The organism is Stenotrophomonas sp. TD3, assembly GCF_001939825.1.
Taxonomy (GTDB): Bacteria; Pseudomonadota; Gammaproteobacteria; order Xanthomonadales; family Xanthomonadaceae; genus Stenotrophomonas.
Map to the genome: position 1 here is coordinate 571420 of NZ_MOYM01000001.1, position 222318 is coordinate 793737.

General features: G+C 65.7%; 225 protein-coding genes, 10 tRNA genes, 5 pseudogenes and 1 riboswitch (2 of these 241 cut by a window edge). Of the genes and pseudogenes, 123 read left to right on the forward strand and 117 right to left on the reverse strand.

Translation table 11 applies throughout. The annotated features are described in order from the left end of the window. Positions 1-910, reverse strand: partial view of an alpha/beta fold hydrolase gene (locus BKE09_RS02615; protein ID WP_075674776.1) — the 5' portion only. Its footprint begins 209 nt before the window's first position; the window shows 910 of its 1119 coding nt (coding positions 1-910); its start codon is at positions 908-910; its stop codon lies off the left edge, out of view. Between the two features lie 185 nt (positions 911-1095). On the opposite strand from BKE09_RS02615, the gene BKE09_RS02620 reads away from it, so the two are divergent. The 4 genes from BKE09_RS02620 (at position 1096) to BKE09_RS02635 (ending at position 7976) form a co-directional block, all read left to right on the forward strand. Further along, complete coding sequence (locus BKE09_RS02620; protein ID WP_075674777.1) at positions 1096-2442, forward strand: cytochrome c; 1347 nt, start codon at positions 1096-1098, stop codon at positions 2440-2442. Then, positions 2439-3365 (forward strand): c-type cytochrome, encoded by a 927-nt coding sequence (locus BKE09_RS02625; protein ID WP_075674778.1) that lies wholly within the window; start codon positions 2439-2441, stop codon positions 3363-3365. The genes BKE09_RS02620 and BKE09_RS02625 overlap by 4 nt, the downstream gene beginning before the upstream one ends. A 115-nt stretch (positions 3366-3480) precedes the next feature. Then, positions 3481-5859: a TonB-dependent receptor gene (locus BKE09_RS02630; RefSeq protein ID WP_075674779.1), complete on the forward strand. Its 2379-nt coding sequence runs from the start codon at positions 3481-3483 to the stop codon at positions 5857-5859. A gap of 8 nt (positions 5860-5867) precedes the next feature. After that, positions 5868-7976, forward strand: a complete 2109-nt coding sequence (locus tag BKE09_RS02635; RefSeq protein WP_075674780.1) for a phospholipase C, phosphocholine-specific — start codon at positions 5868-5870, stop codon at positions 7974-7976. A gap of 113 nt (positions 7977-8089) precedes the next feature. Here BKE09_RS02635 and BKE09_RS02640 read toward each other — a convergent pair whose 3' ends face one another. The 4 genes from BKE09_RS02640 to BKE09_RS02655 all read right to left on the reverse strand — a co-directional run bounded on the left by BKE09_RS02640 (position 8090) and on the right by BKE09_RS02655 (position 14305). Continuing rightward, positions 8090-9685 (reverse strand): alkaline phosphatase D family protein, encoded by a 1596-nt coding sequence (locus tag BKE09_RS02640; RefSeq protein WP_075674781.1) that lies wholly within the window; start codon positions 9683-9685, stop codon positions 8090-8092. A gap of 10 nt (positions 9686-9695) precedes the next feature. Further along, positions 9696-12629: a TonB-dependent receptor gene (locus tag BKE09_RS02645; RefSeq protein WP_075674782.1), complete on the reverse strand. Its 2934-nt coding sequence runs from the start codon at positions 12627-12629 to the stop codon at positions 9696-9698. A gap of 141 nt (positions 12630-12770) precedes the next feature. Next, positions 12771-13793: a FecR domain-containing protein gene (locus tag BKE09_RS02650; RefSeq protein ID WP_075674783.1), complete on the reverse strand. Its 1023-nt coding sequence runs from the start codon at positions 13791-13793 to the stop codon at positions 12771-12773. Next, positions 13790-14305: a sigma-70 family RNA polymerase sigma factor gene (locus tag BKE09_RS02655; protein WP_049445649.1), complete on the reverse strand. Its 516-nt coding sequence runs from the start codon at positions 14303-14305 to the stop codon at positions 13790-13792. The genes BKE09_RS02650 and BKE09_RS02655 overlap by 4 nt, the downstream gene beginning before the upstream one ends. 327 nt (positions 14306-14632) lie before the next feature. Here BKE09_RS02655 and aceE point away from each other — a divergent pair, with 327 nt between their 5' ends. After that, complete coding sequence (gene aceE / locus BKE09_RS02660; RefSeq protein WP_075674784.1) at positions 14633-17305, forward strand: pyruvate dehydrogenase (acetyl-transferring), homodimeric type; 2673 nt, start codon at positions 14633-14635, stop codon at positions 17303-17305. Positions 17306-17356: 51 nt separating this feature from the next. Here aceE and BKE09_RS02665 read toward each other — a convergent pair whose 3' ends face one another. The 3 genes from BKE09_RS02665 to BKE09_RS02675 all read right to left on the reverse strand — a co-directional run bounded on the left by BKE09_RS02665 (position 17357) and on the right by BKE09_RS02675 (position 21184). Next, entirely contained in the window at positions 17357-17839 is a 483-nt protein-coding gene (locus BKE09_RS02665; protein WP_075674785.1) for a LuxR family transcriptional regulator, read from the reverse strand. A 123-nt stretch (positions 17840-17962) separates the two neighbouring features. After that, on the reverse strand, positions 17963-20134 hold the full coding sequence (locus BKE09_RS02670) for a TonB-dependent siderophore receptor (protein WP_075674786.1): 2172 nt from the start codon (positions 20132-20134) through the stop codon (positions 17963-17965). Positions 20135-20245: 111 nt separating this feature from the next. Further along, a complete protein-coding gene (locus BKE09_RS02675) occupies positions 20246-21184 on the reverse strand; it encodes a helix-turn-helix transcriptional regulator (RefSeq protein ID WP_075674787.1) in 939 nt (312 codons plus the stop codon). 139 nt (positions 21185-21323) lie between these two features. On the opposite strand from BKE09_RS02675, the gene BKE09_RS02680 reads away from it, so the two are divergent. Beyond that, positions 21324-23654, forward strand: a complete 2331-nt coding sequence (locus tag BKE09_RS02680) for a TonB-dependent receptor (RefSeq protein WP_075674788.1) — start codon at positions 21324-21326, stop codon at positions 23652-23654. Between the two features lie 120 nt (positions 23655-23774). Here the strand turns inward: BKE09_RS02680 and BKE09_RS02685 are convergent. From BKE09_RS02685 to rlmE, 15 genes are all read right to left on the reverse strand, one after another. Beyond that, positions 23775-23867 (reverse strand) — tRNA-Ser (locus BKE09_RS02685). 78 nt (positions 23868-23945) lie between these two features. Further along, entirely contained in the window at positions 23946-24149 is a 204-nt protein-coding gene (csrA, locus tag BKE09_RS02690) for a carbon storage regulator CsrA (RefSeq protein ID WP_004152909.1), read from the reverse strand. A 147-nt stretch (positions 24150-24296) separates the two neighbouring features. Further along, on the reverse strand, positions 24297-26945 hold the full coding sequence (gene alaS, locus BKE09_RS02695; RefSeq protein ID WP_075674789.1) for an alanine--tRNA ligase: 2649 nt from the start codon (positions 26943-26945) through the stop codon (positions 24297-24299). A 109-nt stretch (positions 26946-27054) separates the two neighbouring features. Further along, complete coding sequence (gene recX, locus BKE09_RS02700; RefSeq protein WP_014036760.1) at positions 27055-27546, reverse strand: recombination regulator RecX; 492 nt, start codon at positions 27544-27546, stop codon at positions 27055-27057. A 110-nt stretch (positions 27547-27656) separates the two neighbouring features. Continuing rightward, positions 27657-28694: a recombinase RecA gene (gene recA / locus BKE09_RS02705; protein ID WP_010484252.1), complete on the reverse strand. Its 1038-nt coding sequence runs from the start codon at positions 28692-28694 to the stop codon at positions 27657-27659. A 204-nt stretch (positions 28695-28898) separates the two neighbouring features. Continuing rightward, entirely contained in the window at positions 28899-29534 is a 636-nt protein-coding gene (lexA, locus tag BKE09_RS02710; RefSeq protein WP_032962190.1) for a transcriptional repressor LexA, read from the reverse strand. Positions 29535-29727: 193 nt separating this feature from the next. After that, positions 29728-31410, reverse strand: a complete 1683-nt coding sequence (gene ubiB / locus BKE09_RS02715; RefSeq protein WP_075676554.1) for a 2-polyprenylphenol 6-hydroxylase — start codon at positions 31408-31410, stop codon at positions 29728-29730. Positions 31411-31444: 34 nt separating this feature from the next. Next, positions 31445-31945 (reverse strand): nicotinamide-nucleotide amidohydrolase family protein, encoded by a 501-nt coding sequence (locus tag BKE09_RS02720; RefSeq protein WP_170871721.1) that lies wholly within the window; start codon positions 31943-31945, stop codon positions 31445-31447. A gap of 116 nt (positions 31946-32061) precedes the next feature. Further along, positions 32062-33372: a ribosome rescue GTPase HflX gene (hflX, locus tag BKE09_RS02725; RefSeq protein WP_075674790.1), complete on the reverse strand. Its 1311-nt coding sequence runs from the start codon at positions 33370-33372 to the stop codon at positions 32062-32064. A gap of 14 nt (positions 33373-33386) precedes the next feature. Further along, positions 33387-33662, reverse strand: coding sequence for an RNA chaperone Hfq (gene hfq / locus BKE09_RS02730; protein ID WP_004152891.1), 276 nt, complete (start codon positions 33660-33662; stop codon positions 33387-33389). A gap of 96 nt (positions 33663-33758) precedes the next feature. Further along, the gene (gene miaA, locus BKE09_RS02735) at positions 33759-34712 is read right to left on the reverse strand and encodes a tRNA (adenosine(37)-N6)-dimethylallyltransferase MiaA (RefSeq protein WP_075674791.1); all 954 of its coding nucleotides are present in this window, start codon (positions 34710-34712) and stop codon (positions 33759-33761) included. After that, the gene (folP, locus tag BKE09_RS02740) at positions 34712-35608 is read right to left on the reverse strand and encodes a dihydropteroate synthase (protein WP_075674792.1); all 897 of its coding nucleotides are present in this window, start codon (positions 35606-35608) and stop codon (positions 34712-34714) included. Before folP ends, miaA begins: the two co-directional genes overlap by 1 nt. Before the next feature lie 561 nt (positions 35609-36169). Further along, positions 36170-36355: a hypothetical protein gene (locus tag BKE09_RS02745; RefSeq protein ID WP_014036752.1), complete on the reverse strand. Its 186-nt coding sequence runs from the start codon at positions 36353-36355 to the stop codon at positions 36170-36172. A 102-nt stretch (positions 36356-36457) separates the two neighbouring features. Beyond that, on the reverse strand, positions 36458-38392 hold the full coding sequence (gene ftsH / locus BKE09_RS02750) for an ATP-dependent zinc metalloprotease FtsH (RefSeq protein ID WP_014036751.1): 1935 nt from the start codon (positions 38390-38392) through the stop codon (positions 36458-36460). A 69-nt stretch (positions 38393-38461) separates the two neighbouring features. Further along, complete coding sequence (rlmE, locus tag BKE09_RS02755; protein ID WP_005409014.1) at positions 38462-39094, reverse strand: 23S rRNA (uridine(2552)-2'-O)-methyltransferase RlmE; 633 nt, start codon at positions 39092-39094, stop codon at positions 38462-38464. Positions 39095-39159: 65 nt separating this feature from the next. Here rlmE and yhbY point away from each other — a divergent pair, with 65 nt between their 5' ends. Continuing rightward, entirely contained in the window at positions 39160-39465 is a 306-nt protein-coding gene (gene yhbY, locus BKE09_RS02760) for a ribosome assembly RNA-binding protein YhbY (protein WP_004152868.1), read from the forward strand. Positions 39466-39478: 13 nt separating this feature from the next. After that, a complete protein-coding gene (locus BKE09_RS02765; protein ID WP_075674793.1) occupies positions 39479-39853 on the forward strand; it encodes an Mth938-like domain-containing protein in 375 nt (124 codons plus the stop codon). 255 nt (positions 39854-40108) lie between these two features. Here BKE09_RS02765 and BKE09_RS02770 read toward each other — a convergent pair whose 3' ends face one another. The 4 genes from BKE09_RS02770 to surE are packed head-to-tail and all read right to left on the reverse strand — an operon-like array spanning position 40109 to position 42977. Further along, the gene (locus tag BKE09_RS02770) at positions 40109-40894 is read right to left on the reverse strand and encodes a peptidoglycan DD-metalloendopeptidase family protein (protein WP_014036747.1); all 786 of its coding nucleotides are present in this window, start codon (positions 40892-40894) and stop codon (positions 40109-40111) included. Next, a complete protein-coding gene (locus BKE09_RS02775; protein ID WP_075674794.1) occupies positions 40891-41505 on the reverse strand; it encodes a YqaA family protein in 615 nt (204 codons plus the stop codon). Before BKE09_RS02775 ends, BKE09_RS02770 begins: the two co-directional genes overlap by 4 nt. Positions 41506-41523: 18 nt before the next feature. After that, the gene (locus BKE09_RS02780; protein ID WP_075674795.1) at positions 41524-42201 is read right to left on the reverse strand and encodes a protein-L-isoaspartate(D-aspartate) O-methyltransferase; all 678 of its coding nucleotides are present in this window, start codon (positions 42199-42201) and stop codon (positions 41524-41526) included. After that, complete coding sequence (gene surE / locus BKE09_RS02785; RefSeq protein ID WP_075674796.1) at positions 42198-42977, reverse strand: 5'/3'-nucleotidase SurE; 780 nt, start codon at positions 42975-42977, stop codon at positions 42198-42200. Before surE ends, BKE09_RS02780 begins: the two co-directional genes overlap by 4 nt. A gap of 209 nt (positions 42978-43186) precedes the next feature. Between surE and BKE09_RS02790 the strand changes: the two genes are divergently transcribed. After that, entirely contained in the window at positions 43187-43726 is a 540-nt protein-coding gene (locus tag BKE09_RS02790; RefSeq protein ID WP_075674797.1) for a Smr/MutS family protein, read from the forward strand. Between the two features lie 98 nt (positions 43727-43824). On the opposite strand, the gene truD is transcribed toward BKE09_RS02790, so the two are convergent. From truD to BKE09_RS02840, 10 genes are all read right to left on the reverse strand, one after another. Continuing rightward, positions 43825-44856 carry a tRNA pseudouridine(13) synthase TruD gene (gene truD / locus BKE09_RS02795; RefSeq protein ID WP_014036742.1) on the reverse strand — a complete coding sequence of 344 codons (1032 nt, stop codon included), beginning with the start codon at positions 44854-44856 and terminating at the stop codon, positions 43825-43827. After that, on the reverse strand, positions 44853-45350 hold the full coding sequence (gene ispF / locus BKE09_RS02800) for a 2-C-methyl-D-erythritol 2,4-cyclodiphosphate synthase (RefSeq protein WP_075674798.1): 498 nt from the start codon (positions 45348-45350) through the stop codon (positions 44853-44855). The genes truD and ispF overlap by 4 nt, the downstream gene beginning before the upstream one ends. A 34-nt stretch (positions 45351-45384) precedes the next feature. Further along, positions 45385-46083: a 2-C-methyl-D-erythritol 4-phosphate cytidylyltransferase gene (gene ispD / locus BKE09_RS02805; RefSeq protein ID WP_075674799.1), complete on the reverse strand. Its 699-nt coding sequence runs from the start codon at positions 46081-46083 to the stop codon at positions 45385-45387. After that, entirely contained in the window at positions 46080-46433 is a 354-nt protein-coding gene (gene ftsB / locus BKE09_RS02810; protein WP_049445679.1) for a cell division protein FtsB, read from the reverse strand. Before ftsB ends, ispD begins: the two co-directional genes overlap by 4 nt. A 4-nt stretch (positions 46434-46437) precedes the next feature. Then, complete coding sequence (gene eno / locus BKE09_RS02815) at positions 46438-47730, reverse strand: phosphopyruvate hydratase (protein ID WP_014036739.1); 1293 nt, start codon at positions 47728-47730, stop codon at positions 46438-46440. 96 nt (positions 47731-47826) lie between these two features. Then, positions 47827-48156: a hypothetical protein gene (locus BKE09_RS02820; protein ID WP_075674800.1), complete on the reverse strand. Its 330-nt coding sequence runs from the start codon at positions 48154-48156 to the stop codon at positions 47827-47829. Next, the gene (locus BKE09_RS02825; protein ID WP_075674801.1) at positions 48156-48503 is read right to left on the reverse strand and encodes a hypothetical protein; all 348 of its coding nucleotides are present in this window, start codon (positions 48501-48503) and stop codon (positions 48156-48158) included. The genes BKE09_RS02820 and BKE09_RS02825 overlap by 1 nt, the downstream gene beginning before the upstream one ends. Beyond that, a complete protein-coding gene (kdsA, locus tag BKE09_RS02830) occupies positions 48500-49330 on the reverse strand; it encodes a 3-deoxy-8-phosphooctulonate synthase (protein ID WP_014036736.1) in 831 nt (276 codons plus the stop codon). Before kdsA ends, BKE09_RS02825 begins: the two co-directional genes overlap by 4 nt. Positions 49331-49419: 89 nt before the next feature. Then, positions 49420-51084, reverse strand: a complete 1665-nt coding sequence (locus BKE09_RS02835) for a CTP synthase (protein WP_014036735.1) — start codon at positions 51082-51084, stop codon at positions 49420-49422. Positions 51085-51484: 400 nt separating this feature from the next. Further along, positions 51485-51718 carry a hypothetical protein gene (locus tag BKE09_RS02840; protein WP_014036734.1) on the reverse strand — a complete coding sequence of 78 codons (234 nt, stop codon included), beginning with the start codon at positions 51716-51718 and terminating at the stop codon, positions 51485-51487. A gap of 172 nt (positions 51719-51890) precedes the next feature. Between BKE09_RS02840 and parE the strand changes: the two genes are divergently transcribed. From parE to BKE09_RS02855, 3 genes are all read left to right on the forward strand, one after another. Beyond that, complete coding sequence (gene parE, locus BKE09_RS02845) at positions 51891-53780, forward strand: DNA topoisomerase IV subunit B (protein WP_014036733.1); 1890 nt, start codon at positions 51891-51893, stop codon at positions 53778-53780. A 218-nt stretch (positions 53781-53998) separates the two neighbouring features. After that, complete coding sequence (locus tag BKE09_RS02850) at positions 53999-54577, forward strand: GNAT family protein (RefSeq protein ID WP_075674802.1); 579 nt, start codon at positions 53999-54001, stop codon at positions 54575-54577. 110 nt (positions 54578-54687) lie between these two features. Further along, positions 54688-56184, forward strand: a complete 1497-nt coding sequence (locus BKE09_RS02855; protein ID WP_075674803.1) for a S10 family peptidase — start codon at positions 54688-54690, stop codon at positions 56182-56184. Between the two features lie 362 nt (positions 56185-56546). Here the strand turns inward: BKE09_RS02855 and BKE09_RS02860 are convergent, their stop codons facing one another. Further along, the gene (locus tag BKE09_RS02860) at positions 56547-57668 is read right to left on the reverse strand and encodes an inorganic phosphate transporter (RefSeq protein ID WP_014036730.1); all 1122 of its coding nucleotides are present in this window, start codon (positions 57666-57668) and stop codon (positions 56547-56549) included. Between the two features lie 13 nt (positions 57669-57681). Further along, positions 57682-58308 carry a DUF47 family protein gene (locus BKE09_RS02865; protein WP_004152833.1) on the reverse strand — a complete coding sequence of 209 codons (627 nt, stop codon included), beginning with the start codon at positions 58306-58308 and terminating at the stop codon, positions 57682-57684. Between the two features lie 292 nt (positions 58309-58600). Here BKE09_RS02865 and BKE09_RS02870 point away from each other — a divergent pair, with 292 nt between their 5' ends. Further along, entirely contained in the window at positions 58601-59905 is a 1305-nt protein-coding gene (locus BKE09_RS02870) for a hemolysin family protein (protein ID WP_049445691.1), read from the forward strand. Further along, positions 59889-60548: an exopolysaccharide biosynthesis protein gene (locus BKE09_RS02875; protein WP_014036728.1), complete on the forward strand. Its 660-nt coding sequence runs from the start codon at positions 59889-59891 to the stop codon at positions 60546-60548. Before BKE09_RS02870 ends, BKE09_RS02875 begins: the two co-directional genes overlap by 17 nt. 92 nt (positions 60549-60640) lie before the next feature. On the opposite strand, the gene BKE09_RS02880 is transcribed toward BKE09_RS02875, so the two are convergent. The 4 genes from BKE09_RS02880 to BKE09_RS02895 form a co-directional block, all read right to left on the reverse strand. Further along, positions 60641-61138: a pyridoxamine 5'-phosphate oxidase family protein gene (locus BKE09_RS02880; protein ID WP_049445693.1), complete on the reverse strand. Its 498-nt coding sequence runs from the start codon at positions 61136-61138 to the stop codon at positions 60641-60643. Between the two features lie 68 nt (positions 61139-61206). Continuing rightward, on the reverse strand, positions 61207-62202 hold the full coding sequence (locus BKE09_RS02885) for an LLM class flavin-dependent oxidoreductase (RefSeq protein ID WP_075674804.1): 996 nt from the start codon (positions 62200-62202) through the stop codon (positions 61207-61209). A 182-nt stretch (positions 62203-62384) separates the two neighbouring features. Then, a complete protein-coding gene (locus tag BKE09_RS02890; RefSeq protein WP_049445696.1) occupies positions 62385-63152 on the reverse strand; it encodes a sulfurtransferase in 768 nt (255 codons plus the stop codon). A 304-nt stretch (positions 63153-63456) separates the two neighbouring features. After that, the gene (locus BKE09_RS02895; protein WP_075674805.1) at positions 63457-63822 is read right to left on the reverse strand and encodes a DUF6164 family protein; all 366 of its coding nucleotides are present in this window, start codon (positions 63820-63822) and stop codon (positions 63457-63459) included. A gap of 70 nt (positions 63823-63892) precedes the next feature. Between BKE09_RS02895 and BKE09_RS02900 the strand changes: the two genes are divergently transcribed. Further along, positions 63893-64327 carry an FKBP-type peptidyl-prolyl cis-trans isomerase gene (locus BKE09_RS02900; protein ID WP_014036723.1) on the forward strand — a complete coding sequence of 145 codons (435 nt, stop codon included), beginning with the start codon at positions 63893-63895 and terminating at the stop codon, positions 64325-64327. After that, the gene (locus tag BKE09_RS02905; RefSeq protein ID WP_075674806.1) at positions 64314-65561 is read left to right on the forward strand and encodes a TIGR03862 family flavoprotein; all 1248 of its coding nucleotides are present in this window, start codon (positions 64314-64316) and stop codon (positions 65559-65561) included. Before BKE09_RS02900 ends, BKE09_RS02905 begins: the two co-directional genes overlap by 14 nt. A gap of 93 nt (positions 65562-65654) precedes the next feature. Here the strand turns inward: BKE09_RS02905 and BKE09_RS02910 are convergent, their stop codons facing one another. The 4 genes from BKE09_RS02910 to BKE09_RS02925 form a co-directional block, all read right to left on the reverse strand. Further along, positions 65655-66116, reverse strand: coding sequence for a GNAT family N-acetyltransferase (locus BKE09_RS02910; protein WP_075674807.1), 462 nt, complete (start codon positions 66114-66116; stop codon positions 65655-65657). 102 nt (positions 66117-66218) lie between these two features. After that, entirely contained in the window at positions 66219-67841 is a 1623-nt protein-coding gene (locus tag BKE09_RS02915; protein ID WP_075674808.1) for an FMN-binding glutamate synthase family protein, read from the reverse strand. 55 nt (positions 67842-67896) lie between these two features. Further along, positions 67897-69183, reverse strand: a complete 1287-nt coding sequence (locus BKE09_RS02920; RefSeq protein WP_083663049.1) for a nucleotide sugar dehydrogenase — start codon at positions 69181-69183, stop codon at positions 67897-67899. 134 nt (positions 69184-69317) lie between these two features. After that, the gene (locus BKE09_RS02925) at positions 69318-69752 is read right to left on the reverse strand and encodes a BLUF domain-containing protein (protein ID WP_014036718.1); all 435 of its coding nucleotides are present in this window, start codon (positions 69750-69752) and stop codon (positions 69318-69320) included. 131 nt (positions 69753-69883) lie between these two features. Here BKE09_RS02925 and BKE09_RS02930 point away from each other — a divergent pair. Next, positions 69884-69970: transfer RNA gene (locus tag BKE09_RS02930), tRNA-Leu, on the forward strand. A 56-nt stretch (positions 69971-70026) separates the two neighbouring features. Next, on the forward strand, positions 70027-70494 hold the full coding sequence (locus tag BKE09_RS02935) for a hypothetical protein (RefSeq protein ID WP_075674810.1): 468 nt from the start codon (positions 70027-70029) through the stop codon (positions 70492-70494). A 4-nt stretch (positions 70495-70498) separates the two neighbouring features. Here the strand turns inward: BKE09_RS02935 and hemN are convergent, their stop codons facing one another. Continuing rightward, complete coding sequence (hemN, locus tag BKE09_RS02940; protein WP_075676558.1) at positions 70499-71908, reverse strand: oxygen-independent coproporphyrinogen III oxidase; 1410 nt, start codon at positions 71906-71908, stop codon at positions 70499-70501. Positions 71909-71952: 44 nt separating this feature from the next. After that, on the reverse strand, positions 71953-72393 hold the full coding sequence (locus BKE09_RS02945; protein ID WP_014036652.1) for a group III truncated hemoglobin: 441 nt from the start codon (positions 72391-72393) through the stop codon (positions 71953-71955). 179 nt (positions 72394-72572) lie between these two features. On the opposite strand from BKE09_RS02945, the gene BKE09_RS02950 reads away from it, so the two are divergent. Continuing rightward, positions 72573-72860 (forward strand): hypothetical protein, encoded by a 288-nt coding sequence (locus BKE09_RS02950; RefSeq protein WP_075674811.1) that lies wholly within the window; start codon positions 72573-72575, stop codon positions 72858-72860. After that, positions 72857-73906, forward strand: coding sequence for a 4Fe-4S dicluster domain-containing protein (locus BKE09_RS02955; RefSeq protein WP_075674812.1), 1050 nt, complete (start codon positions 72857-72859; stop codon positions 73904-73906). Before BKE09_RS02950 ends, BKE09_RS02955 begins: the two co-directional genes overlap by 4 nt. Positions 73907-73915: 9 nt before the next feature. Here the strand turns inward: BKE09_RS02955 and BKE09_RS02960 are convergent, their stop codons facing one another. Both BKE09_RS02960 and BKE09_RS02965 read right to left on the reverse strand, forming a co-directional pair. Then, positions 73916-74152, reverse strand: coding sequence for a hypothetical protein (locus tag BKE09_RS02960; protein ID WP_005416001.1), 237 nt, complete (start codon positions 74150-74152; stop codon positions 73916-73918). 354 nt (positions 74153-74506) lie between these two features. Further along, positions 74507-74716: a hypothetical protein gene (locus tag BKE09_RS02965; protein ID WP_075674813.1), complete on the reverse strand. Its 210-nt coding sequence runs from the start codon at positions 74714-74716 to the stop codon at positions 74507-74509. A gap of 111 nt (positions 74717-74827) precedes the next feature. Between BKE09_RS02965 and BKE09_RS02970 the strand changes: the two genes are divergently transcribed. Beyond that, a complete protein-coding gene (locus tag BKE09_RS02970) occupies positions 74828-75229 on the forward strand; it encodes a helix-turn-helix transcriptional regulator (protein WP_005415999.1) in 402 nt (133 codons plus the stop codon). Between the two features lie 22 nt (positions 75230-75251). Beyond that, a riboswitch (Fluoride riboswitch) is annotated at positions 75252-75315 on the forward strand. Positions 75316-75396: 81 nt separating this feature from the next. Continuing rightward, on the forward strand, positions 75397-75789 hold the full coding sequence (crcB, locus tag BKE09_RS02975) for a fluoride efflux transporter CrcB (RefSeq protein ID WP_075674814.1): 393 nt from the start codon (positions 75397-75399) through the stop codon (positions 75787-75789). A gap of 3 nt (positions 75790-75792) precedes the next feature. On the opposite strand, the gene BKE09_RS02980 is transcribed toward crcB, so the two are convergent. Further along, the gene (locus BKE09_RS02980; RefSeq protein ID WP_075674815.1) at positions 75793-76626 is read right to left on the reverse strand and encodes an AraC family transcriptional regulator; all 834 of its coding nucleotides are present in this window, start codon (positions 76624-76626) and stop codon (positions 75793-75795) included. Positions 76627-76760: 134 nt separating this feature from the next. On the opposite strand from BKE09_RS02980, the gene BKE09_RS02985 reads away from it, so the two are divergent. After that, positions 76761-77255 (forward strand): DUF6265 family protein, encoded by a 495-nt coding sequence (locus tag BKE09_RS02985; RefSeq protein ID WP_075674816.1) that lies wholly within the window; start codon positions 76761-76763, stop codon positions 77253-77255. A gap of 58 nt (positions 77256-77313) precedes the next feature. Here BKE09_RS02985 and BKE09_RS02990 read toward each other — a convergent pair whose 3' ends face one another. Continuing rightward, on the reverse strand, positions 77314-77724 hold the full coding sequence (locus BKE09_RS02990) for an SRPBCC family protein (RefSeq protein ID WP_075674817.1): 411 nt from the start codon (positions 77722-77724) through the stop codon (positions 77314-77316). 19 nt (positions 77725-77743) lie between these two features. Continuing rightward, on the reverse strand, positions 77744-78763 hold the full coding sequence (locus tag BKE09_RS02995) for an aldo/keto reductase (protein ID WP_075674818.1): 1020 nt from the start codon (positions 78761-78763) through the stop codon (positions 77744-77746). A 103-nt stretch (positions 78764-78866) separates the two neighbouring features. On the opposite strand from BKE09_RS02995, the gene BKE09_RS03000 reads away from it, so the two are divergent. Continuing rightward, the gene (locus BKE09_RS03000; protein WP_075674819.1) at positions 78867-79784 is read left to right on the forward strand and encodes a LysR family transcriptional regulator; all 918 of its coding nucleotides are present in this window, start codon (positions 78867-78869) and stop codon (positions 79782-79784) included. A gap of 10 nt (positions 79785-79794) precedes the next feature. On the opposite strand, the pseudogene BKE09_RS03005 reads toward BKE09_RS03000, so the two are convergent. Then, positions 79795-80064: pseudogene (locus BKE09_RS03005) on the reverse strand (AAA family ATPase); the annotation flags it as partial. 152 nt (positions 80065-80216) lie between these two features. Here BKE09_RS03005 and BKE09_RS03015 point away from each other — a divergent pair. The 3 genes from BKE09_RS03015 (at position 80217) to BKE09_RS03020 (ending at position 82260) form a co-directional block, all read left to right on the forward strand. Continuing rightward, positions 80217-81293 (forward strand): hypothetical protein, encoded by a 1077-nt coding sequence (locus tag BKE09_RS03015; protein ID WP_075674820.1) that lies wholly within the window; start codon positions 80217-80219, stop codon positions 81291-81293. 202 nt (positions 81294-81495) lie between these two features. After that, positions 81496-81717 (forward strand): hypothetical protein, encoded by a 222-nt coding sequence (locus BKE09_RS23705; protein WP_240502871.1) that lies wholly within the window; start codon positions 81496-81498, stop codon positions 81715-81717. Continuing rightward, positions 81718-82260 (forward strand): thioesterase family protein, encoded by a 543-nt coding sequence (locus tag BKE09_RS03020; protein ID WP_240502872.1) that lies wholly within the window; start codon positions 81718-81720, stop codon positions 82258-82260. A 16-nt stretch (positions 82261-82276) separates the two neighbouring features. Here BKE09_RS03020 and BKE09_RS03025 read toward each other — a convergent pair whose 3' ends face one another. Continuing rightward, positions 82277-82546, reverse strand: a complete 270-nt coding sequence (locus BKE09_RS03025) for a hypothetical protein (protein WP_029380059.1) — start codon at positions 82544-82546, stop codon at positions 82277-82279. Between the two features lie 154 nt (positions 82547-82700). Between BKE09_RS03025 and BKE09_RS03030 the strand changes: the two genes are divergently transcribed. Genes BKE09_RS03030 through BKE09_RS03040 form a run of 3 tightly spaced genes read left to right on the forward strand, consistent with a single transcriptional unit; the run spans position 82701 to position 84321 of the window. Continuing rightward, entirely contained in the window at positions 82701-83168 is a 468-nt protein-coding gene (locus tag BKE09_RS03030) for a MarR family winged helix-turn-helix transcriptional regulator (protein WP_075674821.1), read from the forward strand. After that, positions 83165-83908, forward strand: coding sequence for a class I SAM-dependent methyltransferase (locus BKE09_RS03035; RefSeq protein WP_075674822.1), 744 nt, complete (start codon positions 83165-83167; stop codon positions 83906-83908). The genes BKE09_RS03030 and BKE09_RS03035 overlap by 4 nt, the downstream gene beginning before the upstream one ends. Continuing rightward, positions 83905-84321: a thioesterase family protein gene (locus BKE09_RS03040; RefSeq protein WP_075674823.1), complete on the forward strand. Its 417-nt coding sequence runs from the start codon at positions 83905-83907 to the stop codon at positions 84319-84321. The genes BKE09_RS03035 and BKE09_RS03040 overlap by 4 nt, the downstream gene beginning before the upstream one ends. A gap of 10 nt (positions 84322-84331) precedes the next feature. Here BKE09_RS03040 and BKE09_RS03045 read toward each other — a convergent pair whose 3' ends face one another. Continuing rightward, entirely contained in the window at positions 84332-85045 is a 714-nt protein-coding gene (locus tag BKE09_RS03045; RefSeq protein WP_075674824.1) for a winged helix-turn-helix domain-containing protein, read from the reverse strand. 105 nt (positions 85046-85150) lie between these two features. Here BKE09_RS03045 and BKE09_RS03050 point away from each other — a divergent pair, with 105 nt between their 5' ends. Then, entirely contained in the window at positions 85151-85792 is a 642-nt protein-coding gene (locus BKE09_RS03050) for a flavin reductase (RefSeq protein WP_075674825.1), read from the forward strand. Between the two features lie 4 nt (positions 85793-85796). Here BKE09_RS03050 and BKE09_RS03055 read toward each other — a convergent pair whose 3' ends face one another. Together BKE09_RS03055 and BKE09_RS03060 are read right to left on the reverse strand one after the other, a co-directional pair. Then, positions 85797-86306, reverse strand: coding sequence for a GNAT family N-acetyltransferase (locus tag BKE09_RS03055; protein ID WP_075674826.1), 510 nt, complete (start codon positions 86304-86306; stop codon positions 85797-85799). A gap of 82 nt (positions 86307-86388) precedes the next feature. Then, complete coding sequence (locus BKE09_RS03060) at positions 86389-86886, reverse strand: GNAT family N-acetyltransferase (protein WP_075674827.1); 498 nt, start codon at positions 86884-86886, stop codon at positions 86389-86391. A 107-nt stretch (positions 86887-86993) separates the two neighbouring features. Here BKE09_RS03060 and BKE09_RS03065 point away from each other — a divergent pair, with 107 nt between their 5' ends. Together BKE09_RS03065 and pip are read left to right on the forward strand one after the other, a co-directional pair. Beyond that, positions 86994-87398 (forward strand): NUDIX domain-containing protein, encoded by a 405-nt coding sequence (locus BKE09_RS03065; RefSeq protein WP_075674828.1) that lies wholly within the window; start codon positions 86994-86996, stop codon positions 87396-87398. A 345-nt stretch (positions 87399-87743) separates the two neighbouring features. Continuing rightward, a complete protein-coding gene (gene pip, locus BKE09_RS03075) occupies positions 87744-88700 on the forward strand; it encodes a prolyl aminopeptidase (protein WP_075674829.1) in 957 nt (318 codons plus the stop codon). A gap of 81 nt (positions 88701-88781) precedes the next feature. On the opposite strand, the gene BKE09_RS03080 is transcribed toward pip, so the two are convergent. From BKE09_RS03080 to BKE09_RS03090, 3 genes are all read right to left on the reverse strand, one after another. Then, positions 88782-88855 (reverse strand) — tRNA-Cys (locus BKE09_RS03080). Between the two features lie 66 nt (positions 88856-88921). Then, positions 88922-88997: transfer RNA gene (locus tag BKE09_RS03085), tRNA-Gly, on the reverse strand. A gap of 142 nt (positions 88998-89139) precedes the next feature. Next, positions 89140-89215: transfer RNA gene (locus BKE09_RS03090), tRNA-Gly, on the reverse strand. Positions 89216-89345: 130 nt separating this feature from the next. Here BKE09_RS03090 and BKE09_RS03095 point away from each other — a divergent pair. Both BKE09_RS03095 and BKE09_RS03100 read left to right on the forward strand, forming a co-directional pair. Beyond that, positions 89346-89747, forward strand: a complete 402-nt coding sequence (locus tag BKE09_RS03095) for a hypothetical protein (protein ID WP_075674830.1) — start codon at positions 89346-89348, stop codon at positions 89745-89747. After that, positions 89740-90189, forward strand: a complete 450-nt coding sequence (locus BKE09_RS03100; RefSeq protein WP_075674831.1) for a hypothetical protein — start codon at positions 89740-89742, stop codon at positions 90187-90189. Before BKE09_RS03095 ends, BKE09_RS03100 begins: the two co-directional genes overlap by 8 nt. Before the next feature lie 2 nt (positions 90190-90191). Here the strand turns inward: BKE09_RS03100 and BKE09_RS03105 are convergent, their stop codons facing one another. The 4 genes from BKE09_RS03105 to BKE09_RS03120 are packed head-to-tail and all read right to left on the reverse strand — an operon-like array spanning position 90192 to position 94444. Continuing rightward, a complete protein-coding gene (locus BKE09_RS03105) occupies positions 90192-91109 on the reverse strand; it encodes an HlyD family efflux transporter periplasmic adaptor subunit (protein ID WP_075674832.1) in 918 nt (305 codons plus the stop codon). Then, on the reverse strand, positions 91106-91834 hold the full coding sequence (locus tag BKE09_RS03110; RefSeq protein ID WP_014036631.1) for an ABC transporter ATP-binding protein: 729 nt from the start codon (positions 91832-91834) through the stop codon (positions 91106-91108). Before BKE09_RS03110 ends, BKE09_RS03105 begins: the two co-directional genes overlap by 4 nt. A gap of 10 nt (positions 91835-91844) precedes the next feature. Then, positions 91845-92984, reverse strand: a complete 1140-nt coding sequence (locus BKE09_RS03115; RefSeq protein ID WP_049446032.1) for an ABC transporter permease — start codon at positions 92982-92984, stop codon at positions 91845-91847. Further along, positions 92981-94444 carry an efflux transporter outer membrane subunit gene (locus BKE09_RS03120; RefSeq protein WP_075674833.1) on the reverse strand — a complete coding sequence of 488 codons (1464 nt, stop codon included), beginning with the start codon at positions 94442-94444 and terminating at the stop codon, positions 92981-92983. Before BKE09_RS03120 ends, BKE09_RS03115 begins: the two co-directional genes overlap by 4 nt. A 1251-nt stretch (positions 94445-95695) precedes the next feature. On the opposite strand from BKE09_RS03120, the gene BKE09_RS03125 reads away from it, so the two are divergent. The 11 genes from BKE09_RS03125 (at position 95696) to BKE09_RS03175 (ending at position 105894) form a co-directional block, all read left to right on the forward strand. Then, positions 95696-96442, forward strand: coding sequence for a hypothetical protein (locus tag BKE09_RS03125; RefSeq protein WP_012112309.1), 747 nt, complete (start codon positions 95696-95698; stop codon positions 96440-96442). Positions 96443-96560: 118 nt separating this feature from the next. Then, entirely contained in the window at positions 96561-96773 is a 213-nt protein-coding gene (locus BKE09_RS03130; protein WP_012112310.1) for an AlpA family transcriptional regulator, read from the forward strand. A gap of 42 nt (positions 96774-96815) precedes the next feature. Next, a complete protein-coding gene (locus BKE09_RS03135; protein WP_012112311.1) occupies positions 96816-97691 on the forward strand; it encodes a ParA family protein in 876 nt (291 codons plus the stop codon). Next, complete coding sequence (locus BKE09_RS03140) at positions 97675-97935, forward strand: hypothetical protein (protein WP_075674834.1); 261 nt, start codon at positions 97675-97677, stop codon at positions 97933-97935. Before BKE09_RS03135 ends, BKE09_RS03140 begins: the two co-directional genes overlap by 17 nt. Then, positions 97928-99592, forward strand: a complete 1665-nt coding sequence (locus BKE09_RS03145) for a ParB family protein (protein ID WP_075674835.1) — start codon at positions 97928-97930, stop codon at positions 99590-99592. The genes BKE09_RS03140 and BKE09_RS03145 overlap by 8 nt, the downstream gene beginning before the upstream one ends. A gap of 15 nt (positions 99593-99607) precedes the next feature. Continuing rightward, complete coding sequence (locus tag BKE09_RS03150) at positions 99608-100168, forward strand: DUF2857 domain-containing protein (protein WP_012112314.1); 561 nt, start codon at positions 99608-99610, stop codon at positions 100166-100168. 3 nt (positions 100169-100171) lie between these two features. Further along, positions 100172-101422 carry an STY4528 family pathogenicity island replication protein gene (locus BKE09_RS03155; RefSeq protein ID WP_012112315.1) on the forward strand — a complete coding sequence of 417 codons (1251 nt, stop codon included), beginning with the start codon at positions 100172-100174 and terminating at the stop codon, positions 101420-101422. A 331-nt stretch (positions 101423-101753) separates the two neighbouring features. Beyond that, positions 101754-102542, forward strand: a complete 789-nt coding sequence (locus tag BKE09_RS03160) for a PFL_4669 family integrating conjugative element protein (protein ID WP_012112316.1) — start codon at positions 101754-101756, stop codon at positions 102540-102542. Next, positions 102539-103066: a DUF3158 family protein gene (locus BKE09_RS03165; RefSeq protein ID WP_003098978.1), complete on the forward strand. Its 528-nt coding sequence runs from the start codon at positions 102539-102541 to the stop codon at positions 103064-103066. Before BKE09_RS03160 ends, BKE09_RS03165 begins: the two co-directional genes overlap by 4 nt. A gap of 73 nt (positions 103067-103139) precedes the next feature. Further along, a complete protein-coding gene (locus BKE09_RS03170; RefSeq protein ID WP_075674836.1) occupies positions 103140-103580 on the forward strand; it encodes a single-stranded DNA-binding protein in 441 nt (146 codons plus the stop codon). A gap of 283 nt (positions 103581-103863) precedes the next feature. Then, positions 103864-105894 (forward strand): DNA topoisomerase III, encoded by a 2031-nt coding sequence (locus tag BKE09_RS03175; RefSeq protein WP_003116834.1) that lies wholly within the window; start codon positions 103864-103866, stop codon positions 105892-105894. A gap of 723 nt (positions 105895-106617) precedes the next feature. Here the strand turns inward: BKE09_RS03175 and BKE09_RS03180 are convergent. Then, positions 106618-107253 (reverse strand): cation transporter, encoded by a 636-nt coding sequence (locus BKE09_RS03180; RefSeq protein WP_003098972.1) that lies wholly within the window; start codon positions 107251-107253, stop codon positions 106618-106620. A 384-nt stretch (positions 107254-107637) separates the two neighbouring features. Between BKE09_RS03180 and BKE09_RS23595 the strand changes: the two genes are divergently transcribed. Beyond that, positions 107638-107874 (forward strand): hypothetical protein, encoded by a 237-nt coding sequence (locus tag BKE09_RS23595; protein ID WP_003098970.1) that lies wholly within the window; start codon positions 107638-107640, stop codon positions 107872-107874. Between the two features lie 454 nt (positions 107875-108328). On the opposite strand, the gene cadR is transcribed toward BKE09_RS23595, so the two are convergent. Further along, complete coding sequence (gene cadR, locus BKE09_RS03195) at positions 108329-108727, reverse strand: Cd(II)/Pb(II)-responsive transcriptional regulator (RefSeq protein ID WP_003098965.1); 399 nt, start codon at positions 108725-108727, stop codon at positions 108329-108331. Between the two features lie 91 nt (positions 108728-108818). On the opposite strand from cadR, the gene BKE09_RS03200 reads away from it, so the two are divergent. The 9 genes and pseudogenes from BKE09_RS03200 (at position 108819) to BKE09_RS03240 (ending at position 117026) form a co-directional block, all read left to right on the forward strand. Continuing rightward, a complete protein-coding gene (locus BKE09_RS03200) occupies positions 108819-111731 on the forward strand; it encodes a heavy metal translocating P-type ATPase (protein ID WP_170871723.1) in 2913 nt (970 codons plus the stop codon). A 3-nt stretch (positions 111732-111734) separates the two neighbouring features. After that, a complete protein-coding gene (lspA, locus tag BKE09_RS03205) occupies positions 111735-112235 on the forward strand; it encodes a signal peptidase II (protein ID WP_003098955.1) in 501 nt (166 codons plus the stop codon). A 465-nt stretch (positions 112236-112700) separates the two neighbouring features. Further along, positions 112701-112883, forward strand: a pseudogene (locus tag BKE09_RS23875) (hypothetical protein); the annotation flags it as partial. Between the two features lie 337 nt (positions 112884-113220). Beyond that, positions 113221-113433 (forward strand): hypothetical protein, encoded by a 213-nt coding sequence (locus BKE09_RS03215; RefSeq protein ID WP_003116833.1) that lies wholly within the window; start codon positions 113221-113223, stop codon positions 113431-113433. A 21-nt stretch (positions 113434-113454) separates the two neighbouring features. Beyond that, a complete protein-coding gene (locus BKE09_RS03220) occupies positions 113455-113847 on the forward strand; it encodes a hypothetical protein (RefSeq protein ID WP_003116832.1) in 393 nt (130 codons plus the stop codon). Between the two features lie 182 nt (positions 113848-114029). Then, entirely contained in the window at positions 114030-114716 is a 687-nt protein-coding gene (locus tag BKE09_RS03225; protein WP_003116830.1) for a hypothetical protein, read from the forward strand. 83 nt (positions 114717-114799) lie between these two features. Further along, positions 114800-115537 carry a hypothetical protein gene (locus BKE09_RS03230; RefSeq protein ID WP_003116829.1) on the forward strand — a complete coding sequence of 246 codons (738 nt, stop codon included), beginning with the start codon at positions 114800-114802 and terminating at the stop codon, positions 115535-115537. Positions 115538-115634: 97 nt separating this feature from the next. Next, positions 115635-115913, forward strand: coding sequence for a hypothetical protein (locus BKE09_RS03235; protein WP_003116828.1), 279 nt, complete (start codon positions 115635-115637; stop codon positions 115911-115913). A 288-nt stretch (positions 115914-116201) separates the two neighbouring features. Continuing rightward, a complete protein-coding gene (locus tag BKE09_RS03240) occupies positions 116202-117026 on the forward strand; it encodes a hypothetical protein (protein WP_003098941.1) in 825 nt (274 codons plus the stop codon). Positions 117027-117287: 261 nt separating this feature from the next. Here BKE09_RS03240 and merR read toward each other — a convergent pair whose 3' ends face one another. After that, a complete protein-coding gene (gene merR, locus BKE09_RS03250; protein WP_003098939.1) occupies positions 117288-117695 on the reverse strand; it encodes an Hg(II)-responsive transcriptional regulator in 408 nt (135 codons plus the stop codon). 71 nt (positions 117696-117766) lie between these two features. Between merR and merT the strand changes: the two genes are divergently transcribed. The 17 genes and pseudogenes from merT (at position 117767) to BKE09_RS03335 (ending at position 131332) form a co-directional block, all read left to right on the forward strand. Beyond that, entirely contained in the window at positions 117767-118117 is a 351-nt protein-coding gene (gene merT, locus BKE09_RS03255; RefSeq protein WP_003116827.1) for a mercuric ion transporter MerT, read from the forward strand. 12 nt (positions 118118-118129) lie between these two features. Then, positions 118130-118417 carry a mercury resistance system periplasmic binding protein MerP gene (gene merP, locus BKE09_RS03260; protein ID WP_003116826.1) on the forward strand — a complete coding sequence of 96 codons (288 nt, stop codon included), beginning with the start codon at positions 118130-118132 and terminating at the stop codon, positions 118415-118417. Positions 118418-118427: 10 nt separating this feature from the next. After that, on the forward strand, positions 118428-120116 hold the full coding sequence (merA, locus tag BKE09_RS03265; RefSeq protein ID WP_003098932.1) for a mercury(II) reductase: 1689 nt from the start codon (positions 118428-118430) through the stop codon (positions 120114-120116). Positions 120117-120140: 24 nt separating this feature from the next. Beyond that, positions 120141-121132: pseudogene (locus BKE09_RS23055) on the forward strand (Tn3 family transposase); the annotation flags it as partial. A gap of 45 nt (positions 121133-121177) precedes the next feature. After that, positions 121178-121462: a DUF3085 domain-containing protein gene (locus BKE09_RS03275; RefSeq protein ID WP_031629745.1), complete on the forward strand. Its 285-nt coding sequence runs from the start codon at positions 121178-121180 to the stop codon at positions 121460-121462. Between the two features lie 141 nt (positions 121463-121603). Beyond that, positions 121604-122054 (forward strand): annotated as a pseudogene (locus BKE09_RS23880) (XF1762 family protein). A gap of 310 nt (positions 122055-122364) precedes the next feature. Continuing rightward, positions 122365-123270 (forward strand): DUF3577 domain-containing protein, encoded by a 906-nt coding sequence (locus BKE09_RS03285; RefSeq protein WP_003116825.1) that lies wholly within the window; start codon positions 122365-122367, stop codon positions 123268-123270. Between the two features lie 145 nt (positions 123271-123415). Continuing rightward, positions 123416-124243 (forward strand): DUF932 domain-containing protein, encoded by an 828-nt coding sequence (locus tag BKE09_RS03290; protein ID WP_013391792.1) that lies wholly within the window; start codon positions 123416-123418, stop codon positions 124241-124243. Positions 124244-124337: 94 nt separating this feature from the next. Then, the gene (locus tag BKE09_RS03295) at positions 124338-125027 is read left to right on the forward strand and encodes a DUF3275 family protein (protein WP_003116823.1); all 690 of its coding nucleotides are present in this window, start codon (positions 124338-124340) and stop codon (positions 125025-125027) included. A 94-nt stretch (positions 125028-125121) separates the two neighbouring features. Next, positions 125122-125463 carry a hypothetical protein gene (locus BKE09_RS03300; protein ID WP_003116822.1) on the forward strand — a complete coding sequence of 114 codons (342 nt, stop codon included), beginning with the start codon at positions 125122-125124 and terminating at the stop codon, positions 125461-125463. Positions 125464-125567: 104 nt separating this feature from the next. Then, on the forward strand, positions 125568-125975 hold the full coding sequence (locus BKE09_RS03305; protein WP_003116821.1) for a hypothetical protein: 408 nt from the start codon (positions 125568-125570) through the stop codon (positions 125973-125975). A 16-nt stretch (positions 125976-125991) separates the two neighbouring features. After that, positions 125992-126252: a hypothetical protein gene (locus BKE09_RS03310; protein ID WP_003090124.1), complete on the forward strand. Its 261-nt coding sequence runs from the start codon at positions 125992-125994 to the stop codon at positions 126250-126252. 76 nt (positions 126253-126328) lie between these two features. Further along, the gene (locus BKE09_RS03315) at positions 126329-126976 is read left to right on the forward strand and encodes a hypothetical protein (protein ID WP_003116820.1); all 648 of its coding nucleotides are present in this window, start codon (positions 126329-126331) and stop codon (positions 126974-126976) included. A 40-nt stretch (positions 126977-127016) separates the two neighbouring features. After that, positions 127017-128150 (forward strand): DUF6094 domain-containing protein, encoded by a 1134-nt coding sequence (locus BKE09_RS03320; RefSeq protein WP_223224654.1) that lies wholly within the window; start codon positions 127017-127019, stop codon positions 128148-128150. Positions 128151-128200: 50 nt separating this feature from the next. Next, on the forward strand, positions 128201-128521 hold the full coding sequence (locus tag BKE09_RS03325) for a hypothetical protein (RefSeq protein ID WP_003116818.1): 321 nt from the start codon (positions 128201-128203) through the stop codon (positions 128519-128521). 89 nt (positions 128522-128610) lie between these two features. Further along, the gene (locus BKE09_RS03330) at positions 128611-128916 is read left to right on the forward strand and encodes a hypothetical protein (RefSeq protein ID WP_003116817.1); all 306 of its coding nucleotides are present in this window, start codon (positions 128611-128613) and stop codon (positions 128914-128916) included. Between the two features lie 136 nt (positions 128917-129052). Continuing rightward, a complete protein-coding gene (locus tag BKE09_RS03335) occupies positions 129053-131332 on the forward strand; it encodes a helicase-related protein (RefSeq protein WP_013391793.1) in 2280 nt (759 codons plus the stop codon). Between the two features lie 59 nt (positions 131333-131391). On the opposite strand, the gene arsH is transcribed toward BKE09_RS03335, so the two are convergent. Genes arsH through BKE09_RS03360 form a run of 5 tightly spaced genes read right to left on the reverse strand, consistent with a single transcriptional unit; the run spans position 131392 to position 134450 of the window. Continuing rightward, complete coding sequence (gene arsH, locus BKE09_RS03340) at positions 131392-132114, reverse strand: arsenical resistance protein ArsH (RefSeq protein ID WP_013391794.1); 723 nt, start codon at positions 132112-132114, stop codon at positions 131392-131394. Beyond that, positions 132107-132529, reverse strand: a complete 423-nt coding sequence (arsC, locus tag BKE09_RS03345; RefSeq protein WP_013391795.1) for an arsenate reductase (glutaredoxin) — start codon at positions 132527-132529, stop codon at positions 132107-132109. The genes arsH and arsC overlap by 8 nt, the downstream gene beginning before the upstream one ends. Before the next feature lie 16 nt (positions 132530-132545). Continuing rightward, positions 132546-133622 carry an ACR3 family arsenite efflux transporter gene (gene arsB, locus BKE09_RS03350; RefSeq protein ID WP_013391796.1) on the reverse strand — a complete coding sequence of 359 codons (1077 nt, stop codon included), beginning with the start codon at positions 133620-133622 and terminating at the stop codon, positions 132546-132548. Between the two features lie 10 nt (positions 133623-133632). Next, positions 133633-134127 (reverse strand): arsenate reductase ArsC, encoded by a 495-nt coding sequence (locus tag BKE09_RS03355; RefSeq protein ID WP_013391797.1) that lies wholly within the window; start codon positions 134125-134127, stop codon positions 133633-133635. Between the two features lie 2 nt (positions 134128-134129). After that, entirely contained in the window at positions 134130-134450 is a 321-nt protein-coding gene (locus BKE09_RS03360; RefSeq protein WP_016445103.1) for a metalloregulator ArsR/SmtB family transcription factor, read from the reverse strand. Between the two features lie 168 nt (positions 134451-134618). Here BKE09_RS03360 and BKE09_RS03365 point away from each other — a divergent pair, with 168 nt between their 5' ends. The 23 genes from BKE09_RS03365 (at position 134619) to BKE09_RS03475 (ending at position 154749) form a co-directional block, all read left to right on the forward strand. Continuing rightward, complete coding sequence (locus tag BKE09_RS03365; protein WP_013391799.1) at positions 134619-135185, forward strand: PilL N-terminal domain-containing protein; 567 nt, start codon at positions 134619-134621, stop codon at positions 135183-135185. Further along, complete coding sequence (locus BKE09_RS03370) at positions 135182-135826, forward strand: hypothetical protein (RefSeq protein WP_013391800.1); 645 nt, start codon at positions 135182-135184, stop codon at positions 135824-135826. Before BKE09_RS03365 ends, BKE09_RS03370 begins: the two co-directional genes overlap by 4 nt. A gap of 14 nt (positions 135827-135840) precedes the next feature. Then, complete coding sequence (locus BKE09_RS03375; protein ID WP_013391801.1) at positions 135841-136566, forward strand: TIGR03759 family integrating conjugative element protein; 726 nt, start codon at positions 135841-135843, stop codon at positions 136564-136566. After that, positions 136548-137138: a transglycosylase SLT domain-containing protein gene (locus tag BKE09_RS03380; protein WP_013391802.1), complete on the forward strand. Its 591-nt coding sequence runs from the start codon at positions 136548-136550 to the stop codon at positions 137136-137138. Before BKE09_RS03375 ends, BKE09_RS03380 begins: the two co-directional genes overlap by 19 nt. Next, positions 137135-137674 (forward strand): integrating conjugative element protein, encoded by a 540-nt coding sequence (locus BKE09_RS03385; RefSeq protein WP_013391803.1) that lies wholly within the window; start codon positions 137135-137137, stop codon positions 137672-137674. The genes BKE09_RS03380 and BKE09_RS03385 overlap by 4 nt, the downstream gene beginning before the upstream one ends. Before the next feature lie 4 nt (positions 137675-137678). Next, a complete protein-coding gene (gene traD / locus BKE09_RS03390; protein ID WP_075674838.1) occupies positions 137679-139868 on the forward strand; it encodes a type IV conjugative transfer system coupling protein TraD in 2190 nt (729 codons plus the stop codon). Then, the gene (locus BKE09_RS03395) at positions 139865-140614 is read left to right on the forward strand and encodes a TIGR03747 family integrating conjugative element membrane protein (RefSeq protein WP_013391805.1); all 750 of its coding nucleotides are present in this window, start codon (positions 139865-139867) and stop codon (positions 140612-140614) included. Before traD ends, BKE09_RS03395 begins: the two co-directional genes overlap by 4 nt. 98 nt (positions 140615-140712) lie before the next feature. Continuing rightward, a complete protein-coding gene (locus BKE09_RS03400) occupies positions 140713-141096 on the forward strand; it encodes an RAQPRD family integrative conjugative element protein (RefSeq protein ID WP_013391806.1) in 384 nt (127 codons plus the stop codon). Further along, on the forward strand, positions 141093-141326 hold the full coding sequence (locus tag BKE09_RS03405) for a TIGR03758 family integrating conjugative element protein (RefSeq protein ID WP_003050225.1): 234 nt from the start codon (positions 141093-141095) through the stop codon (positions 141324-141326). Before BKE09_RS03400 ends, BKE09_RS03405 begins: the two co-directional genes overlap by 4 nt. A gap of 16 nt (positions 141327-141342) precedes the next feature. After that, on the forward strand, positions 141343-141702 hold the full coding sequence (locus BKE09_RS03410; protein WP_003090173.1) for a TIGR03745 family integrating conjugative element membrane protein: 360 nt from the start codon (positions 141343-141345) through the stop codon (positions 141700-141702). 11 nt (positions 141703-141713) lie between these two features. After that, positions 141714-142112: a TIGR03750 family conjugal transfer protein gene (locus BKE09_RS03415; RefSeq protein ID WP_003050133.1), complete on the forward strand. Its 399-nt coding sequence runs from the start codon at positions 141714-141716 to the stop codon at positions 142110-142112. Then, positions 142109-142801 carry a PFL_4703 family integrating conjugative element protein gene (locus BKE09_RS03420; RefSeq protein ID WP_003116810.1) on the forward strand — a complete coding sequence of 231 codons (693 nt, stop codon included), beginning with the start codon at positions 142109-142111 and terminating at the stop codon, positions 142799-142801. The genes BKE09_RS03415 and BKE09_RS03420 overlap by 4 nt, the downstream gene beginning before the upstream one ends. Beyond that, a complete protein-coding gene (locus tag BKE09_RS03425; protein WP_003116809.1) occupies positions 142798-143709 on the forward strand; it encodes a TIGR03749 family integrating conjugative element protein in 912 nt (303 codons plus the stop codon). Before BKE09_RS03420 ends, BKE09_RS03425 begins: the two co-directional genes overlap by 4 nt. Continuing rightward, positions 143699-145117, forward strand: coding sequence for a TIGR03752 family integrating conjugative element protein (locus BKE09_RS03430; RefSeq protein ID WP_003116808.1), 1419 nt, complete (start codon positions 143699-143701; stop codon positions 145115-145117). Before BKE09_RS03425 ends, BKE09_RS03430 begins: the two co-directional genes overlap by 11 nt. Continuing rightward, positions 145098-145547, forward strand: a complete 450-nt coding sequence (locus tag BKE09_RS03435) for a TIGR03751 family conjugal transfer lipoprotein (protein ID WP_003116807.1) — start codon at positions 145098-145100, stop codon at positions 145545-145547. Before BKE09_RS03430 ends, BKE09_RS03435 begins: the two co-directional genes overlap by 20 nt. After that, positions 145547-148441 carry a conjugative transfer ATPase gene (locus BKE09_RS03440; protein ID WP_013391807.1) on the forward strand — a complete coding sequence of 965 codons (2895 nt, stop codon included), beginning with the start codon at positions 145547-145549 and terminating at the stop codon, positions 148439-148441. The genes BKE09_RS03435 and BKE09_RS03440 overlap by 1 nt, the downstream gene beginning before the upstream one ends. A gap of 13 nt (positions 148442-148454) precedes the next feature. Next, positions 148455-149219 (forward strand): thioredoxin domain-containing protein, encoded by a 765-nt coding sequence (locus BKE09_RS03445; protein ID WP_075674839.1) that lies wholly within the window; start codon positions 148455-148457, stop codon positions 149217-149219. Positions 149220-149394: 175 nt separating this feature from the next. Next, a complete protein-coding gene (locus BKE09_RS03450) occupies positions 149395-149889 on the forward strand; it encodes a JAB domain-containing protein (protein WP_003116804.1) in 495 nt (164 codons plus the stop codon). Between the two features lie 163 nt (positions 149890-150052). Further along, complete coding sequence (locus BKE09_RS03455) at positions 150053-150499, forward strand: TIGR03757 family integrating conjugative element protein (protein WP_003116803.1); 447 nt, start codon at positions 150053-150055, stop codon at positions 150497-150499. Continuing rightward, the gene (locus BKE09_RS03460; RefSeq protein ID WP_003116802.1) at positions 150496-151446 is read left to right on the forward strand and encodes a TIGR03756 family integrating conjugative element protein; all 951 of its coding nucleotides are present in this window, start codon (positions 150496-150498) and stop codon (positions 151444-151446) included. The genes BKE09_RS03455 and BKE09_RS03460 overlap by 4 nt, the downstream gene beginning before the upstream one ends. A gap of 9 nt (positions 151447-151455) precedes the next feature. Beyond that, positions 151456-152850 (forward strand): integrating conjugative element protein, encoded by a 1395-nt coding sequence (locus tag BKE09_RS03465; RefSeq protein ID WP_013391809.1) that lies wholly within the window; start codon positions 151456-151458, stop codon positions 152848-152850. After that, the gene (locus tag BKE09_RS03470; protein ID WP_013391810.1) at positions 152847-153218 is read left to right on the forward strand and encodes a hypothetical protein; all 372 of its coding nucleotides are present in this window, start codon (positions 152847-152849) and stop codon (positions 153216-153218) included. The genes BKE09_RS03465 and BKE09_RS03470 overlap by 4 nt, the downstream gene beginning before the upstream one ends. 13 nt (positions 153219-153231) lie before the next feature. Further along, complete coding sequence (locus tag BKE09_RS03475) at positions 153232-154749, forward strand: conjugal transfer protein TraG N-terminal domain-containing protein (RefSeq protein ID WP_013391811.1); 1518 nt, start codon at positions 153232-153234, stop codon at positions 154747-154749. A 15-nt stretch (positions 154750-154764) separates the two neighbouring features. On the opposite strand, the gene BKE09_RS03480 is transcribed toward BKE09_RS03475, so the two are convergent. Genes BKE09_RS03480 through BKE09_RS03490 form a run of 3 tightly spaced genes read right to left on the reverse strand, consistent with a single transcriptional unit; the run spans position 154765 to position 155944 of the window. Beyond that, positions 154765-155142 (reverse strand): DUF3742 family protein, encoded by a 378-nt coding sequence (locus BKE09_RS03480; RefSeq protein WP_013391812.1) that lies wholly within the window; start codon positions 155140-155142, stop codon positions 154765-154767. A gap of 26 nt (positions 155143-155168) precedes the next feature. Continuing rightward, positions 155169-155627, reverse strand: coding sequence for a type II toxin-antitoxin system YhaV family toxin (locus BKE09_RS03485; protein ID WP_013391813.1), 459 nt, complete (start codon positions 155625-155627; stop codon positions 155169-155171). Next, entirely contained in the window at positions 155627-155944 is a 318-nt protein-coding gene (locus tag BKE09_RS03490) for a type II toxin-antitoxin system PrlF family antitoxin (RefSeq protein ID WP_013391814.1), read from the reverse strand. Before BKE09_RS03490 ends, BKE09_RS03485 begins: the two co-directional genes overlap by 1 nt. Before the next feature lie 299 nt (positions 155945-156243). Here BKE09_RS03490 and mobH point away from each other — a divergent pair, with 299 nt between their 5' ends. The 3 genes from mobH to BKE09_RS03505 are packed head-to-tail and all read left to right on the forward strand — an operon-like array spanning position 156244 to position 158633. Then, entirely contained in the window at positions 156244-158121 is a 1878-nt protein-coding gene (gene mobH, locus BKE09_RS03495; protein ID WP_075674840.1) for a MobH family relaxase, read from the forward strand. After that, complete coding sequence (locus BKE09_RS23710) at positions 158118-158342, forward strand: hypothetical protein (RefSeq protein ID WP_034012201.1); 225 nt, start codon at positions 158118-158120, stop codon at positions 158340-158342. The genes mobH and BKE09_RS23710 overlap by 4 nt, the downstream gene beginning before the upstream one ends. A gap of 33 nt (positions 158343-158375) precedes the next feature. After that, the gene (locus tag BKE09_RS03505) at positions 158376-158633 is read left to right on the forward strand and encodes a heavy metal-associated domain-containing protein (RefSeq protein ID WP_013391817.1); all 258 of its coding nucleotides are present in this window, start codon (positions 158376-158378) and stop codon (positions 158631-158633) included. On the opposite strand, the gene BKE09_RS03510 is transcribed toward BKE09_RS03505, so the two are convergent. After that, the gene (locus BKE09_RS03510) at positions 158593-160029 is read right to left on the reverse strand and encodes a heavy metal sensor histidine kinase (RefSeq protein WP_013391818.1); all 1437 of its coding nucleotides are present in this window, start codon (positions 160027-160029) and stop codon (positions 158593-158595) included. The two genes, BKE09_RS03505 and BKE09_RS03510, sit on opposite strands and share 41 nt — an antisense overlap. Further along, positions 160001-160693, reverse strand: coding sequence for a heavy metal response regulator transcription factor (locus tag BKE09_RS03515; protein WP_003097513.1), 693 nt, complete (start codon positions 160691-160693; stop codon positions 160001-160003). Before BKE09_RS03515 ends, BKE09_RS03510 begins: the two co-directional genes overlap by 29 nt. A gap of 253 nt (positions 160694-160946) precedes the next feature. Here BKE09_RS03515 and BKE09_RS03520 point away from each other — a divergent pair, with 253 nt between their 5' ends. The 9 genes from BKE09_RS03520 to BKE09_RS03560 all read left to right on the forward strand — a co-directional run bounded on the left by BKE09_RS03520 (position 160947) and on the right by BKE09_RS03560 (position 170274). Continuing rightward, positions 160947-162851 carry a copper resistance system multicopper oxidase gene (locus BKE09_RS03520; protein ID WP_013391820.1) on the forward strand — a complete coding sequence of 635 codons (1905 nt, stop codon included), beginning with the start codon at positions 160947-160949 and terminating at the stop codon, positions 162849-162851. A 25-nt stretch (positions 162852-162876) separates the two neighbouring features. Next, a complete protein-coding gene (locus tag BKE09_RS03525; RefSeq protein ID WP_013391821.1) occupies positions 162877-163857 on the forward strand; it encodes a copper resistance protein B in 981 nt (326 codons plus the stop codon). A 37-nt stretch (positions 163858-163894) separates the two neighbouring features. Continuing rightward, positions 163895-164380, forward strand: a complete 486-nt coding sequence (locus tag BKE09_RS03530) for a DUF411 domain-containing protein (protein ID WP_013391822.1) — start codon at positions 163895-163897, stop codon at positions 164378-164380. Between the two features lie 33 nt (positions 164381-164413). Next, positions 164414-164686 (forward strand): DUF2933 domain-containing protein, encoded by a 273-nt coding sequence (locus BKE09_RS03535; protein ID WP_013391823.1) that lies wholly within the window; start codon positions 164414-164416, stop codon positions 164684-164686. A gap of 287 nt (positions 164687-164973) precedes the next feature. Further along, positions 164974-167280 carry a heavy metal translocating P-type ATPase gene (locus BKE09_RS03540; RefSeq protein WP_013391824.1) on the forward strand — a complete coding sequence of 769 codons (2307 nt, stop codon included), beginning with the start codon at positions 164974-164976 and terminating at the stop codon, positions 167278-167280. Between the two features lie 141 nt (positions 167281-167421). Continuing rightward, positions 167422-167808 carry a copper homeostasis periplasmic binding protein CopC gene (copC, locus tag BKE09_RS03545; protein WP_008063308.1) on the forward strand — a complete coding sequence of 129 codons (387 nt, stop codon included), beginning with the start codon at positions 167422-167424 and terminating at the stop codon, positions 167806-167808. Positions 167809-167812: 4 nt separating this feature from the next. Next, the gene (gene copD / locus BKE09_RS03550; protein WP_016445094.1) at positions 167813-168739 is read left to right on the forward strand and encodes a copper homeostasis membrane protein CopD; all 927 of its coding nucleotides are present in this window, start codon (positions 167813-167815) and stop codon (positions 168737-168739) included. A gap of 128 nt (positions 168740-168867) precedes the next feature. After that, the gene (locus BKE09_RS03555) at positions 168868-169152 is read left to right on the forward strand and encodes a CopK family periplasmic copper-binding protein (RefSeq protein ID WP_003090336.1); all 285 of its coding nucleotides are present in this window, start codon (positions 168868-168870) and stop codon (positions 169150-169152) included. Positions 169153-169383: 231 nt separating this feature from the next. Next, complete coding sequence (locus BKE09_RS03560; protein ID WP_013391826.1) at positions 169384-170274, forward strand: LysR family transcriptional regulator; 891 nt, start codon at positions 169384-169386, stop codon at positions 170272-170274. Positions 170275-170278: 4 nt separating this feature from the next. On the opposite strand, the gene BKE09_RS03565 is transcribed toward BKE09_RS03560, so the two are convergent. Continuing rightward, the gene (locus BKE09_RS03565) at positions 170279-170584 is read right to left on the reverse strand and encodes a helix-turn-helix transcriptional regulator (RefSeq protein ID WP_013391827.1); all 306 of its coding nucleotides are present in this window, start codon (positions 170582-170584) and stop codon (positions 170279-170281) included. Between the two features lie 107 nt (positions 170585-170691). Here BKE09_RS03565 and BKE09_RS03570 point away from each other — a divergent pair, with 107 nt between their 5' ends. From BKE09_RS03570 to BKE09_RS03595, 6 genes are all read left to right on the forward strand, one after another. Beyond that, the gene (locus BKE09_RS03570) at positions 170692-171333 is read left to right on the forward strand and encodes a LysR substrate-binding domain-containing protein (protein ID WP_013391828.1); all 642 of its coding nucleotides are present in this window, start codon (positions 170692-170694) and stop codon (positions 171331-171333) included. 286 nt (positions 171334-171619) lie between these two features. Then, complete coding sequence (locus BKE09_RS03575) at positions 171620-171931, forward strand: hypothetical protein (protein ID WP_006226245.1); 312 nt, start codon at positions 171620-171622, stop codon at positions 171929-171931. A 161-nt stretch (positions 171932-172092) separates the two neighbouring features. Continuing rightward, positions 172093-173061: an IS5 family transposase gene (locus tag BKE09_RS03580; RefSeq protein WP_016445093.1), complete on the forward strand. Its 969-nt coding sequence runs from the start codon at positions 172093-172095 to the stop codon at positions 173059-173061. Positions 173062-173233: 172 nt separating this feature from the next. Then, positions 173234-174469: a TolC family protein gene (locus BKE09_RS03585; protein ID WP_013391831.1), complete on the forward strand. Its 1236-nt coding sequence runs from the start codon at positions 173234-173236 to the stop codon at positions 174467-174469. 15 nt (positions 174470-174484) lie between these two features. Further along, entirely contained in the window at positions 174485-175996 is a 1512-nt protein-coding gene (locus BKE09_RS03590) for an efflux RND transporter periplasmic adaptor subunit (RefSeq protein ID WP_013391832.1), read from the forward strand. Next, entirely contained in the window at positions 175993-179112 is a 3120-nt protein-coding gene (locus BKE09_RS03595) for an efflux RND transporter permease subunit (RefSeq protein WP_016445091.1), read from the forward strand. The genes BKE09_RS03590 and BKE09_RS03595 overlap by 4 nt, the downstream gene beginning before the upstream one ends. Positions 179113-179272: 160 nt before the next feature. Here the strand turns inward: BKE09_RS03595 and BKE09_RS03600 are convergent. The 17 genes and pseudogenes from BKE09_RS03600 to BKE09_RS03680 form a co-directional block, all read right to left on the reverse strand. Continuing rightward, positions 179273-179617, reverse strand: a pseudogene (locus BKE09_RS03600) (LysR substrate-binding domain-containing protein); the annotation flags it as partial. 243 nt (positions 179618-179860) lie between these two features. Continuing rightward, the gene (locus tag BKE09_RS03605; RefSeq protein ID WP_016445090.1) at positions 179861-181801 is read right to left on the reverse strand and encodes an integrase arm-type DNA-binding domain-containing protein; all 1941 of its coding nucleotides are present in this window, start codon (positions 181799-181801) and stop codon (positions 179861-179863) included. Between the two features lie 227 nt (positions 181802-182028). Then, positions 182029-182104, reverse strand: a tRNA-Gly gene (locus BKE09_RS03610). 116 nt (positions 182105-182220) lie between these two features. Beyond that, positions 182221-183327: an NAD(P)/FAD-dependent oxidoreductase gene (locus BKE09_RS03615; RefSeq protein ID WP_075674841.1), complete on the reverse strand. Its 1107-nt coding sequence runs from the start codon at positions 183325-183327 to the stop codon at positions 182221-182223. 138 nt (positions 183328-183465) lie between these two features. Next, positions 183466-183541: transfer RNA gene (locus BKE09_RS03620), tRNA-Gly, on the reverse strand. A gap of 237 nt (positions 183542-183778) precedes the next feature. Then, entirely contained in the window at positions 183779-184405 is a 627-nt protein-coding gene (gene pgsA / locus BKE09_RS03625) for a CDP-diacylglycerol--glycerol-3-phosphate 3-phosphatidyltransferase (protein ID WP_012510614.1), read from the reverse strand. 18 nt (positions 184406-184423) lie between these two features. Beyond that, positions 184424-186268, reverse strand: a complete 1845-nt coding sequence (uvrC, locus tag BKE09_RS03630) for an excinuclease ABC subunit UvrC (protein WP_075674842.1) — start codon at positions 186266-186268, stop codon at positions 184424-184426. Then, on the reverse strand, positions 186265-187677 hold the full coding sequence (locus tag BKE09_RS03635) for a hypothetical protein (RefSeq protein WP_014036625.1): 1413 nt from the start codon (positions 187675-187677) through the stop codon (positions 186265-186267). Before BKE09_RS03635 ends, uvrC begins: the two co-directional genes overlap by 4 nt. Further along, positions 187674-188162: a low molecular weight protein-tyrosine-phosphatase gene (locus BKE09_RS03640; RefSeq protein WP_075674843.1), complete on the reverse strand. Its 489-nt coding sequence runs from the start codon at positions 188160-188162 to the stop codon at positions 187674-187676. Before BKE09_RS03640 ends, BKE09_RS03635 begins: the two co-directional genes overlap by 4 nt. Further along, positions 188159-188932, reverse strand: a complete 774-nt coding sequence (gene kdsB / locus BKE09_RS03645) for a 3-deoxy-manno-octulosonate cytidylyltransferase (RefSeq protein ID WP_075674844.1) — start codon at positions 188930-188932, stop codon at positions 188159-188161. Before kdsB ends, BKE09_RS03640 begins: the two co-directional genes overlap by 4 nt. 75 nt (positions 188933-189007) lie before the next feature. After that, positions 189008-190027, reverse strand: coding sequence for a tetraacyldisaccharide 4'-kinase (gene lpxK, locus BKE09_RS03650; RefSeq protein WP_075674845.1), 1020 nt, complete (start codon positions 190025-190027; stop codon positions 189008-189010). Further along, on the reverse strand, positions 190027-191775 hold the full coding sequence (msbA, locus tag BKE09_RS03655; RefSeq protein WP_075674846.1) for a lipid A export permease/ATP-binding protein MsbA: 1749 nt from the start codon (positions 191773-191775) through the stop codon (positions 190027-190029). Before msbA ends, lpxK begins: the two co-directional genes overlap by 1 nt. After that, positions 191772-192194 (reverse strand): biopolymer transporter ExbD, encoded by a 423-nt coding sequence (locus tag BKE09_RS03660; RefSeq protein ID WP_014036620.1) that lies wholly within the window; start codon positions 192192-192194, stop codon positions 191772-191774. Before BKE09_RS03660 ends, msbA begins: the two co-directional genes overlap by 4 nt. Positions 192195-192197: 3 nt before the next feature. Continuing rightward, positions 192198-192860, reverse strand: coding sequence for a MotA/TolQ/ExbB proton channel family protein (locus BKE09_RS03665; protein WP_014036619.1), 663 nt, complete (start codon positions 192858-192860; stop codon positions 192198-192200). Between the two features lie 3 nt (positions 192861-192863). Then, positions 192864-195263: a DNA internalization-related competence protein ComEC/Rec2 gene (locus BKE09_RS03670; protein WP_075674847.1), complete on the reverse strand. Its 2400-nt coding sequence runs from the start codon at positions 195261-195263 to the stop codon at positions 192864-192866. A 59-nt stretch (positions 195264-195322) separates the two neighbouring features. Further along, on the reverse strand, positions 195323-196666 hold the full coding sequence (locus BKE09_RS03675; RefSeq protein WP_075674848.1) for a HAMP domain-containing sensor histidine kinase: 1344 nt from the start codon (positions 196664-196666) through the stop codon (positions 195323-195325). 1 nt (position 196667) lies between these two features. Continuing rightward, positions 196668-197339 carry a response regulator transcription factor gene (locus BKE09_RS03680; protein ID WP_005415973.1) on the reverse strand — a complete coding sequence of 224 codons (672 nt, stop codon included), beginning with the start codon at positions 197337-197339 and terminating at the stop codon, positions 196668-196670. 145 nt (positions 197340-197484) lie between these two features. Between BKE09_RS03680 and BKE09_RS03685 the strand changes: the two genes are divergently transcribed. Together BKE09_RS03685 and BKE09_RS03690 are read left to right on the forward strand one after the other, a co-directional pair. Continuing rightward, on the forward strand, positions 197485-198252 hold the full coding sequence (locus BKE09_RS03685) for a MipA/OmpV family protein (protein WP_075674849.1): 768 nt from the start codon (positions 197485-197487) through the stop codon (positions 198250-198252). A gap of 30 nt (positions 198253-198282) precedes the next feature. Beyond that, positions 198283-198567 (forward strand): hypothetical protein, encoded by a 285-nt coding sequence (locus BKE09_RS03690; protein WP_014036615.1) that lies wholly within the window; start codon positions 198283-198285, stop codon positions 198565-198567. A gap of 87 nt (positions 198568-198654) precedes the next feature. On the opposite strand, the gene BKE09_RS23480 is transcribed toward BKE09_RS03690, so the two are convergent. After that, a complete protein-coding gene (locus BKE09_RS23480; protein ID WP_162838510.1) occupies positions 198655-198795 on the reverse strand; it encodes a hypothetical protein in 141 nt (46 codons plus the stop codon). Between the two features lie 182 nt (positions 198796-198977). Between BKE09_RS23480 and BKE09_RS03695 the strand changes: the two genes are divergently transcribed. Further along, positions 198978-199280, forward strand: a complete 303-nt coding sequence (locus tag BKE09_RS03695) for a hypothetical protein (protein WP_075674850.1) — start codon at positions 198978-198980, stop codon at positions 199278-199280. Between the two features lie 131 nt (positions 199281-199411). Here the strand turns inward: BKE09_RS03695 and BKE09_RS03700 are convergent. The 3 genes from BKE09_RS03700 to uvrB all read right to left on the reverse strand — a co-directional run bounded on the left by BKE09_RS03700 (position 199412) and on the right by uvrB (position 201790). After that, positions 199412-199486, reverse strand: a tRNA-Val gene (locus tag BKE09_RS03700). Positions 199487-199584: 98 nt separating this feature from the next. Further along, a tRNA-Val gene (locus BKE09_RS03705) sits at positions 199585-199659 on the reverse strand. Between the two features lie 106 nt (positions 199660-199765). Next, positions 199766-201790, reverse strand: coding sequence for an excinuclease ABC subunit UvrB (uvrB, locus tag BKE09_RS03710; RefSeq protein WP_075674851.1), 2025 nt, complete (start codon positions 201788-201790; stop codon positions 199766-199768). Positions 201791-201918: 128 nt separating this feature from the next. On the opposite strand from uvrB, the gene BKE09_RS03715 reads away from it, so the two are divergent. Further along, a complete protein-coding gene (locus BKE09_RS03715; protein ID WP_075676560.1) occupies positions 201919-202449 on the forward strand; it encodes a GspH/FimT family pseudopilin in 531 nt (176 codons plus the stop codon). Between the two features lie 72 nt (positions 202450-202521). Here BKE09_RS03715 and BKE09_RS03720 read toward each other — a convergent pair. The 11 genes from BKE09_RS03720 to grxD form a co-directional block, all read right to left on the reverse strand. Next, positions 202522-202598, reverse strand: a tRNA-Asn gene (locus BKE09_RS03720). Positions 202599-202653: 55 nt separating this feature from the next. Further along, positions 202654-203103, reverse strand: a complete 450-nt coding sequence (locus BKE09_RS03725) for a type IV pilin protein (RefSeq protein ID WP_083663105.1) — start codon at positions 203101-203103, stop codon at positions 202654-202656. Positions 203104-203121: 18 nt separating this feature from the next. Then, the gene (locus BKE09_RS03730; RefSeq protein ID WP_075674852.1) at positions 203122-206988 is read right to left on the reverse strand and encodes a PilC/PilY family type IV pilus protein; all 3867 of its coding nucleotides are present in this window, start codon (positions 206986-206988) and stop codon (positions 203122-203124) included. 10 nt (positions 206989-206998) lie between these two features. Further along, a complete protein-coding gene (locus BKE09_RS03735) occupies positions 206999-207508 on the reverse strand; it encodes a PilX N-terminal domain-containing pilus assembly protein (protein ID WP_049467547.1) in 510 nt (169 codons plus the stop codon). A gap of 4 nt (positions 207509-207512) precedes the next feature. After that, positions 207513-208679 (reverse strand): PilW family protein, encoded by a 1167-nt coding sequence (locus tag BKE09_RS03740; protein ID WP_075674853.1) that lies wholly within the window; start codon positions 208677-208679, stop codon positions 207513-207515. Continuing rightward, complete coding sequence (gene pilV / locus BKE09_RS03745; RefSeq protein ID WP_075674854.1) at positions 208676-209152, reverse strand: type IV pilus modification protein PilV; 477 nt, start codon at positions 209150-209152, stop codon at positions 208676-208678. The genes BKE09_RS03740 and pilV overlap by 4 nt, the downstream gene beginning before the upstream one ends. Further along, complete coding sequence (locus BKE09_RS03750; RefSeq protein WP_075674855.1) at positions 209149-209667, reverse strand: Tfp pilus assembly protein FimT/FimU; 519 nt, start codon at positions 209665-209667, stop codon at positions 209149-209151. The genes pilV and BKE09_RS03750 overlap by 4 nt, the downstream gene beginning before the upstream one ends. A gap of 161 nt (positions 209668-209828) precedes the next feature. Beyond that, complete coding sequence (ppnN, locus tag BKE09_RS03755) at positions 209829-211217, reverse strand: nucleotide 5'-monophosphate nucleosidase PpnN (protein ID WP_075674856.1); 1389 nt, start codon at positions 211215-211217, stop codon at positions 209829-209831. 253 nt (positions 211218-211470) lie between these two features. Further along, positions 211471-214671, reverse strand: coding sequence for a TonB-dependent receptor (locus BKE09_RS03760; RefSeq protein WP_075674857.1), 3201 nt, complete (start codon positions 214669-214671; stop codon positions 211471-211473). A 250-nt stretch (positions 214672-214921) separates the two neighbouring features. Continuing rightward, entirely contained in the window at positions 214922-215698 is a 777-nt protein-coding gene (locus BKE09_RS03765; RefSeq protein WP_075674858.1) for an SDR family NAD(P)-dependent oxidoreductase, read from the reverse strand. After that, the gene (gene grxD / locus BKE09_RS03770; protein WP_005415957.1) at positions 215695-216015 is read right to left on the reverse strand and encodes a Grx4 family monothiol glutaredoxin; all 321 of its coding nucleotides are present in this window, start codon (positions 216013-216015) and stop codon (positions 215695-215697) included. Before grxD ends, BKE09_RS03765 begins: the two co-directional genes overlap by 4 nt. 120 nt (positions 216016-216135) lie before the next feature. On the opposite strand from grxD, the gene BKE09_RS03775 reads away from it, so the two are divergent. Continuing rightward, complete coding sequence (locus BKE09_RS03775; RefSeq protein ID WP_075674859.1) at positions 216136-216714, forward strand: superoxide dismutase; 579 nt, start codon at positions 216136-216138, stop codon at positions 216712-216714. A 113-nt stretch (positions 216715-216827) separates the two neighbouring features. Here BKE09_RS03775 and BKE09_RS03780 read toward each other — a convergent pair whose 3' ends face one another. The 3 genes from BKE09_RS03780 to purE form a co-directional block, all read right to left on the reverse strand. Beyond that, positions 216828-217169: a carboxymuconolactone decarboxylase family protein gene (locus BKE09_RS03780; RefSeq protein WP_008268125.1), complete on the reverse strand. Its 342-nt coding sequence runs from the start codon at positions 217167-217169 to the stop codon at positions 216828-216830. A 125-nt stretch (positions 217170-217294) separates the two neighbouring features. Beyond that, complete coding sequence (locus BKE09_RS03785; RefSeq protein WP_075674860.1) at positions 217295-218443, reverse strand: 5-(carboxyamino)imidazole ribonucleotide synthase; 1149 nt, start codon at positions 218441-218443, stop codon at positions 217295-217297. Further along, the gene (gene purE / locus BKE09_RS03790) at positions 218440-218943 is read right to left on the reverse strand and encodes a 5-(carboxyamino)imidazole ribonucleotide mutase (protein WP_005412808.1); all 504 of its coding nucleotides are present in this window, start codon (positions 218941-218943) and stop codon (positions 218440-218442) included. The genes BKE09_RS03785 and purE overlap by 4 nt, the downstream gene beginning before the upstream one ends. 58 nt (positions 218944-219001) lie before the next feature. Here purE and BKE09_RS03795 point away from each other — a divergent pair, with 58 nt between their 5' ends. The 4 genes from BKE09_RS03795 to BKE09_RS03810 all read left to right on the forward strand — a co-directional run bounded on the left by BKE09_RS03795 (position 219002) and on the right by BKE09_RS03810 (position 221653). Beyond that, positions 219002-219271: a Trm112 family protein gene (locus BKE09_RS03795; RefSeq protein WP_032128883.1), complete on the forward strand. Its 270-nt coding sequence runs from the start codon at positions 219002-219004 to the stop codon at positions 219269-219271. After that, complete coding sequence (gene nadC / locus BKE09_RS03800) at positions 219268-220119, forward strand: carboxylating nicotinate-nucleotide diphosphorylase (RefSeq protein ID WP_075674861.1); 852 nt, start codon at positions 219268-219270, stop codon at positions 220117-220119. Before BKE09_RS03795 ends, nadC begins: the two co-directional genes overlap by 4 nt. Before the next feature lie 114 nt (positions 220120-220233). Continuing rightward, positions 220234-221235, forward strand: coding sequence for a DUF2272 domain-containing protein (locus BKE09_RS03805; RefSeq protein ID WP_075674862.1), 1002 nt, complete (start codon positions 220234-220236; stop codon positions 221233-221235). A 67-nt stretch (positions 221236-221302) separates the two neighbouring features. After that, positions 221303-221653 (forward strand): DUF3301 domain-containing protein, encoded by a 351-nt coding sequence (locus tag BKE09_RS03810; RefSeq protein WP_049436544.1) that lies wholly within the window; start codon positions 221303-221305, stop codon positions 221651-221653. Between the two features lie 104 nt (positions 221654-221757). Here BKE09_RS03810 and BKE09_RS03815 read toward each other — a convergent pair whose 3' ends face one another. Then, the gene (locus tag BKE09_RS03815) at positions 221758-222210 is read right to left on the reverse strand and encodes a ClpXP protease specificity-enhancing factor (RefSeq protein WP_005412806.1); all 453 of its coding nucleotides are present in this window, start codon (positions 222208-222210) and stop codon (positions 221758-221760) included. 84 nt (positions 222211-222294) lie between these two features. Further along, a protein-coding gene (locus tag BKE09_RS03820) for a glutathione S-transferase N-terminal domain-containing protein (protein ID WP_075674863.1) crosses the window boundary here: on the reverse strand, positions 222295-222318 show its 3' portion. 612 nt of this gene lie beyond the right edge of the window; 24 of the gene's 636 nt are visible here — the last part of the coding sequence; its start codon lies beyond the right edge, outside the window; it ends in the stop codon at positions 222295-222297.

Genomic DNA, 222318 nt, shown 5'->3' on the forward strand with positions numbered 1-222318 from the left:
GAATGTGCTGGTCGCCCTGCCCGTGCAGCAGCAGTACGCAGGCGCGGGTATCGGCCAGCGCGCGTGCCACGTCCACGCGGTCCAGATCAACGTCGATGCGGCGGCTGGCGGCGGCGATCACCTGGTTGATGTCCTGGCCGCCGTAGCGCCAGCGCGCGTACGACGCCACCGCCTGCGCCTTCAGGCCTTCCGGCTGCAGCCCCATCAGGTGCGGGATCATGGTGCGGATGGCCACGCCGGCATTGGCGAACGATTCCATCGCCACCACGCCTTCCACCTGGTCGCCCAGTTTGTCGGCGGTAAACACCGCCGTGGCCGCGCCGTACGACACACCGAACAGGTACAGCGGCCCGGTCACTTCGCCACGTGCACGCAGCTCACCGATCACATCGACCACGTCATCCGATTCATAGGTGCCATAGCCGGACGGACCGGCGCCGGACTGGCCATGGTTGCGCAGGTCGAGGGTGATCACGCGATAACCGGATTCGGCCAGCTGCAGCGACCACGGCAGCATCGAATCACCGTTCATCATCCAGCCGTGCAGCAGCACCACGGTACCGCGCGGCGCCTGCGCATGGAACGGCTGCGGCACGGCCAGGCTCAGGCCGGTATCCAGCGGCAGGCCGTTCTCGTGGCGCTGCGGCAGGTAGTGGTAACGCGCGCCGTAGTCGCCGGGGTCGAACACACGCCAGAAGATCGGCACGCCATCGCGGCCCGGTGCGAAGCCATGGCGGTTGGGCAGTTCGGCGATGGCCGCAGCGATGCGCGGACGATCAAGCAGGGTCGACACCCCACCCGGCGCGATCAGCCGATCGGCGAGCGAGGTGGACGAGGCATTGATGGAGGAGGAGCATGCAGCCAGCCACAAGCCGGCGCACGCCAGCAACAGCAGCAGCAGGCGCTTCATATCACGTCATAGGGGTGAATCAGACAGGTTGGGACGTTAACGCCCCAATAGACCGGCCATCTATCGCGCGTGGATGACGGCTTGATGACAACGCAGGAACGATTCAGCTTGGTGTACAAGCTGTATCCGTTCAGTCATTGATCCGGATCAATGAACGCGCGCGCGGGATTGCCCACAGTGCCGCCATGCGCACCTCGTTCAAGCTCGCCATTGCCCTGGCCGCCACGCTGGCCGCCGCCTACGGCATCGCCCGCAGCACGCCCTACTGGTTCGCACCGCGGCAGACCGCGCAGGTCGACATCCACGATCCGGCGCTGATCGCGCAGGGGCAGTACCTGTCGCGTGCCGCCGACTGCGCGGCCTGCCACACCGCACCGGGCGGCAAGCCGTTCGCCGGTGGCCTGGGCATGCAGACGCCGATGGGCACGATCTATTCGACCAACATCACCCCCGATCCGGACACCGGCATCGGTGCCTACGACTACGCCGACTTCGAGCGTGCGGTGCGCCGTGGCTTCCGACACGATGGCCAGCCGCTGTATCCGGCAATGCCGTACGCCTCGTACGTGATCGCCAGCGATGCCGAGATCAAGGCGCTGTATGCCTATTTCATGGGCTCGGTGCAGCCGGTGAAGCAGAGCAACGCCAACAGCACGATTCCGTGGCCGGCCAACATGCGCTGGCCACTGGCCTGGTGGCAGCTGCTGTTCGCGCGCCCGCGCTCGTTCAGTCCGGATCCGTCGCTGGATGCCGGCCAGCAGCGTGGCGCTGAACTGGTGGAAGGCCTGGCCCACTGCGGTGCCTGCCATACACCGCGCGGCCTGGCATTCCAGGAAAAGGCGATGGCCGATGATGGCAGCCGCCAGTTCCTGTCCGGCTCGGTGCTCGAAGGCTGGTACGCGAAGAACCTGCGCAACGAGTCGACCGGCCTGGCCAGCTGGAGCGAGGGCGAGATCGTCGACTTCCTGCGCACCGGACGCACCGATCGCTCGGCGGCCTTCGGCGGCATGGCCGATGTGGTCGAGCACAGCACGCAGTACCTGTCCGACGCTGACCTGCTGGCGATGGCGCGCTACCTGAAGCAGCTGCCGGCGCGTGAGGGCCGCAGCGCACAGTGGTCGCCGGGGACCGACACCACCACCGCAGCACTGCGCAATGGCGACTACCGGGTGGCCGGTTCGCTGGCCTATGCCGAGCACTGCCAGGCCTGCCACCGCGCCGATGGCCGCGGCATGCCCCGCGTCTACCCGGCCCTGGCCGGCAACTCGATCGTATTCGCCGATGATCCCAGTTCGTTGGTACAGGTGACCCTGATCGGCGGCCGCACGCCGCATACCCTGCACGACCGCATGGCCTTCACCATGCCCGGCTTCGAGCAGCTGCCGAATGCGCAGCTGGCCCAGATCCTGACCTTCATCCGCAGCAGCTGGGGCAACCAGGCCAGCGCGGTGAGCGAGGTCGAGGTGGCGCGCATGCGCCGGGTGGTGCGTGACAAGCCGGTGCACTACGTTCCGCAGGAGGCCGCACGATGAAACGTTCGCGCAGACGCTCTCGCCTGCTCGTCGGCAGCGTGGTCACCCTCGTGCTGCTGGCCGGTGCCGGCACCCTCGCCTATCGCCATCTGTACCCGGACCTGGATGCCGCCGTAGCCAGCACGATCGACATCCTCGATGCACAGGGCAAGGTGGTCGGGCACTACCACGCGCCCAGCGCCGAAGAGATCGCCGGGCTGGGCAATGCCGAATCGGTGATGCTTGGACGCCGCATCCTCAACGAGACCGCGCGCCTGCTGCCGGACAACGTCGGCAACGATCTGAACTGCAATTCGTGCCACATGGCCGAAGGCAAGCGGCCGTTCGGCAACCACTACTTCAACACCGGTGGTGGCGCCTATCCGCGCTACATGCCGCGGCCGGGCAAGGTGATCGGGCTGGCCGAGCGCATCAATGGCTGCCTGCAGCGTTCGATGAACGGCAAGCCGCTGCCGAAGGACGCGCCGCAGATGCGCGCGATGCTCGACTACATGGCGTGGCTGAGCGGTCCCGTGCCAGACGGTGCAAAGGTGGCCGCCCCCAGTGAGGGGCCCATCGACAGCACGCTGACCCCGGACCCGATCCGTGGCCAGGCGCTGTATGCCGTGCAGTGCGCCGCCTGCCATGGCGACAACGGTGAAGGCCGGCGCGACGCCAGCGGTGATATCGCCTTCCCGCCGCTGTGGGGCGACCACAGCTTCAACATCGGCGCTGGCATGGCACGCCTGTACAAGGCGGCCGGTTTCATCAAGCACAACATGCCGCCGGCGGTGACCCGCGAGCCGCCACTGGGCCAGCAGGTAATGCCAGACCAGGATGCAGTGGACATCGCCGGCTATTTCATCAACCAGCCCCGGCCGGACTTCGCCAACAAGAGCAAGGACTGGCCGCGCGACCCGAAACCCAAGGACGCACGGTACTGAAGCAAGTGGCGGGTGCCGACCGTCGCACAACACGATTCCTGCATCGTCACGTCATGCCGATGTCATTGGCGTTGCCGACACTCCGGGGCTTCCCTCCTCTGAAGGTCCGGTCTCGATGCGAACGTCTGCGTGCTTTCCCCGTGTCTCGCTGCTTGCCCTGCTGATCGCCCCCGCACTGGACGCCCTGGCCGAAGCACCGCAGGGCGATGCCGCTGAAGCGCGCAGCAGTGAGGCCCGCACCCTCGACCAGGTGCAGGTGATCGGCCAGGCCACCAGCTACGCCAAGACCTCGGTGCGCGCGGAAACGCTGAACCGCCAGACGGTGATGAGCAGCGTCAACGACGCGCTCAATGAAGTGCCCGGCGTGGTGGTCAGCGAAGCTGATGCCACCGGCTCGTCGGTATGGGGCACGCAGATCAGCATGCGTGGCTTCGTCACCAACCGCGACACCCAGCAGATCGGCACGACCATCGACGGCCTGCCCAACGGCGGTTCGGGTTACGGCGGCGGCTCGCTGGCCAACCGCTACATCGACACGCTCGACCTGGAAACGGTGGAAGTCAGCCAGGGCACTGCCGATATCTCCTCGCGCTCGAACGAAGCGCTGGGTGGCACGCTCAACTTCCTCACCAGCGATCCGCTGCAGGACAGCCGCCTGCGCTTCGTGATCGGTGCCGGTGACAACGAAGCGCGCAAGTACTACGTGCGCTACGACACCGGCCTGCTCGGCGGCCATACCCGCGCCTGGGTCAGTGCCTCGTCGGCGCGCGTGCATGACTGGATCGATGGCAGCGGCAAGACCAGCAACGACCACATCGCCGGCAAGTTCATCACCGAACTGGACCGCTGGACGCTGACCGGCTACCTGTCCTACAACGATGCCGACGAGCCGGAATACACCAGCGTCTCACCGAAGGGCTTCGCTACCAATCCGGATCGCGACAACCTGGTCGGCACCCTCACCGGCATTCCGTATCTGGACCAGAACTACCGTTCCGGCTCGCGTGCACTGCGCGAGAACACCTTCGGCTACCTGCGTGCAGCCTTCGACGGCGGCAACGGCTTCAAGGCCTCGGTGGCCGCCTACGGGCATCGCATGGAAGGTCGTGGCGACTGGCTGCCACCGTACCTGGCACAGGTCAGCGATGATGGTGCCGGCCGCCCCGAGTCGGAGTACATCGGTGGAAAGACCGTGTATGGCGGCAGCAACCGTGGCCAGATCTTTTTCGTCAATCCCGATGGCAGCGCCGCGCAGCGCCTGGCCAGCTGCACCCCACGCCTCGGCTTCACCGCCGAGTACGATCCGAACTGCTACGCCGGCAACGTGCTGGGCGCGCAGTCCTACCGCCACACCCACTACGACAACGACCGCATGGGCGTGACGGCCGACGTCGAGTGGCGCCAGACCTTCGGCGCAGTCGACAACACGATCCGCGGCGGCCTGTGGGTGGAGAAGCTGGACCGTTCGGCGCGCCGCGACTGGCACCGTCTGCTCAACGTCGGCCAGGACATCGCCTTCGACCACCAGCCGTACTGGGTACAGTTCGAGGACAAGTACAAGGTCGACGAGCAGATGTATTACGTCGAGGACGTGGCCCGCTTCGGGCCGTTCAGCGCACGCCTGGGCGTGAAGCAGTTCTTCGTCGACCAGTCGCGCCGCCGCGTGATCGGTGCCAGCGAGCACGTCAAATCCGATTCCAAGTCCGATCCGCTGCTGTCCACCGGCTTCACCTGGGCGCCCGGCGTGGAAGGCATGGAGCTGTTCGCTGGCTTCTCGCAGAACTTCGCCGCCATTCCCTCCGGCGTGCTCGGCGAGACCGACCCGCAGCGCTTCCGCAACGTCGAGCCGGAAACCGCCGACAACATCGAAGTGGGCATGCGCATCAGCCGCTGGCCACTGACCGCCTCGGTCACCCTGTACAACATCAAGTTCGACAACCGCATCGTCTACCTGCCGGCCGGTTTCGTCAGCGGCATCGACTACCTCGGCGAGACCGACGGCGTCTACGAGAACTTCGGCGGCGTGGAAAGCAACGGCCTGGAAGCGGCGTTCGGCTATGGCTGGGACAACGGCTGGCGCCTCAACGCCGCCTATACCTACAACCGCTCCAAGTACCTGGGCAGTGGCGATGCCGCACGTGATACCCAGTTGGGCATCGTCGACGGCGCCAAGGTGATCGGCCAGCCCGAACAGACCCTGGTCCTGTCGGCGGACTGGCAGGGTGAGAACTGGAACTTCGGCCTGTCCGGTCGCTACCTGGGCACGCGCTACCTCGATGCCGCCAACGTCAACAAGCTGCCTTCGGCCACCGTGTTCAACGCCAACATCGGCTTCGACCTGCAGGGCCTGTCGCCGCGCCTGAAGGGCATGGGCGCCAACCTGGTGGTGAGCAATCTGACCGACAAGCGGTATCTTGCAGGGGTGGACGGCCGCGACAACGCCTTCATCGGCGCCCCGCGCACCGTCGGCATCTCCTTCCGTGTGGACCTGTGAGTGAGCCCGTGACCGATATCGGCCGACGCCGGTTGTTGCAGGCCGGCGTAACCGCCGGCCTTTCCCCGCTGCTGCCCAGCATCGCCCGTGCCGCAGCGATCGCGCCTGCCGCGCAGACGCGCAGCCTCGAAGACCTGCAGCACATCGTGGTGTTCATGCAGGAGAACCGCTCGTTCGACCACTACTTCGGCACGCTGCCGGGCGTGCGTGGTTTCGGCGATCGCTTCGTCGCTCCGGCGCAGGCACTGCAGGCCGGCGGCCGCGCGCGCAGCCTGTGGCTGCAACCCGATGCCAGCGGCAAGCGCGCGATCGCACCGTTCCCGCTGGATACCGCTGCGCACTTCGGCTACATGCGGGTGGAAGGCACGCCGCACACCTGGCCGGATGCACAGCGGGCCTGGGACCACGGGCGCATGGGGCAATGGCCGAAGGCCAAGCAGAACCACTCGATGGGCTACTTCCAGCGCAGCGACCTGCCCTTCCAGTTCGCCCTGGCCGATGCCTTCACCATCTGCGACGCCTACCACTGCGCGATGCAGGCCGGAACCAACCCGAACCGGGTGTTCCTGTGGACCGGCCACAATGATGCGCACGCGCGTGCCGGCGGCCCGGTGATCGCCAACTCGCACGACAACTTCCCCGAACAGGGCGGGCACCCGGCGTCGTACCGCTGGACCAGCTATGTCGAACGCCTGCAGAAGGCCGGTGTGTCCTGGCAGATCTACCAGGACATGGCCGACAACTTCACCGACAACCCTCTGGCCGGCTTCGAGGCTTTCCGCCAGGCCTACCGCGCTGCGCCGGGGCATGACCCGCAGCTGCGCGCACGCGGGGTCAGCACGCGTGGCCTGGCGCAGCTGCGCCAGGACGTGGTCGACGGACGCCTGCCGCAGGTCAGCTTCATCATCGCCGATGCGGCCGGCAGCGAGCATCCCGGCCCCTCCAGCCCGGCCCAGGGCGCGGCCTATACCGCGCGCGTGCTGGATGCACTGACCGCCGATCCGGAAGTCTGGAGCCGCACCGCCCTGCTGTTGATGTTCGACGAGAACGACGGCTTCTTCGACCATATGCCGCCACCGGCACCACCTTCGCCCGTGGACGGCGGATGGGCGGGTGCGTCTTCGGTCAGCACCGAGGGCGAGTACCACCGCAATCCGGCGCCGGGCGACGAAAAGTACGACGCGGCCGAACTACACGGCCGCCCGTATGGGCTGGGCCCGCGCGTGCCGCTGTACGTGATTTCGCCGTGGAGCCGAGGTGGCTGGGTCGATTCGCAGGTGTATGACCACACCTCGGTCATACGGCTGATCGAACGCCGCTTCGGCGTCGCCGCACCGGACATCTCGCCTTGGCGCCGTGCGGTCTGCGGGGACCTGAGCAACGCCTTCGACTTCGCCCAGCGCGATACCCGTCCGTTCGTACGCGGCCTGCCCGACGTGAGCGCGGTGGCCGCACGTGCCGCCGCCCTGCCGGGACGCACCGTGCCGGCGTTGCCGGACGGACTGAAGCCGGCGAAACAGGAAAGCGGCGTACGCCCGGCGCGTGCCCTGCCCTATCGGCCACAGGCATCGATTGCTGCGATCGACGGCTCGGGCGTGGACCTGACGTTGTCCTGCGAAGGTGCAGCCGCGGTCCTGCATGTCTACGATCGGCTGCGACTGGGTGCGGTGCCACGCCGCTATACGCTGGTACCAGGCACAGCACTGCAGGAGCGCTGGCCGCTGGATGCCCAGGGCCGTTATGACCTGTGGCTGCTGGGCCCGAACGGCTTCCACCGCCATTTCCAGGGGGCGGCCAAGGCACCGGCCGTACAGGCTGCGGTCGAGCCTGCGGACGGCCAGCTGCGGCTGCACCTGCGCAATCTGGGTGACAGCGCGCAGCAACTGCGCGTGCATGCCGGTGCCTATGCCGGGCACATGCCCGAGCAGACGCTGGCACTGCCCGCGCATGCAGAGACTTCGTTGGCGTGGGATGCAACGCCTACCGCCGGCTGGTATGACCTGCAGGTCAGCGCGGGTGAGAGTGTGCTGCGCCTGGCGGGCCGCGCCGAGGATGGTCGCCCCGGCACCAGTGATCCGGCGATGGGCAGCGAACCACTGCGGTTCGAGCACGATTGAGTCGCCCCGCCGTTGTAGAGTCGAGCCATGCTCGACTGCTTTTCGATCGCTGTTCGATCATTGATCGGAAAAAGCAGTCGAGCATGGCTCGACTCTACAAGCCGCTGGGCCGATCAGGCATCCTGCAATCCCGGCCGGCCGTGCTCCACCGCGTAGCGCTTCCAGCTCTGCACGGTGCCGTTCGGCCGCATCACGGAATCCAGCGTCTTCATATCGCCGATCCATGCATCACGGGTGACATCGCACAGCACATAGCCACGCTTGTCGGTGGTCGCCTTCAGGTAAGGGCTGTGCGCGAGCTGATTGCTGGCGTACGCGTCCACGCCCTGACCATCGGCCCCCGAAGTGATCGAAGTGGCAAGGAACTCGCTGGAGACCACGCCCGAATCACGATGGTCCTGCACCAGGTCGCTGGCGTAATGCCGGTGTGCGTCGCCACAGGCGGTCACCACGTTGCCGAAGCCGACCTTCTGGATGTGGTCGAGCAGGCGCCGGCGGCTGTCCAGATAGCCCGACCACTGGTCATCGGACGACTGCACCACGCCGTCCTTCTCGCGCATGTAGTTGCCCAGCGCCACCTGGTGGGCGATGGTGTGCCAACGCGGCGCGGCATCGGCCAGGCCGTCGAACAGCCAGCGCTCCTGCTTCGCACCCACAATGCTGCGCTCCGGCGATTCCACCTCCTCGCGCAGCGCCATGTTCACCTGCTTGCTGCGGTACTGGCGTGTGTCGAGCAGGTGCAGGTCCATCAGCGTACCGTAGCGTGCGCGCCGGTACAGCTGCATGTGGCCATCGCGCGGGAATGCCGAGCGGCGCAGCGGCATGTTCTCGTAGTAGGCCTGGAACGCCTGTGCGCGGCGCAGCAGGAACACTTCGCTGGGCGTATCGTCCTGGTCTTCGGCACCGGCCCAGTTGTTGTCCACTTCATGGTCATCGAAGGTGACGAACCACGGTGCCGACGCATGTGCGGCCTGCAGGTCGGCATCGCTCTTGTACTGGGCGTAGCGGCGGCGGTAGTCGTCCAGCGTGTAGGTCTGCGGCCCAACATGATTGCGCAGGTTGGTGAACGGCTGGCCGTTCATCTTCCGCAGGCCCGGCTGGCTTTCGCCTTCGTAGATGTAATCGCCGTAGTGGAAGACGAAGTCCAGCGGTTCCTCGGCGATGCGCCGCCACGCGGTGTAGTGGCCCTCTTCGTAGTGCTGGCAGCCAGCCACCGCGAAGCGCACCCGATCCACCGCCGACGTGGCCGCAGGCAACGTGCGCGTGCAACCCACCGCACTGGCATGGCCGCCCACCGTGAAGCGATACCAGTAGGGTCGGCCCGGTGCCAATCCTTCCAGCTCCACGTGGATGGCATGGCCCAGCTCGGGATGGGCCATCGCCGAACCCTGGCGCACCACCTTGCGCATGCGCTCGTCCGCGGCCACCTGCCATTCAACCACCATCGGCCGGGTCGGCATGCCTCCGCCGAACACCAGCGGTTCGGTCGCCAGCCGTGTCCACAGCACCATGCCATCGGCCGAAGGATCACCCGAGGCCACACCCAGGGTGAACGGCGTGCTGGCGAACCGCGGCGAGGCCAGCAGGTTGCGCGGGTTCAGCGCGGTGGCATCGGTCTGTGCGGCCAGCGCGCGCGCCGTGCCCATCCAGGCGCCGGCAGCGGACAGTCCGGCCAGGGCCAGGAATCGCCTGCGATTGATTGTCTCCACGGCTGTGCCCTCAGTTGTAGATGATGTGGAAGTAGAAGAAGCGGCCGTAGTCGTCGATCTCGGTACGGAAGCGCCCGTTCGGACCGGTGCTGTAGGTCGGCTGCGTGTTGAACAGGTTCTTGGCCTCGTACTTCAGCGTCACGTGCCTGCTGACCTTGTGGCTGAAGGCCATGTTGAAGGTCATGTACGGGTCGTAGTACGAATCCAGCCACTGGGTATCGCCGAAGTCGACCAGCATCCGGCTGCGGTAGGTTCCGGACAGGCGCAGCTGCGCGCTCTTCCACGGCATGCGCCAGATCACCGAGCCATTGAGCGACCAGTCCGGCTGGTACAGCAGGCGGTCCAGGCGGCGCTCGGTGCCATCGCTGATGCGGTAGTTGGTCTGGCCTTCCAGCCGCGTGGCATTGAAGTACATGTCGAAGCGCTGGCGGCCCCACTGCAGGTTGCGGTTGGCCACCGCGAACTCGACGCCGCGCAGCCTGGACTCATCGGTGTTCATCGGCTGGGTGACCCGGTAGCGCGTGTCACCCACGTTCTCGAACGTGGTCAGGGTGTAGATGTCGTCCTTGATCACCTTGTCGAACAGCGCGATCGAGACCAGGCCATTGTTGCCGTTGAAGTACAGGTCCCACGCCAGGTCGATGTTGGTGGAGCGCCGCGGCTGCAGGTTGGCATTGCCCTGCTTGATGGTGCAGAAGCCCCTGCCCTCCTCGTCATCGCCACAGCTGGTGGTGGTGGCCTGGGCGATGTTGCTTGGCGTCGGCCGGCCCAGCGTTCGGCTGGCGGAGAAGCGCAGGCGCTGGTCCTCGGTGAGCTTGAACGTCGCATTCAAGGACGGCAGCAGGTTGTTGTAGCCGCCGCTCGTCTTGCGGAAAGCCGATGTATAGGTGGTGCCACCATCGTCGCTGAACGGGCTGTACGCATCGAAGCGGGTGTGGTCGTAGCGCAGGCCACCGATCAGCAGCAACCGGTCCCAGGCATAGTGGGCAGAGGTATAGGCGTTGGTGATGTCCTCCACGTACTTGTAGTCACTGGTGAAGTTGGCATTCGGATAGGCCGCGTTGTTGCTGCCCAGCGTCGGCGCCAGCTCCTCGTTCCACTTGCGGTTGTCGATCAACGGGAAGCCCGGCACGCTGCCCAGCAGGGTCGAACCCGGGTACAGGTAATCGTTCAGCGTGGCACTACTTTTGTAGTAGTCGAAGTCGATGTCCTGCCAGATCTTCAGGTGACGGTACTCGGCGCCGGCGGCCAGGCCGAAGCCACGCGCGTCGGCATCGATGTTGTAACTGAAGTCGGCGCGCAGGTTGTCGATGCTCTCCTTGGCATCCCGCGGCGAGACATAGGCCTGTGCCGGGTTGAGCTTGAACGCCGAGCTGGTCAGCAGGCTGGAATCGGATACCGCCACCGCATTGGGAAAGCCATGGCTGTCGTTCTCGTAGTCGACGAACAGGTTGCTCGGGTAGGCGCGTACCCCCCAGTAGACCTGGCTGTTGTGGAAGGTCTCTTCGGTGTGGCCACCGCGCAGGGTCAGCCGCGAGCGATCACCGATATCCCAATTGAAGCTGGCGATGGCGCCGCGGTTGCTGCGGTCCCAGCGGTCGTGGCGGTTCTTGATGTAGATGCTGTTGATCTGGGTGGTGCCGCTGTCTTCGGTCTGGTTGCGGATCGGAAACTTGGCGTTGCCGTACAGGTCGGTCTTGTTCATCGTCGAGTTCTCGTAGAACCGGTACGAATACAACAGCAGCGACGCGTAGAACGGATCGTCCGACGGCTTCCATTCCATCTTGGCCGAGCCACCGAAGTTGGTGATGAAGTTGGTGTAGGTACCGGTGCTGAAATTGCCGGGCGCACGCAGCCCGTTCCAGCCCTTGGCCTCGTCCGGCCCGGTGCTGCCGTCGGTGAGGTACTTGCCGGCGTCGTTGTAGTAGTAGTTCGACTCCACCCAGCGCTTGACGCTGTTGCGCGAACGCTGCTCATAGCGCGCCACCGCGACGATGCCGAATTCCTGGTCGGCACCGAACTGGTTGGAGAACACCATCTTGGCGCTCTTGCCGAAGTGGCCCAGGGTCTCGTGGTTGCCACCGGCGCTGCGCTCGACATTGGTCTCGGCCGTGGAGTAGATACCGGCCACGTCGGCGAACACGTACTTTCCGGAACGGTCGAAGGCACTGCGGCTGATGATGTCGATCACGCCGCCAATCGCGTCCGGCGCCTGCTCGGCGCTGAAACTCTTGTAGATGTCGGTACGGGTGCCGATGTCGCTGGGAATCAGCTGCAGGTTGTTCATGCGCTCACCCGAGCCACTGCCACCCACGCTGGCAATCGCGATGCCATCGATGGTGGTGTAGTTTAGGTTGGCCTGCACGCCACGCACCGTCACGTAACGGGGCTCGCCGGCATCCTCCACCGCACTCAGGCCCGGCGCGGCCATCAGGCTTTCGGCCAGCGTCTCGTCGCCGTAGCTGTCCATCTCGTCGTAGACCACCGAATCCTTGATCACCGGCGAGGTCTTCTTCTGGTCGATCACCTCATGCGCGGCAATCACCTTCACCGTGCCCAGGGTCGGCGCCACCACCGCCTCGGCCTCGCGCGGCTTCGGCGCGGCCGGCTTCGATTCGTTGCGTGCGGGCGCCGGATCGATGGCGATGACGTTGCCATCCATCACGGTGTAGCCCAGGCCGGTCCCTGCCAGCAGCGCGTCCAGTGCCTGCTTGACGGTGGCACCGCGCGGCACCGCCCCGGCCATGTGCGCTTCACTGCTACCCGAATACAGGAACTGCACGCCGGAACTGCGCGACAACTGTTCCAGCGCACGCGCCAACGGCTGCGCCGCGATCGGCGCCGACACGCGGGCCTCCAGGCCATCGACGGTAGCCGCAGACGCCAGCGGAACGCTGCAGGGAGACAGGGCGAGGATGATCGACAGGTAGAGCGTGTTGCGCATCACGGGTCCTTGGAAGAGAGAATGCAGCAGGTGCCGCTTTGCGGATCGTCAGCGGCTTCTCCCAAGTAAGAGCCCGCTTCCACCGAAGTGGAGAACGCGGATTCGATGAATCTTTTTTGACAGTGCGCGGCCACGTCGCCTTCAGCGACTGCCGACCCGCACCGTGTCGCCTTCGCGACGCACGACAAAGCGTGGATCGCGTTCGAGGAAGGCCTGCAGCGCGCCGATGCGATGCGCGTCCAGACTGCCGGACAACCGCGCCGACGCCGCGCGTTCATCCAGCACCCGAACCTGCACCTGGTTGTGCCGGTTGAAGGCGGCAGCCACCTCATCCAGTCGTTCGTCCAGGAAGGACACCTTGCGTTGCTGCCAGTCCAGCAGCATCGGCAGCGGCACATCCAGCGACTCCACGGCATGGCTGCGCGCGTCGACCTGCACGACCCGGCCTTCGCCCAACTGTGCAAGGCGCCGCACGTCCGTGCCCTGGCTCCATACTTCCACCTCGCCGGAGACCACGCCGATGCGCGTACCCTGCAATCGCCGGGATACGTCGAACACGGTGCCAATGTCGCGGATCTGCAACCCGTTCACCTGCACTTCGAACGGGCGCCGATCGCGTGCGATGTCGAACGTTGCCTCGCCCTGCAGCAGTTCCGCCTTGCGGCTGAACCAGCCCATGCGTACCCGCAGTCGGCTGTCCGCATTGAGCCGTACCTGTGTCCGGTCGGGCAGCACCAGGTCACGCAGTTCACCGTGGTCGGCGCTGTACAGCTGTTCGGTGGGCATCAGCTGCGGAACCAGGCCCACGCCGAGCAGGGCGATACAGGCTGCGGCAGCCATCACCCACCTGCGCGTGCGGCGGCGCTGCGGCGCAGCGGGCGGCGCGGCGGATGCGCTACCGAACAGAGGCACCACTTTGGCCGCCGCCTGCCGTTGCGGCACCGGCGCCTCTTCAGGCAACGGCGATTGCAGTGCCTCGCCGACCTGCAGGTGCAGCGCGAGGGCGTGCATATAGGCGCGCACGTGTTCGGGCGAGCGCTTCATCCAGTCCAGGAACGCAACCCGCCCGGCCTCGTCCAGCGCTCCCTCGCGATTGCGCAGGAACCAGTCCATGGCCTCGCAGGCGATCGTATCGTCGGCCACGGGCGATGCGTTCCGGTTCATGTATGCTCCCTGGCGCCCAGCGCCTTCCTGCAGGCCTCCAGCCCCTTGCCGATGTGCTTGCGCACCATGTGCACCGACACCTGCAGCTGCTGGCTGATGGCCGGGCAATCCAGCCCGTCCCGGTAGTGCAGCTCCATCACCCGCCGCGTGGTCGCCGGCTGTCGTGCGATGGTGGTGCGGATATCGTTCCAGCGCTGCGCGCGCTCGAACTCGCCTTCGATGTCTTCTTCGCTTTTCAGCACTTCCGCCAGCAGATCAACGTCTTCCAGCGGGGGCAGCGACGAACGCGCGCGCGCATGCTCGCGTGCCAGGTTGGCCGCGACCGTGAACAGGTAGGCCTCCGGGTTCTCGATCGCTGCGGCATTCTCGCCGGTGGTCCGCAGCAGCCGCAGGTACACCTCCTGCGCCAGGTCCTCGGCGTCTTCGCTGGCAGAACCGCGGCGCAGGAAGAAGCCACGCAGCAGCCGTCGGCGCAGCGCGTAGCTCTTCTCCCAGATCCTCACGCTGTTCACGGCCGGCCAACCACCCCGAGGCTGGAAAGGCCAGCAGGGTGACGGCCATCGATGACAGTGGCGTTGCAGCAGGCGGCCAGGCCAGGCACTCCCCGCCCAGCACATCCGTCCATGATACGGCGCACCGCGCCAACCCTTGCTTGCCAGAGACCCAAGCCGGGCCCGCCTATCGAAGGCACGGGGCCAGGCCTACGCTTGCCTCCCCGGTGACCGCGACGGTCGCCCTTCGCGTCACGGCCCCGCCGTTGCGACCCCGCTCCAGTGCTGTGCGCCCTGCCGGTGTTGTCGCCCAGGCAGGAGTCCCACCGCCGCCCTCTGGAGACAGTCATGAACCAAGCCCTGATCCCCTTCGATACCGACCCACTGGAAACGCGAGAGTGGCGTGAATCGCTGGAGGCGGTGATGCAGACCGGTGGCCGGCCGCGCGCGCACTACCTGATCGACCAGCTCAGCGAGCTGGATGCGCAGCAGCACGGTGACCTGCATACCTGCGCATGGACCGCTTACGTCAACACCATCCCGCCCGAGCGCCAGCCGGCCTATCCGGGTGACCTGGCCATCGAGCGCCGCCTGAACGCGATGATCCGCTGGAATGCGATGGTGATGGTGCTGCGCGCGGGCAAGCACTCCAACGTCGGTGGTCACATCGCCACCTACCAGTCAGCGGCGGTGCTGTACGACGTGGGCTTCGACCACTTCTTCCGTGGCCGTACCGACACCTTCGACGGCGACATGATCTACATCCAGGGCCATTCCGCGCCAGGCATCTACGGACGCGCGTACGTGGAAGGCCGCATCGATCCGGCAAGGATGGACAACTTCCGCCGCGAAGCCGGTCGCGAAGGCCTGTCCTCGTACCCACACCCGCGCCTGATGCCGGAGTTCTGGCAGTTCCCCACCGTGTCGATGGGCCTGGGCCCGCTGACCGCCGCCTACCAGGCGCGCTACATGCGCTACCTGGAATACCGCGGCCTGAAAGAACACCAGGGCCGCAAGGTCTGGGCCTTCCTCGGCGACGGCGAGATGGACCAGCCCGAATCGCTGGCGGCGATCTCGCTGGCCGGCCGCGAGCGGCTGGACAACATCGTGTTCGTGGTCAACTGCAACCTGCAGCGCCTGGACGGTCCGGTGCGCGGTAATGCCAAGGTCATCCAGGAGCTGGAAGGCACCTTCCGCGCAGCCGGCTGGAACGTGATCAAGCTGATCTGGGGCAGTGGCTGGGACGACCTGCTGGCCCGCGACCACAGCGGCCTGCTGCGCCAGCGCATGATGGAATGCGTGGACGGCGACTACCAGACCTTCAAGTCGCAGAGCGGCGCCTACGTGCGCGAGCATTTCTTCGGCCGCTACCCCGAGCTTCTGGAACTGGTCGCGCACATGAGCGACGACGATATCTGGGCGCTGGCACGTGGTGGCCATGATCCGCAGAAGGTGTTCGCCGCCTACCAGCAGGCGGTGAACACCAGCGGCCGGCCGACGGTGATCCTGGCCAAGACGGTCAAGGGCTTCGGCATGGGCGAAGCCGGTGAAGGCCAGAACATCAACCATCAGCTGAAGAAGATGAGCGCCGATGCGGTGCGTGCCTTCCGCGATCGCTTCAACCTGCCGGTCAGCGACGAGCAGCTGGAGGACATGCCGTATCTGCGTCCGGAGCCGGGCAGCCCCGAGGCGGCCTACTTCGCCGAGCGCCGCCGCATCCAGGGCGGCCAGCTGCCGGCGCGACTGGCCAAGGTCGATCCGCTGCCGCTGCCGCCGCTGTCGATCTTCAACACCCAGCTGCAGGGCAGCGGCGATCGCGGCCAGTCCACCACCATGGGCTTCGTGCGCATCCTCACCAGCCTGCTGAAGGACCCGGAACTGGGCAAGCTGGTGATTCCGATCGTGCCCGATGAATCGCGCACCTTCGGCATGGAAGGCCTGTTCCGCCAGATCGGCATTCATTCGTACCTGGGTCAGCTGTACACGCCCCAGGATGCCGGCCAGCTGAGCTACTACAAGGAAGCCAAGGACGGCCAGATCCTGCAGGAAGGCATCAACGAATCCGGTGCGATCTGCTCCTGGATCGCCGCCGGCACCGCCTACAGCAACCACGGCGTGGCGACGATTCCGTTCTACATCTTCTACTCGATGTTTGGCCTGCAGCGCGTGGGTGACCTGGCCTGGGCCGCTGCCGACGCGCGCACCCGCGGCTTCCTGCTCGGTGCCACGTCGGGCCGCACCACGTTGATGGGCGAAGGCCTGCAGCACGATGACGGCCACAGCCACGTGCTGTCGTCGGTGATTCCGAGCTGCGTGTCCTACGACCCGACCTACAACTACGAGCTGGCAGTGATCATCCATGACGGCCTGCGCCGCATGTACGTCGATCAGGAAGACATCTACTACTACATCACCGTACTCAACGAGAACTACCCGCAGCCGGCACTGCCCGAGGGCGCCGAGGCCGGCATCCTGAAGGGCCTGTACCTGCTGCGCCCTGCAGCCGCCGACAGCACCTCACAGCCACGCGTGCAGCTGATGGGCAGTGGCGCGATCCTGCGCGAAGTGGAAGCGGCGGCCGCGCTGCTGCAACAGGACTTCGGTGTCGCCAGCGATGTCTGGAGCGCGACCAGCCTGACCGAACTGCGCCGCAACGGCCTCGCCGCCGAGCGCTGGAACCTGCTGCACCCGGCCGAGAAACCGCGCGTACCCTACGTGCAGCAGTGCCTGCTGGGCCACGAAGGGCCTGTGGTGGTGGCCACCGACTACATGAAGATCGTCGGCGACCAGATCCGTCCCTTCATCAACGACCGCCGCTTCACCGCATTGGGCACCGATGGCTTCGGCCGCTCCGACACGCGTGAATCGCTGCGCACGTTCTTCGAAGTGGATCGCCACTTCATCGTGCTGGCCGCCCTGAAGTCGCTGGCCGATGAAGGCCGCATCGAGCGCTCGCGGATGCAGGACGCCATCGACATGTACGGCATCGACACCGGCAAGCGCGATCCGGCCGCCGTGTAAGGCCGCTGCGTTCACCACGCCCGTTCGGCGGGCGTGGTGAACACAGCATCGCTACGGCATGCGCTTGAACAGGTTGGTCTGCAGGATCGGCGTGCCGTCATGGCCGTAGAACGCCTTGGTCTCGGTCATCGTCGCCTGGTCATCCGCCACGGTGTAGATGCGGGTGGAGGCTGGCGTCCCGTGATCCACCAACTGCATCACCAGCGTATTCGGGGCCGGCAGTTTCAGGTTGGCCTTGTCCGCGCCGTAGGTGCCGGACAAGGCACCCGGCGTGCCATCCAGCGCCAACGTGCCGTCGGACTTCATGGTCTTGCCATCGTGCAGGACGATGTCCACGTGTGAACTCCAACGCCCCGCACCGGCGTCCTTGAACTCGAGCACCACGTGCTTCGGGCGCTGCGCTTCGGGAAGCGCAGACGTGGCGATATCCAGCGACCAGCGCCCCAGCAGTGGTGAGGGCGAAGCTTCCACTGCCAGCGCCGGAACGGCGGAGAGCGAAAGCGCACACAACAACACAGCGGACAACAGCTTCATACGTTGCTCCGTTCCAGTGAAGAAGGTGCTGCGTGACGCGTTGTGGGGCGCAGCGCCTCGGATCGTGCACAGCATCGGCGCCCCGCACAAGGCAGGGCGCTGAACGCGCGGCAACCCCGTGCCTTAATAGCCAACCTTCACGGTGAACATCACGTTCCGTGGTGCGCCATACCAGCCCTGGTTGTAGAAGCCGATCTGCGAGTAGTAGTGCCGGTCGAACAGGTTGTTGATGTTGATCGCCGCCGACACGTTGGAACTGAACTGATAGCGCGCCATCAGGTTGACCAGCGCGTAGCCGGGCTGCTGCACCGGCACCCGGCGATTCCCGGGTGCCGTGGCGGTCTGGTACATGCGGTTCTGCCAGTCCACGCCACCGCCAATCGTCAGCCGGTCCCAGGCACCTGGCAGGCGCCAGGTGGTGAACAGCTTGAACAGGCTGCGCGGCTTGGCGGTATTGATCGCCCGGCCCTGCGCGTCCTGCGCGATGAAGGTGGTGAAGCTGGTGCCCAGGCTCCAGCCCGGCAGCGGCTCGCCGGCCAGTTCCAGTTCCAGGCCGTCCACGGTTGCGCCCTTCACCGCGCGGTAGGCCGCTTGCGTGCTGCCTTCAATCAACCCACCGGTCGCTTCGGCAAGGTTGTCCTGCTGGGTGCGGAACAACGCCGCCGACGCATTCAAGCGTTCCTGCAGCCAGCTGCCCTTGAGGCCCAGCTCATAGCTGCGGCCGCTGACCGGGTCGAGGATCTGCCCGGATTCATTGCGGTTGTTCTGCGGCTTGAAGATGCCGGTGTAGCTGGCGTACACGCTGCTGTAGCCGTTGAGGTCCCAGACCACGCCGGCATACGGTACGAACTCGTTGCGATAGCGGTACTTCCGCTTGGCACCGAAGTAGACCTGGTCGGTTTCCCAGTTGCTCAGGCGGCCACCAACGTTCACGTGCAGTGGATCGGCCAGCGACAACCGCGCTACCGCGTAGGCACCGCTCTGATGGTTGTCCAGATCATCGGCCTGGGTCTTGCTGCTGGCCCACGTCGGCTCCGGCGTGCCCGGCCCGTGCCAGTCCAGATAGCTGGCCAACGGCGGCAGCGGCGCCAGCGCCCGATACTGGCCCAACGCGATCTCATCGCGCGAGCGTGACCAGCCGATGGACGCAGTGTGCTGGCGGCCGAACAGCTGGAACGGACCGGTCAGGCTGGCGCTGATCGCTTCGCGGCGCACCGGGCCGTCGTAGCGCGTGAAGCTGTTGCCAGTGGGCATCGCCCCGGTCACCGGGTCGGGATAACCTCCGCGATAGAGATGCTTCATCTCCATGTCGGTATGCGAGCGGCTGTAGGACACGCGCGCCTGCCAGTCGTTGCCGAAGCGATGGTTGAAATCGAAGAAGCCGTTGCGGGTATCGGTGGTCATCCGTGCCCACGGCGCGGTGGCCGATACCGAGCGGTCGAAGCGGGTACGCGTGCCGTCGGCGTTGAACAGCGCGAAGCCGCTGCCGAAGCCACGATTGTCGTTGCCCTGGTAGGAGATACCGGCGATCAATCCGGTGTCCTCGCCCAGATCCACACTGACCACGCCGTAGAGTGTCTTTGCGGTGCTGTCCAGGCCAGCGGTGTAGCTGTCGCCCTCTGCGTGCGCCGCCACCAGGCGACCACGCACGCGTCCTTCCCGGCTCAACGGGCTGGACACATCCGCCCACGCGCGCCGTGCGTCCCAGCTGCCGAGGCTGATGCCACCACTGGCAGCAAACCCGCGCAGCGGGCGCTTGCGCACATAGTTCACCGCCGCCGAGGGATTGCCGGCGCCGGTCATCAGGCCATTGGCACCGCGCACGATCTCGATGCGGTCGTACACCACCATGTCCAGATTGTTCTCGCCGAAGTTCCATGGCGACAGCACCGGCATCACCACGCCATCGAACTGGTAGTTGTCGATGTCGAAGCCACGTGCCGAGAACGAATAGCGGTTGGCATCGCTGCGCGTGACCGAGATGCCGGGTGCGGTCGCCAGGGCATCGGCGGTGCTGAGCAGGCCACGGTCCTCGATCTGCTGACGGGTGACCACGCTGACTGATTGCGGGGTCTGCCGCGAGGTCAGCGACAGTCCGGTCGCCGTGCCCATCGAGTCGGTGGTGTAGGAACGCGACGTTTCGGTGCTGCCATCAAGGTCGGCAGTGACCTGCACGGTCGTGAGCTGGGAGGTCGTCGCGGCAGGGCTGTGCTCGGCGGCGTGGGCAACGTTGAACAGCGCCAGGGTCGTGCCGATGGCGGTTGCCAGGGCACACGGGCGGAAACAGGCAGGCATGGGAGATCCAGCAGGAGGGAAAGGCCGGATGAGAATTATTGTCATTTGAACGTGAGCGCACGTATGCGCGGACGCAGCAGGCGTATGCGCGCTGCCGGCGGTGGCCGGGAATCAGCGGAGCTGGCTGGGCGCGATGCCGTAGCGCGTGCGGAATGCGGTCGCGAAATTCGTGGCGTGCCGGTAGCCGACGAAATGCGCGGCCTGCTGCACGCTGCAGCCCTGCCGCAGCTGCTCGCAGGCCAGCTGCAGGCGCCGCTCGCGCAGCCAGGCGAACACCGAACACCGGTGCACCTGCTGGAACTTCAGCCGCAGGCTGCTCGGGCTCATGCAGGCCAGGCGCGCCAGATCCTCCAGGCTGTGGTCAGCGGCCGGCGCCGCCTGCAGGCAGTCGATCACCCGCTGCAGCATGCGGCGATCACGCGCTGAAACGCGCAGATCGGGTGATGCCTCCGGTGCCGGCGCGCCCAGCGCCATGGCCAGCATATGCAGACCAACGCCTTCGCACAGCAATGCATGCATCGCACCCTGCCAGGTGCCCGACAGCAACTGGTCGGCGGCGTGCTCGAGATGCCCGGGCACCTGCCAGCTGCGCAGCTGCTGGCCACCGCTGCGATGCGCTGCACGCAGCAGTTCGGTGATCATCGGGTCATCAAGCTCGGCCGGTGCGCCCAGCGATACATTCAGGCTGCGCATCCGTTGGCCTGCCGGGTGTATCGCGGTCATCGGCGTGGCGTCGGCCATCACCATCGCGCCGGCACCCGGGCGCATGCCGATCATTGATTGCCCTGCCAGGCGCGCACCCGCGCGGCCCTCGAGCATCACGATTGCCGAGAACGCCGGCGGCGACTCGGATATGGCCTCGAACGGCTGGTGCGCGATCACATCCGACAACGCCAGATGGACGCCCGGACGCAGGCGGCGCTGCTCGACCCTGCCCTGCACCACGCAATGCGAGCCCGGCAGATCGGCGGTTGCCCGCGCAGGCAGCCGATAGCGGAAACCACTGCTGCGGCCCAGGCGGTCGAGGTCGGCAAGGGTGAGGCTGTGCATGGTGCGCCCGTGAAGAATCGCCCGCCATTCTCATATGCGAATCGTTCTCATATCCAGCCCTCATGGCAAGGGCCAATCCGGCCTTGTCGATACAAATAGTTACGTTATAACATTTCACGTCAACTTCACGGATCGTGTCATGCGCCGCCATCTCCTTGCTGCAGCCATTCTGTTCGCCGTCCACACCGCCCAGGCCGCGGACGAACCCACCCTCCCCACCCTCCAGGTCCAGGCCTTCCAGCCCTCGCGCATCGACAGCCGGGTCACCGTCGACAACCCACAGGCACAGAACCGCACCCTCGGCGGACTGCTCGAACACGTCTCCGGTGTGCAGAGCAGCGCCTTCGGGCCGAACGCGGGCGCCCCGGTCATCCGCAGCCTCAGCGGCAACCGCGTGCAGATCCTGCAGGACGGCCAGTCGATTCTGGGCATGAACGCGATCAGCGGCGACATCAACATTCCGTTCGATCCACTGTTCGTGCGCAGCGTCACCGTCAACAAATCCTCCGACACGGTGCGCTATGGCGGCAACGCGATCGGCGGCAGCGTTGAGATCGATTCGGGCCTGATCTCGCGCAGCATGGAAGACAAGGACCAGTCGATGGAGCTGGTCCTGCGCAAGGGCTTCAATGCCGCCGACGCGCAGGGCTTCCGCATGAACTTCAACAACCAGCGCAATCTCTCCACCAACCTGCAGGTCTCGCGCCAGCGCATCTCGCACTACGACATCCCCGGCAACAGCAAGGCCAGTGTCTGCAACACCGGGCTGTTCCCGGTCGGCGGCGGCGTCAATTCGGCGCTGGCCGACAGCTGCCAGAAGGAAGCGCGCGTCCAGCAGATCTACAACAAGGCCTCGCAGCCGTACATCGACCAGTTCATGACCGAGAACCCGGACTGGGCCGACGGCGATTTCTCGTTCTACACCAACGCTCCGACCTCGGTCTGGCAGCGCCGCACCTACATCAATCCGGTCAACCCGGCCTACGTGCCCGGCACACCGTCGTACGTGCAGAAGCAGATCAACAACGATGTCACGCCCGACTACCATCACCGGCTGGGCAACAGCTATGCGCGCAACTCGCAGGTGGCCTTCGGCTCGACCCTGTTCTTCGACCGCGGCTACGTCGGTGTCAGCATCGATGCCAAGGACAGCGAGTACGGCGTACCGGGCTTCTCGATGCAGAACCTGTCGTTCGGTTCCAACTATGCCGATGGCCTGCCGGTGGGCGTGGTGATCAAGCAGCAGCGCTACGCGCTGGAAGCCCTGCTGCGCGATCCGCTGCCGTGGTTCGAGCGCGCGGAACTCCGCGTTTCCAGGCTGGACAACACCTCGGGCGAGCGGCTGGGCGCCACCAAGGCCAACGACTACGATTTCGAGAGCACCCAGGCCGAGTTGCTGCTCAGCCATCAACGCGTCGGCCCGCTCAGCGGCCTGCTCGGTTTCAGTCATCAGTCGCGTGATGTCACCGGCAGCGGCTCGCAGCGCTACCTGCCGGACGTGGACACGCGCAGCAATGCGGTGTTCCTGAAGGAAACGCTCGACTTCGGCTGGGCCACCTTCGATGCCGGCGCGCGCCACGAGCGCGTCGACCACGCACTGCAGCCCAGCCGCTTCAAGACCGCGCGCAATGCCGCCAACACCAGACTGCAGGACCGCGATTACCGGCTCAACAGCTACAGCCTCGGCTCGTACGTCGAGCTCGGCCCCTTGTTCGCGGCCAAGGTCCGTTACTCATCCTCACAGCGCGCCCCGGAAATCAACGAGCTGTATGCCAGCAACGCGCACTACTCGGTGATGACGCAGGAAGAAGGCAACCAGAACCTGGAACCGGAGCGCGCGAAGAACCTGGAACTGACCGGCCTGTTCCACCTCGGTGGTTTCGAGCTGTCCGCCACCGCGTACCGGATGCGGTACGAGAACTACCTCTACCTCGGCTACTCCGGCCTGCAGACCGCCAACCGCCTGCCACTGAAGTACTGGAAGCAGACCGACACCACGGTGAAGGGCTTCGAGATCGACGCGTCGCAGGCACTGGACCTGGGCCGTTATGGCACGTTGAACGTCTCCGCCTTCGCCGACCTGGTGAAGAACAAGGCCGACCACCCCGATTCGCTGCGCGCCCACAACGACGGCGAGTACCTGCCGAACATGCCGACCAACCGTTACGGCGCCAACCTGCAGTGGCAGCGCGAAGGCTGGAAGGCACAACTGTCCAGCACCTACTACGACACGCAGAAGTACCTTGGTCGAAATGTCAGCGAGGAAGTGCCGCTGGATGCATTCAACCTGGTCGACCTGCAGGTCAGCCGCGAACTCCCAGTGCGCAACAGCTACATCGCCGGCATGGAAATTTTCGTCAACGGCAGCAACCTGCTCAATGAAGAAGCACGGCCGCACAACTCGCCACTGAAGTACATCGCACCACTGCCGGGGCGGGGCTTCCAGGTGGGGGTGACGGTGAAGCTCTGAGCGGACAATGGATCCGCCGCCATCCACTGATCGATGATCGGTGGATGGTGATTCAGAGATGAGTACTGGAGCAAAGAAAAACGCCTGCAGATCGAGGATCTGCAGGCGCTTCTTTGTATCTGGCGGAGTGAGAGGGATTCGAACCCTCGATAGAGCTTTTGACCCTATACTCCCTTAGCAGGGGAGCCCCTTCGGCCACTCGGGCATCACTCCGGGGTTTTCTCCGCGTCTGGTGCGTTGCACCTCAGCGGGGCGTGAATCATAACGTTAATCGAGTGCGAAGGTAAAGCGTTATTCGGCAGAATTTTCGCTACCGGTGCCACCGGCTTCATCACCACGCTGGATGCGCTGGTAGATCTCTTCGCGATGCACAGCGACGTCCTTCGGCGCAGTGATGCCGATACGCACCTGGTTACCCTTGACGCCAAGCACGGTGACGCTCACCGAGTCACCGATCATCAGGGTTTCGCCGACGCGGCGAGTCAGGATCAACATTTTTGTAAGTCTCCATGGAACCGTGTGGAAGGGTATCCCCCACCGGCTTGACGCTCCGTCAAGAAGCGCTACCACGACAAAGGGAAAAGATTCGCAATGGTACCGTCAGCCGTCCCGCTCCTACAAGGAGGGGGACGGCAGGGTTCATCACAGGCGGGGGCTGACCCATTCGACGACTGCAGCCAGCGCAGTGGCAAGGGCGGGCCCGTCCTCGCCACCACCCTGGGCGAGGTCCGGGCGTCCGCCGCCCTTGCCCCCGATCTGACCGGCGATATGGGACAACAGTTCCCCGGCCTTGACCTTGCCCATTGCGCTGCCGTTCACGCCCGCGACCAGGGCCGCCTTGCCGTCCTGGGCGCCGGCCAGCACGATCACCGCGTTGCCGAGCTGCTGCTTCAGGCGGTCCACGGCATCACGCAGGGCCTTGGCATCGAAGCCCTCCAGGCGGGCGGCCAGCACCTTCACGCCGGCAACCTCGACGGCCTGGCCGGACAGATCGGCCGTGGCGCCGGCGGCGACCTTGGCCTTCACGGCGTCCAGTTCGCGTTCCAGCTGCTTCTGGCGCTGGCCGAGCGCACGGATCTTCTCGACCACGTCGGCGGCGCTGCCGCCGAGCAGGTCGGCGGCCTCGGCCAGGCGGGCCTCTTCGGCGTCCACGTAATCCAGGGCACCCTGGCCGGTGACCGCCTCGATGCGGCGCACGCCGGCGGAAACACCGCCCTCGGAGGTGATCTTGAACAGACCGATGTCGCCGGTACGGTTGACGTGGGTGCCTCCGCACAGCTCGGTGGAGTAGTCACCCATCTTCAGCACGCGCACGTGCTCACCGTACTTCTCGCCGAACAGGGCCATCGCGCCGAAGTCCAGCGCTTCCTGCATGGCCATGGTGTGCACTTCGGCAGCGTTGTTGGCACGCACCTGCTGGTTGACCTTGCGCTCGATCACCGCCAGCTCTTCCGCGCTGATCGGCTGGAAGTGCGAGAAGTCGAAACGCAGGCGGTCCGGCGCGACCAGCGAGCCCTTCTGCTGCACATGGGTGCCCAGCACTTCGCGCAGCGCGGCGTGCAGCAGGTGGGTGGCCGAGTGGTTGAGGATGGTGGCGCCACGGCGCTCGCCATCGACCTGGCCGGACAGGACATCGCCGACCTTCAGGCCGCCTTCGGACAGGCTGCCGACGTGGCCATGGAACTGGCCGGCAAACTTCTGGGTGTCCTCCACCGCCAGGCGCACGCCGTTGCCGGTCAGCACGCCGGTGTCACCGACCTGGCCGCCGGATTCGGCGTAGAACGGGGTCTGGTTGGTGATGACGATGACCGAATCACCCGCATCGGCCGACTGCACCGGGCGACCGTCCTTCAGCAGGGCGAGCACGCTCAGGCCGTCGGCCTGCAGGCGGTCATAGCCCAGGAACAGGGTCGGGCTGAGGGTGGCCACCAGCTCGGCCGGCAGGGTCACGTCGCCGCCGAACTTGCCGGCCGCACGTGCGGTCTCGCGCTGCTGTTCCATCGCGGCGTCGAAGCCGGCGATGTCGACCGTCAGGTCGCGCTCGCGGGCGATGTCCTGGGTCAGGTCGAGCGGGAAGCCATAGGTGTCGTACAGGCGGAAGGCGTCAACGCCCGGGATCACGCCATTGCTGGCCTTGCCGGCCACGTCCTCGAAGATCTTCATGCCGGCATCGAGGGTTTCAGCGAAACGCTCTTCCTCGGCCTGCAGCGCACGGGTGACGGTATCCACCGCCGCCGGCAGCTCCGGGTAGGCCTCGCCCATCTGCTCGACCAGGGTCGGCACCAGCTTGCTGAAGAACGGCTGGCGCACACCCAGCATCCAGCCATGGCGCAGGGCGCGGCGGATGATACGGCGCAGCACGTAGCCACGGCCTTCGTTGGACGGCAGCACGCCGTCGACGATCAGGAACGAACAGGCGCGGATGTGATCGGCGATCACGCGCAGCGACTTGTTTTCCAGGTCGGCGGTGCCGGTCAGCTCGGATGCCTTGCGGATCAGGGCCTGGAACAGGTCGATCTCGTAGTTGGTGTGCACGTGCTGCAGGATCGCGGCCAGGCGCTCCAGGCCCATGCCGGTATCCACGCACGGCGCCGGCAGCGGCACCAGGGTGCCGTCGGGCTGGCGGTCAAACTGCATGAACACCAGGTTCCAGATTTCGATGAAGCGGTCGCCGTCCTCATCCGGGGAGCCCGGGGGGCCGCCGGCGATATGGTCGCCGTGGTCGTAGAAGATCTCGGTGCATGGGCCGCACGGACCGGTGTCGGCCATCTGCCAGAAGTTGTCCGAAGCGAACGGTGCGCCCTTGTTGTCGCCGATGCGCACGATGCGCTCTTCCGGCACGCCAACCATGTCGCGCCACAGCGCGTAGGCCTCGTCGTCGGTCTGGTAGACGGTGACCAGCAGGCGCTCGGCCGGCAGCTTCCAGACCTGGGTCAGCAGCTCCCAGGCCCAGGCGATCGCGTCCTTCTTGAAGTAGTCGCCGAACGACCAGTTGCCCAGCATTTCGAAGAAGGTGTGATGACGGGCGGTGTAGCCCACCTGGTCGAGGTCGTTGTGCTTGCCGCCCGCGCGCAGGCAGCGCTGCACGTCGGCCGCGCGCACGTAGCTGCGCTTCTCCGCGCCAAGGAACACGTCCTTGAACTGCACCATGCCGGAGTTGGTAAACAGCAGGGTCGGATCATTGCCCGGCACCAGCGGCGCCGACGGCACGATGGTGTGGCCTTTGCCCTTGAAGAATTCAAGGAAGTCGCTGCGGATCTGGGAAGTCGTGAATTTGGCGGATGCGTTCATTGGGGGCTGGCAGTCTGCGGGCCGGCGGACCCGGACCACCGGCCGCGTTGGCCAGGGTCGCGAGGGACCGCCGAAAACCTAAAGGGTATCAGGCCCGGCGCCGCCAGTCTCAGTCATCCGGGTCGTAGCGGGTCGCACGGCGGATACTGTCGCCGTCGAAGCCCCGCCGGGCCAGCAGATCGGCGGCCTTGCGCCGCTGCGTCAGGTCCTGCGGACCGGCCTCGCCGAAGCGTCGGCGGACCAGATCACGGGCATTTTCCTGCCAGTCGCCTTCGTAGCTGTCCATCGCCGCCGCAATCGCGGCACTGTCCAGGCCATGGGTACCCAGTTCGGCACGGACATGGATCGGACCATAGCCGGTGTTGGCGCGCATCCGCACCAGGTTCTCGGCAAATCGGGTGTCGTCCTGCCAGCCGGCTTCGGTCAGCTTGGCGACAGCGGCCTGCGCGGCTTCGTCTTCGATGCCGCGAGCGGTCAGCTTACGGGTGAGTTCCTTGCGCGAGTGCTCACGGCGGACAAGCAGGCCCAGTGCCCGTTGCACGGGCGTCTGCTCGCGCGGCCGACGTTTGCGGCCGGTGGGAATGTCGTCAGCGTCGGACATCGGTGCTCCAAGGGTGGCGCCATCCCTGGCGCCCTGCCCATCCCTGGGCGATTCGAACCTGCGGGACAGGGCGACGTCACTGACGGCGCCGCCCTGCCCCACAGCAAGCCTTATTCGTCGTCGCCTTCGTCGTCGCCTTCCTCACGGCTGGCTTCGGTCGGCTGGAACTTCTCGCGCAGCTCGGCTTCGAGCTTGGCGGCGACCGTCGGGTTGTCGCGCAGATAGCCTCGGGCATTGTCCTTGCCCTGGCCGATGCGTTCTTCGCCGTAGCTGTACCAGGCACCGGCCTTCTCGACCAGCTTGGCGTCCACGCCCATATCGATCAGTTCGCCTTCGCGGCTGATGCCCTCGCCGTACAGGATCTCGGTGATGACCTGCTTGAACGGAGGTGCCAGCTTGTTCTTGACGACCTTGATCTTGGTCTGGTTGCCGATGATCTCGTCACCCTTCTTGATCGCGCCGATGCGGCGGATGTCCAGGCGTACCGAGGCGTAGAACTTCAGCGCGTTGCCGCCGGTGGTGGTTTCCGGGCTCTGGCCCGGCATCATCACACCGATCTTCATGCGCAGCTGGTTGATGAAGACCACCAGGGTGTTGGAGCGCTTGATGTTGCCGGTCAGCTTGCGCAGCGCCTGGCTCATCAGTCGGGCCTGCAGGCCCGGCAGCTGGTCACCCATCTCGCCTTCGATTTCGGCCTTCGGGGTCAGCGCGGCGACCGAGTCGATCACCAGGATGTCGACCGAACCGGAACGGACCAGCATGTCGGCGATTTCCAGCGCCTGCTCACCGGTATCCGGCTGCGACAGCAGCAGGTCGTCCACGTTCACGCCCAGCTTGGCGGCGTAGATCGGATCCAGCGCGTGCTCGGCGTCGATGAAGGCCGCGGTGCCGCCCATCTTCTGGCATTCGGCGATGGCCTGCAGGGTCAGCGTGGTCTTGCCCGAGGATTCCGGCCCGTAGATTTCAACGACACGGCCCTTCGGCAGGCCGCCAATGCCCAGCGCGATGTCGAGCATCAGCGAACCGGTCGGGATGGCTTCGACGGGTTCGACCACGCGGTCGCCCATGCGCATCACCGAGCCCTTGCCGAACTGCTTTTCGATCTGGCCCAGAGCTGCAGCGAGGGCGCGCTTCTTGTTCTCGTCCATCGGATTGGTCCTTGCAGAGGTCGTGTCGTTGGGGGTGCTGTCTTTGGGGGTCTTCTTTGCCATGGGTTCACTTTAAGTCGGACGTATCGCACAGGCTGAGATTCTGCCCGGCGCTCTGAAAAGAATTATCGGACAACCGTACCAACCTCAGTGGAACCAGAGAATCGCCACAAAAGACCGCGGGGTAATGCGCTATGGAACAGCTCAACGGTTGGGCCGCAGCAGGCCGCAATAGAGGCCTTCGATCGCGAAGTCCTGATCCGGCAGCACCTCGATCGGCTTGTAGTCGGGGTTGCGCGGCAGCAGGCGAATGCGGTCCTTGGCGATCTTCAGCAGCTTCACGGTGATCTCGTCATCGATGCGGGCCACCACGATCTGCCCGGAATGGGCATCGCGGGTGCGGTGCACACCGATCAGGTCACCGTCGAAGATGCCCTCGTCGATCATCGAATCGCCCTGCACCTTCAGCAGGTAGTCCGGCGCCGGCGAGAAGAACACCCGGTCCAGCACCACGAAATCGTCCGAGCCGATGTCGGCGCCGATCGGCAGGCCGGCCGCGACCCGGCCCAGCACCGGCAGGCGCAGGACGCTGTCGGCCAGGCCCGGCTCAGCCAGCTTTTCGACCGGCGGTGCCTGCACCAGGCGGATGCCGCGGGCCTGGCCGGGGATGCGACGGATCGCACCGGCCTGCTCCAGGGCTTCCAGGTGGTACTGGGCCGCGCGTACGCCCTTGAAGCCGAACGCACGTGCGATTTCAGTCTGCGACGGCGGCGCGCCTTCGCTCTCGATACGCTCGGCGATCAACTGCAGGATCGCCTGCTGGGTGTCGGTCAGGTCCATGGTTAGTAGTATTACTACTAATGCATGGGGCTGCAAGTGCCGGGGGCGATACGGGCATCGGCAATCGTCGCCGGCTTGGCCCGGCTGGCAGAGACAAAGGCGAGAGCAGAAGCAGCCGACCAGCGGTCGGCTCTACAGGAATCGCGCAGCGATTCCGCGGTTCCCGGGGGGGGAACCGCTGCGGTAAACACACTCACGTGTGTTTACCGCTTCTCCATATCGAGAACAGGATCCACACGCCGCAGAAGCCGGCGCCGATGAAACCGCACACGCCCAGCGCCAGCAGCCAGCGGCTGGAGACGCCACCAACGCTGTGCATCACGATCGACGAGCCGATGATCAATGCGGCGGTGACGATGCCCATCACCAGCCGGTTCGCGGCACGGTTGACCTGCTCGCCGAAGCCCTGCAGCGCGCTGGTTTCCACCTTCAGCTGCAGGCGCCCACGGCGGGCTGCCTGGACCAGCTTGCGCAGGTCGCGCGGCAGTTCCCCGGCGAAGTCGACCAGGCCCAGCAGGCTGCGCCGGCCGCGCTTGAGCAGTGCCCTGGGCGCATAGCGCTGCAGCACCACCCGCTCCAGGAACGGGCGCGCAGCACTGGCCATGTCGAAATCCGGGTCGAGCTGGCGGCCCATGCCTTCCAGGGTCAGGAACGCCTTGATCATCAACGCCAGGTCGGCCGGCAGGGTCAGGCTGTAGCTACGCAGCAACTGGGTGATGTCGCCCAGCATCAGGCCGATCCGCAGGTCCTTCAACGGCACGCCGCGGTACTGGTCGACGAACTGGCTGATGTCGTGCTGCAGCCGGTTCTCGTCCACTTCCACCCCACCGGCCCAGTCCAGCAGCACGTCGGCCACGCCCTGCGGGTCCTGCTCGACCAGGCCATGCAGCAGTTGCGCGACCTGGAAGCGGCGCACCTCCGACAACGCGCCGACCATGCCGAAATCGATCACGCCGATGCGGCCGTCTCGCAGGTAGATGATGTTGCCGGGGTGCGGGTCGGCGTGGAAGCTGCCGTCCTCCAGCACCATCTTCAGCACGATGTCCGCACCGCGTCGCGCCAATTCGCGCCGGTCCAGCCCGGCCGCATCGACGCCGGCCAGGTCACGCCCGGGAATGCCGTCGACGAAGTCCTGCACGTTCAGGCTTTCGCAGGTCCACTGCCAGTGCACGTCGGGAATCAGGATGTCGTCGCGGCCCTTGAAGTTGCGTGCGATGCGCTCGGCATTGCGGCATTCGGCGGCAAAATCCAGCTCGCGGCGCAGCGATACGGTGAACTGCTGCACGACTTCGGCCGGGCGGTAACGACGCAGGTCCGGAAGGCGCGCCTCGACGATCTCGGCCAGGCGGGCCAGCAGCCGCAGGTCGGCCTCGACCACATCGCGGATGCCGGGGCGCCGCACCTTCAGCACCACCTCGCGACCATCATGCAGGCGCGCGCGATGCGCCTGCGCCAGCGAGGCGGCGGCCATCGGGGTTTCATCGAGGAAGGCGAACACATCGGCGGGCGATGCGCCCAGGTCGGCTTCGAGCTGCTCGCGGATATCCGCATATGGCAGCGCCGGCACTGCGTTCTGCAGTTCAGAGAGCTCGGCGATCCATTCCGGCGGCAGCAGGTCAACGCGCGTCGCCAGCACCTGGCCAAGCTTGACGAAGGTCGGGCCGAGATCCTGCATCGCGCTGCGCACGCGCACCGGCGCGGTCATCCGCAGCAGTTCCTGCCGCTCCTCGTTCCAGTGCAGCAGGCGCCCTGCCCGCTCCAGCGTGCTGGCCAGGCCGATGCGCCGCACCACGTCGCCGAAGCCATAGCGGATCAGGACGACGGCGATTTCCTGCAGGCGGCCCAGGTCACGGACCGTGCCCAGCGTTTCCCACATCATGCGTGCTCCGGACGATTACCGGAGCAGCATGTCACAGCTGGGCGTCGATACCGCGCAATGCCGCCGCCACGGTTTGCCGGCGGATGGCTTCGCGGTCGCCGTCGAACTGGAAGAGTTCGGCACGGGCGTAGCCGCCACGGCGCTTCCAGCCGATCCAGATACTGCCGACCGGCTTGTCCGGACTGCCACCGCCGGGGCCGGCGATACCGGTGACCGCCACGGCGATGCCGGCACCGGAATTGACCAGTGCGCCGGACACCATTTCCAGCACGGTTTCGCGGCTGACCGCACCGTACTGCTCCAGGGTCTGCGCACGTACGCCCAGCAGGCGCTGCTTGGCCTCGTAGCTGTAGACCACCATGCCACAGTCGAAGAACGCCGAGGAACCGGCGATGTCGGTCATGCACTTGGCGATCCAGCCGCCACTGCAGCTTTCGGCGGTTACCAGCTGCAGCGAGGCCTGTTGCAGGCGCTGCCCGAGCGCGGCGGACTGGGCGTTGAGATCGGCGTCGGTGGGGATGGACATCGGCATGACGGCGGGGTGAAGAACCTGCACGTTGTACCGCAGATGACAGCTGGATGTCGCGCCCCTCCGGCACGGTTGTGCTGCCGGCCAGCGGCCGGCACTACCGGGCATGGGCCGCTACCTCACCACTCCGGCAGTTTCTCCGGCAGCAGCGCCCGTATCGGCGCGCCGTCGGCACTGGCAGCCAGTTTTTCGGCTTCGGCAATCGGCAGGTCGACCTGCAGCAGCCAGCCGTCTTCGTCGGCCTGCTCGCTGCGGATCACTTCCAGCTGGTGCAGGCGCGCACGCAGGCGGCCGGCATCCGGCGGCAGGCGCAGTTCGCCGGTGACATGCTGCAGGCCCAGGCGCTTGCCCAACACTGCCTGCAGCAGCTCAAGGCCCTGCCCGTCACGCGCGGAAATCCAGACGCGTTCACGACGCGACTCGTCGGGCACGCCATCCTGGCCATCGTGGCGGACGTCGGCACCGTCGATGCGGTCGATCTTGTTGAACACCAGCAGCTGCGGCAGGTCACCGGCACCGACAGCGGTCAGCACCTCGTCCACCTGCGCGATGCGCTCCTCGCGGTGCGGATCGGCAGCGTCGACCACGTGCAGCAGGAAATCGGCCTCGCGCGCCTCGGACAGGGTCGAGCGGAACGCGGCAACCAGATCATGCGGCAGATCGCGGACGAAACCGACGGTGTCGGCCAGCACCACGTTGCCGCCCGGCACCGCGATGCGGCGCACGGTCGGATCCAGTGTTGCGAACAGCTGGTCGGCGGCATAGGCCTCGGCGCCGGTCATGGCATTGAACAGGGTCGACTTGCCGGCGTTGGTATAGCCCACCAGGGCGACACGCGGCAGCTCGCTGCGCACGCGCGCACGGCGCATCTGAGTGCGCTGCACCTCGACCTTTTCCAGCCGCTTCTGCAGCTGCTCGACCCGCTTCTGCAGCAGGCGGCGGTCGGTTTCCAGCTGGGTTTCACCCGGGCCACGCAGGCCGATCAAACCACCGCGCTGGCGCTCCAGGTGGGTCCAGCCGCGCACCAGCCGCGTGGCCAGGTGACGCAGCTGCGCCAGCTCGACCTGCAGCTTGCCTTCGTGGCTGTGCGCACGCTGGGCGAAGATGTCCAGGATCAGGCCGGTACGGTCGATCACCCGGCGCTCGAGGAAGCGTTCCAGGTTGCGCTCCTGGCCCGGGCTCAACGCATGGTTGACCAGGATCAGGTCGGCACCGCTGGCATCGGCCGCGGCCTTGATCTCGTCCAGCTTGCCGCTGCCGATCAGGGTCGACGGATTCGGACGATCCAGGCGCGCGGTGATCGTCGCGGCGATGCTGGCCCCAGCCGAGCGGGCCAGATCACCGAACTCTTCAAGCACATCGTCTTCCAGCTTGCCGAAATGGGGCTGGATCAGCAGGGCGTGTTCGCCCTTTTTCGAGCGGTCAAACATTCACCGCTCCGGTATTACTCGTCTGCTTCATCACCTGCCTGACCACCTTCACCCGACTGCACATAACCACCGCCCGGACCGACCTTCACATTGCGTGCCGGAACCACCGTGGAAATGGCGTGCTTGTAGACCATCTGACTGACCGTGTTGCGCAGCAGGACCACGAACTGGTCGAACGACTCGATCGTGCCCTGCAGCTTGATGCCGTTCACCAGGTACACCGAAACCGGCACGCGTTCGCGCCGCAGTGCGTTCAAGAAAGGATCCTGCAGCGATTGCCCCTTGGACATTGCACACTCCTGATTATTGTTCTTATTGGGTTGCCGACGGTTGCCACGGCCCCCGAGCCGCCCGCCGACCGATGATGTTACACGGCTGGCGGGGGTTCAGCGTGCGACGAAGGTCGACACCGCGCCGGCCAGGCGCTCGTGGTCGATATGGGGGTCGAACCAGCGTGCATCAAGCTCGCCGCGCAGCCAGGTCAGCTGGCGCTTGGCCAGCTGGCGGGTGGCAAAGATCGCCTTGTCACGGAAACGGGCGGCATCGCCCTCCCCGTCCAGGTACTCCCACGCCTGGCGATAGCCGACCGCACGCACCGCCGGCAGATCCAACGGCGCCTCCACAGCGGCCATTTCCGGCATCGCGCGCAGTGCCCGCACCTCGTCCAGAAAGCCCTGCGCCAGCATGGCGTCGAAGCGCGCCTCGATGCGCTGGTGCAGTACCGCGCGGTCACGCGGGGCCAGGACCAGCTTGAGCGTGCGCACCGGCAACGGCGCCACGCCCTGCCGGCGCTGCCACTCCGTGATAGGGGTGCCGGTCAGGCGATAGACCTCCAGCGCCCGCTGGATGCGCTGCGGGTCGGTGGCATGGATGCGTACGGCGGCCGCCGGATCAACCGTGGCCAGTTCCGCATGCAGTGCCGCCCAGCCGCGTTCGGCGGCTTCGGCGCTGAGCGCTTCGCGCGTCGCCGGATCGGCCTCCGGCATCGGCGACAGACCCTGCAACAGCGCCCGGAAGTACAGGCCGGTGCCACCGGCCAGGATCGGTGTTTTGCCACGCGCCACGATGTCGGCCACGACGCGGCCGGCATCAGCGGCGAATTCGGCCGCCGAGTAGGTCTGCCAGGGATCGCGCAGGTCCAGCAGATGGTGCGGTGCCTGCGCGCGCTCGGCCGCATCGGGTTTGGCCGAGCCGATATCCAGGTGGCGGTACACCAGCGCCGAATCGACGCTGACGATTTCGCCGTCCAGTTGCTGTGCCAGGGCAATCGCGGTGGCGGTCTTGCCACTGGCGGTCGGCCCCATCACGGCGATCGCCAGCGGGCGCCGGTCGATGCCCATCAGTCTTCGTCCGGCCAACGGATCGTCGGCGTGGCGTCGGCGCGCGGCGTGGGCACCGCCTCGACCGCCTGCCAGACCTTCAACGCATCGACGGTGGCCGCCACGTCATGCACGCGCACGATGCGTGCGCCGCGCTGCACCGCGATCAGATGCGCGGCCACCGAGGCCGCCACCCGCTCGGACGGCATGTCGCGACCAGTCAGCTCACCAAGGCTGCGCTTGCGCGACAGGCCGGCCAGCATCGGCACGCCCAGTTCCAGGAAGCGTTCCGAGCGCGCCAGCAGGGTCATATTGTGGGCAGTGGTCTTGCCGAAGCCGAAACCGAGGTCGACCAGCAGGTTCTTCTTCGCGATGCCGGCCATTTCTGCAGCGAACAGGCGCTGCACCAGGAAACCGTGCACCTCGGCAACGACGTCGTCGTAGTGCGGATCAGCCTGCATGTGGCCGGGTTCACCCTGCATGTGCATCAACACCACCGGCACGCCGGCTTCAGCGGCGGCATCCAGCGCACCGTCCTGGCGCAGGCCGTAGATGTCGTTGATCATGCCCGCGCCGGCGGCCACGGCCGCACGCATCACCTCCGGCTTGAAGGTGTCGATGCTGATCGGAACCCGGGTACGGGCGGCCAGCTGCTCGATCACCGGAATCACCCGGCGCAGCTCGTCCTCGACCGATACCGGCGCGGCGCCCGGGCGGGTCGATTCGCCACCAATATCGAGCAGGTCCGCACCCTCCTCGACCAGCTTCAGGCCATGGGCGACCGCCGACTCGGTGGTGTCGTGCGCACCGCCATCGGAGAACGAGTCCGGGGTGACGTTGACGATGCCCATGACCCGGGCACGGTCGAGGCGCAGGATGCGGCCGGCGCAATCGAGCTGGGGCGAGGTATCGAACATGGGCAATCCTGCAGGGACAACGGCGGGTAGTTTAGTTCGGCAGGGCGGCGCCCTGCACCCGCAGAGGCCAGAGCGACAGCAACAGCAACTGCGGCATTCCGTGGGGTGGCGAGGTGGGTCCGGTTGCGGGAGACGCCGTAAACCCGTCCATGGGGGCTTGGCCGCGGCATCCATGCCGCGGACACTCCCGCAACCGGACCCACCCCACCTTCGACAGATTTCTGCGATCTGTCGGCATTTCTGTAGAGCCGAGCCATGCCCGGCTCAGATCTCACAGATATCGAGATATTCAATTTCGATGAAGATTCATCCACGCATGACGTGGATCTATCGTGTCGACCGAGGTCGACACCTACCAACAGCAGCAGGAAATTGTCAGGGGTGGGGCGGTGTGGGTTGGCAGGACCGTTGGCGCCATGGATGGCGCCATCGAGCCCCCATGGACGGGTTTACGGCGTGTCCTGCCAACCCACACCGCCCCGCCATCCCCAGAAACCCGCTGTTGCTGTTGCTGTTGCTCTGGCTCGGAGCAGGTGCAGGGCGCAGCCCTGCCGATAGCCCTCAACGGCGGCGGCGCTTGCGGTCCACGTACAGGGTCTTGGCGATGCTCAGCACGATGCCGACCGCGATACCCACCACGCAGCCCAGCAGCAGGTTGTCGGCACCCAGCCCTACGCCAACGCCGACCACGGTGGCGATGATCATCTCGACGGTGTGGGAAATCGGTTCGGGCTTCGGGGCGGACATGCGGGCTCCAGCGTCAGTTCGGTTCTTCGGGATGGGCCAGTGGCCCAGAAACGACGAAGCCGGGTCGCCCCGGCCTCGTCTGGTGTCACGTGCAGCGGGCCGTCAGTGCGACTCGGCCGGGCCTGCGATCGGCGGCAGCGGACGGGCGTCGCCGCCCTTGTCGTTGCCACCATCCTTGTTCGACTTGTTCCAGCCGGCCGGCGGCGGCGGATCGCGGCCTTCCATGATGGCGTCGATCTGCGGCGCGTCGATGGTCTCGTACTGCAGCAGCAGCTGGGACATCGCGTGCAGCTTGTCCAGGTTGGCCGTCATCAGCTCGGTGGTGCGTGCGTAGGCTTCGTCGAGGATGTTGCGCACTTCCTCGTCAATCCGGCGCGCGGTGTCGTTGGACACGCTCTTGTGCTGGGTGACCGAACGGCCCAGGAACACTTCGTCGTCCTCTTCGCCATAGGCGATCGGGCCGAGCTGGTCGGACAGACCCCACTTGGTGACCATGTTGCGGGCCATCTTGGTGGCGCGTTCGATGTCGTTGGAGGCACCGGTGGTGACCTTGTCTGCACCGAAGATCAGCTCCTCGGCCACGCGGCCACCGTACAGCGAGCACAGCTGCGACTTGATCGCCACGCGGTTCATCGAGTACTTGTCGCCTTCCGGCAGGTACATGGTCACACCCAGCGCACGGCCGCGCGGAATGATCGTTACCTTGTAGACCGGGTCGTGCTCGGGCACCAGGCGGCCGACGATGGCGTGACCGGCTTCGTGGTAGGCGGTGAGGGTCTTCTCCTCCTCGCTCATGGCCATCGAGCGGCGCTCGGCACCCATCAGGATCTTGTCGCGGGCACGGTCGAAGTGGTCCATGCGGACTTCCTTCTCGTTGCCACGCGCGGCGAACAGGGCGGCCTCGTTGCAGAGGTTGGCCAGATCCGCACCGGAGAAGCCCGGGGTACCGCGCGCGATCACCATCGGCTCGACGTCGTCGGCCAGCGGCAGCTTGCGCATGTGGACCTTCAGGATGTGCTCACGGCCCTTCACGTCCGGCAGGCCGACCACGACCTGGCGGTCGAAACGGCCTGGACGCAGCAGCGCCGGATCCAGCACGTCCGGACGGTTGGTCGCGGCGATCACGATCACGCCCTCGCCACCTTCAAAACCGTCCATCTCGACCAGCAGCTGGTTCAGGGTCTGCTCGCGCTCGTCATGACCGCCGCCCAGGCCGGCACCACGGTGGCGACCGACGGCGTCGATTTCGTCGATGAAGATGATGCAGGGAGCGTGCTTCTTGGCCTGCTCGAACATGTCGCGCACGCGGCTGGCGCCGACGCCGACGAACATTTCCACGAAGTCCGAACCGGAGATCGAGAAGAACGGCACCTTGGCTTCGCCGGCAATGGCCTTGGCCAGCAGCGTCTTGCCGGTACCCGGCGGGCCCACCATCAGCACGCCGCGCGGAATCTTGCCGCCCAGCTTGGTGAACTTGGAGGGATCGCGCAGGAAGTCGACCAGCTCGCCCACTTCTTCCTTGGCCTCGTCACAACCGGCGACGTCGGCAAAGGTGACCTTGATCTGGTCTTCGCCCTGCAGCTTGGCGCGCGACTTGCCGAAGGACATCGCGCCCTTGGCACCGCCGCCACCGCCCTGCATCTGGCGCATGATGAACAACCAGAAGCCGATGATCAGGATGACCGGCAGGAAATTCATCAGGATCGCGCCCAGGGAGATGCCGCTGGACGGCTCCTCCTGCACGATCTCCACGTTCTTGGTGCGCAGCACGTTGATCAGGTCACGATCGAACGGTGCGGTGATGGTGGACGACTGCCCACCCCGGGTGGTGTAGGTCAGCTGGCTGGTGCCGCCGCGCATGTCGCCGCCGAAGGCGACCTTCTGCACGTTGCCGCTGTCCACCTGGTCCAGGAACTGCGAGTACGACGCGCCCTGCGCCCCAGCCCCGGAGGTCTTGGGCGAGAAGCTCTGGAAGACCACCATCAGCACGACGGCGACGACCACCCATAGCAGGAGGTTCTTGGTCAAGTCGTTCATCCTCATTGGCTCCGGTGTTCCTCTCAGTGCTGGCGTTGCGTTGGGGTCGAACTTGCGTACATTGCGAGCTTACTTCATGTGGGCGCGTTTTCCCTGACCCAAGGCATACACCTCGGGAGAGCGCTTGCGCGAGGCTTCCGGCTTGCGGATGGAGACCTTGTCGTACCGGCGGCGCATGTCGCGCACGTAGTCGTCAAAGCCCTCGCCCTGGAACAGCTTGATCAGGAATGCCCCACCGGTCTTCAGGTGGTTGTCGGCAAAATCCAGGGCCAGCTCCGCCAGGTGCATCATCCGCGGCTGGTCGACCGCGCCTACACCACTCTTATTGGGGGCCATGTCCGACAGCACAAGGTCTACCGGCTGATCCCCGAGCATGGCTTCAAACTGCGATAGGACGGCTTCTTCCCTGAAGTCACCATGAAGGAACTCCACGCCGGCCAGTGGCGGCATGTCCAGGATGTCCAGGGCCAGCACACGGCCGGTGTCGCCAATCTGTCTCCGAACCTGCTGAGACCAGCCACCCGGCGCCGCGCCGAGGTCGACCACCACCATGTGCGGCTTCAGCAACCGGTCACGTTCGAGCAGCTCCTCGAGCTTGTAGGCGGCGCGCGAGCGCATGCCTTCGGCCTGCGCCTTCTTCACGAAGGGGTCGGAGAAGTGTTCCTTGAGCCAGCGCTGGCTGCTTTTGCTGCGGGTAGCCATTGAAAATAGGGGCTGATGGGGTCCTCATGATACCCTGATCGCCCCATTCAACCGTGTTTTCCTGCATGTCCATCGCCCTGACCGCCTCCCAGACCCGTTTCCTGCGCGGCCAAGCCCACGACCTGAAGGCCCTGCTGCAGACCGGCGGCAAGGGCGTGACCCCGGCCTTCATCGCTGAGCTGAACGAAGTGCTGGAGCGCCACGAACTGGTCAAGGTGAAGGTCGCTGCCGAGGATCGCGACGCCCGTGACGTGATGATCGGCGAGATCGTCGAAGCCACCGAGAGCGCGCTGGTGCAGCGCATCGGCCACGTCGCCGTGCTTTACCGCCCGAGCAAGGAACAGCGCCAGATCGTGCTGCCGCGCGGCTGATCGCCCTGACGCCATGCAGCTGAACCACGAACCACCTGACTACGCCTACAGCCTGCGCGCCGCCGATGGCCGCTCGGCCAAGGTCAACGACAAGGTGCTGGGCAGCAGCTTTTTCCTGACCCCGGACCAGCTGGTCACGCACTGGCCGGTGGCGGCTGCCGCTGCGCTGCAGCTGTCGGACCTGGAACCCATCCTGGCGCTGAATCCGGCGCTGATCGTGCTCGGCACCGGTGACCGCCAGGTGTTTCCGCCGGCGGTAGTGATGGCCGCCTGCCTGTCGCGCGGCATCGGCCTGGAAGTGATGAACAATCCGGCCGCCGCACGCACCTTCAATATCCTGGCCGGCGAAGGCCGCAAGGTCGCGGCCGCCTTCATCCTGGAAGGCTGAGTGCTGGGCCGCCGGGTATGGCCCGGCGCTACCCCGGATCACACGTAGACTGTAGCGCCCGAGTCCATGCTCGGGCGTCGTCGTTTGCCGGCGAAGAGCAGCCGAGCATGGCTCGGCGCTACCCTACCTGCCCGCGCTAGCGTGCCGGCAGGTACTGTTGCGGGTCGACCGGCTTGCCGTTGTAGCGGGTGAGCCGGCGGTGTTTGCGGCCCATGGGCCGCGCCGCCGGCGAACGCCCGGATTACGAATCGACGATCAGCGTGCCGGCAGGTACTGCTGCGGGTCGACCGGCTTGCCGTTGTAGCGAATCTCGAAGTGGACCATGTCGCGGTTCGCACCGGTGCGGCCCATCTCGGCGATCTGCTCGCCGGCCTTCACGCTCTGCCCTTCATTCACGAGGCGCTTGCGGTTGTGGCCATAGGCCGACAGCCACTGGTCGCTGTGCTTGATGATGATCAGCTCGCCGTAGCCGACCAGGCCGGCACCGGAGTACACCACCACGCCGTTGGCAGTGGCCTTGACGGCCTGGCCGCTGGTACCGGCGATGTCCACGCCCTGCTTGGTCGCGTCACCTGCAACGTAGCGGCCGACGATCGCGCCATCGGCCGGCCAGCGCCAGGCGATGTTGCTCTTCACCGGACCAACCGGCGCCGGGGCTGGCGCGGTGCTGCCGGCGCTGCTGCCACCCGAGCGCGGCGGGGTGACCACCGTGGTCGGTGCGCGGCCGCCGCTGGCACCAGCCGGATACAGCCGGATCACCTGGCCCGGATGGATGGTCGAAGGGTTGTCCAGGCTGTTCCAGGCGATCAGGTCGGCCGGCGTGATGTCATGGATGCGGGCCAGCGCGTAGATGGTGTCACCCTTGCGCACCACCACGGTCTGCCCGGGCTTGGGCACCGAAGTCTTCGGCGTGGTGACGCCACCACCGGCGCTGCCGCCGCCGGGGCGGACCACGGTGGCGGTGCCGCAGGCGGCCAGGGTGGAAACCAGCAACGCCAGCGCGCCGATGCGCACTCCCTTGCTCAGACGATCAGGACTCATGCGAACTTCGACCTCCATACAAGCCAGGCGATCAGCACCACCACCAGCGCGGTGGCGATCCAGCCCAGCGGTTCAATCCAGCGACGCAATGCCGCTTCGGCACGCGCACCACCGATACGGATGACCGCGGCCAGCACGAACACGCGCTTGCCACGACCGATCAGCATGCTCAACAGGTACTGCGGCATCGGTACGCCGACGATACCCGATGCCCACGTGAAGACCTTCATCGGGATGGGCATGAAGCCGCCCAGCACCAGGAAGGTGAACACCGCCCACGGCGACTCGACCATCTTCGCCTGCACGGTGGTGATGCCCTGCTCGATCGCCGGCAGCATGCCCAGCGCTTCGAACAGCGGCTTGATCGCCTCGAAGGCGTAGTGACCCAGCGCGTAGCCGACCAGCGCACCGACCATCGAGCCGGCCAGGCTGAGGGTGGCAAACCACCAGCCTCGCTTGGGCTGGGCCACGCACATCGGTGCCAGCATCACCTCCGGCATCACCGGGAAGATGATCGCCTCGAAGAAGCTCAACACCGTCAGGTAGGTCGGCGCGCGTTCGTGCGCCGCCCACTTCATCGCCCGCTCGTACAGCGGCCCGAAAATCTTCATGCAACCCTGCTCCGTGGATTAGTCGAGCATGCCAGACAGCAGCGGCACGAACGTGACCGGCGCCAGCACGCGTTGTTCGATGCTGCCATCGGGCTTGCGGTCCAGCTGCACCAGCGACTGCCCGCCCGGGCCACCGACCGGTGCCACCAGGCGCCCGCCTTCGGCCAGCTGCCCGACCAGTTCATCGACCAGTGCCGGCGCCGCGGCGGTGACCACGATGGCATCGAACGGGCCGTGCTCGGCCCAGCCGGCGCGGCCGTCGTCATGCTTGGTGCGGATGTTCATGCCCAGTGCGCGGAAGCGCTTGCGTGCCTGCCGCAGCAGGTCGCCGATGCGCTCCACGGTGTAGACCTCCAGGCCCAGTGCGCCGAGGATGGCGGCCTGGTAGCCGGACCCGGTGCCGACTTCCAGCACGCGCTTCGGCGCGACCTGGAGGACCGCCTCGGTCATCCGCGCGACCACCCAGGGCTGCGAGATGGTCTGGCCATGGCCGATCGGCAGCGCGGTGTCCTCATAGGCACGCGAGGCCAGCGCTTCATCGATGAACAGATGGCGCGGCACCACCCGGATCGCGTTCAAGGTGGATTCGTCGACAATGCCGACTTCACGCAGGCGGTCGACCAGACGATCACGCACGCGTTGCGAGGTCATGCCGATACCGACGGCTTCCGGCTGCAATCGCAGGCGTGGACTCATGCCGGCCGGTCCAGCGCGGCGCTGAGGCCGCCCACCCAGCTGGCGACCTTCTCCAGCGCCTGGTAGCGGGTGAGGTCGACCTGGATCGGGGTGATCGAGATGTGGCCGGTGCGCACCGCGTGGAAATCGGTACCGGGACCGGAGTCCTGCTCACGGCCGGCCGGGCCGATCCAGTACACCTCGTTGCCGCGCGGATCCTTCTGCGCGATGCAGCCTTCGGCACGATGGCGGTTGCCGAGGCGGGTGACCTCGAAGCCCTTGACCTCGCTCCACGGCAGGTCCGGCACGTTGACGTTGAGGATGGTGTCGGCCGGCAGCGGATCGGCCTTGAGCCGGGCGACGATCTCCACCGCGGCACGCGCGGCGGTCTCGAAGTGCTTCGGATCGTGGTTGCGGCTGACCAGCGAGACCGCCACGGCCGGCAGGCCGAGGAAGCGACCTTCCATCGCCGCCGAGACGGTGCCGGAATAGATCACGTCGTCGCCGAGATTGGCGGCGTTGTTGATGCCGGACACGACAATGTCAGGCTCGAATTCAAGCAGGCCGGTCAGCGCCAGGTGCACGCAGTCGGTGGGTGTGCCGGCCACCGAGACGGTGTAATGGTCGATGCGCTTGAGCCGGATCGGCAGGTCCAGGGTCAGCGAGTTGCTGGCGCCGGAGCGATCGCGGTCGGGCGCAACCACCGTGACTTCGTGACCGGCCTCGCGCAGGACCGAGGCAAGCATCCGGATGCCTGCGGCGTCGACACCATCGTCATTGCTGACCAGGATTCGCATCTTCGATTTAACCGCTTGATTTTCCAAGAATTCGATTCCATCACCGTGCAGTGTGGGCGGGACCGTCGCGCTCCCCTGCGGAAGCGGTCGACCCTGCAAGGGCATCGTCTATTGTGCCGCATGCGAGCCGCCGGTCCTACCCTGTCGGCGGTCACGGCCGACATCGAACCGTCATAGGCAGACCTGCGCCGGCGGTTTACCCTGTGCGCATGTCGTACCCTGAAGACGAAGATCCGGCCGCATTGTTCCGTGCGGCCATCGGCGAAGTGACGCCGCTGCGCAAGGATGCCGAGCCGGCACCTGCCGCGCCCCGGCCGAAACCGCGTGCACGCATGGCCGAACGTGACGAGGCCGAAGCGGCCGGCGAGTTCGCCCGGCTGCTGCGCGACAGTACGCCACTGGAAGCCGGCGACGTGGCCAGCTATCGCCGCGACAACCTGCCACCACGCCTGTTCCAGCGCCTCAAGCGCGGCCAGTACTCGGTGCAGGACGAACTGGATCTGCACGGCGCCACTGCCGCGCAGGCCGAAGCCCTGCTGCGCCAGTTCCTGCTGGAAGCGCATGCACACGAGTACGGCTGCGTGCGCATCATCCACGGCAAGGGCCTGCAGTCCGATGGCGGCGCGCCGGTGCTGAAGAACCTGGTCGATCGCCTGCTGCGGCTGCGCAACGACGTGCTGGCATTCCATTCGGCACCGACCGGGCAAGGTGGCACCGGCGCAGTACTGGTGCTGCTGGCACGGCGTTGAGGTAAACCATCCACGCATGGCGTGGATCTACTGTGGCGAGCGGAGGAAAGTAGATCCACGCCATGCGTGGATGCTCTTCGCCTCCGCCCCCTTTTCCGTCAGGCCTGCGAGGCGTCCTCGACCGGGCCGAGTTCGTGCAGCACGGCGGTGGCGTAGCAGCCTGGCGGCAGCGCGAACGACAGTTCCAGCACGTCGTCGGCCAGCCACTGGTGCTGCAGCAGCGCCGGACGCAGGCGCAACGCGCGGCGCTCCTGCTTCAGCCGCGCGTCTTCCAGGCCGGCCCGCAATGCCTTCGACTCGTCGTCGTCCAGCGCGGCCAGTTCCAGCTCACGTGCCGCGTCGGTGCTGCGCAGCTCGCCTTCGCCCCACAGCGGTGCACTGGGATGGATGTCGAAACGCGCCAGCCGCTCGGCCAGCACATCGGTGTACGGCTCGGGGCCGAACACGCTGCGACTGCCATCGAGCATCCAGACTTCGCCATCGAGCGGCTGGTCCCAGTTGCCCTGCTCCACGCGCGCGGCCAGCACGCGGTTGAACAGCGCCGAGCGGGCTGCGGAGAGCAGCAGCGAACGCTGGTCCTTGCGCATGCGCCGGCCACCGAACATCGCCAGTGCGGCTGGTACGTTGCCACCGTCGCGGCCGAAACGCTGTTCACCAAACCAGTTCGGCAGGCCGCGTGCGGCAATCTGCTGCAGGCGCTCGCTGATCGCGGCGGCATCCCCCTGCACCTCGCGCAGCACCAGCTTGAAGCGGTTGCCGGCCAGTGCGCCGCGCTGCAGCTTGCGGTTGTGCCAGGTCGCTTCGAGCACCTCGATCTCGTCACTGGCCAACCCGGCCAGGTCCGGCGCGATGCGCTTGGGCAGGTGCACGCTGAAACGCTGGGTGGTGACCGCGTGGCGATCCTTCATGCCGGCGTAGCTCACTGCCATTTCCGGCAGGCCCGCCCACGTGGCCAGCAGCTTGGCCACATGCACGGTGTTGGCGCCGCGCTTGCGGATGTGCAGCAGCAGGTGCTCGCCTTCGCCGGTGGCCTCGAACGCCGGCAGTTCATCCACCTGGAAATCGTCCGGCGTGGTACGGATGCGCGCCGTCAACAACGGCGCACCAAACGCCAACGGCAACGGAATCATGCCGCCACCAGCAGCACAACGGCCTGTGCGGCGATGCCTTCACCACGGCCGGTGAAGCCCAGCTTCTCCGAGGTGGTGGCCTTGATGCTGACCGCGTCCAGCGGCAGCTGCAGCAGCCCGCCGATGCGCTCACGCATGGCCAGCGCATGCGGACCGACCTTCGGTCGCTCGCAGATCACGGTGATGTCGGTGTTGCCGACGCGCCAGCCGCGCTCACGCAGCAGGCTGTCGCAGTGGCGCACGAAATCGCTGCTGTCGGCGCCCTTCCAGCGGTCGTCACTGGGCGGGAAATGCTGGCCGATGTCACCCAGCGCCAGCGCGCCGAGCATGGCATCGCACAGGGCATGCAGGATCACGTCGCCGTCGCTGTGTGCGAGCACGCCGCAGCTGTGCGGCACATTCACTCCGCCAAGCATGATGTGGTCGCCTTCACCGAAGGCATGGACGTCGTAGCCCTGGCCGATGCGGATGGGCGGGAACGGTGCGGTGCTCATGGATGCAACCCTTGCTACAGGGCCGCGCGGGTAATCAGCCGGCGCGGCGGGAAAGTACGAATTCGAACCGGTCCAGATCGGCCGGGGTGGTGACCTTGAAGTTGTCCTCGCTGCCCTCGACCAGCAGCGGGCGCTGGCCCTGGCGCTCCATGGCCATGGCCTCATCGGTGACTTCAATACCGGCGGCGGCGGCTTCGGACAGCGCGCGGCTGAGCTGATGACGGCGGAACAGCTGCGGTGTCAGTGCACGCCACAGGCGCTCCCGCGGCTCGGTGCCATCGATGCCACCATCGTCGCCGGCACGCTTGAGGGTGTCGCGCACCGGTGCGGCCAGGATCGCCCCGACCGGATCGGCACGGCCGACTTCAAGCAGGCGACTGAGATCGACCAGGGACAGGTTCGGCCGGGCGGCATCGTGGACCAGCACGAATTCATCGGCGCGCACCGAGTCCGGCAGCGCCTGCAGCCCGGCCAGCACCGAGGCGGCACGGGTCGCGCCGCCGATGCAGGTCAGTACCGGTTTGCCGGCCCACTCATTCCAACCCGGCCAGTCGGCATCGTCCTGGCCGATCACTACCATCGCCCCGGCCACGGCCGGATGCGCCAGCAGCGCGTCCAGGGTGTGGGCGAGCAGGATCTGCCCGCCCGCCTGCAGGTACTGCTTGGGCAGCGGCGCGCCGAAGCGGGCGCCACGGCCCGCGGCCGGAACCACCACCCAGATCGCCGCGCTCATGGCACGTCCGCCGGGTGTTCGCCAGCCTGGGCGTTGACGCCTGCCGCGGGCTGCGCCGGGCGGACCGGCGCATCCTCGACCACGCGGTAGAACTTCTCGCCAGGCTTGATCATGCCCAGCTCGCTGCGCGCGCGCTCCTCGATGGCGGACTGGCCTTCCTTGAGGTCCTTCACTTCGGCAGCCAGCGCGTCGTTACGCTGCTGCAGACCCTCATTGTCCCGCTCCTGGTTGGCGACCTGGGCTTCGAGCATCATCACTTCGCCCGAATTGCCCGGACCGAACCAGAAGCGGTACTGCAGCCAGCCCAGCAACAGGGCCAGCACCAGCAGCATCCAGCGCCAGTCGCGCATCGGCTCAGCGCTTCAGCGAAACGAACGCGTCACGACCGGCGTAACGCGCGCCGGCACCGAGGGCTTCCTCGATACGCAGCAGCTGGTTGTACTTGGCCACGCGATCGCTGCGGCACAGCGAGCCGGTCTTGATCTGGGTGGCGGTGGTGGCCACCGCGATGTCGGCGATGGTGGTGTCTTCGGTTTCGCCCGAACGGTGCGAGACCACGGCAGCGTAGCCAGCGCGATCGGCCATGGCGATCGCTTCCAGGGTTTCGCTGAGGGTGCCGATCTGGTTGACCTTGATCAGGATCGCGTTGGCTGTGCCCGAGTCGATGCCTTCCTGGAAGATCTTCGGGTTGGTCACGAACAGGTCGTCGCCGACCAGCTGCACCTTCTTGCCGATGCGGTCGGTCAGCAGCTTCCAGCCAGCCCAGTCGTTCTCGGCCAGGCCATCTTCAATCGTGATGATCGGGTACTGCGCGGCCCAGTCGGCGAGGAAGTCGACGAACTGCTCGGAGGTCAGGCGCTTGTTCTCGCCGACCAGGTTGTACTTGCCGTTCTCGAAGAATTCGCTGGAGGCCACGTCCAGGCCCAGCAGCACGTCTTCACCGGCGGTGTAGCCGGCCTTGCCGATCGCTTCGAGGATGGTGTCGAGTGCTTCGACGTTGCTGCGGAAGTCCGGCGCGAAGCCACCTTCGTCGCCCACCGCCGTGCTCAGGCCGTGGCCCTTCAGCACCGACTTCAGCGAATGGAAGATTTCGGTACCGGCGCGCAGCGCTTCGGAGAACGAGGTGAAGCCCACCGGCAGCACCATGAACTCCTGGAAGTCGACGTTGTTGTCGGCATGCGCGCCGCCGTTGATGATGTTCATCATCGGCACCGGCAGCGACGGGGTCACGCCGGTCTTGGCAGCCAGGTACTGCCACAGTGCCTGCTTGTTCGATGCAGCGGCGGCGTGCGCGGCGGCCATCGAAACACCCAGCAGCGCGTTGGCGCCCAGGCGGCCCTTGTTCTCGGTGCCGTCGAGGTCGATCAGGCGACGGTCGAGGCCAGCCTGGTCAGTGGCTTCGAAGCCCTTCAGCGCATTGGCGATGGTGGTGTTGACGTTGTCGACAGCCTTGCGCACGCCCTTGCCCAGGTAACGGGTCTTGTCGCCGTCACGCAGCTCGACCGCTTCCTTGGTGCCGGTCGAGGCGCCGGAGGGAACCGCGGCACGACCGAACGAACCGTCCTCCAGGATGACTTCGGCTTCCAGCGTGGGGTTGCCACGGCTGTCGAGGATTTCACGGGCGTGGATGCTGCGGATCGTACTCATGGTCGGGCCGGTTACCTGTATGGAGAGGGGGCGACAAAACGAATGCCGCGTGATTATCCCCGGCTGCCCGCCACTTGCCAAATGGCCTGGGCGGCATCAGCCCCAGCTGGACCCGATCACGATCAGGACCATCGACAACAGCAGCGTCAGCAATGCGCCTGCAATGGTGGCGCAGACCGCCCCCCGCCTGCGCCGCCAGGCCAGCACGATCGCCACCAGGCTGCCGAAGAACGACAGACCCAGCATGGCCAGAGCAGCCAGAATCCAGTACTGCATGGCCCGCATGCCGTGGTTGCCGTCACCCGGTGAGCCGAAGCTGGCCGCAAAGGCCATTACACCCAGCAGCAGGGACGTCCAGGCGAGCACGGACAGCCCCAGCGCGATCAGGCCCCAGGGCCATCCGCGCACAGACGTGCTCGTATTCATCAAAGCAATCCGTAGAACAGGGCGCCGAGCCACAGCGAAAGCAGGATGATCGCCAGGCCAGCCGCCACCTTGCCGCGATTCAGCCGCCACGCAAGTACAGCGGCAGCGACGCAGCCCACGGCACCGAGCAGCTCCGCGACCAGCAGTGCAATGAAGTACGTCCGCAGATCGAGCGCGCTGCTGCCATCCCCCGGGGGGCGCACCGACGCGGCACCGATCAGCACCAGGCCGAACATGCCCACGGTGAACAGCACGGCCAGGCCCAGTGCGATCAGGCCCCACGGCCACTGTTTCCAGTGCCGGCGGTGACGCTGGGCTTCCAGCGCCACCCACGGGTCACCACTCACGCGAAGCGCGAGAAGCCGTGCTTCTTGGTCACCGCGTCGAGCTCCATCAGGGTCTCGAGCAGTGCTTCCATCTGGTCCAGCGGCCACGCATTGGGGCCATCGGACAGGGCCTTGGACGGGTCCGGATGGGTCTCGGCGAACAGGCCGGAGATGCCCACCGCTACGGCGGCACGGGCCAGCACCGGCACGTGCTCACGCTGGCCACCGGAACTGGTGCCCTGCCCGCCCGGCAGCTGCACCGAATGGGTGGCGTCGAACACCACCGGGCAACCGGTATCGCGCATCACCGCCAGCGAACGCATGTCGCTGACCAGGTTGTTGTAGCCGAAGCTGGCACCGCGCTCGCAGACCATGATCTGCTCGTTGCCGGTGGCCTTGGCCTTCTCCACGACCGGCTTCATGTCCCACGGCGCCAGGAACTGGCCCTTCTTGATGTTGACCGGCTTGCCGGCCGAGCACACCTTGCGGATGAAGTCGGTCTGGCGGACCAGGAACGCCGGGGTCTGCAGCACGTCCACCACCGAAGCCACTTCGTCCATCGGGGTGTATTCGTGGACGTCGGTCAGCACCGGCACGCCGATCTGCTTCTTGACCTCGGCCAGGACCTTCAGGCCCTCTTCCATGCCCGGGCCACGGAACGCGGTGCCCGAGGTGCGGTTGGCCTTGTCGAAGCTGGACTTGAAGATGAAGTTGACGCCGAGCTTGTCGGTGACTTCCTTCAGCTTGCCGGCGGTATCGAGCTGCAGCTGCATCGACTCGATCACGCAGGGGCCGGCGATCAGGAACAGGGGCTGGTCCAGCCCGACCTCGAATCCACACAGTTTCATGGCGTTTCCTTGTTGTCCGCGGCACCGGCCGGGCCGGTGCGCTGGGGGTTGAAGCGTGCAAGATGGGGGCCGGCGGCCCCCATCACAAGTCAGGCGCGGGCTTCCTGCAGCAGCTTGCCGCCGGCCTTGCGCTCGCGCGCGGCACGGATGAAACCGATGAACAGCGGGTGGCCATCACGCGGCGTGGACAGGAATTCCGGATGCGCCTGGCAGGCCAGGAACCACGGATGCGCATCGCGCGGCAACTCGACCACTTCCACCAGGGTGTCGTCCATCGACTTGCCGGCGATCACCAGGCCCGCATCTTCCAGCTGGGTGCGGTAGCGGTTGTTGAACTCATAACGGTGGCGGTGGCGCTCGGCGACCACGTCCTTGCCGTACAGCTCACGGGCCAGCGTCCCCGGCTTCAGGCGCTGCTCCTGCAGGCCCAGGCGCATGGTGCCACCCAGGTCGCTCTTGTCGTCACGCTTCTCGACATCGCCGGTGGCAGTGCGCCACTCAGTGATCAGGCCGATCACCGGGTTCGGCGACTGGCGGTCGTTCTCGGTGCTGTTGGCGCCTTCCAGGCCGACCACGTTGCGCGCGTAATCGACGACGGCCGCCTGCATGCCATAGCAGATGCCGAAGTACGGCACGTGCTGCTCGCGGGCGAACTTCGAGGTCAGCACCTTGCCTTCGAAACCACGGTCACCGAAGCCACCCGGCACCAGGATGCCGTCGACATCGGCCAGTGCGGCCATGTCGGTGCCTTCCAGGTCCTGCGCTTCCAGCCACTTCAGGTTGACCTTGGTGCGCTGGCGCAGGCCGCCGTGCTTCAGTGCTTCGCCGACCGACTTGTAGGCGTCCTGGTGGTCGACGTACTTGCCGACCACGGCGATGGTCACTTCGTCCAGCGGGTGCAGGGTCGCATCGACCGCGTCTTCCCACATCGACAGATCGACCGGGCCGGCCTTGTCGGCCAGCTTCAGCTGGTTGACCACGATCTCGTCCAGGCCCTGCGCGTGCAGGCCCGACGGAATGCGGTACAGCACGTCCACGTCCGGCACGCTGATCACCGCGCGCTCGGAAACGTTGGTGAACTGGGCGATCTTGCGGCGCTCCGAATCCGGCACCGCCTGCTCGGAACGGCACAGCAGCACGTCCGGCTGGATGCCGATCGAACGCAGTTCCTTCACCGAGTGCTGGGTCGGCTTGGTCTTCAGCTCGCCGGCGGCGCCGATGTACGGCACCAGGGTGAGGTGCATGAACAGTGCCTTCTCCGGGCCACGCTCGGTGCGCACCTGGCGGATCGCTTCCAGGAACGGCAGCGACTCGATGTCGCCGACAGTACCGCCGATCTCGACCAGCGCCACGTCGTAGCCTTCGGTGGCTTCGTCGATGCAGCGGCGGATCTCGTCGGTGATGTGCGGGATGACCTGCACGGTCGCGCCCAGGTAGTCGCCGCGGCGCTCCTTGCGGATCACGTTCTCGTAGATGCGGCCGGTGGTGACCGAGTTCTTGCGGCTCAGGCGGGTGCGCACGAAGCGCTCGTAGTGGCCCAGGTCGAGGTCGGTCTCGGCGCCGTCGTCGGTGACATAGACCTCACCGTGCTGGAACGGGCTCATGGTGCCCGGGTCGACGTTGATGTACGGGTCGAGCTTCATCATCGTGACCTTCAGGCCACGGGCTTCGAGAATGGCGGCCAGCGACGCGGCGGCAATGCCTTTGCCGAGCGAGGACACCACGCCGCCGGTTACGAAAATCAAGGGAGTCATGGCTGCAAGCATCCTGTCTGGAAATGGAAAACGGCAGCACCACGCGCACCCGGAGGGCGGGCATGGTGCTCGGAGGGGGTTTTCCGGTTCGCTGGGACAGCGAGGGAGGTGCGGGTCCGTGCGGCGGCACGCGCCGGACGGGGACCATCGTGCGAGGTCGGGGTGGCCGTGCCGGTCAAATCGACCGTCACCTGCGACCCGCCATGCTGGAAGCCACGCTTGGCCGCTCCAGCCCATTCGCAAATGGTGGACACGCACTTACTCCCGGAAAGCCATAGTTTACAGATTGATGGCCGCCAACCCAAGGGGCTTGTGCGGCCGATCCAACAAAAAACGCCCCGCTGGGCGGGGCGTTCCGGTGCGCAGCCCTTGTCGCAAGGGCGCTTGGCAGGTTGCGGGATCAGCGCTTCTTCCGCGCCTCTTCCTCTTCTTCCTTCTGCGGGGCCGGCTGGCCCTGCGCCTTCATTTCGGCATTGGCCTGGGCCCGACGCTTGGCCTTGGCATCGGCCTCGGCCTGCGCCTTGTCGGCCTGGTCACCCTGCTGCGGGGCCGGCTGGCCAGCGTTCTGCGCCACCACCAGCGGCACTGCAACAGCGGCAGCGGCCAGGATTGCAATGGTCAGCAACTTCTTCATGAGGTCCTCCTCGCGGTATGGCTTGGACGTTTCGACCCAACGGGGGTCGCCGGCGTTCAGATTCCAGCGGCTGCCATTTTACCCCCTCCCCGGCGCCAAGGCTGAACCGCAGGCGTGCAAAATCGCCGTCCAGACCGCACACTTGCGCGTCGCTCCGCGCTTTAGAAGATAGATGAACGCCCGCTATAACGCCGCCGATATTGAAGTCCTGTCCGGCCTTGACCCGGTCAAGCGCCGTCCCGGCATGTACACCGACACCGCGCGCCCGAACCACCTGGCGCAGGAAGTGATCGACAACTCGGTGGACGAGGCCCTCGCCGGCCATGCCCGCTCGATCGAGATCACCCTGTACAAGGACGGCAGCGTGGAGGTCAGCGATGACGGCCGCGGCATGCCGGTGGACATCCATCCGGAAGAGAAGATCCCGGGCGTCGAACTGATCCTCACCCGCCTGCATGCGGGCGGCAAGTTCAGCAACAACAACTACACCTTCTCCGGCGGCCTGCACGGCGTCGGCGTCAGCGTGGTCAACGCGCTGTCGACCCTGGTGGAGGTGCACATCAAGCGCGAAGGTGCCGAACACCGCATCACCTTCCGCAATGGCGACCGCGCCACGCCGCTGGAAGTGGTCGGCACCGTCGGCAAGAAGAACACCGGTACCCGCGTGCGCTTCTGGCCGGACCCGAAGTACTTCGATACGCCGAAGTTCGCGGTGCGCGCGTTGAAGCACCTGCTGCGCGCCAAGGCCGTGCTGTGCCCGGGCCTGACCGTCAAGCTGACCGACGAAGCCACCGGTGAAGTCGATACCTGGTATTACGAAGACGGCCTGCGCGATTACCTGAAGCTGGAACTGGGCGAGCGCGAATCGCTGCCGGCCGACCTGTTCGTCGGCAACCTGAAGAAGGACACCGAGGTTGTGGACTGGGCCGTGGCCTGGCTGCCGGAAGGTGAGCTGGTCCAGGAAAGCTACGTCAACCTGATTCCGACCGCCCAGCATGGCACCCACGTCAACGGCCTGCGTACCGGCCTGACCGAGGCGCTGCGCGAGTTCTGCGACTTCCGCAACCTGCTGCCGCGCGGCGTCAAGCTGGCCCCGGAAGACGTGTGGGACCGCGTGTCGTTCGTGCTGTCGCTGAAGATGACCGACCCGCAGTTCAGCGGCCAGACCAAGGAACGCCTGTCCTCGCGCCAGGCCGCCGGCTTCGTTGAAGGCGCCGCGCACGATGCCTTCAGCCTGCTGCTGAACCAGAACGTGGAACTGGGCGAGAAGATCGCGCAGATCGCCATCGAGCGCGCCAGTGCGCGCCTGAAGACCGAGAAGCTGGTCGTCCGCAAGAAGGTCACGCAAGGCCCGGCCCTGCCCGGCAAGCTGGCCGACTGCATCAGCCAGGACCTGTCGCGCACCGAGCTGTTCCTGGTGGAAGGTGACTCGGCAGGCGGCAGCGCCAAGCAGGCGCGCGACAAGGATTTCCAGGCGATCCTGCCGCTGCGCGGCAAGATCCTCAACACCTGGGAAGTCTCGTCCAACAGCGTGCTGGCTTCGGAAGAAGTGCATAACCTGGCCGTGGCCATCGGCTGCGACCCCGGCAAGGACGACATCGCCGGCCTGCGTTACGGCAAGGTCATCATCCTGGCCGACGCGGACTCCGACGGTCTGCATATCGCGACCCTGCTGACCGCGCTGTTCCTGAAGCACTTCCCGGCGCTGGTCGATGCCGGCCATGTGTTCGTGGCGATGCCGCCGCTGTTCCGCATCGACGTGGGCAAGCAGGTGTTCTACGCCCTGGACGAGGAAGAGAAACGCACGATGCTGGACAAGATCGAGCGCGAGAAGATCAAGGGCGCAATCAACGTGACCCGCTTCAAGGGCCTGGGCGAGATGAATCCGCCGCAGCTGCGTGAATCCACCATCCACCCGGATACGCGCCGCCTGGTGCAGCTGACCGTGGACGATGGCGAGCAGACCCGTTCGCTGATGGACATGCTGCTGGCCAAGAAGCGCGCGTCCGACCGCAAGGGCTGGCTGGAGTCGAAGGGCGACCTGGCTTCGCTGGAAGTCTGATCCCGGCGCGGGGTCGGATCCGTTTCCCGACAGGAAACGGCTCTGACCCGGTTGCCCGGTAGTGCCGGCCGCTGGCCGGCAGATCTGCATGAATCAACTGGATATCGAGGTTGCCGGCCAGCGGCCGGCACTACCGGTCCATGCGGCCCAGGGCATTACACCCCCATCGGCAAACCCGGCGGCGCCATAATGCGCGTCCATCCGCGTGGACCACCGTATTGGCCAGCCACTCGCTGCTGTTCCCCGGCCTGCCGCTGCACAGTGCACGGCTGGTCCTCAGCCCGATCCGCCGTGACGACGCCGCCGCGCTGTTCACGCTGCAATCCAACCCGGATGTGATGCGCTGGTGGAACCATCCGGCCTGGACGCGACAGGCCGAAGCGCGCGAGCAGATCGACGATGACCTCGCCGCCCATGCCATCGGCACCCAGCTGAAGCTGGCCGTGCGCGAATCGCTGGAAGGTCCGCTGCTCGGCATCTGCGTGGTATTCGCGGTGGACCGCGATGCGGCGCGCGCCGAGATCGGCTACCTGCTGGCCCCCGATCGCCAGGGCCAGGGCTATATGCACGAGGCCCTGCAACAGGTACTGGCCTACCTGTTCCGCACCCTGCACCTGCATCGCGTGGAAGCCGAGATCGACCCGCGTAACGCGCCCTCCGCACACGTGCTGGAACGCCTGGGCTTCCACCGCGAGGGGGTACTGCGCCAGCGCTGGCGCATCCAGGGGGAGTTGGCCGACTCGGCCGTCTATGGCCTGCTGGCCGATGACGACGCGGCAGCCACCCTGCCCGCTTGACCCAATCTGGCCAGTGGCGGCCTCATCGCACGGCCATGCCTTTGGACACATACGGCATGGCCCGCCACCGGCCTAGCATCGGAACCCCCTTCCGCTGCCGATCCGGTGCCATGAAGTCCCTGCTGCACACTGCCGCGCTCTGCGTCGGCCTGCTTATCGCCCCTGCCAGCGTGCTGGCCGCGCCCGACGCCGAGGCCAAGCCCGACCCGAAAGACGACAAGACCGAAGCGCCTGCGCTGCCCGCCGATGCGTCGGCGCGCCAGAGCATGCGGCTGGCCGGCCGCACCCTGGACTACACCGCCACCGTCGGCACCCTGCCGGTACGCGATGCCAAGGGCAAGGTGATCGCCGATGTGGTGTTCACCGCCTACACGATGCCGGGCAAGGACCGGCCGGTGACCTTCGCGCTCAATGGCGGCCCCGGTGCGTCGTCGGTGTACCTCAACATGGGCGCGATCGGGCCCAAGGTGGTGACCTTCGGCTCCGAGGGTGACAGCGCGTCGGCGCCGGCCACCCTGCACGACAACCCGGGCACCTGGCTGGACTTCACCGATCTGGTGTTCATCGATCCGGTCGGTACCGGCTTCAGCCGCGCGCGGATCGGCGACGAGGAAGCCAAGAAGGCGTTGTACAACCCCAGTGCCGACGTCGAATACCTGTCGCGTTCGATCTACGACTGGCTGCTGCGCAACCAGCGCATGGCCTCGCGCAAGTACCTGACCGGCGAGAGCTACGGTGGCTACCGTGGCCCACGCATCACCCACTTCCTGCAGACCCGGCTGGGCGTGGCGATGAACGGCCTGGTGCTGGTCTCGCCCTACCTGAGCCCGACCCTGGAAGACAACGCTGATGTCTCGCCGATGGCGTGGATGCAGACGTTGCCGTCGATCGCCGCGGCGCACCTGGAGCGCCAGGGCAAGCTTACCGATGCGGCGATGCGCGAGGTGGTGGAGTACACCCGTGGCGACTACGCCACCGCGCTGATGAAGGGCCGCAGCGATCCGCAGGCTACGGAAGCCATGCTGCGCCGGGTGACCGCGCTGACCGGACTGGACCCGCAGTTCGTGCGCCGCGCCGGCGGGCGCCTGGAAACCCAGGCCTACCTGCGTGAAGTGTTCCGCGACAAGGGCACGCTGGGCAGCCGCTACGACTCCAACGTGACCGCGTTCGATCCGTTCCCGAATGATCCGGAGCAGCGCGCCAACGATCCACTGCTGGACAGCATCATCGCGCCGACCACCACGGCGATGGTCGACTTCGTGACGCGGGTAGTTGGCTGGAAGGTGGATGCACGCTACCAGGCACTGAACTACGACGTGAACCGGTTGTGGGACCGCAATGGCGAGCTGCGCCAGGGCGCGGTGACCCAGCTGCGCCAGGCGGTGGCGATCGATCCGCATCTGCAGGTGCTGATCGTGCATGGCTGGAACGACCTGTCGTGTCCGTTCATGGGCTCGATCCTGACCGTGGACCAGATGCCGACGATGGGCAGCAACCCGGACCGGGTGCAGGTGCGCAGTTATCCGGGTGGGCACATGTTCTACAGCCGGGCTGACAGCCAGGCGGCGTTCCGCAGGGATGTGCAGGCGTTGTTCCAGCGTAATTGAGGGGTTCGGCCGGGCCTGCGGCCCGGCACCCGCTGACTGCAACGGCCACGGCAACGTCCAACGTCAAAAGCCGGGGTTCCGTGGGCTGGCGAGGTGGGGTGGGGTTGCAGGACACGCCATGAACCCGTCCATGGGGGCTCGATGGCGCCATCCATGGCGCCAACGGTCCTGCAACCCCACCCCACCCCGCCGCTGACAGGTTCCTGCTGCTGTTGGTGGGTGCCGACCGTTGGTCGGCACGCTGGATACAGAGGAATGATCTGCCATGAAAAAAGCCCGCCGGTATCCGGCGGGCTTTTTCGTTTGTCGGGGTCAGATCCTTTTCCCGCAGGGAAAGGGCTCTGACCCCAAGGCCGCTGGCCTCAGGTCCAGCCGAACAGTTCGAACAGCTTCAGGATCAGGTACGCGCAGCCGCCGGCGGCCGGGATGGTCAGGATCCAGGCCCAGACGATGCGCTCGATCACGCCGAATTTCAGCGAGCGCGGGTTCTTGGCGAAGCCGACGCCCATGATCGCGGTGGAGATGCTGTGCGTGGTCGAGACCGGCATGCCGAAGTGGGCCGCCAGGGTCAGGATGGTGGCCGAGCTGGTCTCCGCGGCGAAGCCGTGGATCGGGTGCAGCTTGACCATCTTGTGGCCCAGGGTCTTGATGATCTTCCAGCCACCCGAGGCGGTACCGGCTGCCATCACCACCGCACAGGTCAGCACGATCCACATGGCGATGCCGTCACCGGCATGCGCGTCCGGGTGCATGAAGGCCAGCCAGGACGGCAGGTCGTTCAATGCGCCGGTGGCTTCGGCACCGATCAGGGTCATCGCGATGATGCCCATGGTCTTCTGCGCGTCGTTGTGGCCGTGGGCGAAGCCCATATAGGCCGCCGAGGCGATCTGGGCCTTGCCGAAGAAGGCGTTGACGATGCGCGGACGGGCCAGGCGGCCGATGGCACCACCGATCTTGGCCAGGCCTGCGATCAGCGCCCACAGCAGCACCATCACCACGATGCCGAGCAGGAAGCCGGCGATCGGCGAGGTGATCATCGGCACGAACACCTTCCACAGCAGGCCCTTGTTCTGCGCCCAGCTGCCCAGGCGCTCGGACCAGATCAGCGCGTCCCAGTTGTTGTGGGCGGCGGCCAGGCCGGCGCCGCAGAGGCCACCGATCAGCGCATGCGAGGACGAGGACGGCAGCCCCTTCCACCAGGTGATCAGGTTCCAGATGATGCCGCCCAGCAGGGCGCACAGGATCACCTGCGGGGTGACGTCGACCACGTTGGTGTTGAGCAGGCCCGAGGCGATGGTCAGCGCCACCGCGGTACCGGTCAGTGCACCGATGAGGTTCATGAAGGCGGCCAGCATCACCGCCCAGCCGGGCGAGAGCACCTTGGTCGCCACCACGGTGGCAATGGAGTTGGCAGTGTCGTGGAAGCCGTTGATGAACTCGAAAACGAGCGCGGCCAGGATCACCACCAGGACAAGGGTCAACATGCGGCGGCGTCCGTCAGCTGTTCTTCAACACGATCTGGTACGCCACCACGCCTGCCTCGCGGCAACGGTCGATGGCCTTTTCCAGGATCTCGAAGAATTCCTTCAGCAGGAACATCTGCAGGTTGTCCAGGCGGCCGGAGTAGATGTCGCGGTACAGCTCGAGCATCAGACGGTCGGCCTCGTTCTCCAGCGAGCGCAGCTTCTCGTTGAGCGCGGTCATCCGGTCCAGGTTCATGTGGCGCAGGTCGGCCACCATCTCCACCACCACGCCGGCGGCCTGTTCCAGCATCGCCGCGCGCGGCGCGAAGTCGATGTGCTCCAGGTGGGTCGTGGCCAGCGAATAGCGATCGGCGAACTTCTCGATCTGCTTGGGAATCTTGTACAGCGCCGAGCCCAGCGCTTCGATGTCTTCGCGCTCGATCGGGGTCATGAAGCTGTCCACCAGCGCCTGGCTGATCTTGTCCGAGGCCGCGCGTTCGCGCAGGCGGGCCAGCTTGAAGGCGTCCAGCGCGGGCTGGCGGTCAGCCTCGCGCAGCATGGAATGCAGCGCCTTGGCGGCGTCGGAAGCCGCGACGGCAGCCTCATCGAGCAGGGTGTAGAACTGTTTGCCGGAACCGAAAATGGTCTGCAGAGAGAACATTGAGAAACCTGTCAGCCGTCGCGGGAAGGACGGCACCAGACGGAATTATGACGGCTAGATGACCATCACGGGTATCCCCGCCCCCTTTCGGGGCCTTGGAACCCCCAACCTGAACAGGCGGTTGCCACCCTGCCACGCCCCTTTGCTAAGATGCCAGCGCGCCTTCGGGCGCACCTTATGGACGACGACCCTTATCCCCCTGCGCTGCGCCGGACCCTGTTCCTGAGCGCCAGCCGCCATCGCAAGCACCCGCCCTCCCTGCCACCAACCGGGGACGACGCCCGTGTTTGAAATGATCCTGATTGTCTTCGCGCTTGTTCTGCTGAACGGCTTCTTCGCCATGTCCGAGATGTCGGTCATGACCTCGCGCAAGAGCCGCCTGAAGCAGATGGCCGCCACCTCCAAGCGTGCCGCCAAGGCGCTGGAGCTGTCGGAGAAGCCGGAGAGCTTCCTGTCCACCGTGCAGATCGGCATCACCGTGATCGGCGTGCTGACCGGCTACCTCGGCGGTGAAGCACTGGGTGAAGCCTTCGCCGGCTGGATCCAGGGCCTGATGCCCGGCTTTGCCTACGCTGGCAACATCGGTACCGCGCTGGCGGTCAGCCTGATCACCTTCATCACGCTGATCTTCGGCGAACTGGTGCCCAAGCGCCTGGCGCTGACCCGCTCGGAGGCCATTGCCGGGCTGGTCGCGATGCCGATGAGCTGGCTGGCGAAGCTGGCCCTGCCCTTCGTCTGGCTGCTGTCCAAGACCACCCAGCTGGTGCTGCGCCTGTTCGGCCTGGGCAAGGATGAAGTCGCCTCGGTGACTGAAGAGGAAATCCGCATGCTGGTGGCCGAGAGCCACGAGGCCGGTGTGATCGACGCCCACGAGCGCGACATGATGAACCGCGTCATGCGCCTGGGCGACCGCACCGCCGACAGCCTGATGACCCCGCGCAACCGCATCGCCTGGCTGGATACCCAGGCCGGGCTGGAGCGCAACCTGGAAATCATGGCCGAGCACGAGTTCTCGCGGTACCCGGTGTACCGCGACAACGACATGGACGTGGTCGGCGTGCTTGAATTGAAATCGCTGGCCACGCGCATGGCGCGCGGTGACAACGCGCTGTTCCAGACCCTGCGCGAACCGCTGTACGTCTCCGAATCAACCCACGCGATGAAGCTGCTGGAGATCTTCCGCGAGGAACAGCAGTCGATGGCGCTGGTGGTGGACGAGTACGGCGAAATCCAGGGCCTGGTGACCATCAGCGACCTGATGGGCGCCGTGGTCGGCCGCCTGCAGGCGGTGGAGAACGCCGACGAAGATGCTCTGGTGGTGACCCGTGAAGACGGTTCGCTGCTGGTGGATGGCTCGCTGCCGATCGAGGACCTGCGCGAACTGATCGGCAGCAACGATCTGCCCGATGCCGAGGATGGCGACTACTACACGCTGGCCGGCATGTGCATCCACTACTTCGGCCGCATCCCGCACGCGGGCGAGTACTTCGACTGGGCCGGCTGGCGCTTCGAGGTGGTCGACCTGGATGGTGCACGGGTGGACAAGCTGCTGCTGCGCACGCTGTCCGACGAGCAGGCCGATGAGCTCACCGCCTGAGGCCGGCCAGGGTCCGGGCGTTGAGCGCCCGGCCTACCGCAACGAGGGCATCCGCACCCTGCTGGAGATGTTCGCCTCCGGCGACCCGGCCGAGCACATGCCGCTCGGCCAGATCCTGTGCAACCTGCAGCAGAGCGCGTTCGGCGTGTTCCTGTTCGTGGCGATCCTGCCCTCGTTCATCCCGATCCCGGGCATGGGCGGCGCGGTCAGCGGCCCATTGGTGATCCTGATCGGCCTGCAGATGCTGTTCTGCCTGCGCCGCCCGTGGCTGCCTGGCTTCATTGCCCGCCGTGGACCGAAGCGCGGCACCATGCACCGCTTCCTGGACCGCATCGACCGCCCGCTGCGACGGCTGGACCGGATGCTGAAACCGCGCCTGCCGCAGCTGCTGACACCGCTGCCGGCACACGCCTTCACTGGCCTGCTGCTGGTGCTGCTGGGCATCCTGCTGTCGCTGCCGATTCCCTTCACCAACTTCCTGTTCGGCTTCCAGCTGCTGCTGTTCTCGCTGGCACTGCTGGAACGCGATGGTGCGCTGATGCTGTTCAACTGGATCGCGGCGCTGGCGGCGATCGCGTTCTTCGGCTTCAGTTCGGGACAGCTGGTGGGCTACACGGTGGAGCTGTTCCAGCGCTGGTTCTGAGCCGGAATCCGGTAGAGCCGGCCGCTGGCCGGCTGCCACGTTTCCAGGCTTGCCGGCCAGCGGCCTGCACTACCAATGCCGAGCATCGGCCATCATCGAAGGTCAATGAATCCATTGTCGGCCAACGGCGCGGGCTCGTCCTGCACCGCTGACAGCACGAAACTCAGCGCCGTCCCCAGCAGGGTGCCCGGGCCATCCCAGTACTCGGCCGAGTCGGCGCGCACCTGGATCAGGCGCAGGTTCGGGTCATCCTTGCCGCCCGGGAAGAACAGCTTCATGGCTGGCGACCACAGCTCTTCGATCTTCGCGCGGTCGTCGACGATGCGCGCACGCCCTGCCACCGACACATAGGTGTTCTTCGAAGGCGAGGCGTAGGCCACGTTGACGTATGGATCCAGCGCGATCTCGGCGACCTTGGGGCTGTCGGCGGTGATGACGAACCACAGATCACCGTCGAAGGTGACCTGCTGGGTAGCCAGCGGCCGGCTGTAGAGTCGTCCATCGACGCCGGTCGTGGCGAACATCGCCACCTCGACGTCCTTGATCAGCTCGGCCAGTTGGGCGATGTGTTCGGCGCGGGTATCAGCCATGTGGGGGCTCCATCGGTGTGAGCCCCCATCAGACGCGGTTCGGCCGCAATAGGCCGTGACGCAATTGTTCAGCCCGCGTGGCGGGCATGCCAGGCGTGCATGGCCAGTTCGAACGAGCGCAGGCGCGCGCGGTGGTCATACAGGTTGGCGGTAAGCATCAGTTCGTCGGGCTTGTGGCGCTCGACAAACGCGGCGATACCTTCCGCCACCTGCTGCGGATCGCCCAGCACGGTGCAGGCCAATGCCCGCTCCACACCCAGCTTTTCATGCGGTTCCCAGAAAGTTTCGATGTCGTCGATCGGTGCCGGGATCTTGCCCGGTCGACCTCGGCGCAGGTTGACGAAACTCTGCTGCTGGCTGGTGAACAGGCGGCGCGACTCGGCCTCGCTGTCGCTGGCAACGACGTTCAGCGCCAGCATCGCGTGGGGCTGCTTCAACGTCGCCGAGGGGCGGAATTCGCGGCGATATACCGCCAACGCTTCATCCATCACATCAGGCGCGAAGTGCGAGGCGAACGCATAGGGCAAGCCCATCGAGGCGGCCATGCGTGCGCCGAACAGGCTCGAACCAAGGATCCAGGTCGGCACCCGCAGGCCGCCTCCGGGAACGGCCTGCACTGCCTGGCCAGGCTGCACCGGCTCGAAATAGTGCAGCAGCTCGCGCACATCCTGCGGGAACTGGTCGGCGCTGTCGAAGTAGCGGCGCAATGCACGCGCGGTTGGTTGGTCGGTGCCCGGGGCACGACCCAAGCCGAGGTCGATGCGATCCGGATACAGCGAGGCCAGCGTGCCGAACTGCTCGGCCACCTGCAGCGGCGCGTGGTTGGGCAGCATGATGCCGCCTGCCCCGACGCGGATGCGCTTCGTACCACCGGCAACATGGCCGATCAGCACGGCCGTGGCGGCACTGGCGATGCCGGGCATGTTGTGATGTTCGGCCAGCCAGTAGCGGCGGTAGCCCAGCACATCGGCGTGCTGGGCCAGTTCCAGCATGTTGGCGAAGGCAGCGGTGGTGTCACTGCCCTCGCAGACCGGGGCCAGGTCAAGGATCGACAACGGGATCATCAGCGGCTTTCCGTCACAGGATCCCCCATGCATGGGGTCGGCCAGGCGCGGCGGCCAGTGACGGTGGCGGGATGCTGATTCCCGTGGGGCCGGTTCATGGCGGTCCGCGCTTGATCCGGTGGTGCCGGCCGGCAGGCAGAGAGCTCAGCAGCCGGCCAGCGGCCGGCTCTACCGGGGAAGCGTCAGAACGCGCTGGGGCGCGGCTCCGGCAATGGCTGGTCGACCATCGGCTTCAGTTCGGCATCCAGCGCCACGCGCTCGTCGAACACGAAGCAGCGGCCTTCGTAACCTTCGCCGCCCACCTCCTCGAAGTAGCCGAGGATGCCGCCATCGAGCTGCAGCACGTTGTCCATGCCATCGTTGGCCATCCACAGTGCGGCCTTCTCGCAGCGGATGCCGCCGGTGCAGAAACTGACCACGGTGCTGTCCTTCAGCGCTTCGCGGTGCGGCGCCAATGCCTCCGGCAGGTCGGTGAACTTGTGGATGGGCAGCACCAGCGCATCCTTGAAGGTGCCGTACTCCACTTCCTGCAGGTTGCGGGTATCGAGCATCACCACCGGCTTGCCAGCGTCGTCATGCCCCTGCCGCAGCCAACGCTGCACGGTGGCCGGATCGATCGCCGGGGCGCGCGGATAGTCCAGCGGCTGGCCGTCATCGCGGCGGAAGCTGATGATCTCGTCCTTCACCTTGGCCTTCAGCCGCGCGAACGGCTGGTGCTCGCTCAGGCTGGTCTTGACCCGCATATCGGCAAAACGCGCATCGGCATGCAGCGCGGCGTAGAAGCCCTCGACCGCTTCCGGCGCACCGGCCAGGAACAGGTTCAGCCCCTCGCCCGCCACCAGGATCGTGCCGCGCAGCTCCGCCGCCTCGGCGCGCGCCAGCAACTGGTCGCACAGGGCCTGGGGGGCGTCGATGACGGCGAAATGGTAGGCAGCGGTATTGGCGATCATCCCGCCATTTTAGCGCCAGACTACCCCAGGGTCAGATTTTCACGTTCATCCACGCATGGCGTGGATCCGCGACAGATCACGGGAACTGTCAGAGGCGGGGCGGTGTGGGCAGGCGGGACCGTTGGCGCCATGGATGGCGCCATCGAGCCCCCAAGGATGGGTTTACGGCGTGTCCCGCCTGCCCGCACCGCCCTGCCCACCGCAGGTTGCCTGCTGTTGCTGTTGCTGTTGCTGTTGCTGTTGCTGTTGCCGGCCAGCGGCCGGCACTACCGGGTGCCGGGTGCAACCCGGCCAGAAGCCCCCTTTACCCCCGCAACAGCATGAACGGCAGCAGCACCAGCGCCGCCGCAACGGCCATTCCCAGCAGTACCAGCACCACGAACACCGGCCGCCGCCGGAACAGGCTGCCGAACGTCTCCGCCGTACCGTCGCGCAGCGCCTGTTCGCGCTCGGCGCGGATGCGCGGCCCGCGTTCGGCCTGGTACGCGGCCATCAGTGCCTTCGCACGCGGATGATCAGCATCCTCGCGCAGCCACAGGCCGCCATTGGAAATGCCCCAGGGGCTGGGTTCGGTGCGATACCAGGCGATGCCGTGCTGGTCGAGCAGCGTGCAGACATCGGCATATTCGTCGTCGCCGACATTGCGCAGATTGAGCAGGAGTTTTGCCATGTACCCATGATACCCGGCGCCGATGCGCTACCCTTGCCGCCCTCGCCCTGCGCCCTACCGGAGACGCCCGATGCGCCGCCTGCTGCTCCCCCTGCTGCTGTCCCTCGCCGCCGTTGGCTGCTCGAGCGAGCCCTCCGGCCCGCCGCCGGGCGGCACCCTGACCACCTTCGAACGCATCGATACCGTGCCCGGCACCGGCGCCGAGGCCGTCTCCGGCAGCAAGGTCACCGTGCACTACACCGGTTGGATCTACGACAACCGCACCGAGAGCAAGCACGGCAAGACCTTCGACAGCTCGGTCAGCCGCGGCGAACCGTTCACCTTCGCCCTCGGCGCCGGCCAGGTCATCCGCGGCTGGGATGAAGGCGTGGCCGGCATGAAGGTCGGCGGCAAGCGCACGCTGATGATCCCGCCGGACTACGGCTACGGCGACCGCCGGGTCGGCCCGATCCCGGCTGGCTCGTCGCTGGTGTTCGATGTCGAGCTGCTCGATGTCAAACCGTAATACCGCAACGCCCCATCGGGTCGCCGTCATCGGCGGTGGCCCGGCCGGCCTGTTCGCCGCCGAGCGCCTGCGCGCCGCTGGGCTGGACGTGGACCTGTACGAGGCCAAGGGCTCACCCGGCCGCAAGTTCCTGATCGCCGGCAAGGGCGGCCTCAATCTCACCCATTCCGATCCGCGCCCGCTGTTCGACAGCCGCTACCGCGAGCAGTCCGCTGCCGTGGGCCGCTGGCTGGACGGCTTCGACGCGCAGGCGCTGCGCGACTGGGCTGCCGGCTTCGGCGTGGAGACCTATGTCGGCAGCTCCGGCCGCGTGTTCCCGGTCGACCGCAAGGCTGCGCCGCTGCTGCGCGGCTGGGTGCGCCGACTGAAGGAACAGGGCGTGCGCCTGCATGCCAACCACCGCTGGATCGGCTGGGGCAACGACGGCGCGCTGCGCTTCGCCACCGAAGCGGGCGAGATCAATGTCCACGCCGATGCCGCCGTGTTGGCGATGGGTGGCGGCAGCTGGCCGCAGCTGGGCAGTGATGGCGCCTGGGTCGCCCCCTTGCAGGCACGAGGCGTGGACATTGCGCCGCTGCAATCGGCCAACTGCGGCTTCGACATCGACTGGACGCCGTTCTTCGCCCAGCGCAATGCAGGCGCGCCGTTGAAGCCGGTGGTCGCGCACTGGCTCGACCTGGCTGGACAACCGCAGTCGCTGCAGGGCGAATGCGTGGCCAGCGAGTACGGCATCGAAGGCAGCCTGATCTACGCGTTGGCCGCAGACCTGCGCGAGACCATCAACCGCGATGGCCACGCCATGCTGTGGCTGGACCTGGTGCCGGGACGCGATGAAGCACGCCTGTTGGCCGATCTGTCGCGCCCGCGCAAGGGTCGCAGTTTCGGTGAGCATCTGCGCCGCCAGGCCGGCCTGGATGCGGTGAAGGCCGCGCTGGTATTCGAGATCCTTGGCAAGGACGCGGGCCACGACCTGCCTGCGGTGGCCGCCACGCTCAAGCGCCTGCCGTTGCGCCTTCTGCGTCCACGGCCGATGGCCGAGGTGATCAGCACTGCTGGCGGCGTGCGCCTGGATGCGCTGGATGATGGCCTGATGCTGCGGGCAGTGCCCGGGGTGTTCTGTGCCGGCGAGATGCTGGACTGGGAGGCACCTACCGGCGGCTATCTGCTGACCGCGTGCTACGCCAGCGGCCTGCGCGCCGCCGAGGGCGTGATCGAGTGGCTGGCCGGGCGCTGACGCCTGCAGTGTAGAGTCGAGCCATGCTCGACTGCTTTATCGCCTGAATCAAAAAGCAGTCGAGCATGGCTCGACTCTACAATCGCCGGGCGCTCACCATGGCCTGCGCATGCTCACCGAGGCCAGCGCCACACCGCTGGGATGCGGATAGGCTTCCTCCCGCACGGCAATGAATCCCTGCCGCTGATAGAACGGCACCGCATTGAGCGAGGCCGACAGCACCACCTCGCGCTCACGATCGGCCATCGCCAGCAACCGCTGCATCAGCGCCTGGCCGATCCCCTTGCCGCCACGATCCGGATCGACAAACAACGCATCGACTTCATTGGCGTGGGCATCGAACACGCCGAAACCGAGCAGGTGCCCCTGATCGTCCTCGGCCACCACGCAACCGCCCTGCCCCAGCAGCCGTGCGTACTGCGACGGTGGCGGCGAGGCCGACCACGGTGCGATGACCTCCGCCGGATAGTGGCTGCTGCAGGTCTCGCGCACGCAGCGCGTGCGCAGGGCCCACAGCGTGGCCACGTCGTCGATGGTGCCGGTCCTGAACTGCATGACATGTCCTTGTAGCGTCGAGCCATGCTCGACTGTTCTTCGTTCCGACGTCGCGATGCCTGATCGAAAGGCAGTCGAGCATGGCTCGACCCTACAGAATCGTTATCGCGACTTGCTGGCGCGCAGCGCCTGGATCTTCGGAGGCGGCTGGAACGAATCGCTGCGTGCATCGGCCCAGAATGCATGGAACACCGCATGGTCCGGCACCTTGTGCAGCAGCTCGCCCGGTTCCAGGTAGCGGTACAGCGACGCCAGCGAACGGATTTCCACTGGCGAGACGCGGCGCAGGATGTGTTCCGGCCCCAGCTCGGCCGGATCGTTCAGGCCCGCCGCACACAGCAGCTCCTTCAGGGCATGCAGCGTGTGCTCGTGGTAGCTGTAGACACGAGTGGCCTTGTCCGGTGCATCCAGGTGCTTCCAGCGTGCCGGGTCCTGGGTGGCGATGCCGGTCGGGCACTTGTCGGTGTGGCAGCTCAACGACTGGATGCAGCCCAGCGCGAACATGAAGCCACGGCCGGCATTGCACCAGTCGGCGCCGAGCGCGATGGTGCGCGCGATGTCGAATGCGCTGGTGATCTTGCCCGCCGCGCCGATGCGGATGCGCTCGCGAAGATCCAGGCCGACCAGGGTGTTGTGCACCAGCAGCAGCGCCTCGTGCATCGGCACGCCGACATGGTCGACGAATTCCGCCGGTGCTGCGCCAGTACCGCCCTCGGCACCGTCGACCACGATGAAGTCCGGCAGCAGGCCGGTTTCCTGCATTGCCTTGGCAATGCCGAACCACTCCCACGGGTGGCCGATGGCCAGCTTGAAACCGACCGGCTTGCCGCCGGACAGTTCGCGCAGGCGGGCAACGAACTGCAGCAGTTCGACCGGCGTCGAGAACGCCGAGTGGCGCGACGGCGATACGCAGTCCACGCCCATCGGTACGCCACGGGTCACCGAGATCTCGGCGGTCACCTTTGGCGCCGGCAGCACGCCGCCATGACCCGGCTTGGCGCCCTGCGACAGCTTGATCTCGATCATCTTGACCTGGTCATGGGTGGCGTTGGCGACGAAGCGCTCTTCACTGAAACCGCCCTTTTCGTCACGGCAACCGAAGTAGCCCGAGCCGATCTCCCAGACCAGGTCACCGCCCATCTCACGGTGGTAGGGCGAAATCGAACCTTCGCCGGTATCGTGGTAGAAGCCCCCCTGGCGCGCGCCCTCGTTCAGCGCGCGGATCGCATTGGCCGACAGTGAACCGAAGCTCATCGCCGAGATATTGAACACGCTCGCCGAATACGGCTTGGCACAGTTGGCGCCGATCAGCACGCGGAAGTCATGCTTGGCGATGGCGGTTGGCGCCAGCGAATGGTTGATCCACTCATAATCCACCGCATAGGTGCTGCGCAGCGTACCGAACGGCACCGTGTCCATCTCGTTCTTGGCGCGCTGGTAGATCAGCGCACGCTGCTGGCGCGAGAACGGCACGTCCTCCAGGTCGCTCTGTACGAAATACTGGCGGATCTCCGGGCCGATCGACTCCAGGCCGTAGCGGAAGTGCGCCATCACCGGATAGTTGCGGCGCAGCGTGCTGCGCTTCTGCAGCAGGTCCCAGGTCCCCAGCGCCACCATCGCGGCGGTCAGGCCGACGCCCCAGTACCAGGCCGGCCAGATCGTGGCCAACCACAGGCAGATGGGGAACATCAGGATGGCGAGCAGGTAGACGATATACCGGTGCATGGCGTTCCTTGGTTGCAACTGCCTGCGAGTCTACCGCGCTGCCCGCCGCCCGGGTTTACAGGCGATCGTCAACCACGTTGCGTGGCCAGGCCGATTTCACGTCATAGACCAGGCCGCCCGGCGCCAGCAGCGACCGGATACCGGCCTCGTCCATCGCCTTGAAGCGGGCATGGGCCACCGCCAGCACCACCGCGTCATAGGTCCCTGCCACGGGTTCGGCCAGCCACTGCACGCCCTCATCGGCCAATGCCGCCGGGCCGACCCAGGGGTCACTGACCTCGACCTGTGCACCGGCATCACGCAGGCGCTGCGCCAGCTCCAGCGCACGGCTGTTGCGCAGGTCCGGGCAATCCTCCTTGAAGGTCACGCCGAGCACCAGAATGCGCGACTGCGCTGGTACGCGACCACGTTCGGCCAGCATCGCCAGCACCCGCGACGCCACATGCTCCCCGACGCGGTTGTTGACCTGCCGCGCGGTGTGGATCAGGTCCGGGTGGTAGCCCACGCTCTCGGACTTGTGCAGCAGGTAGTACGGGTCCACGCCGATGCAGTGGCCGCCGACCAGGCCCGGCCGGAAGGGCAGGAAGTTCCACTTGCTGCCGGCCGCATCCAGCACATCCTGGGTATCGATGCCGAGCCGATCGAAGATCAGCGCCAGCTCGTTGACCAGCGCGATGTTGACGTCACGCTGGATGTTCTCGACCACCTTGGCCGCCTCCGCCACGCGCATCGACGGCGCCGGGAACGTACCGGCGGCAATGATGCGCTGGTACAGGCCATCGATCACCGCAGCCACTTCCGCTGTCGACCCCGAGGTGATCTTGCGGATGTCGGCCAGGCGCCGCTGGCGGTCGCCGGGACTGACCCGCTCCGGGCTGTAGCCGCAGTAGAAGTCTTCGTTGAAGCGCAGGCGCGAGCCTTCTTCCAGCAGCGGTACGCAGACCTCTTCGGTGGTGCCCGGGTACACCGTGGATTCGTAGATCACCAGGTCGCCTGCGCGCAGATGGCTGGCGATCAGCCGCGTAGCCGAACGCAACGGCTCCAGATCGGGCTGCTCATAGGCATCGATCGGGGTCGGCACGGTAACGATGTAGACATTGCAGGCATCGAGCAGAGCCGGATCGCTGCCGTACTGCAGCTGCTGTGCACTGGCCAGCTCGTCGGCCTCCATTTCCAGCGTGTGGTCCTGACCATCGCGCAGCTCGGCAATGCGATCGGCATCGATGTCGAAGCCCAGCGTCGGCCAGTGCCGACCGAAGGCCACCGCCAGCGGCAGGCCGACGTAGCCCAGGCCGATCACTGCGAAACGCGGGGTCTCCGCTGCCGCAAGGGAGGCGCTCACTGGCATGTCCTGCGCAACGGCATGCGTGCCGCCATGGCTTCGGCCGACCTGATCATTCGCTGCACCACTCCGGGTAAATCCACGCCAGAAAGGCTACAGCCTAACGGCGCGGGTGCCTGGCCGCCAAGATGGGATCAGGAGCCCAGTGCGACCGCGGCCGGTTCCAGTTCGCCATCGGCGCCGGTCCAGGCCTGCAGCAGGCGCTCGAAGCCACCGCTGCCAAGCAGGAAGCCCGGCCACGCCGATTCGACGATCTGTGCCAGCAGCTCCGCGTCGATGCGCCGGGTACCCATCGACCAGCGCGGAAACGCCCGCTGCGCCACCGGCGCGCGGCACAGCACCTTCAGCTGGCCATGGCTGCGCGCATTGACGATGCGCTGGTACACCGAATCGATGCCATCTTCGGGACCCTCCAGATACTGCAGAAAGCGCGAGCCGTCGAACATCAGCACACCGGTGACGCCGGCTACACGGTTGAATGCCGTGGCATCGGCCAGCAGGCGGTCAAGATCGGTTGTCTGCAGATCGGCGCGGGCCTCACTGGCGTAGGCAATCGCGTGCAGCGACATCAGGTGGCTCCCCCCCTGGGAACGATGGCTGGGACTATGACATGAATGGGAACGACAGTTAAGCACGTCACCACGCCGAAGCAATCCAGCCGCCGTGCGGCGGGTGGGCTACAATCGGCGCCGCGCTGCAGGCCCGGATGGCGAAACTGGTAGACGCATCGGACTTAAAATCCGCCGGGGGCAACCCCATGCCGGTTCGATTCCGGCTCCGGGCACCAATACCGCAGCGCGCGATGGCGTTCGCCCCATGGGGCATTGCACAAGGAACCTGCGCATGAAGCTGTCCGCCCTGATGCTTTCCCTGCTCTGCATCGCCAGTCTCCCGGCGTTGGCGCAATCGCACTCCGACAGCCGTCGCAATCTCGATGGCAGCATGGACGTCCGCCACAGCGATGGCTCGTCCAGCCGTATCACCCGTGACCTTTCCAAACGCGTGATCGCCGAGCACAGCAACGGCAGTCGCTCGGTCACCACGACTGATCTCAGCGGCCGCAAGCGCACCACCTACAGTGACGGCAGCTACTCCGACACCACCACCGATCTGAGTGGCAGGATCATCACCCAGTACAGCAACGGTGCCCGCTCGACCAGCACGCGGGACCTGAGTGGCCGGTGGCGAACCGAATACAGCGATGGTTCCCATTCGATCAGCGTGCAGGACCTGAGTGGCAACTGGCGTACCACCGCCAGCGGTGGCATGGCGGCCCGGCATCCGGAGCGCGGCTTCGGCAAGAAGCGCTGAAGCGTCAGATCGCACGCGAGTAGCGCGGCTGCTCGTGGGCGGCACGCAGGTACGGGTCGAAGCACATCGCCAGCAGCCGCAGCAGCGGCCGCCCCGGCTCGCTGGCGCGCACCACACCGTCGCGGTATTCGGCCAGGCCATCTTCCTGCAGCCGCTGCACCGAACGAAGGTCTTCGGCAAAGTACCGCTCGAAATCAACACCATGGCGCTGGCCCAGCACCGTGCCATCCACCTCGCCCTGGCACATCAGCTGCTGGATCAGTTCCGCACGCAGCTGGTCGTCGGCACTCAACGCCACGCCGCGCCAGACCGGCAGCTGTCCCTGGTCCACCGCATCCTCCCACGACGGCAGATCGCGCGGATTCTGGCTGTAGGTGGCACCGATGTGGCTGATCGCACTCACGCCCAGGCCGAGCAGATCGGTATCGGCGTGGGTGGTGTAGCCCATGAAGTTGCGATGCAACTGGCCGGCACGCTGCGCACGCGACAGATCCTCTTCCGGCAACGCAAAGTGATCCATGCCGATGTACTGGTAGCCGGCCGACGAGAGCCTCTCCACCGCCAGGCCCAGCAGCGCCAGCTTGTCTTCCGGTGAAGGCAGCCGGCTCTCGTCGATCTGCTTCTGCGCACGGAACAGATGCGGCAGGTGCGCGTAGCCGTAGACCGCCAGGCGATCCGGGCGCAGCGCCAGCACCCGTTCGAGGGTGCGGCCGAAGCCTTCCAGGCTCTGCCCCGGCAACCCGTAGATCAGGTCGACGTTGACCGAACGCATGCCGCTGTCGCGGCACGCGCGCAGGATGTCCAGCGTCTGCTGCACGCCCTGTATGCGGTTGATCGATTCCTGTACGTGCGGATCGAAATCCTGCACGCCCAGGCTGGCGCGGTTGAAGCCCAGCCGCGCCAGCATGGCCACGTCGCGGGTATCGATGAAGCGCGGATCGAGCTCGATCGAGAAATCGCGCTGCGGCGAATCGCTGAAATCGAAGCGCCGGCGGAGCCCCTCCACCAGCGTGGTCATCGCCTCGGCATCAAGGAAGTTCGGCGTGCCGCCGCCCAGATGCAGCTGGATGACCTCGCGGCCATCCTCGAACTGCGGCGCCAGCAGGTCGGCCTCGGCCAGCACGCGCGAGACGTAGCTGTGGCCACGGCCGCGATCGCGGGTGATCACCCGGTTGCAGCCGCAGTAGAAGCAGGGACTGGAACAGAACGGCACGTGCACGTACAGCGACAGCGCGCGGGCCAGCTGGTTGCTGTTGGCGATCGCCTGGCGCAGTGCCGGCGCGTCGAACCCATCATGGAAATGCGGCGCGGTCGGGTACGAGGTGTAGCGCGGGCCCGGCCGGTCGTGCCGGCGCAGCAGGTCGGGGTCGAAGGTCCAGGCCAGGCCACCGGCGGCAGGAGAGAATGTGTCCATGCCGCCAGCATCACGCCGGGCGGCCTGCGCCGCCTTGACCCAGATCAATCCTTGGCAGGGATGCCCAGCACCGGCAGGCCCACCTGCGGCCAGCGCAGCATCTGGTAACGCTTCCAGAACGTGTCACCGATGCGTGCGGCCACGTCGTTGGCCAGCTCCTGCATCGGCGGGTTGTTGCACTCGGCGGTGGTGATCCGGAACAGCACCAGCCAACGGTCGAACAGGTCTTTGTCCAGCTCGATGGCCATGTGCTTGGACATCGGCGAACCCTTGAAGCGGCGGGTACCGCGCAGCATCGCCGACCAGAAATCGACCAGCTGCGCCAGGTGCTCCGGCCAGTCGTGGACGTGCGCCTCGAACACCGGCCCCAACCGCTCTTCCTCGCGCACACGGGCATAGAAATCGTGGACCAGGCGGGTCACTTCCTGCTCGGTGCACAACTCGGGCGAGGCGACGGGGAGAACAGGCGGCGGTGTTGCGTTCATCGGGGTACCCAAAGCGTGCCGGCAGTGTGCCCTAGCCGGGCCGCACCGCCGTTGATCCAGATCAATGTCGGCGCAGTCCGCTGCACCTAGGCTGGCACGCTTGCAGGAAGCATGCCCTGCGGATGCTGCGCCGGCCTCGGCGGAGTATACGCGCCGCCCTCATTCCGATCCGGGACAGCATGAACAGACCCTCTCCCAGCCGCCGCCAGCAGCTGATCCAGCACTGGGGCGCCATCCTCTGGCCCAGCTTCATCGCCGCCGGCCTGGCCAGCGCGGTGTTCTTCGCCTTCGTCGACCCGTTGCGACTGCAGGCGATCAGTTTCCCGGGCACGGCGATCAGCCGCGAACTGGGCTATACGGCAGGGTTTTTCATGTTCTGGTCGGTGACGGCACTGTCCAGCGCGGTCACCTGGTACCTGCAGCGCCCGATGCCCAGCGACGACGACGACGAGCTGCCGCTGGGATGAGCATGCCCTGCACTGGAACTCCACGCCCCTGGCGTTGGCGCGGCGCGCTGAGCGCGCTCCTGCTGGCACTGTTCTACGCGTTGCCATGGCTGCGCTGGAACGGGCAGCAGGCGCTGCTGCTGGACATCAATGCACGACGCTTCGACCTGTTCGGCTGGACATTGTGGCCCGGCGACGTCGGCATGCTGATCGGCCTGCTGGCGGTGCTGGCCGTCGCCCTTGCGCTGCTTACCCACCTCGCCGGCCGCATCTGGTGCGGCCACGCCTGCCCGCAGACGCTGTGGCGTCGTGCCTTCGACTGGATTGCGCACGGCATGGCCAAGGTCCTGCCGATGCCGGCCGTGCGCCCTGCCACCCAGGTGGCGTGGAGTCTGCTGTCGCTGTGGACCGGCATCACCTTCGTCGGCCTGTTCAGCCCGATCGCTGGACTGCTGGCCGCCGCTCCGCATGCCGGCTGGACCGGCTGGGAAACGTTCTGGGTGCTGTTCTATGCCGCAGCCACCTGGGGCAATGCCGGTTTCCTGCGCGAGCAGGTATGCCGTTCGCTGTGCCCGTTCGCGCGCATGCAGCCACTGCTGACCGATCCGTACACGCCCCGCATGTTGTACGACGCGCGCCGCGGCGAACCGCGCGGCATGCGCCCGTCAGGCCTGGGTGGCGTGCTGGGCCGCGGCCGCGGCCTGCTCGACCCGACCACCGCGCAGGACTACGTATTCCGTGCGGCGCATCCGCTGCTGGCCGGACCGATGCCCACCTTCAGCGCCGACCGCCTGGGCGACTGCACCGATTGCGCCGCCTGTGTCAGCGCCTGCCCGATGCAGCTGGACATCCGCCAGGGACCGCAGGCCGATTGCCTGGCCTGCGGCGCCTGCCTGGACGCCTGCGCGCGGCAGCAGCACAAGGCCGGTTTCGGCTCGGGGCTGGTGCGCTACTGCAGCCCGCAGGCAATGGCCGGGCAACCGCGGCAATGGTGGCGACCGCGGACCCTGGCACTGCTTTCGATGCTGCTGGCGCTGTTGGCCTGTGGCGCCTGGCGCCTGCTTTGAATCAACGGATCAACGCGGCCCGTTGGCGTGCGGCGGTACCAGCTGCGCACGTCGGACAATGCCGAGCTGCTCGATGATCAGCGCCATTTCATTGGTGACCTCGGTACGCTCGGTCCCCTGCGGGACCAGGCGGTCCAGCACCTGCTGGTAGGTATCCCAGAACGCCGGACCGCATCCGTGTTTGTGATAACTGGCTTCCAGTTCGCGGCGTACCCGTTCAGCCAAGCCATGCATGCCGTATTCCATACGACCTCCGTTGGACTTGTTCTGCATCGTTGACGGTCTACCGACTCACTTGCGAGCTACTGAAAGACTCCCGGGCTTCACGCCCGGTTGATGCCAATTAGTCATAGATTTCACGACAGGTCAATTACATGCAGCGACTTTCGTGATCGAAATTATTAATCGTTCACGAAACCACATACGGGATGACAGGGTCCCCGGATGGGGCGGACCCGACACACTACCCGATCCCCCCCACCCCCTGTTCCAGTAGGCACCACCGATGGCCAAGCCCCGTTCCATCGAAGTTTCCTATATTGCTAAGCATACTTAGCAAACTGCGCTTAGAGTGCTATATGCGACAAAATGCGGCGCAGTTCAGGCCTCTTCGGCCTCTGCGGCCTCAGTCGCCGGGAACAGATTGGGGTAGCGCTGATGCAGGATGTATTGGCGCAGCGCAGGAATCGGGAAGTCCCTGGGCCATTGCGACACCGCAGATCGGCTTATGCCAAAGAAGCGCGCCAGTTCGGCATCGGTCCGGAAACCCAGCCGGATGCGCACCTGCCCCTTGCTCCAGAATTCGGTCACGGTCGGTCCTTCTGTTAACCAGACTTATTCTTGGAACAAGGGAACTTTGCGATCCACGCGTTAAGCTGGCTTGCATAGATGAATACTCTCGGCCAACGACTCGCCATTGCCATGAAGAAAGCCGGGCACCCTCGCCCGGCCGATCTGGCCCGCGCCGCCGATTCGACGACGGCAACCATCAGCAACTGGCTCAACGACCATGTCAGCCCCGCCCATGTGAAGGCCGAACAGCTGTTCCGCATCGCCGATGCGGCCAAGCTGGACGCGCGCGAACTGCTGTATGGCGTGAGCGGGCTTGGCGTCGGTGAGCGGGGCAATACCTATATCCCCAGCCAGGCCCACCTGGACGTCTGGCAGGACGCCTACGAACTGGTCAGTCATCTGGTGGAGGAGAAAGGACTGGAGATCGATCATCGCCGCCACGCGGCATTGGACCTGCTGGCCTTCGAACTGCTGATGGACGGCTTCAGCCGCAGCAAGGTCATCCGGGTACTGACGACCTCGATGACGTGACTGCACTGCCGCTGGTAGCATGGTCGCCGATGGGGATGGGGCTCCCCCGATAACCGCCTGGAAGGGCTGATGGCTCCTGCCAAGACGAACCGGCGTTCGTCGATGGCAGGCCGTGCCTGCCCTCGGCGTTCGCCATCGAATCAGCGAACCCGTATCCGAGGCACGTGATGCACGTATTGAACAACTACTTGCTGGTCTTCATCGGTGGCGGGCTCGGCGCCTGCCTTCGCCATGCCTGCAACCTGATCGGTGCGCGGGTGGCAGTCGGCAGCCCGTGGCCCTGGTCGACCTTCCTGATCAACATCAGTGGCGCGCTGCTGATGGGCGTGCTGGTCGAAGCCTTCGCCCTGCGCAATGGCGCCTCGCCGCAGCTGCGCCTTCTGCTGGCCACCGGCGTTCTCGGTGGCTACACCACGTTCTCCACCTACGCGCTGGAAATCGGTCTGCTGCTGCAGCGCGGCCAGCACGGCCTGGCAGCGTTGTACGCCGGCGGTTCGGTGGCGCTGGGCCTGGTCGGTCTGTTCGGTGGCATGAAACTGGCCCGGCTGGTGCTGGGCTGAGGCTCAGGCTGCGCCGGCGCGGGCCTGTCCGCGCCACTCCCGCGGCGACTGCCCGGTGTGCGCCTTGAACGCGCGCGACAGCGCCGCTTCGCTGCCGTACCCCACATCGTCGGCAATCCGCTTGAGCGGTCTGCCCTGGCGCAGTGCCTGCTGCGCCAGGCCCACCCGCCAGCCCTGCAGATACTGGCCCGGCGTGGTGCCCATCGCCTCACGGAAACTGGCGGCGAACACACTGCGCGACATGCCGGCGACGTCGGCCAGGTCTTCCAGCGTCCACGCCTGCGCCGGCGCTTCATGCATCGCCACCAACGCCAGCCGCAGCCGCGGATGGCCGAGCCCGGCGAACAGGCCGCCACGCATCTCGCCACCTTCCATCAACTGGCGCAGCACCTGGATCATCACCACCTCGAACAGCCGGTTGACCATCGCCGCACGCCCGCAGCGCTGCTCGAAGGCCTCTTCGAACAGCAGCTCCAGTGCTGCGCTGCCGCCGTAGAGATCCGCCAGCGGCATGCAGATGAAATCGGGCAACGCGGCGCTGATCGGGTTGAGCCGGCCACCCTCGAAGTGCAGGTTGGCGCAGGCCATGTCGGCGCCCTGCTGCGGATCGGTACTGAGCCGGTGCGGCATCGGCCGCGGGTACAGCAGCAGGCTGGGGACGTCGACCTGCACGGTCTGCTGGCCGTGGCTGACCTGCAGCGGCCCGCGCCGCACCAGATGCAACTGACCCGTCTCGTCCTCGCCGTCCAGCGTGTTGATGCCGCACAGCGCGCCGGCGTGGAACACCGAGGCGGTGACCGCGAAGCGTTCAAGCAGGATGGCAAGGCGATCGACCATGACGGGACTCCGGGTCAAGCGAGACGAGCTCAATGCGACAGATCGTATCGGAATCAACACTGGAAAGGACGGCACTGGCCGCGTGATCCCCCGGGCGCTATACAGGCCTCACATCCCCGCGCATGGAGGCACCGATGTCGCTCCGCATCGCCCTGACCCTGTTGCCACTGCTTCTCGCGGCCGCGCACGCACAGGCCGCTCCACCGTCGAAGATCGAACACCTGGCCTGGCTGGCCGGTTGCTGGCAGCTTGATGGCCAGCCCGCCGGTGCCGGCGAGCAGTGGTCCACCCTGGCTGGAAACACCCTGTTCGGCAGCAGCCGCAGCCTGCGTGACGGCCACACCGTGGGTTTCGAGTTCATGCAGCTGCGCCAGCATGACGACGGCCGCTTGGTGCTGACCGCCCTGCCCTCCGGCCAGAACGCCACCGAGTTCAATGCCACCCGGGTCGATGCCAACGAGGCGGTATTCGAAAACCCGACCAATGACTTCCCGCAGCGCATCCGCTACCGGCGCCTCGACGAACAGCGCGCGCATGCACGCATCGAGGTCGCGCAGGACAATCCGAAACAGGCAATGGACTTCCCGATGCACCGCGTTGCCTGTGGTGGGCCATCACCCACCCACTGAAATGCAAACGCCCCGGCCTGGCCGGGGCGCCTGCATGCGATCAACGCCACACGGGCATTCACCCGGCCAGTGTGGTTTCCAGTGCCTTCAGGCCATCGCGATAGATGCCCTCGAACAGCGCGGACGCTTCTTGGTCGCTGACACCTACCGGAGTGAACTCACCGGACCAGTCGATCCGCGAACCATCGCCCTGCTCGACCACACGCAGGGTGGAGCGATAGCCGGTGACCGGGAACGGTGCCTGCAGGATCGAGTAGGTGTAGCTGCGACCGGCCTGGTCGAAGGCTTCCAGACGCTCGACGATGGCATCGCCATCGGGATTGGCCAGATGGCGCACGCGACCGCCTTCGCTGAGCGAGCTCTGGGGAATGTACGGAAGCCAGTCGGGCAGTGAATCGAAGCCGCCGATGAGGTTCCAGACCTGGTCGGCCGGGGTCGGCACGGTAATGGATACAGATGCAGTTGCCATGGGAAGGTCTCCTTGGGACTCAGATGTTGTCGATCGGCAACGGGGCGTTGGCCGCAACCAGGCCCTGGGCGCGCAGTTCCTGCCAGAACCCGGCCGGGATGATTTCCTTCAGTGCGGCATAGTCTTCGGCGATGCGCTCGGGACGGCTGGCGCCCGGAATCACCGCCGCCACGGCCGGGTTGGCCAGCGAGAACTGCAGGGCGGCCGCCTTGATGCTGATGCCGTACTCGGCCGCGATGGCCTTGATGCGCTCGACCTTGGCCAGGATCTCCGGCGACGCCTTCTGGTACTCGAAGTGGCTGCCACCGGCCAGCACGCCGGAACTGTACGGGCCACCGACCACGATGCCGGTGTTGCGTTCGGCCGCCTTCGGCATCACCCGCTGCAGCGCACGCTCGTGGTCGAGCAGCGAGTAGCGGCCGGCCAACAGGAAGCCATCCGGACGGGCTTCGTCCAGGTCCAGGGTCAGCTCGATCGGCTCGACACGGTTGACGCCCAGGCCCCAGGCCTTGATCACGCCTTCCTCGCGCAGTCGGGTCAGCACCTTGAAAGCGCCGCGGCGTGCAGTCTCGAAGTACGACAACCACTCATCGCCGTAGAAGTCCTGGGCGATGTCGTGCACCCAGACGATATCGAGGCGATCGGTCTTCAGGCGCTTGAGGCTGTCGTCGATCGAACGCAGGGTGGCATCGGCCGAATAGTCGTTGACCAGCTTGTTGGGGCGTCCGGCGACGAACAGGCCGCCTTTCTCGCCAAGGTCGCGGGCGCTGGTGTCTTCCACTTCGTCCAGGATCAGGCGGCCGACCTTGGTGCTGAGCACGAATTCGTCGCGGTTGCGCTTGGCCAGCGCGTCGCCGAGCCGGATCTCGGCCAGGCCGGCGCCGTAGAACGGGGCGGTATCGAAGTAGCGGGTGCCCTGTTCCCAGGCTGCGTCCACCGTGGCCTGGGCCTCGGCTTCCGGGATGTCACGGAACATGTTGCCCAGCGGCGCTGTACCGAAGCCGAGGGTCTTGCCAGCCAGCAGAGTGTTGATGCTCATGGGGTTCCCCTTGGGGAGGTTGTTGAGGTTGAGGCATAGGCTAGGCTTGCCCAATCAGACTGTCCAAGACATAATTTATCAATCTTGAGTCCCTGACGGTCTTATGCTCGATCTCCGCCAACTGCGCTATTTCGTGGCCGTCGCCGAAGATGAACACGTCGGCCGCGCTGCCGAGCGCCTTCACATTTCCCAATCCCCGCTCAGCCGGCAGATCGCCCAGCTGGAGGAACGACTGGAACTGCAGCTGTTCGAACGCTCACAACAGCGCATCCGGCTGACCGCCGATGGCCGCACCTTCCTGGCCGAGGCGCGCGCCCTGCTGACCCACGCCAACCGGCTGGAATCGCTGGCACGCCGGCTCGGCCGCGGCGACGAAGGCGGCCTGTGCATCGGCTATCTGGAGTACGCGATGCACTCCGGCGTATTGCCCACCGCCCTGCGCGAACTGCGCGGCGACCGTCCTGCCGTACACATCGCGCTGTACAACCAGCAGTCGGACGTGCAGCTGGAAGGCCTGCGGCAACGCAGCCTGGACATCGCCCTGGTCTGCGAGCCACCCGCGTTCGACGATCCGGACCTGGAAGCCACGCAGGTACTGAACGACCCGATGCTGCTGGCGCTGCCGGCCGACCACCCACTGGCCAGCGCAGAGACCATCACGCCCGAGGATCTGGCCAGCCAGCAATGGATCGGCGTGATGCACAAGGAAAGCGCACTGCGCCATGACACCTTCATCGCTGCCTGTGCGAAGGCCGGTTTCACCCCGACCATCGCCATGGAGGCGACCGAACCGCTGGCCGCGCTCGGTCTGGTCGCCGCTGGGCTGGGCCTGACCACCATCCAGCGCAGCCTGGACCACCAGGCACCAGAAGGCGTGGTGCTGCGCGAGCTGCCGTGGTTCAGCTACCGCACACCGCTGTGGGCGGCCTGGCACCGCATCAACCTGCGCCCTCTGGTCGAGACCTTCCGCAGGACGCTGGTGCAGACCGCTATCGAGGGCAAGCCGGGCTTCGTCGACTGAGCCGACCGCGCTATGCCGGGCCTGCCTCGGTGTAGCGCATCACCACGAAGCCTTCTTCCGCGGCCGGTGCAACGAAGTGGCGGGTGATCTGTTCGAAGGCCTCATCGTTGGCCTGGAAGGGGTGCTCGCCGAGCGCATTGCGCGCATGCAGCCGCGCCTTGCAGACTTCGTCGGCACCGTCGAGAAAACGCAGCCGGTGCGCAGCACCCACTGGCTCGAACACCTCGCGCGCCCATATCCGCGCAGCCGGCGTGTTGAAGGGGAAATCGAGCACCAGCGATCGGAATCCGGATAATCGACGCGATGACGTGCAGGACCATACGGCCAGCGTAGAGCGCAGCACGGTCGACCCACAGTCCCTGCGGCAGTGCAGCGCGCGCAACGTTTCGCTGGCATCTATGCTCGGCGCCATTCCCGCATGGAATGACTCCGATGCACCCCCTGCTTCGATGTGCCCTCGCCCTCGGCCTGCTGCTGCCTTCGACGACCTTGCTGGCTGCACCGCCCACGGCGGCACGCACGCTCAGCGGCGAGCTGCAGGGCGCGCCCTGGCGGCTGGATGTGCCGGCCGACTGGAATGGCGACCTGGTGATGCTGGCCCATGGCTACGAACCTGTCGGCGTGCCACGCACCGCACCCATGGCAGCCAATGACAGCACCGCACCACTGCTGGCCGCAGGTTACGCCGTCGCGCAGAGCGCCTATGCCAGCCAGGGCTGGGCGGTGGCCGATGCGATCACCGATACGGAGCGCCTGCGCCAGCACGCAGTGGGTGAACTCAAGCATGTCCGCCACACCTGGATGCTGGGATTCTCGATGGGCGGTGCCGTGACCATCGGCAGCCTCGAGCGCCTCCCGCAACACTACGCCGGCGGTGTGTCGTTGTGCGGCGCCAACCTCAGCGGCGAACAGATCGCAACCGATCTGCTGACCACGCTGGTCGCATTCGATTACTTCTTCCCCAAGGCCGATGGGCTGCCGCCTACCGGCCTGGCATCACGCGAAGCCGCCGCGCTGCCACAGGGCGAGTTGTACAAGGGCATCGCCAATGCCCTGCAGCGCGATCCGTCGCACGCCGCAGTGCTGGCGCGGCGGCTGCAGGTCTCCCCTGATGCACTGGCCGGCACCATCAGCCTGCATGCGCTGGTCCTGCATGAACTGGCCACGCGCAGCGGCGGCATGCCGGTCGGCAACATCGGCGTGGTCTACAACGGATTCGGTGACGACGCAGCGTTCAATGCCGGCGTGCAGCGCATCGATGCCGTGCCTGCGGCGCAGGCGCATGTCCGCGACACGCTGGCAATGACCGGCGCGCTGAAGCGCCCGCTGGTGATCCAGTTCAACCACAACGACCCGACCATCGTGCCGCACATGCAGGCGGTGTATCCGCAGTTGGCCGCCCAGACGGGCGCACGCCCGCTGCCACGCGTGTTGCCGCCGGTGGGCGAAGGACACTGTGGTTTTTCTGGAGCGCAGGTGGTCGACGCCTTGAAGGCCGTGCAACGCTGAGTCCATCGCCTGCCGCAACGCATCAGGACCGTGCCGGAAGGGCCTGCTCTGGTGGCGGGGCCCCAAGGATTGCCCGTCTCCCTGACCAGCATCCGGCCGGCTCCTGCGGGAGCCGGCTCAGCCTGTCACGTTGCCAAACGCTTACGATGCAGGGACCGGTGCAGCACCTGCCGCCTCCCTTCCTGCTGAAGCAACGCATACGATGGCCTTCTTCGAACGACTGAGCGACACCCGCTACCTGCCGACCGAACATACCGGCGGCGCCTGGAACATCCGCGAGCAGCACATCGCACCGGCGATCGGGTTGCTGGCACACCACCTGGAACGCGACGCCGCGGCACGCGGCCACGGCTTCCTGATCGCGCGCCTGTCCTACGACATCCTCGGCACCATCCCGATCGAAGCGATGGAAGCCGATGTGTAGGTGCTGCGCGGTGGCCGCACCATCGAACTGGTCGAAGCCACGCTGCGCCATGACGATCGCCCGGCGCTGCGCGTGCGCGCGTGGCTGATGCGCCCGAACGATACCGCGGCCATCGCCGGCACGCCGATCACCGCCATCGCACCACCGGAGTCGATGCCCGCGTGGGATCCGGGTACGGTGTGGCCAGGTGGCTTCATCAAGAGTGTGGAGATCCGCCGGCACAACCAGGGACCTGGACGGGCCACCTACTGGGCGCGCGCGAAGCACGCGCTGCTGGACGACGAGCCGGTCAGTCCGCTGGCGCGTGCGGCCACCCTGTTCGACCTGTCCAATGGCATGGCCGTGCGTGCCGATCCGAAGGACGTTGCCTTTCCCAATCTCGATCTGACCGCGCACCTGTTCGGCATGCCCGAGGGCGAGTGGCTGGGCTTCGATACGTCAGTATCGTTCGGCCGCCAGGGCCTGGGCCTGACCAGCACGGTGCTGCACGATGCACGCGGCCCGATCGGCATGCTCGGCCAGGCACTGACCGTGCGCCCGTAGCCCCAAAAGGGCGGCGTCAGCCGCCCAGCGTGCCCATGGTGAAGGTGTAGCCGGAGCTCATCAGGAATTCGCGCATGCGCATTTCCGCGCGCCGTGGGGAGGCCAGGTTGGCCGGTGCATACAGCGCGTAGACCACACCCGCGCCTTCGATGGACTCGCGGCGCACCCCGCAGTGGCGGGTCTCCGAAGCAATCACCCATCCATCCTTCAGTCGATCCGGTCCAATCGACTGGCCGTTCATCAGCCGGAACGTCAGCCAACGTACTTCCACAGAAGATTTGCTCATTGCCGGCGTACCGCCAGCGTGCCGCGATCGTTCATGTCCTTGCTCGCCATTGCAGCTCCCTAAGACTCGGAACTCGACCATAGCGCCTTCCCATGTCGCAGGCGGCTGAGACTGGCTCTTGAAACTCCATTAGGCCTAATGCATATTGCCAGCCATGAGACACACTGCCGGACTGGGCGAACTACTTCGCTACACCGCCGAACTCGTGGACCAGGGGGCCGAACAGGTCTATCGGGACATGGGCCTGGATTACCGCGCGCGCTACACCCCGGTGATGCGCGCCCTCGCCGGCGGCGCGCGCACCGTGGGCGAAATCACCGACGCCAGCCGCCTCACCCAAGGCGCGATCAGCCAGACGGTGGGCCTGATGATCGAGCAGGGACTGCTGCGGCGGCAGCCGATGGCCGAAGACGCGCGCAAGAGCGCGTTGGCCCTCACCGCCGAGGGCCAAGCCCTGCTGCGCCGCCTGGAGCCACACTGGTCACTGATCTTCGAAGCCATCGGCACGCTGGAAGCCGAGATCGGCCATCCACTGCTCGATGCCCTTGAAGCCACCGCGCGCGCGCTGGAACAACGCGGCTTCGCACAACGCCTGACCGAAGTGCGAGGACTGCATCGATGAGCCCACAGAACTGGTTCGACCAGGGCGGCCGCAACTACGCCGCACACCGTCCCGACTATCCCGCCGCGCTGGCCGGTTTCCTCGCGTCGTCGTGCAGCACACACGCACTGGCGATCGACGTGGGGTGTGGCAACGGCCAGCTCACCCGCCTGCTCGCACCGCACTTCGCTGCCGTGCTGGGCATGGACCCGAGCGCCGACCAGATTGCCAACGCAGCGCCTGCGGCAGGCGTCAGCTACCAGCAGGCCTCGGCCGAACAATTGCCATTGGCGGATGCCAGTGCCGATCTGATTGCCGTCGCCCAGGCCGCGCACTGGTTCGATCTGCCCGCGTTCTACGCCGAAGCGCGCCGCGTCGCCGCCCCCGGTGCCGTGCTGGCGCTGGTCAGCTACGGCACGCCGCAGCTGGAGGCCGACCTGCAACCGCGCTTCTCCCGCTTCTACGGCACTGACATGGGCCGCTACTGGCCGGCCGAGCGCCGCCTGGTCGACAGCGGCTATGCCGACCTGGCGTTCCCGTTCGACGAGTTCGCCTATCCTGCATTGGCGATCGAGCGCGACTGGAACCTGGCCGAGACGCTGGGCTACTTCAGCACCTGGTCGGCGGTGCGGCGCGCACGCGAAGCCGGCCAGCAGGCACTGCTGCAGGACTACGCAGACGAACTGTCCGCACACTGGGGCGATCCGCAACAGCGCCGTGCGATCCGTTGGCCGATCAATATGCGGATCGGGCTGGTATGAACGCCCCCGCCGTTGTGGAAATGAAGGTTGGCCTGCGCCACGAGGAATCGCAGATCGTCAGCGCGCGCCAGCTGGTGCCGAATGTCGCGCCGGAATGGGCGGGCTTCGACGGCATGCCGCCGGTCTTTGCGACCGCAATGATGGTCGGTTTCATCGAGCAGACCTGCATCCGCGCGCTGGCGCCCTGTCTGGCCGAAGGCCAGGCGACGGTGGGCACGCATGTCGATGTCAGCCATGTGGCAGCCACGCCGGAAGGCATGCGCGTGACAGCTTGCGTGGAGTTGATCGAAGTCGATCATCGTGCGTTGCTGTTCAAGGTCAGCTGTCACGACGAACGTGGCCTGATCGGTGAGGGCCTGCATCGTCGCGCGGTCATCGACGTTGCGCGTTTCCTGCAAAAGCTGGCGCAGTAAAGCCGGCCTGTCAGCCGCCGAAGCTGTGGATGGAAAACAGGCGCGCAAAGGCAGCCTGCCCTGCCGGGGTGATCCGCAGCTCGCGCCGGTTCTCCACCCTTCGCAGCCAATCGTTGTGCAGGAAACTGTCCAGCATCGCTTCACCGACCAGACCGGCCAGGTGCGGCCGTCGCTCGGTGCAGTCCAGGCAGCCCCGGCAGTGCCGCGCAGGCTTGGCCGCCCTCGGTTGTTGCAGCAGATCGGCCAACGGTTGTCCGATCTGCTGCAGGAAGGCCGCACCGGCATCGGTCACGTCCCAGTGCGACGCCTGCGTGCGTACATGCCCTGCGCGCAGCAGATGATCGGTGATCGCCACCGCGTGCACGCCGGCCAGATGCCGGTAACAGGAACGCGCCTGGCGCAACGCTGGCATGCTGCGCGATGCGGAAGCGGTGCAGGACGGCGTGCGGTCGGCAACGCGCAGGATGCCTTCCAGCATGTCGGCAACCTCGTGCGACGCCAGCCGGTGGTAGCGGTGGCGCCCCTGCGCGACGGCGACCAGCAGATCGCCCTCGACCAACCTGCGCAGATGCGTGCTCGCTGTCTGCGGTGTCACCCCGGCCACGCGGGCCAGCTCCATCGCGGTATAGGCACGCCCATCCATCAGCTGCAGCAGCATGGCCGCGCGCGCCTGGTCGCCGACCAGGGCACCGACGCTGACAAGGGAACCGGAGGTGTGGACCATGCCCGCATTGTGGCATGCCGTTGCGGGCCGACAGTTCGATGCAGGCCGAAGCGTCGGCACCTGCTGCCACGGCACAGTGGCCACCCCGATAGCGCAAGGCCTGCCATGAAAACCGCCCCGCCTCTCCGCCGCCGCATCACCCCTTCGGTCCTGTACCCGGGCACACCGGTGCTGCTGATGACCACGCTGAACGACGACGGCAGCAGCAACATCAGTCCGCTGTCTTCGTTCTGGGCCCTGGGCAACCGGGTGGTGCTCGGCCTCGGCGTACAGGGCCAGGGCTATCGCAACCTGCAGCTGCGCAACGAGTGCGTGCTGAACTTCCCCTCCTCCGCGCAGGCCGCACAGGTCGAGGCCATCGCACGGGCGACCGGCTGCGACCCAGTGCCCACTGCCAAACAGGCGATGGGCTACGTGCACGTCCGCGACAAATTCGCGCTGGGTGGATTCAGCGCGGCCGACTCGACCCACGTCGCGCCGGTGGCGATTGCCGAGTGCCCGTTGCAGGTGGAAGTCAGCGTGATGGCGATGCACCCGCCCGGCGAGGATGACGGCCAGGGCTTCGTGATCGTCGAAGGACGCATCCGTTGCGTGCATGCGCACGAAGCGATCACCGTGACCGGTACCCAGCACATCGATGTCGCCCGCTGGAAGCCGCTGATCTACCTGTTCCGCCACTACCTGGGCGTGAGCGAACCGGTCGGGCGCAACTTCCGCGCGGACACCCCTGTGGGCGCTTCTGCCTAGCGGTCTAGACCGTTTCGCCCTGCAGATCGAGCACGGCTGTGGTCCAGCGGCGCTCTCCCAGTGCGGCCACCATGCCGCCTCGATAGACGAAACGGCGCGCGTGACCGTCTTCGATGAAGCAGGTCTCGTTCTGCATCGGTGCATATCCGGCCGAGGCGTAGTGCCGATGATCCAGGGCGAACAACACCGCGAAATCGATCCCGCGCTGGCGCAGTTCAGCATGCGCAGCTTCGATCAAGCATGACGCGACACCCTTCCTGCGAACGTCAGCACGCACCACCACGCCGCCGATCAAGCCTATGCGTTCCGGCTCGCCGTCCAGCAATACGCTGCGTTCGTACAGTGCAAGGTGAGCGACCACGTGATCGCCTTCCATCGCCAGGACCAGAGCGACCGGCGCCGGAATGGCGTAGCCGTCGCCCTGCATGTCCGGGAATGCCTGGCGGAGCAGATCTACCGCTTGGTGACGGTGATCCGGCACCACACCTTGCCAGCTGGATACCTGAACGTGCATTGCCCAGTCTTCGTGGAATAAAGAAGTGCCCCGCCCCATCCTGCCACGAAAACATGACCGCGCCGGCGGCAACGTTTCACTGTCAATGCAGAGTGATCGAGTACGAGACGATATCCGTGTAACTGCCCGCGCGTTTGACTGCCCGCGGCTCCGTGCCAAATACCCTGAAGCCCAGCGATTCATACAGCGCGCGCGCAGCAGCGTTGTCCGCCAGTACCGTGAGGGTGAGCGATTCAATGCCTTCCGCGCGCGCAGCCGCGAACGCGGCAAGAAGAAGCTGACGGGCGATACCCTGGCCACGATGGCCAGCACCCACGTGGACACTGTGCACTTCCGCCGTATGCCGTCGCGCCATCCGCACCGGGCGTACGTAACGCAGGAAGCCCACCAGCATGCCGTCAACGAACGTGCCGAAGTAGCGCGTACAAGGATCAGCAAGCTGGTCGCGCATGATGTCTGCCGTCTCATTCTGCGCCTCGGCCAGCGTGGACAGGAACGCAGCGGGAGACTCGCGAAGCGCCTGCAACCGTGCTTGCCAGAGAATATCGGCGTCGTCAGCGCTGAGTTGCCGGATAAGCATGCGACACACCTGTGAGGTTGCTGATGCACAGGTGCCCAGCCTAGCGCGGGTTCGCCTGATGGGGTGTGCATGCAAGAATGAAGACACCCCCTTCTTCATTCTCCGCCATGACTGAGCCGCAGATTCCCCGCGTTGGATGCGGCGCCGTCGTCCGTGATGCCGACGGCCGCATCCTGCTGATCCAGCGCGGACGCGATCCGGAGCGTGGGCATTGGGGCCTGCCCGGCGGCAAAGTAGACTGGATGGAAACGGTGGAGGCTGCCGTGGTCCGCGAAGTCTGCGAGGAGACCGCCTTGGAAGTGCAGCTGCTGCGCCTGCTGTGCGTGGCCGATCATTTCGAGCCGGCGCTTGCGCAGCACTGGGTCGCGCCTATCTTCGAGGCTCGGGCACCTGCGGGTGCCGAGGCCTTCATCCAGGAGCCGGGAGTGCAGACCGGGCTGGGCTGGTTCGCGCTGGATGCCCTGCCCCACCCGCTCACGCAGGCCACGGTGCGGGCGCTGGCCAGGCTGTAGCCGCTCAGACCATGACAGAAGCAGCACAGATGCCGCCCTGCCTTGCGGCTCGCTCGATCGGAAGACCGTGCATCGTCAGGAACGAGAGTTTGTCCCAGTAGCCGCGCTGGAACGTGATCAATCCTCCATCAACCGTGAAGAAACCACATCACGCAGGCCAAGAGGGTCGCGCCCTTCCAGTGCGGCGCCCCGGAGGGGCTCGAAATCGATCATGGCGGTCATATGGGCCGGCCACGGTGCAACACTGCGTGCAGATCAGGGCAATCCTGCGGTAACGCAATCGCAACGGACTCACTGCCCGCCACCAGCGCTATGCTGGTGTGTCCATGTCTATCCAGATCATCCATGCGCAAGCTGTACCCGGCCATCGAACCCTACCGCGAGCATGTCCTGCCGGTGAGCGACCTGCATACCCTGCATGTAGAGGAATGCGGCACGCCGGATGGCGTTCCAGTGGTGTATCTGCATGGTGGCCCGGGAGCCGGCATCGTGCCTACCTTCCGACGCTTCTTCGATCCGGAGCGCTACCGCATTGTGCTCATCGACCAAAGAGGCAGTGGTCGCTCCACGCCGCTGGGCGAACTGCGCGACAACACGACCGCGCACCTGGTAGACGACATCGAACGGGTGCGCAAACACCTGGGCATCGAGCGCTGGCTGATCTACGGTGGCTCCTGGGGATCGACGTTATCGCTGGCCTATGCGCAGGCGCACCCCGAGCGCGCCACAGGACTGATCCTGCGTGGGGTATTCCTCGGCCGTGAGAGTGAGATCAACTGGTTCGTCGAGGCAGGCGGTGGTGCCCGCTGGATCCTTCCAGAACGCTGGGATCGTTATGAGGCATGTATCCCGCTGGATGAGCGGGACCATCTGATCGACGGCTACTGGAAGCGCCTGCACAACACCGATGAAGCCACTCGCATCGCCGCCGCGCAGGCATGGATGGGCTGGGAGTACGCCGCGGCCCCCCTGCAACACGAGGTAGATGCCGAACTGGATGCCAGCCCTCAGCAGGTTCTGGCAAGGGCACTTATTGAAGTGCACTTCTTTCGCAACCACTGTTTCCTTGAGCCAGAGCAACTGCTGCAGCACGTTGATCGCATCCGCCACCTACCTACGGTGATCGTTCAGGGCCGCTACGACATGACCTGCCCGGCTCGCAGCGCCTGGGAGCTGGCGAGGTCATGGCCAGAAGCCCGACTGCAGATGGTGACTTCGGGTCATTGCCCAAATGATCCGGCCACCATTGACGCATTGGTGCTGGCAACCGATGCATTTGCTGATCAATATTTCCCTGGCTGAAAGCCCGCCCGTTCGGGAGCGACGCGCCAAGCCCTACCAGCAAAAACAAAAAAGCCCTGACCGGAGTCAGGGCTTTTCAATTGGAGGCCTCAAGCGGAATCGAACCGCTGTAAACGGATTTGCAATCCGGTGCATAGCCACTCTGCCATGAGGCCAACGTACTGCGCGCCAGGAACAGGGCCCTGACAAGACAAAACCCCAAGATGGGGCCTGTCGGAACATGGAGCGGGAAACGAGACTCGAACTCGCGACCTCAACCTTGGCAAGGTTGCGCTCTACCAACTGAGCTATTCCCGCATAAGCCGACATGGTACCGGAAATCCGGGGCACACACCAGCGATTTCACCTTTCTGACTGCGCGCAAAGCCTTGTGGCCCAACGTGCCCCGCCTTGCCGTGGCGGGAGAAAAACAAGGCCCCTACCGGGGCCCTGTAGAATCTGGAGCGGGAAACGAGACTCGAACTCGCGACCTCAACCTTGGCAAGGTTGCGCTCTACCAACTGAGCTATTCCCGCAGATTCCGTTCGACCTGCGTCGAAGGAGCGCTATTGTGTCCAAATTCCTTCACGCCGTCAACAGTCTTCACACGATGCGGTCACGGGCGTCCGCACTGGGGTACGCTGCCCCGCCCAGCCTTGTGCGCCCATGTTCCTTCGCGGCACGCCCCTGTTGATTGCCCTGCTGCTGCATCTGCTGGTGGCGCTGCTGTACTGGGCACTGATTCCGCTGGGAATGAACGCGTATCGCGACCATTTCGGCTTCACCTCCCATCGCGACATCGGCCTGGGCATCGCCCAGTTCCATCTGTTCTGGATGTTCATTGGCGCCCAGCCGCTGATCGCGGTACTGCGGCCATTGTTCGCCAAGGTGCTGGTGCTGGCGATCCCGTTGGCGTTCGCGACCTGGACGCTGATGCACAACCACCCGCTGCGCCTGCTGTACTTCACCGTCGGGCCCGGCCTGCTGGCACTGGCCGCAATCGCGGTGAGCCTGCGCTATTCGTCGCGGGGAACCTCCCGCCCCACCACGGACTCCGCCGATGCCTAGACGTTACATCCGCCTGTTCTGGCTGCTGGTCGCGCTGACCTGGCTTGCGCTGATCGCTGCGCTGGTCAATGCCGGCTTCACTCCGGACTACTGGCTGCTGCACCACCTGGAAGGCGCCGAGCTGCCCTACCCGACCAGCACCGTCATCGTGTTCGCGTTGCTGGGCACGGTTGAACTGGTAGTGGCCGCCTTGATCGTACGGCCATGGAAGCTGAAGCGGCTGTGGCTGCGCCTGCTGATCGCCTTCGCCCTGCTGCTGCTGTGGTCGGTGCCATGGATGCTGTCGGCCATGCATCAGCCGCCGGTACAAGGCATGCACCTGCTGTGGTTGCTGCTGCTGGACGTGGGACTGCTGCTGACGCTGTGCGTAGTGTCAGCGGTGAGTGCGTGGCGAACCATCAGGCGTCGAGGGGCCCCAGAGGCGGCCCCGTCGCAACACTAGGCTTACTTCCGGAACTCCACCCGCACATGCTGGCCGAAGCGCGCCTTGGCTTCGCCATCGAACTCCAGCACGCACTCCACCACCTTGGCCACGCCACGTCCGGCATCTTCGGGCAGGCGTGCCTGCGCGAACACGGGGCTGATGCGCACCACGCGTGCGGACGGCAGCGTGCTGGTGTTCTCGGCACCATCGCTGTCCGGCACTACGGTGGCCTTCATGCCCACCTGCACGGCATCGGCATAGGCGGCGCTGAGTTCGGCGCGCACCTGCAGCGGGCGCGCCGGCAGCAGCGAGATCGCCGGCTTGCCAGCCTGCACGAAGGCACCGAGCCCCGGCACCTGTCCGACCACGGTGCCGGCTTCCGGCGCGCTCAGCGACATCTGCTGCAGTTTCAGTTTTGCGTGTTCCAGCTTGTGCTGGGCCATGTCGACCTGCGCACCGGCCACATCAACATCGGCACGTACGCCGGCCAGCTGCTGCTTGGCCGCATCGGCCTGCTGGTTTGACGACACGCCTTCGCTGGCGCCCGTGGACAGGCGGGTGGCGTTGCGCTCCAGTTCGCGGAGCTGCGCCTGGCTGCCCTTCAGGCGGTCATTGGCCAGGGCGAGATCGGCGGTGGCCATCGCCACCTCCTGCTGCAGCAGGGCACCATCCAGCGACAGCAGCAACTGTCCCTTCTTCACCGTGGCGCCCTCCTTCACCGGCGCGGCGGTGATCGAACCATCCACCGGCGGCGCCAGCGCGATCAGGCCACCCTCGACGTCGATGATGCCGCGCGCCACCGCGACCTTGCCGGCGGTGGCGTCGGCCTTGCCCGAAGGCGCCGGCGCGGGTGCAGGCACGTCCTTGGAACAGGCGCCGAGCAGCAGTGCCGCGGACAGGGCCAGGCTGAGGGGGAGCAGGTGCGACGTCTTGGTCATGGGGCGGACTCTACAGTTTCGTTCTGGCGGCGGTCATCACGGACCATGCCGTCTTCCATGGCGATCACCCGATCGGCATGCCGGATCAGGCGCGGATCGTGGCTCACGCACAGCACGGTGGCGCCATGCGCACGTGCGTAGCGGTGCAGGATGTCGATCACGCGCTGGCCGTTCTCGGCGTCCAGCGCGCTGGTGGGTTCGTCGGCGAAGATCAGCGTCGGTGACTTGGCGAAGGCGCGGGCAACGGCCACACGCTGCTTCTCACCGCCGGACAGCTGCGCCGGGCGCATGTGGCTGCGGTGGCTGAGGCCCACCTCTTCAAGTGCCCTGCGGGCCAGCGGTTCGCTTTCGCGATTGCTCATGCCGCGGTAACCCAGCGGCAACTGCACCTGCTCCAGCGCGGTCAGCGCCGGGAACAGGTTGAAGCCCTGGAACACGAAGCCGACATGGTGCAGGCGGAAGCGCTCCACTTCACTGCGACTCATGTGGCCCACGTCCTGGCCGAGCGCGTGCACGCGACCGCCATCGGGCGACGACAGGCCGGACAGCAGCGACAGCAGCGTGCTCTTGCCGCAGCCGGATGGGCCCGACACCAGCGTCAGCTCGCCGGGATAGATGTCCAGCGACAGGCCGCGCAGCACCGGCACCTGTACATCGCCGGACATGAAGCCCTTTTCAAGTGCGTCGGCCTGCAGGGTCGGGGCGACGGCGCGTATGGAAGTCATCGGCCGGTCCTCAACGCAGCAGCAACGATGGATCGGAGCGGACGACACTGCGTACCGCCATGATGCTCGACAGCATGGCCATCACCGCGACCAGCGCCACGCAGCCGATGATGACCATCGGCGTCAGCTGCACCGGCACGCGCTGGGTCTGTGCGATCAACAGCACGACGGTGCTGAACGCCGCCGCCAGCAACATGCCCACGCCGCCGATCAGCAATGCCTGCTCGAACACCACCCGCGCCAGCGCATAGCGCCCGGCACCGAGTGCGTTGAGCGTGGCGTACTCACGCACCGAGCCGGCCACCACGGAAGCAAACGACTGGTTGGTGATCACTGCGCCGACGAAGCAGACGATGACGGCCATGAACAACACCGCGATGCCGGCGCCGGTATCGAACAGCCAGTATTGCTGCGAACGGCTGGCGAACTCCGGTGCAGTCCAGAACTCGACCGGCGTGGCCTGCCCCATCGACGCAGCCAGGCGGTCGCGCACACGGTCGGCCAGGTCCGGCGAACGCAGGCCCGCCACGAAATAGGTACTGCCCTCGTGCGGATCGGTGCCAGCAATGGCGCGCGCGGTATCCAGCGACGCCAGCACGTTGACGCCACCGAGGCCACGCAGGCCGGGTTGTGCAGCGACCACGCGCACCGCCTTGCCGTTGATCCACGCACGGTTGTTCTGCAGGTCCACGCCCAGCGTGTCCAGATCGGCGCTGTCGACGATCACCGCACCCGGCTCACGCAGCTGCGCGCGCAGGTCGGCAGGCAGGATGCGCGCGAACATCATCGCGTCGTCCTGGGTGGAGATGCCGGACAGGTACACCGACACATTGCCGGTGCCCTGCGCGCCGGACCGCCATTCGCCATCGACCCACTCGTAGGGCTCGACGCGGGTGACATCCGGGTCCATGCGCAGATGGCTTTCGACATCCGCGCTGATTGCATGGCCGTAGTTGACGCTCTGGGTGCCGGGGAAACCGGCCCATATATCGGCGGATGAAGCCTTCACGTAGATCGCGGCGGTACCGAAGATGCCCAGCACCAGTGCCGCCTGCACGATCAACAGCACGCCGGCGAAACACATCGCCAGCACCACCGGCAGGAACCGGCGCCACTCGTAGGCCAGGGTCTTGCGGGCCAGTGCGATCATTGCGAATCGCCCTCAGCCTCGACCGGCAGTAGTGCGCCGCCCAGGGCGCGGTACAGCGAGGCGAATGCGAGCACGCGCGCGCCCTGCGCACCGATCAGATCAGCCTGCGAGGCCAGTGCGGCACGCTGCGTGTCGAGCCCATCGAATTCGCTGGACAGGCCAAGCTGCACCTGCCGCGCCTGGCGCTTGACCTGCTGGCCGGCGGCATCATCGGCCGCACGCAGCGACTGGATGCTGCTGTCCTGGCGCGCCAGGCTGCCCAGTGCGCCTTCCACTTCGCTCACACCTTCCAGCACCGCCTTGCGGTAGCCGAGCAGCGCGGCATCCAACTGCTTTTCATCGGCATGGAAACGCGCGCGGCGCTGGCCCCAGTCCCACAGCGGAATATCGATGTATGGGCCGATCGACGGACTGGAGTCGGAGTTGGAGCGGGCGTTCTGGGTAAGGTTGTACGCGTACAGGATCGAGCCGCCGAGACTGACCCGCGGATACATCGCGGCGCGCGCGGAGCCCTTGCTGGCAGCAGCCTGCATCACCTCCGATTCGGCCAGCAGGATCTGCGGCCGATGGCGCAGCAGATCGGCCGGGACCTGCTGCAGCGAGAACGCACCCAGCTTTGGCGGCGTGCGATAGGCGCGCCAGGCCGGATCCGGGCCATCACGGCCCAGCAGCAGGGCCAGCGCGCGGGCAGCGTTGTCCGCATTTTCGCGGGCCTGCGCCGTGGCCGCCCGGGTCGCCGCCTGGCGTGCACGCAGGCGATCAAGTTCGCCGGGCTCATCCAGGCGCAGGCGCTGGCGTACCAGGGCCAACTGTTCGCCACGATCGTCCACCGCCTGCTGACGGGCCAGCAGGTCCTGCTGGGCCTGTGCCACGGTCAGATCCAGATAGCTGCGCACCACGTCGGCGATCACCGCGACCTGCGCGGCGCTACGCAGCGCCTCGGCATTGCCGGCTGACGCCTGTGCACTCAACTGCGCGCTCTCGGCGGCGCCGAACAGGCCCAGGTCCCAGATCGCTTCGATACCGGCGTGGAAATAGGTGTCGACCGCGGCGGCATCCTGCACCTGCTTGGCGCTGGCCGAGATTTCCGGCAGGAAGCGCGAGTCCGAAGTGCCGGCGACAATCCGCACCGCCTGCAGGCGCAGCGTGGCCTGCTGCAGGTCGAGGTTGCCGGTGATGGCCTGATCGACCAGTCCATCCAGCGCCGGGTCGGACAACACTTTCCACCACTGTTTGGCGTCCACTGCCACACCCTGGCCCTGCGGCACCTGGGTCCAGGTGCTGGGCGTGCGATCAGGCAGGTCCGGAACCGGCACCGACATGCAGCCCGCCAAGGCCAGGCTTGCGAGCAGCGCGCCGGGGCGCAGCACCGCCTGCAGGGAGAATCCGCGCCCGGTCCTGGGCACTGCCACTGGAGTGATACGCCTGACCACCAGCCCGCCAACGTGTAGAAGGAGCATGAAGGCTACCGTGCGATTGTGGAGCGAACATGGAGAATTGGTCGAAAAACAGTCACAACGCGCAATCGGTTCAGGCAATGCTGCCATGGCCCTTTCGTCATCCTTTCACTGCCGGCAAGGGATGGAACACCGGATGCGCCTCCCTGCGATTGCACATTTTTCCGACGAACCACGTCCGGACGTCCCCACGTCCATCGGTGCATATCATTCTGATTACGACATTGAATGTCGATGACCGACGATGGAGTGCGCCCCCCGGGCCCGCTTTCCGGTCACCCGCGATCACCTGCCACACAGTCCTATCACGCCGGCAATGAAGATGCCGTGGCGCGACTGTAGCGGCCCTTGCAGCCAACCTTATGACAAACGAAAAACGCCCCCTTGCGGGAGCGCTTTTCTTGAATCTGGAGCGGGAAACGAGACAGGCACTAGGGCGCTAAATCCTTGTTTCCCAATCACATTCTTCGCCGCCGTGAGCAGCGAAGGCCTGAATTATAGCCTTGTTCTTCGCCCTCGGCAACAAAACTCATCCAACAACTTCCATCAGCGTCCAAGGACTGCCATTTCATCCCCTGACAACCGACGCAGAATACACGGCTACCAGAGGCCCGCCCCTGCAACGCCGCTCGACACTCAGGTCTCCTTGCGTCAGGAATGGCATCAGCATCGAACGTTGAGACCGCGCTTGGTTTGATGCCGTGCGCACCACAGCCCAAGGCTGTTCGTGATGAAGGCCAAGCGGCGAGCAAGGAAAGATGGGGCGCATGTTCACATCACCTGGTCAGCTGGCGACCGTGTGGGAGCGGCGCGCAACAGCCTCAAACTGGCCACAGCCCAGGATCGCTGGATGCTATGTCGATATATCAGGATGCCAGAACAAGCATCACACGCGCGGTTTTCTCTGCGTCCCTCTGGACGTTGAGCAACGACTGCGCCCCAGCGCGACTTGTGAAACCGTAGGGATATCAGACCATAGCGAATCGGTCTTGATACGCCTGACGCACCCCATGACGCTGGCACCGTGAGCGCCATTGTCGAGCGTGCTTCTTCCTTGTTACTCGACGGGCCGGCAACTGGTCGATTCTTGCACATTGAGCAAGAGAGGGCCACCTGTGGCGGATGCCATGATCTCGTCCGCCCACGTTCCGGGGCATTCGTCCCTGGCATCCGCCACAGGCATAACGACACAACAGCCCTTGGCAGGGCGAGAAAGGAGCCGGTGATGTAGCGCTTCCGAAAGGAGACGAAAACATGCACAAGGAGCCACCATTATCAAAGGTGTTCTATCGTCCCATCGAAGCTGCCATACGGTGGGCTGGGTTGTTGCGGTACAAGGCGTCGATCCTCGCCTCGATCGCATCACCGCGGTGCCTGCCGCAGACATTGGACTGCCCGCGATGGAACGAGTGTCGGCTGTACTCGGAACGCATCTACGACGGCATCCTCAACTCGGAACTGCCCTTTGGCAAGAACGGGATCACGCTCAATGACCCAGAGTTGGTGAGTTCACCCGATCTGACCATCCGCCACGTCGATCTGAAACGCTGGATGCGCACTCACTATCCTGAGCATCGACCCGGATTCCTGTTCAGCCGCAGCGAGCGCATGGCGCATCCCTCCATCACCCTGGAAACAGGACAGGCAATCCTGCTGGAACGGCAGGCTCTGCAGGCCGCGCTGGACCATAGCCGGCGTGAGATGCGCAAACTTCAAGCGCAACACGAAGCCTTGCTCAAGCAGTCCGCGGTGCTGTTGGCATCCAAGCAGTGCGCGATCAGTGATCGAGCGGAGACCACGTACCTGAACATCATCGGTGGCATGCTGACGCTGATGCTGGGTCAATCCCCATCGGGTGTGCCGTACTCCAGCTTCAAGACGCAGGAGGCAATCGTCACCGCATTGCTCGCCCACTATGGCGGCACCATGGGCATCACGGAGCGAACCTTGAACGGCAAGTTCGCCAACGCCAGGAAGAATGTGCGTAGCGCAGCCGCGTGAATTCTTCCATCTTGTATGTGCAGTCTCGGAGATTGCATTTGCAATGTCTTTTTGCAGCCATGTCTATTGAATAGAGGTCACGCCAACAAACGCCACTGAGCGTTCAGGAGTGACCGCCATGTCGCAAGTACCTGTACTGCCACCGCACGAGCGCCGCATCCTGCGGCTCGATGAAGTTGAAGCGAAGTCCGGCTTCAAACGCGCCCACATCTACAACCTGATGAAGAAGCGCCAGTTTCCACAGGCGTTGCGCCTTGGCGTGCGCGCGGTGGGCTGGGATTCGGTCGAGATCGATCAGTGGATCGCCGAACGCCTTAACAACCGCACCTGACTCGCTCCCCCTCGGACTTCCCATCGCCAAACGGAGAGCGCCATGCAGGTCGTATCCATCATTTCAACGAAAGGTGGCGTCGGCAAGACGACCACGGCCGCCAACCTCGGCGGGCTCGCCGCGGACGCGGGGCTGCGCGTGCTGCTGCTCGATCTCGACGTGCAGCCCACCTTGTCCTCCTACTACGATCTGGCTCACCGCGCGCCCGGCGGCATCTATGAGCTGCTGGCGTTCAACGAGCGCGGTCTCGACCAGCTCGTGTCCCGCACCATCATCGCGGGCCTGGACCTGGTGCTCTCGAACGACCACCGGGGTGAACTGAACACCTTGCTGCTGCACGCGCCAGACGGGCGCCTGCGGTTGCGCCACCTGCTGCCGGCGCTGGCGCCGCTCTATGACCTGGTGCTAATCGACACCCAAGGCGCGCGCTCGGTGCTGTTGGAGATGGCGGTGCTCGCCTCCGGCCTGGCGCTGTCACCCGTGACCCCGGAAATCCTTGCGGCCCGCGAACTGCGGCGCGGCACCATGCAGTTGCTGGAGGACATCGCGCCGTATCGGCACCTTGGCATCGAACCGCCACCGCTGCACCTACTCATCAATCGTGTCCACCCCGTGTCCGCCAACGCACGCATGATCCAGCAGGCGCTGCACGACCTATTTCAGGATCACACGGGCATCCGCGTGCTGGGCACCGACGTGCCGGCCATCGAAGCCTATCCGCGCGCTGCAACCCGCGGCATGCCGGTGCATCGCGTCGAGTATCGACAGCCACCAGGCAGAGTTGCGCCCGCTGCGCTCGACACCATGCGCACGCTCGCCGGCGAACTGTTCCCGCAGTGGCAAGACAGATTCGCCCGCGTGTCCGGCCGTCCTCCACGTTCTATTGAAACCGGGAGGTCCCGTGGCGAGCGCACATGAACTGTCCCGTGGCCACAAGCGACTGCGCGCCCTGATCGCGTTTGCGGTGAGCGAAGGCTGGCACGTCAAACGTACTCGGGGTGGACACCTCAAATTCACCAAGACCGGCTGCGCCGCCATCTACACCAGCTCGACAGCGAGCGATTACCGGGCAGACCTCAATGCCCGTGCGCAGATCCGCCGAGCCGAGCGCGAGGCCCGCATGGCCCGGCCCGCCAACGCCGAGGGATGCGGCCATGGCTGAGATGACCTCCCAGGACATGGCCGGCAAGCTGCTTGCCGCCGGGTTCGAGCGCAGTGGGCCATCGGCCACGGCTTTGAGTGACCCCATCGCCGACACGCCGATGGTCGTGACGCTGGACCAGTTGCGGCCCTACGACCACGATCCCCGCAAAAAGCGCAACTCGGCCTACGATGAAATCAAGGCCTCCATCCGCGAGCGCGGCCTGGATGCGGCGCCAGCCATCACACGCCGTCCTGGCGAGGCGCACTACATCATCCGCAACGGCGGCAACACCAGGCTGGCGATCCTGCGCGAACTCTGGACAGAAACGAAGGACGAGCGCTTCTTCCGCATATCGTGCCTGTTCCGGCCGTGGCCTGCGCGCGGGGAGATCGTCGCGCTGACCGGGCACCTCGCCGAGAACGAACTGCGTGGCGGCTTGACGTTCATCGAGCGCGCCCTCGGCGTCGAGAAGGCGCGCGAGTTCTATGAAGCGGAAAGCAGCACGACCTTGAGCCAGTCCGAGCTGGCCCGTCGCTTGGGCGCCGACGGCTTCCCCGTGCAGCAGTCACACATCAGCCGCATGGCCGATGCGGTGCGCTACCTGCTGCCTGCGATCCCGACCGTGCTGTATGGTGGCCTCGGTCGCCACCAGGTCGAGCGGCTGTCGGTCATGCGCAAGGCCAGTGAGCGCACGTGGGAGCACTATGCCAAGGGCCGCTCCCTGCCGCTCGACTTCGACAGTTTCTTCCAAGAAGTGCTGTCGCAGTTCGATACCCAGGCCGACGAGTTCTCGCCGCAGCGTGTGCAGGACGAGTTGATCGGTCAGATGTCCGAGCTGCTGGGCATCGACTACGACGTGCTTGCCCTGGACCTGACCGAATCCGAGAGCCGCCACCGCGCCCTGGTCAGCGACCCAACCCCGCCATCGGCGCCGCCGGCATTGCCTGAGCCTGGGGCCATCGCACGGCCGCCGATTGAACCGGCACCGTCCCCCGCCACAGCAGCACATTCTGCAGGCCACTCTGCCGCCGCGCCGACAAGGCCCCAGGACGATGCGGCCCCGCGTGAGGCATCCGCAGCCACCCCTGCGGCAGCGGCTGGCGATCTACTTGACGAGCACATCGTCTCTCCGGCACCCACGACGCAGCGGCTCCAGTCCATCCAGCGCATGGTCGCCGACCAGTTGGGCGATGCGCTTCCGCCCGACTTCTCGGCCAACGTGCTGCAGTCGATTCCCGTGCAGGCCGGTGGCCTCTATCCCATCTCGGACATCTGGCATATCGAGCCAGGTCTCGACGCACCCGGCCGCCTGCGCGTCCACATCGCGCAGTTCGCGCGCGAGATCGCGGGCGAGGTCGACCTGGACGCGTGTGTCGAGGATCGTTCAGATGGCATCGGGTTCGCGTGTCGTGCCCCGACCCAGGTTTCGTCGCCGCTCGCACGTGCCGTGCTCGCGCTGCTGGTTTCCCTGGCCGGTCAGCAGTCGGCCGACGTGGGCTTGGACGGCGGGCACTTCGTCACCGACCTGCCAGCGCTGTTGCACGGCCAAGGCCAACGTCATGCCGACGGGGCCCGGCGATTGAGCGACACCGCGCTGGTCAAGCTGTTTCGTCTGCTGCGGCTGGCCCGGCGCCTGCTGGATCTGGAAGCCGGCGCTCTCGGTCCTGGGACCTGAGCGAGGGAGGCCCGCATGTCCGCACCTAACCCACTCAACCAGGCCGTCATCGCGCAGGCGCTCTACGATCTGCGCAACGGGCAACTGCGCCGCTGCAAGGCGATGGGATTCGGTGAGGAAGAATTGGATGCGCTCAAGCATCCGGCGCTGATCAGCGTACTGGCCAATGCCAGCGTCTCGTGGTGCTCTGTCTCGGTGAACCGGGAAGTGCTCCGGCGATTGCTCAAACAGGCGCAGGACGTGGAGAAGGAGATCGCCACCGTCGATCGCATGTTGCGCCTGGGGGCCAGTACGGAAATGGCGAGCCGTTTTTATGGGCTGACGCACCAGGAAGTCGCGCTACGGCGTGAAGTTCTCGGCCTGCCCAAACGCAAGGGGCGCCATCCGGTTCTGGACGAGGAGCAGGACACCGAGCTGTGGCGACGCTGGAAGGCCGTGACCAGCAGCAGGAATGTCGAGCTGGAGGATGAGACCTCGGTTCTTGATGCGGCAATGGACCTCGCCGAGGGCATGGAACTGCCGCTGTCGGTGGTCTGGGCTGCGATCAAGAACTGGATCGATCAGGGATTGGGTTGAGTCATGGCCGTGGACGACGCTGCACCACGAGCACCACGCCAAGGCCCGGTCGCCCTCGCTGATCTGTTCGACAGCGCGCTGAAAGACCTTGCACCGAAACCTCGCCCGCCCGCGTCCGCGCCAGCTCCCGCATCCGCAACATCTCCTGTCTCCGCAACCGGCGACGGTTTTCTGTTCAGCGGCAATCGGCACGAGAGCGTGCCGCGACGGCTGTTCCTGGACCGACGCCTGACGCCGCTGGAACGCAATGCCTGGCAAGTCTTTCGGATGATGCTCAACGAGGATGGGGTCACGGCGTTTCCGACGTATGAGCAACTTCGCCCGTGGCTCGCGTCAATGCCCTGCGCCGGACAGGCCTCTCACGAGACCGTGGCACGGGCGCTGACGCTGTTGCGCCTGACTCGCTGGTTGAGTCTCGTGCGCCGCAGGCGTGACCCCAAGACCGGGCGCATCCTCGGCAACCTCTACGTCCTGCACGATGAGCCCCTGACGCCTTTCGAGGCGATGCAGCTCGACCCGGACTACTTGGAGCTCGTCAGCCAAGCCCTGGGCCATTCGGCCAAGGCCGTCCAGGTCGTGGGCTTGCACACCCTCAAGGAAATCGCCGAAGACCCGTTGTTGTCTGGCCGCACGTTGCCCTCGCGGCTGCAGGTCCTTGCCGAACGCCTCGCGAGCCAGGGCATTGGGTCGCAGGAGAGTTATCCACAGAAGGATAGGGTTCACGATTCCGAAGAAGGGGCGCCGAGCCTTCTTCGGAATTCTGATGACCCCTCTTCGGATTCCGAAGCAGGGCCGAAACCCGCGTCAGACGGCGCTCTTCGGAATCCGAAGCAGGACCGTACTGTACGTAGTAGTCGTATGAATGAAGTACGTACTACCGCGCGTGAGCGTGGGCAGGCGCGTGCGATGCCAGGAGTTCGCCTGCCTGATCGCTTTCTCGGCTTGAAGGAAGAGCAGCAGGCCGCCGCCATCGTGGCATTGCAGCAGGTCGATGCTCCGCTACGCCAGGCCGTGCTGGACGAATGGGCGGATCGCTGTCGCGGCAGCACCATCCGCAACCCGGCAGGCTACCTGTTCGGCATCATCCAGCGCGCCATCCGTGGCGAGTTCAACGCCTGGGCCAAGCAAGCCGGGTCAGCACCGCCACCTGCCCCTGCACGAGATGCACCGCCTGAACCACCGCGCAATGTGGTTCCACCCGAGGTGGCCCGGCAGCACATTGACCGGCTGCGCGACCTTCTGCGCAGTAGCTGAGCGCGACGAGCGACAAGGGCGTGAAGCAGACGTCGATGGCCGTCAGTAGAGCTATCCCCAGGGGATAGATGTACTACAAGCTGTAACGCCGACAGGCACGGCATGGCACTTCGGTCCAGGGGGGCCGTAATGGCGTCGGTTGCATGAGCGCACGCACCATTTGCGCGAGCAGCGCTCCATGGCTTTCGATGGAGCTATCCCCTGGGGATAGCTCGTGTCACAGGCCACCGCTGCCACGACAACCGGGTCCCGGTTCATTTCGGTTTGTTGACTGACTGCCTTCCGTTGCGTGCCGATCCTGACCGCTCCTTTTCCCAAGCGAGCGGACGCCATGGCAACCAACGAACCTCTGCAACTCAATCTCGGCTCTTTGCGCAGCGCGATGTCGCTGACGCTTCACACCCACCACGCCTCGCGCATCTGGCATGGCCGCGCCGCCGCCGAGGGGCGACCCGGCATCGTCGGCCTGAACGGCTACATCGCCGTGATGAACAAGATGAAGCGCGGCTCGGAGCAGGACGACCCGTACAGCGACTGGTGGATGTTGCGCATCGAGGAAAAGCTCGACCAGACCAGGACCACGTTGCAATCGCTGCGCGAGCAGGTTGACCAGGCACTGGCCGGCGTGCCTGCGGCGTTGAGCCTGGGTGAGAACCTCAACGTGCAGCCGGTGAAGCTCCCCTTGTTCGTGAACGCGCAGCTCGGCTTTGCCGCCGTCTATCTGCTGGCCGACTACGACGACATCGCCCGCAAGCTGATCCTCGCCCACCACACCGCGCTGATCGATCGCTCGACGTTGGAGCGCTGGCTCAACGAAGGTGCCCACGCGCTGCGCAGCCTGTTCAGCCTGGCCCAGCAATACCGCTACTCGGGCTGCACCCGCGACGACTTCGCGGCCAAGAACGCCGCAGCTCGGGCAGCATTGGAGAAGTTCGGCGAACTGCCGCAGGACGTGCTCGAAGGCATGCGCCGCTCGAAGTTTGCGCCGCCCGTCGTGCGCCGTGGTCTGCAACAGCGTGGTGATAGCGCTGCCGCAGCCGCATCTCCCACCGACGAAGGCGCTGCCGCCGATTCGGCCGAGGCCAAGTCCACAGCCGCCGGCGAGGACGAACCGGCATGAGCGACCCGAACCGCGAACCGCGCTACTTCCGTCGTCTGGAACAGCCAGCCTTCATGCGGCTGGAACACGCGGCCTCTCTAAAAGGCCTTTTAAAGCCTTTTAAAGGTAAAGGGGACTTCGAGGCCTGGGCCAGCCAGTGCTTCGCCATGCGCGACGAGTTGATTGCCCTGGCGCAGCGACAGGTGCTGCCACAGGCGTGCGGGCATCCCTTCCACCTGCTTCCCGTCGAGCTGGCCCAGCAGACCACTGGCGCAGGCACGACCTTTCTTCGCTGGCGCAAGCACGATCGATCGGCCATGGGCGTGGCGTTGTGGCAGGAGCTGATGGCGAGCCCCAGCACGCCGGTCAACCTGCTGCACGACCTGCACGAGATCGAACTGCAGCGCGTCATGCTGAACATGCAGATCAGCCTGCTGCACACCCTGGGCAGGCAAGCACAGGAATGCGCCAGCAAGGCCGCGCAGGCGGACAACACCTACCTGCGCCGGCTCGCGTCCGTTCCTGCCGCAGTGCGCGATCGGTGATTGCGCCTGCCATCCGAGCACGCGCCCGAGCCCAACGAGGCACGGGTATTTCAACCACCACGGAGATTCCAACATGAGCACACAATTCATCGGCGAGGGCAACATCGGATCGCCTCCCGAGTACCGCGAATTCCCCAATGGCAACGACGATCCTCGCCGGTTGCTCCGGCTGAACGTGTACTTCGACAACCCCGTCCCCACCAAGGGCGGCGAGTTCGAGGACCGCGGCGGCTTCTGGGCGCCGGTGGAACTCTGGCACCACGACGCCGACCGCTGGCAGCAGCTCTACCAGAAGGGCATGCGGGTGCTGGTCGTCGGCCGCATGGAGCGCGACCACTGGACGGACAACGAAGATCAGCCGCGTGAGACTTGGCAGGTCAACGCGCGCAGTGTCGGCATCCTGCCGTACCGCATCGAGTCTGTGGCCCTCAGCCCGAAGCCACAGGAGGCAGAGCCGAAGCCCCAGGCCACCCAGGAATCGACGGCGCCGAAAGAGACCAAGCGCAGGAAGTGATCGGGCATGGAGGGCGGCTGCCGCAGTGCTTCGCCGCCCTCCATGCGCTGCGAATTATCCCCAGGGGATAGCTCCACCAACGTCCACCGAGTTCCACGCGCGCTCCCGGAAATCGCGGCTCTCGGCCCGCACACTTCCGGCCACGCACCTTCCCCGCACTCGCCATTTCATCGGCGTGAAAGCGGTCGCTGCCGCATGCGGCTTGTTTGCTGCTGCCAGGGGCTGCGCTCGGCATCCTCGATCCCAGCAACTCCATGAACAACAGGAATCGGGATGGACGGATATGCGGCTGTTCTTGTGCGAGAAGCCCTCCCAGGGCAAAGACATTGGCCGGATTCTCGGCGCCACGCAGCGCGGTGAAGGCTGCCTCAACGGTTCCGGCGTCACGGTCACCTGGTGCATCGGCCATCTCGTGGAGGCGGCGCCGCCCGAGGCCTACGACGAGCAGCTCAAACGATGGTCCGTTGAGCAGTTGCCCATCATTCCCCAGCACTGGCGGGTCGAGGTCAAACCGAAGACCGCCACGCAATTCAAGGTCGTCAAGGCGCTCTTGGCGAAGGCGACTCACCTGGTTATCGCCACCGATGCCGACCGCGAGGGCGAATTGATCGCCCGCGAGATCGTGGAGCTTTGCGGCTACCGCGGCCCCATCGAACGCCTGTGGCTGTCGGCGCTCAACGATGCGTCCATTCGGGCGGCACTGGGCAAGCTGCGGCCTTCGGCCGAGACGCTTTCGATGTACCACTCGGCGCTGGCGCGCTCCCGTGCGGATTGGCTCGTGGGCATGAACCTGAGCCGGCTGTTCACGGTGCTGGGGCGACAGGCGGGTTACGACGGCGTGCTGTCGGTCGGCCGCGTACAGACCCCGACGCTCAAGCTCGTTGTGGACCGCGACCGCGAGATCGCGCGCTTCGTGTCCGTACCATACTGGGCCATCGCCGTGTCCCTGTTCGCAGGCGGTTCGACTTTCGCCGCGCAATGGGTTCCACCCGATGCGTGCACCGACGACGCAGGCCGCTGCCTGCGGCAGCCGGTCGCACAGCAGACCATGCAGCAGATCCGCGCTGCGGGCAGTGCCCACGTCGTGTCGGTGGAGACTGAGCGTGTCCGCGAAGGCCCGCCGCTGCCGTTCGACCTGGGCACCTTGCAGGAAGTGTGTTCCAAGCAGCTTGGGCTGGACGTGCAGGAAACCTTGGAGATTGCCCAAGCCCTGTACGAGACGCACAAGGCCACGACGTACCCCCGCTCGGACTCCGGCTACCTGCCCGAGAGCATGTTTGCCGAAGTGCCCACCGTTCTCGACAGCCTGCTCAAGACCGATCCCTCGCTGCGCTCGATCATGGGCCAGCTCGACCGCTCGCAGCGCTCGCGCGCCTGGAACGATGGCAAGGTCACGGCGCACCACGGCATCATCCCGACGCTCGAACCGGCGAAGCTCTCCGCCATGAGCGAGAAGGAACTGGCCGTGTACAGGCTCATCCGGTCGCATTACCTGGCGCAGTTCCTCCCTCACCACGAGTTCGACCGCACTGTGGCCAAGTTTTCGTGCGGGGGGCAGAACCTGGCGGCCACGGGCAAGCAGGTTGTCATCCCGGGTTGGCGCCAGGTGCTCGCCGAGCCGCAGGCCGAAGACGGTGATGGCGAGGGCGATACTGCGGTCCGCGCCCAGGTGCTGCCCGCGCTGCCGAAACTGTATGAGGGCCTGGCATGCCAGGTGGCCGACGTCGATCTCAAGGCACTCAAGACGCTGCCGCCCAAACCGTACACGCAAGGCGAGTTGGTCAAGTCCATGAAAGGCGTCGCCAAGCTGGTGTCCGATCCCCGCCTGAAGCAGAAGCTCAAGGATACGGTTGGCATCGGCACCGAAGCGACGCGGGCCAACATCATCGGCGGCCTGATCGCTCGCGGCTACCTCGTGAAGAAGGGGCGCGCCATCCGCGCCTCGGATGCGGCTTTCACTTTGATCGATGCCGTGCCTGCGGCGATTGCCGACCCTGGCACCACCGCCGTCTGGGAACAGGCGCTCGACATGATCGAGGCCGGACAGCTCACCCTGGACGTGTTCATCGGCAAGCAGGCCGCGTGGATTTCGCAGTTGATTGCGCAGTACGGCAGCGCCTCCCTGTCCATCAAGGTTCCCCAAGGGCCGGCATGCCCGCAGTGCGGCGCACCCACGCGCCAGCGCAGCGGCAAGAGCGGCCCGTTCTGGTCGTGCAGCCGCTACCCGGACTGCAAAGGCACGCTGCCAGTCGAATCCGGCAGCTCCAAGCGCGGCGCCTCGCGCCCGCGCCGTAGCGGCCGCAAAGGCTCCTGACCGCCCCCGTTCCCCGTGAGCCGTGCCCGCCTTCGGCGGCGTGGCCCCTGTCCCGCACTCCGCCGCATGCCCTGCGGGACGCCCAGCGCGCAACGCCTTCTTGATCCGTGTGCGCGTCCCGCCCAGCCGTCCCCGGCCGCGGGACCTGAAGGTAGCTTCTCTGCGAGCCGCGCCACGCGCGTTCTGTTGATCTGCGTTTCTTCCGCCCTCTGCGAAGGGTCTCCCGGTGGCTTGCCAGGCTGCACGAGCCACCGGGAGACCCTTCGTGGTCAGCGGTAATCGGTGCCGGTGCCCGCCGGTGCAAAAACGGGCTCCCTTTGTGCGCGGATGTGCGCCAGACGATGCCGGCCCCAGCCACGACATGGGCCGGGTGTGATTGCTTGATGAGCAGACGGTTCTAGCGACGACCGGGCCTGCCAATCAGCCCACGGGTGGTTCCTCTTTTCTCCCGAGCCGAAGGCCGTTGGGCCTTCGGCGCCATTCTCCTGCCCATCAACGTCCCGGCCCGGCCATTGGCCTGGGCCACACGAACAGGAGAGACGACATGCACCCTCAACCTTGCGCACCGCTGCTGTACGGCAGACGGAGGTCGAGAACGGCATGCCCGCCTATCGCGCGGCCATCGCCAATGGTACGCTCGGCTGCAGCCGAGGCCGTAGCCCAAAGGCTGGACTACCTCTTTTGCAGAGGTAAACCTCGGGATGAACTGGGCGAAAACATGCCTTATGTGCCCGCCTTACGGCGAGCTGTTTCCGATGCTTCGCGCAGGATTTCCCGCCCCCCATTCGCTGCGATTGCGGCCACGATGACGCCCAGCACCAGATCCGGGATGTTCGACCCGAACCCCATCACCAGCACCCCGGACAGCACAATCGCACCATTGACGATGGAGTCGTTGCTGGTAAAGATCGCTGACGCCTTGAAGTTCACATCTTCCCCGCGATGGCGGCGCAGTAGTCTGAGGCACACTAGGTTCAAAGCCGCGTTCAGCGCGGCCATGGCCATCATGGCTGGGCCGACAGGCTCTTCCCCTCCAGCGAAGCGGCGTAGGACTTCCAACAGCAGCAGCGCGGCCAGGCCGATTAGCAAGAAACCCGACAAGCGGGCCGCGCCCACCTTGACCGTTGCCGCACGACCGACGGCATACAGGCTAACCGCATAGACCGACGCATCGGCGAGGTTGTCCAACCCGGCGCCCATCAGCGCCGTAGAGCCAGCCCAGATGCCAAGGGCAATGCCGGCGGCGGACTGCGTCAGGTTGATCAGCAACACAGTCAGAAGAATCTTTCGGTCCTTCGCATCGCTCGCATCTAGGCGGCCCAACTCGTCGTTTTCGTGATTTCTGTGGTTTTCAGCCATGCATTGTTCCTTCCAAATCGATGGATGCTGAAGCCTGTAGCGGCTGGAGAGTCAAGGCGCAGATGCAACGAACTTGCCACAGGGTCTTCCCGGACGCCCTTGACTCTACCGTAGCTAGAAGGTTTTCCAATCCAGTCAGAGCTTTAGGACAGAACAGATGAGCACCAATGCGCCCCCTTCATTGCGACTGTCATCCGGTATGGCTGCTATCCACTGATCCGTGGCGCCACTGCGGTTGTGCTCTTCGGCGAGCTCGCGACCGGCCGGCCGTCTTTTCCGACGGAGCTACTCACAGTGATCGTCGCGCTCGCTTGTGCCGCCTTGCTAGAGGGCGGGCGGCCTTTCCACTCCCCGTTGAGCCAGTAGCGGCGTTCCAAGCTGTGGTTGGCCGTCGGCGCATGGCTCGGCTTCTTGGTCGTGCATCTGGCCTTCCAGCACTCCAATCTGGGATACCGGGTCGGGCCGTTGGGATTGTTGATCGGGGTGGCTGAAGCCCATCGCTGGCATCACAAGCGTGAGCACGAAGACGCCCAAGTCAACTACGGCGATTTCTGGATGCCCGGGGGCCACTTGTTCAGCGCTTTCCGGTCGCAAAAGCACACGCTGGGCGCCAAAGAGTGACACTCAAGAAAGATGGACTTTCCAATGGACTACGGCCCGCAGCTTGTCTATCCCTTCCGGAGCCGGCCAGCAGCGGCAAACGCTTGCGCTGCTGGCTATACGATCTTGCCCACGTCGCATTCTTGCGCGAGTCGGGCCTTGCGGCTTCTTGCGAAGCGATCGCGAGTTGCGTGGCGTGCCCATGAGTCGGGCCGCGTCGTGGCGCACTGCTACCTTGGCCTGCACCTGCACCTGCGCAGCCACGCCGCGATGCTCGGTCTGGCCTGGAGAACCCGTAAGGTGGCGGAGATTGCGGCGCGCAGGTCGTCCGGCTCGCGCTGGCTCCTGTGGGCCACGCCCTCGGTCGCACGCCGTCTCAAAACGTCAGAATCGCGCGCTTTCGCATGATGGAGCGCGGCACGTGGCTCTCAGAACTGGACCCGATCACTTCCAGCACCGATGACACGCTCGAGCTTCAGGCGGGCTCGGCCAAGCTGTTGAGAATGCCGCACTCGCGCGAGGTTCGGGCGCTATCGCAGGAGCGTCGCAGATCCATTAACTCGCGCTCCAAGGCGCGCAATTCCTTCATCTTGGTCCGCACTTGCGCGATATGAGCGTCGACCAGCGCGTTCACCTCGCCGCAGCCCAACTCTGGCCGATCCCGTAAGTTCAGCAGTTGACGGATCTCATCCAGCGTCATGTCCTTCGCCCGGCAGCGGCGGATGAACAGCAAGCGCTGCAAATGGACTTCGTCATAGAGCCTGAAGTTGCCCTCGCTACGTGCAGGCTCGGGCAGCAAGCCTTCTGACTCGTAAAAGCGCACGGTCTGCACCAAGCAATCTGCCTTCTTGCCCAGTTCACCGATCCGCATCATGGTTGCTTCCTATAAAAAACTTGACTCTATATCTACTAGAGGTTTTCTAATGATGGCATCCGGGGAAAACCTTGTCAATGAAGAGCGATCTATGAACAAAGAACCTTCCAGCCCATGCGCCTGCTCCGGCGGCAATGGCCAACAGACGGCGTGCGCCAGTGAGCAGGCCAGCACTGAAACCACCGTTTTCCACGTGAGCAACATGGATTGCCGCAATGAGGAAGCACTGGTGCGGCGAACGCTGGAGGGCATGCCCGGTGTCGAGCGGCTCCTGTTCGATCTTCCGCAGCGTTTGTTGACCATTTCGCACCGCGAAGTCTCGGCCGATGCCTTGGAGCAAGCGCTGAATTCGGTGGGCATGAAGGCTCAGGCTGTCCGAGACGCCGCCGTGTCGACCACCTACCGCATCGAGAACATGGACTGCCCGAGCGAGGAGAAACTCATCCGCTCGCACCTCGGGGCAGTCGAGGGAATTCAGGACCTCGACTTCGACCTCGCTGAGCGCACCCTGTCGGTGAAACACCTCGCTCAGGCACGCGCGCAGATGGAGCAGGTCCTGGCCTCGATCGGCATGCGCGCCAAGGAGCAGACCTTCGGCCACACGGGGCCGATCGAAGCCGCGGCTGTGATCCCATCCTCGGCCCTGCAGCAGCAACCAACCGCTGCCGTTTCCACGCCGCCGATCGGCGAGCGGGTGACGTACCGGATCGAGAACATGGATTGCCCGACGGAAGAAGCGCTGATCCGCGACCGGCTGGGCAAGCTGCCGGGTGTGACCGCGCTCGACTTCAATCTGATGCAGCGTGTGCTGGGAGTCCAGCACACGCTGGCGACCTCAGCGCCGATCGAGAAGGCGCTTGCTTCCATTGGAATGCAGGCTGCGCGGCAGGACATGCAGACAGCCACCACGGTACTTCGCATCGCGAAGATGGACTGTCCGACCGAGGAAAGTCTGATCCGCGGCAAGCTGCAAGGCATGCCGGGCGTGCAGGGAATGGATTTCAACCTGATGCAGCGCACGCTCACGGTTCGGCACACACCCGACGCGATCAAGCCGGCAGTCGAAGCCATCGAATCGCTGGGCATGGAAGCCGAGGTCCAGAGGACTGATGAGCCGCGCGATGCCCCGGTGGCCGCGCACAAGACCAATTGGTGGCCGATGGCGGTTTCGGGCGTTGCGGCGGTGGCCGCCGAAGGCGTGTACTGGGTCAACGACGGCAATCATTGGGCCGTGATCGTGCTGGCACTGGTTTCGATCTTCACCGGCGGCCTCAGCACCTACAAGAAGGGCTGGATCGCGCTGAAGAACCTCAACCTGAACATGAACGCCCTGATGGCCATCGCGGTCACCGGCGGCATGGCGATCGGCCACTGGCCGGAGGCCGCCATGGTCATGTTCCTGTTCGCGTTGGCGGAAGTGATCGAGGCGAAGTCGCTGGACCGCGCCCGCAACGCCATTCGGGGGCTGATGGACTTGGCGCCCGAGACCGCGACCGTGCGGCAGGCCGATGGCTCATGGACAGAGCTGCCGGCCAAGGAGGTCGCAAAGGGCGCGGTGGTCCGCGTGCGTCCTGGCGAGCGCATCGCACTGGACGGCCTGATCACCTCGGGTCGATCGGCCATCAACCAGGCGCCCATCACCGGCGAGAGCCTGCCCGTCGAGAAGGCCGAAGGTGACCAGGTCTTCGCCGGAACCATCAATGAGACCGGCTCTTTCGAATACAAGGTGACCGCAGGCGCCAGCGACTCGACGCTCGCGCGCATCATCCATGCCGTGGAGTCCGCGCAGGGCAGCCGTGCGCCCACGCAGCGCTTCGTCGACCAGTTCGCCCGCGTCTACACGCCGGCGGTGTTCGCGGTGTCCGTGCTGGTTGCCGTCGTGCCGCCGCTCGCCTTCGGCGGCGCATGGTTTGACTGGGTCTACAAGGCCCTGGTACTGCTGGTGATCGCCTGCCCCTGCGCTCTGGTCATCTCCACGCCGGTCACCATCGTCAGCGGCTTGGCCGCTGCCGCCCGACGCGGCATCCTGATCAAGGGTGGCGTCTACCTGGAGGGCGGGCGCAAGCTCAAGGCGTTGGCCCTGGACAAGACCGGCACACTCACACATGGCAAGCCCGAGCAGACCGACTTCGTGCCGCTGATCGACGAGGCGCAGGAAGTTGCCGCCTGGGCCGCAAGCCTCGCGGCACGCTCGGACCATCCTGTGTCTCAGGCCATCGCCCGCAAGGCGAACCGTGACGGCATCGCGCTGCACGAGGTCGACGACTTCGCGGCGCTGCCTGGCCGCGGCGTGCGCGGCCGCGTCGCCGGGCGCATGTTGCACATGGGCAACCACAGGCTCGCCCAGGAGCTGGGCCTGAGCGAAGCGACGCTCCAGGCTCGGCTGGAGACCCTGGAGCGCCAAGGCAAGACAGCGATCCTGCTGATGGACGATGCGACCGTGCTCGGCATTTTTGCAGTGGCCGACACCGTGAAGGAAACCAGCCGTGAGGCGGTGGCCGACCTGCAGGCGCTGGGTGTGCGCACGCTGATGCTGACGGGGGACAACCAGCACACGGCCGCGGCCATCGCTGCCCAGGTCGGAATCTCTGAAGCCCGTGGTGACCAACTGCCCGAAGACAAGCTCAAGACCATCGAAAGCCTGGTCGGCGGCGAGGGCCAGGTGGGCATGGTGGGCGACGGCATCAACGATTCGCCCGCGCTCGCCCGTGCCGACATCGGCTTCGCCATGGGCGCGGCCGGCACCGACACCGCGATCGAAACAGCCGACGTCGCCCTGATGGACGACGACCTGCGCAAGATCCCCGCCTTCATCCGGCTGTCGCGTAGCACTGCGGCGATCCTCACGCAGAACATCGTTCTGGCCCTTGGCATCAAGGCGGTGTTCCTTGCGTTGACGTTCACAGGGCATGCCACCATGTGGATGGCTGTGTTCGCTGACATGGGGGCAAGTCTTTTGGTTGTCGTCAATGGGCTGCGCCTCCTGAAGTTCAAGGCGGCATGAACAATGGATGAACCATCTCTTCGCAAGACGCAGTGGTACTCACTCGCGATCGTTATATTCGCCGGCGATCAGGCAGCTAAGAGCTACATTGACGCGACAACTCCCTTGGGTTGGTCGCACGAGGTGGCGTCATTCTTCAACCTAGTTCACGCTCTCAATCCCGGCGCGGCGTTCAGCTTCCTTGCTGGCGCGGGCGGCTGGCAGCGGTGGTTTTTTCTGGCGATCGCGTTCGCAATATCGGCATGGCTCGCATGGCTGCTCTCCCGGCCGCTGCGCAAAACGGAAGGCCTTTCGTACAGCCTCATTCTGGGCGGCGCATTGGGCAACGCGTTCGACCGCGCCACGCGCGGGCACGTTATCGACTACATCGACTTTCACCTGCACGGCTGGCACTGGCCCGCCTTCAACATCGCTGACATGGCCATCGTGGGCGGGGCGATCGCGCTGGTGGCCCAGTCGTTCATGAGCGTGGAGAACCCGGCCGCCACAAAGGAGTCCCAGTGACATTGGGACGATCCGGAAATTCGCAATGCACACGGTGCAGGACACCAATCTGAAGAGAACGGCCCCCAGCATGAGCGGCCGCGGCTTGGCCCTCATGCTAGCGCCCACCGCCGCTTTTGCTGCAACGCCCTGTTGCGATGGCGGCGATTGCTGCAACGACGTCGCAATGCCTTGCTGTGAATAAACAGCACGCAAGCCAGTTGACCTGGCAATTATGAAAGTCCATCACGGCGATGCTGGCCTTTTTCGTTCCAATGAGCCGTCACGGAGAGGTGATGATGAAGCTATGCCGGGATCCTGCAAGCTTTAGGACGGTCTTCTTTACCGCATAGCGATATGCTGATGTCACCCGTTCGCCTCGCCTGGCAAGTACAAGTAGTTCGTCGCGGTTTTCTGGCCGTGTCCGCCCGCTTCGCTGGCCCTTTTGCCCCAAACAAGCGCAATCATGCCTGCGTTACCACCAAAGTTCGCCCCCGCCAGTTGCTGTTCCTAAAGGGCATCAAGCTCAACGCCATCGCCGACCGGCCAGCGTATTTCGCATCGCTGCGTGCCCGTCGGGGCCAGCCCATCGTCATCCTCGCAGAGCTGGGACCGGACGAGGCATTCGCCCTGTGGAAGCAGCATGTACTGGGCGACAGGCCTCGCTGACCCAGTTTCGCCTCATCCTCCTGACAGCCCCGCACTTATTGCGGGGCTTTCTTTTTTCCGCGTTCGCCAATCGGGGCTGTTGCAAATGCCGATTTCCGGCTGACGCGGCTCGCCTCGCGCATGAAGCTGCCCGCATGTGTCGCTGATTCGTCAGCACCATGCCAGCAGCCAGAGTTTCCAGGCTGCCGCGGATTCTTTCCGCGCTACCCGCCAGTCCGCCATCGCATCGAGTCTGCGGACGCGCGTCACCCGTGACGCCGATGCTTTTTTCTCAACCGCGTGCGGGAGCTGCCATCCCGTGAGGGACGAGGCCCCGCTTTTTCCAAGGAGCCCGTCCATGTCCCAGCAAGCCTCTTTCGGCCAGTTGGCCTTGATCCATTGCGGCAAGTTCCTGCCGCTCGAAATCCTGCATAGCGCCGCCGGCCACTACATCGGCACGCGCGATACAGAAGGTCCCGTTTCGCGGGAATCCTGCCAGTACTTCCGCAGCTATGCCGCGGCTCAACGTGCCCTCGAAAGAGGCGGCTGGTCCCAGCTCGCCACACCCTGATCCAACTGGAGGAACCACGTCATGAACCAGCTTTTGCCCCAGGAAGTCGTCGATCAGATCATGCGGGAAGAGCAGCATTTCGCCGCCGCGCCCCAAGCCTTCTTCGAGGTCTGGAAGCGCGGCGTCGAGATCGCAGGCCCGCAATGGTTTGGCGACGGCACGCGCGAAGGCCTGAACCAGGCAAAGAGCAAGTGGGATCTGCGTCCCGACATGCTGCGTGCCAACGACGCACTCGGCGTCCTGAGCAGCGGGGAACGCATGTTCCTGTCCGCCATGTTCAGCTTCTACAACGCGCGCGAGGGCGGTGCCATGCTCAAGCGCTGCCACTTCCAAGGACTGTCGGACTTCGATGGTCTCGATCTGCAACGTCGCCAGGTGATCGCCGACCTGCTGCTGAACTACAGCGGTTGGTGAGCCGGTCCCTGGCACACCTTCATCACTGCGTTCACGGGACCCCATGAGGGACATGCGCCTCGTTCGAGGCCATGTCCCTCGCGTTTTCTCCCCGCCCAGCGCCATCCGGCATCAGGCGGTTTCCCCTGCGGATGCCATCGTCCGCAAGGGCTGGCTCCGTTCATTCATCGAAAGGAGCCTTCATGGCCAACAACTACTACGAAGCCACCGGCGTTCTCGTGCTCGACCGTGTGACGCCCGTCATCCAGGCGCTGTTCGGCGCCTTCGCGCTGGACGAGAGCCACCCCGGCAACGGGCAGGCCTACATCGCCCAGATCGCCGAGACCACCAATCCGCAATGGCCGGACGTGCTCGATGGCCTGGAAGACCTGGCCACGCAACTCGGTATTCCGATGCCGGACGACGAAGGGCTGTCGATCCCGCCGCTGCTCGAACTGCTCGCCGTGCACTTCCGTGCCGATGAGGACGAAGAGCTGGGGAACTTGATCGACCGTCATTCGTTCGAGGACACCGCCGATCTCGACGCATTGTTTCTGATCGCCACCCGGTTCGATGACGGGCACCACCTGACCGCCATCCAGTTCGAGGGCTGCTGGTACTGCAGCAAGCCGCGGCTGTTCGAGTTCGGCGGCAACGGCTGCTACCTGAGCCGCGAGGTCCGCTTCATCAGCTCCTCCTCCCAGGCCCTCCAGCTCGGCGACCAATTGCGCAAGACCATTGTGGCCGCCGACATCGAAGAGGCTTCGGCACTGATCGCGCTGGAGACCATCAATCTGCTGGCGGGCGTCAGCGACGAGCCATTCCGCATGAATTTGCGCCGGCGCGTCGCCGAGCGATTGGCCCAAACGCCAACGATCAGCGTCACCTGACGCTGTTTCCTTTCTTTCCACCCACCGGGGTCAATTCCCGGTGGCGGGGATTTGCTCCATCATTATTCTGTTGGAGAAATCCCATGTCCCAGAATCCCAATCCCTTTCTACGCGGCTACTGGAATCTGAAAATCGTCCGCACGCTGTCCATCAGCTACGAGGACGGAAGCCCGCATGTTTGGCGAAACATCCACCCGAGCCAGCAGCACCTCTGCGACGCGGCGCTGGTTTCTTCTCCTTGCATCATCACCAGCGACTTCGCGGTGGTCAGGACTGGCACCGAACCTGTCGGCGCCGCACTGATCGCCGAATGCGACGCGGCTGAAGGGGGCAGCGGCGAAGGCATGGTGGGTGCCGTGGTGTACGCGATCCACGGCGACGACTTCGACGGCCGCCCCGTCCACATTGGCGACACCTATTCGGCCGAGGCCGCACGGGAAGTCGTGCAGCGGTTGAGCTTCGAGACCGGCTACTACAGCCGGTGCTGGGAAATCAGCAGCGCGCACATCAGCCGCGAAACCGGCCAGTACCTGGCCAACCTGGCTGACCTCGCGACGCCGGAGGCCTTTTTGTTCATCGCGTTCCGGATTCCCTACAGCCCGGCGATCGGCGTCAAGCTGATCTCCACGCCCTGGACGGACCAGCACCTGCAGGACGTCGAGGGGATCGCCGCCGAGCAGCTTCGGCAGGAGCACCGCAGCAAGGGCATGCCGGACGAGCTGGCACAGATCCTTGAACTGGCCGGCCAGGCCGACGTGCGCATCCTCATCCTCGATGCCGACGCACCCGTGTTGCCGGGCCTATCGCTGGCCGGCGAATAGCTGCCACACACATCCCCGGCCTTCCTTGTCCTCACCGCATGCCGGCCCGGTCTCCCGCCAGAGAGCCGGGCCGGCGCACTTTCACAGGAGCGATCCCATGTTCCCCGACCTCATCACACCCGCATCCGACTTCGAGCACCAACTCGGAGCCTGCGTCAACGCCATGAGCCAGGAAGATGCCATCGGCCAGATCCTGGTATTCGAGCGCATGAGCGGCACGCTGCACATGCGCCATATCGCCAGCGCCGACCTGGTGGACACCGACGTGGACGACTACGAAATGGTCGTCTTCGACGGTGGCAACACAAGCGGCGACACGTGGAAACACGTGTTCTTTCCGCGTCAGCGCGAGCACTACTTCGTGTACCAAGCCTGATTCCTCCAGCCCCTTTCGAGGGGCTTTTTCTTGCCCGCAGCACAGGAAAACGGTTGTGGTGCGGTGCCGTTTCCTGCGGGCAGGCAGACCGCCCCAGGGCCATGCTTGCCCCATGTTCGTCGGCGTTGCCGGCACATGCCCAGGCAGTCGAGACCTTCGAGGCTGCAAGCGCGGGAAACCGTGCTGGTCGTTTCTTCCTACGGACCTACCGCGTCCATCCACGCCACCCACAAGGGACCTCTCCCTTGCGGGCGGGGAATCCCTTGTTTTTCCTCAAGGAGTTTCCCCATGGATCGTTCCCTCATCAAATCCATGATGCCTTCGCTGGTCGCAGGCCATGTGCCCCGCAACGTGCGGTCGTTCAAGTACCGCGTGTTCGATGATCAGCCGCTGTCCTCAACGCTGGGCTTCGCCATCGACCCCCAACCCTTCGACGGCAAGGTGGTCGCCGCGACCGACGATGCCATCGTCGTCAAGCTCAAGCCTTCCGAGTTCGCGGTGCTCGATCCCAGCCTGGTGACCACGGTTCCTGCCGAAGGCGCCAAGGTGCATGTCCAACCCTATGCCCGTCGTCGCTTCGACGGACTGCGCGCGGACACGCCGGAGGTCATCACCGAGGAGACTTCGGACGGCACGCCGTACACCATCACGAGGCACATCCTCGGCTCGGCGCCGGCCAAGCTGCCCATTCCCACGCCGCAGTGCATGGAGTTGGGCCAGCTCATCGAGCAGTTGGAGGAGATGCCGGCCCCCGATCGCTTCCGGCGCATCACCCACATGCTGGTGGATGCCGGTGCCCGCGACTTCACCTGGGTCGATCCCACGCCCTCCAAGATCATCGAGACCCCGCCGGCGATCAGCTTCACGGTCTCGACCGCGAAGTTCGAGGGCCGGGTGACGATCCTCTACGACCGCGGCGGAGACACCTACGTGGTGGAACTGCACCGTCAGAACGGTGAATCGGTCGAACTGGTCGATCGGCACGACGAGGTGTATTTCGACATGCTCGGCGAAGTGCTGGAGAGGCTCATCGACGACGGGCGCTGGCGCCAGATCGACGTGAGCATCCTCGACGCGAAAGCGGCCCGCAAGCGCCAGGCCGTCCCGGCATGACGCCCCGCAGCGAAACCGGGCGGTCCTGCGGCTGACCCGAGGCATCCGCCACGGCGTTCCAGCCGTTCCGGCCGCGTGCACTACAGGCCCTTCATCCCATCGGATGGAGGCCTTTCTCATTCTTCCACACAGGAGATTTCATCCATGTCACTGCGATTCAAAGGCGCTGACCTGCGCCCCGTGCTGACCGAAGCCATCGCCAATCAGGGGTCGTCTCAGAAAACGGAAAAAAATCGTACGCTAAGAGCCGAAGTGGGCCCTTTAGCAGCAATGCAAAGCTGCGATCAACGGGCAGGAAACATTGCCATGGTGCGCGTTGCACTCTCTCACTAGCGTCGACAGGGCCTCTTCCATCCGCGTGAGGTCCGCCATGCGTGCGCGCACATCGGCCAGCCGGTGAGCAGCCAGTTCGGCCGCCTCGCTGCAATGGGTGCCGTCCTCCAGTTTCAGGAGCTGGCCGACTTCATCCAGGCTGAATCCCAGGCGCTGGGCTGACTTCACGAACTTCACCCGCGCCACGTCCGCCTGCCCGTAGCGGCGGATGCGACCGTAGGGCCGCTCCGGCTGGGGTAGCAAGCCCTTGAGCTGATAGAAGCGGATCGTCTCCACGTTGACCCGGGCTGCCTTGGCGAAGGCCCCGATGGTCAGATTCTCTTGAGCGTTCTCCATGGCGCTTGACTCCGTAGTTGACTACGGAAGTAACGTTACAGCATCAAGCGAAGTCCCGGAAGGAGAACCTTATGTCGGAACCCAAGAACGGCTGCGGCGCACTGGCGACCGGCGGCGTCGCGGCCGTCCTCGCCTCGGCCTGCTGCCTCGGCCCCCTTGTCCTGGTCGCGCTCGGCTTCTCTGGCGCGTGGATCGGCAACCTGACCGTGCTGGAGCCGTATCGGCCGATCTTCATCGGCGCAGCGCTCATCGCGCTGTTCTTCGCCTGGCGCAGCATCTTCCGACCAGCCCATGCCTGCAAGCCCGGCGACGTTTGCGCCGTGCCCCAAGTGCGGACTGCCTACAAGGTGATCTTCTGGATCGTGGCCGCCCTGGTTCTGGTTGCCCTCGCGTTTCCCTACGTCCTGCCGCTGTTCTACTGAAAGGAGATCACCATGAAGAAACTCACCACCCTCACCACCCTCATCGCCCTGGCCGCCGCTCTAAGCGCGCCCGCCTGGGCTGCCACCAAGACCGTCACCCTGTCGGTGCCCGGCATGACCTGCGCCGCGTGCCCGATCACGGTCAAGACGGCTCTGTCCAAGGTCGCCGGCGTCGAGAAGGCCGAAGTCAGCTTCGAGAAGCGGGAGGCCGTCGTCACCTTCGACGAGGCCAAGACCAATGCCGACGCCTTGACCAAGGCCACCGCAAACGCGGGTTACCCGTCCAGCGTCAAGCAGTGAGGGCGTAATCATGGCCGAGGCGATCACCCTCCACATCGAAGGCATGACCTGCACGTCGTGCGCCGAGCACGTCCAGCAGGCTTTGACGAACGTGCCCGGCGTGCGCGCGGCCTCGGTGTCCTATCCGCAGCGGCAGGCCGAAATCGAGGCGGATGCAGGCGTGAGCGTGGCCCCGCTGGTTGCCGCAGTGGCCACGCTCGGCTATCGCGCACGGCTTACCGACACGCCGAACAAGCCTGCCGGCCTGCTAGACAAGGCGCTGGGCTGGCTCGGTGGCGAAACGAAGCATGTTGGCGGTGAACAAGCGCTGCACGTGGCTGTGATAGGCAGCGGCGGCGCGGCGATGGCGGCTGCCTTGAAGGCCGTGGAGCAAGGCGCCCGCGTCACGCTGATCGAGCGCGGCACCATCGGCGGCACCTGCGTCAATGTCGGCTGCGTGCCGTCCAAGATCATGATCCGCGCCGCGCACATCGTCCACCTGCGCCGCGAAAGCCCGTTCGATGCTGGCCTGCCGGCCGCAGCGCCCGCTGTACTGCGCGAGCGGCTGCTGGCCCAGCAACAAGGCCGCGTCGAGGAGCTGCGCCATGCCAAGTACGAAGGCATCCTGGCAAGCACTCCGGCCATCACCGTGCTGCGCGGCGAGGCCCGGTTCAGGGACACGCGCACGCTGACCGTGGCGACCGCTGACGGCGGCACGCACGAGGTGAACTTCGACCGCTGCCTGATTGCCACCGGCGCGAGCCCGGCGCTTCCGCCAATCCCGGGCCTTGCGGACACACCCCACTGGACCTCCACCGAGGCGCTGGAAAGCAGCTCGCTCCCCGAGCGGCTGGCCGTGATTGGTTCCTCCGTGGTGGCGGTCGAGTTGGCGCAAGCCTTCGCCCGGCTGGGCAGCCAGGTCACGATCCTGGCGCGCAGCACGCTGTTCTTCCGAGAAGACCCGGCCATCGGGGAAGCCGTAACAGACGCCTTCCGCGCCGAGGGCATCGAGGTGCTGGACCACACCCAGGCGAGCCACGTTGCCTATGCGGGCGGGGAATTCGTGCTCACCACCGGGCAGGGGGAAGTGCGCGCCGACAAGCTGCTGGTCGCCACCGGTCGCGCGCCGAACACGCGCAGCCTGAACCTTGAAGCGGCAGGCGTCGAAGTCAATGCGCAGGGAGCCATCGTCATCGACCGCGCCATGCGCACGAGCGCACCGCACATCTTTGCTGCCGGCGACTGCACCGACCAGCCGCAGTTCGTCTATGTGGCGGCGGCGGCCGGCACGCGCGCCGCGATCAACATGACCGGCGGCGACGCGGCGCTGGACCTGACGGCGATGCCGGCGGTGGTGTTCACCGATCCGCAGGTGGCGACCGTGGGCTACAGCGAGGCGGAAGCGCACCACGACGGCATCGAGACCGACAGCCGGCTGCTGACGCTCGACAACGTGCCGAGGGCGCTCGCCAACTTCGACACGCGCGGCTTCATCAAGCTGGTGGCGGAAGCTGGCTCAGGGCGGCTGATCGGCGTACAGGCGGTCGCGCCGGAAGCGGGCGAACTGATCCAGACGGCCGCGCTGGCGATCCGCCACCGGATGACCGTGCAGGAGCTGGCCGACCAGTTGTTCCCCTACCTGACCATGGTCGAGGGACTGAAGCTCGCGGCGCAGACCTTCAACAAGGACGTGAAGCAACTGTCCTGTTGCGCCGGATGAGGAAAAGGGAGGTGTTCGATGAACGCCTACAGCCGCGCCAACCGCCGCATCTACGCGGCCTTGTCCGATCCCCTGTCGGCCACCCACCGGCACCGCCTCGACGATCTGCTCAAGCGCCACGACAACGGCAAGACGACCTGGCTGGCCTGGCTGCGCCAGTCGCCCGTCAAGCCGAACTCGCGCCACATACTCGAACACATCGAGCGCCTCAAAGCCTGGCAGGCGCTCGACCTGCCTTCCGGCATCGAGCGGTCGGTGCACCAGAACCGCCTGCTCAAGATCGCCCGCGAAGGCGGCCAGATGACGCCCGCCGATCTGGCCAAGTTCGAGGCACAGCGCCGCTACGCGACCCTGGTGCGCTCGCCATCGAGGGCATGGCCACCGTCACCGACGAAATCATCGACCTGCACGACCGCATCCTGGGCAAGCTGTTCAACGCTGCCAAGCACAAGCATCAGCAGCAGTTCCAGGCGTCCGGCAAGGCGATCAACGCCAAGGTGCGGCTGGCCACCTCGATCAAGCAGGGCACGGTGACGGCCTCGCTGATGCTCAGGAAACTCGGCAGCTACCCGCGCCAGAACGGCCTGGCCGTGGCGCTGCGCGAGCTGGGCCGCATCGAGCGAACGCTGTTCATCCTGGACTGGCTGCAAAGCGTCGAGCTGCGCCGCCGCGTGCATGCCGGACTGAACAAGGGCGAAGCCCGCAACGCGCTAGCCCGCGCCGTGTTCTTCAACCGGCTGGGCGAAATCCGCGACCGCAGTTTCGAGCAGCAGCGCTACCGGGCCAGCGGCCTCAACCTGGTGACGGCGGCCATAGTGTTGTGGAACACGGTCTATCTGGAACGGGCCTCAAACGCCTTACGCGGTCACGGCCAGACTGTCGATGACGCCCTGTTGCAGTACCTGTCGCCGCTGGGCTGGGAGCACATCAACCTGACCGGCGATTACCTCTGGCGCAGCAGCGCCAAGATCGGCGCGGGCAAGTTCAGGCCGCTACGACCGCTGCAACCGGCTTAGCGTACGATTTTTTCCGTTTTCTGAGACGTCCCCAATCAGTGCCGCATTGTCCTGGTCAAGGATCAGGGCGTGTACTTCCTCGCCGAGCGTGGGGAGCGTCGCCCGGATGGGCGCCAGGCACTGCTCGCCTACGCCGTCGGATGCAACCCGGACACCGACCCGTTCGATGACTGGTGGCACCTCGCCGGCCGCGAGCTGGGCGGCGATGACTTCGCGGAGTATTTCGACCCGAAGGACGGCCTGTTCACGCGCCTCCAGCACTCGGCGGACGATCTCGTGCTTTCCGCCACCGCCACGCACCTGTCCTTAGCAGTGGTGCCTCCCGCCTGACGCGGCAACCGCCTCGCAGCCCCCGCATCGGGGGCCTTCTTTTGTTCGCACCGCCGCCATCGCCGCGCGTGCGCGTTTGTCTCCAGCCGCCGAGGCACGCCCCGCCGGCCACAACGCCGGCATGCCACCGGAGACAACCGCATGAACACGCCATCGACCTCGCCGAGGCTGCACCTCCTACCGGTGTCGCTGCGCACGGCCAATGCATTCGTTCTGTCGCACCATCGCCACCACCGCCCGGTCCAGGGCGCGAAGTTCGCCCTGGCCGTCACGCTGAGCGACAGCGACCTGATCCACGGCGTGGCCATTGTCGGCCGCCCGGTCGCGCGGCACCTGGACGCTGGAAGTCACGCGGCTGTGCACCGACGGCACACCCAGCGCCTGCAGCAAGCTCTACGGCGCGGCCTGGCAGGCGGCAAGGGCGCTGGGCTACATACGCCTGCTCACCTACACCATGCCCGACGAAGGTGGCGCCAGCCTGCGCGCCGCCGGCTGGCGGCTGATCGGCGCGCGCGGTGGCGGCGCCTGGAGCCGTCCCGGCCGTCCGCGCGCCGATACCCCCGAGCACCTGCGCGGCGCCAAGTGCCTGTGACAGGCGCCGGGTGGCGCGGACAAAGGGAAGCGCCCGGGTGCCGATTGATTGCTGCCGCGCGCGCGAGGCCCCGCCATGCTGGCCCCATGCCTGCTGACGTCGTCAGCGACATGCCAGGCAACCATCGGTCTTCGAGGTTGCGGCGCAGTTCCCACTGCGTGACCGAGCCAGCTCGCACCGCATCCTTCCGCGAGCGACCACCAGCCTCTGGTGGCGGATGCTTTCGCCTTATCAACCCACCGCGGGGTCACGCACCTTCCCCGCATGCGTGGGCCGGTGTGTCTCCGCTTCATCCCAATGGAGATTCACCATGAACACCACGTCCAACGAGAAATCGTATTTCGACCTCCACACCTCGGGCATCGGCTACATCCAGCGTGTCCGTGAAGTGCCCGTCCGGGGCGGCCGCCGTGCGCAGCCTTTCCTGGCATGCACCATCGCCGCGCTGGTCGGCCCCGCCCGGGACCCCAGCTACCGCTACTTCGACGTCAAGGTCTCGGGTGCCGAGGCCAAGAAGCTCGTTCAGCGCTACATCGGCGTTGACGATCCCAAGCAGCGCCCGCTGGTGCGCTTTCGCCTCGGTGACCTGTGGGGCGATGTGTACATCCGCGACAAGGGTGAGCAGAAGGGTCAGGCCGCCGCGTCCCTCAAGGCGCGACTGCTCAAGGCCGAACTGATCGACCGGGCCGAACTGGCTTCGATCGAGCAGCACGAGTTGATCACCCGCGGCATCGGCTATCTCAATCGTGTGAAGGACGTCACCCCAAAAGCTGGCGACTCGTTCCTCTCTTGCACCGTCGCGGCACTGGCCGGGCCTGTCGATGAACCGGAGTATCGGTACTTCGACACCATCGTCGCCACCCCGGAAGCCGAGCACCTGGTTCGCCGGTGCGTTCAGGCCGTCGAGGGTGACCGCAAGGTGCTGATCGCCTTCCGTCTGAACGACATGAAGATCGATCCGTACATCCGCACCAAGGGTGAGCACGCCGGGGAACCGGCCGCCAGCCTGGAATCGACGCTGGTCCACATCGGTCTCATCAAGATCGACGGCACCCAGGTCTATCCGACGAGCCAGGCGCAAGCCGAGGCGCCGCCGGCCGAAGACGCATCCGCGTCCGAAGCCGACGATGCCATCGACACGGCCACCGAGCCCGCCGAGCGCGAGCCCGAGGCGCAAGTCCAGGAGCAGGAGCCGGCATTGGCTGCTTCGTTCTGATCCGGCACGGCCTCTCACGGGGCCTTGTCGCTTTTCCTCCCCACGTACGCCGCGTCCCCAGGACGCGTGCTTGCGCATTTCATCCCCCGAGTTCCGCGTGGTCTCACGGCCACGCGGTTGTCGAATTTCTCAAAGGAGATCAGCCATGTCTCTGGTATCCCGCTTTGCTCCGCAATCCCCGATCCTGCGCTCTGATCGCCCACTCTCGGACGACCGCATTCGTGCCGTCGTTCCGTCGATCTTCGCCGACGCTCCACATGGGAGCCGGTCCGATCGGTATGCCTACATACCGACCTCGACCGTGCTGACCAAGCTGCGCCAGGAGGGCTTCGAGCCCTTCATGGTGTGTCAGACGCGCGTGCGCAACGAAGACCGGCGCGAGTACACGAAGCACCTCATCCGACTTCGCCATGCAAGCCAGATCAACGGCGACGAGGCGAACGAGATCATCCTGCTCAACAGCCATGACGGCACGAGCAGCTATCAGATGCTCGCCGGCATGTTCCGGTTCGTCTGCCACAACGGCCTGGTTTGCGGTGACACCACCGCAGACATCCGCGTTCCCCACAAGGGCGACGTGGCCAGCCAGGTGATCGAAGGTGCCTACGGAGTCCTCGAAGGTTTCGAGCGCGTGCAGAACGCGCGCGATGCGATGCGCACCATCACCCTCGATGAGGGCGAAGCGGAGGTCTTTGCGAACTCTGCGCTCGCACTCAAGTACGACGATCCGGCCAAGTCCACGCCTGTCACCGAGAGCCAACTGCTGGCCCCTCGGCGATGGGACGACCGCAAGAACGACCTGTGGGCCGTCTTCAACCGCGTCCAGGAGAACCTAGTCAAAGGGGGCCTGAACGGACGCACGGCCAACGGCCGCAATCAGCGCACCCGTCCGGTGCAAGGCATCGACCAGAACCTGCGCCTGAACCGGGCGTTGTGGCTGCTGGCCGAAGGCATGCGCCAGCTCAAGGCGTGATGCCACGCGGACCTCGCCCACCTCGGGCGAGGCCATTTCCTCTCATCCACCGGGTGCCGTCGGCGGCCCGTCATTCATCATCAGGAGAACCATCATGGCAACCCCATCGGCTTCCGAGAAATCTGTTGCGCCCATCGTCGTCCCCGGCCAGCTCACGCTGCGTACCATCCGCGGCAAGAACGGCCCGTTCACGGTTGGCCGCCTCGCGACGCACCTCGGTACTTTCGAGGTCAAAGACCCGGAGCTGGAGCAGTACCCCGAAGGCAAGTACGACGGGGAATTCATCATCAGGTACATCTTCCCGAAGTCCTATCCGGTCGGCGGCGGCATGCGGTTCGAGATCCGTGCCAGCCTCGACGGCATGACGCTCAACGGCATCGACAAACTCAGCCGCGACGAAGCCCGCAGCTTCGCCACCCAGGACGTCGATCCGCTCGATGAAGAGCAAGGGGCGCAGCCTGCGGCAACGCCGGCCAAGCCCACCAAAGCGTCCAGGCCCGCCAAGCCCGCACCCGTGCAGGCGTCCGCGGACCCGCTGGTCGATACCACGCCCTTCGGCGTGGATGCGCCACCGCCTGCTACGGCCGCTGCCCCCGGCAGCACCGAAGACGGTGACGCCGCGCTCTTCGGCCTGCTGTGGCCGCTGGGCGAGTCCGTGAAACTGGATTCGACCATCGACCGCCGCACCCTGCGCGCGCAGATCGCCCGCCTGGGCGAGCTGGGCTACGCGCTGGACTTCAAGACGCAGGAGTGGAGCCGCCAGGCCGAACCAAAACCTGCGTGATCGCAGACGCCGCATGCGCGGTGTTCTTCATCCACCCGCCGGGGTTCCTTTCCCATGCGGGGGAGGCCCTGGCCATTTTCTGGAGGTCTCCATCATGTCCACCATCGCTTGCGATACCCCGCGTTCAACGCTGGATGAACCCGCGTGGCGGGACCTTTGCAAAGCGGCCGCCGCACACGCCCAGCGCGGTTGCGGCTTGTCCTACGACCACTACGTGACGCTCTTCAGTTCGGCGATCGACGCACAGGCCAATCGTTTGCCGGATGAGCAACGTGCTCAGGCTCTCGAAATCGCGGCCCAGGAATGGGACTACGCAACACCTGCCGAACGGCAGGAAACCCAGGACTGGAATGCGGAGCATGGCTATTGCTCGCACGGGATCGAGTTCGGCTACTGCCCGGCCGGTTGTGATCGAGACGATGACGACTGGGATTGAGGGCGACGCATAGGTTCCTTCGCCGCAGATGCGGCATTCCATCACCCGCTGGGGGTTCTTCCCCACGGGGAGGCCTTCAGCTCAACTTTTCGAGGAGGCCTCTCATGGGCTGGTATTTCTCAAACCAATCGCGGTCCGAACTGATCGCGGAACTGATCGCACCGCAAGAGACCGAGCGCGCCAGCGTCAAGGTCATCGCTCACACCCTGCGCGGCAACGTGCTGTGGTCCGTCGCCGAAGTGACCGCCAAGGTCGAAGGCGTGCATCGTGATCTCGCACCGGGCCAGTCCCTGCGCTACATCCGCTGCGATCTGCTTGAACGAAGCGGCGGCCAGTGGGGCTACAAGTCCTTGGACGAGTCCATGCACCCGTACTACTACACGTGCCCGCTGTCCTATCTGGACCTCGCACCGGAGCAGTCCGCCGACTGGCGTGCAGGCGTTCGCGCCTACCACGCCCGGCGGCGCACACCCACGGCATCCGCGGCATCCGCCGCGGCGTCGATGGCCTGAGCCAGGAGGAACCGACATGGACCCGATCCTGGCAACGCTTCCGCCCTCGTTGCTGGCACTCGTTGAAGGGAGTTTGTCCAACGACGAAGTGTCCTCCGACGAGGAAATGCTGGCGTACTTCATCGACAACGGCCTCACCGAGGACCAGGCACGGCAGGCACTGACCTACCGCGACCAGTACCTCAACAACATCTACCTGGAAGGCTTCACGCCGATCACTTCGGCGGACGAGCCGCTTCACTTCAACCCGCACACCCGGCAGTTCGAGCCGGACTGAGCGGTTTTCTTCCACCCCCTGGGGCAGTACTTGCCCCAGCGGGCGGTGCTGTTCCCGTTCATCCGAGGACACCACCATGCCCGCAAACACTTCTTCCACGCTGTACCGCATCGACGAATGCCCGGACGTGATGGCCGACGCCTGCGTCGGCGATGACCAGGGCAACCTGATCTTCCTGTCCATCTGGGCGCGGGACACCGCCGTCCAGCAGTTCCTCGCTCGCCTGACCCTCGGGCGCGACGAGCAGGGACTGGACCAGTTCCACGTCATCACCGACCAGGGCGGCAGCGTCCCGGTATTCATCGGCAACGTCGATCGCCTGGAAAAGCGCATCACGCGCGCGTACCGGCGGACGCTGTTCGGCTCGCTGTCCAACGTGTGGCTGTTCGACCGGCGCTGCGTCAAGCCCGACAAGGCCAACGCCAGCGCATTGGCACTGCTGCCACGCGACAGCGCCCACAGGCTTGACCGCCTGTGGATGCTGGTGCGGGACACCTGCCCGTTGCCGCTGCTCGATCACTGGCGCGAGACCGTGCTGGAACTGCTGCAAACCCGCGAGATGCTGGCCCGCCTTCCGTTCGCCCTCGGGCCGCTGGAAGGCCATCGGCTCGCCATCGACGTGCCGGCGCTGACCCTGGCGCTCGGCTCCCTGATCCGCAGCGACGCGCTCACCGCCTATCCGTATCCGGCCAAGATTTGGACGCCGGAAGCGGTAGCGGCTTGACCCACCCTCGGAGGCACGCCTTGGCGTACTTCCGTGTTTCATCCCCGCCAACCAGGAGACTTCCATGGCCCTCATGTTCCCGCGGCTCGCCCGCAATTTCGTCAAGAACGGATATTTCCCGACCGACGAACCCACGCTCGAAAGAGCGCTCAACGCACTGATGCCCAGCGACGGGCCGATGTGCATCCTCGATCCCTGCGCCGGCGAAGGCGTGGCGATCGCCGAAGCCGCCCATGCCCTCGGGCGCGAGCAGGCAAAGGCGTTCGCCGTCGAGTTCGACGCGGAGCGGGCGCGCCATGCCCGCGGCCTGGTCGATCACTGCCTGCACGCGGACCTGATGGACACGATGGTCTCCAAGCAGTCCTTCGGGCTGCTCTGGCTCAACCCGCCGTATGGGGACCTGTCCAAGGACGTCAACGGCAACATCGGCTATCAGGGCCAGGGCCGTGCCCGCCTTGAAAAGCTGTTCTACCAGCGCACGCTCTCGCTGCTGCAATACGGCGGCGTGCTGGTTTTCATCGTCCCCGGCTACGTGCTCGACGCGGAGTTGGTCGGCTGGCTGACGCGCCACTACACGGACCTGCGCATCTACCGAGCGGTGGAGACGCAGTTCAAGCAGGTGGTGATCTTCGGACGCCGGGTGCGCCAGCGCGAGCAGGTGCCCGATGGCGTCAAGGCCGTGCGCAATCTGCTGTTGCAGGTAGGGCAAGGCGAAGTCGAAGCCGAGGAACTGCCGAGCGAGTGGCCGTTCCTGCCGTACATCGTCCCCGCCAGCCCGGCCGAGCCAGAGCATTTCTTCCGCGTGACGATGGAGCCCGAGCAGTTCGCCGATGAGGTTGGCAGGCTGCAAGGCTTGTGGCCATCGCAGGACACGCACCTGGGGGCTGCGCAGCAATCGCTGCGTCCACCGGCGCGGGCCTTGTCCCGCTGGCATCTCGCCCTGGCTCTGGCCGCGGGTGCGATCTCGGGGGTTGTGCGCTCCAAGACCGGGCGCGTGCTCGTCGTCAAAGGTGACACCCACAAGGACAAGACGCTCCAGCGGGAGTTCACCGAACGCGAAGACGGCTCCATCGCCGAGACCCGCATCCTCACCGACAAGTTCGTTCCCGTCATCCGCGCGTGGGACATGACACCTGGCTCCGCGACACGGGGCGAGGTGTTGACCATTCGCTGATCCACCGGACGCGCTGCCGTCCTGCTGTACCAACTCGAAGGAGAAACACCATGATCCCCAATCCGTTCAAGCGGCCTGCGCCGCACAAGCAACCGTTGTTCGCACCGAGTACGTTGAAGTTGAGCGAGAAGGTGCATTGGCTGGCCCGGCGAGGCCTGATCGACCCCTTGGCCTATGTCCAGCGCCATGTGCGCGGGGACTGGGGCGAGATCGATGAGGCCACACGCCAAGCCAACGACGTGGCGATCCAACAGGACAACCTAATGATCTCGCAGTTCAGGATCACGCCGGACCTGGCGCTGATCGTCAAGACCAGCGAGGACCACCAGACCACGGTGGTCCAGCTTCCCGAAGAGCGGGACCTGATCTGAGGCCCCACATCGTCATCCTCATCCACCTGACGGAGCCACTTCACTCCGGCAGGGGTGTCGTGGCTCAATGACTCATCAAGGAGGAGCCCATGGCATCGCATCGCATCGAAACCTACTGCCAGCGGCTGGCGTTCCCCATCGGGGCGCTCATCTTCAGCAGAGGTGTAGACCGCCTGGTCCGCGCGGGTCGCCTGGACCCGATCCCGTACTTCAGGCGCCACACCCGTGGCGACTGGGGCGACGTCAACATCCAGCAATGGCAGACGAACAGCAGCGCGCTTCAATCGGGCGCGTCGCTGGAATCGCACTACGTGATCCATCCGGGGCTCGCCATTCGCATCGTCACCGATTCGCAGCGCTGCGCAACCGTCATCGTGCTTCCGTCCGAAGACTGAGCACGGTTCACCTGCGGGCCGCCCAGGCCAGCACCTTCAACCACCCTCAGCCACGCGTCGATTCTCTTCCCACCACGGGGCATGCCATTGCCCCGCTGGGGGTGGTGCATGCCCCATTTTTCTTTGGAGCATCACCATGTCCCTCGATCTCGAAACCACTGCCGCTGAATCCGCGCCCGTACAGGGCGAACTGCTCGACGCGGAATCTTCCCCTCTGACCCTGAGCCTTCAGGATTTTGTCGGCGAGTTCGGCGACGAACTACTCGACGCCCTCAACAGCGCTAATCCGCCGGTCTATACCGGCCAACCGCAGGCGCACCGGCAACTGGTGGTCGCCAGCCTCAAGCGCAAGCTGTTCCCAGCCCAGGCCGAAGTCGTCCACGCCGCCGCCGAGCTGCTGATCGACCGTGGCGAACGTGCTGCGATCGTCAATGGCGAGATGGGCTGCGGCAAGACGACCGTCGGCATTGCCACGGCCGCCGTGCTCAACGCCGAAGGCTATCGCCGCACTCTGGTGCTGTCGCCGCCCCACCTGGTTTACAAGTGGCGGCGCGAGATCCAGGAGACGGTGGCCGGTGCCAAGGTGTGGGTACTCAACGGGCCGGATACGCTCGTCAAGCTCATCAAGCTGCGCGAGCAGTTGGGCGTGCAGCCCACGGGCCAGGAGTTCTTCGTCCTGGGGCGCGTCAGGATGCGGATGGGCTTTCACTGGAAGCCTGTCTTCACCACGCGGCGCACCCGCCACGGCGACGTGGCGGCCTGCCCGGACTGCGGCACGGTCATCACCGACCTCGACGGCGAGCCGGTCAACCCGATCGCGCTCCAAGCCGAGGAGTGCCGCAGGAAGTGCGGCCACTGCGCCGCGCCCCTGTGGACACTGATCCGCCCGCGCAGTCTGTCCGGCAGCGACCAGTCCTCGGCCGTGCTCAAAGCCTTAAAGCGCATACCGACCATCGGAGAGGTCACCGCGCAGAAGCTGATGCAAAAGTTCGGTGACGGGTTCCTGGCGTCGATGCTCGGCGACAACATCCATGAGTTCATCAACCTCATGGATGGCAACGGCGAGCTGGTGTTTTCCGACCGTCAGGCCACGCGCATGGAACGTGCGATGGCCAACATGGAGTTCGGCTTTGGCGAGGGCGGCTATCAGCCGTCCGAGTTCATCAAACGCTACCTGCCGCAAGGCACGTTCGACCTGCTCATCGCCGATGAGGCACATGAGTACAAGAACGGGGGCAGTGCCCAGGGCCAGGCCATGGGCGTGCTGGCGGCGAAGGCTCGCAAGACCTTGCTGCTGACCGGCACGTTGATGGGCGGCTACGGGGACGACCTGTTCCACCTGCTGTTCCGAGCCCTTCCGGGGCGGATGATCGAAGACGGCTACCGCCCGACCACGAGCGGCAGCATGACCTCGGCTGCGATGGCGTTCATGCGCGATCACGGGGTGTTGAAGGACATCTACTCCGAGAGCACCGGCACGGCGCACAAGACGGCCAAGGGCACCAAGGTATCGGTGCGCACGGTCAAGGCCCCGGGGTTTGGCCCCAAGGGCGTGCTGCGCTGCATCCTGCCGTTCACGATCTTTCTCAAGCTCAAGGACATCGGTGGCAACGTCCTGCCGCCGTATGACGAGGAGTTCCGTGAAGTCGCGATGGACACGGCGCAAGCCGCGGCCTACCGCGATCTGGCGGGTCGGCTGACCGCGGAGCTGAAACAGGCTCTGGCGCGACGCGATACGACCTTGCTGGGTGTGGTCCTCAACGTGCTGCTGGCCTGGCCGGATTGCTGCTTCCGGTCGGAGACCGTGGTGCATCCGCGCACGCGCAACACCTTGGCGTTTGTCCCGGCTCAGTTCAACGAGTTCGAGATCAGCCCCAAGGAGCGTGAGCTGATCGACATCTGCAAAGCGGAGAAGGCGCAGGGCCGCAAGGTTCTGGCCTACACGGTCTATACCGGCACGCGGGACACCACGTCGCGCCTGAAGGTGCTGCTGGAGCAAGAAGGCTTCAAGGTGGCGGTGCTGCGCGCAAGCGTGGATGCCAGCCGCCGCGAAGACTGGATCGCTGAGCAACTGGATCGTGGCATCGACGTGCTCATCACCAATCCCGAGCTGGTCAAGACGGGATTGGACTTGCTGGAGTTTCCGACGATCGTGTTCATGCAGTCGGGCTACAACGTGTACTCGCTCCAGCAGGCGGCACGCCGCTCCTGGCGCATCGGGCAGAAGTTGCCGGTGCGCGTGATCTACCTCGGCTACGCCGGTTCTTCGCAGATGACCTGCCTGGAACTGATGGCCAAGAAGATCATGGTCTCGCAGTCCACCTCGGGCGACGTGCCCGAATCGGGGCTGGATGTCCTGAACCAGGATGGTGATTCCGTCGAGGTCGCACTGGCCCGGCAACTGGTCGCCGCCTGAACTTCACGCAATGCCGACGACCGAGAGGTCGTCGGCTCTTTTTTCAGCGCCTCGCAGCGTCAAATTGCACCTTGCCGTACACGCCTGGACAGTGATTCAGCGCTTTCCTTGCGCTCGCTGTAACGATCCACCAGATACGGCGCCACGTCGCGCGTGAGCAGCGTGAACTTCATCAGTTCTTCCATCACGTCCACCACGCGGTCGTAGTAGGCCGAGGGCTTCATGCGTCCGGCCTCGTCGAACTCCTGGTACGCCTTGGCGACCGAGGACTGGTTCGGGATGGTCAGCATCCGCATCCAGCGGCCCAGCACGCGCATCTGGTTGACGGCGTTGAACGACTGCGAGCCGCCCGATACCTGCATCACCGCCAGCGTCTTGCCCTGGGTCGGGCGCACCGCGCCGACCGACAGCGGAATCCAGTCGATTTGGGTCTTCATCAGGCCGGTCATCGCGCCGTGGCGCTCCGGCGAACTCCACACCATGCCCTCGGCCCATTGCACCAGTTCGTGCAGTTCCTTGACCTTCGGGTGATCGGCCGGCGCATCGTCCACCAGAGGCAGCCCGGACGGATTGAACAATCGGGTCTCGCCGCCCAGCGCCCGCAAGATGCGTGCGGCTTCTTCGGCTGCGAGGCGGCTGAACGAGCGTTCGCGCAGCGAACCATAGAGCAGCAGGAAGCGCGGCGCGTGCGTGGCCCGTGCCGGCGCGAACAGATGTTCGGTGTCCGGTTGCTGGAACAGCGCCGTGTCGATGTTCGGCAGGTCGAGACGAGATTCAGACACGGCGGCCGTCCTGATCGACCACCGGCTCGCCGTCTTCCTTGTTGAACGCGCCGCGCTGCGGCTGCGGCAGCAGGTCGAGCACGGCTTCCGAAGGCCGGCACAGGCGCGTGCCTAGCGGCGTGACCACGATAGGCCGGTTGATGAGGATGGGATGCTGGAGCATGAAGCCGATCAGGTCGTCGTCGCTCCACTTCGGGTTGCCCAGGTCGAGGTCGGCATAGGGCGTGCCTTTCTCGCGCAGCACGTCTCGCACCGGCACGCCCATCGCCGCGATCAGCGCCTGGAGCGTGTCGCGGTCGGGCGGCGTTTTCAGGTACTCGATGATGGTCGGTTCCTCGCCGCTGTTGCGGATCAGGCCCAGCACGTTGCGCGAGGTGCCGCAGGCTGGGTTGTGGTAGATCGTGATGGTGCTCATGGATGCCTCTTGGAGGTTACGAAGTGGTCGCGCGGCGTTCGTACCAGCCGCGTGAGCGATTGACCACGCGCACCACCAGCAGCATGACCGGCACCTCGATGAGCACGCCGACCACTGTTGCGAGTGCTGCGCCGGAATGGAAGCCGAACAGGCTGATGGCGGCGGCCACGGCCAGCTCGAAGAAGTTGCTGGCACCAATCAACGCGGATGGCCCAGCGACGCAGTGCTTTTCGCCCACCTGGCGGTTGAGCCAGTACGCCAGACCGGAATTGAAGAACACCTGGATCAGGATCGGCACCGCCAGCATGGCGATCACCAGCGGCTGCCGGATGATGGCCTCGCCCTGGAAGGCGAACAGCAGCACCAGCGTCAGCAACAGCGCGGCGATGGACAATGGGCCGATGCGTTCCAGTGCCCTGTCGAACACGGCCTGCCCCTTGCGCAGCAGCGCCCGGCGCCAGAGCTGGGCCAGGATGACCGGAATGACGATGTACAAACCCACCGACACCAGCAAGGTGTCCCACGGCACCGTGATCGACGACAGGCCCAGCAGCAGGCCGACGATGGGTGCGAAGGCGAACACCATGATGGTGTCGTTCAAGGCCACTTGCGACAGCGTAAATACCGGATCACCGCCAGTCAGCCGACTCCAAACGAAAACCATTGCGGTACACGGTGCAGCAGCCAGCAGGATCAGGCCGGCGATATAGCTGTCGAGCTGATCGGCGGGCAGCCAGTCGGCAAAGACGTGGCGGATGAAGATCCACGCCAGCAACGCCATTGAGAACGGCTTGACGGCCCAATTGATGAACAGCGTGACCCCCATGCCCCGCCAATGCTGGCGCACCTGGCCAAGCGCGGCGAAGTCCACCTTCAGCAGCATGGGGATGATCATTACCCAGATCAGCAGGCCGACCGGCAGGTTGACCTTGGCAATCTCCATGCGGCCGATGGCCTGGAATGCGGCGGGCGCGAACTGGCCCAGAGCGATCCCCGCGATGATGCACACCGCCACCCATAGCGTCAGGTAACGCTCAAAGCCGCTCATGGCGGAGTTTGCTGGCGCGGGGCCGGCAGTATCGGTTGCGCTCATCGGGCGGGCCTCACTGGCGGCCGATGTCGCGCAGTTCACGCTGCAACGACATGGCATCGAGACTCTTGATCGGAAGCGACAGGAACAACTCGATACGTCGGCGCAGCGTCATGGCGGTATCGAAGAACGCCTTGCTTTGTCGTTCCAGGGTGCCTTCCACGGCTGCCGGGTCAGGCACGCCCCAATGCGCCGACACCGGCTTGCCCGGCCACAGCGGACACGCCTCGCCGGCTGCGTTGTCGCAGACGGTGAAGATGAAATCGAACACCGGCGCATCGGGCTTCACGAACTCGTCCCAGCTCTTGCTGCGGTAGCCCGTTGTCGGAAGGTGCAGCCGCTCCAGCGTGGCGAGTGCCAGCGGGTGAACTTCGCCTTTCGGATGGCTACCTGCCGACCAGGCGTGAAACCGCCCTTGGCCCATGTCGTTGAGGATGCCTTCGGCGAGGATGGAGCGGGCCGAATTGCCCGTACAGATGAACAAGGCGTTGTAAGTGGTATCGGTCATGGTCAGCAGCAGGTCTTGGATGGAGAAACCTCGCATACGCCACCTTGGCAGCAATGCTCGGTCAGGTAACCGATCAGACCGTCCATGCGGCCGTACTCGGCGCGATAAATCAGGTTGCGGCCCTGCTGCTCGATGCTGACGAGGCCAGCATGGGCCAGTTCCTTCAAGTGGAAGGACAAGGTGTTGCGGGCCACGTCGAGCTGGTCAGCTAGCGTGCTCGGCGTCAGTCCGCCCGGGCCAGCAACGACCAAGGCGCGGAACACGCGCAGGCGCTGGGTGTGAGCCAGGGCGTTTAAGGCGGAAATGGCTTGATCCTCTTTCATGATTCGATAATACAACATTTATAGAATTAATGTGCAAACCACAGTTGGATTTGCGGGTTGCGCTATGTGTTGGACTGCAAAAGCGGGCACCCCCCAGTTCGCATTTCTGACTGACCGCGCAGCCGCGCGCAGCCAAGGTATCGGCATCGCAACAGAAGAGCCGATGCCATGCCTGCAATCCATGTATCCCGGTGTCTGGTCGGTACCAGCCTCCTGGCCGCAGCCTTGGCCAGCGGCTGCGCGACCACGCCACCGCCGCTGGCCGCCAGCACCGTCGAGGACGTCCCACCCGCGCCCGAGGCTGCACCGCCCGAGTTCATTCCCGTCGTGCGCTATGGCCGCTACACCCTGGTGGAGCTGGCGCCGATGGCGGCGCAGCGCGATCTGCTGGTGCAGACCATCGACGTGTCCATGCCCGAGGAGGTCCGCGCCACGGTCGGCGACGGGCTGCGGCATGTGCTCAAACGCAGCGGCTACCAGCTTTGCGAGACCCCGCATGCGGTGATCGAGCTGTACGCGCTGCCGCTGCCGGCGGCGCACTTGCATCTCGGCCCCATGACCTTGCGCGATGCACTGCTCACCCTGGCCGGTCCGGCTTGGGAACTGCACGCCGATGACCGGACGCGGCAGGTCTGCTTCGAGCGGCCTGGTCGCGACACCGGTGCCGAGCCGGTGTCCGAGCCGCCTGCTGCCGAGGCCGTGCAGACGTTCCCCTTTGCGGGAGGCCAGCCATGAACGCGGCACAGCCGCTCCGGCGCCCGACCGCCGCCGTGGTGTTGCAAAGCCTGCTCTGGCTTTGGCTGCTGGGTCTCAGTGTCTTCGCGATCCTGGGCCACCAGACGATGACCGATCAGGCCGACCAGCAGCAGCTCGATGTCCGGTTGCAGCGCCTCGAAGCCCAGGTGACCGGGCTGGCCGAGACCACGCGGGCCTTGCAGCAGCAGCCCGCAGCCGCCACCGCCGCAGGCCTGCAAGACGCTCGGCAGGCAATGGAGGCGCGCATCGTTCAAGCCGAACAGGCGCTGGGTGGCTATGCCACCGCCGAGGACGTTCAGGCGCTGCGTACCGAAGTCGAGCAGATCAAGGTGCGCCAAGCGACTGCGCGTGCAGCGGCGCCTACCCAGCGGCGCACCCCGAGCCAACCGGCCACCGCCAAGTCCGAACCGCCGCCGCTGCCATTTCGTGTCGTCGGCGCTGAGCTGCGCGCGGGTCAGCGCAGCGTGTCCGTCGCCCCGAGTGCCGGAGATTTCACGCCCGATCAGCTCCAGGTGCTGCTGCCGGGTGATGCGCTGGGTCCGTGGCGCCTGCAGGCGATCGAGGGCAATGCCGCGGTGTTCCAGGCCGGCGACCAGACCCGTCGCGTGGCGATTCCTTGACCGGAGCCCACCACATGAAGCCGTCGATCATCCTGTACGCGTTCCTGCTGGGCTCCATGCAGTTGCCCGCCTGGGCGCAGCAGCCCGCCACGACCCCCGCCCGCAATGCGCAGAGCCAGGAGCGCCCGCTGGCCGCCCGCATCCTGGACGACCGGGTGGCAGGCGAATGGGGCCTGCAACCGCAGGAATGGGCGCGCTATCGCGACTTGATGGATGGGCCGCTGGGCATCTACTCGCCAAATCTGGACCCGCTGTCCGCCCTGGGCATCGAGGCGCGCACCGACGAAGAACGGCGGCGCTACGCAGAGCTGCAGGTGCAAGTCGAAGCGCGCCGCGTGGAGAAGCTGCTCGCGTACCAGCGCGCCTACGACGAGGCCTGGCAGCGCCTGAACCCCGGCATGCAGCGGGTGAACCTGTCTGACGAGAGGCCAGGCGCCGCCGCTGCGCGGGGCAGCGGTCGCACGGCAGTGTTCATCAAGGACGGCTGCGCGGCTTGCGGGCAACTCGTCCAACGCCTGCAATCCTCGGGTGCCGAGTTCGACCTTTACATGGTCGGCAGCCGCCAGGACGATGCGCGCATCCGCGACTGGGCCAAGCGCGCCCAGATCGACCCGGCCCGGGTGCGCAGCGGCGGCATCACGCTCAACCACGACGGCGGCCGCTGGCTGTCGCTGAGCCTGCCCGGCGATTTGCCTGCGGTTGTGCGCGAAGTGAACGGCCAATGGCAACGCCAGCCGTAACGGCGCTGCTGCGCGCACTGGCGCTCACTGCGGGCCTGTTCGCCTGCGCCGCCCATGCCCAGGAGGTTCCGCCACCGGCCTACCAGCTTGCCGCACAGCGCGCGGGCATTCCCTCGACGGTGCTCTACGCCGTGGCCTTGCAGGAGAGCGGCATGCGACGCAATGGACGCATCGTCCCATGGCCGTGGACCCTGAATGTCGCCGGCCAGTCGCGGCGCTTCGCCACCCGTGCCGATGCCTGCGCCGGTTTGCAGCAGGCGATGCGATCTACGCCACCCACGCGCATCGACGCGGGCCTGGGCCAGATCAACCTGGGCTACCACCCGCACCGCTACACCCATGCCTGCGACTTGTTGGACCCGTACCGCAATCTCGCCAGCGCCGCCGAGATCCTCAAGGAGCAGTACACCCCCGGTGAAGACTGGCTGCTGGCCATGGGCCGCTACCACCGGCCCGCGGGCGGTGAGCCTGCCGCCCGCTATCGACGCAGCGTATCCCGACACCTCGCCCGCGTGCAGGGCACGCACTCAATCGCCACGGCGCGAGCCGTGCGTCAGGAGTCGACCCCATGACGAAACCGCTCTGGACCCTGCGGGGCCTGCTCGCGCTGCTGGCGGCGCTGCCGTTGGTCGCGCATGCCGCCGAACCGCTGATCGTGGTCGAGGACCGCGGCGGCGCGTCGGCGCTGCCGTACTACGAAGCGCTTAACCTGCAGCCACGCGCCAACAGCGCGTTGCGGCCTCCCATTCCGACGCCGCAGATTCCCGCCACCCCCGCTGACGAGGCAGCGATGCTGCCGGTACGCAGCGCGAAGCTGATGCCCGGCTTCGTCGCGCGGCGCGTGATCGAGGCACCGGGCCTGCGGCCTTTCGTGGTCATCGGCGACGATGAGACCTCGCAAGCCTGGCTGCGCCGTCACGCGGCGTCGCTGCACGACCGCGGCGCGGTCGGCCTGGTGGTCAATGTCGAGACCGCGCAGGCTTTGGCGCGGTTGCGCGCACTGGCGCCTGGCGTGCCGATGGCCCCCGTGGCCGGCGATGATCTGGCCGAACGCCTGGGCCTGCGGCACTACCCGGCGCTGATCACGGCGACCGGCATCGAGCAATGAGGCCATGTCGGGGAAACAGCCCGTCGAAGTCCTGTTGCGCCCAGCGGTGGAGCTATACACCGTCGCGGCATGTGCGGGCGCCGCGTTTCTGTCCCTGGTGGCCCCGTGGTCGCTCGCGCTGAGCCCAGCCATGGGCATCGGTGCCGCACTGGCGTTCGGCGCCTATGGCGCGATCCGCTACCGCGATGCGCGGGTGATCCTGCGCTACCGCCGCAACATCCGGCGCCTGCCGCGCTACGTGATGACGAGCAGGGACGTGCCGGTCAGCCAGCAGCGCCTGTTCGTGGGGCGCGGTTTCCTGTGGGAACAGAAGCACACCCACAGGCTGATGCAGACGTACCGGCCGGAATTTCGCCGCTACGTCGAGCCAACACCGGCATACCGGCTGGCGCGACGCCTGGAGGAGCGGCTGGAGTTCGCACCGTTTCCACTGTCTCGCCTCGTACGGCTCACGGGCTGGGATGTGTCATTCAACCCCGTGCGGCCACTGCCACCGGTAGGCGGCCTGCCGCGATTGCACGGCATCGAACCCGACGAGGTCGACGTCAGCCTGCCACTGGGTGAGCGCGTCGGCCATTCGCTGGTGCTGGGCACCACGCGCGTGGGGAAGACGCGGCTGGCCGAGTTGTTCGTCACCCAGGACATCCGTCGCACGAATGCAGACGGTGAGCATGAGGTCGTGATCGTCATCGACCCCAAGGGCGACGCGGATCTCTTGAAACGCATGTACGTCGAAGCCAAGCGAGCGGGTCGCGAGGGCGAGTTCTACGTCTTTCACCTCGGCTGGCCCGAGTTCTCTGCACGCTACAACGCGGTGGGGCGCTTCGGACGCATCAGTGAAGTCGCCACGCGCATTGCCGGGCAACTCTCCGGCGAGGGCAACAGTGCAGCGTTCCGCGAGTTCGCATGGCGCTTCGTCAACATCATTGCGCGCGCATTGGTGGAACTGGGGCAGCGCCCGGACTACATGCTGATCCAGCGGCACGTAATCAACATCGACGCGCTGTTCATGGAGTACGCCCAACACTACTTCGCCAAGACCGAGCCCAAGACCTGGGAGGTGATCGTCCAGATCGAGGCCAAGCTCAACGAGAAGAACATCCCAAGGAACATGATCGGGCGCGAGAAGCGTGTGGTGGCGCTGGAGCAATACCTCTCCCAGGCGCGCAACTACGACCCTGTGCTCGATGGCCTGCGCTCGGCGGTGCGCTACGACAAGACCTACTTCGACAAGATCGTTGCATCGCTGCTGCCGCTGCTGGAAAAGCTCACCAGCGGCAAGATCGCCCAACTCCTGGCGCCGAATTACTCCGACCTGTCTGACGCGCGCCCGATCTTCGACTGGATGCAAGTCATCAGGAAGCGCGCCGTGGTCTATGTCGGCCTGGATGCGCTGTCGGATGCTGAAGTCGCCGCGGCGGTCGGCAACTCCATGTTCTCCGACCTGGTGTCGGTAGCCGGGCACATCTACAAGCACGGGATCGACGACGGCCTGCCGGGTGCCTCGGCTGGCACGCGCATTCCCATCAACGTCCATGCCGACGAGTTCAACGAACTGATGGGCGACGAGTTCATCCCCCTTATCAACAAGGGCGGCGGTGCCGGGCTGCAGGTGACCGCGTATACGCAGACGCTCTCGGACATCGAGGCCCGCATCGGCAACCGCGCGAAGGCCGGCCAGGTGATCGGCAACTTCAACAACCTGTTCATGCTGCGGGTTCGGGAAACCGCCACCGCGGAATTGTTGACCCGTCAATTGCCCAAGGTGGAGGTCTATACCACCACCATCGTCTCCGGCGCGACCGATGCCTCGGACATCCGCGGGACGACGGACTTCACCAGCAACACGCAAGACCGCATCAGCATGTCGAGCGTGCCGATGATCGAGCCATCCCACGTCGTCGGCCTGCCCAAAGGCCAATGCTTCGCGCTGCTGCAGGGTGGTCAGCTCTGGAAGGTCCGGATGCCACTGCCAGCGCCTGACCCCGATGAAGTGATGCCGGCGGACTTGCAGCAACTGGCTGGGTACATGCGTCAGAGCTACAGCGAGGCCACGCAATGGTGGGAGTTCACCAGTTCCCCAGCCTTGCAGGAGGCTGCCTTGCCCGACGACCTGCTGGATGACGCCGCTCCGGCCGAGCCTGACGCGGTGGCCACCGGCGCCGACGACAGCACCGGCGAGGCCGCACCATGAAGGATGCCGCCTCGACCGCGCAGCGGGAGCAGAACCAGCGCCAGGGGCTGATCGTCGGCACCATCACCTTGCCGTTCAGGCTGCTCGGGGTGCTGATCGGTTCGCTGCTGTTCTCGATCGTGGTGGAGTGCGTCGGCATGCACCTGTTCTGGAAGGACCAGGGCTGGCGCCACTCCCAGCAGATGCTGCAGTACGAACTCGGGCACCTGTCGAACCACTTCACGCGCAGCGTGGTGGTGCAGGAGCCCGGGCGCACGGCGCACGAGCTGGTGGATACCGGGTACGGGTGGGTGTTCGTGCGCTCGGGGTTGCTGGAGCGCATGAGCCAGACCGCCGAGCGCGCCCGTGCGCCCAGCCGCGAGCCGACGCGCAACTTCCGCTATTACATCAGCCAGGCCTATGTCTGGGCCGAGAGCTACCTGATCGCCGCGGCCTTCACGACGCTCACGTTCCTCGTGCGCCTGCTGGTCCTGGTGCTCACGCTGCCGCTGATCCTCACTGCGGCATTCGTCGGCCTGATCGACGGCCTGGTGCGGCGGGACGTGCGGCGGTTCGGCGCGGGCCGGGAATCCGGCTTCATCTACCACCGCGCGAAAGCGAGCCTGATGCCGCTGGCCGTGCTGCCCTGGATCACCTACCTCGCGCTGCCGATCTCGGTGCATCCGCTGCTGATCCTGCTGCCCAGCGCAGCCTTGCTGGGACTGGCCGTGAGCCTGACCGCGGGCAGCTTCAAAAAGTACCTCTAGGCCATCAATCCGGTCGCTTCCGGGTTCCTATTGTTTGCGGCCTGAAACAGCCCTGATCTCCACGATCAACCCATTGCTGATCACACAGGAATGGCGCGATGTTGGCTTCGATCTGGCTGCGCGCCGCGCATCGCGGCGTGCCCACTTTTCTCGTGACGGCCCTCGTGCTGGGCCGGTCCCCGATGGCCTTGGCCGAGTCCCCGGCGCAGCGCCAGGAGTTGGTCGCCGCGCTGCGCCAGCTCGACGCGCTGGAACGCACCGTCGCGGACAGCGCCGCGCATACCCCCATCACACCGGGCGAGCGCTACCACTTCGATTACCCGCGGCTCCAGGCTGACTTGGCGCGCGTGCGCGCCGGCATCCAATTTCACCTGACGCCATCGCGCGCTCAACCGCGCGCCCCCTCCGAACTGGCCGGCGAATACCGCACCGAACGGGCGACCGAGCCGCTGCCGGCGACGACTGCGGAGGGCAAGCAATGAACGGCGCCCAGGTCTCGGCATTTCAAGCCAACAGCGGTATCGCGCCTTCCGCGATGGCGACCGTTCTGGTCGGCGTCGTGTTCGCGGTCCTGCTCGTGTGGGGCGTCTGGGCCATCCGAACGGCCTACGTGGGGTGGTCCGAGAGCCGCCTCAACCAGCGCCAGTTCCTCGGCGTCTGCATCCGCTTCGTCGCGATGTACCTCGTCCTGAGTTTCTTCCTTCTGTCCTGACCTGAAAGGCCCGACCATGCACAACCGCAACCTCACTTCCCGTTTTGCCCAGCGCGCCGCCGTGGCCCTGGGCGCCGCCGCGCTGCCGGCGCTGTCGTTCGCGCAAGGTCTGCCGCAATTGGAGAACCCCACGCGCGGCACCGGCAACGGCATCATGGAGACGATCCGCAACTACGGCTACGACATCATCATGCTCGTGGCCCTGCTGGTGGTGGCGTCGATGTTCATCGGCGTCTGCTACCACGCCTACGGGACCTACGCGGAGATCCACACCGGCCGCAAGACGTGGGGCCAGTTCGGCCTCACGGTCGCTATCGGCGCCGTGCTGCTTGTGATCGGCATCTGGCTGCTCACCGAAGCCACCGGCATCCTGTAAGCGAGGCCGGTATGTCCGAGCAGCAGCACGTCCGTGCGGACGGAACGGTCACCTTCCTTCCGCACCGGCTCAACCGCCATCCCGTTGTGGTGCGCGGCCTCACCGCTGACGAACTCTGGATTTGCTGCGGCCTGTCCGGTGCCGCCGGCCTGCTGGTCGGCGCGCCGCTGTCCTGGGTGTTCCGCACGATCGCGCTGGCGCCGACCTTCGTCGTCCTGGGCGTGGCGCTCGGCGTCTTCATCGGCGGCGGCATCCTGCGCCGCCTCAAGCGTGGGCGTCCCGACACCTGGCTGTATCGGCAACTGCAATGGCGCATCGCCACGCGCCATCCGCTGATGGCCGGCTGGGTGGGTGGCCATGTGCTGATCTCGCGCTCGGGCTTCTGGTCCACCCGCAGGAGCATGCGATGAGCCGCTTCAAAAACGAGATCACCCACCTGCAGGCGCACATCAAGACCTTGCGGCTGGCCGCGGGCGCGCTGGTCGTCGTCGCCCTGGTCATGGGCGGCGGCTGGTGGAGCGCGCCGCGCGACCTGACCATCCACGTCCCGCCCGACCTGCGCTCTGGCAGTACCCGCAAGTGGTGGGAAGTGCCGCCCGAATCGGTCTATGCGTTCACGTTCTACGTGTTCCAGACGCTGAACCGCTGGCCAACCAATGGCGAGGAAGACTACTCGCGCAACCTCCACACGCTCTCGCCGTACCTCACCCCGTCCTGCCAGGCCTTCCTGCGGGCGGACTATGACTACCGCCGCTCCACGGGCGAGCTGCGTCAGCGCGTGCGCGGCATCTACGAGATTCCCGGCCGCGGCTATGGCGACGACCCCACGGCGCGCGTGCGCACCGTGTCCGATCGCGACTGGGTGGTGACGCTGGACATCACGGCGGACGAGTACTACGGCGCCGAGCAGGTCAAGCGCGCCCTGGTGCGCTATCCGATCAAGGTCACGCGGGTGGACGTCGATCCCGCCCGTAACCCGTTCGGCCTGGCGCTGGACTGCTACGACGGCGCGCCCCAGCGCATCAGTGCACCGGAGCCGACGCGCCCGGCGCCGAGTGGCCTGTCTCCGCAAGCGCCTCAAGGAGGAAACACCCCATGAAGCACCCTGTACTCGCGCTGCTGGGGCTACTGGCCGTGGCCGCGGCACCCGTCGCCCATGCAGTGGAAATCCTGCGCTGGGAACGCATGCCACTGGCAGTGCCGCTGAAGGTCGGTCAGGAACGCATCGTGTTCATCGACCGCAACGTGCGCGTGGGCGTGCCCGCGGGCGTGGGCGAACGCCTGCGCGTGCAGAGTGCGGGGGGCGCGGTGTACCTGCGCGCCAGCGAGCCGATCGAGCCCACGCGGTTGCAACTGCAGGACGCCGACACGGGCGCGCTGATCCTGCTGGACATCGCAGCCGAACCACCCAAGGACGGGGAAGCCGAGCTGGAGCCGGTGCGCATCGTCGAGGGTGACAGCGCACCGGGACGCTATGGCGAGCAGGCCGACAGTGCCGAGGCCCCGGCACGCGCCCAGGGCCAAGCAGGTGCGCGGACCGCGCGGCGCGAAACTCCGGTCCCTGTCGTGCTGACGCGCTTCGCCGCGCAGAACCTCTACGCACCGCTGCGCACCGTCGAGCCGCTTCCGGGCGTCATGCGGGTCAACCTGCCCCGCGACCTCGACCTGGACACACTGATGCCAACGCTGCCCGTGCGCGCGGTCGCACTCGCGTCGTGGCGCCTGGAGGACCAGTGGGTCACTGCCGTGCGCCTAACCAACGGCAGCGGCGGCTGGATCACGCTCGACCCGCGCGTGCTGCAAGGCGATTTCCTCACCGCCACCTTCCAGCACGAGGCGCTGGGCCCGCGCGGCACGCCCGAGGACACGACCGTCCTGTACCTGGTCACGCGCGGCCGCGGTCTCGCGCAGTCGCTGCTGCCGGCGATTCACCGCTTCGACCCGGCCGTGCATCTGCCGCAGCCGGACGGCGACGAGAACACCAAGGAGGCCCGCCATGCGCAGTAACGGCCTGCTCAAGTGGCTGATGATCCCTGTTGCCATCCTGGTGCTGTTCGTCGGTATCCGGCTGTTCTCGGGTGGAGGCAGCACGGCGCCACCCGCGGCGGACAACGGCGCCCAGCTCACGCCCGATGAAATGAAGGCGCTGGGCATCGAAGGCGACACCCCGCGCGACACCGTGGCGACGCTCGTTGCCCAAGTGAAGCAGTTGCGCACCGAGCTTCAGACCGCGCTCTCGGACAACAAGTCGCAGCGTGAAGAGAACCAGCGACTGCGCCAGCGCGAGAACTCCATCGACCAGCGCATCAACTCGGCGCTCGAATCCGAGCGGTCCAACCTGCGCCGCGACCAAGAGCAGGCGGCCAGCGCGCGCCAGCAGACCGAAGGGCTGCTCGCCGACCTGCAGCGGCGTCTGGACAGCATCGGCGGGCGCGGCGGCGGCCATGCGGACCTGCCCGTGGGCCTGGGGCTGCAGGGCGGCGACGAGGCAGGCATGGAGGGCGGCGTGCGGTGGGTCGAGCCGGACGACGCAAAGCCCGCCGAGGGGCGCAACGGGGGGCGTGGCGCGAGCGGCGGCATGAGCTTCCCCACGAGCTTCGGCCCGGCGCAGAGCACGCTCGAAACCACTGCGGAAACCGTGGCCAACGCGGGCGCCCGCGCCGCCGGGGTCAAGAGTGCCAAGCCGGTCTACACCGTGCCGACCAACTCCACGCTCATGGGTTCGGTCGCCATGACAGCGCTGATCGGCCGCGTGCCGATCGACGGCACGGTCAACGATCCCTATCCGTTCAAAGTTCTGGTCGGGCCGGACAACCTGACCGCCAATGGCATCGACATTCCCGACGTGGCCGGCGCCGTGTTCAGCGGCACCGCTTCGGGCGACTGGACGCTCTCGTGCGTGCGCGGCCAGGTGCGCAGCATCACGTTCGTCTTCCACGACGGCACGATTCGCACGATCCCCGAAGACCGCGAGGGCAACCAGCAGAACAACCAACAGCGCGATGGCTTGGGCTGGATCAGCGATCCCCACGGCATTCCTTGCGTCAGCGGCGAGCGGCGCAGCAACGCCCAGCAATACCTCGGCTCGCAGGCCCTGATCACCGCGGCCGGCGCCGGTGTGGCCTCACTCATCGAGAGCGACAGCGGCCGCATGTCCTATGTCGGCTCGGACGGCTCCATCGGCACCGTGGGCATCACCGGCCAGGAAGCGGTCGGCCAGATTCTGGCGGGCGGCGTGCGGGACATGTCGGCCTGGGTCAACAAGTTGTACGGCCAGGCGTTCGCCGCCGTCTATGTCCAGCCCGGCGCCAAGGTTGCCGTCCACCTCGAAAAGCCGCTCGCCATCGACTTCGATCCCGAAGGCCGCAAGGTCGATCACCGCGCAGGAGAAAGCCATGCACTCGAACTTGACTAACCTGGCCCGTGGCCTGGCACTGGCCCTCGCCGTCGCGGTGCTTGGCGGCTGCGCCACCAGCAAGGAAAAGCTGCTGACCCACGGTGACCGCACGATGATGGACATCTGGCAGCAGGAGGCCGGCGACGGCGGTGGCGCAGCCGGACGGAACGCCGGCCGCCAGCTGCTCGATGCGCGCCAGAGCCTGCGTCGGCCCCTGACCGACGCCGACGTGCAGGTCGCACCCGTCGAGCAGATGCGCTACACGCGCACCGCGCGCAATGAGGTCCACCGCCAGTTCCAGCGTCTGCCCAATCCCGATCTCGTCATGTACGTGTATCCGCACCTGGCGGGCACGGACCCCGTGCCGGTGCCGGGCTACACGACGGTCTTCCCGCTCAACCAGCGCATCCAGTACGCCATGCCAGGCGAGCGCGTGGAGGCCTACTGATGCGGTGGAAACTTCCCTGGCCTAAGCCGGCCGCGCCGAAGCTGGCCGCATCCGGCGCTGGTGATGATGAGCAGCCGGACGGCTGGCAGCGCCACGTCGAGGCCTTGCGGCAGGTCGGCATCCCCGAACCCGGCTCGGCAGTCCGGGGCCGCAAGCCGGCGACGGAGGCCGACGAGCAGGCGCTGTACGACGTCGCACCGTCCTTCGTGGAACTGCTGCCCTGGGTGGAGTTCTTGCCCGAGTCGAAATCGATGCTCCTGGAGGACGGCCAATCGGTGGCCGCCTTCTTCGAGCTGGTGCCGCTGGGGACCGAGGGCCGGGAACCCGGCTGGCTCGCGCACGCCCGCGACGCCTTAGAAAACGCGCTCCAGGACAGCTTCGATGAACTGGACGAGAACCCCTGGGTGTTGCAGCTCTACGCCCAGGACGAACCGAGCTTCGACCAGTACATGCAGACGTTGCGCGACTACGTGCAGCCGCGCGCCCGTGGCACGGTGTTCACGGAGTTCTACCTGCGGTTCTTTGCCCACCATCTGCGCGCGGTGGCCAAGCCCGGTGGCTTGTTCCAGGACACGGTGGTCACACGCTTGCGCTGGCGCGGCCAGACGAGGCGTGTGCGCATGGTCGTCTATCGCCGCGTGACCGGACAAGGACAGGGCCAGGCAAACCGCCGGGGCCAGACACCCGAGCAGATGCTGAACATCGTCTGCGACCGCCTGTGCGGCGGGCTGGCGAACGCCGGCATCCAGGCTCGCCGCCTGGGTGCGGCAGACGTCCATGACTGGCTGCTGCGCTGGTTCAACCCGCGTCCGACGCTGCTCGGGCCTGGGGTCGAGGACCGGGAGCGCTTCTATGCGTTCGCGCGCTACCCCGCCGACACCGAGGCTGGCGAGATCGAACTGGCGAGCGGGCGGGATTTTAGCCAGCGGCTTTTCTTCAGCCAGCCACGCTCGGACGTGGAGCATGGCACCTGGCACTTCGACGGCATACCGCACCGTGTGTTGGTCACTGACCGGCTGCGCATGCCGCCCGGAACGGGACACCTGACTGGCGAAACCCGCAAGGGCGATGCGATCAACACGCTGTTCGATCAGATGCCCGAGGACACGACGATGTGTCTGACCATGGTGGCGACGCCCCAGGACATTCTCGAATCGCACCTGAACCACCTGGCGAAGAAGGCAGTCGGCGAAACACTGGCATCGGAGCAGACGCTCAAGGACGTGCAGGAGGCGCGCTCGCTCATCGGCAGCGCGCACAAACTCTACCGCGGCACGCTGGCCTTCTATCTGCGCGGACGCGACGAAGCCGAGCTTGACCGGCGCGGTCTGGACCTCGCCAACGTGATGCTCAACGCGGGGTTGCAGCCCGTTCGCGAGGACGATGAAGTCGCGCCGCTCAACAGCTATCTGCGCTGGCTACCGTGCTGCTACAACCCCGCGCAGGATCGGCGAAACTGGTTCACCCAACTGATGTTCGCCCAGCATGTGGCGAATCTCTCGCCGGCGTGGGGTCGCAGCCAGGGTACGGGCCATCCGGGCAACACGTTCTTCAACCGCGGTGGCGGGCCGATCACGTTTGATCCGCTGAACCGCTTAGACAGGCAGATGAATGCCCATCTATTCCTGTTCGGCCCCACCGGCTCGGGCAAGAGCGCCACGCTCAACAACCTGCTGAACCAGGTCACGGCCATCTACCGGCCGCGCCTCTTCATCGTGGAAGCCGGCAACAGCTTCGGGCTGTTCAGCGACTTCGCCAGGCGCCTGGGCCTGACGGTGAACCGGGTCAAGCTGGCCCCCGGATCGGGCATCAGCCTGGCACCGTTCGCGGATGCCCGCCGGCTGATCGAAACACCCAGCGACGTGCAGACGCTCGATGCCGATGCGTTGGACGAAGACCTGCCACCGGATGCCTCGGTCATGGAGGCAGACGAACAGCGTGACGTGTTGGGCGAGTTGGAGATCACGGCACGGCTGATGATCACCGGCGGCGAGGACAAGGAGGAAGCCCGGATGACGCGGGCCGACCGTTCGCTGATCCGCCAGTGCATCCTCGACGCCGCCGAACACTGCGTGGCTGAGAAGCGCACGGTGCTCACTCGCGACGTGCGCAACGCGCTGCGCGCCCGCGGTCAGGACTCGACGCTTCCCGAGATGCGGCGCATGCGGCTGCTGGAGATGGCGGACGCGATGGACATGTTCTGCCAAGGCACCGATGGCGAGATGTTCGACCGCGATGGCACGCCGTGGCCCGAGGCCGACATCACGCTGGTGGATCTGGCGACCTATGCCCGCGAGGGCTACAACGCGCAGCTCTCCATCGCCTACATCAGCCTGATCAGCACGGTGAACAACATCGCCGAGCGCGACCAGTACCTGGGTCGTCCGATCATCAATGTGACCGACGAAGGCCACATCATCACGAAGAACCCGTTGCTCGCGCCCTACGTCGTGAAAATTACCAAGATGTGGCGCAAATTGGGCGCCTGGTTCTGGCTGGCGACCCAGAACATCGACGACCTGCCGCGTGCCGCAGAGCCCATGCTCAACATGATTGAGTGGTGGATCTGCCTGTCGATGCCGCCCGATGAGGTCGAGAAGATTGCACGCTTCCGTGAACTCTCACCAGCGCAGAAAGCGCTGATGCTTTCTGCGCGCAAGGAGGGGGGGAAATTCACCGAGGGCGTGATCCTGTCGAAGTCGATGGAAGTGTTGTTCCGCGCGGTGCCGCCGAGCCTTTACCTCGCGCTTGCGCAGACCGAACCCGAGGAGAAGGCCGAGCGCTACCAGCTCATGCAGCAATACGGCTGCACCGAGCTGGAAGCCGCCTTCAAGGTGGCCGAGAAGATCGACCAGGCACGCGGCATCGAGTCGCCCGCCTTGGAACTGTCGTAAGCCGGAGAACGCCATGGAACACAAACATCCTTCCATCCCGATGCAGGTGCAGGCGTTCCGCCGTCGGCGCTTGGGGACCCGCTGGCCGTGGGCGTTGGCTGCAGTGCTGGTTGCGCTGCTGCTGATCTGGCTCGTGTCCCGTTCGCCAGGCGGGTCCACACCTCAGACTTCGGCGCCAGTCAGCGAGACACAGGTGGCAGGGCCTCCGTGGCAGATGGGCAATCCGGAAGGTCGTTTCACACTGACGCTGTACGCGGACCTCGAATGCCCGTTCTGCCGGTCCTATTTCCCTGTGCTCAAACGTTGGGTGGCCGGCAATGCCGACGTGGCCTTGCAATGGCACCACCTGCCGTTGGCCGCACATGAACCGGCCGCTTCTGCCGAAGCGCGTCTGGCGGAATGCGCCGGCGAAGCCGGCGGGCATGCCACCTTCTGGCAAGCCGTCGAGTGGGTATATGCCCACACGCGCAGCGACGGCCAGGGCTTGCCCGAGGACCTGCGCTACCCCGACCTGACGCCAGCCATCGAGCAGTGCATCGCGAGCGAGCGGCCCGACGCGGCGATTCGTACCCAAACTGCGGAAGCCACGAACAGCGGCGTGACCGCCACGCCGTCGCTGCGGCTGCACGATCGCGAAAGCGGCAAGGCGATCCTGCTGCAGGGTCCGATCGAGGGCGATGCCTTGCTGTCAGCCATGGACATGCTCGCCGCCGGCGATCCCGCCACCACACCCACATCGGAAATGCCTGCCGACGTCGTCGGCGACATGCCCAGGTAGCCCCGGTCTTCAAGGCTACGGCGCAGTCCGCTGCGCTGACCGCAACCCGTTCGCCTCGCGTCCTGGCCGCGAACGATCACCGCTACCGCGGTGATGGATGCACCTTGTTCGTTCCCCAGGAGGGCTTGCCCTCCCAGGGCGCGCGCCCTCCGATCTCACCGTCTGGAGGTTCGCCATGTCTTTCGTCGTCAATGACTCCTACCTGGAGTCGCTTTCCGCCATCGCTACCCAACACGAGGACTGGATCATCCAGCAAGCCATCGTGCTGCTGGAGAGACGGATCTTCAAAGCTGGACCGTGCCTCAGCCGACCGGCCGCTGTGCGGGACTACCTGCGTCTGAAACTGGTCGCTGAGCCCAATGAGATATTCGCCGCTGTGTTCCTGGACAGCATGCACCAGGTGCTGGCCTACGAGCCGTTGTTCAGGGGCACGATCAACTCGACATCGGTCTATCCGCGTGTCGTCGCGCAGCGTGTGCTGGAGTTGAATGCCGCCGCGGTGGTCTTCAGCCACCAGCACCCCTCGGGCATCTCCGAACCGTCGAGCGCGGATCGCATGCTGACCCAGCAACTGCAGGTCGCGCTGGCGCTCATCGATGTGCGGGTACTGGACCACATCATCGTCGGCCAGGGTGCCCCGTTCTCCTTTGCGGAGTCCGGCCTGCTGTAAAGGTTGCACTGCTTCGTTGATCAGCGCGGAGGCTTCGGCCTCCGCTTTTTCTTCGCAGCGACGCAAGCAGGTATGCGGGGTGGCCGCGATGCGCATTGTTTGTTGGGGCCGCGTGGGGTTCGGCGTTTGACTATGGCCCTGATCAACTTCCGGGGCGCATGACATGCCAGCAGCTTTTACCCGGTTCGCACCAGGCTGGCGAACCCTTGGCCTGGCCGTGGCGCTGCCGGCATCTCTGGCCGTGTTCAGCCCGGCCACCTTCGCCGCCGACGTGGTGGTCGTCACCGACAGCCGCCACCCGGTCAAGACCGCCGGCGGCGAGCGGCTGATCGAGTTGGACGAAGCGCCCCGGATCGAGGCCGAGCTTTCCGCGGATCTGCCGGCCGACCCCGAGCGGGCAGCAGCCATCGTCCGGCAACGACTGAACCAAGGCGGCACCGATCTTCAGCGCCGCATCGGCACCGCCTACCAGGGCGTCGCCGATGCATGGAGCCTGGGCGTCGCCGCCATCCCGGCCGTCGTGGTAGATCAACGCTATGTGGTCTATGGCGAGCCGGACGTGGCCCGGGCGGTGTCCCGCATCGAGCAGTACCGGAGGACGCAGCCGTGACCCATCGCCCATTCGACTTGCTGCGCCGCCTGCGCGTCGCCGTGGCCTCGCTGCTGTTGGTCAGCGCCACCGGCAGCTACGCCCTGAACACCGCCACCATCGTGTCCTCCGTCATGTCGCCGGACTGCCTGGAATACCGGGTGGTGGGCATCTGCTACTGGCTCTACTGCACCTGGACGGGCTGCACGGTGCGCACGTCCACCAAGGTCCGGCACTACGTGCCCGATGCGGTCGTCTCCAGCTACAGCAACACCGGGGAGAACCCCTGGGTCGAAGTGCAGGCGATGAGCACGCCCAACCCATCCGCACAGGCAGGTGGGGATGGGACCACGAACGAAGACCACGAAAACAACCTCGCCAAATTCAAGAACAGCGATGTCATCGGCCATCCTGGCGGCGAGGTATTCAACCAGTTCGCATCGTCGTCGGGCTATTTCTGCCAAGGCGCGGGCACGGCCTTCATGCCGTATCTACTCAGCACGCTGGACACGCTGGCTTGGCGCTACAACGTGCCTGAAATGGCCTACCCGGAGGCGTTGATTCCGGGCATGCGCGAGGTCGGTGCGCGCACCACGATGAATCTCTGGGGCAACGTCTATCCGCGCGGCGGCTTCCTGCACCAGACCGACGACCAAAAATCCGGGGCTGTGGTGGCCCAGCGCGCGGGCGATGTCGTCACGCGCCGCGGGCAGATCCACGTGTACCAGCCGCTGCTTGCCAACGCCCGCGACGGCTACTGGCCGGCCGGCGAGCTGATGGAGGGTGATGCCTCTACGGGCAAGTGGCAGGAGCTGACGCCGCGCCTGTCCAACACCTGCGTGGTGTTCCCGCACAGCGGCACGCTGACCCAGGCCCAGCAAGGCGACTACGCCTGGGCGCTGTGGCGTCCCTATGCGTGCTGCGAACGCCGCGGTCAGGTGTTCCTGGGCAGCGTCGATTTCCTCTGAGGTGCCACGATGAAGCGTCCTGAACCGATGAACCTTTCCGCCAAGGCGTGCCGCCTGCTGCGCCCGACGGCGCTGGCCGGCACGCTCGCTCTGGTCTGCGGCATGGCGTGGGCGCAGGTCGGATACCAGAACAGCGGCCCCGTCCTCGGCGATGACGTCATGTACTCGATCGGCGGTGGCAGTGCGGTGTCCATGGGCCGCGCGGCCGGCATGCGTTCCATCGGGGTCGGCGTGGGGTGGAACAGCAACCTGATCTGCGGCGACATGAGCATCCAGACCACGCTGCGCAATCAGCTTAACGGCATCACGAACGGCTTTCAGCAGATCATGAGCAACGTGATCCAGAGCGCGACCAGCGCGGTTGCATCGCTGCCGGCGCTGATCATTCAGCGCGCCGATCCGGGCCTGTACAACCTGCTGACTAACGGCGTGCTGCAGGCGCGGCTGGACTTCGACCGCTCCAAGCTGACGTGCCGCGCCATGGCGGAGAAGATGGCCGAGACGGCGGGTGGCCAGCTTGGCTGGAGCCAGATGGCCGAAGGCATGGCCCTGCGTGACGCGGTTGGCAGCAACGATGCCGTATCGGCCGTCGAGCAGGCCGAGACGCGCCGCGGCAACGACGGCGTGCCCTGGGTGGGCGGCAGCAATGCCGGTGGCGCGGGCCAGTCCGCCATCCGGGTGGTCGGCGACGTCACCCGCGCGGGCTACAACCTGGTCAACGGTCGCGGCGTGACGGACACCTCCTCCATCGCGTCCACCAGTTGCGCGAGCCTGTCCTGCCAGACCTGGACGTCGCCGCAGCAGGCGACCGAATGGGCCACGCGCGCCCTCGGAGAGCAGGTGCAGCGCACGTGCGACTCCTGCACTAAGACCGAGACGGTGCCCGGCGTCGGGCTGACGCCGCTGATCCAGGAGGAGTACGAAGCCAAGCTGGAGGTCTTGCAGGAGCTGGTTTCCGGCACGCGTAATACCACCTTCGAGAACTTGCGCGAGGCCGGCAGCACGTCGCTGCCGATCACCCGCGGCGTGATCGAGGCGCTGCGCGACGAGCCGGACCAGGACCTGCTGGCGCGGCGCCTCGCGTCCGAAGTGGCGCTGTCATCGGTGCTGGAGAAGGCGCTCCTGCTCCAACGCACGCTGCTCACGGGCAAGAAGGAGCCCAACGTCGCAGCCAACGAACTTGCGGTGCAGGCCGTGAACCATGAGAGCGACACGCTCGACCGGGAGATCCGCAACCTGAAGACGGAATTGGAGCTGCGGCGCGAACTGGCGAACAACTCGCCGATGGCCATCATCCAGCGCCACGGCACGCGGGCGGCCGGCTCGCGCGGCATCTACGAGGGCGATCCGGTACCCGACCGCCTTGACCAGTTGCAGAAGGGCAATCCCGGAGCCAGGCCATGAACGCGGAGCGCATGGCCTGGCGCCCCTTGCGCTGGCTCTTCAGCCGGCGCGCGGCGACGGCGCTGCTGTGGGCGGTGGTGCTCGTCGCCGCTGCGGTGGGTGCCAACATCGCCGGCATCTACCTGGTCGGCAGCGTGGCCGGATGGGAGCGGTGGCTCGCGGCCGCATCGGGCTACTTCTTCGTGTGGCGGCTGTGTCTGTACGGGGCCACGGTTTACGGGTGGCTCTGGATGCGCCGCCGGCTGCTGGCGCGCGAAGACCAGGACGGGGCAGATGGGCAGGCACGGCGCCGCCTGATGCGCAGCGAGATCGCGGGCGTCGTCGCCATCGTCGTGCTGGAAGCCAGCTTGTTGATGCAGGCCGCTTGAGGGGATCGAGGCCATGACGCTTTTCACGACCGACTACCTGGAGTACTACCTCACACTCGTTTCCTGGATCGTCAACAACGGCATCTGGGCGGCCCTCGTATCCAGCGGGGTATTCGCGCTGCCTTTCGTCGCCATCGTCGTGCAGGAGTGGTTGAAAGCTCGTGCTGAAGGCGCCGACGAGGGCAATAAAGGCGTGCTGAGCGCCGCCCGCATCGAGAACCGGGTCTTCGTCGCCATCGTGGTGGTGATGTTCGCCGGCATTCCGTTCATCGACGTGGACCTAAACACCATCCAGTACGACAGCTCGCGCTCGGCCCAGTGCCAGGTCAGCGTGGCGCAGCCCGCGGATACCGGCTGGTCGCAGTCCTTCAGCACCATCAACAACCAGTCGGCGAAGGTGCCGGTGTGGTGGGCGTTCATGCACGCGCTCTCGCGCGCCGTCACGGGCGCTTCGGTGGCGGCAATCCCGTGCGGCACGGACCTGCGGCAGATGCGCATGGAGATCGACGCCACGCGCATCGATGATCCGGTGCTGGCTCAGGAAGTAGCGGATTTCTCTCGGGATTGCTATGGGCCTGCACGGGCCAAATTGTTCATGCAGCGCCCTCAACTTGATGAGCAGCAGATGCACGACGTGACCTGGATCGGATCGCGGTTCTTCACCGACACGAACGGGTACTACGACACGTATCGCTCCAGCACGCCGCGCGATGACTGGCCCTATGACAGCAACCGCGACGCTGGGCTGGCCCAGGTATCCAGTGGCGGTGGCTACCCGACCTGCAGGCAATGGTGGGCTGATGGCAGCAATGGCCTGCGGGCACGGCTGCTGGGACAGGTGGACCCGAGCCTGCTCAATCGCCTGGCGGGCTGGGCTGGCTTCCTGAGCCGGGCCGAGGTGGACAATTCGGTGATCCGCGCGATCGCGTCACCGCGGCAGCAGAAGCTGAACCAAGGCAGCGTCTATACCGACTACGGCGGCCAGATCGACAAGACCTTGCCAAACATCGTGACGCGGGCTACGGGAGACGTTGGAATGGCAGTTGGCGCGATTGCCTCGTTTCCCGCGATGGACGTCGTGCGGCAGGCGCTGCCGATGGTGCTCGCCTTGCTCAAGATGGCATTGGTAATCTGCATCCCGCTCGTGCTGGTCGTGGGCACCTATGACTTGAAGACGGTCGTCACGGTCAGCGTCGTGCAGTTCGCGCTGTTCTTCACGGATTTCTGGTTTCAGCTTGCGCGCTGGATCGATTCGACGATCCTGGACGCACTTTATGGCTGGGGGTTCGGCTGGAACCGGCCGCACACCAACTTCGACCCGCTGGTGGGGCTGAACAACGCCTTCGGCGACATGCTCCTGATGTTCGTCACAGGCACGATGTTTCTGGTCCTGCCGACGTTTTGGGTCGCTGCTTTGGGGTGGGTCGGAGTTAAGGCTGGGGTGATTGCTCAGAACCTTGCTGTCGGCTCCAAGGAAGCGCGTGATAGCGCCGGGTCAGGTGTAAACAAGGTAGCCGGCAAGGTTCTGTGACAAACAGGCCAAACCTCAGTCATCGAACGGATCGTTCGGGTCGTGAGGGTCGAGCCGCTGGCCATTGGAAGAATACAGGCCAAAGCCCGCCTCGCCATTGCGCAATTCATCCTGTTGCGTCCAGCGGTCTTCATCTCTAGCCGAATTGCCAGCCATCCATACCGCCGCAACGCCCAGCAGTAGCAACACCGCCAGCCAGAAGGTGGTGTACAGCAGCACCCCGAGCGCAACCAGCTTGACCACCCACACGAGCGCGGTGGCACCGGCCGCCGCCCCCCCCTTTGACACCAACCAGCTCGATGCCCGGCGTTCGCCGCGCACGTAGGCACGCCATCCGCGACCCAAGGTGCGGCCGAGTCGTTCTGCGGTACGGATGCGTGTCGTGGTGTTCATGGTCGTCTCCTGCTATTGAGCGATGCCTATTCCAGTTTGCTCCAATCCTGCTTGCTTGCCTGTATCAGCGCATGCCAGTCGTCTGGTGGGTTCCCGCGCCCGAGCATCTTCTCGAACACGACATACGGGTCCGATTTGCTACCCGAAGACCGCAGGGTCTGTTCATCGTTGACCCAGGCGTACACGATGACCTTCGCCTTCGAGTCATACCGGAAGAACAGCCGGAACCGCCGTCCGATCTTGGCCCTTCGCCAGTGGCGGTGGGCAGGTCCCAAGGTGTTGCCCTGGCGGTACTCGTCGCGTGCCGGATCGCCTGGCACCACATCCAAGATCAACTGGCTCAAGGCCCGGAAGAGCTTGACGTTGGCATTGGACTCGAAGCCCGTCGGGTCGTTCTCCTGCGCGCGCCTCGCGGTCGCATGCAGTTTCTGCAACTGCTCGATCACGCAGTCGTGGAAGAGCAGCGTCCAGCCATGCCGTTGCATCAGAGTTCCACTTTCCCGTCGATCTCCTCGTCCAGGTCCAGACCGTGGCCAGCATGCTCCAGCATGGCGCGGGCCAGATCCTCGGGCAGGCCCTGGACGTTCCGGCCAGCTTCGATGTCGCGGGCCAGCAGGCTCAGGAATGCGCCGATGGCGGGGTCCTCATGCTCGGCATCGACGCGGGTGACGACGACTTCGCTGCCCCGCAGATCGAACGCGAGCTTGCCACCGGCATCGACGCCGAGCGCCTGCCGGATGGGCTTGGGCAGCGTGATCTGGCCTTTGGAGGTCAGCGTGGCAACTTCGTGGATGGCAGGCATGGCGGCTCTCCTGATTGCGATACCCGCATGGTAAGGAAATTTCCTTACTTTGTCAACGTGAAGCCTCACGGCGTTCTCCGAGTCCAAGAATCGGCCCATCGTAGGGCGTGAACAGCCAGCCTTCCTGCATCAATCCGGCCCTGCTGCAACCCGCATTGGCGGTGGACGGTCAGCACCCGTCGCCCTATACCCAAAGGCTGTAAAGGGTCGAAATGGCAAGGGAATGGGGTGCAAGGGGAAAGGCTCTATCCCGAAAAGGCAAAAAGGCCTCCCCGCTCGGCCCGCGACAGGACACCCGCATGCTCTCTCTGTTCCAGCGAAAACGGCCCGCGGTTGCTGCTGCTCCGACGCCACCATCGGTCACCGACCTCCCGAAAGGGTTGATGCGGCCCGAGTCGGCCGCATCGCTGCTGGCCACCCCGCGCCGGCAGAAGCTGCTGGAGCACATCTGGCAGCGCACGTCGCTCTCACGTAAGCAGTTCGCCACCTTGTACCGGGCGCCACTGGAACGCTACGCCGAGCTGGTCCAGGCTTTCCCGGCTTCCGAGGCGCATCATCACGCTTACCCCGGCGGCATGCTGGACCATGGCCTGGAAATCGTCGCCTACAGTCTGAAGCTGCGGCAGTCCCATCTGCTTCCCATCGGCGCAAGCCCCGAGGACCAGGCTGCGCAGGCTGAGGCCTGGACTGCTGCAGTCGCCTATGCCGCGTTGTTGCACGACATCGGCAAGATCGCCGTCGATCTGCACGTCGAACTGGCCGATGGCTCGCTGTGGCACCCGTGGTACGGTCCGCTGCACCAGCCGTACCGCTTCCGCTACCGCGACGATCGCGAATACCACCTGCACAGCGCGGCGACGGGCTTGCTCTACCGCCAACTGTTGGACACCCAACTCCTGGACTGGCTCAGTGGCTATCCCGACCTGTGGGGACCGCTGCTCTACGTCCTGGCCGGCCAGTACGAGCACGCCGGTGTGCTGGGCGAACTGGTCGTGCAGGCCGACCGCGCTTCCGTGGCCCAGGAACTGGGCGGCGATCCGGCGCGCGCCATGGCCGCTCCCAAGCACGCGCTGCAACGCAAGCTGCTCGACGGGCTGCGCTACCTGCTCAAGGAACAGTTGAAGCTGAACCAGCCGGAAGCCTCCGATGGCTGGCTCACCGAGGACGCGCTGTGGCTGGTGAGCAAGACGGTATCGGACAAACTGCGTGCGCACCTGCTGTCCCAAGGCGTTGACGGCATTCCTGCGAACAACACCGCGGTGTTCAACGTCCTCCAGGATCACGGCATGTTGCAGCCGACGCCCGACGGCAAGGCGATCTGGCGCGCGACCGTGACCAGTTCCACCGGCTGGTGTCACTCGTTCACGCTGTTGCGCCTCGGGCCCGCGCTGATCTGGGAGCCAAGCGAGAGGCCGGCGCTGTTCGCCGGCACAGTGGCGATCGAGGCGGCGGCCACGGACAAAGGGCCCGATGTGTCAGCCACTACTCCGCCGGCCGGAGCGGAGTCAGCCTCGGAGGGCCAAGAGGTTCCGCCATGGGAGGGAGGTAACCCCTCTCGTCCAGCGAAAGGTGAACCGCTGCCCGACGCCATGGAAGACATGCTTTCGATGGTGGGCATGGTGAATTCACCCGCAACCCGGCAGGACGCTGAAGCACCTTCGGAGCCGGTGTCTGCCGCGCGTACTGAAGCGACGACCTTGACCGCACCTCAGCGTTCGTCCCCAGCGCCCAAGCCCACGACAGCGCCATCCGGAGAGCACTTCATGGCGTGGCTGAAACAAGGCATCGCTTCCCGCCGGCTCATCATCAACGACGCGAAAGCGCTCGTGCATACCGCGAGCGGCACCGCCTACCTGGTCAGCCCCGGCGTATTCCAGCGCTATGCGCAGGAGCATCCGCAAGTCAGCGCGCTGGCCAAGCAGGAGAGCCAGCAAGACTGGCAGTGGATACAAAAGCGCTTCGAGAGGCTGCAGCTGCATCGCAAGCAACCGAACGGCCTGAACATCTGGACCTGTGAAGTAACCGGGCCTAGAAAATCCCGCCGTCTGCATGGATACCTTCTGGAAGATCCGAGCCTGCTTTTCTCGGAAACGCCTCCGAGCAATCCCTATCTATCCCTGTTGGGTGAGACCAGACACTGCGAACAGACTTCAGGAAAGCAAGGGGCGTCAACATGACCTCCTCAATTTCGCCGGGGCAGTCTATTGCCGCCAAAGCGCACCTTTATTCAGACAGAGCCAAAGGCCCGATGAGCGCAGCGATGATGGAACAAGGCAGCGCCTCTCCCGTCTCTGGGCTGCACTACGCCGGCAAGAAGCATAAGGTCATCGCTCCCGACCGGGAGATTGTCTTCGAGTTCTCGCAGGACTGTCTGGACTCGGGCCGATTCGCTCCTTGACACCACAAATACAGCTAACAGGAAAGAGCATTCATGAAGTCGATCAACGTTGAAGTCGGAGGGCTTGTATCGAGCCTGAGCGGTGAGGGAGTGCGCCGCAAGCTGCTGTATCTTCACGGCGTCCATAATGCGGATGCCAACTATGTTGCGGGAAGCGCAACGATTCATCTCGACGAGCGATGCCTCAGGGTCAAGGATCTGCGCCATTGCATCTCCGAATGCGGCTATCCGGCACCGAAGCTCACCCGGACTACTGCCGCAGATGGGGCAGTGCCAAGTCAAATCTTGTGACAAGCTCGCTGGAGGTCACGGCAACAGAACCACCATGCGCCTCCGCAATCGATTTCACGATGGCAAGGCCAAGACCGGCGCCCGCCGTATTTCGTTGCCGTGCCGGATCAACTCGGTAGAATCGATTGAAGAGCTTTGGTAGATCGGGCTCAGGAATTTTCTCACCGGGATTGACCACACTGATCGTTGTCCACTGCTCATCCTGCGAGAGCAAGACCGTGATGCTCTTCCCGCGAGGAGTGTGTCGAATTGCGTTCGAGAGAAGATTGTTCAGCGCCCGGGTGAGCATTTCCCGATCCGCCGCTATGCTGCCGATCGCCCCTTTAACGCCAAGCGTAATGCCGCTATCTTCTGCCAGCGCCTCGAAATAGTCGAACAGACTCCGCACCAATTCGGACAGATCAATTGTAGACAAGCGCAAGTTGCGGGGATCATTTTCCGTTTGGGCAAGAAACAGCATGTCTCCAATCATGCGTCCCATCCGATCAAACTCTTCCAAATTTGAATAGAGGATTTCTCTGTATTCCTCGTTGCTGCGCGGCTGGCCAAGCGCTACGTGAGTCTGCGTGACCAGGTTGGTGACGGGCGTGCGCAACTCGTGCGCTATGTCTGCGGAAAAGTGTGATAGCCGGGTGAAGCCTTCCTCGATTCTCGCCAACATATCGTTGAAGGCAAATACCAGTTCCGCCAGTTCGATCGGCACATCCCGAGGATCCAACCTCACATCCAGCTTTGAAGAGCGAATCGCCCGAATCTCTTCATTGACCTTGCGAATCGGCAGATGGCCCCACTGCACCGCCAGCCAAGCCACACCGAGCGCCAGACACATGACCAAGCCGGTTGCCCACCAAAGCATGCGCTTGAACTCCGCCAGGAAGTCGAGATGAAAGCCGATGTCCATGGCGGCGACGATGCGGTAGCCGGACGCCGCTGAATCGTCAGCAGGCAGTTGTACCACCACACCTCGATATGACCTCTGATCCTCGTGCCACACGATCAAATCGTCAGCGGTGATGCGGTTCACCAACTTTTTGTTACTGTCAAGTTTCGACAGGTCAGGACCGGGCGTGGCATAGATGCTATTGCCAGACCCATCGTAGACGCCGTACGTCATCCCATGATGTCCTGCGACTGCGTTGGCCAAGTGTTGCTTCAGTTCGTCGCTTGCGATGTCACTTGCAAGCTGGTGCAAGGGCTGAGCCAAAGCGGCTGTCACTGCCTCCAGTTCGTGGGCATCCTGTTGAGCAAAGTGGTGCTCCAACGACCGGAGAATGACCCAGTTGAACACAAGAAACACCAAGGTCGTGGCGATACCAACCAGGGCCGTGACCCTCAATGCAAGCGACGCTGGACGGCTTTGCCGCGGCTTATGGCGCAGGGGCATCATCGGGCGCATCGAGCGTGTATCCCATTCCACGCACGGTGTGGATGAGCTTCGGATTGAACGCATCGTCTATCTTCGCGCGTAGGCGGCGGATGGCTACATCGATGACGTTGCTGTCGCTGTCGAAATTCATGTCCCATACCTGCGACGCGATCAGAGAACGTGGAAGGACTTCCCCCTGGCGACGGGCCAGGAGCTCAAGCAACGCGAACTCCTTGCTGGTGAGATTGATGCGTTGGCCAGCGCGCGTTGCACGTCGGCGCGCCAAGTCCAGTACCAAATCGGCAACCTGGATGCGATCAGGCTGGCTCGGAGCGCTTCCGCGTCGCAGCAGCGTCCGCACCCGCGCCAGCAACTCAGAGAAGGCGAATGGCTTGACGAGGTAGTCGTCCGCTCCCAGTTCCAATCCCTTGACACGGTCGTCCACACCGCCACGCGCCGTCAGAAAGAGTACAGGGACCTGTTTACCGGCATCTCGAAGGGCACGCACGATGCGCCAGCCATCGACATCCGGCAGCATGACATCCAAGACCACCAGATCGTATGTCTCGCCCATGGCCAGGTGGTGTCCGTCCAATCCGTTGCGCGCCAGATCCACTACGAATCCCGCCTCCATGAGACCTTGGCGGACGTAATCCGCCGTCTTGTTCTCGTCTTCAACGACCAGCAGTTTCATCGCATGTCCCATGAAATCGCTGCGGCGCAGAAAAATAGCCGCTCACGATGTACGCATTCATCCACTTCAATCAGCAATTTACTGGTTGCCAGCTTCCACGAACATGACACGAACATTACATGAATGTAATTCAAGGGTCATTCGGTGGAAAGTGCCCAACCCATAGCATGACCTGCATTGCGTCGAACTGTGCCGCTCAGGATGGGGTGGCGTTTAGAACGACTTCCGAGTCATCTATGGAGGATTTCAGGCCATGCCGCCTCGTTCACCCTTTTTTATCGTGCCCCCACAGGGCCTTTCTCGTCGGCGTTTCGTCCAAGGGTTAGCCGCCGGCGGCGTTCTCGCTGGGCTGTCCACGCCGGCGTTCAAGGCATTTGCCCAGCAAGGCTCCGCGACGCGCGGTGCCGCCCCTGTGCTAAAAGGCACCGAGTTCGACTTGGTGATCGCCGAATCGCCCGTGAACTTCACGGGCAAGCCAGGCGTGGCTACGACCATCAACGGCTCGCTGCCGGCACCGACATTGCGTTGGCGCGAGGGTGACACCGTCACAATCCGTGTGACCAACAAGCTGCGTGAAGCCACATCCATCCACTGGCACGGGATCATCCTGCCGTATCAGATGGATGGCGTGCCGGGCATTAGCTTCAAAGGCATCGCTCCCGGCGAGACCTTCACGTACCGCTTCAAGGTTCAGCAAAGCGGCTCCTACTGGTACCACTCGCACTCCGGCTTCCAGGAACTCACGGGCATGTACGGGGCGATCATCATCGACCCCGCTGGCGCCGAGACCATCCGCGCCGACCGTGACCACGTGCTGCTGTTCTCGGATTGGACCGACGAAGACCCGATGCGGGTGTTCACCAAGCTCAAGTCCCAAAGCGACTACTACAACTACAACCAACCTACCGTCTTCGACTTCTTCCGGGACGCCTCGCGCGACGGCATGGCCGCTGCGATCGACAAGCGCAAGATGTGGAACGAGATGCGGATGAATCCGACGGATCTCGCCGATCTGTCCGCCGCCACGCTGACCTATCTGGCCAACGGCGTCACCCCCGCCGGCAATTGGACGGCGTTGTTCCGACCGGGGGAGCGCGTGCGGCTGCGCATGGTCAACGGTGCGGGCAACACCTTCTACGACGTACGCATTCCCGGACTGAAACTCACGGTGGTGCACGTCGATGGTGTTGACGTGGAGCCGGTGACGGTCGATGAGTTCCGATTCGGTCCGGGCGAAACCGTCGATGTGATCGTCCAGCCACGGGATGACGCTTACACGATCTTCGCCCAGGCGATGGACCGGACAGGCTACGCGCGTGCCACGCTGGCCGTGCGTGAAGGTCTTCAAGCTCCCGTGCCTGCCCTCGATCCGGTCGAATGGCTGACCATGAACGACATGATGGGCGGCATGATGGGGGGCATGGACCATGGCGGGTCCGGCCAGGCCATGGAGATGACCGGGATGACGGGCATGACGGGCATGACGGGCATGACCGGGATGACCGGGATGACCGGGATGGGCTCGGGTTCGATGTCCGGGATGGATCATGGGGCGATGGCTGGCATGAACCACGGTGGCATGGCGATGGATCACAGCCAACACGCCGCGGCTGCGGGGGGACTGGCCGTGCCCAGCACTACTGCCCGCCACGCTCGCACCGAGTATGGTGCCAGCACGGACATGCGCGTTGACATGGCGCGCACCAACCTCGATGACCCCGGCATTGGACTGCGCAACAACGGTCGGCGCGTGTTGACCCTCGCGGATCTGCATACCCCGTCGGGGCCGCTGGACAAGAGAGGCCCTGGCCGGGAGGTCGAATTGCACCTCACGGGCAACATGGAACGCTACGCATGGTCCCTGGACGGGCTGGAGTTCGGAAAGTCCACGCCGGTGCACTTCAAACACGGCGAGCGGCTGCGGGTCATTCTGCACAACGACACCATGATGACCCATCCCATGCACCTGCACGGCATGTGGAGCGAGCTGGAAAGCCCCGACGGTCGCTTCCTTGCGCGCCGCCACACCCTGCCGGTGCAGCCGGCACAACGCATCAGCTTCCTGGTGACAGCCGACGCGCTCGGCCGCTGGGCGTGGCACTGCCACCTGATGTTCCACATGGATGCCGGCATGTTCCGCGAAGTCGTGGTGTCTTGAACCCAGCGCACAAGGAAGACCAAGAATGTCCAAAGCACTCCCCACTCGCGCACTGGCCACGACGCTACTGGCCCTGGTAAGCGTCGCCGCACAGGCACAAGCACAGAACGACCATGCTGCGCACGGCCAGGCCGACTCTCAAACGGCCGCGCCATCCACTCAGACCGTGGCTCCTGCCGCCGACCCGCACGCGGGTCACGCGGCGTCGGCGAGCGGCTCGACCGCGGCCCCGGCCATGGATCACGGCAACATGCAGATGCAGGGCGGGTCGGCGCCTCCTGACGCCCGCGATCCGCATGGCTACTCCAATGGCCTGACATTGGGATCGGGCGACTACGCCGTACCCGGTGTGCCGCGGCTGATGCTGGCCGACGAACACAGGTTCTTCTCGTTGCGCGGCGAAACCCTGGAACGCCGCTTCACGCGCAAAGGGGACGATTCCACGGCCTACGACCTCCAGGCGTGGTATGGGACGACCTACAACAAGGCCGTCGTGAAGGCCGAAGGCGATATCGCCAAAGGAAAGCTCGAAGAATCGCGTACCGAGCTTCTCTGGGGGCACGCCGTCGCACCGTACTGGGACACCCAGCTCGGCATTCGGGTGGATAACGGCGAAGGCCCGAGCCGTCAATGGTTGGCTTTCGGCATCCAGGGCCTCGCCCCCTACTGGTTCGAGCTGGAGGCGACGGGCTACGTGGGAAGTGGCGGACGTACGGCGCTGCGTGTCGAAGGCAGCTACGAGCTGCTGCTGACCCAGCGACTGATTCTGGAGCCTCGCGCCGAGTTGCAGTTCTATGGCAAGGACGACCCGGAACGCGGTATCGGCAAGGGCTTGGCCGAAGCGTCTGCTGGCTTGCGCCTGCGCTATGAATTCAGTCGCCAGTTCGCCCCCTATATCGGCGTGGAACGGGCGGGCAGCTTCGGACGCACCGCGGACTATGTGCGTGCCGAAGGCGGCCGCGCGCAGCAGACGCGCTGGGTGGCTGGCGTGCGATTCTGGTTCTAGAACCTAGCGGGTTTGATCATCTGATGAGAGGCAATCTATGAACATGCACTACGACAGAAGCCAGGGCAAAGTGCCGAGACGCCAGGCATTGATCGCTGGCTTGTTGGTGATGGCACTCGCAGGACCGAGCCTGGCGCAGAGCCGACCGATTGCCAAGGTCTGGAAGGACCCGAGCTGCGGATGCTGCAAGGACTGGGTCTCACACCTGCAAGGCGCAGGCTTCGATGTGCAGGTTCTCGACACCGGGAACACGGCAGCGCGCACGCGGCTGGGCATCCCGCAGAAGTACGGTTCGTGCCACACGGCGCAGATCGGCAGCTATGCCATCGAGGGTCATGTGCCTGCCTCGGACATTCAACGCTTGCTGCGCGAAGCCCCGCAGGCCATCGGCCTTGCGGCGCCCGGCATGCCGGTCGGTTCGCCCGGCATGGATGGTCCGGCCTATGGTGGACGCAAGGACGCCTACGACGTGCTGCTGATCGGGAAAAACGGTAGCAGCACGGTCTATCAGTCGCATCGCTGACCATCCATCAACCCTTCTCCGTGGAGATATGCCATGCAGCATCAGCACACACATACCCCCAGCGATCGTCCCCGGTTCTGGCGATCGCGCTACGGCGTGGCGTTCCTCATCATCGCCGCTGTCGCCGCGTATTTCCTGCTCAAGGAGCACACGGCACATGTTGCCGGCTATCTCCCCTTCCTGCTGCTGGCGGCTTGTCCGCTGATGCACCTGTTCATGCACCGTGGTCACGGCCACGGCGGACACGATCATGCCGCGCGTCAGGGTGAGGAAGGTGCCGCAGCCTCCAAGGAGCAGAAGCAATGAGTCGAGGCACTCGCACCGTGCGAGCACGCGACGCCGCGCTTGTCTCCTTGCGCGCGTGCGGCCTGCTGCGATCACCAGACACCAACGGTTAACGGCGGAGGGCACTTGTCACTATGAATTCACCCAGCAAGTCTTCAGGACATGAGCACGCAGGCATGGCGGCGGGTGCCACAACGTCCGGCACGCATACCCACCACCATCACGCCAGCCATGCTGGAAGTGACGATGCGGGCGGGCCCTCAAGCCACTCGCAGCCCGATGCCTCGACACGAGATCCGGTGTGTGGGATGGCGGTCACGGCGGCGTCGGAGCACCGCTCCACGCACTTGGGGAACACGTACCTGTTTTGCAGCACCGGATGCAAGGCCAAATTCGACGCCGATCCGGCGCGATATGCCAGCGGTGGCGCGGGCATAGGCACAGGCAGCGGCCATGCACCGCATCACCATGCCAGCACCGCGATTTCACCGGCCCCGGCGGCATCGCCAACCGCACCCGGAACAATCTACACCTGCCCGATGCACCCGGAGATCCGCCAGGATCATCCGGGAATCTGCCCCAAGTGCGGGATGACGCTGGAGCCTCTGCTGCCCGACCTCGACGACGACAACCCGGAGTTGCGTGACTTCTCGCGTCGCTTCTGGTGGACCTTGCCGTTGACGCTCGTGGTCCTGGCGCTGGCGATGCTGGGCGAGCGGCTACACCTGATGGACATGGCTACACAGAGCTGGGTCGAGTTGGTGCTGTCGTTGCCGATCGTGCTGTGGGCCGGCTGGCCCTTCTTCTCCCGCGGCTGGCTGTCCGTGGTCAACCGCAGCCCGAACATGTGGACACTGATCGGCCTGGGAACGGGTGCGGCATTCATCTACAGCGTCGTGGCAACCGTTGCGCCGGAAGTGTTTCCAGCTTCCTTCATGTCCATGGGACGGGTCGGCGTGTATTTCGAGGCCGCCGCCGTCATCATCTCGCTGACACTGCTCGGCCAGGTGCTGGAACTCAAGGCGCGCTCCCAGACTTCGGCGGCCATCAAGTCGCTGCTGGGGCTGGCGCCCAAGACCGCGCGGCGCATCAATGCGGACGGCAGCGAGGAAGACGTGCCGCTCAGCCATGTGCACGTCGGCGATCTGCTGCGCATCCGACCCGGCGAGAAGGTGCCGGTGGATGGCATCGTGCACGAGGGCAGCAGCTCGATTGACGAATCCATGCTGACCGGCGAACCGCTGCCCGTAAGCAAGCGCGCGGGCGACAAGGTCATCGGGGCCACACTCAACACCAGCGGCGCGCTGGTCATGCGTTCGGAGCGGATCGGCTCGGACACCGTTCTGTCGCAGATCGTCCAGATGGTCGCCCAGGCGCAGCGTTCCAAGGCGCCGATGCAACGCATGGCCGATGTCGTTGCCGGCTACTTCGTGATGGCCGTCGTTGCCATTGCGGTCACGACGCTCTTTGTATGGGGATTCTTCGGGCCGCAGCCCACCTGGGTCTATGGACTCATCAATGCGGTGGCCGTTCTGATCATCGCCTGCCCGTGCGCGCTGGGTCTGGCCACGCCGATGTCGATCATGGTCGCAACGGGCCGTGGCGCCACGCAGGGCGTGCTATTCCGCGATGCCGCGGCGATCGAGAATCTTCGCAAGGTCGATACCCTCGTCATCGACAAGACAGGAACCCTGACCGAAGGCCGACCTGCTTTCGATCAGGTCGTCGCAGCACCCGGCTTTACGAACGATGAGGTGCTGCGTCTTGCGGCCAGCCTGGACCAGGGCAGTGAACACCCCCTGGCCGACGCCATCGTGCAGGCCGCGCGTGCCCAGGGCCTCCAACTCGTGAAGCCTCAGAGCTTTGAATCGGGAACCGGCATCGGCGTGCGCGGAAAGGTTGAGCACCGGCAACTCGCGTTGGGCAACACAGTGCTGATGGAACAGTCTGGCGTATCGGTGGAACCGCTCGTACCCCAGGCCGAAGCTCTGCGCGGCGAAGGGGCAAGCGTCATGTACTTGGCTGTGGACGGGCAGCTCGCGGGCTTGCTCGCCGTATCCGATCCGGTCAAGGGCAGCACCCCCGAGGCCCTGGCCGCGTTGAAGGCTGCGGGCCTGCGGGTCATCATGGCCACCGGGGACGGGCAGACCACCGCCAAAGCCGTCGGTGCACGCCTAGGCATCGACGAGGTGCATGGTGAGGTCAAGCCGGCGGACAAGCTCATGTTGATCGAGCGGCTGCAGAAAGAAGGACGCATCGTCGCCATGGCCGGAGACGGCATCAACGACGCGCCGGCCTTGGCGAAGGCAGACGTGGGCATCGCCATGGGAACGGGGACCGACGTGGCGATGAACAGCGCCCAGGTCACGCTGGTCAAGGGCGACCTGCGTGGCATCGCTGTCGCTCGCACGCTCTCGGTGAGTACCGTGCGCAACATGAAGCAGAACCTCATGTTCGCCTTCCTCTACAACGCGCTGGGCATCCCCATCGCCGCCGGGGTTCTCTATCCCCTCACGGGCTGGCTGCTGTCGCCGCTGATCGCAGCATTGGCGATGAGCCTGAGTTCGGCGTCGGTCGTTGGCAACGCCTTGCGCCTGAGAGCGAGCCGACTGTGACCGGATTTTCTTTCTGAACCTACAGGAGCCTGCTATCGCCCAGCGAACCGTTTCTTTCGTTCCACGCCGTTGCGAAGGTGCAAGCCTTATCTCGGCACTTCGTTCTTAAACCACTCCTCACACATCAAGGTAGAAATCTCTATGACCCGTTCACATTTCATCGCCAAGCTCGTCGCGCCGATCGCTGCTGGTCTGTTCGCCACCGCCGCATTCGCGCATCCTTCGCTGGTGTCTTCAACGCCAGCCGACAAGTCGCAGGTTTCCGCGCCAGCCACCATCGAGCTGAAGTTCTCCGAAACGCTGGTGCCGCAGTTCTCCGCCGCGAGCCTTGTCATGACTGGCATGCCGGGAATGGCGAGCCATGGCCCGATGAAGATCAACGCCAGCGTCGCGGGTGCCGGCGACGGCAAGACCATGGTCATCACGCCAGCACAGGCGCTCCAGCCCGGCGACTATCGCGTCGAATGGCGTGCCGTCTCCTCGGACACGCATCCGATCACGGGTAACGTCACCTTCAAGGTGAAGTAAGCCCATGGCCGGGGATTGGTTGACCATCGTCCTGCGCCTGGCGCTTTATCTGGACCTGGCGGCGGCGTTTGGCGTCGCCATGTTCGGACTCTATGCTTTGGGCAACGACGAGCGATCCTCGACGATCTCGCGCCGCTATCGCGTCCTCATTGGCGCATCCGCTGCCATCGGCATTGCCCTGTCGATGTGGGGCATGACGGTCATGGCCAAGGCCATGTCCGGCGCCCAAAGCTACGCGGAGCTGTCAACGCACGTTTTCGACATGCTCATTACGGGCACGCACATGGGCATCGCCTGGTGCATTCGCATCCTCGCGCTGTTGGTGTGTGTGCTCGTCGCAATGTTGAAATTGAACGCTACCTTGCGATTTGCAGTGATGGCGCTCTCCACCGGCGTGGCGCTGGCGACCCTTGCGTGGGCAGGCCACGGCGCCATGGACGACGGCGTTCGCGGCTACATCCATCTTGCGTCGGATATCACCCACCTCTGGGCAGCGGGCGCTTGGGTGGGCGCATTGTTGGCGTTCTTGATGCTGGCATCCCACAAGCGGGATGTCGCGCAAGACCCGGTAGCGGTCCTCAGTCGGACGTCGAATGGCTTTGCTCGCATAGGTACAGCGATCGTGGCTGCACTCGTCGTGAGTGGAACTCTCAATTACCTGTTGATCGCCGGACCATCGTTTGATCCGCTCATCTCGACGCTGTATGGCCGGCTGCTGATGGTAAAGCTCCTGCTTTTCGCAGGCATGCTGGCGTTGGCTGCTGCCAATCGGTATCGGTTGAGCCCGAGCCTGGAGGCAGCTTTGAAGGCAGGCAATCGCGCACAGGCAGTCATCAAGCTTAGGCAGAGTCTGTTCACGGAGGCAACCTTGGCCGTTTTGGTTCTGGCGAGCGTTGCATGGCTTGGCATCTTGTCTCCCACTGGAACCTAATCCTTCATGGGCGGCAGATGACAGCGCATGAATTGAATGTAATGCACGGGTAAGCCCTCTGTAGACCGCCTGCTTCTACATTTAACGACGCGGCGCAAGTTGTCGTCGTTTTTACAAAGGAGTCGATCATGAAATCGCAAATTGTCATTGCCGCCCTGTTGAGCGCTCTCTCCGTGCCAGCCTTCGCCGGTCATGCAGCAGCCCAAGCAGCCAAGGAGATGGTTCCCTTGGCTGACGGGGGAACGCTGTACATCTTCAAGGACGGAAAGATGGCACAGGAAAGCCGCTTCGGGCGCGCCGTCTATCTCAATGTCGGGGCTTCGGTGTCGACGAAGGATGGGCGCAACATCGCGATCACCAGCAATGAAGTCGCTCGCCTCGGCTCGCTGCTACAAAAAGAGCACGGCGGATGACGCCGCGGGTGTGCGGTGCTTTTCAAAGCTTCTGCACAGTGTGACAGAGACGCGCGCCCCGATTGGGCGCGCGCGATTGGGACGCGTCACGAGCAACCACGAGCGCTCAAGATGCCAGTTTTTGCGATGTCAAGCGCATCAACTTCCCTGGAATGGATCCAGCCTCCACATCCACCGTGATTCGTCCACGGGACATCTTGCGCGAATGAGAACCTGCGAGGAGCCCGATTTATGGAGTTGCGTCATCTACGATGCTTTGTCGTCTTGGCAGAGGAGTTGCATTTCACGCGGGCGGCCGAGAGGCTGCATATAGAGCAACCCCCCTTGTCTCGCGCGATCAAGGAATTGGAAGATGAGCTTGGGGTCACGCTGTTTGACCGCGACCGCAGGGGTACACGGCTGACCGTGGCGGGGGCGGCATTCTTGCAGGACACCCGCCGACTCTTCACTGTCCTGGAGCAAGCGCGTGAGAATGCCAGAGCCATTGCCGCGGGCCTGAGGGGCAGCCTGCGCATTGCAATTTCCGATGGTGCGATGGACCCACGACTATCGGCGTTCCTAGCTCGTTGCCGCGCGGAAGAGCCCGAGGTCGAGATACGTCTCTCCGAGGTACCGCTGACCGAGCAGATACGGGGCCTACGGTCTGGCGACTTCACGATCGGATTTGCACACGCGGCGGATGTTGGCGAAGGCATCGTGGCTGAACCGATCTGGCGAGACCCGATTGTGATCGCCGTGCCAGCGCGGCACTCGCTTCTTGCGCACAAGCAAGTTCCGCTCAACGAACTTCAGGGTCACCCACTGGTTCTGTGCGACAAACTGGCCTGCGAAGGCTACTGCCGAGAACTAAATCGGCTGCTACAGGTTCTGGAACACAGGCTCAACGTTGTCGAAGAAGTGTCGTCGCTGGACATGATGCTAACGCTGGTCGGCGCAGGCTATGGGATTGGTTTCATGACAGCGACCAAGATTCCCATCAGCCAGAGGCCGGACGTGGTGATTCGCCCTCTGGCGCAGGACACGGCGGTAATCACAACCTATCTGCTTCGGCCAGAAAGCAGCAACTCATCGGTTTCGCTGGATCGCTTCATGGAACGTCTGCGAGGACCTCCGGATGACTAAAGCGTCAATGCCCATCTGAATCGTGCGCCGCAGCACGAAGATTGCGTTCGGCTGCGCTGACGAGTTCCGCAGCACTAAGCTTGAGTCCGGCGGCGATTCTTAAGATCAGAGCGAGAGTGGGCATGTGCTCCCCACGCTCTATTTTGCCCATGTGCGATCGCTCGATCCCTGCTTTCGCAGCCAGTTCTTCCTGAGCAATACCTTGCGTCAGGCGGGCGACACGAACGGCCGCTCCGAATGCCAACGCTGGCTCGGCGTCGAAAGTGGTAGTGCCTGGGGGACGGCCTCGTCGGACAGTTCGCTTCTCCATCCTTGGAAGCGTCGAACAGTCCCGACAATTTAACCACGTTAAGTTTAACTCAAACTAGCTATCATGAAGACTTTCCATCCTTGTCTTATCGCTTCTTGGGGCCTCTCATGCACGACGCCACCAGCCCACGCCCACAGCTCAGGCTCGCCATAGCGCCTGGTGTGGCCTCTTCGAACCTAGCTGCATTGCTTGCCCTGCAGCGCGCGGAGGAGCCCGAAGTTTTTATGGAATTTAATGAGGTTACGACGAGCGATCTCATTACAGGCCTCTACAAACGGCGCTTCGACGTCGGCCTTTCTCTGAAGCAGGTGAGCGATTCTTCGCTGAAGAGTCTTTCTCTTTGGTTTGAGGCGACAGCTCTTGCCACGCCGCTGGGATACCCACTGCTCCGGCAGCAGTCAATCAGAATAGACGAACTTAAGGAGCACTCCGTGTTTCGATGGAAGGCCGAATATTCTCCTTCGCTGGACCAGTACCTGTCCTCCATGTCATCAACGGAAAGGCCGAATGTCCAGCATGTCAGTTCTTTTGAGATGTTGTTGCTCTGGGTCGCAGCTGGATATGGCGTAGGGATTTCTTCGCGATCACGCATCGAAACCGCTAGCCAGTGCGGAATCTGCACGCGTCCAATAGCCGATGGCCCCTACGAGGTCATTACGCACCTGCAGCGACTCTCGGGACAGACGAATCTTGTAGCTGATCGATTTGAGCTTAGAGCCTTGCGAGTTGCCGAGGCGCGTAAAGCATGACAGCCACGTGCGGTGCCCGCCCTTGCCGGTGGATTTGCAGTGGATGCCGGTTCGGGCCAAGGCGCCGTCCAGACGCATCAATTCATCCTGGAAACTGACCTTGATCAATTCAACTCCCCACAACTTCCAATAGTATGTCCACATGATCGGCTTAAGGCGCCTTCTCGCAAGATGGAGCCGCTGGATTACCAGCGGCCTAGTCGTAACCTTGCTTTTCTCGCAGGTTGCGATGGCGATGTACGTCTGTCCCAAGCCAGACCCGAGGGCATCTGTGGAAACCACGCAAATGCGTGCCACGATCTCGATGCAGCAGGCTGACAAGTTGCCAATGTCGGATTGCACCGGCATGCCTGATTCCATGGACAGCGAAGCGCCACAGTTGTGCCACGCTCATTGCAGTGGCGATCGGGAGTCGGCGCTTTCATGGCAGGGGCTGGACATTCAGTTTCTCGCGGCGCACGTGATGTGGCTCGCCAACTCGCTGCCCGGGTTGGTTCTCGACCGGGTAGCCCTCAGGCGGCACGTTACCTACATTCCTCCCAATCCCCGCGCGGGCTTTCCGCCGATCTACCTCACGTTCCAAGTCCTGCGGAATTGATTTATGTGTCCGTGCTCGCCGCGCACCGATGCGGCAGACCACGTGATTTCGTGAACACCAATTCCGAGGACAACCATGTTTACTCCCTTTTTTGGCGCCCCCGAGGGATGCTCTGAACAATTCCTCGGCGACAATAGCGCAAGGTTCGACGGATGACGACGATGCAGCTGAGCTTCGGGGACGCGGAACACACGGGCAAGCGGAAGAAGACGCGACGCGAGATCTTCCTGGCGGAGATGGAGCAGGTTGTGCCGTGGAACGCATTGCTGGCGCTGATCGCACCGCACTACCCGAAGATGGGCCAGCGTGGCCGGCAGCCGTACGCGCTGGCGACGATGCTGCGCATCCACTTCCTGCAGCAGTGGTACGCGCTCAGTGACCCGGCCATGGAAGAGGCGCTGTACGACACGGCGGTGATGCGCCGCTTCGCCCGCCTCAGCGGGCTGGACAACATTCCGGACGAGACCACGATCTTCAGCTTCCGCCGGCTGCTGGAGACGCATGATCTGGCGCCGCAGCTCCTGGAGCGCGTGAACGCGCACCTGGCGCGCAAGGGCCAGAGCTTGAAGGCCGGCACGATCGTGGACGCCACGATCATCGCGGCGCCGAGTTCGACCAAGAACAGGGACGGCAAGCGCGATCCGGAGATGCACCAGACGAAGAAGGGCAACCAGTGGCACTTCGGGATGAAGGCGCACATTGGCGTGGACGAGGAGTCGGGCCTGGTGCACCACGTGGAGTGCACGGCGGCGAACGTCAACGACGTGACGCAGGTGCACAAGCTGCTGCACGGCAAGGAAGACACAATCTGCGGCGACAGCGGCTACACGGGCGCGGACAAGCGCGAGGAGCTGCAAGGCGTGGAGGCTGCGTTCTGGATCGCGGAGAAGCCGTCGAAGCTTCGTGCGATGAAGAACAAGCGTGATCGCAAATACGCCGAACGCTGGGAGCACTTCAAGGCCAGCCTGCGGGCGAAGGTGGAGCATCCGTTCCGAGTGGTGAAGCGGCAGTTCGGTTACACCAAGGTGCGCTATCGCGGGTTGGCGAAGAACACGGCGCAGGTGTTGACGCTGTTCGCGCTGTCGAATCTGTGGATGGCGCGGCGACGTCTGTTGCTGCCGACGGGGTAAATCCGTCTGTTGGACGGGGAAAGCCGTCGAAAAGCGTCAGAAACGGCGCAAAATCCATCATATCGAGGTCGACTTGGCGCCTTGACGCTGAAATCCAAGCATCAGAGCGCTTTGATCAGACCTTCCCGAGGGGCGCCCGTCAGCGTACGGCCGAGGCACAACGCCGGCCTCGATGCGATTGCATCGTCTGAAAGCTATCAGCATCGCGTTGGCAGGCAGTGCGCTTGTTTCGCCTGTGGCCTACGCCCTCGATTTTGCTGAGGCACGCCTTATCGCGGAGCAGCAGAGCCCGCGCATAAGCGCGCAGCAGTTGCAGGTCAACGTCGCCGAATCCGTGCAGAAGGCAGCAGGCTCGCTGCCCGACCCCAAGCTCTCGCTCGGCATCGAAAACTATCCCATCAGCGGCATGGATCGCTGGAGCATGACGCGCGAATCCATGACGATGCAGCGCCTGGCGCTCATGCAGGAAGTGCCCAACAGGGCCAAGCGCGACGCCCAGGTCGCCAGTGCGCAGGCGCGTGTGGATCGAGAGCGCGCGGCGCTGGTTTTGCAGCGATTGCAGATCCGCCAGGAACTCAGCCTGGCGTGGATCGCCGCGCAGGCGGTGGAGCAACGGGAGATACTGCTGACGGAACTGCTCGCGGAGAACCAGCGCCTGCAAGACAGTCTCCCCGCTCGCGTCGCCGGCGGCACGGCCCAGACTGGCGACCTGTTGGTCGCGCAACAGGAGGCGCTGACACTCACGGACCGCCGTGACGATCTACAGCGGGACCGGGCCAAGGCCAGGGCCGCATTGCGGCGCTGGGTGGGCTCCAGGGCCGACGAAGCACTGCAAGGCGATCCAGGCCCGCTCACTCACCCCGTCGCGCAACTGCGCACAGAACTGGCGAATCACGCGGAGCTTGAACTCTATCCGGCGATGCAAAGCATGGCCCGGGCCGAGTCCCGCGAAGCCCAATCAGAGACCCGCGGCGATTGGGCCTGGGAGATTGCCTATAGCCGGCGGGATCGCCGATGGGGCGACATGGTGTCATTCCAGGTGACATTCGATCTGCCATGGCAGAAGGATCGACGCCAAGTGCCCATGATCGAGGCAAAACGGCACGAGTTGGAGCGTCTGGACGCCGAACGCGAAGACGTGGCGCGGCGTCATTTGCAGGAGCTGGACGACAGCGCCGCCGAACTCCAAGCGTTGAACAGCCAGATCGACCGCCTGCAGACCGCAGGCTTGCAGCTGGTACGGAACCGAGCGGCGCTTGCGTTGAGCAACTACCGATCCGCCAAGGGGGACCTGAGCGCTGTGCTCAGTGCACGCGCCCAGGTACTGGAGACGCGCATGCGTCTGATCGACCTCGGAGCGCAGCGCGACAGCCTCGTCGCCCGACTGAACAGCCTGATCGCGGACTGAGTGGAGACCCTCGCCATGAACACCTCTTCGAGAAACATCCTTGCCGGCTTGACGCTGATTGCTGCCGGTATTGCCGTTGGATGGAGCGTCGCCCAATGGCGCGCCGGCCACCTCAGCGGCTCCCCCGCTGCCACCATTGCAAGTGCTCCGACCGAGCGCAAGGTGCTGTATTGGTACGACCCGATGGTGCCGGCCCAGAAGTTCGACAAGCCCGGCAAATCGCCCTACATGGACATGGCGTTGATGCCGAAGTACGCAGATGAAGACACTCAGGACAGCACGGGCCTGAGCGTGTCGGCGCAAGCGGTGCAAGCCCTGGGCCTGCGTACAACCGAAGTCGTGCAAGGCAAGATCGGCGCAGATGTGAACGTCGTGGGCACCGTGCTGCTCAACGACCGCGACGTCAGCATCGTGCAGGCGCGGACCGCTGGCTTCGTCGAGCGTGTCTACGCACGGGCTGCGGGCGACGTGATCGCAGCAGGGGCACCGCTGCCTGACCTATTGCTGCCGGAGTGGATCGCCGCACAGCGCGAGTTTCTCTCGGTTCGCGCGATGGGCGACGCACCGTTGACCGCAGCTGCCCGCCAACGGCTGCTGCTGCTCGGCATGCCGCAAGCCCTGATCGCCCAGGTGGAGCGCACAGGCGAGCCCAAGGGGCTGTACACGGTCACAACACCTCAAGGCGGCTTGGTGGCCGAACTGATGGTGCGTCAGGGCATGACGGTTTCCGCCGGGGAAAGCCTGGCCCGGGTGAATGGCTTGGCCACGGTGTGGATCGAAGCGGCTGTCCCCGAAGCACAAAGCGGGCCATTGCAGGTCGGCCAAACGGCGCAGGTCCGGCTGGCGGCGTTTCCCGGTGAAGTGCTCCAGGCGCGCATCGTGAGCATCCTGCCCGAAGCCAACCGCGACACCCGTACGGTGCGAGTGCGGCTTGAAATGGCCAATCCCGGCCAGCGCCTGAAGGCCGGCATGTCCGGCCAGATCGCGCTCAAAGGCAACGAACAGCCCGCGCTGCTTGTTCCCAGCGAGGCGGTCATCCGCACCGGCAAGCGCGCACTGGCCTATGTGGTCGATGGACCCGGCAAGTTCCATCCCGTGGAGGTCCAGGTGGGCGCGGAGGTAGGCGATCAACTGGTGGTCAACGGCGGGCTCGCGGCGGGACAGCAGGTGGTGGCCTCGGCGCAGTTCCTGATCGATTCGGAAGCCAGCCTGCGGGGCGTGCTGCCTGCAGGTGCCGCGGCGTCCGCGCCTGCATCGCCGCACAACGGGCACGGCACCTCGTCGCCACCGGCCGCGGCCACCAACGCTTTCGTGGTGCGCGGCGTGATCGAGGAGATGTCGCCCACCGAGCTGACGCTGGCGCACGAGGCCGTGCCAGCCCTCCAATGGCCGGCCATGACCATGGGCTTCAAGCTGAGCAGCCCGCAGCTCGCCGCGGGTCTTTCGGTTCGGCAGCAGGTGCGATTCACCTTCTCCAAGCAAGGTGAGGACTACGTGATCACCGCCATCGAAAAGGTGCAGCCATGATCGCCAAACTGATTCGATGGTCGGTGGCCAATCGCTTCCTGGTGCTGCTGGCCACCGCCATGCTCACGGCATGGGGCGTGTGGGGCGTTCGCAGCACGCCCGTGGATGCGCTGCCGGACTTGTCAGACGTGCAGGTCATCATTCGCACCAACTACCCAGGACAGGCGCCGCAGATCGTCGAGAACCAGGTCACCTACCCGTTGGCCACCACCATGCTGTCGGTGCCAGGGGCCAAGACCGTGCGCGGCTTCTCGTTCTTTGGCGACTCGTTCGTCTATGTCTTGTTCGAGGACGGAACCGACCTGTACTGGGCCCGCTCACGGGTACTGGAATACCTGAACCAGGTCCAGGGCCGATTGCCCGCCACGGCGAAGCCGGCCCTGGGTCCGGACGCCACAGGCGTCGGCTGGATCTTCCAGTACGCGCTCGTGGATCGCACGGGCAAGAACGATCTGGCGCAACTGCGTGCGTTGCAGGACTGGTTCCTGAAGTTCGAACTCAAGAGCCTGCCCAACGTGGCCGAAGTGGCATCGGTGGGGGGCATGGTCAAGCAGTACCAGGTCGTGCTCGACCCGATCAAGTTGGCGTCCTATGGCCTCAGTCAGGCTCAAGTCCGCGATGCCCTGATGGGGGCCAACCAGGAGACCGGCGGCTCCGTCCTGGAATTGTCAGGCGCGGAGTACATGGTCCGCGCGAGCGGATACCTCAAGACCCTGGACGAGTTCCGGGAGATCCCCTTGACGGCACGCGGCGGTGTGCCGGTGCGGCTGGGGGATGTGGCGACGCTCCAGATAGGCCCGGAGATGCGGCGTGGCATTGCCGAACTCGACGGAGAAGGCGAGGTCGCCGGCGGCGTGGTGGTGCTGCGCTCCGGCAAGAATGCCCAGGAGACGATCGCTGCCGTCAAGGCCAAGCTCGCGGAGCTGCAGGGCAGCCTGCCGCCGGGCGTCGAGATCGTCACCAGCTACGACCGCAGCGCGCTGATCGAGCGGGCCATTCGCAATCTCACGACCAAGCTGGGCGAAGAGTTTCTGGTGGTGGCGCTGGTCTGCGCACTGTTCCTTTGGCATCTTCGTTCTGCGCTGGTGGCCATCATCTCGCTACCTCTGGGCGTGATGACGGCGTTCCTGGTCATGCGCTACCAGGGCATCAACGCCAACATCATGTCGCTGGGGGGGATTGCCATCGCCGTGGGGGCGATGGTGGATGCAGCGGTGGTGATGATCGAGAACGCCCACAAGAAGCTGGAGGCTTGGCAGCACGCGCACCCGGATCAACGACTGCAGGGCAAGGAACGGTGGGACGTGATCACACAGGCCGCAGAGGAAGTCGGTCCTGCGCTCTTCTTCTCGCTGCTCATCATCACGCTCTCGTTCATCCCGGTCTTCACCCTAGAAGCGCAGGAAGGCCGGCTGTTCGGCCCGCTGGCGTTCACCAAGACCTACGCGATGGCCGCGGCCGCAGGGCTGTCAGTGACGCTGATTCCCGTACTCATGGGCTACTGGATTCGCGGGCGTATCCCGGATGAGCAGAAGAACCCCATCACCCGCATCCTGATTGCAGCCTACCGGCCAGCACTGGAGTGGGTACTGCGCCGGCCTAAGGCGACGCTGCTGATCGCCGTGCTGGCCTTGGCGACCACGGCCTGGCCCTTGGCGCGGCTCGGCGGTGAGTTTCTGCCGAGGTTGGACGAAGGGGACCTGCTCTACATGCCCTCGGCCCTGCCGGGACTCTCGGCGCAGCGCGCCACGGAGTTGCTGCAGCTGAGCAACCGCATGATCAAGACCGTACCTGAAGTGGACAAGGTGTTCGGCAAGGCAGGACGGGCCGAAACTGCGACCGATCCGGCGCCCCTTGAGATGTTCGAGACCACGGTGAAGCTCAAGCCCAGGGAACAATGGCGTCCAGGCATGACGCCCGAGAAGCTCGTGGAAGAGCTGGATCGTGCCGTGAAGATCCCGGGCCTGTCCAATATCTGGATTCCCCCTATCCGCAATCGCATCGACATGCTGGCTACCGGCATCAAGAGCCCGATCGGGGTGAAGGTGACCGGCAACGACCTGGGCGTGATCGATCGCATCGCTGCAGAGGTCGAGCAGGTCGCCAAGGGCATTCCCGGCGTGACGTCATCCCTCGCGGAGCGCTTGACGGGCGGGCGCTACGTGGATGTTCAGATCGACCGCGTAGCCGCCGGTCGCTACGGCCTGAACATCGCCGATGTCCAGGCCGTCATCGCCGGCGCGGTGGGTGGCGAAAACGTCTCGGAAACGGTCGAGGGGCTTGCCCGCTTTCCGATCAATCTGCGCTACGCGCGAGAATGGCGTGATTCACCACAACGGCTGGCAGAACTACCCATCTTCACGCCGATGGGTCAGCAGATCACGTTGGGGACCGTGGCACGCATCGCGATCACCGATGGGCCGCCCATGCTCAAGAGCGAGAACGCACGGCCCTCCGGTTGGGTCTATGTCGATGTGCGCGGCCGTGATCTAGCCTCGGTGGCCAACGAACTGCGCGATGCCATCGGGCAGCAGGTCAAGCTGGAGCCGGGTGTGAGCATCACCTACTCCGGGCAGTTCGAATACATGGAGCGGGCCAATGCACGCCTGAAGGTTGTGGTGCCTGCCACCCTGTTGATCATCTTCGTTCTGTTGTACCTGACCTTCGCGCGTGTGGACGAAGCGGGCTTGATCATGGCGACCTTGCCCTTCGCGCTCACGGGGGGCATCTGGTTCCTGTACCTGCTGAACTACAACCTGTCCATCGCCACCGGCGTGGGATTCATCGCGCTGGCAGGTGTGGCGGCGGAGTTCGGCGTGGTGATGCTCATCTATCTGAAGCAGGCCTTGGCGGAACGTTGCCCCGATGGACGCGACCCGACGCGAGAAGAACTGCTCGATGCGATCCGGGAGGGTGCCGTGCTGCGCGTGCGGCCCAAGGCGATGACCGTCGCCGTCATCCTGGCGGGCCTGGTACCCATTGTCTGGAGCAGCGGTACGGGCTCGGAGGTCATGAGCCGCATCGCAGCCCCGATGCTTGGAGGGATGGTGACCGCTCCGTTGCTGTCGCTCTTCGTGATTCCGGCTGCCTACATGCTGATGCGTAAGCCGCGCTAACGTTGCAACGCGGCAGGGTCTCATAACCAAGGCCCTGCCGTTTCCGGTGCGGCCTATCGGCACCCGAGCGAATAACCATTCGACACATGCGCTTTAGCCGGCGTAAGAACTGGCCGAAGGCGCGGAGGCACGACTAACCGCTTGGCAGTGACGAGCCATATCAGGGAACAAAACCTGACCCCGGCCGTTCAGACAGAATCGTCAGCATTTCTATGACAGCCCGAACCTTGGGTTGCAGGTAACGCGATTGCGGCCACACTGCATGGATAGGCATCTCACCACCTGCCCAGTCCGGCAGCAAGGGGATCAAGCGCCCCTGCCGTATATCTTCGGCCACCAGCCATGTCGGCATCTGCATGATGCCGCAGCCGGCCAGACCCGCCGCCAACATTGCTTCACCATCACTGAATTCATGGCGCGGATAGATTTCCTGCCGACGTACGCGCTGGTCCGATACGCGGAGCAACCAAGTGGGTCTCTGCCGTCCCCGAGGACCAGTGATGCAGTCCCGATGCCTTACCCCATTACTTCTCGGTAATTACTGCGGCGCGCTCACTAATACGACCACTACATTCTGGGACGACGTAGGGGCTGACTCAGTCCGGTTGTAGGCGCTCAGAAGGCTATGGCCTTCAGGATGGCCGCACGCCTCATCGCGCCGCGCCGTATGCGCTGCGGACTGCAAAGGCCCGCATCCTGTAGCTCACTTCCGACGGCCAAAGCATCCATCTTTGGCCGTCGGCCAGCGTCAGGCACTTTCGAGCATTGCCGCATCATTTAGCAACCGTTGAATGCGCTGGCGAATCTCCTCTGGAATACCTTGCGCAGACGAATCAGGTCCGGGCCTGTTTGGCTGCTGCTGGGTGCCCGCGATGACCCGCACGACCATGCCCAAATTTCCGGGTGTCACGATGTCGATGGCCGCGCGATCACCCAGATCCGGGTGTACGCGGGTCAGCATCCGGTACAAGTCCCACGAATCCGCGTGCGGACACTGGTTCATGAGCACCTGGGCCAGTTTGTGCTTGAGCGGCACCAGTTGCCAGTCGGGCACACGTTGCCCGCGATTGCCCAAGCTGATGGACAGCAGTTTGCCCGCCTTCAGCTCGCGGTTTATCTGGTCCTTGGACTTTCCGGCCAGCTTACCGAACAGCGGAACCGGCAAACTGCTCGGCGATTCGTAGATGGCGAGCATTTCCTCGCGCTCGCGCTGGATGGCGGATACTTCCGGCGCCGGCGCCGGCGCACGCGTCGGGGGCGGTGGCACCTGCGACAGCCGCTGGAAGGTGATTCCCGCGTCGTTTGGCGTCACGACAATGGGGGTGACCACCACGGGCGGAGCCGAAGCCGCAGAAGTGCCTGCAACGATGGCGTCGGGGTTGTCCTCCCCTGCGATGGCTGGCACGCCCTCGATATGGATGGTGAGGTGGGCGCTGGCCGCTTCGACCTGGCCCTGTTCGAGTAAGTCGAGGCGATCCGCCCAGTCCTGCATCATCCGACGGCGCGGCTCAACATACTTGGCGTGGTTGTAGGCCGAACTCACCTTGTTCGGGTCCGAGTGCGAAAGCTGCGCGTCCACCCAAATCTTGGGATAGCCGATCTCGTTGAGCGCCGTCGAGATGGTTCCGCGGATGCCGTGCCCGGTCAGTTGATCCTCGTAGCCCATTCGTTTCAAGGCCGCGTTGAGGGTGTTCTCGCTGATGCGCTTCTTGAGTTCGCTGCGGTGCGTGAGCAGATGGACCTGGGCCGGCTTCATCACACCCAACAGGTAGCGCACGATCTCGATGGCCTGCACGGACAACGGCACGATGTAGGGCGGAACGTCCTGCGGGCGCTTGCCGGCCTTGCGCATCTCGTCCTGGAGTTGTTTGACAATCTGCGGCGGGATGATCCACAGGCCACGGTCGAGATCGAACTGGTCCGGGGTCGCCAGCCGCAGCTCGCCGGTACGCACGCCGGTCAGGAACAGCAGCCGGATGCCGAGTTGGGTCTGCCAACCACGAGGGTTGTAGAGCCTGAGCTTGTGCAGGAACTCGGGAAGCTCCCGAAGATGCAGGTAGGGGTTGTGGTTCACCGGGGGCTTGGGCTCGGCCACCACGTCCAGGTCGGAGGCCGGATTGGCTTCCAGCCCCTCCACGATGACGAGGGCATAGCGGAACAACTGCCCCAGCCAGGTGCGGACCTTCTCGGCAGTGGTGAACGCCTTGCGCTCCTCGATCCTCGCCAGGACGCCCAGGAGTTGGGGCCGGCGAATGTCGTAGATCGACATCTGCTTGAGGCTGGGCAGCACGTCCTTGTTGAAGATCCGCAGGATCTGCGACAGCGTGCTGTTCCTGCCCTCCTTGATTTCCTTGCGGCGATGCTCGACCCACGCATCGAAGACGGCCTTGAAGGTGTAGTCGGCCGCAAGCTTGACCGCGTGTCGCTTCTGTTTGCGATCGGTATGGGGGTTGATGCCCTTTGCCAGAAGCGCCCGGGCTTCGTCGCGCAAGGTGCGCGCTTCGCGCAAACCGATCTCGGGGTAGTTCCCCAGGGAGATGCGCTTTTGCTTGCCGAGCCAGTAATAGCGCAAATGCCACGACTTGCCGCCGGTGGGGGCGACCACCAGGCCGAGGCCATCGGTGTCGGGGATGCTGTACGTTTTCTCGGCGGCCTTGGCTTGCCGCACGGTCAGATCAGAGAGTGTCATCATCAAGCTCCTAAGTCTTGGACTTAGGCCCGATGCTGCTTGTCATCCCGATCCAACCCCAGCAACAACCCGGAACCGGCACCACCCGCATTCTTTGGCCTTGTTTTTGGCCTCAAAAACGCTGGCTGTCAGTGGATTTCCGTGGCTTTCGCTGGAATGAAAAAAGGAGCCGAAGCTCCTCTTTTCAACGACTTACAGACGTCAGTGGAAGTCCGTAGATCATAACTTGGAGCGGGAAACGAGACTCGAACTCGCGACCTCAACCTTGGCAAGGTTGCGCTCTACCAACTGAGCTATTCCCGCAGATTTCGTTCGACCTGCGTCGAAGGAGCGCTATTGTGTCGATATTGCTGCACGGCGTCAACAGGAATTTTCACGTGACGTCAGCGGCGGCGCTCAGGCGCCCCTGCCTGCTCCCTTCACGTGCGCAGGCCGCGGCGATGGAAGTAGATCTGCTCGGCGATGCGCCGCGTGGCAGCCGTGTGCAGCAGCGCATTGAGCGGCCAATCGGCCTGAAGGTGATCCATCGCCCAGCGCAGCAGGCGCTTGCCGGGGAAGGCCGGGGCGACCTGTTGTGCTACCCGTTCGGCGTCCGGCCCTTGGCCACGCAGATGGCGGGCAATCGCCTCGCCGACCGCCCAGCCGTGCCGCCACGAGGAATGGATGCCGCCGGCCGAGAGCGGCGAGACGATGCCCGCCGCGTCACCGGTCAGGATCAGGCGAGGGCCGCTGATCGGGCCGGCCGGCCGGCCGCACGGCACCAGACCGGCGCGGGTGGCCGAAGGACGCGCCGAGGGCGGAATGCCGACCACATCGCGTACGTGCTCAAGGAAGCCATCGATATCTGGCGGCCGCACCCGGTCCGGGTCATGGCGCACCGCCACCCCGACCTGCAGGCTGGTTGGATTCTGCGCCACCCAGCCGATGTAGCCCGGCGCATAGCGCTTGCTGACGAAGCAATGCAACGCATCACCCTGCGGCAGTTGCAGGCCGGCGAACTCGCGTTCGACACCGTAGAGATTGTCGTGCACCTGGCCGAGGCCAGTGCGCCGGGCCACGCGTGAGCGCGCGCCATCGGCGCCGACCAGATAGGCGCACCGCCCCGCCCCTTCCACCTGCCAGCCGTCACCATTGCCATGGGCGTCGGTGAAGGACTGCTGCAGGCGAAGGTCTACGCCATTCGCGCGCAGCTCACTGGCCAGCCAGCGCATCAGGTTCGGCGTATCGGTGGTGAGGAAGTAATAGCCCGGTGCTGCCAGCAACACGCTGCGCAGGTTCGGCGCATACAGACGCACATCCGCGACGCGTTGCACCAGGTGTTCGGGCATGCGTCCCAACCAGGTCTGCTCCATCGCCTCCTTCACCACGATGCCGGTGGTGTGCAGGCGTTCGCCGGGGTCGGACTTGCGTTCAAGCACGCAGACACGCAGGCCGTACTGGGCCGCGGCCAACGCGCAGGCGGCACCGGCGAAACTGGCGCCGACGATGACCACATCGTGGTCGTAGGCGGAGGATTGATGAGGCATCGCGACATCGCCGGACTGGAACGGAGATGCAGCTTCGCGAGCGCGCGTGGTGAGGCGATGGGGTGGCGGTGAAGCAGGGATGAAGTGCCCTGGACGCAAACGAAAAACGCTCCCTTGCGGGAGCGTTTTTCTTGAATCTGGAGCGGGAAACGAGACTCGAACTCGCGACCTCAACCTTGGCAAGGTTGCGCTCTACCAACTGAGCTATTCCCGCTTGGGAGGCGAAATTCTACCTGTTCCAGGGATGGCGTCAAGCGCTTTTTTTCAGGGTCTGCGAGGTGCCCGGCGCCGCGTATCCATGCATGGCGTGGATCTACTGCAGCATCCGCGCAAACCGATAGATCCGCATCATCCGTGGATGCAGCATTTCCAGTAGATCCACGCCATGCGTGGATAGGCGAACCGATCGGGTCAGAGCCCTTTCCTGCGGAAAGGGATCCGACCCCGGCGCTCAGTTGCCCAGCTTCTTCTGCCGCGCACGCTCGCGCGCCGCGCGCTCGTCATCGCGCAGGCTCGGCCACGCGGCGTGAAGGTACTGCAGGCCCGACCACAACGTCAGCACGGCGGCAATCGCCAGGGTCCAGTCGCCGATGTGGAACACCGGCCAGCCCATCCAGATGTCTTCCACCGGCACGTTCGGGGCCACCGAATACAGCAGGCACAGCAGCGCAACCATCTGCGCGGTGGTCTTGACCTTGCCGATCATCGCTACACGCACCTTGGCACGCTGGCCCAGCTCGGCCATCCACTCGCGCAGCGCCGACACCGCGATCTCACGGCCGACGATGACCGCCGCCCAGAACGCCATCCACGGCGTCGGGTGGCCCTGCACGATCAGGAACAGTGCCACTGCCACCATCAGCTTGTCCGCGACCGGGTCGAGGAAGGCACCGAAGGCCGACTCCAGCTGGTAACGGCGTGCGATCCAGCCGTCGAGCCAGTCGGTGATCGCGGCCAGGCCGAAGATCGCCGCCGAAGCGAAGTTGGTCCAGGTGTAGGGCAGGTAGAACACCAGCACCAGCACCGGGATCATCACGATCCGCAACAACGTCAGCCAGGTGGGCAGGGTCAACTTCATGCTTGCGTGCTTCTCTCTCTACTCGGCCGCATCAGGCGTGGCCAACCCGTGCAGGTTAGCGTAGATACGTGCCGCGAGGGCGTCATTGATGCCTTCCACCTTGGCGATTTCCGCTTCGCCAGCGGCTTTCAGGCCGACCAGGCCGCCGAAATGCTTGAGCAGGCTGGCGCGGCGGCGCGGCCCGATGCCGGGGATGTCCTCCAGCTTGCTGGTCATCCGCGCCTTCTGGCGGCGGCCGCGGTGGCCGGTGATGGCGAAGCGGTGCGCCTCGTCGCGCACCTGCTGGATGAACTGCAGCGCCGGGTTGGCCGCGCCGGGGCGCAGCTCGCGGCCGTCGGGCATCACCAGCGCTTCATGGCCGGCGCGGCGCTCCACACCCTTGGCTACGCCCACCAGCAGCACGCCTTCCACGCCCAGGTCGGCCAGCGCGGCCTGTGCCTGCGCCAGCTGGCCGGCGCCACCGTCGATCAGCAGCACGTCCGGCAGCACGCCCTGCTCTTCCACTGCGCGGCGGAAACGGCGGTCGATGGCCTGGCGCATGGCGGCGTAGTCGTCGCCCGGCTCGATGCCGCTGATGTTGAAGCGGCGGTACTGCGCGCGCACCGGGCCGGCGGCGTCGAACACCACGCACGAGGCCACGGTGGCTTCGCCCAGGGTGTGGCTGATGTCGAAGCACTCCACCCGCTTGACCGGCTCGGCCAGGCCCAGCATGTCGCGCAGCGCATCGCTGCGCGCGTGCTGCGCATTGCGGCTGTTGAGTTCAGTGGCCAGGGTCAGCTGCGCGTTGCGGCTGGCCAGTTCCACATAGCCGGCGCGCTCGCCGCGCACGTTCCACTTCAGCTGCACCTTGCGCTCGGCTGAGGCCGACAGCGCGGCGATCAGCAGGTCGGCGTCGGGAATCTCGCGGTCCAGCAGGATCTCGCGCGGCGGCTCGAATTCGATGTAGTACTGCGAGACGAAGGCGGCAAGCACCTCTTCCGGGCTTTCCTCGCCATTGGTGCGCGGGAAGAACGGGCGGGTGCCGAGGTTGCGGCCATCACGGAAGGCCAGCAGCAGCACGCAGGCCTGCGAGCCCTGCATGGCCACCGCCAGCACGTCCAGGTCGGCGGCGCGGCCGTCCACGTACTGGCGGGTCTGCATGCTGCGCAGCGAGGAAATCAGGTCGCGCAGGCGTGCGGCCTGCTCGAACTCCAGCGCCTCGCTGGCGGCCTGCATCTGCTCGCCCAGCTCGCGGGTCAGCTCGTCGCTCTTGCCTTCCAGGAACAGTGCGGCGCGACGCACCGATTCGGCGTAGTCCGGCGCCGGCACCAGCTCCACGCAGGGCGCGCTGCAGCGGCCGATCTGGTACTGCAGGCACGGCCGCGAGCGGTTGCGGAACACGCTGTCCTCGCAGCTGCGCAGCTTGAACAGCTTGTGCATCAGGTTCAGCGTCTCGCGCACGGCGGTGACGCCGGGATACGGCCCGAAGTAGCGCCCGGGGATGGCGCGCGGACCGCGATGCAGCGCGATGCGCGGCCAATCCTCGCGGGTCAGCAGCACATGCGGATAGGTCTTGTCGTCGCGCAGCGAGACGTTGTAGCGCGGCGACAGCGACTTGATCAGCTGGTTTTCCAGCAGCAACGCCTCGGCTTCCGAGCGCGTCACGGTCACGTCCATGCGCGTGATCTGCGAGATCATCGACATGATCCGCGCGTTCTTCGGGCTGCCGTTGAAATAGCTGCCGACACGGTTGCGCAGCGCGCGGGCCTTGCCCACGTACAGCAGGGTGTCGTCGGCGGCGTACATGCGGTACACGCCAGGGGCGGTACTGAGCTGGGCCGCGAAGGCCTTGCCGTCGAAGGCCGGGGCGGGAACGTCGGTCATTCGCTGATCGGGACTTCGCTGAGCACGCCACTGTCGGGATCGAATCGCAGCACGGCATGGGCGTCGGTCTCGGCGATCCACACCGCACCGGCCCCCACCGCCAGGCCGGCCGGGCCATGCAGGCGGCGCGGCAGCGGCTGGGTGGTCAGTTCACCGCCGCCCAGGCGCAGCGTGCGCAGGCGACCGTTGCCGGTATCGGCAATCCACAACAGCGGAGCGTCCGCGCTCAATGCGATCGCCTGCGGATACTGCAGGCTGGCCTGCGCACGCGGGCCGTCTTCACTGCCGAAGCGCCAGGGCCCCTGCCCGACCAGCGTCTGCACCAGGTCGCCTCGCAGCTGCAGTGCACGGATCGAGGATCCCAATGCGTCGGCGACGTACAGCACCTGCTGCACCACGGCCAGCGCAGTCGGCTGGGCAAAGGCAGCCAGGTGGCCGCTGCCATCACGCTCGTCGATGGAACCACTGCCGGCGCGCCATTGCAGGCTGCGCTGGCCCAGGTGGTAACTCCAGATACGGTTGTCGCCGGCCATCGCGATGTGCAGCTGGTTGTCGGCGATGGCCAGGCCGACCGGATGGTCCAGCGAGACCTGCCGCGCCTGCGCCACCGGACCTTCCACCGGCGCACCGGGACGCCCGTTGCCACACAGCGTGTCGACGATGCCGGTCAGCAGGTTGATGCGGCGCACCGCGTGGTTGCCGGTATCAGCGACGTACAGCGAATCGCGCTCCAGCACCAGCGCCTGCGGGCGGTGGAACGCCGCTTCGGCGAGGTTGCCGTCCATGAAATCGGCGGTACCGAGGCCGAACTGGCGCAGGATGCGGCCGCCATGGCTGCATTCGAGAATGCGGTGATGGCCACTGTCGGCGATGTACAGGCGTTCGGTGCTGACCGCCAGCCCCAGCGGGAAACGCAGCGCCTGGCGCGGTTCCGGATGCAGTTCGCTGCCGCCGCGCGGCGGCGCCGAAGGCGCGCCCTGGCACAGCGCGTTCAGGGCGCGCTCCAGTTCACCGGGTGCTCCCTGCCCGACCAGCCGCTGCTGCTCGCGGCCCTGCGCGTCCAGCAGCACCATGGTCGGCCAGGCGGTGACGCCGAAGCGGCGCCAGCCATCCCAGTCGGCATCGAGCAGCACGGGCATGGCCAGGCCCTGGCGGCGCAGCAGCTTCAGTGCGGCACTGGCATCGCGTTCGAAATCGAAGCGCGGCACCTGCAGCACCAGCGGCTGCAGCTTGCCGGGGTGGCGCGACAGCCATTGGCCGAACTCGGCCAGGCGTTGCGCACTCCAGGCGGAGGCCGCATTGACGAACAGCAGTGCGACCGGCCGGCCGCGCAGTTCGGTCAGGGTGCAGGGGGTGGCATTGAGCCAGGTGGCGAACTCGGGCAGGTCCGGGACGGGCTGGACGTTCATGACCCGATTATGCCGGAGTCAGCGTCATGCAACAGTCGTGCCACCGCACGTTTTGCAGCATCGTCGACCAGCGACCAGACCTGTTCGAAATGATCGCTGCCGCCGGTATAGGGATCAGGGATGGCTACCCGCCCCTGCCCGCCCGACCAGGGCAGGTACAACGCCAGCCGTTCACGCTGCGCCGCCGACGCCAGGCGCCCGGCATCACGCAGGTTCGCCTCGTCGGCACACAGGATCCAGTCGAAACGGTCGAAATCCACGGCCTGCAGCTGGCGTGCGCGCAGGCCGCCGATGTCCACGCCGTGCCCGGCCGCGCAGGCGATCGCGCGGCGGTCCGGCGGCTCGCCCACGTGCCAGTCGCCAGTGCCAGCCGAATCAACCTGCACCCGCCCGGCCAGCGGCGAGGCATCCAGGCGTGCGCGCAGCGCCCCTTCGGCCATCGGCGAACGGCAGATGTTGCCGAGGCAGACGACCAGCAGCCTCATCGCGCCGCCATCGCCTGCAGCAGTCCCTCGGCGCGCTCCAGGTCCTCGGGCGTGTCGATGCCCGGCGGGAACGGCTCGGGCGAGATCGCCACGCTGATCGGGTAGCCCGCTTCCAGCACGCGCAGCTGCTCCAGCGATTCGACCTGCTCCAGCTGGCCCGGCGGCATCGCCGCGAACTGCTGCAGGAAGCCGGCGCGATAGCCGTAGATGCCGATGTGGCGCAACCAGTGGTGGCCGTCCGGCAGCGTGTCGCGGCTGCGTGCGAAGCCGTCGCGGTGCCAGGCGATCGGCGCGCGGCTGAAGTACATCGCCTCGTTGCGCACGTTGCGCACCAGCTTCACCACGTTCGGGTCGAACAGGGTGTGCGCGTCCTCGACGGTCGTGGCGAGGGTCGAGATCGGCGCATTGCCAGCGACCAGCGCATCGGCCACCGCGCGGATGCCGGCCGCCGGTGCGAACGGCTCGTCACCCTGCAGGTTGACCACCACCGTGTCATCGGCCCAGCCGGCAATGCGCGCGCATTCGGCCAGGCGATCGGTGCCGGAGGCGTGCGTGGTCACGGTCATCGCCACCTTCACTTCGGACAGCCCGGACAGCGCATCGGCAATGCGCTGATCGTCGGTCGCCACCCAGACTTCACGGGCACCGGCCTGCAGCGCGCGGCGCGCCACATGCAGCACCAGCGGCTCGCCGCCCAGCGGGCGCAACGGCTTGCCCGGCAGCCGCGAGGCGGCATAGCGGGCCGGGATGGCGACAACGAATTCGGTCATGCGGGCGGTACTCGGCAGGCTCGTTACAACGGGAATGCGGCCAGCGGCGCGTGAATGCAAGCGCCGCCGCGCCACTCAGTTCGGTCGCAGCTTGTCCAGGCGATCGGTCAGCGCCACCCAGAACGCCGCGGGCAGCTCGGCGCGCAGCGGAACCGCGTAGTGCCAGTCGTTGCCGAACGCACGGCATTTCACCGCGTCCTTCTCGGTCATCAATACCGGCAGCTGGCTGCCGAAGGACAGGTCCTGTGGCTGGTAGGCCTGGTGGTCGGCGAACGCATGTGGCACCACGCCGATCCCGCGCGCGCGCAGCATGTCGAAGAAGCGCTGGGGATGGGCAATGCCGGCCACCGCGTGCATGCGCTGGCCCTTGAAGTACGCCAGCGGGCGGGCGCGGCCACCGGCCAGCGGCTGCGCACTGTCGATGTGCAGCGCCATCGGCCACTGGCCGAAGCCACAGGCCTGGGCTGCGGTTTCCTCATCGGCCTGGCCGAGGTTGACCACCCGGAAATCGCATTCGCTGGCGCGGCTGACCGGCTCGCGCAACGGCCCGGCCGGAATCATCCGGCCATTGCCGTAGCGACGCTGCGCATCGACCACTTCTATCTCGATGTCGCGCGCCAGGCGGTAGTGCTGCAGGCCGTCGTCGCAGACGATCACATCGCAGCCGGCCTCGATCAGCGCCTTGCCGGCGGCGACACGGTCGCGGTCCACGCGCACTGGCACGCCGGTCTTCCAGGCAATCAGCACCGGTTCGTCACCGCCCTTGGCGGTTGGCGTATCGGCCTGCACCCACAGCGGTTTGTCGGCGTCTTCGCGACCATAGCCGCGGCTGGCCACGCCCGGCTTCCAGCCAGCCGCGCGCAGGCGCTCGACCAGGGCAATGGTCAGCGGCGTCTTGCCGGTACCACCGGCGGTGATGTTGCCGACCACGATGACCGGCACCGGCAGCGAGTGGCGCTTGCGCCAGCCACGCCGATAGGCGCGCCGGCGCAGTGCGGTGACACCTGCGTACAGGGGCGCCAGCAGGCGCATCGTCCACGGAACCGGGCTGCCGTCGTACCAGTACGGCGGGGTCTGGGTACCCTTGCCGGCCATCAGTCCTGCCTTTCGCGGAACTGCATGCTGTGCAGATGCTGGTACAGGCCGCCCAGTTCGAGCAGCTCCTTGTGGGTGCCGCGTTCAACGATGCGGCCATGGTCCATCACCAGCACCTGGTCGGCATGCTCGATGGTCGACAGGCGGTGCGCGATGACCAGCGTGGTGCGTTCCGGCATCAGGCGCTGCAGCGCATCCTGCACCAGGCGCTCGGATTCGTTGTCCAGCGCCGCAGTGGCTTCGTCGAGGATCAGGATCGGAGCATCGCGCAGGATCGCGCGGGCAATCGCCAGGCGCTGGCGCTGGCCACCGGACAGCAGCGCGCCGTTCTCACCCACCGGAGTCTGCAGCTGCTGCGGCATGCGTGCGATGAACTCCCAGGCGTTGGCAGCTTCGGCGGCCGCACGGATCTGCTCGTCGGTCGCTTCCATGCCATAGGCGATGTTGGCGGCGATGGTGTCGTCGAACAGCATGACCTTCTGCCCGACCATCGCCACCTGGCGGCGCAGGTCGGCCAGCGGGTAGTCGTCCAGGGCCACGCCATCGAGGGTGATGACACCGCCGCTGGGCTCGTAGAAACGCGGCACCAGCCGGATCAGGCTGGTCTTGCCGCTGCCCGAACGGCCGACAATAGCCGTCACCGTGCCCGGCCTGGCAACGAAACTGATGTCATCCAGGGCAATGCCGCTGTCTTCGCGGTAGCGCAGCATGACGTGGTCGAACGCCAGTTCGCCGCGCACGCGCTGCACGCGGTGCTGGCCCTCGTCACGCTCCACCGGCATGTCGATGATGCCGAACAGGCGCTCGGCGGCGGAAACACCGCGCGAAATCGAGGTCTGTACGCTGGTCAGGCGACGCAGTGAGGGAATGATGGCCATCATCGAGGTCATCAGGCCCATGAACTGGCCGGCATTGAGGCGGCCCGCGAGGGCTTCGCGGGTCGACACCCAGACGATCACCGCCAGCGCCAGTGCGGCCAGGAACTGCACCACGCTGGACGCGGCGGCGCGGGTGACCTCGACCTTCATGTTCAGCGCCAGCATGCGGTTGGCCAGGCGCGAATAGCGCGAGATCTCGTGCTGCTGGGTGCCATGCACCTTCACTTCCTGCTGCGCGGCCAGCGACTGCTCGGCGGTCTGGGCCATCGTGCCCATGCCGTCCTGGATGCCGCGGCTGATGCGCCGGTAGCGCTTGCCGACGTAGGACACGATCACGCCGATCAGCGGCACCACCACCAGCATCGCCAGGGTGACCTTGACGCTCATCTGCAGCATCACCGCCAGCATCGCGATGATGGTGAGGGTATCGGCCACCACGGTCTTCAGCGCGTCGGCGCTGGCCTGGGTGACCTGTTCCGTATCGAAGTTGAGGCGGCTGACCATCACCGGCGTCGCTTCGGTATCGAAGTGCGACGACGGCAGGTGCAGGTACTTCTGCAGCACCTGCTCACGCAGGTCGCGGACCACGCTGCGGCCGGTCTTGGCCAGCGTGTAGTCGCTGACCCAGGTGGCCACGCTGCGCATCAGGAACAGGCCGAGGATGGTCAGCGGCAGCACCACGGCCGCGCGCGGCTGCGGATCGACGAAACCTTCGTTGACCAGCGGCTCCATCAGCTTGGTGAAGTGGTAGCCGGCCAGGGCTTCGACCACCATGGCAATGACCGCGCCCACCATGAACACCCAGTAGGTGCGGGTGTAGCCCAGCAGACGTTTGTAGATCGGCCACACCGGCGCGTGATGGGAACTCATGGACGCACCTCTGGCGCAGTTGCAATGGCGATACGACGGAAACCGAGCTGACCGAGCGCGTCCTGCGCAGTCACCACGGCCTGGTAGGGAGTACGCGCGTCGGCGCGCAGCAGCACGGGCTGGCTGCGATCACTGCCGGCGACGGCGGCGATGGTCTGCTTGACCGACTCGACATCGCTGCGCAGCACTTCCTGATCATTGATGAAATAGCGGCCTTCGGCGTTGATCAGCACGCTGAGCGAACGCGGCGGCTCGTTGTTGGGCTGCTGGCTGGCGGTGGGCAGCTGCACCTGCAACGTCGAGCGCGCATCGAAGGTGGTGGTGACCACGAAGAAGATGATCAGCACCAGGATGACGTCGATCAGCGGGACCAGATCGATATGCGGCTCATCCTGGGATCGGTCATTGCCGATACGCATCGATCAGGCCTTCGCCGTGGCGGCGTTGGCCGGGCGTGCCGACGGGGACGGGTTCATCACCCCCGGGCGACCGTCGAGCGTGTCCAGCAGGGCGCTGGCTTCCTGCTCCATCTCCACCACGTAGCCGTGGATGCGGCCCTTGAAGTAGCGATGGAACATCAGTGCCGGGATGGCCACGATCATGCCGGTGGCGGTGCACACCAGGGCCTTGCCGATACCGCCGGCCAGCTGGTTCACATCACCCACGCCATGGTCGAGGATGCCAAGGAACATCTGGATCATGCCGATCACGGTGCCCAGCAGGCCCAGCAGCGGGCCGGCCGAAGCGATGGTGCCCAGCGCGTTGAGGAAACGCTCCATGCGATGCACCAGATGGCGACCGGTATCCTCGATGCGCTCGCGGATCTGGTCGCGCGGGCGGTTGCGGGCTTCCAGCGCGGCCGCCAGCAGCGCTCCCAACGGCGAGTTGGCGCGCAGGGTCTGCAGGTGCGCCGGGTCAAGCTTGCCGCGCGCGGCCCAGTTGCGCACTTCCTGGCCGAGGCCAGGCGGCAGCACCTCCGTTCGCCGCAGGGACCAGAAACGCTCCAGGATGATCGCCAAAGCCAGTACGCCCAACAGCAGCAGCGGCACCATTGGCCAGCCACCGGCCTTGACCAGTTCCCACACGTTTCAACCCTCCGGCCCAACGGCCGCTTGTTCGATCGGCGATAGGATAGCAGCCGACCGCGCCCGCCCAGCGGCATCCCACCACCGGGATGCATGGATACGCTGTTCACGCAGCTGCAGCCCTTGTGCGCCAAGCCATACGCGGATCGCACCGGACTCCACGGTGGACACCACCTCGGCCCCCTGCGCCTGCCAGCGCCGGACCACGTCCCGGCGCGGGTGGCCGAAACGGTTCTGGTGCCCGGCCGAGACCAGCGCCAGCCGGGGGGACACCGCCGCCACCCAGGGCGCGCTGGAGCTGCCGCCGCTGCCATGGTGCGGCACCAGCACCACATCCGCCTTCAGCGCCGCCGGAGACGCCCGCAACAGCGCCTGTTCGGCCGGACGGCCGATGTCCCCCGGCAACAGGACCACGCCATGGGCAGCGGCCACGCGCAGCACGCAGCTGTCCTCGTTTTCGGCCCGCTGGCTGCCGGCATCCGGGTGCAGCACCTGGAAATCGACGCCGTCCCAGTGCCAGCGCAGGCCGCGCTGGCAACGCCCGGCCCCGGCGATCGTACTGCCCGGCGGCGCCAGCAATGACAGACCCGGCAGCTGAAGACGCAGGCGCGGCAGGTTGCCCGCATGATCGAGATCGTCGTGGCTGAGCAGCACCCGCTCGGGCGGAGCCTGGCCCAACGCCCGCAGTGACGGAACCAGGATCCGCTCACTGCCCTCGCCCCCGTTCGGCGGCCCCACGTCATACCAGAGCGCATGCCGCGCGGTACGCAGCAACACCGCCGTTCCCTGGCCGACGTCATGCACCAGCAGCTCCAGCTCCCCCTCGGCCGGGCGCTCACGCGCCGGCCACAGCAGCGGCAGGCACAGCAGCAGGCCAGCCAGCCCGCCCCCGGCACCGCGTGGCAGCAGCCACCAGAACACGCCCAGCAGCGCCGCCGGCACGGCCCAGGCCGGCGCCTCGGCCAGCCACCACATCGCCTGCGGATGCGCCGCCAGTGGCTGCAGGGCCTGCCAGCTGATCTCGAACAGCCACGCCGCCGCACGCCACGCCCAGCGCCCGCCCCCGTCACGCAGCACCTGCAGGGCGGTGCCCAGCAGCGACAGCGGCACCACCAGCAGGGTCCACCACGGGATGACCGGCAGGTTCACCAGCGGCCCCAGCCAGGCGGTGCCCCCGAACAAGGCGATGCCCAGCGGCAACAGGCCGACGCTGGCCACCCCTTGTGCGGCCAGGAACCCGCGCAGGTGGGTGGCCACCCCGCGCGGACGTCCCTGCGGCAGGCACCACACCAGCCACAACACGCCACCGAAACTGAGCCAGAAGCCCGCCGACAGCACCGCCAGGGGCGCCGGCAGCAGCAGCGCCAGCGCCGCCAGCGCAAGCCCCTGCACGAGACCGAGCGGTCGTCGCCCGCTGCGCGCCAGTGCGACCAACCCGATCATCAGCGCAGTGCGCACGGTCGGCAATTCACCGCCGGCCAGCAGCGCGTAGCCTGCTGCGGCCAGGGCCGCGGCGCAGGCCGCCGCCTGCGGACGTGGCCAACGGCAGGCCAGCAGGGGGCACAGCCACCACAGCCCCCGGCACAGCAGCGCCCCCAGCCCCGCGACCACCCCAACATGGAACCCGGAAATGGCCACCAGATGGGTCAGTCCCAGCGCCCGCAACTGATCCCAATCACTGTCGGACAGGCCACGCGTATCGCCCAATGCCAACGCCTGCACGAAGCGCGCGGCCGGATGGGCCACCTGCGCGGCAATGGCGGCACTGGTGCGCTCACGCCATGCTGGCAGGCCATGCGCGGCCTGCAGCTCACGCGCGCTGGCCGGCGCCCGCACTGTCCCACTGCCGGACACGCCTCGCAGCAACGCATGGCGCTCACCGTCGAAACCACCGGGATTGATCCGCGAACGCGGCGCACGCACGCGCAGGGCCAGATTCCACTGCGCGCCGGCGCGGACCTGGTGCCGCCCAGGGCCGGTGTCGGCGGCAGCGCGCGCATGCCAGACATCGTTCCAGGTGACCTGCAGGCGTTTGCCACGCAGTGATGGCAGGTCGGTGCTCTCATTGACCTGAAGCAGGAAGCGGGTGTGCGCGGCGCCGTGATCCGGCAGATCGATGACCCGGCCACTGACCACCACATTCCGTGGCGGCTGGCCCGGTGGAAGCTGCTCCTGCAGCGCCCAGTGCCCGTGCACCGCCGTCCAGCCGACACCGAACAGCACGACCGCAAGCAGACGCCCGCGCCAGCGCAGCCCCCACCCTGCGCTGCCGAGCACGATCATCAGCGTGCAGGCCCACAGCGGCGGCAGCAGCGGCAGCTGCACGCAGGCCAGCGCGCCCAGCGTCAGCGCCGCAGCGGAGCCACTGCCCAGCAAGGGAGACGCGGAACGCTCATCGGCCATGCAGCCAGCCTGCCGCCGCCGGCAGCAGGTTGCCTATCGGGACTTGCCCCGAAGCTGCGTCAGCGTCGAACGCTGCCGCGATGGAAGTTGACCCGGAAGCTCGCGCCGCCCCCCGAGGCTTCGCCGACACTGACCGAGCCACCGTGGTGCTGCACGATTTCCTTCACCAGGTGCAGGCCGAGGCCACTACCGCTGCCCGCCGCGCGCAGGCGATGGAACGGTTCGAAGATCGCCTCACGGTCGCCCACCGGAATGCCCGCGCCCTGGTCGCTGACTTCCAGCAACCCGCGCGTATCCAGCCGCACGCAGATGGTGCCTCGGCCACCGCCATGCACGATCGCGTTGTGTACCAGGTTGGCGATCACCCGCCCCAGCGCCAGGCTGTCACCGTGGATCCACACCGGCACTTCCGGCGCATCCACTTCGAAGCCATAACCGGCGCCAACCACCAACGGCGCCAGGTCCGCCGCTGCTTCACGCACCAGCAGGGCCAGGTCCAGCCGCTGCAATGCACCCACGTTGCGGTCCAGGCGCTGCAGGTCGAGCAGGTGCTCGGCAACATTGCCCAGCCGTGCCACGTCGGTCAGCAGCTGCGATTTCAGCTCGCCCTGCGGCAGCTGCGACAGGCGCGCCTGCACCACGGCGATCGGCACGCGCAGCTCGTGCGCGGCGTCGGCGAGGAACTTGTCGCGCGCGGCATAGCCCTGCTGCACTTTGTCGATGGCGTCGTTGAACGCTTCCACCAGCGGTGCCACTTCCGTGGAGACCAGCTGCGCATCCAGGCGCGCACCGGGCTGGCCGATGTCCAGTTCCTTGGCCTGCTGCGCGGAACGGCGCACGCCTCGCATCGCACGGTGGATCACGGTCGGCATCACCAGCAGGGTGACGACGATCAATGGCAGGAAGAACCACAGGCCGATCAGGCGCAACACCATCAGCGCGCCATCCAGCAGACCGCCCTTGGGTGCGCCACCAACCATCACCGTGATGCGGCGCCCATCCTCGTTGCGGATCATGACCCGCGCCACGTCCAGATAGGGCGGTACCAGCGAACCCAGCTCAGTGGCACCCACGGTCGGCAGGCGGGCGAGCAGCGGCGCGTGGATCGCCGGAACGGTGCCGCGCTCCAGCCACATGCCCTTGTCGTCCACAGCGGCGAACCAGAGATTGCCGCCGGCGTTGGCATCGAGCTTGTCCCAGCGCGCCTGGTCCAGCACCAGGCGGCCGCCTTCGCTGTGCACCGCCTTGGCCACGGCCTCGGCAACGAACATGTCCATGCCCCAGGAGTCCTTGTCCCCCCAGGTCAGGATCAGCGCGACCACCGCGAACAGCACGGTAAAGGCCTGCGCCAGGAACAGGCGCCAGGCCAGGCCAAGGGTGATCGAACGGATTGGACGGGCCATCTCAGGCCTCCGCCAGCAGGTAGCCGACGCCCCGGATCACATGGATCTCCACGCCGGCACCGGCCTGCTGCAGCGCCTTGCGCAGCTTGGAGATGTGCGCGTCGAGCGCATTGGACTGGATCTCATCGTCGAAGCCGTACACCGCAGCCTCCAACGCACTGCGGGTGACCGTGCGCCCCTGCCGCATTGCCAACGCCTGCAGCACCAGCACCTGCCGCCGTGGCAATGCCAGCGGCTGGCCCTCCACCTGTGCCTGCAGCGATTCGAAATCGAACTCGAGCCGCCCCAGCCGCAGGCTTGGCGTCACCATCGCCGAAGGCCTGCGCGAAACGGCGCGGATGCGTGCCATCAGTTCCTCGATCGCCACCGGCTTGACCAGATAGTCATCGGCACCGACGTCCAGGCCTTCGACCTTGTCCGACAGCGTGCCCTTGGCGGTCAGCATGATCACCGCCAGGTTCGGCCGCAGCGCGCGCGCCGTCGCGACGAATCCGGCGCCATCGCCATCGGGCAGCTGACGGTCGAGCAGCAGCAGCTGGTGCACCGGTTCGCGCAATGCGAGCGCGGCCTCGGCCAGGCTGCCGACCACGTCGGCGACCACGCCCTGCCGCTCCAGGCCCGACTGCAGGGCACGGGACAGATCAGGATCGTCTTCGACCAGGAGGATGCGCATCAGGGACTCGTCAACCGGAAACGCTGCCGATCATAGTGCCTGGCGCCGTGATTTTGCGCTCATGCATGCCGAACGCGCGGGCGCAATGTTCTGACAATGTTGCCCCGTCACCATGCGCAGCCATCCCCTGCAACGTGGCTGATCGATGCCGTCGCTGTCCCCGACCCTGCTGCGCCCGCTGCTGTTCACCGCTGCCCTCGGCGTGCCGCTGCTCACCCATGCTGCCGGGCAGGATCCGGGCGTGCAGGCCGGCATCAGCGCTGGCGCCACCTCCGGCGCATACGCGCACTATGACGTCAAACCGCTGGTGGTACCGGCCGTTGCCTGGCAGGGCGAGCGTTTCTTCGCCAGCCCCGGCTCGCTGGGCATGTACCTCTACAAGGGCCAGGGACTGCGCCTGTCGGCGGCGGTCACGCCCTACACGCTGCGCTTCAAGACCGATGATGTGAACGATGTGCAGCTGCGCCGCCTGCACAGCCGGCAGATGTCGGCCATGGCGGGGATCAACGGTGAGTACAGCGCCGACTGGGGCATGGTCGAGGCCAGCGTGATGCGGGAAGTCACCGGCCATGGTGGTGGTATCGAGTCGCGCCTGCATTACAGCTATCCGATCCAGGCGGGCCGCTTCACCTGGGTGCCGCGGGCGGGCGTGGTGCATTCCAGTGCACGGCTGCTCGACTACTACTACGGCATCAGCGACGAAGAAGCCCTGCGCTCGGGCCTCGCCGCTTACCGCCCGGGCAGTACCACGTCGCCGAGCCTGCAGATCGCGGTCAGCACGCCGCTGGGCACGAAATGGCGCGCCACCGGCGTGGTGGCCAACCAGTGGTTCGGTGATGCAGTGAAGGACAGCCCGATGGCACGACGTGGCACGCAGACGTCAGCCTTCGTTTCCCTGATGCGCGCCTTCTGAGCGCGTGCCCCCTACGGACAAGGACCCCCCATGGCCTCCGTCTCCCCCGCCACCGAAGCCCACGCGATCCTGCGCGCGCCCGACCTGGACAGCGCCGAGCGCGTCTATCTGGGGCTGATGCCCGACCTTGAACACGTGAACGCACTGGCACGCCGTGCAGTGGGCCTGTCACGCGTTGCCGACGCCGCACGCGGCTATGCGCTGTCGATGACCCTGGTCGGACTGCGCCTGCAGGAGCTGGAGATGGGCGAACCGACGGCCCGGGAACATCGCCAGGCGACCCTGCGCAGCCTGCGCCAGGCCTTCAGCGCCTGACGACACACGCACGGACACTGCCGCCGCACCCTTGCGGCGGCACCCGCATTCACTGCATCAGCAGAGAAGCCCGCGCGGTAGCGTCGCTCAGCGCAGCGTGGTCCACGCCAGCAGCGCGCACAGGATCGCAACCCAGATCACTGCCTTGAACGTGCCTTCCAGCATGTTGCCGCCGAACAGGCGTTCCAGGAACGGATTGGGCCTGGACACCGGGACGTGATCGCTCATGTGGCAGCTCCTTGCAGTGATGGCGCGGTTGCGCGGTAGCGCCGAGTCTACGCCTGCGCGGCCCGGATTCATCGGCGCCTGCCTGCCTTTGGCGACGCAATCCCCGCCTTCGTCGCAGGCCGGCTGCGGTGCCCGGCCGGCCATGCCAGCCTGCATGCACTTTCCCGCTGGAGCACCGTGCCATGCCGATGCTTGCCCTGATCCTGCTGTTCTCCAGCCTGTTCGGCGACGGCAGCGGGCCCACCGAGGATGCCCTGCGCAGCCAGATCCTGAGCACCGAGGGCCCGCAGGACACGCATGAAGCGCTGCCCCTGCAGCTCTATCACCTGCGCCAGGATCGCGTGCTGCGCCTGGGCAGCCAGCAACCGGCAGGCGACCACGGCGGCAGCCCTCATGCTGCGCTGGCCCGGGTACGTGTGGCGCAGCTGTGGGAGCGCGTCGATGGCCACTGGCAGATCCAGCGTTCGATCACCATCACCCGCTGATTTCACGCCACTGAACCGGTAGGGGGGCGGCTTCGCGGAAACACCGGGGCACTGTCCCCGGAACGAAAAAAGCCGGCCCCGGGGCCGGCTTTCATCGTTTCCACCGCTACACCGGCAACGCCGGGAGCAGGTGGTGGGCGGTACAGGGTTCGAACCTGTGACCCCTACCATGTCAAGGTAGTGCTCTACCGCTGAGCTAACCGCCCATCTTGTTCTTGCCGCCCGAAGACTGGCCTTGTTACGTAAAAACCCGGCGCCAGGGCCGGGCTTTGCAGTTCACGACAGCCCTCCTGCGAGGACTTCGTGGTGGGCGGTACAGGGTTCGAACCTGTGACCCCTACCATGTCAAGGTAGTGCTCTACCGCTGAGCTAACCGCCCGTTTTGCTTCTGCATTTCCGCGATTGCGTCGGTGCAGGCCGCGTATATTACGGATGCCGGCAGGGAAGCGCAACACTTTTGTGAAGATGATGCTGCACTGCCGCGTTCAGCCCAGGCTGGCTTCCTTCAGCTGCCGGATCTGGTCACGCACGCGCGCGGCATCCTCGAATTCCAGGTCCTTGGCGTGCTGGTACATCTGCTGTTCCAGCGCCTTGAGACGGACCCCAAGCTGCGCCGGCGACAGCGAACGATAGTCGGCCGCCTCTTCGGCCACGCCCGCCCGGCCCTTGCCCCTGCCCTTCTTCACCTCCTTCTCAGCAGCATCCGAACGCGCGCCTTCGAGGACATCGACGATCGGGCGCGCCACCGAGCGCGGCACGATGCCATGTTCTTCGTTGTACTCGACCTGCTTGGCGCGGCGGCGGTCGGTTTCATCGATCGCCGCCTGCATCGAACGGGTGATCCTGTCGGCGTACAGGATCGCCTTGCCGCGCACGTTGCGCGCGGCGCGGCCGATGGTCTGGATCAGCGAGCCGGTGGAACGCAGGAAGCCCTCCTTGTCGGCGTCGAGGATCGCCACCAGCGATACCTCGGGCATGTCCAGGCCTTCGCGCAGCAGGTTGATGCCGACCAGCACATCGAACTTGCCCAGGCGCAGGTCGCGGATGATCTCCACGCGCTCGACCGTGTCCACGTCCGAGTGCAGGTAGCGCACGCGGATGCCATGCTCGGTGAGGTATTCGGTGAGGTTCTCGGCCATGCGCTTGGTCAGCGTGGTGACCAGCACGCGGTCACCCGCCTTGATGCGCTCGTTGGCCTCGCTCATCAGGTCGTCGACCTGGGTGCCCACCGGGCGGATCTCCACCACCGGGTCGATCAGGCCGGTCGGGCGCACCACCAGCTCGGTGATCTCGTCACCGGCCTCGCGGTATTCGTAAGGCCCCGGCGTGGCAGACACGTAGATCGCGCGCGGGCAGCGCTCCTCCCATTCCTCGAAACGCAGCGGACGATTGTCCAGCGCCGACGGCAGGCGGAAGCCGAACTCCACCAGGGTCTCCTTGCGCGAGCGGTCACCCTTGAACATGGCGCCGATCTGCGGAATGGTCACATGCGATTCGTCGATCACCAGCAGCGCATCGGCCGGCAGGTAGTCGAACAGGGTCGGCGGCGGCTCGCCGGCGTTCTTGCCGGTCAGGTGCCGTGAGTAGTTCTCGATGCCGTTGCAGTAGCCGACCTCGGCCATCATTTCCAGGTCGAACTGCGTGCGCTGGGCCAGGCGCTGCGCCTCCACCAGCTTGTTCTGCGCGTACAGCTGCTCCAGCCGTTCCTTCAGCTCCACCTTGATCGTCTCGATCGCCGCCAGCACGCGTTCGCGCGTGGTCGCATAGTGCGTCTTCGGGTAGACCGTGAAGCGCTGCATGTTGCGCAGCGTTTCGCCGGTCAACGGGTCGAACAGGGTGATCTTCTCGACCTCGCCATCGAACAGTTCGAGGCGCAGTGCCTCGCTGTCCGACTCGGCCGGGAACACGTCGATCACTTCGCCGCGCACGCGGAAGGTACCGCGCTGCAGCTCGTACTCATTGCGCGTGTACTGCAGCTGGGTCAGGTGATTGATCAGGTCGCGCTGGTCGATGCGCTCGCCCTTGGACAGGATCAGGCGCAGTGACAGATAGTCTTCCGGTGCACCCAGGCCATAGATCGCGGACACCGTGGCCACCACGATCGCATCCGGGCGCGACAGCAGGGTCTTGGTCGCGGCCAACCGCATCTGCTCGATGTGCTCGTTGATCGAACTGTCCTTCTCGATGAAGGTGTCCGACGACGGCACGTAGGCTTCGGGCTGGTAGTAGTCGTAATAGCTGACGAAATACTCCACCGCGTTGTGCGGGAAGAACGCCTTGAACTCGCCATACAGCTGCGCCGCCAGCGTCTTGTTCGGCGCCATGATCAGCGTCGGCTTCTGCACGTTCTGGATGACGTTGGCGATGGTGTAGGTCTTGCCCGAGCCGGTCACGCCGAGCAGGGTCTGCTTGGCGATGCCTGCCTCGAAGTTGCTGGTCAGCTTCGCGATGGCATCGGGCTGGTCGCCCGCCGGCGAATACGGCGAGACAAGTTCAAAACTGTCGCTCATGGTGTTGCCAGTTCCCGGGAATGATGAGTATACGGGGCGAGGGGTGACGGCTGGCTGAGGGGTTGCCGGGCAGTCCGCCAGGGGGATTCCCGATGGCGGCCGCGCAGCAGGGCGCGGAGGCTGGATGCATGCACCCGACCCACGCCCCCTGTCCCCTTGGCCCCCGCTTCGCGCGGGGCGTGCACCTGACTGAACTGCTGGTGGTCATCGCCGTGCTGGCGGTGCTTGCCAGCCTGGCGCTTCCCTCACTGGGAGGCGCACTGGAACAACTGCAGTCGGATCGCCTGCGCATGCAGTTGCACAGCGCCCTGAACCAGGCACGGGCAACGGCACTCAGCCGGCGCCGGACCATCGGCATCTGTGCCAGCTCGGATGGACTGATCTGCGGCGAAGATTGGAGCCATGGCTGGATGCTGTACCAGCCCGGCCAGGATAGCTCGACCGTCCCCATCCTGCATCAGGCGCTGACACCGCGCAGGCGATTGGCCGCTCGCAACAGTACCGGGCGCCCAACTCTGGAGTTCCGCGCGGACGGGCGCAGTCTCGGCCGAAATGCAAGAATCCTGATCTGCCAACGCGAACATGCCCAGGCTGAAGTCGTCGTCAGCAATACCGGACGAGTCCGCTCCCAACGATTGGACGGAGATTCTGGCTGTTGAAGGTCTGCCTGCGGGCCATGGCAAACTGCAGGAAAAGAAAAAGCCGCGAGTTCTCGCGGCTTTTTCAGTATCTGGCGCCCGAAGTTGGACTCGAACCAACGACCCCCTGATTAACAGTCAAGTGCTCTAACCGGCTGAGCTATTCGGGCGGGGAGGCGCATTCTAGTAGGTGCCAGGATGGGATGCAAGCCCCGATCACAACATTCACCAGCAGGCTGCCACCGTCGACGCGCTGGCGGTCTTTACGCCGGCCTGATTGATGGACAGGGTGCCGCACTTGTCCTTGGCCTGTTCACCCTGCGGGGTCGCCGTCAGCGTGAAGGTGCTCTGTGCGGCCTGTACGGTCACCGCATAGTTCGCCGTGCCGCCTTCGCGAGGCGACTGGGCACTTGTGGCGCCGCCGCTGAACCGGAAATTTGCGTAGGTGTTGTTGGTCGTATGCGAGCGCTCGGCCAACTGGGCGTACTCGACAAGATCCGCCTTCGCCTGGGCCCGTCGTGACTTGCGTACCTGTTCGACATAAGAAGGATAAGCCACCGCCGCCAGGATCGCGATCACGGCAACCACGATCATTAGTTCGACCAGGGTGAATCCCTTCATCTGCGCAAACGCACGAGGCTGGCGCGCCAACAGACCTGCATTCGTGGGGAACATGTTCACTCGAACTCTCCGTTACTGGATCTGGCGCCAGGACTGACGGCCGCAGGGATAAGGGGCATACATGGGCGCGGCACCAGAGACGTTGACCGCGATCCAGCAGCCCGCGCCACTGGGAACCGTCGGAATCTCGGCGTCATCCGAGGGCTTGTTGGCCGGCTGCAGACGGGGAACCACCGAAACGCCCACATCCTTGACCGGAGCATTACCACCGGTACTCAGCTGTACACCCGCCGTACCCTCGGACGCCGCCGTACCCGTGATCGACCCCATACGCATGCCCGCCAGCGCTCCGAGCCCGGTTCGCGGGCTCAGGCCCAGCAGCCAGTTGGCACCACTGGTGCTGCAGCCACTGGTGATCGATTCGGGCGCGTAGGTCGTGATGAACAACGTGCTGGAAGCAAGCTCCGGATAACCCACGGCACGCTCACCCGCAGGAAGATCCACATACCAGCCACGCGCCCCGGTCGGTGCTGTGCCGGCCTGGATGCTGCGCGCACCTCCGGTGGTGGACAACGTATTGGGCGTGAGGTTGGAGCGGGTCAGGGTGCTGGTGATCACGCCAGCGGAGAGATCATTGAATCCGTACACGCTCTGGATCTGCGTGCCGGAGATCGGCAGCGTGTCATCGTTGAACGAGAAGCTACCGGTGCCAAACATCACCAGCACACCGCCACTCTCACCGGACGCCACCTGCAGACCACCGGTGATCGGCTGGCGGTAGGTAGAACCGCTCTGCACGAAGGTCCCGGTGGTGAACGCCGGCACTGTTACCGTTGTCGCATCGGACAGCAGATCGAACTTCCACACCGCCCCCTTCAGGTCCGCCGCATAGACGGTATCAGCGTAGCCATCACGGATACGGATGGGCGCGTTGGTGGCAGGATCCAGGCGCGTGCTGTCAACTCGATCAAGCACCACGATGTTGCCCAGACCATTCTTGCCTGCAATGGTCGAACCTGGCTCGCTGGCCTCAATCATGCGCACCCGGGGCGCTGTCCCGGTACCGATATCCACCACGAACAGCACCGCCTTGTTGCTGGCGCTGGAATAGCCATTGCCGAAAATCGCTTTCCAGCTGACCGAGCCATCGGCCGCACGCACCGGTACGATGACCGGCTTGCCGAGGACGTGGCCAATATTGGCGCGGACCGCCGCATCGCCGGTGAGATCGTTGATCTCCCACAGGCGGTTGTCGCCAGCGAAGGTGTCGGGCGCGCTGACATCCAGCGCAAACACACCACGGCCGCCGGCACCGGTAGTACCTACCAGCGTCGTATGCCAGTCACCGCCGTAGAACGTATCGCCGACGGTCAGCGGACCGTCCACGAAATACTTGTGCACGAACGGCTGTGCGTACTTCTTCTCTGGATCGTTGGGGATCAGCAGGTTACCCATATGCCCATAAGAGGTGGCCGGGATATATCCGAACAACTCGCGACCACCCTGTCCTCCCACGGTGCCTGCCGCATCCATGCCGCCGTCGAATCCATGCAACATGCCATCATTGGCACCGGCATAGACCGTGTAACGGCGCTTCGCGCGCTTGGTCCCCAGATAGGTGGAATAGCTGGTACCCAGGCTGCCGGCCAATGCGCGATACCCGAAGTCGTCTCCCGGCGCACTGATGACTGGCGTGGAATTGATGATGTCGCCCAGTACCGTAGTGCGATCGCGCAGCCGGCCACCACGACGGACTTCACGACTGGTATCGCCGAGCAGATAGTTTGCCGCTGCCGCAGCATCGGCCCCCAGCGCGGTGAGCGTTGAGGCATTGCAGATCGACTGCGCCGGGTACTGCGTGGACGAAAGGCCGCACAATCCCGCCAATGACACCGTGGTCGCGCCGAACTTGCGCACCGTACCGGCATCATTGAAATACACGTTGCGCGCAGTGGCGGCCGGGAACTGCTCGCTGGCTTCCCAAATACGCGTGTACTGCACTTCGCGGGTCGTCGGATTAACCGTGGCCTGGCTGGCAGTGAGGCGACTGAACCAGTCAGTGCCATTGTTCTGGACGTCGTACATCGGCACCACCGTCAGCGACCCTGGGCCGATACGGGCACCACTCTGCGCGAACGTTCCCGACGGCGAAGAACCCGAACTGACTGCCGACAGCACGCGACGCATCGCATCGGTCACGTCGGAAGGCGTCTTGGCATTGATGAACTCGCCGCGGCTGTTGATCGAGGCGTGCCACAGTTCGTCGATCACGCGACCGTCGTCGGCCGTCACCGGGTCGCCATTGGCGTTCCAGTTCGGCGGGTTGGCGTAAGGGTCATCAGTCGACACCTGATTGACTTCGTAGATGTTGCCCTGCGCCCCCAGCGTGACGCCGTAGAAATTCATGTGCAGGTTGGTCTGGCAATCCAACCGCTTCCAGTCCGGCGAGGAGGAATCCAGGTTCTTGCACTGCTCCGGCACGGGCACCAGACCAGCCGGGAAGCTGGCGCCGGTACGCAGGGGCGTGAACGAGCCGGCATAGTAGGATGCGGCGATATCGGCAATGGTATTGGCGTATCCGTCGGCAAACGGCGCGCCCGGGAAGTGGGTACCGCCGGCCGCGTCGGCATTGCCATAGCCGCTGGCGACATTGTTGGCGTTGGTATAGCCGTCGGTGAACAGCATGCCGCCATTCTTCTGGCAGGCACGGATGACCGGTGCGCCACTGTCGGTGCGACGGAACTGCTCGCCAAGGAACGCCACCGCCTGCCGGTTGGGCGTGCCACCGGCAGGCTTGAGCCGATAGATCTGCGCGAACAGATCTGCGCGCTGGGTAGCCACGTCGAACATCGTGACGTTCTGGCGGTTGTTGATGGTGAAGTAGCCCACCCGCATGTTCTCTACGCCTGCCATTGCATGCGAGGAGGAACCCACCATCGACAGGATGCGGTTGCGGTGATACTGGAACCAGTTGGCGAAATTCGTCTTCGCGTCGGCCAGCTGGGGCGATCCCTTCGGGTAGTTCGCATCGAGGATCTGATAGCGGCGCATGTCGCAGCCCGGACCGCAGGCATTGCGGATCAAAGGCCGGTTCACTTCCGCGGTCAGGTAACCGGCAGGTGCTGGTGCGCTGGCAGGCAGATAGAACGTTGCCGGCACATAGCCCATCTGCACGGTGCAATTGGCGCGCACATCGACGTCGTTTGCCAACGTGGTCCAGTTGCCGTTGGAGCTGGCCAGGCCATTGCCGCTGGTCGAGTTGCAGCTACGGGCGGTGGAGCGATAACGGCTGCCTGCCGGAATCGTCATGCCCGTCATGAACTGGAAGGCTTCACCACTGACCTCACGATACGCCAGGTTGTAGAGCGTGCCGTATCCAGCCGAGAAATCAGTGCCATATACCCCCGGATCGCGCGGGTCGGCACGGGCATTGCCGAAGTCCGCGACCGGCCACAGGGTATTGCTGCTGGCATCGGCCTGCGGAAGTTTCCAGGGACTATAGGTCACGTCCGGGTTGTAGTAGCTCGCGTTGTAGGTCGGAGAACGCGCGAAACCAAAGGCATCGATCGGCGGAATGGCGCGCCCCGGCGAGTACGACGCAGCGAATCCCGAATGCGGGAAAAGGTACAGGTAACAGTCCACCGAATTGTTCGAGCAGCCCGCACCGACGTCGTAGAACACCCCCGCCGAACTGAAGAAGCTGCTTCCCGTCCACTGCATGCGACCATCTCCACCCCGGAAGATGCGCTCGAATGTCATCGAGTTCGAATCATCGACCGCCATGATGAAGGCAGGCTGGATGGCCGTGGTGTTGTTCAGCGGCGCCTGGGCGAGATCACCCTGGCCTTGTGCCGCGAACAGGCTATAGGCGAAATAGCCGCCTACGCCCAACAGGGCGATAGCGGACGCAGCGATGATCCGGGGGGTCCGACGGGACATGCCGACAACCTCAGGGCTTGAAGATGGAATCGATCGATGCCGTCGACGAGGAATCCGTCGGGGTATCGGTTGCGAAGGTGGTGATCTGGTAGATCGGCGTCACCGGGTCGAGCGGCTTGCCCATCGACAGCGAACCACCGCCGATGACGCATGAGTCGATGCGACGTACATTGACGGCTTCCCGGGTCGTCAGTGCACGACCACGCCCCCATGCCACCGGGTCGAAGGCGATATCACAGTTCTGCTGGACATCGGTATCCACCAACGGCGCATCACTGGCCGCCGCAACACGGTTGGCGATGTTCTCAAGCGCATGCTCACTGCGCCGGGTCACACCCTCGGCGTTCTGGAAAGCGACATTGGTCGCCCGGTAATTGGATGCCATCTTTTCCTGCATGCCGGCGACCTGCATGCCGGCGATGCCGATCAACGCCAGCAGGATGAGCATGATCAACGCCACATAGAGCACCGCACCGCGCTGGGTACGGGCCATTGGGCGCTTGCGGACTCGAGCATTCATGGCATCAGTTCCCGAACAGGCGGTTGCGCAGCGCAATCGTGGATTCGTACGTGGACCGGTAGCGCCCATCGCTCGGGCTTGCCGGCGCGAAGCCCACACCCAATGCGCGCGGGTAGTTGACCGCGGTGGTGGGCGCTTCTGCCTGCGACGGCAGGGGGCTGCGGGCGAGGATGCCGACCTGGACCTGCCCGACGCGGCGCCACTGTGCCGCGCCGGCGGCACCGGTGGCGGTGGTCACGCCGCTGGCGGTGGACAGTCCGGTGATGTTGCCGGTTGGCGGCGAGGTAGTACTGATGGCAACCGTGCTGTCCAGACCGAACAGCAACTGCAGGTTCTCGATGCCCTCAACCAGCTCCTCCGGCGTGCTGTAGCCGTTGTTGCCGTCTGCACGCGCCCGCATCAGCGCCGGCTGCCCGGTGGTGGCCGAGGTTCCCACGTAGTACACCAGCGACTCGGCGCGATAAATCATGGTCTGACCGGTCGGCTGCACGGTGTATCGCCCCAGATTGGAACCACTGGCCGTTACCTTGCCCGCCGCGTATGCGCCCTTGAACACGTTGACGTGGCTGCAGTCGGCAACACCGAACACATTCGGCGCGGCAACACCGCCTTCAACCATGCGGGCGCCGGCGGTGGCGTCAAACCCGACCACACTGTTGTTGCTTGGCGTCAATCCGGTGACCGGAACGCCTTCAGCCGCCAGATAACGCAGCACCAGGATGTCACTGCCACCCCGCGGAGACAGTGCGGCGATCGACGCCGGGAGCCCGGTCGGCGTTGCCCACGAGCCGCCCAGGGTGAGATTTGCCCCCGGTGCAGTGTTCGGCGCTTCATAGCCTTGAATCGTCACACTGAAATCCAGCGGATGGCCCGAGCCGGTGATGGCACCGGTATCGATGACCGGATCACCCTCGCCACGTACAAAATGCGCCTGGTCGTTCACGCAGCCGAAATGGCCCGCCATTCGGATGTCGCGCTGCAGGAACTCGAGGGCGAACCGACCATTCTCCTGCGCACGCGCATTGCCCTCGGCCAGGCGGGAGGCCGCGCGTGAAGCGAGGAAAACCTGCACGACGCCCAGCATCAGCACCAGGCCGATGACCATGGCAATCATCGTTTCGATCAATGAAATGCCGGCCACGCGATGCGGCGGGACGGAACGAAGGCTCATAGCTGGGATACCAGGGTAAAGGTGGTCCGGGTGTCCGGGTTGCTGGCGTCCCAGCGCTGGTCACCCCAGGCGATGGCCACGGTGACCTGGCCATTTGCATTGAGGACCGTGGCGCTCGCACCTTCCCCCAGTGCCTGGACGACCTGGCACTGCCAACGGGTGATGTTGCTGGCCACGCCCAGGCCCGCCCCCAGTGTGCGGGTGCACGAGCTGGATTTGATCGAGTTGGCGGCGAACGTGGCGTTGGTGTACCACGCAGCCTGATAACGGTTGCTTCGCATCTGGTCGAGCATGTCGTAGGCCAGATTGGTGGCCTGCGTGCGATAGTTCGAGCTCTGCACGAAGCGCACGTTCATTGTCTGCAACAGGGCAAAGCCAAGCAGACCAAACGCCAGCACGATGATGGTGATCAGCACTTCCATCATGCTGAAGCCACCCTGGCGCCGGGCAAAGGACGGAAGGCGACGGTTCATTGGCAGGCTGCCTTGGTGGACGTGATCTGGCCGGCCGCATTGACGGTCAGCGTGCGTCGCAGTGCGTCGCTGCCACAGCTCTTGGGCTGCAGCACGATTTCCTGGGTCGCGGCGGCCCGGCGGCGACCTCGGTTGTCGAACGCGATCACGCTGCCGGAGGGGCCGGTGACGGTGATCGAGTCGGAAGAAACGGTCACGAAGCGCAGCACCGTTTCACCTGTCTGCATCGTGCCGTCACCGTCGGCATCGGACCAGGCGAGCATCCCCGATGTCCAGGCATTGTCGCAGCTGGTCCCGGTGGAGCTGCCACAGACTCCTCCGCCCCTCTTGTTGCGCACCGCTTCACTGCGCGCCAACGACAACAGGCCGGTGATTTCATTGCCCGACGAGGCGATCCGGTTGGAACGGATCGTGCTCTGGAAACTGGGGAAGGCAATGGTCGCCAGGATCGCAACCACAGCGATCGTGACCATCAGTTCAACCAGCGTGAAGCCGTTTGGCCGGCGCAAAGACATTGGACGCTCCCCAGCGTGTTGGTGGCCACGATGGGCCATCGCCCTGCCACCGGCAAGCGGCGGCAGGATGAACGGTCAATCCGGGGCGACGGGCGTCAAAGGCTTGACGAGCCGCCCTCCCCTGCCAGTGCCGGCGCGATCCCCATCGCGCCGGGCCGGGCTCAGGCCAGCACCTGGTAGCAGGGCTGGTATTCGCCGGAGATCTTCATCCGGCGCTGCTCGACGAAGGCGCGCAGAAGCGCGTCAAGCGCCTGCATCATGTCCGGGTCGCCATGGATTTGGAACGGCCCGAACTGCTCGATGCGATGCATGCCGTCTTCCTTCACGTTGCCGGCGACGATACCCGAGAACGCCCGGCGCAGGTCGGCCGCCAGCGCGTGCGGCGCACGCCCGTGGTGCAGGTCCAGCGCGGCCATCGCCTCGTGGGTCGGCACGAACGGCTGCTGGTACTCCCACGGAATCTCGATCGACCAGTTGAAGAAGAACGAGTCCTTCTGCGCCAGGCGGTGCTCGCGCACGCGCTTGATACCGTTGGCCATCTTCTTGGCCACCGCGACCGGGTCACCGATGATGATCTCGTAGCGCTCGGCGGCCTCATCACCCAGGGTCAGGCGGATGAAGCGATCGATCTGCTCGAAGTACGGCGCCGCCACGGTCGGGCCGGTCAGGATCAACGGGAACGGCAGGTCCTTGTTCTCTTCGCGCAGCAGGATGCCGAGCAGGTACAGGATCTCTTCGGCAGTGCCGACGCCGCCGGCGAACACGATGATGCCGTGGCCGATGCGGACGAAGGCCTCAAGGCGCTTCTCGATGTCCGGCATGATCACCAGGTGGTTGACGATCGGGTTCGGCGACTCGGCAGCGATGATGCCCGGCTCGGTCAGGCCGATGTAGCGCGTCACGGTACGGCGCTGCTTGGCATGGGCGATGGTGGCACCCTTCATCGGGCCCTTCATTGCGCCCGGGCCGCAGCCGGTGCAGATGTCCAGGCCGCGCAGGCCCAGCTCGTAACCGACCTGCTTGGTGTACAGGTATTCGTCGCGCGAGATCGAGTGCCCGCCCCAGCACACCACCAGGTTCGGATCGCCCGGGTTGAGGATGCGCGCATTGCGCAGCAGGCCGAACACCGCGTTGGTAATGCCCTCGGACGACTCCAGCTCGGCCGCGTAGGCCGGGCCCATCTCGATGGCCATGTAGGCCAGGTCGCGCACGACGGCGAACAGCAGTTCGGCGACGCCGCGGATGATCTCGCCGTCAACGAAGGCCATCGCCGGTGCGTTGACCAGATCGATGCGCACGCCGCGGTCCTGCTGCGCCACCTGGATGTCGAAATCAGGGTAGAGATCGCGCGCAGCGCGCGGATCGTCCGAGGCGCTGCCGCTGGTCAGCACGGCCAGCGCGCAGCGGCGCAGCAGCTCATGCATGCCGCCGGCGGAGGCATCACGCAGGCGTGCCACCTCGGCCCGCGACAGCACATCCAGCCCACCGCGCGGGTAGATCCGCGCATCCTGCACCGGCAGCGCACGGGCCGATTTTTCGTTCGTGGTCATATCCAATTTTTCGCTTCCTTCAAGGTTTCCGACTGTACTGCCGCCCCCTTAAAAAGCAAAACGGCCGGGAAGCCCGACCGTTGGATGTGTGCTGCCCGCGTTCGCCATTCCGGGACCGCATCGGCGGCGTTGATGCCGCGCACATTTCTGGATGCTACGCCGTTGCCCAGCGCCCTGCAAGCACTTTCGCATGAACGGGAAACGGCCGGGTTTCCCCGGCCGTTTCCGTTTACAGCAGAACTACATCAGCGCATCAGAACTGGTAGCGGAAGCCCAGCTGCATCGACCACTGCGACACACCGACGTCGAAGCCGTCAGCATCGGAGTTGGCGACGCTCGGCAGGTCCGCGCCACGGTAGTTGTAGACGTACTTGCCGTTGTACAGGCCCTGCAGGCTGGCAACACGAGCATTGGCGTAGAAGCCGTAGTCGTAGATGTTGCCCCACTTCTTGTTGAGCATGTTGCCGACGTTCTGGATGTCCAGCCAGATCTCCGACTTGTGACCCTTCATGAAGCCCGGCAGCTGCTGGCTGATGCGGATGTCGAAGGTGTTGATCCAGCCGGTACGGAACTGGTTGGCCGGAGCCACCTGGCCTTCGTACTTGCCCAGCTGCGGGTTGGCCGCCAGCCAGTCGAAGAACGACTTCTCCATCGCCGCGTCGGCGGTGAACTTGCCCGTGTTGGACAGGGTGCCGAACAGGACCTCGCCGCGACGCGGCACGTAGAACAGGTCGTTGCCCGAACGGCCGTCGCCGTTGGCGTCGTTCACATAGATGTAGCTGTACGGACGGCCGCTGCGGCCTTCGTACACCAGGCCCACCTTGGTCTCGTAGTCGCCGAAGAACTTGTGCTTCCAGTTCAGCGAGCCCGACAGGCGGTCGCGGATCTGGTAGCGCGAGGTGTTCAGCATTTCCTCGTTGGCATTGAAGGCGTACTGGTAGCCCCAGCCCGAGCTGGCGGTGGAGCTGGTCAGGCTGCCCACTTCCTTGGCATCGGTGTAGGTGTAGCCCAGGTTCCAGGACCAGTCGCTGCTCGCGCTCCACGGCTTGCTCAGCGAGACGGTGAACTGCGAGGTGCGGCCCTGATCGGTGTTGTCGATCAGGTAGACGTTGTTGAAGCCCTGTGCGGCATAACCATTGCGCGCATCGTTGGTGCCCCACGCCCTGCCGTCAGCCGAAGGCACGTAGTAGTTCACGCGACCATCGGCACCCACCTGACGGCCCTTGCCCAGGTTCAGGTGCTGGTAGTACAGGCCATCCTTGACCTTGGTGACCAGCAGCTCGGCCGAGGCGACCATGCCGTACCACGGCAGCTCGTGATCGAAGGCCAGGTTGGCCTTGTACAGCGACGGCAGCTTGAAGTCGCGGCCGACGAAGTTGACGTTCTGCAGCGCGCTGCCCGGGGTGGTCGGGACCGGCTGGTTGTCCTTGTCCGGGTTGAACTTCTGGCCGTTGTAGCGGCTGATGTTGTACGAGTCGTAGTTGAAGCCGGTGGTGGAGTAGCTGTTGCTGATCCACACCTGCGGTGCATCACCCTGGAACAGGCCGATGCCGCCGCGCAGCTGGGTCGGGCGCTCGGTGTCGAAGGTGTAGTTGAAGCCGAAGCGCGGCTGGATCAGGAACTTGCTCGGGAACACCGCACTGTTGTCATAACCGAAGACAGTCTCCGCCTTCTGGTTGTACGTCGGTGCCGGGCTGGCCTTCGGACGGTCGCCACGCAGGCCCATGGTCAGGGTCAGGTTGCTGTTGACGTACCAGGTGTCCTGCACGAACAGGGCAAGGTTGCTGTACTTGTAGTCAGCCGCGATCGAGTTCGGGCTCGTTTCCTTGTTCAGCTGGTAGGTCTGCCACTGGCCCTTGGCGAAATTGTCCAGGCCGTAGAAGGTGTAAGCACCCCACGAGCCAGCGCCGTAGTAGTTGTAGACATCATTGGTGTCGTACGAACCACCGAACTTCAGGTCGTGGTTACCCAGGGTCAGCGTACCGGCCGCGTAGTAGTTCCACGCCTTGGTTTCCAGCACGTTGTTCTGCGAGTTGGTCTCGGTACCCAGGAACAGCGAGTCGCCTTCCGGCGTGGTCACATCGCCGCCGCGCGGGAAGTAGATGCGGATGCTCGGCGCATTGGTCGGCACCTGGCGGATGGCCGAGTACTCGCGGTACGAAGCCTTCAGCTCGGTCGAGAAGGTGTCGGTCCAGTCGCTGAAGACCTGGGCGACGTAGCTCTCGTTGGTCTTGACGTGCTGGTACCAGTACGAGCTCAGCGACGCCTGCGAGGTCGAGCCCATGCCGTTGATGCGCAGCTTGCTCTGCTCGAGCTTGCTGTAACGGATGTTGGCGCGGTGGTTCTCGTTGATGTTCCAGTCGAGCTTCAGCGCGTACTCTTCCAGGTCGGTGTTGCCGTTGCTTTCGATACCGCCGGCATCGAAGCCATAGCCCTTGGCGATTTCCTGGGCACGGGTCACGTCAGCCATGCTGTAATCGGCATTGGCCTTGCCCAGCGCGGTGCTCGACAGGTCGGCGCCCGGCGCGGACTGCTTGAACTTCTCGTAGTTGGCGAAGAAGAACAGCTTGTCCTTGACGATCGGGCCGCCCAGGGTCATGCCGTAGGTCTTTTCGTCGTTGAAGCCGTTGAACTTCTTGCCTTCCGGGTTCTTGCCGAACCAGTCACCGTCACGGTAGGTGCCGTAGACCGAACCGTGGAATTCATTGGTACCGGACTTGGTCACCGCATTGACGGTGGCACCGGCAGCGCCAGCGATGCTGACGTCGTAGTTGGACAGGTTGATGTCCAGCGCTTCGATGGCCTCCATCGCGACCGGCTGGCGGCGGGTCGGCATGTTGTTGCCTTCCAGGCCGAAGGTGTCGCTGGCCGAGACGCCGTCGATGTTGATCGAGTTGTAGCGCGGGTTCTGGCCGCCGGCCGAGATCGAGCCCGAGGCGCGGTCGATGAAGGTCACGCGCGGATCCAGGCGCATCAGATCCTGGATGTTGCCGCCGATGGACGGCGCAATCTCGATCTGCTCCTGGCTGATGTTGGTGCCCGAGCCCATCTTGGTGGCGCTGAACACTTCCGAGCCGCCGCCGACAGCGGTGACCTGCACGGTGTCCAGGTTCGTGGCCTTGGTCACGTCACCGGTCAGGATGGCGTTGATGGTGCCGGTCTGGTTCACGCCCAGGTAGACGCCATCTTCGGTCTTGGTACCTTCACCCGGCTTGGTGATGGTGATGGTGTACGGACCACCCACGCGCAGGCCGCGCGCGTTGTAGCGACCCGCCGCGTCGGTCGTAGCGCGCGAAACCGTGCCCGACTCGGTGTGGGTGATGGTGACTTCAGCGCCGGCGACGGGCTGGCCGCCGTTGGTCACGACCTGGCCGCCGACACCGGCAGTGGTGGTCTGGGCGAAGGCGGGAGCGGCAGCAAGTGCAGCCACGAGACCAAGGGTAAGCTTGGACATCCGGAGTGGGTGGGTCATTTTTCGGTAGCCTCGATGCGAGTTGGCGATGGCGGAAAAAAAGCGCATCCAATCAGCCCTGCGGGTGGCTGGTCGGAGAGTTATCTGGGGTTCCCTACCGTTTGGCTGAAGGCAGCCATAACGGTTAACACTAGATTAACACGCTACGCCATCAATGTGACGGTTGTGCGACAAACGGCACCGGATCGCAACGCAATCGTGACGGGATCTTCATTCCGCCTTACGGTGGCCTTCACGCGTCGCCGGATGGTCCGCTGGCATCGAGGATGCAGCCCCGCCAGACGCTGCCGGCCGGGGAAAGCAGGGTCACCGCCGCGGCCGCCGCGGCTTCCGGCGCGCGCGCAGCCGGGTCCTGATCGACGGAATACGCGCGGGCCCGCAGTGCCGTGCGCAGGGGCCCCGGGTACAGACCGCTGACCCGGACCGGGCTGCGGCCCAGCTCATCATGGAGGCTGCCGATCAGACCACGCAGGCCGTGCTGGGCCACGCCATACCCACCCCAGTAGGCCTGCCCCACCCGTTCAGGGGCATCGACCGCGAATACCAGAGCCGCATCCTCGCGCTGCCGCAGCAGCGGCAGGCAGGCCTGGGCCAACCAGGCCGGGGCGGTCAGGGTGACATGGACCGCGCGGGCGAAGCTGGCAGGGTCGGCCAGCTCGAACGGGGTCAGGCCGGGGAAATGCGCGGCGCAGACCAGCAGGCCATCCAGCCCCCCCAGCTCGCGCTGCAGGGCCTGGGCCAATTCGGCATAGTCATCGGGGCCGGCGCCTTCCAGGTCCAGCGGGTACAGCAGGGGTTCCGGGCCGACCGCCTGGACCTGGGCATAGACCCGGTCCAGCCGGCGCGGCTTGCGCCCCAGCAGGACCACGGTGGCGCCGGCCGCTGCGGCGGCGACCGCCGCGGCACTGCCCAGCCCTCCCCCGGCACCAGCGACCAGCACAACGCGGTCCTGCAACGGGCGGCCATCGAGCGCCCCGTCAGTCGGTGACGTCGACGGCCAGGCATTCATCCCTGGGTCGCCTCTTCGACGATGCGCTTGAGCTCGCCGGATTCAAACAGTTCCATGACGATGTCGCAGCCGCCGATCAACTCACCGTTGATGAACAGCTGCGGGAAGGTCGGCAGGTTGGAGAAGCGCGGCAGGTTGGCGCGGATCTCCGGCTCTTCGAGCACGTTGACGGTGCGCAGGGTGACGGCGCCGGCGGCCATCAACGCCTGCACGGCGCGACTGGAAAAGCCGCACATCGGGTACTGCGGGGTACCCTTCATGAACAGCACGAGCGGGTAACGATCGACCTCGGCCTGGATTTGCTGCATTACCGCCACAACCACACTCCTTGCTTCGCCGGACAAACCGACCGTGATGGTCGGCTAGACTGCCCACGGTAGCCGCCATTGTAAGCGGATGGAACAGGCTGCCGCCGTCCCCTGGCCACGAACCTGTCCATGCCCGTCGAATTGCCCGCCCTGCCCTACCTCTCCGGCTCCCTGCAGCCCCACCTGTCCGCGCAGACCGTGGAACTGCATCACGGCCGCCACCACCGCGCCTATGTCGACGCGGTCAACGCCGGCACCCTCGGCACCGAGTGGGAAGAAGCATCACTGGAAGAGATCGTGCGCCATGCCCAGGGTTCGCTGTTCGATGCGGCCGCCCAGGCCTGGAACCACGGCTTCTACTGGCAGTGCCTGCGCCCGCGCGGCGGCGGCGAACCACAGGGCCGGCTGGGCGAACTGGTGAAGCGCCAGTTCGGTGACGCGCAGCGCCTGCGCGAGGAGTTCAACCGCACCGCGCTGGGCCTGTTCGGCTCGGGCTGGGTGTGGCTGGTGCAGCATCCGGGTGGCCAGCTGGGCATCCAGGCCACCCGCAACGCGGGCACGCCCCTGACCGGTGACAGCACCCCGCTGCTGTGCTGCGACGTCTGGGAGCACGCTTACTACACCGACTACCAGAATGATCGCGCGCGTTACCTGGACGCGTTCTGGCAGATGGTCAACTGGGAATTCGCCGAGAGCCAGCTGAGCTGAAGCAGCGACTCGACCAAGGGTAGTGCCGGCCGCTGGCCGGCATCCCCATACGCGCACGGACATACCCGATCTGCCGGCCAGCGGCCGGCACTACCGGGAAGCAGAGCGTGGCATCACGCGCTCTCGTGTGCCGCCACGGCGTCCATCACCCGTGCCGAATACACCAGCGCGGCGCCGGCATTGAGCGACACCGCCACACCGAGCGCCTCGGCGATTTCCTCGCGGCTGGCGCCATGCTTCAGCGCCGCGTCCACGTGCACGGTGATGCAACCGTCACAGCGGGTGGTCACCGCCACCGCCAGCGCGATCAGCTCACGGGTCTTGGCGTCAAGGTGGTTGGTCTGGGCACCGGCATTGGACAGGGTGGCGTAGCCCTTGACCGTGTCGGGCGAGAGCTTGCCGATCTCGCCGATGCGACCCTTCAGTTCCTTGCGGTAGGCATTCCAGTCGAGCATGGTCGTGACTCCTGTGAAAGGAGCTCCACGCTACCACCGGCAATGTTGTGCCGATGGCTGCACCGGTGCGCCACACCGTTGCAGCCATACAGGGGTGTGCCGGCAGCACGCCGGCACGCCCGCGTTCAGCGGTTGCGCAGCGCGTGCACCGCCGGTGCCACCTGGGCCTGGCGGTCCAGTTCCAGGCCCACCTGGTCGAGCGCGTCGGCCAGTGCTGCGGCATCGTCATCGCGCAATGTGGCATGGCCGACCTTGCGGCCTTCGCGCGACTCCTTGCCATAGTCATGCCAGTGGCCACTGGCCTGGGCCAGCACCGGCAACGGGTCGGGCATCCGGCCCAGCCAGTTCAGCATGCAGGCATGGCCGAGCATGCGGGTGCTGCCGAGCGGCAGGCCCAGCACGGCACGCAGGTGGTTCTCGAACTGCGAGGTCTCGCTGCCTTCGATGGTCCAGTGGCCGGAGTTGTGCACGCGCGGCGCCATCTCGTTGGCCAGCAGCTCACCATCACGGCAGAACAGCTCCAGCGCGAACACGCCGACGTACTGCAGGTGTTCGGCGACGCGACGGGCATAGCCGATCGCCGCCTGCTGCTCGGCGTCGGACAGCACGGCCGGGGCCACACTGGCCGACAGCACGCCGTCGACATGCCAGTTGCCGGTGACCGGCCACGCCTCGAAGCCCCCGTCGCGGCCGCGCACGGCCACCACACTGACCTCGCGCTGGAAGGCGACGAAGCCTTCCAGGATCAGGCCGGTGCGCTCGACCTGCGCACCCAGCGCGTCCCACGCGGCATTGATGTCGGCTTCGCTGCGCAGGCGGAATTGCCCCTTGCCGTCGTAGCCCAGGCGGCGGGTCTTCAGGATGCACGGCAGGCCGAATTCGGCGGCCTTCGCCGCCAGTTCGTCACGGCTGCGGATGTCAGCGAAGGCCGGCAGCGGAATGCCCAGCTGCTGGAACAGGGTCTTCTCGCTCAACCGGTCCTGGGCCACGGCCAGTGCGGCCGGCGGCGGATAGACCGGCACGCGGTCGGCCAGGAACTGTGCACTGTCGGCAGGCACGTTCTCGAAATCGAAGGTGACCACGTCGACCTTGGCGGCGAAGTCCGCCAGCGCCTGGCGGTCATCGAAGGCACCGACGGTGAGCGGCGCCAGCGGGCCGCTGCAGGCGTCGGCGGCCGGGTCGTACAGCTCGAAGCGCAGTCCCAGCGGCGCACCGGCCAGGACCATCATGCGGGCGAGCTGGCCGCCGCCCAGGATGCCGACGGTCAGGCTCATTGGCGCGGATCGTCGTGGGCCATCACGTCTTCGGTCTGGCGTGCGCGGAACGCGTCGAGCGCCTGGCCGATCGCCGGCTGGTCACTGGCCAGCATCGCGGCGGCGAACAGCGCAGCGTTGGAGGCGCCGGCATTGCCGATGGCGAAGGTGGCGACCGGAATGCCGGCCGGCATCTGCACGATCGACAGCAGCGAATCCATGCCGTTGAGGGCCTTGGACTGCACCGGCACACCCAATACCGGCACGGCAGTCTTGGCGGCGATCATGCCCGGCAGGTGGGCGGCCCCGCCGGCACCGGCGATGATCGCGCGCAGGCCTCGCGGGCCCGCCTGCTCGGCGTAACTGAACAACACATCCGGCGTCCGATGCGCGGACACCACCTTCACTTCGAACGGAACACCCAGGGCTTCAAGCTTCTGGGCGGCGTGCTGCATGGTTTCCCAGTCGGAACGGGAACCCATGACGATGCCGACAAGCGGCGCGATCGGGTTGGGGGTCATTGGCCGTCACCTGCCTTAAAGACGTATTCTAGCCGTCTTCCACGCAAGACGAAGAACCATGGATCGCAAGCTGCTCGACCTGCTGGTGTCGCCGGACACCCGCCAGCCCCTGTCCCTGCTGGATGGCAAGGGCCTGGAAGCCCTCAACAAGGCCATTTCCACCGGCGCGGTGAACAAGGCCGATGGCAACCCGCTGGCGCAGCCGCTGCGCGAAGCGCTGGTCACCCGCGACCGCAAGCAGGTGTTCCGCGTCGACGACGGCATCCCGGTGCTGCTGGCCGAAGAAGCCATCCCGACCGCCCAGATCGCCGACTTCCCGGCCGCATGAGCATGCTGCCGACGCCGGATGCGGCCGTTGTCGCCGCCGATGTCGCGCGCGCACTGGCCGAGGACCTGGGCAGCGGTGATGTCACCGCCACCCTGCTGCCCGACCAGGCCGACAGCGCTTACCTGCTGTGCAAGCAGGACGGGGTGATTGCCGGCCGCCCCTGGTTCGATGCCACTCACCGCGCGCTCGACCCGGACGTGCGCATCGACTGGCAGGTTTCCGAAGGCGACGCGGTCACCGCAGGCACCGTGCTGGCCCTGCTGCACGGGCGCAGCCGCAGCCTGGTCAGCGCCGAGCGCACTTCGCTGAACTTCCTGCAGACGCTGTCCGGCACCGCCACGACCACCGCACGCTACGTGGCGGCCGTGGCCGGCACTGGCACGCGCATCCTCGACACCCGCAAGACCCTGCCCGGCCTGCGACTGGCGCAGAAGTACGCGGTGCGCTGCGGCGGTGGCGAGAACCATCGTTTCGGCCTGTACGACACGGTGATGCTGAAGGAAAACCACATCCGCGCTGCCGGTTCACTGGCCGCCGCCGTGGCGGGCGCACGCCGGCAGTGGCCCGCGCTGCCGCTGGTGGTCGAAGTGGAGGACCTGGCGCAGCTGCGCCAGGCGCTCGAAGCCGGTTGCGAACGCATCCTGCTGGACGACTTCAGCCCCGACCTGCGCCGCGAGGCAGTGCGCATCACGGCCGGCCGCATTCCGCTGGAAGTGTCTGGCAGCGTCGGCCTGGGCGGCCTGCGCTCGATCGCCGAGGATGGCGTCGACTGCATTTCCATCGGTGGCCTGACCAAGCACGTGCAGGCCATCGATCTGTCGTTGAAGCTCGGCCCGCCGCCGGGCTGAGGCCTGGCCCGGGGTCAGATCCCTTTTCCCAGGGAAAGGTATCTGACCCCGTTCTCACACCCGGCGTTCACGACAGCGCTGCGACGCTGCGGGCATCCCCCACAGGAGCCGCGCATGCGCCGGATGTTCTTGCCTGCCTGTCTGCTGCTGGCTGCGGCACCGCTGTCCGCAGCGGCCGCCGAAGCCTGCGATGTGCCGCCCCGCTTCGGCCTGAGCCCGTTGGCGGTGGCCATCCGCAATACCGCCTGCAATGAACACCGGCTCTGGTTCCGGCCCTTCATCGATCGTGATGGCCGCGCGGCGAGTCTCAGTGTCACCGAGGCCGAGAACGAACACCTGGCCGACAACGGACTGATCGCCTGGCAGCGCGTGGCCGGCTACTGGCGCAACAGCGGCACGCTCAACGCGATGGGCAGCATCGCGGGTGCCAGCAGCTGCCTGGCGCCGCTGGGGACGCGCTACACCGACAGCGACTGCCGCGCCTTCCTGATCGACAATCCGTGGTCGGCCGCGTTCATTTCCTGGGTGATGGTGCAGTCCGGCGTTCCCGGCTTCAACACGTCGCCACGCCACATCGACTACATCCGCGCCGCATACCAGGGCGGGCCCTCGGGCGTGCCGTACCGGCTGGTCGACCCGGCCACGGCCAAACCCGCGCCCGGCGATCTGCTGTGCTTCCTGCGTGACCGCAGCAGCACCCTCAGCTACAGCGGACTGGTGCAGGCGCTGGGCAACGGTTCGGTGGGCCACTGGAAATCGCATTGCGAAGTGGTGGTGGCCGCCAACCTCGGCGGCGACCACACCCTGTACCTGGTCGGTGGCAACGTGATGAACACCGTGGCGATGCGGCTGCTGCCGCTGGAGCGCACCGGACTGATCAAGCTGCCGCCGGCGCGCGAACGCAACAGCACCGGCATCGACCCCAGCTGCACGCCGGGCCGCGAGGACGAATGCAGTTTCAACCGCCAGGACTGGGCAGCGCTGCTGCAGCTGACTGCCACATCACCCGTGGTGATGCCCTCGCCCACTGCCACACCGGTACAGACCGCTCCGGCGCCGCAACCGGTCGTCGTGCCCGCGCAGCCGGTGTCCGGCGAACCACAACCGCAGCGGTGAATGCAGCGCTTGATCCAGCGCGCGTTCGCCGCCATCTTTGCGGGATCGACCTCTGACGGCTGACGCCATGCCCACCCTGCTGCTGTTGCTGATTGCCGGCGGAATCATCTACTTCTTCTGGAACGCCGCACGCTCGGCCGCCGAGCGCGCGGTCGAGCTGGGCCGCAATGCCTGCCGCGCCGCCGATGTGCAGTGGCTGGACCAGGCGGTGCACGCCACCGGCCTGCGACTGTCACGTGGCGAGGATGGACGGCTCGGTTTCGAGCGCACCTTCAAGTTCGAATATTCCTACGATGGCATCGATCGCCACGTGGGCCGCATGGTGCTGCGTGGCGACCAGCTGATCTCGTTCACCGGTCCCGGTGCCGCGCGGATCAGCCAGATCCGGCCGGATGTGGACGATGCCGAGGATGTGTAAGGGCTGAAGGTGTGCCGACCAACGGTCGGCACCCACACAATTCCGGCACCCACCGGTAAATCCTGTAAAGAAAAACGCCGCCCATCGGGGCGGCGTCGGAATGGTTACTTGACCACGCGCAGGTTCGGGCGGCCCTTTGGCGGCGGACTGGCCGGCGGCGTATCGTCCGGCGGCGTGCCTTCCTCGTGCAGCAGCTCATCGCTGGTCGGTGCGGTTTCGTTGCCCGGAATGTCATCCGGCAGCGCCATGCCCTGCCCGGTCTCGCGGGCATACACCGCCAGCACGGCACTGATCGGCACCTGCACCGGGTAGCTGGTGCCGGAGAAGCGGGCCGAGAAGCTCACCATTTCGTTGTCGATCATCAGCCGCACGACGGCACGTTCGGCGATGTTGAGCACGACCCGGCCATCCTTGACCGCCGAAGGCGGGACCTGCACGCCGGGGACGCCGGCGTCGACCAGGATGTGCGGGGTCAGCTGGTTGTCGTTGATCCATTCCACCAGCGCCCGCAGCAGGTACGGGCGGTGGCTGGTCATGTGGAAGAAGTCTTCGGTCATGCGTGAAGTGTACGCGCCCGGCGCCCCGCCGGGGCGGATCGTCTGCACGCCGGTCGGCGTGCAGACGGGTTACGCAAGGTCGGATCAGACCGGCAGATCGCGCAGCTT

Excerpts from the sequence above, each read along its gene's own strand:
- BKE09_RS03310 (WP_003090124.1), top strand. The coding sequence starts at position 125,992 with ATGGACCCGATCCTGGCAACGCTTCCGCCCTCGTTGCTGGCACTCGTT.
- BKE09_RS03490 (WP_013391814.1), bottom strand. The coding sequence starts at position 155,944 with ATGCCTGCCATCCACGAAGTTGCCACGCTGACCTCCAAAGGCCAGATC.
- BKE09_RS02980 (WP_075674815.1), bottom strand. The coding sequence starts at position 76,626 with ATGGTCGATCGCCTTGCCATCCTGCTTGAACGCTTCGCGGTCACCGCC.
- BKE09_RS02745 (WP_014036752.1), bottom strand. The coding sequence starts at position 36,355 with ATGTCCGCCCCGAAGCCCGAACCGATTTCCCACACCGTCGAGATGATC.
- hemN (WP_075676558.1), bottom strand. The coding sequence starts at position 71,908 with ATGGACACATTCTCTCCTGCCGCCGGTGGCCTGGCCTGGACCTTCGAC.
- BKE09_RS03170 (WP_075674836.1), top strand. The coding sequence starts at position 103,140 with ATGAGCACACAATTCATCGGCGAGGGCAACATCGGATCGCCTCCCGAG.
- BKE09_RS03455 (WP_003116803.1), top strand. The coding sequence starts at position 150,053 with ATGCCAGCAGCTTTTACCCGGTTCGCACCAGGCTGGCGAACCCTTGGC.
- csrA (WP_004152909.1), bottom strand. The coding sequence starts at position 24,149 with ATGTTGATCCTGACTCGCCGCGTCGGCGAAACCCTGATGATCGGTGAC.
- nadC (WP_075674861.1), top strand. The coding sequence starts at position 219,268 with ATGAGCATGCTGCCGACGCCGGATGCGGCCGTTGTCGCCGCCGATGTC.
- BKE09_RS03105 (WP_075674832.1), bottom strand. The coding sequence starts at position 91,109 with ATGACCAAGACGTCGCACCTGCTCCCCCTCAGCCTGGCCCTGTCCGCG.
- BKE09_RS03535 (WP_013391823.1), top strand. The coding sequence starts at position 164,414 with ATGCAGCATCAGCACACACATACCCCCAGCGATCGTCCCCGGTTCTGG.
- BKE09_RS02900 (WP_014036723.1), top strand. The coding sequence starts at position 63,893 with ATGCGCCGCCTGCTGCTCCCCCTGCTGCTGTCCCTCGCCGCCGTTGGC.
- BKE09_RS03585 (WP_013391831.1), top strand. The coding sequence starts at position 173,234 with ATGCGATTGCATCGTCTGAAAGCTATCAGCATCGCGTTGGCAGGCAGT.
- BKE09_RS03740 (WP_075674853.1), bottom strand. The coding sequence starts at position 208,679 with ATGAGCCTTCGTTCCGTCCCGCCGCATCGCGTGGCCGGCATTTCATTG.
- purE (WP_005412808.1), bottom strand. The coding sequence starts at position 218,943 with ATGACCCCCAACCCGATCGCGCCGCTTGTCGGCATCGTCATGGGTTCC.
- BKE09_RS03765 (WP_075674858.1), bottom strand. The coding sequence starts at position 215,698 with ATGAATGCCTGGCCGTCGACGTCACCGACTGACGGGGCGCTCGATGGC.
- BKE09_RS03690 (WP_014036615.1), top strand. The coding sequence starts at position 198,283 with ATGGCCTCCGTCTCCCCCGCCACCGAAGCCCACGCGATCCTGCGCGCG.
- BKE09_RS03540 (WP_013391824.1), top strand. The coding sequence starts at position 164,974 with ATGGCGGTCACGGCGGCGTCGGAGCACCGCTCCACGCACTTGGGGAAC.
- aceE (WP_075674784.1), top strand. The coding sequence starts at position 14,633 with ATGAACCAAGCCCTGATCCCCTTCGATACCGACCCACTGGAAACGCGA.
- BKE09_RS03680 (WP_005415973.1), bottom strand. The coding sequence starts at position 197,339 with ATGCGCATCCTCCTGGTCGAAGACGATCCTGATCTGTCCCGTGCCCTG.
- BKE09_RS03065 (WP_075674828.1), top strand. The coding sequence starts at position 86,994 with ATGACTGAGCCGCAGATTCCCCGCGTTGGATGCGGCGCCGTCGTCCGT.
- BKE09_RS02765 (WP_075674793.1), top strand. The coding sequence starts at position 39,479 with ATGCAGCTGAACCACGAACCACCTGACTACGCCTACAGCCTGCGCGCC.
- folP (WP_075674792.1), bottom strand. The coding sequence starts at position 35,608 with ATGTTCGATACCTCGCCCCAGCTCGATTGCGCCGGCCGCATCCTGCGC.
- BKE09_RS02945 (WP_014036652.1), bottom strand. The coding sequence starts at position 72,393 with ATGAACGCAACACCGCCGCCTGTTCTCCCCGTCGCCTCGCCCGAGTTG.
- parE (WP_014036733.1), top strand. The coding sequence starts at position 51,891 with ATGAACGCCCGCTATAACGCCGCCGATATTGAAGTCCTGTCCGGCCTT.
- BKE09_RS02790 (WP_075674797.1), top strand. The coding sequence starts at position 43,187 with ATGTCGTACCCTGAAGACGAAGATCCGGCCGCATTGTTCCGTGCGGCC.
- BKE09_RS02935 (WP_075674810.1), top strand. The coding sequence starts at position 70,027 with ATGAAGCTGTCCGCCCTGATGCTTTCCCTGCTCTGCATCGCCAGTCTC.
- BKE09_RS02855 (WP_075674803.1), top strand. The coding sequence starts at position 54,688 with ATGAAGTCCCTGCTGCACACTGCCGCGCTCTGCGTCGGCCTGCTTATC.
- BKE09_RS03355 (WP_013391797.1), bottom strand. The coding sequence starts at position 134,127 with ATGACCGATACCACTTACAACGCCTTGTTCATCTGTACGGGCAATTCG.
- BKE09_RS02720 (WP_170871721.1), bottom strand. The coding sequence starts at position 31,945 with ATGCCGATGTCCATCCCCACCGACGCCGATCTCAACGCCCAGTCCGCC.
- mobH (WP_075674840.1), top strand. The coding sequence starts at position 156,244 with ATGCTCTCTCTGTTCCAGCGAAAACGGCCCGCGGTTGCTGCTGCTCCG.
- BKE09_RS02985 (WP_075674816.1), top strand. The coding sequence starts at position 76,761 with ATGTCGCTCCGCATCGCCCTGACCCTGTTGCCACTGCTTCTCGCGGCC.
- BKE09_RS02950 (WP_075674811.1), top strand. The coding sequence starts at position 72,573 with ATGAACAGACCCTCTCCCAGCCGCCGCCAGCAGCTGATCCAGCACTGG.
- BKE09_RS02905 (WP_075674806.1), top strand. The coding sequence starts at position 64,314 with ATGTCAAACCGTAATACCGCAACGCCCCATCGGGTCGCCGTCATCGGC.
- BKE09_RS03475 (WP_013391811.1), top strand. The coding sequence starts at position 153,232 with ATGACGCTTTTCACGACCGACTACCTGGAGTACTACCTCACACTCGTT.
- crcB (WP_075674814.1), top strand. The coding sequence starts at position 75,397 with ATGCACGTATTGAACAACTACTTGCTGGTCTTCATCGGTGGCGGGCTC.
- BKE09_RS23705 (WP_240502871.1), top strand. The coding sequence starts at position 81,496 with ATGGCCTTCTTCGAACGACTGAGCGACACCCGCTACCTGCCGACCGAA.
- pilV (WP_075674854.1), bottom strand. The coding sequence starts at position 209,152 with ATGAACCGTCGCCTTCCGTCCTTTGCCCGGCGCCAGGGTGGCTTCAGC.
- BKE09_RS03000 (WP_075674819.1), top strand. The coding sequence starts at position 78,867 with ATGCTCGATCTCCGCCAACTGCGCTATTTCGTGGCCGTCGCCGAAGAT.
- BKE09_RS03575 (WP_006226245.1), top strand. The coding sequence starts at position 171,620 with ATGCGTGCCACGATCTCGATGCAGCAGGCTGACAAGTTGCCAATGTCG.
- uvrC (WP_075674842.1), bottom strand. The coding sequence starts at position 186,268 with ATGACCGACGTTCCCGCCCCGGCCTTCGACGGCAAGGCCTTCGCGGCC.
- BKE09_RS03380 (WP_013391802.1), top strand. The coding sequence starts at position 136,548 with ATGGCAACGCCAGCCGTAACGGCGCTGCTGCGCGCACTGGCGCTCACT.
- copC (WP_008063308.1), top strand. The coding sequence starts at position 167,422 with ATGACCCGTTCACATTTCATCGCCAAGCTCGTCGCGCCGATCGCTGCT.
- BKE09_RS03175 (WP_003116834.1), top strand. The coding sequence starts at position 103,864 with ATGCGGCTGTTCTTGTGCGAGAAGCCCTCCCAGGGCAAAGACATTGGC.
- BKE09_RS03520 (WP_013391820.1), top strand. The coding sequence starts at position 160,947 with ATGCCGCCTCGTTCACCCTTTTTTATCGTGCCCCCACAGGGCCTTTCT.
- BKE09_RS03295 (WP_003116823.1), top strand. The coding sequence starts at position 124,338 with ATGGCAACCCCATCGGCTTCCGAGAAATCTGTTGCGCCCATCGTCGTC.
- BKE09_RS03385 (WP_013391803.1), top strand. The coding sequence starts at position 137,135 with ATGACGAAACCGCTCTGGACCCTGCGGGGCCTGCTCGCGCTGCTGGCG.
- BKE09_RS02990 (WP_075674817.1), bottom strand. The coding sequence starts at position 77,724 with ATGGCAACTGCATCTGTATCCATTACCGTGCCGACCCCGGCCGACCAG.
- BKE09_RS02665 (WP_075674785.1), bottom strand. The coding sequence starts at position 17,839 with ATGAAGCTGTTGTCCGCTGTGTTGTTGTGTGCGCTTTCGCTCTCCGCC.
- BKE09_RS03160 (WP_012112316.1), top strand. The coding sequence starts at position 101,754 with ATGGCAACCAACGAACCTCTGCAACTCAATCTCGGCTCTTTGCGCAGC.
- BKE09_RS03560 (WP_013391826.1), top strand. The coding sequence starts at position 169,384 with ATGGAGTTGCGTCATCTACGATGCTTTGTCGTCTTGGCAGAGGAGTTG.
- BKE09_RS03640 (WP_075674843.1), bottom strand. The coding sequence starts at position 188,162 with ATGAGGCTGCTGGTCGTCTGCCTCGGCAACATCTGCCGTTCGCCGATG.
- miaA (WP_075674791.1), bottom strand. The coding sequence starts at position 34,712 with ATGGGCATCGACCGGCGCCCGCTGGCGATCGCCGTGATGGGGCCGACC.
- BKE09_RS02970 (WP_005415999.1), top strand. The coding sequence starts at position 74,828 with ATGAAGAAAGCCGGGCACCCTCGCCCGGCCGATCTGGCCCGCGCCGCC.
- BKE09_RS02870 (WP_049445691.1), top strand. The coding sequence starts at position 58,601 with ATGATCCTGATTGTCTTCGCGCTTGTTCTGCTGAACGGCTTCTTCGCC.
- BKE09_RS03805 (WP_075674862.1), top strand. The coding sequence starts at position 220,234 with ATGCGCCGGATGTTCTTGCCTGCCTGTCTGCTGCTGGCTGCGGCACCG.
- BKE09_RS02780 (WP_075674795.1), bottom strand. The coding sequence starts at position 42,201 with ATGAGTCCACGCCTGCGATTGCAGCCGGAAGCCGTCGGTATCGGCATG.
- BKE09_RS03095 (WP_075674830.1), top strand. The coding sequence starts at position 89,346 with ATGTTCCTTCGCGGCACGCCCCTGTTGATTGCCCTGCTGCTGCATCTG.
- BKE09_RS02955 (WP_075674812.1), top strand. The coding sequence starts at position 72,857 with ATGAGCATGCCCTGCACTGGAACTCCACGCCCCTGGCGTTGGCGCGGC.
- merP (WP_003116826.1), top strand. The coding sequence starts at position 118,130 with ATGAAGAAACTCACCACCCTCACCACCCTCATCGCCCTGGCCGCCGCT.
- BKE09_RS03675 (WP_075674848.1), bottom strand. The coding sequence starts at position 196,666 with ATGGCCCGTCCAATCCGTTCGATCACCCTTGGCCTGGCCTGGCGCCTG.
- BKE09_RS03555 (WP_003090336.1), top strand. The coding sequence starts at position 168,868 with ATGAAATCGCAAATTGTCATTGCCGCCCTGTTGAGCGCTCTCTCCGTG.
- truD (WP_014036742.1), bottom strand. The coding sequence starts at position 44,856 with ATGATTCCGTTGCCGTTGGCGTTTGGTGCGCCGTTGTTGACGGCGCGC.
- BKE09_RS02675 (WP_075674787.1), bottom strand. The coding sequence starts at position 21,184 with ATGCACAGCCTCACCCTTGCCGACCTCGACCGCCTGGGCCGCAGCAGT.
- BKE09_RS03055 (WP_075674826.1), bottom strand. The coding sequence starts at position 86,306 with ATGCACGTTCAGGTATCCAGCTGGCAAGGTGTGGTGCCGGATCACCGT.
- pip (WP_075674829.1), top strand. The coding sequence starts at position 87,744 with ATGCGCAAGCTGTACCCGGCCATCGAACCCTACCGCGAGCATGTCCTG.
- BKE09_RS03615 (WP_075674841.1), bottom strand. The coding sequence starts at position 183,327 with ATGCCTCATCAATCCTCCGCCTACGACCACGATGTGGTCATCGTCGGC.
- BKE09_RS03465 (WP_013391809.1), top strand. The coding sequence starts at position 151,456 with ATGAAGCGTCCTGAACCGATGAACCTTTCCGCCAAGGCGTGCCGCCTG.
- BKE09_RS03525 (WP_013391821.1), top strand. The coding sequence starts at position 162,877 with ATGTCCAAAGCACTCCCCACTCGCGCACTGGCCACGACGCTACTGGCC.
- BKE09_RS03035 (WP_075674822.1), top strand. The coding sequence starts at position 83,165 with ATGAGCCCACAGAACTGGTTCGACCAGGGCGGCCGCAACTACGCCGCA.
- recA (WP_010484252.1), bottom strand. The coding sequence starts at position 28,694 with ATGGACGAGAACAAGAAGCGCGCCCTCGCTGCAGCTCTGGGCCAGATC.
- BKE09_RS03510 (WP_013391818.1), bottom strand. The coding sequence starts at position 160,029 with ATGCGCCCGATGATGCCCCTGCGCCATAAGCCGCGGCAAAGCCGTCCA.
- BKE09_RS03165 (WP_003098978.1), top strand. The coding sequence starts at position 102,539 with ATGAGCGACCCGAACCGCGAACCGCGCTACTTCCGTCGTCTGGAACAG.
- BKE09_RS03590 (WP_013391832.1), top strand. The coding sequence starts at position 174,485 with ATGAACACCTCTTCGAGAAACATCCTTGCCGGCTTGACGCTGATTGCT.
- BKE09_RS02880 (WP_049445693.1), bottom strand. The coding sequence starts at position 61,138 with ATGGCTGATACCCGCGCCGAACACATCGCCCAACTGGCCGAGCTGATC.
- BKE09_RS03370 (WP_013391800.1), top strand. The coding sequence starts at position 135,182 with ATGAACGCGGCACAGCCGCTCCGGCGCCCGACCGCCGCCGTGGTGTTG.
- BKE09_RS03670 (WP_075674847.1), bottom strand. The coding sequence starts at position 195,263 with ATGGCCGATGAGCGTTCCGCGTCTCCCTTGCTGGGCAGTGGCTCCGCT.
- lexA (WP_032962190.1), bottom strand. The coding sequence starts at position 29,534 with ATGGACCTGACCGACACCCAGCAGGCGATCCTGCAGTTGATCGCCGAG.
- BKE09_RS02860 (WP_014036730.1), bottom strand. The coding sequence starts at position 57,668 with ATGTTGACCCTTGTCCTGGTGGTGATCCTGGCCGCGCTCGTTTTCGAG.
- BKE09_RS03435 (WP_003116807.1), top strand. The coding sequence starts at position 145,098 with ATGCACTCGAACTTGACTAACCTGGCCCGTGGCCTGGCACTGGCCCTC.
- eno (WP_014036739.1), bottom strand. The coding sequence starts at position 47,730 with ATGAGTACGATCCGCAGCATCCACGCCCGTGAAATCCTCGACAGCCGT.
- BKE09_RS03305 (WP_003116821.1), top strand. The coding sequence starts at position 125,568 with ATGGGCTGGTATTTCTCAAACCAATCGCGGTCCGAACTGATCGCGGAA.
- BKE09_RS02865 (WP_004152833.1), bottom strand. The coding sequence starts at position 58,308 with ATGTTCTCTCTGCAGACCATTTTCGGTTCCGGCAAACAGTTCTACACC.
- BKE09_RS03815 (WP_005412806.1), bottom strand. The coding sequence starts at position 222,210 with ATGACCGAAGACTTCTTCCACATGACCAGCCACCGCCCGTACCTGCTG.
- BKE09_RS03810 (WP_049436544.1), top strand. The coding sequence starts at position 221,303 with ATGCCCACCCTGCTGCTGTTGCTGATTGCCGGCGGAATCATCTACTTC.
- BKE09_RS03570 (WP_013391828.1), top strand. The coding sequence starts at position 170,692 with ATGCACGACGCCACCAGCCCACGCCCACAGCTCAGGCTCGCCATAGCG.
- BKE09_RS03730 (WP_075674852.1), bottom strand. The coding sequence starts at position 206,988 with ATGTCCCGTCGGACCCCCCGGATCATCGCTGCGTCCGCTATCGCCCTG.
- BKE09_RS03230 (WP_003116829.1), top strand. The coding sequence starts at position 114,800 with ATGTCCCAGAATCCCAATCCCTTTCTACGCGGCTACTGGAATCTGAAA.
- BKE09_RS03030 (WP_075674821.1), top strand. The coding sequence starts at position 82,701 with ATGAGACACACTGCCGGACTGGGCGAACTACTTCGCTACACCGCCGAA.
- pgsA (WP_012510614.1), bottom strand. The coding sequence starts at position 184,405 with ATGAAGTTGACCCTGCCCACCTGGCTGACGTTGTTGCGGATCGTGATG.
- BKE09_RS23480 (WP_162838510.1), bottom strand. The coding sequence starts at position 198,795 with ATGAGCGATCACGTCCCGGTGTCCAGGCCCAATCCGTTCCTGGAACGC.
- BKE09_RS03470 (WP_013391810.1), top strand. The coding sequence starts at position 152,847 with ATGAACGCGGAGCGCATGGCCTGGCGCCCCTTGCGCTGGCTCTTCAGC.
- BKE09_RS02650 (WP_075674783.1), bottom strand. The coding sequence starts at position 13,793 with ATGAACCGGAACGCATCGCCCGTGGCCGACGATACGATCGCCTGCGAG.
- BKE09_RS03580 (WP_016445093.1), top strand. The coding sequence starts at position 172,093 with ATGCAGCTGAGCTTCGGGGACGCGGAACACACGGGCAAGCGGAAGAAG.
- BKE09_RS03235 (WP_003116828.1), top strand. The coding sequence starts at position 115,635 with ATGTTCCCCGACCTCATCACACCCGCATCCGACTTCGAGCACCAACTC.
- BKE09_RS02925 (WP_014036718.1), bottom strand. The coding sequence starts at position 69,752 with ATGTCGCTGCACGCGATTGCCTACGCCAGTGAGGCCCGCGCCGATCTG.
- BKE09_RS02995 (WP_075674818.1), bottom strand. The coding sequence starts at position 78,763 with ATGAGCATCAACACTCTGCTGGCTGGCAAGACCCTCGGCTTCGGTACA.
- BKE09_RS02625 (WP_075674778.1), top strand. The coding sequence starts at position 2,439 with ATGAAACGTTCGCGCAGACGCTCTCGCCTGCTCGTCGGCAGCGTGGTC.
- BKE09_RS03775 (WP_075674859.1), top strand. The coding sequence starts at position 216,136 with ATGCCCGTCGAATTGCCCGCCCTGCCCTACCTCTCCGGCTCCCTGCAG.
- BKE09_RS02775 (WP_075674794.1), bottom strand. The coding sequence starts at position 41,505 with ATGAAGATTTTCGGGCCGCTGTACGAGCGGGCGATGAAGTGGGCGGCG.
- BKE09_RS02770 (WP_014036747.1), bottom strand. The coding sequence starts at position 40,894 with ATGAGTCCTGATCGTCTGAGCAAGGGAGTGCGCATCGGCGCGCTGGCG.
- BKE09_RS03445 (WP_075674839.1), top strand. The coding sequence starts at position 148,455 with ATGGAACACAAACATCCTTCCATCCCGATGCAGGTGCAGGCGTTCCGC.
- BKE09_RS02645 (WP_075674782.1), bottom strand. The coding sequence starts at position 12,629 with ATGCGCAACACGCTCTACCTGTCGATCATCCTCGCCCTGTCTCCCTGC.
- BKE09_RS03130 (WP_012112310.1), top strand. The coding sequence starts at position 96,561 with ATGTCGCAAGTACCTGTACTGCCACCGCACGAGCGCCGCATCCTGCGG.
- BKE09_RS03040 (WP_075674823.1), top strand. The coding sequence starts at position 83,905 with ATGAACGCCCCCGCCGTTGTGGAAATGAAGGTTGGCCTGCGCCACGAG.
- BKE09_RS03405 (WP_003050225.1), top strand. The coding sequence starts at position 141,093 with ATGAACGGCGCCCAGGTCTCGGCATTTCAAGCCAACAGCGGTATCGCG.
- BKE09_RS03735 (WP_049467547.1), bottom strand. The coding sequence starts at position 207,508 with ATGAATGCTCGAGTCCGCAAGCGCCCAATGGCCCGTACCCAGCGCGGT.
- BKE09_RS03150 (WP_012112314.1), top strand. The coding sequence starts at position 99,608 with ATGTCCGCACCTAACCCACTCAACCAGGCCGTCATCGCGCAGGCGCTC.
- BKE09_RS02910 (WP_075674807.1), bottom strand. The coding sequence starts at position 66,116 with ATGCAGTTCAGGACCGGCACCATCGACGACGTGGCCACGCTGTGGGCC.
- BKE09_RS02875 (WP_014036728.1), top strand. The coding sequence starts at position 59,889 with ATGAGCTCACCGCCTGAGGCCGGCCAGGGTCCGGGCGTTGAGCGCCCG.
- BKE09_RS03400 (WP_013391806.1), top strand. The coding sequence starts at position 140,713 with ATGTTGGCTTCGATCTGGCTGCGCGCCGCGCATCGCGGCGTGCCCACT.
- lspA (WP_003098955.1), top strand. The coding sequence starts at position 111,735 with ATGGATGAACCATCTCTTCGCAAGACGCAGTGGTACTCACTCGCGATC.
- rlmE (WP_005409014.1), bottom strand. The coding sequence starts at position 39,094 with ATGGCTACCCGCAGCAAAAGCAGCCAGCGCTGGCTCAAGGAACACTTC.
- BKE09_RS03605 (WP_016445090.1), bottom strand. The coding sequence starts at position 181,801 with ATGACACTCTCTGATCTGACCGTGCGGCAAGCCAAGGCCGCCGAGAAA.
- BKE09_RS03060 (WP_075674827.1), bottom strand. The coding sequence starts at position 86,886 with ATGCTTATCCGGCAACTCAGCGCTGACGACGCCGATATTCTCTGGCAA.
- BKE09_RS03415 (WP_003050133.1), top strand. The coding sequence starts at position 141,714 with ATGTCCGAGCAGCAGCACGTCCGTGCGGACGGAACGGTCACCTTCCTT.
- BKE09_RS03125 (WP_012112309.1), top strand. The coding sequence starts at position 95,696 with ATGCACAAGGAGCCACCATTATCAAAGGTGTTCTATCGTCCCATCGAA.
- hfq (WP_004152891.1), bottom strand. The coding sequence starts at position 33,662 with ATGTCCAAGGGGCAATCGCTGCAGGATCCTTTCTTGAACGCACTGCGG.
- BKE09_RS02670 (WP_075674786.1), bottom strand. The coding sequence starts at position 20,134 with ATGCCTGCCTGTTTCCGCCCGTGTGCCCTGGCAACCGCCATCGGCACG.
- BKE09_RS03595 (WP_016445091.1), top strand. The coding sequence starts at position 175,993 with ATGATCGCCAAACTGATTCGATGGTCGGTGGCCAATCGCTTCCTGGTG.
- BKE09_RS03215 (WP_003116833.1), top strand. The coding sequence starts at position 113,221 with ATGTCCCAGCAAGCCTCTTTCGGCCAGTTGGCCTTGATCCATTGCGGC.
- BKE09_RS02840 (WP_014036734.1), bottom strand. The coding sequence starts at position 51,718 with ATGAAGAAGTTGCTGACCATTGCAATCCTGGCCGCTGCCGCTGTTGCA.
- ppnN (WP_075674856.1), bottom strand. The coding sequence starts at position 211,217 with ATGACCACGAACGAAAAATCGGCCCGTGCGCTGCCGGTGCAGGATGCG.
- BKE09_RS03365 (WP_013391799.1), top strand. The coding sequence starts at position 134,619 with ATGCCTGCAATCCATGTATCCCGGTGTCTGGTCGGTACCAGCCTCCTG.
- BKE09_RS02620 (WP_075674777.1), top strand. The coding sequence starts at position 1,096 with ATGCGCACCTCGTTCAAGCTCGCCATTGCCCTGGCCGCCACGCTGGCC.
- BKE09_RS03290 (WP_013391792.1), top strand. The coding sequence starts at position 123,416 with ATGTCTCTGGTATCCCGCTTTGCTCCGCAATCCCCGATCCTGCGCTCT.
- BKE09_RS23710 (WP_034012201.1), top strand. The coding sequence starts at position 158,118 with ATGACCTCCTCAATTTCGCCGGGGCAGTCTATTGCCGCCAAAGCGCAC.
- BKE09_RS03750 (WP_075674855.1), bottom strand. The coding sequence starts at position 209,667 with ATGTCTTTGCGCCGGCCAAACGGCTTCACGCTGGTTGAACTGATGGTC.
- BKE09_RS03180 (WP_003098972.1), bottom strand. The coding sequence starts at position 107,253 with ATGGCTGAAAACCACAGAAATCACGAAAACGACGAGTTGGGCCGCCTA.
- BKE09_RS03725 (WP_083663105.1), bottom strand. The coding sequence starts at position 203,103 with ATGTTCCCCACGAATGCAGGTCTGTTGGCGCGCCAGCCTCGTGCGTTT.
- surE (WP_075674796.1), bottom strand. The coding sequence starts at position 42,977 with ATGCGAATCCTGGTCAGCAATGACGATGGTGTCGACGCCGCAGGCATC.
- uvrB (WP_075674851.1), bottom strand. The coding sequence starts at position 201,790 with ATGAGCGACAGTTTTGAACTTGTCTCGCCGTATTCGCCGGCGGGCGAC.
- BKE09_RS03530 (WP_013391822.1), top strand. The coding sequence starts at position 163,895 with ATGAACATGCACTACGACAGAAGCCAGGGCAAAGTGCCGAGACGCCAG.
- BKE09_RS03135 (WP_012112311.1), top strand. The coding sequence starts at position 96,816 with ATGCAGGTCGTATCCATCATTTCAACGAAAGGTGGCGTCGGCAAGACG.
- BKE09_RS03485 (WP_013391813.1), bottom strand. The coding sequence starts at position 155,627 with ATGCAACGGCATGGCTGGACGCTGCTCTTCCACGACTGCGTGATCGAG.
- BKE09_RS03715 (WP_075676560.1), top strand. The coding sequence starts at position 201,919 with ATGCACCCGACCCACGCCCCCTGTCCCCTTGGCCCCCGCTTCGCGCGG.
- arsC (WP_013391795.1), bottom strand. The coding sequence starts at position 132,529 with ATGAGCACCATCACGATCTACCACAACCCAGCCTGCGGCACCTCGCGC.
- BKE09_RS03440 (WP_013391807.1), top strand. The coding sequence starts at position 145,547 with ATGCGGTGGAAACTTCCCTGGCCTAAGCCGGCCGCGCCGAAGCTGGCC.
- BKE09_RS03685 (WP_075674849.1), top strand. The coding sequence starts at position 197,485 with ATGCCGTCGCTGTCCCCGACCCTGCTGCGCCCGCTGCTGTTCACCGCT.
- BKE09_RS03325 (WP_003116818.1), top strand. The coding sequence starts at position 128,201 with ATGATCCCCAATCCGTTCAAGCGGCCTGCGCCGCACAAGCAACCGTTG.
- ftsH (WP_014036751.1), bottom strand. The coding sequence starts at position 38,392 with ATGAACGACTTGACCAAGAACCTCCTGCTATGGGTGGTCGTCGCCGTC.
- BKE09_RS03225 (WP_003116830.1), top strand. The coding sequence starts at position 114,030 with ATGGCCAACAACTACTACGAAGCCACCGGCGTTCTCGTGCTCGACCGT.
- BKE09_RS03515 (WP_003097513.1), bottom strand. The coding sequence starts at position 160,693 with ATGAAACTGCTGGTCGTTGAAGACGAGAACAAGACGGCGGATTACGTC.
- merR (WP_003098939.1), bottom strand. The coding sequence starts at position 117,695 with ATGGAGAACGCTCAAGAGAATCTGACCATCGGGGCCTTCGCCAAGGCA.
- ispF (WP_075674798.1), bottom strand. The coding sequence starts at position 45,350 with ATGAGCACCGCACCGTTCCCGCCCATCCGCATCGGCCAGGGCTACGAC.
- copD (WP_016445094.1), top strand. The coding sequence starts at position 167,813 with ATGGCCGGGGATTGGTTGACCATCGTCCTGCGCCTGGCGCTTTATCTG.
- BKE09_RS03330 (WP_003116817.1), top strand. The coding sequence starts at position 128,611 with ATGGCATCGCATCGCATCGAAACCTACTGCCAGCGGCTGGCGTTCCCC.
- BKE09_RS03410 (WP_003090173.1), top strand. The coding sequence starts at position 141,343 with ATGCACAACCGCAACCTCACTTCCCGTTTTGCCCAGCGCGCCGCCGTG.
- BKE09_RS03780 (WP_008268125.1), bottom strand. The coding sequence starts at position 217,169 with ATGCTCGACTGGAATGCCTACCGCAAGGAACTGAAGGGTCGCATCGGC.
- BKE09_RS03155 (WP_012112315.1), top strand. The coding sequence starts at position 100,172 with ATGGCCGTGGACGACGCTGCACCACGAGCACCACGCCAAGGCCCGGTC.
- merA (WP_003098932.1), top strand. The coding sequence starts at position 118,428 with ATGGCCGAGGCGATCACCCTCCACATCGAAGGCATGACCTGCACGTCG.
- BKE09_RS03100 (WP_075674831.1), top strand. The coding sequence starts at position 89,740 with ATGCCTAGACGTTACATCCGCCTGTTCTGGCTGCTGGTCGCGCTGACC.
- arsB (WP_013391796.1), bottom strand. The coding sequence starts at position 133,622 with ATGAGCGCAACCGATACTGCCGGCCCCGCGCCAGCAAACTCCGCCATG.
- ispD (WP_075674799.1), bottom strand. The coding sequence starts at position 46,083 with ATGAGCGCGGCGATCTGGGTGGTGGTTCCGGCCGCGGGCCGTGGCGCC.
- BKE09_RS02820 (WP_075674800.1), bottom strand. The coding sequence starts at position 48,156 with ATGAATACGAGCACGTCTGTGCGCGGATGGCCCTGGGGCCTGATCGCG.
- BKE09_RS03110 (WP_014036631.1), bottom strand. The coding sequence starts at position 91,834 with ATGACTTCCATACGCGCCGTCGCCCCGACCCTGCAGGCCGACGCACTT.
- BKE09_RS03430 (WP_003116808.1), top strand. The coding sequence starts at position 143,699 with ATGCGCAGTAACGGCCTGCTCAAGTGGCTGATGATCCCTGTTGCCATC.
- BKE09_RS03660 (WP_014036620.1), bottom strand. The coding sequence starts at position 192,194 with ATGCGTATCGGCAATGACCGATCCCAGGATGAGCCGCATATCGATCTG.
- kdsB (WP_075674844.1), bottom strand. The coding sequence starts at position 188,932 with ATGACCGAATTCGTTGTCGCCATCCCGGCCCGCTATGCCGCCTCGCGG.
- BKE09_RS03565 (WP_013391827.1), bottom strand. The coding sequence starts at position 170,584 with ATGGAGAAGCGAACTGTCCGACGAGGCCGTCCCCCAGGCACTACCACT.
- BKE09_RS03420 (WP_003116810.1), top strand. The coding sequence starts at position 142,109 with ATGAGCCGCTTCAAAAACGAGATCACCCACCTGCAGGCGCACATCAAG.
- BKE09_RS03200 (WP_170871723.1), top strand. The coding sequence starts at position 108,819 with ATGAACAAAGAACCTTCCAGCCCATGCGCCTGCTCCGGCGGCAATGGC.
- cadR (WP_003098965.1), bottom strand. The coding sequence starts at position 108,727 with ATGATGCGGATCGGTGAACTGGGCAAGAAGGCAGATTGCTTGGTGCAG.
- BKE09_RS03145 (WP_075674835.1), top strand. The coding sequence starts at position 97,928 with ATGGCTGAGATGACCTCCCAGGACATGGCCGGCAAGCTGCTTGCCGCC.
- BKE09_RS03425 (WP_003116809.1), top strand. The coding sequence starts at position 142,798 with ATGAAGCACCCTGTACTCGCGCTGCTGGGGCTACTGGCCGTGGCCGCG.
- BKE09_RS02895 (WP_075674805.1), bottom strand. The coding sequence starts at position 63,822 with ATGGCAAAACTCCTGCTCAATCTGCGCAATGTCGGCGACGACGAATAT.
- BKE09_RS03015 (WP_075674820.1), top strand. The coding sequence starts at position 80,217 with ATGCACCCCCTGCTTCGATGTGCCCTCGCCCTCGGCCTGCTGCTGCCT.
- BKE09_RS03505 (WP_013391817.1), top strand. The coding sequence starts at position 158,376 with ATGAAGTCGATCAACGTTGAAGTCGGAGGGCTTGTATCGAGCCTGAGC.
- BKE09_RS03375 (WP_013391801.1), top strand. The coding sequence starts at position 135,841 with ATGAAGCCGTCGATCATCCTGTACGCGTTCCTGCTGGGCTCCATGCAG.
- BKE09_RS02890 (WP_049445696.1), bottom strand. The coding sequence starts at position 63,152 with ATGATCGCCAATACCGCTGCCTACCATTTCGCCGTCATCGACGCCCCC.
- BKE09_RS02915 (WP_075674808.1), bottom strand. The coding sequence starts at position 67,841 with ATGCACCGGTATATCGTCTACCTGCTCGCCATCCTGATGTTCCCCATC.
- ftsB (WP_049445679.1), bottom strand. The coding sequence starts at position 46,433 with ATGCGCGACTGGCGCTGGATGCTGCTGGTGCTGGCCCTGTTGCTGGGC.
- ubiB (WP_075676554.1), bottom strand. The coding sequence starts at position 31,410 with ATGTGGGAAACGCTGGGCACGGTCCGTGACCTGGGCCGCCTGCAGGAA.
- BKE09_RS03335 (WP_013391793.1), top strand. The coding sequence starts at position 129,053 with ATGTCCCTCGATCTCGAAACCACTGCCGCTGAATCCGCGCCCGTACAG.
- traD (WP_075674838.1), top strand. The coding sequence starts at position 137,679 with ATGTCGGGGAAACAGCCCGTCGAAGTCCTGTTGCGCCCAGCGGTGGAG.
- BKE09_RS03050 (WP_075674825.1), top strand. The coding sequence starts at position 85,151 with ATGAAAACCGCCCCGCCTCTCCGCCGCCGCATCACCCCTTCGGTCCTG.
- yhbY (WP_004152868.1), top strand. The coding sequence starts at position 39,160 with ATGTCCATCGCCCTGACCGCCTCCCAGACCCGTTTCCTGCGCGGCCAA.
- BKE09_RS03450 (WP_003116804.1), top strand. The coding sequence starts at position 149,395 with ATGTCTTTCGTCGTCAATGACTCCTACCTGGAGTCGCTTTCCGCCATC.
- BKE09_RS02630 (WP_075674779.1), top strand. The coding sequence starts at position 3,481 with ATGCGAACGTCTGCGTGCTTTCCCCGTGTCTCGCTGCTTGCCCTGCTG.
- lpxK (WP_075674845.1), bottom strand. The coding sequence starts at position 190,027 with ATGGCCGGCAAGGGTACCCAGACCCCGCCGTACTGGTACGACGGCAGC.
- BKE09_RS03120 (WP_075674833.1), bottom strand. The coding sequence starts at position 94,444 with ATGCTCCTTCTACACGTTGGCGGGCTGGTGGTCAGGCGTATCACTCCA.
- BKE09_RS03285 (WP_003116825.1), top strand. The coding sequence starts at position 122,365 with ATGAACACCACGTCCAACGAGAAATCGTATTTCGACCTCCACACCTCG.
- merT (WP_003116827.1), top strand. The coding sequence starts at position 117,767 with ATGTCGGAACCCAAGAACGGCTGCGGCGCACTGGCGACCGGCGGCGTC.
- BKE09_RS03220 (WP_003116832.1), top strand. The coding sequence starts at position 113,455 with ATGAACCAGCTTTTGCCCCAGGAAGTCGTCGATCAGATCATGCGGGAA.
- recX (WP_014036760.1), bottom strand. The coding sequence starts at position 27,546 with ATGTCCGACGCTGACGACATTCCCACCGGCCGCAAACGTCGGCCGCGC.
- BKE09_RS03760 (WP_075674857.1), bottom strand. The coding sequence starts at position 214,671 with ATGTCCAAGCTTACCCTTGGTCTCGTGGCTGCACTTGCTGCCGCTCCC.
- BKE09_RS03240 (WP_003098941.1), top strand. The coding sequence starts at position 116,202 with ATGGATCGTTCCCTCATCAAATCCATGATGCCTTCGCTGGTCGCAGGC.
- BKE09_RS03635 (WP_014036625.1), bottom strand. The coding sequence starts at position 187,677 with ATGAACGTCCAGCCCGTCCCGGACCTGCCCGAGTTCGCCACCTGGCTC.
- msbA (WP_075674846.1), bottom strand. The coding sequence starts at position 191,775 with ATGAGTTCCCATCACGCGCCGGTGTGGCCGATCTACAAACGTCTGCTG.
- BKE09_RS03045 (WP_075674824.1), bottom strand. The coding sequence starts at position 85,045 with ATGGTCCACACCTCCGGTTCCCTTGTCAGCGTCGGTGCCCTGGTCGGC.
- hflX (WP_075674790.1), bottom strand. The coding sequence starts at position 33,372 with ATGTTTGACCGCTCGAAAAAGGGCGAACACGCCCTGCTGATCCAGCCC.
- BKE09_RS03025 (WP_029380059.1), bottom strand. The coding sequence starts at position 82,546 with ATGAGCAAATCTTCTGTGGAAGTACGTTGGCTGACGTTCCGGCTGATG.
- BKE09_RS03315 (WP_003116820.1), top strand. The coding sequence starts at position 126,329 with ATGCCCGCAAACACTTCTTCCACGCTGTACCGCATCGACGAATGCCCG.
- BKE09_RS03395 (WP_013391805.1), top strand. The coding sequence starts at position 139,865 with ATGAAGGATGCCGCCTCGACCGCGCAGCGGGAGCAGAACCAGCGCCAG.
- BKE09_RS03795 (WP_032128883.1), top strand. The coding sequence starts at position 219,002 with ATGGATCGCAAGCTGCTCGACCTGCTGGTGTCGCCGGACACCCGCCAG.
- BKE09_RS03300 (WP_003116822.1), top strand. The coding sequence starts at position 125,122 with ATGTCCACCATCGCTTGCGATACCCCGCGTTCAACGCTGGATGAACCC.
- BKE09_RS02960 (WP_005416001.1), bottom strand. The coding sequence starts at position 74,152 with ATGGAATACGGCATGCATGGCTTGGCTGAACGGGTACGCCGCGAACTG.
- BKE09_RS03695 (WP_075674850.1), top strand. The coding sequence starts at position 198,978 with ATGCCGATGCTTGCCCTGATCCTGCTGTTCTCCAGCCTGTTCGGCGAC.
- BKE09_RS03480 (WP_013391812.1), bottom strand. The coding sequence starts at position 155,142 with ATGAACACCACGACACGCATCCGTACCGCAGAACGACTCGGCCGCACC.
- BKE09_RS03115 (WP_049446032.1), bottom strand. The coding sequence starts at position 92,984 with ATGATCGCACTGGCCCGCAAGACCCTGGCCTACGAGTGGCGCCGGTTC.
- BKE09_RS03785 (WP_075674860.1), bottom strand. The coding sequence starts at position 218,443 with ATGAGCCTGACCGTCGGCATCCTGGGCGGCGGCCAGCTCGCCCGCATG.
- BKE09_RS02680 (WP_075674788.1), top strand. The coding sequence starts at position 21,324 with ATGCGCCGCCATCTCCTTGCTGCAGCCATTCTGTTCGCCGTCCACACC.
- BKE09_RS02885 (WP_075674804.1), bottom strand. The coding sequence starts at position 62,202 with ATGATCCCGTTGTCGATCCTTGACCTGGCCCCGGTCTGCGAGGGCAGT.
- kdsA (WP_014036736.1), bottom strand. The coding sequence starts at position 49,330 with ATGAAACTGTGTGGATTCGAGGTCGGGCTGGACCAGCCCCTGTTCCTG.
- alaS (WP_075674789.1), bottom strand. The coding sequence starts at position 26,945 with ATGAACGCATCCGCCAAATTCACGACTTCCCAGATCCGCAGCGACTTC.
- BKE09_RS03360 (WP_016445103.1), bottom strand. The coding sequence starts at position 134,450 with ATGAAAGAGGATCAAGCCATTTCCGCCTTAAACGCCCTGGCTCACACC.
- BKE09_RS02835 (WP_014036735.1), bottom strand. The coding sequence starts at position 51,084 with ATGACTCCCTTGATTTTCGTAACCGGCGGCGTGGTGTCCTCGCTCGGC.